Source organism: Algoriphagus sp. (assembly GCF_013373065.1).
In the GTDB taxonomy this organism is placed as follows: Bacteria; Bacteroidota; Bacteroidia; order Cytophagales; family Cyclobacteriaceae; genus Algoriphagus.
Window position 1 is genome coordinate 115,344 of record NZ_JABXIN010000003.1, and the last position, 230,686, is coordinate 346,029.

General features: G+C 40.9%; 201 protein-coding genes and 2 tRNA genes (2 of these 203 only partly in view). 98 read left to right on the forward strand and 105 right to left on the reverse strand.

All coding sequences use genetic code 11. From position 1 onward, the window contains the following. The 3 genes from xseA to ligA form a co-directional block, all read right to left on the reverse strand. On the reverse strand, positions 1–162 hold the beginning of the coding sequence (xseA, locus tag HWE15_RS02920; protein ID WP_290505996.1) for an exodeoxyribonuclease VII large subunit. 1,167 nt of this gene lie to the left of the window's left edge; 162 of the gene's 1,329 nt are visible here — the first part of the coding sequence; its start codon is at positions 160–162; the stop codon falls past the left edge of the window. A 6-nt stretch (positions 163–168) separates the two neighbouring features. Continuing rightward, positions 169–1,029, reverse strand: coding sequence for a 4-hydroxy-tetrahydrodipicolinate synthase (dapA, locus tag HWE15_RS02925; protein WP_290505997.1), 861 nt, complete (start codon positions 1,027–1,029; stop codon positions 169–171). 100 nt (positions 1,030–1,129) lie between these two features. Continuing rightward, on the reverse strand, positions 1,130–3,583 hold the full coding sequence (gene ligA, locus HWE15_RS02930) for an NAD-dependent DNA ligase LigA (protein ID WP_290505998.1): 2,454 nt from the start codon (positions 3,581–3,583) through the stop codon (positions 1,130–1,132). Between the two features lie 113 nt (positions 3,584–3,696). Here ligA and HWE15_RS02935 point away from each other — a divergent pair, with 113 nt between their 5' ends. Both HWE15_RS02935 and metG read left to right on the forward strand, forming a co-directional pair. Beyond that, positions 3,697–4,329, forward strand: coding sequence for a TetR/AcrR family transcriptional regulator (locus HWE15_RS02935; protein ID WP_290505999.1), 633 nt, complete (start codon positions 3,697–3,699; stop codon positions 4,327–4,329). Between the two features lie 182 nt (positions 4,330–4,511). Beyond that, entirely contained in the window at positions 4,512–6,569 is a 2,058-nt protein-coding gene (gene metG / locus HWE15_RS02940; protein ID WP_290506000.1) for a methionine--tRNA ligase, read from the forward strand. A 97-nt stretch (positions 6,570–6,666) separates the two neighbouring features. Here metG and HWE15_RS02945 read toward each other — a convergent pair whose 3' ends face one another. After that, positions 6,667–7,569 carry a YitT family protein gene (locus HWE15_RS02945; RefSeq protein ID WP_290506001.1) on the reverse strand — a complete coding sequence of 301 codons (903 nt, stop codon included), beginning with the start codon at positions 7,567–7,569 and terminating at the stop codon, positions 6,667–6,669. Positions 7,570–7,750: 181 nt separating this feature from the next. On the opposite strand from HWE15_RS02945, the gene HWE15_RS02950 reads away from it, so the two are divergent. Genes HWE15_RS02950 through HWE15_RS02965 form a run of 4 tightly spaced genes read left to right on the forward strand, consistent with a single transcriptional unit; the run spans position 7,751 to position 11,771 of the window. Further along, positions 7,751–9,181 carry a circularly permuted type 2 ATP-grasp protein gene (locus tag HWE15_RS02950; protein ID WP_290506002.1) on the forward strand — a complete coding sequence of 477 codons (1,431 nt, stop codon included), beginning with the start codon at positions 7,751–7,753 and terminating at the stop codon, positions 9,179–9,181. A gap of 11 nt (positions 9,182–9,192) precedes the next feature. Beyond that, positions 9,193–10,170: an alpha-E domain-containing protein gene (locus tag HWE15_RS02955; RefSeq protein ID WP_290506003.1), complete on the forward strand. Its 978-nt coding sequence runs from the start codon at positions 9,193–9,195 to the stop codon at positions 10,168–10,170. Then, entirely contained in the window at positions 10,170–10,907 is a 738-nt protein-coding gene (locus HWE15_RS02960) for a peptidase (RefSeq protein ID WP_290506004.1), read from the forward strand. Before HWE15_RS02955 ends, HWE15_RS02960 begins: the two co-directional genes overlap by 1 nt. 12 nt (positions 10,908–10,919) lie before the next feature. After that, positions 10,920–11,771, forward strand: a complete 852-nt coding sequence (locus tag HWE15_RS02965; protein WP_290506005.1) for a transglutaminase family protein — start codon at positions 10,920–10,922, stop codon at positions 11,769–11,771. A gap of 4 nt (positions 11,772–11,775) precedes the next feature. On the opposite strand, the gene HWE15_RS02970 is transcribed toward HWE15_RS02965, so the two are convergent. Beyond that, positions 11,776–12,549, reverse strand: a complete 774-nt coding sequence (locus HWE15_RS02970; protein ID WP_290506006.1) for a hypothetical protein — start codon at positions 12,547–12,549, stop codon at positions 11,776–11,778. A gap of 163 nt (positions 12,550–12,712) precedes the next feature. Here HWE15_RS02970 and HWE15_RS02975 point away from each other — a divergent pair, with 163 nt between their 5' ends. The 7 genes from HWE15_RS02975 to HWE15_RS03005 all read left to right on the forward strand — a co-directional run bounded on the left by HWE15_RS02975 (position 12,713) and on the right by HWE15_RS03005 (position 23,823). Further along, positions 12,713–13,942 carry a PepSY domain-containing protein gene (locus HWE15_RS02975; RefSeq protein ID WP_290506007.1) on the forward strand — a complete coding sequence of 410 codons (1,230 nt, stop codon included), beginning with the start codon at positions 12,713–12,715 and terminating at the stop codon, positions 13,940–13,942. An 89-nt stretch (positions 13,943–14,031) separates the two neighbouring features. Next, positions 14,032–14,700 (forward strand): response regulator transcription factor, encoded by a 669-nt coding sequence (locus HWE15_RS02980; RefSeq protein WP_290506008.1) that lies wholly within the window; start codon positions 14,032–14,034, stop codon positions 14,698–14,700. Next, a complete protein-coding gene (locus HWE15_RS02985; RefSeq protein WP_290506009.1) occupies positions 14,697–16,073 on the forward strand; it encodes a HAMP domain-containing sensor histidine kinase in 1,377 nt (458 codons plus the stop codon). The genes HWE15_RS02980 and HWE15_RS02985 overlap by 4 nt, the downstream gene beginning before the upstream one ends. Before the next feature lie 80 nt (positions 16,074–16,153). Beyond that, a complete protein-coding gene (locus HWE15_RS02990; RefSeq protein ID WP_290506010.1) occupies positions 16,154–20,479 on the forward strand; it encodes a CusA/CzcA family heavy metal efflux RND transporter in 4,326 nt (1,441 codons plus the stop codon). Continuing rightward, positions 20,479–21,621, forward strand: a complete 1,143-nt coding sequence (locus HWE15_RS02995; protein ID WP_290506011.1) for an efflux RND transporter periplasmic adaptor subunit — start codon at positions 20,479–20,481, stop codon at positions 21,619–21,621. The genes HWE15_RS02990 and HWE15_RS02995 overlap by 1 nt, the downstream gene beginning before the upstream one ends. Before the next feature lie 63 nt (positions 21,622–21,684). Continuing rightward, entirely contained in the window at positions 21,685–22,314 is a 630-nt protein-coding gene (locus HWE15_RS03000; protein ID WP_290506012.1) for a hypothetical protein, read from the forward strand. Positions 22,315–22,401: 87 nt separating this feature from the next. Further along, on the forward strand, positions 22,402–23,823 hold the full coding sequence (locus HWE15_RS03005; protein WP_290506013.1) for a TlpA family protein disulfide reductase: 1,422 nt from the start codon (positions 22,402–22,404) through the stop codon (positions 23,821–23,823). Here the strand turns inward: HWE15_RS03005 and HWE15_RS03010 are convergent. From HWE15_RS03010 to HWE15_RS03075, 14 genes are all read right to left on the reverse strand, one after another. Then, positions 23,820–25,355 carry a sulfatase gene (locus tag HWE15_RS03010; RefSeq protein ID WP_290506014.1) on the reverse strand — a complete coding sequence of 512 codons (1,536 nt, stop codon included), beginning with the start codon at positions 25,353–25,355 and terminating at the stop codon, positions 23,820–23,822. The two genes, HWE15_RS03005 and HWE15_RS03010, sit on opposite strands and share 4 nt — an antisense overlap. A gap of 4 nt (positions 25,356–25,359) precedes the next feature. After that, on the reverse strand, positions 25,360–27,795 hold the full coding sequence (locus HWE15_RS03015; RefSeq protein ID WP_290506015.1) for a hypothetical protein: 2,436 nt from the start codon (positions 27,793–27,795) through the stop codon (positions 25,360–25,362). Between the two features lie 133 nt (positions 27,796–27,928). Next, positions 27,929–28,621, reverse strand: coding sequence for an HAD family hydrolase (locus HWE15_RS03020; RefSeq protein WP_290506016.1), 693 nt, complete (start codon positions 28,619–28,621; stop codon positions 27,929–27,931). Continuing rightward, positions 28,621–29,535 carry an alpha/beta hydrolase gene (locus HWE15_RS03025; RefSeq protein WP_290506017.1) on the reverse strand — a complete coding sequence of 305 codons (915 nt, stop codon included), beginning with the start codon at positions 29,533–29,535 and terminating at the stop codon, positions 28,621–28,623. The genes HWE15_RS03020 and HWE15_RS03025 overlap by 1 nt, the downstream gene beginning before the upstream one ends. Before the next feature lie 10 nt (positions 29,536–29,545). Further along, a complete protein-coding gene (locus tag HWE15_RS03030; RefSeq protein WP_290506018.1) occupies positions 29,546–29,887 on the reverse strand; it encodes an L-rhamnose mutarotase in 342 nt (113 codons plus the stop codon). Between the two features lie 4 nt (positions 29,888–29,891). After that, positions 29,892–31,205, reverse strand: a complete 1,314-nt coding sequence (gene fucP / locus HWE15_RS03035) for an L-fucose:H+ symporter permease (protein WP_290506019.1) — start codon at positions 31,203–31,205, stop codon at positions 29,892–29,894. Next, a complete protein-coding gene (locus tag HWE15_RS03040; protein ID WP_290506020.1) occupies positions 31,202–31,969 on the reverse strand; it encodes an SDR family oxidoreductase in 768 nt (255 codons plus the stop codon). The genes fucP and HWE15_RS03040 overlap by 4 nt, the downstream gene beginning before the upstream one ends. Before the next feature lie 11 nt (positions 31,970–31,980). Then, positions 31,981–32,808 carry an amidohydrolase gene (locus tag HWE15_RS03045; protein ID WP_290506021.1) on the reverse strand — a complete coding sequence of 276 codons (828 nt, stop codon included), beginning with the start codon at positions 32,806–32,808 and terminating at the stop codon, positions 31,981–31,983. Beyond that, a complete protein-coding gene (locus HWE15_RS03050; RefSeq protein WP_290506022.1) occupies positions 32,805–33,668 on the reverse strand; it encodes a fumarylacetoacetate hydrolase family protein in 864 nt (287 codons plus the stop codon). The genes HWE15_RS03045 and HWE15_RS03050 overlap by 4 nt, the downstream gene beginning before the upstream one ends. Before the next feature lie 37 nt (positions 33,669–33,705). Next, the gene (locus tag HWE15_RS03055; RefSeq protein ID WP_290506023.1) at positions 33,706–34,464 is read right to left on the reverse strand and encodes an SDR family NAD(P)-dependent oxidoreductase; all 759 of its coding nucleotides are present in this window, start codon (positions 34,462–34,464) and stop codon (positions 33,706–33,708) included. 24 nt (positions 34,465–34,488) lie between these two features. After that, complete coding sequence (locus HWE15_RS03060; protein ID WP_290506024.1) at positions 34,489–35,562, reverse strand: Gfo/Idh/MocA family oxidoreductase; 1,074 nt, start codon at positions 35,560–35,562, stop codon at positions 34,489–34,491. 10 nt (positions 35,563–35,572) lie between these two features. Further along, positions 35,573–36,142 carry a peptidylprolyl isomerase gene (locus HWE15_RS03065; RefSeq protein ID WP_290506025.1) on the reverse strand — a complete coding sequence of 190 codons (570 nt, stop codon included), beginning with the start codon at positions 36,140–36,142 and terminating at the stop codon, positions 35,573–35,575. Positions 36,143–36,292: 150 nt separating this feature from the next. After that, on the reverse strand, positions 36,293–37,429 hold the full coding sequence (locus tag HWE15_RS03070) for a 1-acyl-sn-glycerol-3-phosphate acyltransferase (protein ID WP_290506026.1): 1,137 nt from the start codon (positions 37,427–37,429) through the stop codon (positions 36,293–36,295). 91 nt (positions 37,430–37,520) lie between these two features. Then, on the reverse strand, positions 37,521–38,285 hold the full coding sequence (locus tag HWE15_RS03075) for an alpha/beta hydrolase family protein (protein WP_290506027.1): 765 nt from the start codon (positions 38,283–38,285) through the stop codon (positions 37,521–37,523). A 237-nt stretch (positions 38,286–38,522) separates the two neighbouring features. On the opposite strand from HWE15_RS03075, the gene HWE15_RS03080 reads away from it, so the two are divergent. Then, positions 38,523–39,620 (forward strand): AI-2E family transporter, encoded by a 1,098-nt coding sequence (locus HWE15_RS03080; RefSeq protein WP_290506028.1) that lies wholly within the window; start codon positions 38,523–38,525, stop codon positions 39,618–39,620. 7 nt (positions 39,621–39,627) lie between these two features. Here the strand turns inward: HWE15_RS03080 and HWE15_RS03085 are convergent. Together HWE15_RS03085 and HWE15_RS03090 are read right to left on the reverse strand one after the other, a co-directional pair. Continuing rightward, positions 39,628–39,709, reverse strand: a tRNA-Leu gene (locus HWE15_RS03085). 344 nt (positions 39,710–40,053) lie between these two features. Then, positions 40,054–40,142 (reverse strand) — tRNA-Ser (locus tag HWE15_RS03090). 232 nt (positions 40,143–40,374) lie between these two features. Here HWE15_RS03090 and HWE15_RS03095 point away from each other — a divergent pair. Continuing rightward, the gene (locus HWE15_RS03095) at positions 40,375–40,626 is read left to right on the forward strand and encodes a hypothetical protein (RefSeq protein ID WP_290506029.1); all 252 of its coding nucleotides are present in this window, start codon (positions 40,375–40,377) and stop codon (positions 40,624–40,626) included. A 210-nt stretch (positions 40,627–40,836) separates the two neighbouring features. After that, positions 40,837–42,099 carry a hypothetical protein gene (locus HWE15_RS03100; RefSeq protein ID WP_290506030.1) on the forward strand — a complete coding sequence of 421 codons (1,263 nt, stop codon included), beginning with the start codon at positions 40,837–40,839 and terminating at the stop codon, positions 42,097–42,099. On the opposite strand, the gene HWE15_RS03105 is transcribed toward HWE15_RS03100, so the two are convergent. Beyond that, positions 42,096–43,583: a hypothetical protein gene (locus tag HWE15_RS03105; RefSeq protein WP_290506031.1), complete on the reverse strand. Its 1,488-nt coding sequence runs from the start codon at positions 43,581–43,583 to the stop codon at positions 42,096–42,098. The genes HWE15_RS03100 and HWE15_RS03105 overlap by 4 nt on opposite strands. Positions 43,584–43,877: 294 nt before the next feature. Here HWE15_RS03105 and HWE15_RS03110 point away from each other — a divergent pair, with 294 nt between their 5' ends. After that, positions 43,878–44,282: a LytTR family DNA-binding domain-containing protein gene (locus HWE15_RS03110; protein WP_290506032.1), complete on the forward strand. Its 405-nt coding sequence runs from the start codon at positions 43,878–43,880 to the stop codon at positions 44,280–44,282. Position 44,283: 1 nt separating this feature from the next. Here the strand turns inward: HWE15_RS03110 and HWE15_RS03115 are convergent, their stop codons facing one another. Continuing rightward, entirely contained in the window at positions 44,284–45,498 is a 1,215-nt protein-coding gene (locus HWE15_RS03115; protein WP_290506033.1) for an S-adenosylmethionine:tRNA ribosyltransferase-isomerase, read from the reverse strand. Positions 45,499–45,553: 55 nt separating this feature from the next. Between HWE15_RS03115 and HWE15_RS03120 the strand changes: the two genes are divergently transcribed. Further along, entirely contained in the window at positions 45,554–46,624 is a 1,071-nt protein-coding gene (locus tag HWE15_RS03120) for an o-succinylbenzoate synthase (RefSeq protein ID WP_290506034.1), read from the forward strand. Here HWE15_RS03120 and HWE15_RS03125 read toward each other — a convergent pair whose 3' ends face one another. After that, positions 46,625–47,746, reverse strand: coding sequence for a lactonase family protein (locus HWE15_RS03125; protein ID WP_290506035.1), 1,122 nt, complete (start codon positions 47,744–47,746; stop codon positions 46,625–46,627). Positions 47,747–47,885: 139 nt separating this feature from the next. Between HWE15_RS03125 and HWE15_RS03130 the strand changes: the two genes are divergently transcribed. Then, entirely contained in the window at positions 47,886–50,420 is a 2,535-nt protein-coding gene (locus tag HWE15_RS03130) for a phosphoenolpyruvate carboxylase (protein WP_290506036.1), read from the forward strand. Between the two features lie 106 nt (positions 50,421–50,526). On the opposite strand, the gene HWE15_RS03135 is transcribed toward HWE15_RS03130, so the two are convergent. Both HWE15_RS03135 and HWE15_RS03140 read right to left on the reverse strand, forming a co-directional pair. Continuing rightward, positions 50,527–50,997, reverse strand: coding sequence for a hypothetical protein (locus HWE15_RS03135; RefSeq protein ID WP_290506037.1), 471 nt, complete (start codon positions 50,995–50,997; stop codon positions 50,527–50,529). 60 nt (positions 50,998–51,057) lie between these two features. Next, on the reverse strand, positions 51,058–52,266 hold the full coding sequence (locus HWE15_RS03140) for a BamA/TamA family outer membrane protein (RefSeq protein WP_290506038.1): 1,209 nt from the start codon (positions 52,264–52,266) through the stop codon (positions 51,058–51,060). Between the two features lie 522 nt (positions 52,267–52,788). Between HWE15_RS03140 and HWE15_RS03145 the strand changes: the two genes are divergently transcribed. Then, positions 52,789–53,625 carry an alpha/beta hydrolase gene (locus HWE15_RS03145; RefSeq protein ID WP_290506039.1) on the forward strand — a complete coding sequence of 279 codons (837 nt, stop codon included), beginning with the start codon at positions 52,789–52,791 and terminating at the stop codon, positions 53,623–53,625. A gap of 378 nt (positions 53,626–54,003) precedes the next feature. Here the strand turns inward: HWE15_RS03145 and dinB are convergent, their stop codons facing one another. Beyond that, positions 54,004–55,194 (reverse strand): DNA polymerase IV, encoded by a 1,191-nt coding sequence (gene dinB / locus HWE15_RS03150; RefSeq protein WP_290506040.1) that lies wholly within the window; start codon positions 55,192–55,194, stop codon positions 54,004–54,006. Positions 55,195–55,298: 104 nt separating this feature from the next. Between dinB and HWE15_RS03155 the strand changes: the two genes are divergently transcribed. The 4 genes from HWE15_RS03155 to HWE15_RS03170 all read left to right on the forward strand — a co-directional run bounded on the left by HWE15_RS03155 (position 55,299) and on the right by HWE15_RS03170 (position 59,833). Then, the gene (locus tag HWE15_RS03155; protein WP_290506041.1) at positions 55,299–55,997 is read left to right on the forward strand and encodes a LexA family transcriptional regulator; all 699 of its coding nucleotides are present in this window, start codon (positions 55,299–55,301) and stop codon (positions 55,995–55,997) included. A gap of 98 nt (positions 55,998–56,095) precedes the next feature. Next, a complete protein-coding gene (locus HWE15_RS03160) occupies positions 56,096–58,753 on the forward strand; it encodes a PQQ-dependent sugar dehydrogenase (protein WP_290506042.1) in 2,658 nt (885 codons plus the stop codon). Positions 58,754–58,805: 52 nt separating this feature from the next. Then, positions 58,806–59,414 carry a bifunctional 2-polyprenyl-6-hydroxyphenol methylase/3-demethylubiquinol 3-O-methyltransferase UbiG gene (locus HWE15_RS03165; protein ID WP_290506043.1) on the forward strand — a complete coding sequence of 203 codons (609 nt, stop codon included), beginning with the start codon at positions 58,806–58,808 and terminating at the stop codon, positions 59,412–59,414. Between the two features lie 56 nt (positions 59,415–59,470). Beyond that, positions 59,471–59,833 (forward strand): DUF2116 family Zn-ribbon domain-containing protein, encoded by a 363-nt coding sequence (locus tag HWE15_RS03170; protein ID WP_290506044.1) that lies wholly within the window; start codon positions 59,471–59,473, stop codon positions 59,831–59,833. Here the strand turns inward: HWE15_RS03170 and HWE15_RS03175 are convergent. Then, positions 59,830–60,630: an alpha/beta hydrolase gene (locus HWE15_RS03175; RefSeq protein WP_290506045.1), complete on the reverse strand. Its 801-nt coding sequence runs from the start codon at positions 60,628–60,630 to the stop codon at positions 59,830–59,832. The two genes, HWE15_RS03170 and HWE15_RS03175, sit on opposite strands and share 4 nt — an antisense overlap. A 224-nt stretch (positions 60,631–60,854) precedes the next feature. On the opposite strand from HWE15_RS03175, the gene HWE15_RS03180 reads away from it, so the two are divergent. The 4 genes from HWE15_RS03180 to HWE15_RS03195 are packed head-to-tail and all read left to right on the forward strand — an operon-like array spanning position 60,855 to position 67,412. Then, entirely contained in the window at positions 60,855–61,460 is a 606-nt protein-coding gene (locus HWE15_RS03180; RefSeq protein WP_290506046.1) for a TetR/AcrR family transcriptional regulator, read from the forward strand. A gap of 11 nt (positions 61,461–61,471) precedes the next feature. Next, a complete protein-coding gene (locus HWE15_RS03185; RefSeq protein ID WP_290506047.1) occupies positions 61,472–62,830 on the forward strand; it encodes a TolC family protein in 1,359 nt (452 codons plus the stop codon). A gap of 40 nt (positions 62,831–62,870) precedes the next feature. Further along, a complete protein-coding gene (locus tag HWE15_RS03190; protein ID WP_290506048.1) occupies positions 62,871–64,004 on the forward strand; it encodes an efflux RND transporter periplasmic adaptor subunit in 1,134 nt (377 codons plus the stop codon). 3 nt (positions 64,005–64,007) lie between these two features. Beyond that, positions 64,008–67,412 carry an efflux RND transporter permease subunit gene (locus tag HWE15_RS03195; RefSeq protein WP_290506049.1) on the forward strand — a complete coding sequence of 1,135 codons (3,405 nt, stop codon included), beginning with the start codon at positions 64,008–64,010 and terminating at the stop codon, positions 67,410–67,412. A 111-nt stretch (positions 67,413–67,523) separates the two neighbouring features. Here the strand turns inward: HWE15_RS03195 and HWE15_RS03200 are convergent, their stop codons facing one another. Further along, entirely contained in the window at positions 67,524–67,907 is a 384-nt protein-coding gene (locus tag HWE15_RS03200) for a single-stranded DNA-binding protein (RefSeq protein ID WP_290506050.1), read from the reverse strand. Between the two features lie 318 nt (positions 67,908–68,225). Between HWE15_RS03200 and HWE15_RS03205 the strand changes: the two genes are divergently transcribed. From HWE15_RS03205 to HWE15_RS03230, 6 genes are all read left to right on the forward strand, one after another. After that, positions 68,226–68,465 (forward strand): MoaD/ThiS family protein, encoded by a 240-nt coding sequence (locus HWE15_RS03205; protein ID WP_290506051.1) that lies wholly within the window; start codon positions 68,226–68,228, stop codon positions 68,463–68,465. Continuing rightward, on the forward strand, positions 68,465–69,565 hold the full coding sequence (locus HWE15_RS03210) for a HesA/MoeB/ThiF family protein (protein ID WP_290506052.1): 1,101 nt from the start codon (positions 68,465–68,467) through the stop codon (positions 69,563–69,565). Before HWE15_RS03205 ends, HWE15_RS03210 begins: the two co-directional genes overlap by 1 nt. Then, positions 69,543–69,989, forward strand: a complete 447-nt coding sequence (locus HWE15_RS03215; protein ID WP_290506053.1) for a molybdenum cofactor biosynthesis protein MoaE — start codon at positions 69,543–69,545, stop codon at positions 69,987–69,989. The genes HWE15_RS03210 and HWE15_RS03215 overlap by 23 nt, the downstream gene beginning before the upstream one ends. Before the next feature lie 12 nt (positions 69,990–70,001). Next, on the forward strand, positions 70,002–71,264 hold the full coding sequence (locus HWE15_RS03220) for a pyridoxal-dependent decarboxylase (RefSeq protein WP_290506054.1): 1,263 nt from the start codon (positions 70,002–70,004) through the stop codon (positions 71,262–71,264). A 217-nt stretch (positions 71,265–71,481) separates the two neighbouring features. Next, positions 71,482–72,981, forward strand: coding sequence for an MFS transporter (locus HWE15_RS03225; RefSeq protein ID WP_290506055.1), 1,500 nt, complete (start codon positions 71,482–71,484; stop codon positions 72,979–72,981). Continuing rightward, positions 72,966–74,924: an alpha-amylase family glycosyl hydrolase gene (locus tag HWE15_RS03230; protein WP_290506056.1), complete on the forward strand. Its 1,959-nt coding sequence runs from the start codon at positions 72,966–72,968 to the stop codon at positions 74,922–74,924. Before HWE15_RS03225 ends, HWE15_RS03230 begins: the two co-directional genes overlap by 16 nt. A 5-nt stretch (positions 74,925–74,929) precedes the next feature. Here HWE15_RS03230 and HWE15_RS03235 read toward each other — a convergent pair whose 3' ends face one another. The 6 genes from HWE15_RS03235 to HWE15_RS03260 all read right to left on the reverse strand — a co-directional run bounded on the left by HWE15_RS03235 (position 74,930) and on the right by HWE15_RS03260 (position 82,097). Further along, positions 74,930–75,961 (reverse strand): LacI family DNA-binding transcriptional regulator, encoded by a 1,032-nt coding sequence (locus HWE15_RS03235; RefSeq protein ID WP_290506057.1) that lies wholly within the window; start codon positions 75,959–75,961, stop codon positions 74,930–74,932. Between the two features lie 43 nt (positions 75,962–76,004). Next, complete coding sequence (locus HWE15_RS03240; protein ID WP_290506058.1) at positions 76,005–77,564, reverse strand: fibronectin type III domain-containing protein; 1,560 nt, start codon at positions 77,562–77,564, stop codon at positions 76,005–76,007. Between the two features lie 78 nt (positions 77,565–77,642). Then, positions 77,643–78,887, reverse strand: coding sequence for a peptidase U34 (locus HWE15_RS03245; RefSeq protein ID WP_290506059.1), 1,245 nt, complete (start codon positions 78,885–78,887; stop codon positions 77,643–77,645). A gap of 4 nt (positions 78,888–78,891) precedes the next feature. After that, positions 78,892–80,028 (reverse strand): nitrilase-related carbon-nitrogen hydrolase, encoded by a 1,137-nt coding sequence (locus HWE15_RS03250; protein WP_290506060.1) that lies wholly within the window; start codon positions 80,026–80,028, stop codon positions 78,892–78,894. Then, positions 80,025–81,395, reverse strand: a complete 1,371-nt coding sequence (locus tag HWE15_RS03255; RefSeq protein ID WP_290506061.1) for a flavin monoamine oxidase family protein — start codon at positions 81,393–81,395, stop codon at positions 80,025–80,027. Before HWE15_RS03255 ends, HWE15_RS03250 begins: the two co-directional genes overlap by 4 nt. Positions 81,396–81,524: 129 nt before the next feature. Next, on the reverse strand, positions 81,525–82,097 hold the full coding sequence (locus HWE15_RS03260) for a TlpA disulfide reductase family protein (protein WP_290506062.1): 573 nt from the start codon (positions 82,095–82,097) through the stop codon (positions 81,525–81,527). A 246-nt stretch (positions 82,098–82,343) separates the two neighbouring features. Between HWE15_RS03260 and HWE15_RS03265 the strand changes: the two genes are divergently transcribed. Then, the gene (locus tag HWE15_RS03265; RefSeq protein WP_290506063.1) at positions 82,344–84,584 is read left to right on the forward strand and encodes a Tex family protein; all 2,241 of its coding nucleotides are present in this window, start codon (positions 82,344–82,346) and stop codon (positions 84,582–84,584) included. 341 nt (positions 84,585–84,925) lie between these two features. Here HWE15_RS03265 and HWE15_RS03270 read toward each other — a convergent pair whose 3' ends face one another. After that, positions 84,926–87,715: an outer membrane beta-barrel protein gene (locus HWE15_RS03270; protein WP_290506064.1), complete on the reverse strand. Its 2,790-nt coding sequence runs from the start codon at positions 87,713–87,715 to the stop codon at positions 84,926–84,928. A gap of 275 nt (positions 87,716–87,990) precedes the next feature. Here HWE15_RS03270 and HWE15_RS03275 point away from each other — a divergent pair, with 275 nt between their 5' ends. After that, positions 87,991–88,239: a hypothetical protein gene (locus HWE15_RS03275; RefSeq protein ID WP_290506065.1), complete on the forward strand. Its 249-nt coding sequence runs from the start codon at positions 87,991–87,993 to the stop codon at positions 88,237–88,239. Continuing rightward, positions 88,236–89,009, forward strand: coding sequence for a LexA family transcriptional regulator (locus HWE15_RS03280; RefSeq protein WP_290506066.1), 774 nt, complete (start codon positions 88,236–88,238; stop codon positions 89,007–89,009). The genes HWE15_RS03275 and HWE15_RS03280 overlap by 4 nt, the downstream gene beginning before the upstream one ends. Before the next feature lie 16 nt (positions 89,010–89,025). Here the strand turns inward: HWE15_RS03280 and HWE15_RS03285 are convergent, their stop codons facing one another. The 3 genes from HWE15_RS03285 to HWE15_RS03295 all read right to left on the reverse strand — a co-directional run bounded on the left by HWE15_RS03285 (position 89,026) and on the right by HWE15_RS03295 (position 91,359). Then, entirely contained in the window at positions 89,026–89,781 is a 756-nt protein-coding gene (locus tag HWE15_RS03285; protein WP_290506067.1) for a hypothetical protein, read from the reverse strand. Positions 89,782–89,873: 92 nt separating this feature from the next. Beyond that, complete coding sequence (locus tag HWE15_RS03290) at positions 89,874–90,299, reverse strand: DUF2141 domain-containing protein (protein WP_290506068.1); 426 nt, start codon at positions 90,297–90,299, stop codon at positions 89,874–89,876. Continuing rightward, positions 90,280–91,359, reverse strand: a complete 1,080-nt coding sequence (locus HWE15_RS03295) for an AMP-binding protein (protein ID WP_290506069.1) — start codon at positions 91,357–91,359, stop codon at positions 90,280–90,282. Before HWE15_RS03295 ends, HWE15_RS03290 begins: the two co-directional genes overlap by 20 nt. Positions 91,360–91,463: 104 nt before the next feature. On the opposite strand from HWE15_RS03295, the gene HWE15_RS03300 reads away from it, so the two are divergent. Further along, positions 91,464–92,297 (forward strand): 1,4-dihydroxy-2-naphthoyl-CoA synthase, encoded by an 834-nt coding sequence (locus HWE15_RS03300; protein WP_290506070.1) that lies wholly within the window; start codon positions 91,464–91,466, stop codon positions 92,295–92,297. Positions 92,298–92,797: 500 nt separating this feature from the next. On the opposite strand, the gene HWE15_RS03305 is transcribed toward HWE15_RS03300, so the two are convergent. Then, the gene (locus HWE15_RS03305; RefSeq protein ID WP_290506071.1) at positions 92,798–94,045 is read right to left on the reverse strand and encodes an ROK family transcriptional regulator; all 1,248 of its coding nucleotides are present in this window, start codon (positions 94,043–94,045) and stop codon (positions 92,798–92,800) included. A 164-nt stretch (positions 94,046–94,209) separates the two neighbouring features. On the opposite strand from HWE15_RS03305, the gene HWE15_RS03310 reads away from it, so the two are divergent. Beyond that, positions 94,210–94,731 (forward strand): phosphoheptose isomerase, encoded by a 522-nt coding sequence (locus HWE15_RS03310; RefSeq protein WP_290506072.1) that lies wholly within the window; start codon positions 94,210–94,212, stop codon positions 94,729–94,731. Positions 94,732–94,924: 193 nt separating this feature from the next. Here the strand turns inward: HWE15_RS03310 and HWE15_RS03315 are convergent, their stop codons facing one another. The 6 genes from HWE15_RS03315 to HWE15_RS03340 all read right to left on the reverse strand — a co-directional run bounded on the left by HWE15_RS03315 (position 94,925) and on the right by HWE15_RS03340 (position 100,101). Then, on the reverse strand, positions 94,925–95,089 hold the full coding sequence (locus tag HWE15_RS03315; RefSeq protein WP_290506073.1) for a Lacal_2735 family protein: 165 nt from the start codon (positions 95,087–95,089) through the stop codon (positions 94,925–94,927). A 40-nt stretch (positions 95,090–95,129) separates the two neighbouring features. Next, positions 95,130–96,692: a toxin-antitoxin system YwqK family antitoxin gene (locus HWE15_RS03320; RefSeq protein ID WP_290506074.1), complete on the reverse strand. Its 1,563-nt coding sequence runs from the start codon at positions 96,690–96,692 to the stop codon at positions 95,130–95,132. Between the two features lie 119 nt (positions 96,693–96,811). Then, complete coding sequence (locus HWE15_RS03325) at positions 96,812–97,336, reverse strand: hypothetical protein (RefSeq protein WP_290506075.1); 525 nt, start codon at positions 97,334–97,336, stop codon at positions 96,812–96,814. A gap of 1 nt (position 97,337) precedes the next feature. Further along, the gene (locus tag HWE15_RS03330; protein ID WP_290506076.1) at positions 97,338–98,336 is read right to left on the reverse strand and encodes a 3-oxoacyl-ACP synthase III family protein; all 999 of its coding nucleotides are present in this window, start codon (positions 98,334–98,336) and stop codon (positions 97,338–97,340) included. An 82-nt stretch (positions 98,337–98,418) separates the two neighbouring features. Continuing rightward, the gene (locus tag HWE15_RS03335; RefSeq protein WP_290506077.1) at positions 98,419–99,117 is read right to left on the reverse strand and encodes an SOS response-associated peptidase; all 699 of its coding nucleotides are present in this window, start codon (positions 99,115–99,117) and stop codon (positions 98,419–98,421) included. 24 nt (positions 99,118–99,141) lie between these two features. Then, positions 99,142–100,101: an alpha/beta fold hydrolase gene (locus HWE15_RS03340; RefSeq protein ID WP_290506078.1), complete on the reverse strand. Its 960-nt coding sequence runs from the start codon at positions 100,099–100,101 to the stop codon at positions 99,142–99,144. A gap of 118 nt (positions 100,102–100,219) precedes the next feature. On the opposite strand from HWE15_RS03340, the gene HWE15_RS03345 reads away from it, so the two are divergent. The 4 genes from HWE15_RS03345 to HWE15_RS03360 all read left to right on the forward strand — a co-directional run bounded on the left by HWE15_RS03345 (position 100,220) and on the right by HWE15_RS03360 (position 104,616). Beyond that, the gene (locus HWE15_RS03345) at positions 100,220–101,851 is read left to right on the forward strand and encodes a pyruvate dehydrogenase complex dihydrolipoamide acetyltransferase (protein WP_290506079.1); all 1,632 of its coding nucleotides are present in this window, start codon (positions 100,220–100,222) and stop codon (positions 101,849–101,851) included. A 129-nt stretch (positions 101,852–101,980) separates the two neighbouring features. After that, a complete protein-coding gene (gene hslV, locus HWE15_RS03350) occupies positions 101,981–102,526 on the forward strand; it encodes an ATP-dependent protease subunit HslV (RefSeq protein ID WP_290506080.1) in 546 nt (181 codons plus the stop codon). A 102-nt stretch (positions 102,527–102,628) separates the two neighbouring features. Further along, entirely contained in the window at positions 102,629–103,294 is a 666-nt protein-coding gene (locus tag HWE15_RS03355) for a TetR family transcriptional regulator C-terminal domain-containing protein (protein WP_290506081.1), read from the forward strand. A 2-nt stretch (positions 103,295–103,296) separates the two neighbouring features. Then, complete coding sequence (locus tag HWE15_RS03360; RefSeq protein ID WP_290506082.1) at positions 103,297–104,616, forward strand: AarF/UbiB family protein; 1,320 nt, start codon at positions 103,297–103,299, stop codon at positions 104,614–104,616. A gap of 15 nt (positions 104,617–104,631) precedes the next feature. Here HWE15_RS03360 and HWE15_RS03365 read toward each other — a convergent pair whose 3' ends face one another. After that, positions 104,632–105,210 (reverse strand): GNAT family protein, encoded by a 579-nt coding sequence (locus tag HWE15_RS03365; RefSeq protein ID WP_290506083.1) that lies wholly within the window; start codon positions 105,208–105,210, stop codon positions 104,632–104,634. Further along, positions 105,207–106,328: a histidinol-phosphate transaminase gene (locus HWE15_RS03370; RefSeq protein ID WP_290506084.1), complete on the reverse strand. Its 1,122-nt coding sequence runs from the start codon at positions 106,326–106,328 to the stop codon at positions 105,207–105,209. Before HWE15_RS03370 ends, HWE15_RS03365 begins: the two co-directional genes overlap by 4 nt. A 194-nt stretch (positions 106,329–106,522) precedes the next feature. Between HWE15_RS03370 and HWE15_RS03375 the strand changes: the two genes are divergently transcribed. Next, entirely contained in the window at positions 106,523–107,314 is a 792-nt protein-coding gene (locus HWE15_RS03375; protein WP_290506085.1) for a hypothetical protein, read from the forward strand. Between the two features lie 21 nt (positions 107,315–107,335). Here the strand turns inward: HWE15_RS03375 and HWE15_RS03380 are convergent, their stop codons facing one another. The 6 genes from HWE15_RS03380 to topA form a co-directional block, all read right to left on the reverse strand. Next, the gene (locus HWE15_RS03380) at positions 107,336–108,529 is read right to left on the reverse strand and encodes an MFS transporter (protein ID WP_290506086.1); all 1,194 of its coding nucleotides are present in this window, start codon (positions 108,527–108,529) and stop codon (positions 107,336–107,338) included. Then, positions 108,529–109,548, reverse strand: a complete 1,020-nt coding sequence (gene mgrA / locus HWE15_RS03385; protein WP_290506087.1) for an L-glyceraldehyde 3-phosphate reductase — start codon at positions 109,546–109,548, stop codon at positions 108,529–108,531. Before mgrA ends, HWE15_RS03380 begins: the two co-directional genes overlap by 1 nt. A 19-nt stretch (positions 109,549–109,567) precedes the next feature. Further along, positions 109,568–110,905: a Na+/H+ antiporter NhaC family protein gene (locus HWE15_RS03390; protein ID WP_290506088.1), complete on the reverse strand. Its 1,338-nt coding sequence runs from the start codon at positions 110,903–110,905 to the stop codon at positions 109,568–109,570. Beyond that, a complete protein-coding gene (locus HWE15_RS03395) occupies positions 110,902–112,239 on the reverse strand; it encodes an NAD(P)-binding domain-containing protein (RefSeq protein ID WP_290506089.1) in 1,338 nt (445 codons plus the stop codon). Before HWE15_RS03395 ends, HWE15_RS03390 begins: the two co-directional genes overlap by 4 nt. Before the next feature lie 93 nt (positions 112,240–112,332). Further along, complete coding sequence (locus HWE15_RS03400; RefSeq protein WP_290506090.1) at positions 112,333–113,022, reverse strand: NAD-dependent deacylase; 690 nt, start codon at positions 113,020–113,022, stop codon at positions 112,333–112,335. 50 nt (positions 113,023–113,072) lie between these two features. Further along, on the reverse strand, positions 113,073–115,397 hold the full coding sequence (gene topA, locus HWE15_RS03405; RefSeq protein ID WP_290506091.1) for a type I DNA topoisomerase: 2,325 nt from the start codon (positions 115,395–115,397) through the stop codon (positions 113,073–113,075). 150 nt (positions 115,398–115,547) lie between these two features. On the opposite strand from topA, the gene HWE15_RS03410 reads away from it, so the two are divergent. Beyond that, positions 115,548–116,015 (forward strand): histidine phosphatase family protein, encoded by a 468-nt coding sequence (locus HWE15_RS03410; RefSeq protein ID WP_290506092.1) that lies wholly within the window; start codon positions 115,548–115,550, stop codon positions 116,013–116,015. Between the two features lie 76 nt (positions 116,016–116,091). Next, a complete protein-coding gene (locus HWE15_RS03415; RefSeq protein WP_290506093.1) occupies positions 116,092–116,547 on the forward strand; it encodes a lipocalin family protein in 456 nt (151 codons plus the stop codon). Between the two features lie 76 nt (positions 116,548–116,623). Here HWE15_RS03415 and HWE15_RS03420 read toward each other — a convergent pair whose 3' ends face one another. Beyond that, entirely contained in the window at positions 116,624–119,164 is a 2,541-nt protein-coding gene (locus HWE15_RS03420; protein WP_290506094.1) for a M14 family metallopeptidase, read from the reverse strand. A gap of 130 nt (positions 119,165–119,294) precedes the next feature. Here HWE15_RS03420 and HWE15_RS03425 point away from each other — a divergent pair, with 130 nt between their 5' ends. The 3 genes from HWE15_RS03425 (at position 119,295) to kdsB (ending at position 122,308) form a co-directional block, all read left to right on the forward strand. Further along, on the forward strand, positions 119,295–120,062 hold the full coding sequence (locus tag HWE15_RS03425) for a DUF1080 domain-containing protein (protein WP_290506095.1): 768 nt from the start codon (positions 119,295–119,297) through the stop codon (positions 120,060–120,062). Between the two features lie 90 nt (positions 120,063–120,152). Beyond that, on the forward strand, positions 120,153–121,493 hold the full coding sequence (locus HWE15_RS03430) for a Gfo/Idh/MocA family oxidoreductase (RefSeq protein ID WP_290506096.1): 1,341 nt from the start codon (positions 120,153–120,155) through the stop codon (positions 121,491–121,493). A 92-nt stretch (positions 121,494–121,585) separates the two neighbouring features. Next, positions 121,586–122,308, forward strand: a complete 723-nt coding sequence (gene kdsB, locus HWE15_RS03435; protein ID WP_290506097.1) for a 3-deoxy-manno-octulosonate cytidylyltransferase — start codon at positions 121,586–121,588, stop codon at positions 122,306–122,308. A gap of 12 nt (positions 122,309–122,320) precedes the next feature. Here kdsB and HWE15_RS03440 read toward each other — a convergent pair whose 3' ends face one another. After that, positions 122,321–125,107 (reverse strand): putative LPS assembly protein LptD, encoded by a 2,787-nt coding sequence (locus HWE15_RS03440; protein WP_290506098.1) that lies wholly within the window; start codon positions 125,105–125,107, stop codon positions 122,321–122,323. Between HWE15_RS03440 and HWE15_RS03445 the strand changes: the two genes are divergently transcribed. From HWE15_RS03445 to HWE15_RS03455, 3 genes are all read left to right on the forward strand, one after another. Further along, entirely contained in the window at positions 125,106–125,906 is an 801-nt protein-coding gene (locus HWE15_RS03445; protein ID WP_290506099.1) for an N-acetylmuramoyl-L-alanine amidase, read from the forward strand. The genes HWE15_RS03440 and HWE15_RS03445 overlap by 2 nt on opposite strands. A 125-nt stretch (positions 125,907–126,031) precedes the next feature. Further along, entirely contained in the window at positions 126,032–127,663 is a 1,632-nt protein-coding gene (locus HWE15_RS03450; RefSeq protein WP_290506100.1) for an acyl-CoA carboxylase subunit beta, read from the forward strand. Between the two features lie 26 nt (positions 127,664–127,689). Next, a complete protein-coding gene (locus tag HWE15_RS03455; RefSeq protein ID WP_290506101.1) occupies positions 127,690–128,532 on the forward strand; it encodes a transglutaminase-like domain-containing protein in 843 nt (280 codons plus the stop codon). Here HWE15_RS03455 and HWE15_RS03460 read toward each other — a convergent pair whose 3' ends face one another. Both HWE15_RS03460 and HWE15_RS03465 read right to left on the reverse strand, forming a co-directional pair. Then, complete coding sequence (locus HWE15_RS03460) at positions 128,533–129,108, reverse strand: redoxin domain-containing protein (RefSeq protein ID WP_290506102.1); 576 nt, start codon at positions 129,106–129,108, stop codon at positions 128,533–128,535. Between the two features lies 1 nt (position 129,109). Beyond that, the gene (locus HWE15_RS03465) at positions 129,110–129,739 is read right to left on the reverse strand and encodes a 4'-phosphopantetheinyl transferase superfamily protein (protein WP_290506103.1); all 630 of its coding nucleotides are present in this window, start codon (positions 129,737–129,739) and stop codon (positions 129,110–129,112) included. A 35-nt stretch (positions 129,740–129,774) separates the two neighbouring features. Here HWE15_RS03465 and HWE15_RS03470 point away from each other — a divergent pair, with 35 nt between their 5' ends. The 4 genes from HWE15_RS03470 to HWE15_RS03485 are packed head-to-tail and all read left to right on the forward strand — an operon-like array spanning position 129,775 to position 132,466. Then, the gene (locus HWE15_RS03470; protein WP_290506104.1) at positions 129,775–130,686 is read left to right on the forward strand and encodes a WD40 repeat domain-containing protein; all 912 of its coding nucleotides are present in this window, start codon (positions 129,775–129,777) and stop codon (positions 130,684–130,686) included. Positions 130,687–130,692: 6 nt separating this feature from the next. Then, positions 130,693–131,637: a DivIVA domain-containing protein gene (locus tag HWE15_RS03475; RefSeq protein ID WP_290506105.1), complete on the forward strand. Its 945-nt coding sequence runs from the start codon at positions 130,693–130,695 to the stop codon at positions 131,635–131,637. Continuing rightward, a complete protein-coding gene (gene folB, locus HWE15_RS03480; protein ID WP_290506106.1) occupies positions 131,637–132,002 on the forward strand; it encodes a dihydroneopterin aldolase in 366 nt (121 codons plus the stop codon). The genes HWE15_RS03475 and folB overlap by 1 nt, the downstream gene beginning before the upstream one ends. A gap of 5 nt (positions 132,003–132,007) precedes the next feature. After that, positions 132,008–132,466 (forward strand): DUF4268 domain-containing protein, encoded by a 459-nt coding sequence (locus HWE15_RS03485; protein ID WP_290506107.1) that lies wholly within the window; start codon positions 132,008–132,010, stop codon positions 132,464–132,466. Between the two features lie 73 nt (positions 132,467–132,539). Here the strand turns inward: HWE15_RS03485 and HWE15_RS03490 are convergent, their stop codons facing one another. Both HWE15_RS03490 and HWE15_RS03495 read right to left on the reverse strand, forming a co-directional pair. Further along, positions 132,540–133,034, reverse strand: a complete 495-nt coding sequence (locus tag HWE15_RS03490; RefSeq protein WP_290506108.1) for a DUF6265 family protein — start codon at positions 133,032–133,034, stop codon at positions 132,540–132,542. A gap of 35 nt (positions 133,035–133,069) precedes the next feature. After that, positions 133,070–133,384 (reverse strand): iron-sulfur cluster assembly accessory protein, encoded by a 315-nt coding sequence (locus tag HWE15_RS03495; protein ID WP_290506109.1) that lies wholly within the window; start codon positions 133,382–133,384, stop codon positions 133,070–133,072. Between the two features lie 113 nt (positions 133,385–133,497). On the opposite strand from HWE15_RS03495, the gene HWE15_RS03500 reads away from it, so the two are divergent. The 7 genes from HWE15_RS03500 (at position 133,498) to HWE15_RS03530 (ending at position 139,172) form a co-directional block, all read left to right on the forward strand. Beyond that, a complete protein-coding gene (locus HWE15_RS03500; RefSeq protein ID WP_290506110.1) occupies positions 133,498–134,022 on the forward strand; it encodes a hypothetical protein in 525 nt (174 codons plus the stop codon). Position 134,023: 1 nt separating this feature from the next. Beyond that, positions 134,024–134,437 (forward strand): DUF1232 domain-containing protein, encoded by a 414-nt coding sequence (locus HWE15_RS03505; RefSeq protein WP_290506111.1) that lies wholly within the window; start codon positions 134,024–134,026, stop codon positions 134,435–134,437. 33 nt (positions 134,438–134,470) lie between these two features. Next, on the forward strand, positions 134,471–135,100 hold the full coding sequence (locus HWE15_RS03510; RefSeq protein ID WP_290506112.1) for a thioredoxin family protein: 630 nt from the start codon (positions 134,471–134,473) through the stop codon (positions 135,098–135,100). Further along, on the forward strand, positions 135,097–135,819 hold the full coding sequence (locus HWE15_RS03515) for an oxidoreductase (RefSeq protein WP_290506113.1): 723 nt from the start codon (positions 135,097–135,099) through the stop codon (positions 135,817–135,819). The genes HWE15_RS03510 and HWE15_RS03515 overlap by 4 nt, the downstream gene beginning before the upstream one ends. Before the next feature lie 5 nt (positions 135,820–135,824). Next, positions 135,825–136,277, forward strand: coding sequence for a D-aminoacyl-tRNA deacylase (gene dtd, locus HWE15_RS03520; protein ID WP_290506114.1), 453 nt, complete (start codon positions 135,825–135,827; stop codon positions 136,275–136,277). A 24-nt stretch (positions 136,278–136,301) separates the two neighbouring features. Then, entirely contained in the window at positions 136,302–137,774 is a 1,473-nt protein-coding gene (locus HWE15_RS03525; RefSeq protein ID WP_290506115.1) for an ATP-binding cassette domain-containing protein, read from the forward strand. A 153-nt stretch (positions 137,775–137,927) separates the two neighbouring features. After that, a complete protein-coding gene (locus tag HWE15_RS03530) occupies positions 137,928–139,172 on the forward strand; it encodes an aminotransferase class V-fold PLP-dependent enzyme (RefSeq protein WP_290506116.1) in 1,245 nt (414 codons plus the stop codon). Here the strand turns inward: HWE15_RS03530 and HWE15_RS03535 are convergent. Beyond that, entirely contained in the window at positions 139,162–139,536 is a 375-nt protein-coding gene (locus HWE15_RS03535; RefSeq protein ID WP_290506117.1) for a DUF1801 domain-containing protein, read from the reverse strand. The two genes, HWE15_RS03530 and HWE15_RS03535, sit on opposite strands and share 11 nt — an antisense overlap. 193 nt (positions 139,537–139,729) lie before the next feature. Here HWE15_RS03535 and HWE15_RS03540 point away from each other — a divergent pair, with 193 nt between their 5' ends. Continuing rightward, complete coding sequence (locus HWE15_RS03540) at positions 139,730–140,077, forward strand: nucleotide pyrophosphohydrolase (protein WP_290506118.1); 348 nt, start codon at positions 139,730–139,732, stop codon at positions 140,075–140,077. 128 nt (positions 140,078–140,205) lie between these two features. On the opposite strand, the gene HWE15_RS03545 is transcribed toward HWE15_RS03540, so the two are convergent. The 5 genes from HWE15_RS03545 to HWE15_RS03565 all read right to left on the reverse strand — a co-directional run bounded on the left by HWE15_RS03545 (position 140,206) and on the right by HWE15_RS03565 (position 144,460). Beyond that, on the reverse strand, positions 140,206–140,442 hold the full coding sequence (locus HWE15_RS03545) for a DUF465 domain-containing protein (protein ID WP_290506119.1): 237 nt from the start codon (positions 140,440–140,442) through the stop codon (positions 140,206–140,208). A gap of 103 nt (positions 140,443–140,545) precedes the next feature. Next, positions 140,546–142,096 carry a M81 family metallopeptidase gene (locus tag HWE15_RS03550; RefSeq protein ID WP_290506120.1) on the reverse strand — a complete coding sequence of 517 codons (1,551 nt, stop codon included), beginning with the start codon at positions 142,094–142,096 and terminating at the stop codon, positions 140,546–140,548. A gap of 79 nt (positions 142,097–142,175) precedes the next feature. Further along, a complete protein-coding gene (locus HWE15_RS03555; protein WP_290506121.1) occupies positions 142,176–142,886 on the reverse strand; it encodes a 2-phosphosulfolactate phosphatase in 711 nt (236 codons plus the stop codon). Then, entirely contained in the window at positions 142,883–143,977 is a 1,095-nt protein-coding gene (gcvT, locus tag HWE15_RS03560; protein WP_290506122.1) for a glycine cleavage system aminomethyltransferase GcvT, read from the reverse strand. Before gcvT ends, HWE15_RS03555 begins: the two co-directional genes overlap by 4 nt. Before the next feature lie 156 nt (positions 143,978–144,133). After that, a complete protein-coding gene (locus tag HWE15_RS03565) occupies positions 144,134–144,460 on the reverse strand; it encodes an iron-sulfur cluster assembly accessory protein (RefSeq protein ID WP_290506123.1) in 327 nt (108 codons plus the stop codon). Between the two features lie 92 nt (positions 144,461–144,552). Here HWE15_RS03565 and mce point away from each other — a divergent pair, with 92 nt between their 5' ends. Both mce and thiL read left to right on the forward strand, forming a co-directional pair. Then, on the forward strand, positions 144,553–144,954 hold the full coding sequence (mce, locus tag HWE15_RS03570) for a methylmalonyl-CoA epimerase (RefSeq protein WP_290506124.1): 402 nt from the start codon (positions 144,553–144,555) through the stop codon (positions 144,952–144,954). Positions 144,955–145,070: 116 nt separating this feature from the next. Then, the gene (gene thiL / locus HWE15_RS03575; protein WP_290506125.1) at positions 145,071–146,099 is read left to right on the forward strand and encodes a thiamine-phosphate kinase; all 1,029 of its coding nucleotides are present in this window, start codon (positions 145,071–145,073) and stop codon (positions 146,097–146,099) included. Between the two features lie 69 nt (positions 146,100–146,168). Here the strand turns inward: thiL and HWE15_RS03580 are convergent, their stop codons facing one another. The 6 genes from HWE15_RS03580 to HWE15_RS03605 all read right to left on the reverse strand — a co-directional run bounded on the left by HWE15_RS03580 (position 146,169) and on the right by HWE15_RS03605 (position 152,914). Continuing rightward, positions 146,169–148,430, reverse strand: a complete 2,262-nt coding sequence (locus HWE15_RS03580; RefSeq protein ID WP_290506126.1) for a molybdopterin cofactor-binding domain-containing protein — start codon at positions 148,428–148,430, stop codon at positions 146,169–146,171. A 12-nt stretch (positions 148,431–148,442) separates the two neighbouring features. Continuing rightward, entirely contained in the window at positions 148,443–148,901 is a 459-nt protein-coding gene (locus HWE15_RS03585) for a (2Fe-2S)-binding protein (protein WP_290506127.1), read from the reverse strand. A 101-nt stretch (positions 148,902–149,002) separates the two neighbouring features. After that, complete coding sequence (locus HWE15_RS03590; RefSeq protein ID WP_290506128.1) at positions 149,003–151,249, reverse strand: molybdopterin cofactor-binding domain-containing protein; 2,247 nt, start codon at positions 151,247–151,249, stop codon at positions 149,003–149,005. 116 nt (positions 151,250–151,365) lie between these two features. Next, positions 151,366–151,905: a flavodoxin gene (locus HWE15_RS03595; protein WP_290506129.1), complete on the reverse strand. Its 540-nt coding sequence runs from the start codon at positions 151,903–151,905 to the stop codon at positions 151,366–151,368. Positions 151,906–151,993: 88 nt separating this feature from the next. After that, complete coding sequence (locus tag HWE15_RS03600) at positions 151,994–152,455, reverse strand: nuclear transport factor 2 family protein (protein WP_290506130.1); 462 nt, start codon at positions 152,453–152,455, stop codon at positions 151,994–151,996. Between the two features lie 6 nt (positions 152,456–152,461). Beyond that, positions 152,462–152,914 (reverse strand): nuclear transport factor 2 family protein, encoded by a 453-nt coding sequence (locus HWE15_RS03605; protein WP_290506131.1) that lies wholly within the window; start codon positions 152,912–152,914, stop codon positions 152,462–152,464. Positions 152,915–152,927: 13 nt separating this feature from the next. Between HWE15_RS03605 and HWE15_RS03610 the strand changes: the two genes are divergently transcribed. The 5 genes from HWE15_RS03610 (at position 152,928) to HWE15_RS03630 (ending at position 157,281) form a co-directional block, all read left to right on the forward strand. Then, positions 152,928–153,143: a hypothetical protein gene (locus HWE15_RS03610; protein ID WP_290506132.1), complete on the forward strand. Its 216-nt coding sequence runs from the start codon at positions 152,928–152,930 to the stop codon at positions 153,141–153,143. Between the two features lie 278 nt (positions 153,144–153,421). Further along, positions 153,422–154,321 carry an AraC family transcriptional regulator gene (locus HWE15_RS03615; protein WP_290506133.1) on the forward strand — a complete coding sequence of 300 codons (900 nt, stop codon included), beginning with the start codon at positions 153,422–153,424 and terminating at the stop codon, positions 154,319–154,321. 66 nt (positions 154,322–154,387) lie between these two features. Beyond that, positions 154,388–155,368, forward strand: a complete 981-nt coding sequence (moaA, locus tag HWE15_RS03620; protein ID WP_290506134.1) for a GTP 3',8-cyclase MoaA — start codon at positions 154,388–154,390, stop codon at positions 155,366–155,368. Continuing rightward, a complete protein-coding gene (locus tag HWE15_RS03625; protein WP_290506135.1) occupies positions 155,369–156,544 on the forward strand; it encodes a molybdopterin molybdotransferase MoeA in 1,176 nt (391 codons plus the stop codon). After that, positions 156,544–157,281, forward strand: a complete 738-nt coding sequence (locus tag HWE15_RS03630; protein WP_290506136.1) for a sulfite exporter TauE/SafE family protein — start codon at positions 156,544–156,546, stop codon at positions 157,279–157,281. Before HWE15_RS03625 ends, HWE15_RS03630 begins: the two co-directional genes overlap by 1 nt. 16 nt (positions 157,282–157,297) lie before the next feature. Here the strand turns inward: HWE15_RS03630 and HWE15_RS03635 are convergent, their stop codons facing one another. Further along, on the reverse strand, positions 157,298–158,653 hold the full coding sequence (locus tag HWE15_RS03635) for a glucoamylase family protein (RefSeq protein ID WP_290506137.1): 1,356 nt from the start codon (positions 158,651–158,653) through the stop codon (positions 157,298–157,300). An 81-nt stretch (positions 158,654–158,734) separates the two neighbouring features. Here HWE15_RS03635 and HWE15_RS03640 point away from each other — a divergent pair, with 81 nt between their 5' ends. The 5 genes from HWE15_RS03640 to HWE15_RS03660 all read left to right on the forward strand — a co-directional run bounded on the left by HWE15_RS03640 (position 158,735) and on the right by HWE15_RS03660 (position 164,971). Then, positions 158,735–159,976, forward strand: coding sequence for an ectonucleotide pyrophosphatase/phosphodiesterase (locus HWE15_RS03640; RefSeq protein ID WP_290506138.1), 1,242 nt, complete (start codon positions 158,735–158,737; stop codon positions 159,974–159,976). A gap of 1 nt (position 159,977) precedes the next feature. Further along, complete coding sequence (locus HWE15_RS03645) at positions 159,978–160,376, forward strand: group III truncated hemoglobin (RefSeq protein ID WP_290506139.1); 399 nt, start codon at positions 159,978–159,980, stop codon at positions 160,374–160,376. An 81-nt stretch (positions 160,377–160,457) separates the two neighbouring features. Beyond that, complete coding sequence (locus HWE15_RS03650; protein WP_290506140.1) at positions 160,458–161,495, forward strand: hypothetical protein; 1,038 nt, start codon at positions 160,458–160,460, stop codon at positions 161,493–161,495. Positions 161,496–161,519: 24 nt separating this feature from the next. Continuing rightward, complete coding sequence (locus HWE15_RS03655; protein ID WP_290506141.1) at positions 161,520–162,413, forward strand: formate/nitrite transporter family protein; 894 nt, start codon at positions 161,520–161,522, stop codon at positions 162,411–162,413. 17 nt (positions 162,414–162,430) lie between these two features. Then, positions 162,431–164,971 carry a family 20 glycosylhydrolase gene (locus tag HWE15_RS03660; protein ID WP_290506142.1) on the forward strand — a complete coding sequence of 847 codons (2,541 nt, stop codon included), beginning with the start codon at positions 162,431–162,433 and terminating at the stop codon, positions 164,969–164,971. On the opposite strand, the gene HWE15_RS03665 is transcribed toward HWE15_RS03660, so the two are convergent. The 11 genes from HWE15_RS03665 to pdxA all read right to left on the reverse strand — a co-directional run bounded on the left by HWE15_RS03665 (position 164,968) and on the right by pdxA (position 177,404). After that, the gene (locus tag HWE15_RS03665; protein ID WP_290506143.1) at positions 164,968–165,705 is read right to left on the reverse strand and encodes an SIS domain-containing protein; all 738 of its coding nucleotides are present in this window, start codon (positions 165,703–165,705) and stop codon (positions 164,968–164,970) included. The genes HWE15_RS03660 and HWE15_RS03665 overlap by 4 nt on opposite strands. 5 nt (positions 165,706–165,710) lie before the next feature. Continuing rightward, positions 165,711–167,837, reverse strand: coding sequence for a c-type cytochrome domain-containing protein (locus HWE15_RS03670; protein ID WP_290506144.1), 2,127 nt, complete (start codon positions 167,835–167,837; stop codon positions 165,711–165,713). Next, the gene (locus HWE15_RS03675) at positions 167,838–169,292 is read right to left on the reverse strand and encodes a DUF1501 domain-containing protein (protein ID WP_290506145.1); all 1,455 of its coding nucleotides are present in this window, start codon (positions 169,290–169,292) and stop codon (positions 167,838–167,840) included. 2 nt (positions 169,293–169,294) lie between these two features. After that, on the reverse strand, positions 169,295–171,604 hold the full coding sequence (locus tag HWE15_RS03680; RefSeq protein ID WP_290506146.1) for a PSD1 and planctomycete cytochrome C domain-containing protein: 2,310 nt from the start codon (positions 171,602–171,604) through the stop codon (positions 169,295–169,297). A 169-nt stretch (positions 171,605–171,773) separates the two neighbouring features. Beyond that, positions 171,774–173,123, reverse strand: coding sequence for an acetyl-CoA carboxylase biotin carboxylase subunit (accC, locus tag HWE15_RS03685; protein WP_290506147.1), 1,350 nt, complete (start codon positions 173,121–173,123; stop codon positions 171,774–171,776). Positions 173,124–173,146: 23 nt separating this feature from the next. Further along, positions 173,147–173,629, reverse strand: coding sequence for an acetyl-CoA carboxylase biotin carboxyl carrier protein (gene accB / locus HWE15_RS03690; RefSeq protein ID WP_290506148.1), 483 nt, complete (start codon positions 173,627–173,629; stop codon positions 173,147–173,149). 82 nt (positions 173,630–173,711) lie between these two features. After that, positions 173,712–174,275 carry an elongation factor P gene (gene efp, locus HWE15_RS03695; protein ID WP_290506149.1) on the reverse strand — a complete coding sequence of 188 codons (564 nt, stop codon included), beginning with the start codon at positions 174,273–174,275 and terminating at the stop codon, positions 173,712–173,714. Between the two features lie 25 nt (positions 174,276–174,300). Next, complete coding sequence (locus tag HWE15_RS03700; protein WP_290506150.1) at positions 174,301–175,299, reverse strand: beta-ketoacyl-ACP synthase III; 999 nt, start codon at positions 175,297–175,299, stop codon at positions 174,301–174,303. A 221-nt stretch (positions 175,300–175,520) separates the two neighbouring features. After that, entirely contained in the window at positions 175,521–175,712 is a 192-nt protein-coding gene (gene rpmF, locus HWE15_RS03705) for a 50S ribosomal protein L32 (RefSeq protein WP_008201274.1), read from the reverse strand. Between the two features lie 30 nt (positions 175,713–175,742). After that, positions 175,743–176,294, reverse strand: coding sequence for a DUF177 domain-containing protein (locus HWE15_RS03710; protein WP_290506151.1), 552 nt, complete (start codon positions 176,292–176,294; stop codon positions 175,743–175,745). A gap of 84 nt (positions 176,295–176,378) precedes the next feature. Next, positions 176,379–177,404, reverse strand: coding sequence for a 4-hydroxythreonine-4-phosphate dehydrogenase PdxA (gene pdxA, locus HWE15_RS03715; protein ID WP_290506152.1), 1,026 nt, complete (start codon positions 177,402–177,404; stop codon positions 176,379–176,381). A 105-nt stretch (positions 177,405–177,509) separates the two neighbouring features. Here pdxA and rsmA point away from each other — a divergent pair, with 105 nt between their 5' ends. The 9 genes from rsmA (at position 177,510) to HWE15_RS03760 (ending at position 187,154) form a co-directional block, all read left to right on the forward strand. Continuing rightward, the gene (rsmA, locus tag HWE15_RS03720) at positions 177,510–178,295 is read left to right on the forward strand and encodes a 16S rRNA (adenine(1518)-N(6)/adenine(1519)-N(6))-dimethyltransferase RsmA (RefSeq protein WP_290506153.1); all 786 of its coding nucleotides are present in this window, start codon (positions 177,510–177,512) and stop codon (positions 178,293–178,295) included. Continuing rightward, a complete protein-coding gene (gene mgtE, locus HWE15_RS03725; protein WP_290506154.1) occupies positions 178,282–179,649 on the forward strand; it encodes a magnesium transporter in 1,368 nt (455 codons plus the stop codon). Before rsmA ends, mgtE begins: the two co-directional genes overlap by 14 nt. Positions 179,650–179,652: 3 nt before the next feature. Continuing rightward, complete coding sequence (locus HWE15_RS03730) at positions 179,653–180,597, forward strand: 2-hydroxyacid dehydrogenase (RefSeq protein WP_290506155.1); 945 nt, start codon at positions 179,653–179,655, stop codon at positions 180,595–180,597. Between the two features lie 142 nt (positions 180,598–180,739). Next, positions 180,740–181,213, forward strand: a complete 474-nt coding sequence (gene greA, locus HWE15_RS03735) for a transcription elongation factor GreA (RefSeq protein ID WP_290506156.1) — start codon at positions 180,740–180,742, stop codon at positions 181,211–181,213. Positions 181,214–181,273: 60 nt separating this feature from the next. Next, positions 181,274–181,666, forward strand: coding sequence for an HIT family protein (locus tag HWE15_RS03740; protein WP_290506157.1), 393 nt, complete (start codon positions 181,274–181,276; stop codon positions 181,664–181,666). A gap of 92 nt (positions 181,667–181,758) precedes the next feature. Further along, the gene (locus HWE15_RS03745; RefSeq protein WP_290506158.1) at positions 181,759–183,447 is read left to right on the forward strand and encodes a GMC oxidoreductase; all 1,689 of its coding nucleotides are present in this window, start codon (positions 181,759–181,761) and stop codon (positions 183,445–183,447) included. A 111-nt stretch (positions 183,448–183,558) separates the two neighbouring features. Further along, a complete protein-coding gene (locus tag HWE15_RS03750) occupies positions 183,559–184,848 on the forward strand; it encodes a prolyl oligopeptidase family serine peptidase (protein ID WP_290506159.1) in 1,290 nt (429 codons plus the stop codon). Between the two features lie 81 nt (positions 184,849–184,929). Further along, positions 184,930–185,994, forward strand: a complete 1,065-nt coding sequence (locus HWE15_RS03755; RefSeq protein WP_290506160.1) for an acyl-CoA dehydrogenase — start codon at positions 184,930–184,932, stop codon at positions 185,992–185,994. A gap of 95 nt (positions 185,995–186,089) precedes the next feature. Then, positions 186,090–187,154 carry a PA0069 family radical SAM protein gene (locus HWE15_RS03760; protein WP_290506161.1) on the forward strand — a complete coding sequence of 355 codons (1,065 nt, stop codon included), beginning with the start codon at positions 186,090–186,092 and terminating at the stop codon, positions 187,152–187,154. Positions 187,155–187,170: 16 nt separating this feature from the next. On the opposite strand, the gene HWE15_RS03765 is transcribed toward HWE15_RS03760, so the two are convergent. The 6 genes from HWE15_RS03765 to mtaB form a co-directional block, all read right to left on the reverse strand. After that, entirely contained in the window at positions 187,171–187,356 is a 186-nt protein-coding gene (locus tag HWE15_RS03765) for a hypothetical protein (RefSeq protein WP_290506162.1), read from the reverse strand. A 68-nt stretch (positions 187,357–187,424) separates the two neighbouring features. Then, entirely contained in the window at positions 187,425–188,177 is a 753-nt protein-coding gene (locus HWE15_RS03770; RefSeq protein WP_290506163.1) for a class I SAM-dependent methyltransferase, read from the reverse strand. Positions 188,178–188,197: 20 nt separating this feature from the next. Then, the gene (locus HWE15_RS03775; RefSeq protein WP_290506164.1) at positions 188,198–189,067 is read right to left on the reverse strand and encodes a hypothetical protein; all 870 of its coding nucleotides are present in this window, start codon (positions 189,065–189,067) and stop codon (positions 188,198–188,200) included. A 165-nt stretch (positions 189,068–189,232) separates the two neighbouring features. Continuing rightward, complete coding sequence (locus tag HWE15_RS03780; RefSeq protein WP_290506165.1) at positions 189,233–190,003, reverse strand: alpha/beta hydrolase-fold protein; 771 nt, start codon at positions 190,001–190,003, stop codon at positions 189,233–189,235. 88 nt (positions 190,004–190,091) lie between these two features. Then, positions 190,092–192,104, reverse strand: coding sequence for an alpha amylase C-terminal domain-containing protein (locus tag HWE15_RS03785; RefSeq protein ID WP_290506166.1), 2,013 nt, complete (start codon positions 192,102–192,104; stop codon positions 190,092–190,094). A gap of 78 nt (positions 192,105–192,182) precedes the next feature. After that, positions 192,183–193,502 carry a tRNA (N(6)-L-threonylcarbamoyladenosine(37)-C(2))-methylthiotransferase MtaB gene (mtaB, locus tag HWE15_RS03790; protein WP_290506167.1) on the reverse strand — a complete coding sequence of 440 codons (1,320 nt, stop codon included), beginning with the start codon at positions 193,500–193,502 and terminating at the stop codon, positions 192,183–192,185. Between the two features lie 232 nt (positions 193,503–193,734). On the opposite strand from mtaB, the gene HWE15_RS03795 reads away from it, so the two are divergent. From HWE15_RS03795 to HWE15_RS03805, 3 genes are all read left to right on the forward strand, one after another. Then, positions 193,735–195,897 carry a glutamine synthetase III gene (locus tag HWE15_RS03795; protein WP_290506168.1) on the forward strand — a complete coding sequence of 721 codons (2,163 nt, stop codon included), beginning with the start codon at positions 193,735–193,737 and terminating at the stop codon, positions 195,895–195,897. Between the two features lie 224 nt (positions 195,898–196,121). Continuing rightward, on the forward strand, positions 196,122–196,670 hold the full coding sequence (locus HWE15_RS03800; RefSeq protein WP_290506169.1) for an RNA polymerase sigma factor: 549 nt from the start codon (positions 196,122–196,124) through the stop codon (positions 196,668–196,670). Next, positions 196,657–197,958, forward strand: a complete 1,302-nt coding sequence (locus tag HWE15_RS03805; protein ID WP_290506170.1) for a hypothetical protein — start codon at positions 196,657–196,659, stop codon at positions 197,956–197,958. Before HWE15_RS03800 ends, HWE15_RS03805 begins: the two co-directional genes overlap by 14 nt. A gap of 217 nt (positions 197,959–198,175) precedes the next feature. Here the strand turns inward: HWE15_RS03805 and HWE15_RS03810 are convergent, their stop codons facing one another. After that, positions 198,176–198,898: a DUF4397 domain-containing protein gene (locus HWE15_RS03810; RefSeq protein WP_290506171.1), complete on the reverse strand. Its 723-nt coding sequence runs from the start codon at positions 198,896–198,898 to the stop codon at positions 198,176–198,178. 307 nt (positions 198,899–199,205) lie between these two features. Between HWE15_RS03810 and HWE15_RS03815 the strand changes: the two genes are divergently transcribed. Continuing rightward, positions 199,206–199,973, forward strand: coding sequence for a hypothetical protein (locus HWE15_RS03815; RefSeq protein ID WP_290506172.1), 768 nt, complete (start codon positions 199,206–199,208; stop codon positions 199,971–199,973). Positions 199,974–200,073: 100 nt separating this feature from the next. On the opposite strand, the gene HWE15_RS03820 is transcribed toward HWE15_RS03815, so the two are convergent. After that, positions 200,074–200,451 (reverse strand): hypothetical protein, encoded by a 378-nt coding sequence (locus tag HWE15_RS03820; protein ID WP_290506173.1) that lies wholly within the window; start codon positions 200,449–200,451, stop codon positions 200,074–200,076. Next, entirely contained in the window at positions 200,448–201,854 is a 1,407-nt protein-coding gene (gene rlmD, locus HWE15_RS03825; protein ID WP_290506174.1) for a 23S rRNA (uracil(1939)-C(5))-methyltransferase RlmD, read from the reverse strand. Before rlmD ends, HWE15_RS03820 begins: the two co-directional genes overlap by 4 nt. An 86-nt stretch (positions 201,855–201,940) precedes the next feature. On the opposite strand from rlmD, the gene HWE15_RS03830 reads away from it, so the two are divergent. After that, positions 201,941–202,753 (forward strand): SDR family oxidoreductase, encoded by an 813-nt coding sequence (locus tag HWE15_RS03830; RefSeq protein ID WP_290506175.1) that lies wholly within the window; start codon positions 201,941–201,943, stop codon positions 202,751–202,753. Next, positions 202,754–206,614, forward strand: coding sequence for an AAA domain-containing protein (locus HWE15_RS03835; protein WP_290506176.1), 3,861 nt, complete (start codon positions 202,754–202,756; stop codon positions 206,612–206,614). 23 nt (positions 206,615–206,637) lie between these two features. On the opposite strand, the gene HWE15_RS03840 is transcribed toward HWE15_RS03835, so the two are convergent. After that, complete coding sequence (locus tag HWE15_RS03840; RefSeq protein ID WP_290506177.1) at positions 206,638–207,408, reverse strand: YdcF family protein; 771 nt, start codon at positions 207,406–207,408, stop codon at positions 206,638–206,640. Positions 207,409–207,533: 125 nt separating this feature from the next. Between HWE15_RS03840 and HWE15_RS03845 the strand changes: the two genes are divergently transcribed. Continuing rightward, positions 207,534–210,479: an FAD-binding and (Fe-S)-binding domain-containing protein gene (locus tag HWE15_RS03845; protein ID WP_290506178.1), complete on the forward strand. Its 2,946-nt coding sequence runs from the start codon at positions 207,534–207,536 to the stop codon at positions 210,477–210,479. Positions 210,480–210,546: 67 nt separating this feature from the next. On the opposite strand, the gene hutG is transcribed toward HWE15_RS03845, so the two are convergent. Genes hutG through hutH form a run of 4 tightly spaced genes read right to left on the reverse strand, consistent with a single transcriptional unit; the run spans position 210,547 to position 216,376 of the window. Next, positions 210,547–211,506, reverse strand: a complete 960-nt coding sequence (hutG, locus tag HWE15_RS03850; protein ID WP_290506179.1) for a formimidoylglutamase — start codon at positions 211,504–211,506, stop codon at positions 210,547–210,549. Position 211,507: 1 nt separating this feature from the next. After that, positions 211,508–213,514: a urocanate hydratase gene (locus HWE15_RS03855; RefSeq protein WP_290506180.1), complete on the reverse strand. Its 2,007-nt coding sequence runs from the start codon at positions 213,512–213,514 to the stop codon at positions 211,508–211,510. A 47-nt stretch (positions 213,515–213,561) separates the two neighbouring features. After that, positions 213,562–214,800, reverse strand: a complete 1,239-nt coding sequence (hutI, locus tag HWE15_RS03860) for an imidazolonepropionase (RefSeq protein ID WP_290506181.1) — start codon at positions 214,798–214,800, stop codon at positions 213,562–213,564. A 10-nt stretch (positions 214,801–214,810) separates the two neighbouring features. Then, complete coding sequence (gene hutH, locus HWE15_RS03865; protein WP_290506182.1) at positions 214,811–216,376, reverse strand: histidine ammonia-lyase; 1,566 nt, start codon at positions 216,374–216,376, stop codon at positions 214,811–214,813. Between the two features lie 146 nt (positions 216,377–216,522). Between hutH and HWE15_RS03870 the strand changes: the two genes are divergently transcribed. Both HWE15_RS03870 and HWE15_RS03875 read left to right on the forward strand, forming a co-directional pair. Next, complete coding sequence (locus tag HWE15_RS03870; protein WP_290506183.1) at positions 216,523–217,389, forward strand: LysR family transcriptional regulator; 867 nt, start codon at positions 216,523–216,525, stop codon at positions 217,387–217,389. Positions 217,390–217,750: 361 nt separating this feature from the next. Further along, a complete protein-coding gene (locus HWE15_RS03875) occupies positions 217,751–218,299 on the forward strand; it encodes a hypothetical protein (RefSeq protein ID WP_290506184.1) in 549 nt (182 codons plus the stop codon). Positions 218,300–218,303: 4 nt separating this feature from the next. On the opposite strand, the gene HWE15_RS03880 is transcribed toward HWE15_RS03875, so the two are convergent. Further along, a complete protein-coding gene (locus HWE15_RS03880; protein ID WP_290506185.1) occupies positions 218,304–221,186 on the reverse strand; it encodes a two-component regulator propeller domain-containing protein in 2,883 nt (960 codons plus the stop codon). Between the two features lie 277 nt (positions 221,187–221,463). On the opposite strand from HWE15_RS03880, the gene HWE15_RS03885 reads away from it, so the two are divergent. After that, positions 221,464–223,068 (forward strand): sugar porter family MFS transporter, encoded by a 1,605-nt coding sequence (locus HWE15_RS03885; protein WP_290506210.1) that lies wholly within the window; start codon positions 221,464–221,466, stop codon positions 223,066–223,068. Positions 223,069–223,172: 104 nt separating this feature from the next. Here HWE15_RS03885 and menD read toward each other — a convergent pair whose 3' ends face one another. Genes menD through HWE15_RS03900 form a run of 3 tightly spaced genes read right to left on the reverse strand, consistent with a single transcriptional unit; the run spans position 223,173 to position 226,488 of the window. Continuing rightward, complete coding sequence (gene menD / locus HWE15_RS03890; RefSeq protein WP_290506186.1) at positions 223,173–224,864, reverse strand: 2-succinyl-5-enolpyruvyl-6-hydroxy-3-cyclohexene-1-carboxylic-acid synthase; 1,692 nt, start codon at positions 224,862–224,864, stop codon at positions 223,173–223,175. Next, the gene (locus tag HWE15_RS03895) at positions 224,861–226,069 is read right to left on the reverse strand and encodes a chorismate-binding protein (RefSeq protein ID WP_290506187.1); all 1,209 of its coding nucleotides are present in this window, start codon (positions 226,067–226,069) and stop codon (positions 224,861–224,863) included. Before HWE15_RS03895 ends, menD begins: the two co-directional genes overlap by 4 nt. Continuing rightward, complete coding sequence (locus tag HWE15_RS03900; RefSeq protein WP_290506188.1) at positions 226,066–226,488, reverse strand: hotdog fold thioesterase; 423 nt, start codon at positions 226,486–226,488, stop codon at positions 226,066–226,068. The genes HWE15_RS03895 and HWE15_RS03900 overlap by 4 nt, the downstream gene beginning before the upstream one ends. Positions 226,489–226,538: 50 nt before the next feature. Between HWE15_RS03900 and HWE15_RS03905 the strand changes: the two genes are divergently transcribed. After that, a complete protein-coding gene (locus HWE15_RS03905; RefSeq protein ID WP_290506189.1) occupies positions 226,539–227,159 on the forward strand; it encodes a histidine phosphatase family protein in 621 nt (206 codons plus the stop codon). On the opposite strand, the gene HWE15_RS03910 is transcribed toward HWE15_RS03905, so the two are convergent. From HWE15_RS03910 to HWE15_RS03920, 3 genes are all read right to left on the reverse strand, one after another. Further along, positions 227,146–227,559, reverse strand: a complete 414-nt coding sequence (locus tag HWE15_RS03910; protein ID WP_290506190.1) for a hypothetical protein — start codon at positions 227,557–227,559, stop codon at positions 227,146–227,148. The genes HWE15_RS03905 and HWE15_RS03910 overlap by 14 nt on opposite strands. A 90-nt stretch (positions 227,560–227,649) precedes the next feature. After that, positions 227,650–228,417, reverse strand: a complete 768-nt coding sequence (locus tag HWE15_RS03915; protein ID WP_290506191.1) for a C4-type zinc ribbon domain-containing protein — start codon at positions 228,415–228,417, stop codon at positions 227,650–227,652. A gap of 3 nt (positions 228,418–228,420) precedes the next feature. After that, the gene (locus tag HWE15_RS03920) at positions 228,421–229,521 is read right to left on the reverse strand and encodes a Nif3-like dinuclear metal center hexameric protein (protein ID WP_290506192.1); all 1,101 of its coding nucleotides are present in this window, start codon (positions 229,519–229,521) and stop codon (positions 228,421–228,423) included. Positions 229,522–229,562: 41 nt separating this feature from the next. On the opposite strand from HWE15_RS03920, the gene lpxK reads away from it, so the two are divergent. Beyond that, positions 229,563–230,624 (forward strand): tetraacyldisaccharide 4'-kinase, encoded by a 1,062-nt coding sequence (gene lpxK / locus HWE15_RS03925; protein ID WP_290506193.1) that lies wholly within the window; start codon positions 229,563–229,565, stop codon positions 230,622–230,624. Beyond that, positions 230,617–230,686 carry the start of a putative porin gene (locus tag HWE15_RS03930; RefSeq protein ID WP_367203747.1) on the forward strand. Its footprint extends 1,883 nt past the window's final position, so the window shows 70 of its 1,953 coding nt (coding positions 1–70); it begins with the start codon at positions 230,617–230,619; the stop codon falls past the right edge of the window. The genes lpxK and HWE15_RS03930 overlap by 8 nt, the downstream gene beginning before the upstream one ends.

Sequence of the window (230,686 nt, forward strand, 5' to 3'; positions counted from 1 at the left end):
CTGCGAACCTTGCTTTTCCGCCAACTCAAAATAGGCATGGCCTTGGGCGGCTACTCGGAAGTCTGCAATCTCTCCAATGACCCAGTAGGATGGGCTCAATTCATTTTCCAAGGTGGATTTGATGAGCTGACCTAACTCAGAAATGGAAAGGGCATTCTGCATGGTTTTTTAGATCGATTGATGAGCTTTTTTGATTTTTTGGCGGAGCTCCAAACTCGCCTTTACCAAAGGTAAACGGACTTGATCACCACAAATACCAATTTCTTTCAAAAGAAATTTTAGACCCACAGGATTTCCTTCTGCATACATCAGTGGGTTGATTTCCAATAAAGAAAGGGTTGCGTTTTTCTTTTCTACAGGAGTTCCTTGGGTAATTTTTTTGAAAATTTGGGGATAAGCATTTGCCAGCACTGAAATCACGCCCACTCCCCCGATGCTTTCCATAGACGCTGTTAACATATCGTCACCTGAAATCAACAAGAAATCATGAGGCTTTTTAGATGCGATTTCCATGCATTGAGTTAAATCGCCTGAAGCTTCTTTTATCCCGATGATATTGGAATGTTGAGCTAAGGTGAGGGTAGTAGTAGCAGAAAGATTAGATCCAGTTCTACCCGGTACATTGTATAGTATTACAGGAACCGGACAGGCATCAGCTAGCGCTTGGTAGTGTGCGATAATTCCTGCTTGAGAGGGCCTGTTGTAATAAGGACTTACTGATAAAATTGCATCAATTCCTTCAAAATCGGTTTCATTGATTTCATCTACCAGGGCTTGGGTATTATTTCCCCCAAGTCCGTAAACGATAGGAACTCGCCCTTTATTTATTGAAATTGCCTCTTGAAGAACTTGCTTTTTCTCTTCCTTGGAAAGGGTAGCTACTTCCCCGGTGGTTCCCAGTACAACCAAATAATCAACCCCTCCTTCAAGGCAATGCTCAATCAATTTGGCAAAGGCTTGAAAATCAACATTTCCATCCTCCAAAAAAGGAGTTATTAAAGCAACACCCGTTCCGTGAAAATTCTTCATTGTTCGCATTTAAATTCGAGCTGCAAAGATAAGGTCTTCTACACTTTTGAAAGACCAATCGTCAAAAAAGGAACGGAGCTGGTAGAATTTCTGAGTGAAATTAGGATTCCACCATCTTCAAAAACTCTTCTTCAGAAATCATGGGGATTCCTAGCTTTTCAGCTTTCTCTTTTTTGCTGGGGCCCATACCTTCTCCCTCAATGATAAAATCGAGATTTTTGGATACGGAACTGATGTATTGACCACCGTGCGCCTGCACAAAATCAACAATTTCATCCCTCTTGAAATTCTGCAATTTGCCAGATGCTAGAATCCGCTTTCCAGCAAGAGCCTGACTTTTTGGAGCGGTTAGATCCTCTTGAATTTCAAAGTTTAACCCATGCTCATGAAGTCGCTGAATCAGCTTTTGATTTTCTTTGTTATCAAAAAAGTCTTGAATACTTTGAACCAGGGTTTCGCCGACTCCATTGATTTCCAATAATTGATCAGTACGAGCATCTTGTAATTTTTCAATGCTTCCGAAATGCCGAGCTAGAAGTTGAGCCGTATTTTCTCCGATATTCCGAATTCCTAAAGCAAAAAGGACTTTTTCAAAAGACTGCTCTTTTGAAGCCTTAATGCCTTCCAGCATGTTGGAAATGACTCCTTCCTGAAAAGTGTTGGCTTTTAGTTTTTTAATACGCTCCCGTAATTCGTGAGGTAGATCCAAGTTTAGGCGGAGAATGATACCATGAATCGTTCCTTCTTTTTTACTTGCTTGAACCAATTCATCAAAATCCACTCGCCTTCCCAAGAAAATTTCCAAAACCACTGCCACAGGAACATAGTCTTCCATTTTGGGAAGTTCAGGATGATCCTTGAGTGAGTTTATCAGCATCTCTACCATGCCGGTGTTGGAAGGAACTTTCTTTTTCCACTTTCTGATCTTTTCCTGAAAGGCTTTTAAGGTTTCCAGCAGTGGTAATTCGGCAGCTTCTAGCAAGAAATCCTGAATTTGTTTGAATGAAAGCTGCTCCGTCAAAGCAAAAAGGGCCTTTTCAAGGGTAATGTAGAGTATGCCGCTCTCTTCTTTTTCATACTGATCATGGCTCATCTCGAGGCCGAGCAGGTCTTTCTCTTTGCTTTGCAAATCGAAGATGTCCGCATAATTCTGGATAAAACCTTGATCAATTAAAGCCCGAATTCTTTCCGTACCAAGGGAATCGATATCCATGGCCCGCTTCGATACAAAATGTTCAATTCTTCCAAGGATTTGAGGAGGGCAGGATTCGAAATTAGGGCAATAATGCTTGGCTTCTCCTTCTTTGCGCTCCAGCTTACTTCCGCATTCAGGACAAGTATCAATGTAGTGAATTGGCTTGGTGTGTGGCTTTCGTCTGGAAATATCTACCCCGGTGATTTTTGGAATAATTTCTCCTCCTTTTTCCACATAGACTACATCACCCTCATAAATTCCAAGTCGTTTGATTTCATTGGCATTGTGGAGGGAAGCGCGCTTGACAGTAGTTCCAGCTAAGCTTACCGGGGAAAGATTGGCAACAGGAGTAATCGCTCCTGTTCTTCCTACCTGATAGGTGATGGAGAGCAATTCGGTTTCAGCACTTTCTGCTTTGTACTTGTAAGCAATGGCCCAACGGGGATTTTTAGCCGTAAATCCTAGTTCTTCCCGTTGATCGTAGTCGTTGATTTTTAATACTACTCCGTCTGTTTCTACAGGAAGATGATGTCTTTTTTCACGCCATTTATCGATATACTCCAGGACTTGATTTAGAGTTTTGGCCTTTTGATAGGTTTGGGAAACATTAAATCCCCAATTTTCCAGTAGGTGAATGGCCTCGGAATGTGTTTTGATTCCCAAGTCTTCTCCTAGTAATTGATAGAGGTAGCAATTCAAGCGTCGCTTGGCTACGACACTACTGTCTTGCATTTTGAGGGTGCCCGAAGCCGCATTTCGGGGGTTGGCTAACAAAGCCTCGCCTTTTTCCTCACGAGCGGCATTTATTTTTTCGAATTCCCGAATGGGAAGAAAAATTTCTCCTCGAACTTCAAATTTCTTTGGAATATTCTTCCCCGTTACCGAAAGAGGGATATTTTGAATGGTTCGGACATTTGCCGTGACTTCATCTCCCTTGGTGCCGTCCCCACGCGTTACGGCTCGAACCAACTTTCCCTCTTCATAAACCAAACTTATTGCTACTCCGTCAAATTTGAGTTCGCAGAAGTATTCATAGTCCGTACTTCCCAGACCTTTTTCAACCCGTTCATCAAAGGCTTGTAATTCCTCGATTGTATAGGTATTGCCCAAAGAAAGCATTTTGTACTCATGGACGACCGTTTTGAATTCTTTGGTAATGGTCCCGCCTACCCGCTGACTTGGACTATCGGGATCCAGAAGATCCGGAAATTCTGTTTCCAATCGGATCAATTCTTCCAACAACTGGTCGAATTCATAATCTGAGATTTCAATCCGACTCTCCTGATAGTAAAGGTGGTTGTGGTAGTTGATTTCTTTGGTAAGTTCGGCGATCCGGGCCTTAGCTTCTTGATGCGTCATGATAATTAAAATGAACTCTAAATTAATGGGAAGTTGGTAGCTAGTAAAGTTGCGAGGTGGAAAAGTTTCAAGGAGCATTTACCTTTGTGATGTTTCGCTGCCAGAATTTTCAAATGACTCAAAAATCAAATCAGGAAGCCAAGATTATTGATACGGCCTACAAGCTTTTTTTGGAAAAAGGCTATCGCCATACTACGGTGGATGATATTGCGCATGCTTTGGGGATGAGCAAGAAGACTTTGTACAAATTTTTTTCATCCAAATCAGATTTATTGTCTGCCGCTTTTGAAAAGCTTAAGCTTCGTATAACTGCAAAAGTGGAAGCAATTTTGGACAATAGATACATCGCTTTTCCTCTAAAACTCAAGTCCAGTTTGGCTGTGGTGGCCAATTATTTGGCTCCTATCAATCCAGAGCTTTTCGAAGATCTCCGAGAACATGCCCCTGAAGTTTGGGAAGACTTGATGGAGTACATCAATGAGTCAGCATTTATGCGGTTTCAGCGCTTAATTCAAGAAGGACGAGATCAAGGTTTGGTGAAGTCTAATCTAAACGTAGGTTTAGTCGTGATGCTGTATGCCAGTGCCGTTCGATCCCTTTTGGACCCTAAATTTCGAAGTGGATTTCCTGAATCCATCCAGAAGAATATGCGAATTCCGGCAGCTGATATTTTCGATCAGGCCATCACCATAATTTACAATGGAATAATGACCGAGGAGGCAAGAGCTGAATTTGAGAATGCCTGATTTGCTAGGATGATTTCCCTATCTTTGCGACTTCATTTCAACGACATTAAAAGCTCATTTCATGAAATCGAGCCTTCCTGAGGTAGAGGGAACTTCCGAAATTCGACACAATAAGGGATGGGTTGATAAATCGGGATATCCTCGAGATTCCATGTGACGGCTCAAAAACAAAATATATACACATGAAAAAATCGTTTAAACGACATACGATTACGGCAGCATTGCCCTATGCCAATGGTCCCTTGCATATTGGACATTTGGCAGGTTGCTATGTTCCTTCTGATATCTATGCCCGCTTTTTGCGATCCCAGGGAAAGGATGTCCTTTTTGTAGGTGGATCTGATGAACATGGAGTTGCTATTACCATCAAGGCAAGAAAGGAAGGAAAGACTCCCCAAGAGATCGTCGATTATTTTCATGGGTTGATGAAAAAAAGTTTTGCGGAATTTGGGATTTCCTTTGATCACTATTCGCGGACTTCTGCTCCGATTCATCATGAGACTGCACAAGGATTCTTTAAGGATTTGTATGAAAAAGGTGAGTTTTTGGAGCAAAGTACGGAGCAGTATTACGATGAAGAAGCAGGTCAGTTTTTGGCCGACCGCTATATCGAGGGTACCTGCCCGAAATGTGGTTTTGAAAATGCTTATGGGGATCAATGTGAAAAATGTGGGTCCTCGCTTAGTCCAACAGAACTGATCAATCCACGATCGAAATTGAGTGGAAGCAAGCCTGTGCTGAAAGAAACCAAACATTGGTTTTTGGACTTGGCCCGATATGCTGATTTTTTAAAAAAATGGATTTTGGAGGAACATGCTGAGGATTGGAAAAACAATGTACTCGGACAATGCCGGTCTTGGTTGGAAGCAGGGGATGGCCTTCAGGCACGATCCATGACTCGGGATATGGATTGGGGAATCAAAGTTCCGTTACCCGACGCAGAAGGAAAAGTACTGTATGTTTGGTTTGATGCACCCATTGGATACATTTCTTCCACCAAAGAATGGGCGGCAGAGCAAGGAAAAGACTGGAAACCGTATTGGAAGGATGAAGATACGCAGTTGGTTCATTTTATTGGAAAGGACAATATTGTATTCCACTGCATCATTTTTCCAGCTATCCTAAAAACCCATGGGGATTATATTTTACCTGATAATGTCCCTGCCAATGAATTCCTAAACTTGGAAGGGGATAAAATATCTACCTCTCGAAATTGGGCAGTTTGGCTGCATGAATATTTGGAAGAGTTTCCGGGAAAGCAGGATGTGTTGCGCTATGTGTTGACTGCAAACGCCCCTGAGACCAAGGATAATGATTTCACTTGGAGGGATTTTCAGTCGCGAAACAATTCAGAATTGGTGGCGATTTATGGGAATTTTGTGAATCGAGCGGCGGTGTTAACCCATAAATACTATCAAGGAGTTATCCCATTGAGAGGTCCATTGACAGGATATGATGAAGAAGTCTTGCAAGCTTTGTCGGAGTTTCCCGCGAAAATTGCTTCCTCTGTAGAAAGGTACCGCTTCCGAGAAGCGCTTGGATTGATGATGGATTTGGCACGATTGGGAAATAAATACCTTGCTGATACTGAGCCTTGGAAAACCATCAAAACTGATGAAAAGCGGACTGAAACGATACTAAATATTGCCTTGAACATCGCTGCAAATCTGGCGATTGTTTCCGAACCGTTCTTGCCGTTCACTGCGGCCAAACTCTACAATTTATTTGGGATGAGTGATGCCAATTGGGGGCAAGCTGGAAATTCAGATTTGCTTTCTGCTGGTCAGGTGATAGGGAAGGCTGAATTGTTGTTTGAAAAGATTGAAGACGAAACCGTAGAAAAACAAGTTCAAAAACTACTAGACGCTAAAAAAATGAATGAAGCTGCGAATGCCCCAGTGACACCCATGAAAGAAATCATCACCTATGATGACTTTGCAAAATTGGATATGCGAGTGGTAACTGTTTTGGAAGCCGAAAAAATGCCGAAATCCAAAAAATTGATCAAGTTGAAAGTTGATACTGGATTAGGTCAGCGAACTGTCTTGAGTGGAGTTGCAGAGCATTTTGAGCCTGAGTTTTTGGTTGGAAAGCAAGTCGTGATGTTGATCAATTTAGCACCTAGAAAAATGATGGGTATTGAGTCAGAAGGAATGATTTTGATGGCTGAAGACAAAGATGGGAAATTGAAGTTGTTGATGCCGCATGAAGCGACTGCTAGCGGATCGACGATCTCCTAAGTAGCAAGGATCTAGTATCAATAATTATAAAGCCAAGAATAATTTTCTTGGCTTTTATTTTTAAAACATACAAAGTCTAATGCCTTGATTCAAATGATCAATGTAGCGGCCTTTTCTTTATCATCCCGCCTTTCGTATCCTTGATCGGATATTGAATCACAAATGCCTTAGGATCGATTTTTTCAATTTCGGTTTGGACTCGGGTAACCTCCAATCGCGTAACGACTGTAAACAGAACGTTTCGATCTGGATTTTTAGCTTTTTCGCCAAATCCCCCATCTGCTTTAAAAGCAGTAACGCCGCGCCCCAAATCATAAGTCACTTTCTTTTTGATTTCGTCTGAAAAGTCAGAAATAATCATCACCCCGATGTATTCTTCAACCCCATTGATCAAGAAATCTACTGTTCGGGAAGCAGAAAAGTAGGTCAACATGGAATACATGGCTGTTTCCAATCCAACCAGAAAGGCTGCCACAATAAAAAGGAAGACATTGAATACGGTAATAAAGTCTCCAACGGTCAAACTCGAACGACGGGAGACCTGGATGGCCAACACTTCCGTACCATCGATTACCGCTCCCCCTCGAATAGCAAATCCGATCCCGCTTCCCAAAAAGAACCCTCCAAAAACAGCAATCAGCAATTTATCGGCAGTAATGACTGGGAGTTCGATGTAATGCACTAATAAGGCCAGCGCAAAAATTGCCAGCGTACTCTTTATCGCAAATCGGATAGAAAGCTGTTTATAACCCAGATAGATAAATGGCAAATTCACCAGGATAATCAAAAAGGAAAGGTCGATAGGAGTTAGAATTTCCAACAAAAGGGAAACTCCCATAGCACCTCCATCAAAAAATCCATTTGGCAACAGGAATCCTTTAAGTCCAATACTTGCCATAACGACTCCAATACCAATAAAAAGGACGTCTTTGATTTGACGCCATAGCATTACCCGCTTGGCCCAAGTGCTCTCTTGAATATTCAGGATTTGTTTTACCATAGTCGAAAATAGTGGAAAAATAAGAATTTGTACTTTTTTAAAAATTTCAATAAAAACACTATGAGGTTAGAATTGAGTTTTCAAATGCCTGGTTTTTTTGTCGATTTGTTAATTATTTAAAGTTTATTGGAATTTTCCGTATTTGTTTTAATTTAAATTCCATTAAAAATTTTTGATCTGTATGAAAATAGATGGATATCAATCTGGGGAACATTACGATGAAATGTTTACTCCAGAAGGAGAGGTTAGATCGCATTATGAGGAATTCTCTCAGAATCTTAAAAAGACTCCTCAAAAGAAGATGAATCATCTTCAGTTTTCTGCCAATCAGACCCAGCGAGCAATGGGGATGACATTTAATGTTTATCATGACAATCAGGGACTCGAAAAAATATTGCATTTGGATATTGTCCCAAGGATTATTCCCAATGCAGAATGGAAAAAACTGGAGGCTGGCTTAAAACAACGAACCTATGCCTTAAACCTGTTTTTGCAGGATATTTATAATGATCAAAAAATCTTGAAAGATGGGATTGTTCCTTCTGATTTGATTTTGGGGTCAAAGGATTATTTGAAGCCTTGTATAGGCCTGACGCCACCCAAGGGAATTTGGTGCCATATTACAGGCACAGATTTGATAAAAAATAAGGATGGGGAATACTATATTTTGGAGGATAATCTCCGATGTCCATCTGGAGTGTCCTACATGCTCGAAAGTAGGGAAATTATCAAACGCGCTTTTCCTAATCTCTTTAATAAGGGAGGAGTGATGCCAGTTTCTGATTATCCAGCCAAGCTGTTGCGGATGCTTCAGTTTTTAAGTAACAAAGCAAAACCAGTGGTGGGGGTTTTGACGCCTGGGATTTATAACTCCGCATACTATGAGCATTCTTATTTGGCTTTGCAAATGGGTGTTGAGTTGGTAAATGGAGTGGATCTTCTTGTTGAAGACAAAAAAGTATTCATGCAGACGACCAAAGGATTGCAACAGATTGATGTGCTTTATCGGCGAATAGATGATGTATTTATGGATCCGTTGACCTTTAGGCCTGATTCTATGCTGGGTGTTCCAGGTATATTTGAAGCATATAAGGCTGGGAATATCGCTCTTGCAAATGCTCCAGGAACAGGTGTGGCTGATGATAAAGCAGTTTATGCTTATGTTCCGAAAATCATTAAGTATTACATGGATGAAGATCCGATTTTGAACAATGTTCCTACCTATCTCTGCCGAGAAGAGAAAGACCGGCAATATGTATTGGATCATATCGAAGAATTGGTTGTTAAAGAAACCAATGCAGCAGGAGGATACGGGATGCTTATTGGTCCTAAAGCTACCCAAGAGGAACATGCGAAGTTTAAAGAACTAATCAAATCAAACCCTACCAATTACATCGCTCAACCTACACTTTCTCTTTCCACAGTTCCGACCTTATGCGATGATGGAACTTTGGAAGGACGACATGTGGATCTCAGACCTTACATCCTTTATGGGAATGAGATCGAAGTGATTCCTGGAGCTTTGACACGTGTGGCACTACGAAAAGGCTCCTTAGTCGTCAATAGCTCTCAAGGTGGAGGAAGTAAGGATACTTGGGTTTTATACAATTAAAAAATGAAAACATGCTAAGTCGCGTAGCAAACCATATTTATTGGCTGGGTAGATACCTAGAGCGAGCCGAAAATTACGCTCGATTTATCGATGTCAATTTTAATTTGATGCAGGATCTTCCGGTTGATCTCAAAGAGCAATGGCAGCCCTTAGTTGCTGCAACGGGTGATTGGCACCTTTACACTACCAAATATTCGGAGTTTGAAAAAAATCAGGTGCTCTATTTCTTGGCCTTTGATCAGGATAATCCCAATTCCATGCTTTCAGCCATTTCCAAGGCTCGGGAGAATGCCCGGATTATTCGGGAGAATTTAAGCAAGGAAACCTGGGAGAAAACCAATCAGCTCTACATGATGATGCAAGAAGGCTGCGATCGAAAAGTTTGGAAAAAGGCAGATCCTCGTTCTTTTTTTGAAAAAATCAAAAACCAGATTCTTCTCATCTACGGTATTGCTGATAGTAGTGTGGCTCGGGTGGAGGGCTGGTATTTTCGGCAGTTGGGTCAATTCTTAGAAAGGGCTGATAAAACGTCTCGGATTCTCGATGTGAAATACCATATTTTGCTGCCTTCCGGTCAGGATGTAGGGACTCCTTTGGATTTCTTGCATTGGATGGCTCTATTGAAGTCCGTAACTGGTTTTAATACGTATCGCCGGGTCTATGGAAATATTGACCCCTTGAATGTGGTTGAATTTTTAGTTCTAAACCGCTATTTCCCAAGATCAATTTATTACTGTTTGAAGGAAGCAGAATCCTGTTTGCATCACATTTCGGGGAATTTGGATGGTGGGTTTGGAAACCCTGCCGAAAAAGCAGCTGGTGAACTCCGATCCCATTTGGAATTTGCAGAGGTAAGGGAGATTATCGACTTCGGGTTGCATGAATATTTGGATAATCTTCAAATAAAATTGAATAAGCTATCAGATCTGATTGACAGTACGTACTTTCGGCTTCGGGATAATTATATTTCTCAAAATCAAGATCAATAATGACTTTCTGCCTCGGCATCAAAACCAAGCAAGGCTTGGTAGGGCTCTCAGATACCCGGATAACCTCTGGAAATGAGACTACCTCTTCCAAAAAGGTTTTTACAGTTAATCGGGAAAAACACTCCTTTTTTATCATGACGAGCGGGCTGCGGTCTGTTCGGGATAAAGCGATAACTTATTTCTCGGAAGTGATCGAGCAGCAGGATGAATCCTTTACAAAGCTCTACCATGCCGTCAATGAATTTGGCAATCAGGTCAAAATAGTAGCCAAGGAGGACAAGGAATTCTTAGAAGAAGCAGGATTGAGTTTTAATTTGTTTTCCATCATTGGAGGACAATTAGAACATGATCATGAGCCAAAGCTTTATTTGTTGTATCCTCAAGGAAATTGGATTGAAATAAGGAAAGGAACTCCTTTTGTGATTATTGGAAATACTGGTTTTGGAAACCCTGTATTAAAGCGTTCATTCCATTATGAAGATTCTTTGGATTACGCCCTGAAATGCGCCTTTTTGGCCTTTGATGCAACTCGGATTTCAGCTAATGATGTGGACTTTCCAATTGATACGGTTGTGCTGAAGAATGATGAGTACTTTACTAAAGAGAAACGATTTCAACAGAGTGAATTGGAGCATATATCAACTTTTTGGAATAACCGATTAAAAAGTGCGATTGCAGAACTTCCTGCTGATATCTTGAGTCAGGCTATTCCTGGGGCGGAGAAGTTCGTGCAGTAAGCAGAGGGAGGAATGAAGATTCATGTCCAACATTTGACAAACTACCAATACACTGAAAAAGTCAGCTTAGGTCTTCATAACCTTTTTTTACTGCCCCAATACAAACCTTATTATCAAATAGAGCATCAAAAAATCAACCTTAATCCAAAGTCTGTGGATCAGAACTATAGACAGGATTTGGCAGGGAATTGGTTTTTTCAATCCTGGTTTTCGGTGGAAACTGATCAATTTGAAATCGAGACAAATTGGATTTTCAAACTCGATCCTTTTAATCCATTTAGTTTCATTATTGAAAGTAACTTCGAACAGTCAGCTTGGAATACAGAACGTCCTATTTTTAATTACAAAGAGGCAGAATCTTTTTTACAACCCTTTTTGAGCCGAACCGAGTTGGTTGATTACTGGGATCTTCTTTTACCAATCAAAGAAAAATCCACCGGACTAATTGATTTTCTTGTCCGATTAACTCAGCAGCTTTATGAGGATTGGCCTCACCTCATTCGGCATGAGCAAAATATTTGGGAACCTTCCTATACATTTTCTGAAAGAAAAGGATCTTGCCGTGATTTGGCTTTTATGCAAATGGACATGCTTCGCTCCATGGGATTAGCTTGCAGGTTTGTAAGTGGCTATGCCTACAACCCCATGCTGGATGATGGTCATGAATTACATGCATGGTTGGAAGTTTTTCTACCTGGAGCCGGTTGGGTAGGACTTGACCCAAGTTTGGGGCTTTTTGCTGATCATTATTACATACCACTTGCAGCTCATCCAGAGCCTTATGCAACGATGCCTGTGAAAGGGACTTATTTTGGTAGCGCAAGTTCGAAGCTAACTACTCAGGTAGGCATCAAGTTGATTTAACCAATCAATTAGCAACTACAGCTAATTTCTCGGGCATTTCGAATAACTCTTCATCCAGCTCATCCTCAGTCAAAACCACGTCTGCAAAGCTTACCTGACTTCGGATACGCTCGAGAGAATCTCCAACTACAGAATATCCTGTCATTAATCTTGGAAATAGGAGGCCGTTCGCATTTCGGTAATCTTCATATTTCATCGCCTGGAGGGGTGGATTGGTATTGCCGAAATAAGTGACTTGATAAAGAACCCATTCCAATTGATTGGTTTCTGTATCAACAAGTAGCGTGTATCGGTTTGCAGGTCCTGAATGGTGACCTTGTTTAAATTTGGCTTCAAAAGCCAAGTAGTTTTCTCCGTTTAAATTCCTATTCTCCACTTTTTCTACGGTCGCTTCTAAATCAGTTAGAATGTAAGGCATGGAGAAAAAATAAAAGTAGAAGTCATGGTAAAACCGGACGGAAGGACCGCCAAAAGCCTGTCGATTAGGGCTTATCCAAGCTTTTTCACCATCAAAGCCAATTTGGAAAAATTGACCATCAATTCGAACCTTTCTTGAATGTAAATTGATAAAATAATTCTCTTGGGTGAGATTGGTTTCATGGAACATGGTAAAGGAAAAGGCTTTAGCATCTACCCATTTACTCCAATCGCCATGTGCATCCAATACTTTTTTGAAGTCTTCGGACTGTTCCATGCGGGGATCAGGCTTTTTTTCTTCGCAGGAAACAATCAATAGGGTAATTAGAGTGGTCCAAACCAGTTTGGTTAGTGAATTCATAATTGTTCAATTTCGACATTGAAAGATAAAGACTTTCGATTCTTTTTTCCCTTTCATAGCTTCTTGATCAAGGTCTTTTTGGGGATTTATTTTTTTTTAGAATTAGTCTTAATAATAAAATATTTTGTTTTAATTTTGACCAAGTCTAAATAAGAATAAGAAAATGGCTCGTTCAAATTCTACTTGGAAAACAATTCGAAAAGTATTCAATGAAATCCACCTATATGCTGGATTGATATCCGGGTTTATCGTGGTTTTGGTTTGTTTTAGTGGGACCATTTATGTGTATAATACTGAGATAAAAGAATGGGCTGATTCGGAGCGTTATTTCGTCGAGGAAGCTGGAAATCGCCTTTCCTTAGATGAAATGAAGGCCAATCTAGAATCATCTTTGGGAGGTAAAGCGACAGCAGTTTTTGTCCATGATGACTTGGATCGTTCGGTTCAATTTACCGTTTTAAAAGAGGGTGAGAAAGGACGGGGAACGACTTATTTTGTAAATCCTTACTCCGGAGAGATTTTAGCCGATAATTCTGAACAGACGAGTGCAGAAAAATTCATGAGAACCCAATTCTCATTGCATCGGTGGCTATTAATCGATCAAATTGAAGAGCCGATTTTGGAATCCATGAGCAATCGGGATTTGGGTAGGTTGATCAATGGAATTGCTACCTCACTTTTCCTTTTGGGTGTGTTGACAGGGATAGTCATTTGGGTTCCCCAAAAAGTCAAAAGCTGGAAGCAAGGATTGAAGGTCAAATGGTCAGGGAATTGGAAGCGGATTAATCACGATTTGCATAATACCTTGGCGTTTTACTCTCTTATTGCCTTGTTTATCATGTCGGCTACCGGTTTGTTTTGGTCATTCCAATGGTACAGGGAAGGTTGGCAGAAGACCTGGGATACCTATCAGCCTCCCCGGGAAGAACGAAAAGGAGAGGAAGCTGAAAAAGTGACTCCAGGGCCCGCTTTAGATTTTTCTCTAGATCAAGCATTGGTTCAGGTGAATGAAGACCTTTCTTATGATGGGAATGTTAGAATTTCCCTTCCGCAGGATGATTCGCAACCTATTGCTGTTTCTAAATATAGAACAGGCTTTTTTGCAAGGGCAGGAGCGGATCAACTAGCCTTGAATCAAGCCGATTTGTCGGTTGTGAGTTCAAATCTGTTTTCAGATATGAGTGTTCGACAGCAAATCGGGCGGTCTGTGAAAAGCCTTCATACAGGGGAGATTTTTGGAGCCTTTACCAAGTTTGTATGGTTCTTAGCTTGCTTGATTGCAACCTCACTTCCTATTACTGGGACTTTGATTTGGTGGAACAAACGAAAAAAGAAAAGTAAGAAAAGTCGAAATAAGCGAAGGGTGGAGGATCGAGAAGTTCAAATGGCCTGATATTCCAGTTTGAGCTTCATTCTTGATTTTTTAAGGAAACTTTAAGCTGAATTACTGCATTTTTCCCAAAATTCCCGAAATTTTAGGGTATGAGAATACTCGTTGTGGAAGACGAACCTGGAATTTCAAATTTTCTAAAGCAGGGCTTGGAAGAAGAAAGCTATGCTGTAGATGTTGCTGAAAATGGAAAAGATGGGCTTGATTTAGCACTATCTGGGGCCTATGACCTTTTGCTTTTAGATTGGATGCTTCCTGGGATGAGCGGAATCGAGCTCACTCGAATTTTTAGAAAGGAGCAGCCATCTACTCCTATCATTTTTCTCACGGCGAAAGACACTGTAGATGAAACGGTCTTTGGACTGCAGGCAGGAGCTAATGATTATATCAAAAAACCATTCCATTTTGAGGAATTGCTGGAGCGGATTCGAGTCCAATTGCGAAAAAGTCCGGCGATTGAACAGGTTTTGGAATTGGGGGATATTAGGATCAATCCTGCTGCACATCAAGTTTGGAAAAAGGACCAGGAAATAACCTTGACACAAAAGGAATTTGCGCTTTTGGAATATTTAGTGAGCAATAAAAACAGGGTTTGCCGTCGAACTCGAATCATCGAACAGGTATGGGATATTCATTTTGAATATAATACTGGTGTGATAGACGTGTATATTAATTCCCTTCGTAAGAAACTGAACTTAAGTAAAGAAGAGGATTATATTCAAACAATTCGTGGCGTAGGATATATGGCGAAGGAACCATGAGTATTGCATACAAAGAACGGATTGCCCGCCGACTCACTGCTACGACGGCTATGATCATATTGGTGGTTTTTGCCATCATTTATGGAGTAGTGAGACTGACTGTCGTTTCTAATATTGACCGGGATTTACAGCTTGAAACTGATGAGCATAAAAGCCAGATTTTTCTTGTCAATGGTGAAATCCGCTTTATTCATAAAGGGGAATGGCAAGAGGAAGAACACAGTCAATTACAACTAAATCCAATTTTCATAGAGATTGTTGATGCTGATGGAAACAGTATGGACCGCTCACCCAATTTGCTATCCAACCACTTAAGTTTTTTCCCTGAAAGGGCGGGAAGCGGAGAGGCTTGGACGGTAAGGGCTGGATCCCGAGAGCTCCGTCAAATGCAAATACCACTTTATAACCAAGGAGCCATTGAGGGGTATTTGTTGGTGGCAAAGTCATTTGAAGATGCGAGGAAAACACTAAGCAATCTTCGAAATGTACTTTTGGTGCTTTATCCCATGATTTTGATATCCCTCTTTTTAATCATGCGCTATCAAGCGGGACAAAGTATTCGGCCGATTCGACAAATCATCCAAAAAACAAATCAAATTACTCAGTCCAATTTGAATGAACGTATCCCCGTTTCCGGTTCTAATGATGAAATCGAACAGTTGACACGGTCCATCAATGATTTATTGAATCGCTTGGAGCTCGCCTTAAAGCGGGAAAAACAATTTACTTCAGATGCCTCCCATGAGTTGCGAACCCCACTTTCGGTGCTTCGTGGCACTTTGGAAGTGATGATTCGAAAGCCTAGAACGCAGGAAGAGTATCAGCAAAAAGTACAATTATCCTTGAATAGTATCGATCGAATGACAGCCACGATCGAGCAGTTGTTAGTATTGGCTAGGGTCGAAAGTGGACAATCCATTGTTTTAGAGGAATTGGATTTATTAGCCTTTTGTGAGGATTATGTCTTGCAGAAAAAACTTAATACAGATCGGGAAATAAATTTTCATCCCCAGGTTGGTCATCCCATTTTCCTTAAAACCAATGAAAAATCCCTTCAAATAATTCTGGATAATCTGGTAGATAATTCCCTTAAATACGCTGATGAATCAAAGCCAGTCGAACTCTTTTTAGGAAAGGATGGGAAGCAGGTTTTTGTAGAAATTCGGGATTCGGGTCCTGGTATTCCTGAATTGAATCAACAGCGGATATTTGATCCATTTTTCAGAGGAGAGGTGACTTTAGAAAGCAGAAAGCCAGGAGCTGGTCTGGGACTCGCAATTGTCAAAAAACTCTGCGATGAATTAAATATCCGGATTTCCGTTAAAAGTAAACCCAATCAAGGAAGTCAATTCCGGTTGGAATGGCATTCTTAAATTTTAAGGAAATCTTAAGAATACTCTAAAGCTAACCTAAGAGAAGGTCAGCATCTTTGTTAAGTACAGAGACCTGACCTATGTTAGATTCGATTATCCGTTGGAGTTTATCCAATAAGCTACTGATCGGTATTTTTATCCTTGTGTGGATTGGATTTGGTATTTATTCTTTGACCAATATCCCTATCGGTGCTGTTCCTGATGTTACCAATAATCAGGTTCAGGTAATCACGACCTCACGCAATTTAGCCACAGAAGACGTCGAAAAATACTTAACCTATCCAGTGGAACTGGAAATGGCCAACCTACCGGGGGTAAAAGAAATTCGTTCCGTTTCAAAATTTGGACTTTCGGTGGTGACCATCGTTTTTGAAGACGATATGGGTACTTACCTTCCTCGGCAACTTATCGCCGAGCGCATCAAAATTGCCCAAGAACGGATTCCGGAAGGCTTTGGAAGTCCTTTTATGGGGCCTATTTCCACGGGTCTTGGGGAAATTTACCAGTACATTATCGATGTTAAGCCCGGCTATGAAGATCGCTATTCTATCACCGACTTGCGAACTATTCAAGATTGGGTTGTTAGACGTCAATTAGCTGGAATTCCTGGTGTTGTCGAAGTCAATACCTGGGGTGGTTTTCTGAAACAATATGAGGTTTCCATCAATCCGGATCGCTTGCGAGCGATGGATTTAAGTATTGAAGAAGTTTTTACTGCCCTCCAAAAAAATAATTCCGTAGCTGGTGGAGGCTATATCGAAAAAAGCAATCAAAGTTATTTTATCCGCGGAGAAGGCCTAACCAATTCCTTGGAAGACATTGGTCAAATTGTAGTTACTACCCGGGCTGGAGTTCCCGTTTATATCCGGGACATTGCCAAGGTAGGTTTTGGAGCTGCAAATCGGTTTGGTGCCATTACCGCAAATGGGGAAGGGGAAAAAGTTCTTGGGCAAATTATGATGCTGAAAGGGGCTGATTCTAAACGAACCATTGATTTGGTACGCGAGCGGATCGCGGATATTGAAAATTCTCTTCCGGAAGGAATCTACATCAATGGATTTTTGGATCGTTCTGAATTGATCGGTAGAACCACTTTCACTATTGCGGAGAATCTTATTTTAGGATGTTTGATCGTCATTTTTGTGGTGGTCCTATTGTTGGGGAATCTTCGTTCAGGATTGGTTGTGGCCTCCATTATTCCTTTGAGTCTTCTATTTGCACTTTCCCTGATGTTCATTTTTGGTGTTGATGCCAATTTGATGAGTTTAGGGGCAATTGATTTTGGAATCATTATCGATGGGGCTGTCATTATTGTGGAATACATCGCCTATCGCTTTACCAAGTCTTCCGAAGTTCTTTCAGGCGTGACCAAATCTGACCGTAATTCAAAGCGGGATGAGATTTCATTCGAAGGCGCATCCAAAATGATGCATTCAGCCATTTTTGGACAGATTATTATCATTATTGTCTTTATTCCAATTCTGTCGCTTTCGGGAGTGGAAGGAAAAATGTTCCGTCCCATGGCAGAGGTATTCAGTTTTGCATTGATCGGGGCGATGATTCTTGGCTTGACTTATGTACCAGTCGCTTCTTCTCTCTTCCTAAAGTCAAGTGTCCAAGGGCCTAAAAATATTTCGGTTAGAATTATACGATCAATCAATAAACTCTATGAACCCACACTCCGTTGGGCTTTGGATCATGGAAAAGCTGTTTTGGGAGTTTCATTCGCCATGTTGGTTTCGGCGGTTTTGATTTTTTCTTCAATGGGTTCTGAATTTGTACCGACCTTGGATGAAGGTGATTTTGTAATCCAACCTGTTTTGAAAACGGGAACTTCATTAACCAGTACCGTAGAGACGATCACCAACATGGAGAAAGTTCTCTTGGAATTTCCGGAAGTGAAACAAGTCGTAACTCGAATTGGGGCGGCTGAAATTCCTACTGACCCCATGTCCATGGAAGAAAGTGATGTGATCGTGACGCTCCATCCCCCAAGTGAATGGACTACCGTGGAAACGAAGGACGAGTTGGCTGATAAATTCAAAGAAGCCTTAGCAGTGATTCCAGGCTTGGATTTCGAGTTTACCCAGCCGATCGAAATGCGTTTTAATGAATTAATTACCGGTGTTCGTGCTGATTTAGCAATCAAAATTTTCGGTGAGGATTTGGATGAATTACTTCGGTTAGGGGAGGATGTAGAAGCAGCAATCCAAAATGTGGATGGTGCCGCAGATATTATTTTGGAAAAAGTGGATGGCCTTCCGCAAATGAAAATTGAATATGATCGTGCAAAAATCGCAAAGTATGGATTGAATATTTCAGACCTGAATGGAATTGTTACCATGGGCTTTGCGGGTGAAGCAGCAGGAACTGTTTTTGAAGGCGAGCGACAATTTGATTTGGTGGTTCGGTTTGATGAAGATTACCGAAAAGATATCCGAGGCCTGGAAAATACAACAGTAAAGTTGGCGGATGGTCATGCGATTCCTTTTTCGGAGTTAGCCAAAATATCCTATACAAAGGGCCCTGCTAAGATATCCAGGGATAATACCCAACGGCGAATTGTGGTCAGTGTGAATGTTCGAAATCGTGATTTGCAGTCTGTGGTGGATGATATTCAGCAAATCATAAATCAACGAGTAAAACTTCCGGAAGGATACCGGGTTGACTATGGCGGTCAGTTTGAAAATCTCCAACAAGCTCGTTCGAGGTTGTTGATAGCTGTTCCGGTCGCTTTGGTATTGATTTTCATCTTGTTGTATTTCGCCTTTTCTTCTTCTAAAGATGCGCTCATGATTTATTCTGCGATTCCGCTTTCTGCCATTGGAGGAGTGTTATTGCTTTGGATACGAGACATGCCTTTCAGTATTTCTGCGGGGGTAGGTTTCATTGCTCTTTTTGGGATTGCGGTATTGAATGGAATTGTATTGATCGAGCATTTTAAATCACTTGAGTCCAAGTTTTCTTCCATCCGTGATTTGGTTATTCATGGTGCAAAAGAACGGCTACGACCAGTGCTTTTAACTGCTTCAGCTGCTGCTATGGGATTTTTACCGATGGCAATTTCTACTTCGGCGGGGGCAGAGGTTCAGCGACCTCTAGCCACAGTTGTAGTGGGAGGACTTGTATCGGCTACCTTGCTGACCTTGATTGTGTTGCCTGTGCTGTATATGATGTTTCATAAAATGAGTTCCCCGCTAAAAGGAGCTTCGAAAACGCTCTCTCTTTTTCTGATTTTTGGATTTTTTGGAGTTTCATCCGCCTTTGCTCAAGAAAAGCAAGCTTTATCGCTTCAAGGTGCAATTCAGTTGGCCAATGAGCAGAATTTTGATCTTCAATCATCCCGAAAAGCCATCGAGCGGTCTGAATCTCTGATTGGGATGGGATGGAATTTGGACAAAACGCAAATTTCCTATGGTTATGATAAAAACGACATAGCCGAAAATGGAATTTACAACCGGGTTTGGAGAGTGCAACAGCAAATCGAATTTCCTTCTGTCTATGGGGCTCGAACTGCTATACTTAGGGCTCAGACAGAGCAAACGAATGCAGAATACTTACTCAAACAACGGGAAGTCGAACGAGCTGTAGGTATAGCATATGTTCAGGCCTATTATTGGAGGGAATCCTTCCGGAATTTGGGCTATTTGGACAGTTTGTACGGGGAATTTTCCCGAGCTACTTCAAGACGCTTTGAATTGGGAGAAAGTAATTTATTGGAAAAACTGACTGCCGAAAGTAAACTTCAGGAAGTAGGACTTCGGCTTCGTGCGGCTAGACAGGATTACGAAACTTCGCTTATCAGTCTTCAGCGGCTTCTCAATACGGAGGATTCCCTGATTTTGGAGGAAGAGGAACCGAATTTGACACTTTTGCTGGAAGAAGATCTTCCTCATCCCATGCAACTATGGATGGAAGCGCAACAAAAGCAGGCTTCTTTTGCAGTGAAGGAAGCCCGACGTGTAATGCTTCCGGATTTAAATTTTGAGCTATTTCGAGGGACCAACCCAGGGCCAAACGCCCAAATATATCCAGGCTTTCAAGCCGGGGTAACAGTGCCTTTGTTTTTTGGTTCCTACAAGTCTAAAGTCAAGGCTGCCAGTATCTATGAAGAACAGCTTCAATTAGAGGCATCTGCACTTTCTAAATCTTTGGAAACGAAAAAATCTCAATTGGAAAAGCAAATCCAAAAAGCTGAAAATGTTCTGACCTATTATCAAGAAGAGGGGCAGCAGCTTGCAGAACAGCTGGCGATTCAGGCTGTCCGATCTTTCCAAGAAGGAGAAATTGATTTCCTTCAATTTGTACAACTCATAGAAAATTCACGAAATATTCGGATTCAATATTTGGAGAGCAAACTGGAATACCAATTGGCTACCCTAGAACTTATTTATTTGTCTATCTAATGAACAATCACATCAAGCATATTCTGCAGGTTTTGGTCTTTTTTGCCCTTATTTCTTGCGGTAAAAGCTCCTCTGACCTGGAAGGTATAGAAGTGGAGGAAGCCATCGCTTCAATTGACGAAGTTGAATTGACTGAGGCGCAATTTGCGACCTTAAATATGGCTTGGGGAAAAATTGAAGAACGTAACTTTTCAGAAAACCTTAGCCTGCAGGGAACTGTACGGGTTCCGACCGAAGGAAGACAAGAGATTACGGCTGTTTACGGAGGTTATGTTTCAGGATTGAAATTAATTGAGGGCGAGTCAATCCGGAAAGGACAAGTATTGTTTTACTTGGAAAACCCAGAATTTGTAAGAATCCAGCAGGAATATCTAGAGTCCAAAAGTCAATTGGCCTTTTTGGAAGCTGAATACGAGCGCCAAAAGACTTTGTATGCAGAGCAAATCTCTGCCCAAAAGAATTTTTTGAAAGCAGAGGCGGAATATCGGTCAACCCAAGCCAAACTTGCTGGTTTAGCGAAGCAATTAACCATTCTGGCAATTAATCCGGATCAGTTAAATCCTGAGAACATTCGCTCTAAAATCCCTATTTATTCTCCTATTAATGGATTTGTGGAAACAATTGATGCTGTTCCCGGGGCTTATCTTTCAGAGACAAGCAGGGCCTTGACTTTATTGAACAGGGACCATCTGCATATTGAGTTGATTGCTTATGAAAAGGATGCGTCCAAGTTGAAAAAAGGTCAAAAAGTACGGATTTCGACCCCTGATTTAGATGTGAAGGAATTTATGGCGGAGGTCTATGTCATCAGTCAATCTGTGAATGAAGATCGGCAGGTTTTGATACATGCCCATTTGTTGGATGAGTCCGTGGAAAAATTACTCGTTCCCGGAATGTATGTTCAGGCCGAATTGGATCTGGAAGATCGGGTAGTGAAAGTTTTACCTGAAACTGCTGTGGTTGAAGTAGAGAATGAAAATTTTATTTTGGTTCAAAAGTCCAAAACTGAGTCAGGATATTTATTGAAATCTATTCCTGTAGAGCTTGGTGTGAGCAAGGATGGTTATGTGGAAATTATCTCCAATTCAAGTCTAGATGATAACACCATAATTCTTATCAAAGGAGGCTTTAGCTTGCTGTAAGTTCATTTAACACAGTTAACTCTTATTTTTATCTAGCGTTTAAAAATAAAATGGTGGATAGGTATGAGTTTTCTACCTTCCTTTAGAATGAAAATAACAGGGTTAATTATTTTATTTTTCTGGACTGGCACTCTGGTAGCACAAACTGGATATAAGGATGAACTCGGGCGAGAGATCAGTCGTGAATTTTTTGAACAGCAAATTTTAGAGAGGGCTTACTTTGGGATTCCTGATGGGATGGGAGGAAAAATGCTGGTGCATCGAATGCCGGTAGGCATGGTGGATGATCCCTTTCCTTTTTATGAAAAAACCGGAAACACCGAGGCGTTCCAGGAAGGAAAAATACTACTGGTGATTTTTTATCCAGGAAAAGATGAGTGCAATTCAACAGGGCTTGGAAATAATGCCGCTACTTTTCAAAAGGAACATAAAAGCTTGTTGAAATGGGCTGAAAAATATGGGGCTACTCAACCTATCTACCTTTATTCCAACCCAAGTGGGTTAGAGAAATACGAAGGAATGCTTCCTTGGCAAGCTGACCCGGATCGTATTTTTGAGAAGCAATTTTTCAAATTCCCCTATCCCTGTGGGAGTTTTGTAGTCCTGCATCCATCCGGTTCTTTTAGGGGTATTTTAGGGGAATACCCCCTTTCCCAAATTCAGGTAGCTTTAAAGAAATTGGCGAATAAGTGAGATCAGGATGAATCCTTTTCATACAAATTCGATAGCTTGTGGAAGCTTGTTTAATCTTTTTATCTTGTGTTTCCAGCCATAAATACTATGAGAAATCTCCTTCTGACCACGTTTTCCTTATTTCTAGCTTTTCAATCTTATGCTCAGCAAGGGCATCGAATTGAAGTAGAGATTAAAAACTATGATCAACAGAATCTTTACCTAGCTTATTATTATGGTGACAAGCAATATGTGAAAGATACTGTCCAGCGAAATGCAAATGGTCGGTTTGTTTTTCAAGGAGAAGAGCATTTGGAGCCTGGAATATATTTGATTGTCATGGAGCCCAACAATAATTTTTTTCAAGTGATTGTTGATGACAATGAGCAAAACTATTCAGTTTCCACCTCTGTTGAAAAAAATGTGGGCGATATGTCCTTTCAGTATGCCCCGGATAATGAGCTGTTCTACCAATACCTTCGCTTCCTAGAGGAAAAGCGACCTCAAGCAGCCAAGCTTCAGGAAGAACTTTCTCAAAGCCAAGATGAAGCAACCCAAAAAAATATTCAAACCCAACTCGATCAACTCAATGCTACGGTTCGAACCTATCAGGATGAGTTGATTCAAAATTATCCCGAAAGTTTTACGGTAGCAATCATCAAAGCCAATATGCCTCTGGAGTATCCTGAGTTTGGAGGAAGTCCCGAAGAAGTTCAAATGAGTCAATATCGATACACCAAAGCCCATTATTTTGACAATTTGAATATTTCGGATCCTAGGATGCTACGGACACCATTTCTTTTTTCTAGGATCGATGATTACATCCAGCGGCTTACGTATCAGCAACCTGATTCAATTATTGAGTCTGTAGATTGGATTTTAAATGAGGCCAAACCCGCTGATGAAACTTTCAAATTCTACTTGATTCATTTTCTGAATACATACGCAAAGTCAAAAATTATTGGGATGGATGCGGTCTATGTTCATTTAGCCTTGAATTATTATGCAAAAGGATTGGCTGATTGGACAGATTCGGAGCAATTGGAAAAAATTGTATCCAATGCGAAAACCCTTGAACCTTTATTGATTGGAAAAACTGCTCCTGATATTAGGCTTCAAAAACAAGACGGGTCATTCCTGTCCTTGCATGAAGTAATTTCCCGGTATACCGTGCTTTATTTTTGGAGGTATGATTGTGGAGCATGCAAATCCTCAACTCCAATTATGAAGAGCTTTTTTGAAAAATATAAAGATCAAGGCGTTCAAATCATGGCAGTTTGTACGAAGACTGGAGACGAGGTAGGAGGCTGTTGGGATTATGCGCAGGAAAATGAAATTAAGGATTGGCTGCATACGGTAGATCCGGATGGAAGAGCTAGAGTCCAAAATATTTATGATGTCAAATCTACACCGACAATTTATCTCCTGGACCAGGATAAAAAGATTCTCTTGAAGCGCTTAAGTGCCAACCAATTGGATGAAGTCATGCAGCGTTTGATCGAAAATAGTTCAATGGCTCAAGCCAACTAAATTTCATCTGGCCAAGGAGCTGGTTTCCCTGTTTCAAGGAAGTTTGGACGTTGAGCATTTATACTTCGCAGGTAGTCTCCCAGTTCCTTCGCTAATTTCTGTGCAAGTTCCGGGTTTTTATCAGCAAGGTTATGTTGCTCTTGGATATCTTCTCTTAGGTTATACAATTCTATTTTTTGGTCTATGTACCAATAGATCAATTTCCAGTCTCCTTTTCGGATGGTGCTCGTCGAACCTATTCCAGGGCCTGTTCCTCCCCATTTATTGGGATAGTGCCAGACAAAACTTCGGTCTGTTTCTGGAGTTTGGTTTCCATTTTTTAAAGCGGGTACAAATGATTCCCCATCGATTTTTTGAATGGTTTGGTAACCTTGTATGCCTGCCATTTCAAGAATACTCGGAAAGAAATCTTCGATTATCAGGGGAGCAGTTGATTTGGATCCTTTTTGAACCTCACCTGGCCAACTGACCATCATTGGAACCCGGATTCCTCCTTCGTAAGCAGAGCCTTTTCCACTCGATAGGGGCCAATTGTGAGTGTGTGGCTCACCGCCGCGTGCATGAGCACTGAGTCCTCCATTGTCAGACATAAATAAAATGATGGTGTTCTCAGCAATCTCTTTTTCTTCCAAATAATCCATCAATTCTCCCAAACTATGATCCATTCCTTCAACCATGGAGGCGTAGCGAGCTTCCCGTTCATCTAGGCCTTGGTCTTTATATTTTTGATAATACGGATGATGGGGCTCCAAAGGAACATGAACTGTATAATGAGCCAAGTAGAGGTAAAATGGTTTGTTAAAAGCCAATGCCTGATCCATCGCGTCGATGGCTTCCAAAGTAAGTGCATCGGTGAGATTGATGGATTTGCCATGATATTTTTCTAAACCCGGTACATCCCAGGTTCCATCCCCATTTGGATTGCTAAAATTGTTTTCTCCCTGATAGGAGGCAGGAGCTCCCGCTTGGTGACCAGCTATATTGATGTCAAAGCCCAGGTTCAAAGGATTTGCCCCAGGTGTTCCTTCTGATCCCCAATGGGCTTTACCAGCATGGATGGTAAAGTATCCATGATTTCGAAGGATTTGCGGTAGGGTGGTAGCATAAATCGAGTTCTCAATAGAGTCGACAGGCTGGAGCCCGTTGACATTCCAGTTTGGCATTTGAAGAATAGAGTCTTTACTGTCTGTCGAAGTGTTGAATCGTAAAGTCCAGTTGGTAACCCGGTGGCGGGCAGCATTCATTCCAGTCATGAGACTCGTTCTGCTTGGGGAACAAACCGCATAGGCATAGGCTTGGGTAAAAAGCATTCCATTAGCTGCCATGCGTTCCATATTGGGAGTTTGGTAAAGCTCATTAAAATGGGTTTTTTCAGACCAAAATGGAACAGCGGTGTCTTGCCATCCCATGTCATCGACCAAGAAAAAAATGATATTGGGTTGAGGCTCTTTTGTGGAATTACATCCCCAAAAAATTAGAGAAAGGGTGTATACTAAAAGAAACCGACTTTTTGAGAATAGATTAATTTCCATGTGACTAGTTTAAGGTAATGGTTTCTGGTTCATCAGGAATTCGAAGTTCGACTTTGATTTGGGCATTTTCTCCACCATTTTGAAAAGCACAGTCAATACTAATCGTCTGGTTTCCTGGATTAAGTTTAAAAGTGCGGGGATCAATTTTAACCGTTCTTTTGATATTTAAATTTTGATCCAAAACTGTCCCAAACTCGCCCCCTTCATACCGAAGAGATTCTCCCTTTTGGAGTGAAACAGGAAGGGTGAAAGTTTTGCTGTTATTTAATTCCAAAACGATATCCGAAACCTGAGCGTCATCAGCATTCAAAATAAAGTGAAGGACAGTCTCGCCGACAGGGTTTGTAAATTGATGGGAGGTGAAAAGCGGTTCTCCAGGTTGCCGTATTTTGGATTGATGATTGAATCTAGATGTATGTATCTGAGATAAGTTCCAGCTATTTTCTCCAATTGATTCCAGATGAAACTCATTTTGAATGTCTTTCATCCGTTCTTTTTGTGCTTCGCTAAATGCTTCTGCCATTCGTAGCTTTTCCCAATCTCCAATGAGCTGAAAAATTTGATCTGCTTGGCCATTGGCTTGAAGGGCTTCCTCTCGAACCACAAAGGCGTAGCCTGCATCGAAGGCAGCAGATCTTGCCAACATCCATTCTACATCTTCGACCGTAGTATTGGGACGCATGCTAAACCAACCCAACATTCCCGGCATTAGATTTCGCTGGAAATAAGCTTGATTTTTTAGGCGATATTCTGTTTGACTCTCCCGGAAGCCTGCGTACCAAGGTTCCCCCCAATTCATCCGGGAATAAATATGCCAAAAGTAATGAGTGGTTCGGCTAGCATCGATAACCATATGAGATTTGACTTCTTCCGAAAGATTATTCCACCAAGTCGTGGTGAAAAGGATTTCTCCATAGTTTCCCATCCCTGTCGAGCGGTTTCCTTCCAATCCATCAAAAGAAATCTGCCGAAGTCCCGAGGAATTATATAAATCCGCAAGTTTTTTAGCCATTTCAATGCTGAGTTCTGGATTGGTGAGAAAAACTTTGTAGGCATGGTCGGCCAGCTTGCTGACCTGATCTCTTTTCATGTGAGAAGCTTTCTCTGTTCCCCAAGCTCCCCGTTCACAATCCAATAATTTCCAAGGAGATGATTCAGATACCGAACCATAGCGAATGAGCTCTTTTCCGATTTTAACGGTTTTCAGGTGGTTGTTTTGGTATTGATTAAAAAAGTCCGACGATTCGATTGGGATTTCTGTTTGTTCGGAATCAATAGATGCTGCTAATTCGGAATAACCGACGACACCCAATCGATCATCCGGAACAGGTGTGACGTAGGGATCATTGGTGGTAATAAAATTCGATAGGGTATGAACTCCGACATGGATTCCTTCTTTTTCTGCTTTATCGATACAGGCTTTCAAACTTTCCCATCCATTAGGAAAACTGGTGGGGTCTAGCTCAAAATGGCCCCAATTTTTAAATGGCCCATCATGATATAAATAATTTAGCCCAGCTTTCTGGACCAAAGAGATCGCTTTATCGATCGTTTTTTCTGAGAAATTATAAATCAAATAAGCTGAAGATGCACTTTTTGATGTTTTACCCCATTCCCCATCAATTATCGGGTGAGGAAGGGATTCTTCCACTTCAATGATGCCGATGGTTTCTAAAGTATTTTCGCTTGGACTCCCAAATAGAGCTATTTTGGAGCCTATTATTCCACTGTCTTCAAAAGTGGGCGATAGGAAATGCTCATGATTCAGGTTTTCGACAATTCTTTCAGAGTTCCGGTTACGGACATAGGCCTGTAGCGTACTTCCAAAGTCCTCCGGTTTGGCCGCTTCTACTCGGTAGAGGACCATCCTTTTTCCTTTTTCATCTAAATCTGAATAGTCTTCCTGCTCAAAAATATCTATCTCTGGCGTGGTGTCATTATCCCGCCAAGGATAACCTCCAAGCGTTTTGGGATTTAAGGATTGGATTCCAATTGCAAACACCTGATCCCGTACCACACCAATAGTTTCGCCGATGATCTGATCAATACTTGTAGGAATAGGCCCCCAAGCAAGCCATTCGATTTGATCAGAACCGTTGGCTTCTACTACTTCAAAGGTGATGTGGGAGGTTTTTTGCTCTACTTGGATTGTGATTTGGGTATCATTTTGAAAATCAAAAACCAATCGGTCATTATTCCAACGTACTGCTTGAGGTTGAATAATGCCTTGCTCTGTTTTCAATTGGATCAAGCTTGATTTTTGGCCTGAAGGAAGATAGTCTTTTTGGGTTTGAGGATTTGTTAGACCCCTTAATTCACCCTTTGAACCGATTTTAATTACTAAGTTTTCCGAGCGAAGTTGAATGTTTGATTCTTGATCACGACAAGCACTCAGAAAGATTAAAGACATCAAAACGGCAAGGCGGAGTTTAAAAGGCATAGTTGCTGGGTTTATGGATAACTTGGTTCAATTCTGATCCTTTTTAAGGAGAGAATAGAATCCAAAGGCTTTTAAAAATTAGAGAATTTTTAGGATAATCTCTTAAAAATCAATTTGGGCGAAACTGATTCAATCACATTTTTCGAATCAATGCTGCGGCAAGCTGGATATTTTCCACGGAAGCGAATCGTTCATGTTTGACCTCATGATGAACCTGCTCATGGATCCATGTGGTATGGAAAGGAATATGAATAGCATGCCCGCCCAATTCCAAAACAGGTAAAATGTCTGATTTAAGACTATTGCCGAGCATCACAAAATGCTGTGGATCTACATCTAAATGACGGATAAGTTTTTCAAAATCCTCCACTCGCTTCTCACTCATGATTTCAATATGGTGGAAGTATTTTTCCAAACCTGATTTCCGAAGTTTTCGCTCTTGATCCACCAAATCCCCTTTCGTGGCTAAGACCATGCGGTAATCTCCATTTAGGTTTTGTAGCACTTCTTCCACTCCAGGAAGTAAATCCACTGGCTTTTCAAGCATTTCCTGTCCTATTTGAATGACTTTTTCAACAAGTGATATGGGCATCTGCTGATTGGATATGCGCATGGCGGTTTCAATCATGGAGAGCATGAAGCCTTTAATTCCGTAGCCATAAAGCGTAAGATTACTGATTTCCGTGTGGTATAATTCCTTGAGAATGGAATGAACGGGCATAAAATCTTCCAGTAAGGAGCAAAATTTCTCTTCTGCCTCCCGAAAGAAAGGTTCGTTAACCCAAAGGGTGTCATCTGCGTCAAAGGCAATTACCTGAATAGCCATTAGTCTAAGTTTTTGATCCAGTCAAAAAGCACATTTCTCCAATTTTCTACCGCTCCACGATTCATTCCAAAAGCAAAACCATGGCCTCCTTTAGGGTAGATATGTAAGGATGCTTTTACTCCATGTGCGTGAAGGGCTTGATAGTAGAGGGTACTGTTTTCTAAAGGAACTGCAGTGTCATCTTGCGCATGAACCAAAAATGTGGGTGGAGTATGTTCATTCACATTTAATTCATTGGAAAACCGGGTAACTAATTCAGGAGATGGGTTTTCCCCAAGAAGATTTTTTTTCGAACCTCCATGGGTAAATCGATCATTGAAGGTGATGACTGGGTAGACCAAGATAGAGAAATCCGGTCTTGCTGATAATTGATCTATGGAATCCATTTCCCGGTCAACAGCGTGTTCATATTGGGTGCTTAGTGTCGAGGCAAGATGCCCGCCAGCGGAAAAACCCATGATGCCAACTTTTTCGGGATCAATGCTCCACTCATTTGCATGATGACGAACCAAGCGAATAGCCCGTTGTGCATCAAGCAAAGGTACCTCTTTGGGATCGGTCAAGGATTTAGAAATAGGAAGCCTGTATTTTACTACGATCCCTGCGATTCCTTGGGAATTAAGCCATTTGGCAAAATCAGTCCCTTCCCAATCATAGGCCAAGATGCCATAACCTCCTCCTGGAAAAATCAAAACTGCCTCTCCTGTGGCAATTTGTTTCGTAGGAAGATACACTTCGATGCTTGGATTTTGAATATTGGAAATGCGAAGAATACCCTCTTGAACAGCTTCCTCTTGAAGTTCCATTTCTTCTTGCAAGGGTGGAGTTCCTTCCCATAATGGGATTAAAAAGTTTTGGGAAAAGCCTGTTTGAACTATCAAAAATAGAGTGAATAGGATAAAATTACGTTTCATAATCAAATTGCTATTTATTGAATTTAAAATCAAAGATCTGTTCCGTTAAGGCCCAACGCCAGTTGGGTGGAGTACCCGGGAGATTAGTTTGATATTGTCCGACGAAAGCCTCCCATTCCTGAACTTTTGGGTTGGCGTTATCCAAACGGGCTTTTTTTTCAAAGCTGAATTCTTCTTCTGTTTTCATGATCATTACGAGGCGGTTTTGCCAGCGGTAAATTTCCATTTCAAGAATTCCTGCCACCCGGATACTTTTCAGGATCTCAGGAGAAACTGCTTGATGACAAGCTACATAGGCTTTAATGGCTTCCGGCTCATTTTTTAAATCACAGATTAATACAAAGGTCTTCATGTGTTTAAATCGGGTTTACTTTTCTTACTCGAACTGCAAAAAGAAGTACCATTACGAAACACAGAAGAGGAAGTATAAAGGAGAATCGGACTTCGGAAACGCCTAAAATTTCGATATCGGTATATCCGGCTCCTCCCCAGTCTAGAATCATTCCTTGCAAGGTGGGCATGATCGCTCCTCCGACAATAGCCATCACCAAGAAAGCAGCTGCAAATTTTGAGTCTTCCCCAAGCCCTTCCAGTGCAATGCCGTAAATAGTTGGGAACATCAATGACATGGCAAAACTTATTCCTACCAAGCTATAAAGTCCTGTCAAACCCGGAAGAGAAATAGCCCCAAAAGTGAAACTTATTGCCAAAATGGAGAAAGCTGCCAATAGTTTTGGACCAGAAATAAAGCGGAGTAGGAAAGTACAAACCCATCTTCCCAGAAGGAAAACAATCAGGGCTGAATAGCCATAATTCACGGCGGAGGCATTATCAATTCCCAGAGCTTCCGCATATTGATAGATGTATGTCCAGACCATGATTTGGGCACCTACATAAAACATCTGGGCGAGTGTCCCCTCCACAAAATTCCGGTTGGAGAAAAGCCTACCCATGGTTGGCCAAAAATCAATTTTCCCGGAGCTGTCTTTGGTTTCAGGCATTTTTACCAAGGCAATCAATACGAGAATTCCGAGTACGACCAATCCTAACATTACATATGGGTTCCGAATAACCATCAAATCATTTGTCCGAATGACTGCTTTGGCTGATTCTTCCAAAGTTTCATAGAGAATGATCCCATTTTCATCGGTGGCATTTGATTGCAAAGCGTTGAGAATAAATTGTTTTGCAACAAAAAGACCTGCTAAAGCCCCCATAGGATTAAATGCTTGGGCTAAATTCAGTCGCTGTGTCGCTGTTTCCTCCGGTCCCATGGAGAGGATGTAGGGATTCGCGGTGGTTTCCAAAAATGCCAAACCAAAGGTGAGGATGTATAAGGATGCCAAGAAAAAGCCATAACTCTCCCAAGATGCCGCTGGATAAAAAAGTAAAGCTCCGAATGCATAGAGTCCCAATCCTAACAAGACACCTGTTTTGTATGAATATTTTTTGATGAAAAATGCTGCTGGCAATGCCATCGTAAAGTAACCACCATAAAATGCCAACTGTACCCAGGAGGCCTGCACATTATTCAGCTCCAAAACCCGCTTGAAGGCAGCCACCATCGGATTGGTAATGTCATTAGCAAAACCCCAAAGTGCAAAGAGAGAAGTAATTAAAATAAAGGGAATAAGTAGCTGCTTGGGAACAAGTGGGGCTTTGGGTTTCATAGGGCACGGTCAAGATGGGTATAGCCACCGTCTACAAATAGATGTTGTCCGGTGATGTGGGAGGCTTTTTCAGACAGTAGAAAAACTACCATTGCTGCAATTTCTTCGGGTTGGGTCATTCGTTTTCCCAAAGGGATTCGATCTGTGATTTCTTTCAGTTTAGTCTCAGGATTAGGAAAACTTTCCAACCAATTTTTATACAAAGGGGTCATTACTTCGGCTGGAACCACAGCATTGACACGAATTTTATAGGGTAGGAGCTCGGCAGCCCATTCACGAGTTAGTGCTAATTGGGCACCTTTTGCAGCGACATAGCCCGAAGTGCCTCCTTGTCCTGTAATGGCTGTTTTTGAGGAAATATTGACAATACTCCCTTTTGTCGTTTTCAGATAGGGGAGTGCAAAATGTGCCAAATTGTAGTAATGAAGCAGGTTTTTAGAAACTGAGTTTGCGAACTCCGCTGGCGTCCCATTTTCCAGCCCTATCCCGTCATTTGCTCCTGCATTATTGACCACTCCATAAATCTTTCCAAACTTTTCAATGGCAATGTCAATAGCTTGCTTGGCATGAATTTCCGCTGTCAATCGCTGCTGAATATGAAGCGCTTTTCCTTTCGAAAGCTCAACAAATTGACCTCCTTCAGGAGAGAGGTCGACTATCACTGGAATCGCCCCTTCTTCGATAAGCATATTGGAAATGGCTGCTCCGATTCCTTTTGCTCCGCCAGAGATTATAATTACCTGCTCTTGTAGCTTTAGATTCATAGGATTTTGAATTAGGTGATTCCGTAGAATTTTGAAGAGGTTAATCCCATGATTTGGCTTTTCTCATGAGCTGAAAGTGTATCCGTAAACTCTTCTACTAGCCCCGAAATTTGTTCATAGGATCCTGCCAGCAAGCAAACAGGCCAGTCACTTCCGAACATCAAACGATCAGGGCCGAATAGTTCAAGCGCAATTTCCAAAAAGGGTAGAAGTTGTTCCCGATTCCAATTTTTCCAATCTGCTTCAGTGACCATTCCAGAAACTTTAGCGAAAACGTAATCCCGCTCTGCGATAGGTAGCATTGCTTTTTTCCACTCTTTCCATTCCCCATTCTTGATGTAAGGTTTTGCCAAATGGTCGATAACAAAAGCATGCCCCTCACATTGTTTGACTACTTTCAATACGGCCTTCAAATGGGTTGGGAATACCAAAATATCATAGGTAAAACCGTAGGAATGCAAGAGTTTTAGTCCTTGGATAAAATCCTCTCGCAGCATGTATCTTGGATCTTTGTCTTGTAATATTTCCCGAAAGCCCTTGAGCTTGCGCGATTGACTGAAATCCTCCAGGGTTTTGCTTAAATCTGGAGAACCCAAATCGGCCCATCCGACTACCGCTTTGATCCAATCATTTTCTTCTGCCAAATCCAGTAGAAATTCTGTTTCTCTAAGGCTTTCTTCTGCCTGTACAGCAACGCACCCATCCATCTTGGATTCTTCCAAAATAGGTTTTAAATCCCCGGGCAAAAAATCCCGACGGATGGATTTCATACGCTCATCTATCCAATCGTGACGTTTTGGATCATATTTCCAAAAGTGCTGATGGGCGTCAATTCTCATGCCTCAGGATCATTCATTGCCACCTGTCTGGAGGATCCCAATCCTTCAATTCCCAATTCCACCACGTCTCCATGTTCTAAGTAGCGAGGTTCAGGTTTGAGTCCCATACCTACTCCAGAAGGGGTTCCTGTAGAAATTACGTCTCCAGGAAGGAGCGTCATGTATTGACTGATATGTGAGATGACTGTAGGAATGTCAAAAATCAAGTCGGATGTATGGCTGTCTTGGAGTATTTTTCCATTGAGCTTTAGCCAAAGCCTTAGATTGTGGGGGTCTTCAATTTCATCTGTGGTTACCAAATAAGGACCAATTGGAGCAAAATTATCTGCACTTTTTCCTTTTACCCATTGTCCACCATGTCGAAGTTGAAAATCCCGTTCACTGACATCATTGTGAACAGTATATCCAGCTACATAATCCATTGCATCTTCAACAGATACATATTTGGCACGTTTTCCGATGACCACGGCTAATTCTACTTCCCAATCCGTTTGCTTGGAATTTTTTGGGATGAAAATAGGATCATATGGACCGCACAAAGAAGAGGTGGCTTTCATGAAAATGATGGGAACTTCAGGCACTTGCATCCCCGCTTCTTCTGCATGTTTTCGATAATTGAGACCAATACAAATAATTTTCGATGGTCTGGCAATTGGGGATCCTATCCGTGCATTTTTAGGAACTTCAGCTAAGGAATCCTGATGATCAACCAACCAATGTTTCAAACGATAGAGGCCTTCATTCGCAAAAAATGATTCGTTCCAATCTTCCCCAAAGGATGAACAATCTAAGTTTCTTCCATCTAGAGTTTGTATTCCAGGTTTTTCCTGTCCTTTTGGGCCAAAGCGAAATAGTTTCATGACAAATAGCTGTGAGATTATTGGGTTTGAGTTGAATTTACATTTTTAAGTGAAGGAAACCTCCATCAATATTATAATTGGCTCCTGTGATAAATCCACTGGCATCAGAACTTATAAAATAGGCTAGTTCGGCGATTTCTTCCGGAGATGCCATACGTCCTATCGGTTGCGTGGCGGCCAGTTTTTCAAACATATCCTTCTCTTGTCCAGGGTAATTTTTTGCCAAAAAATCATCCACAAACGGTGTGTGAACCCTTCCGGGAGATAGGCAGTTGCATCGAATTCCTTTGTCGACATAATCTCTGGCAATACTAAAAGTCATAGAAAGTGCAGCGCCTTTGGTCATGCTGTAAGCAAATCGATCAGGGAGGCCCATGGTGGCTGCTACCGAACACATATTTAGAATGGAACCACCACCATCCTGAATTAATTTGGGAAGAACGGCCTTAGTACAAATAAACATTCCTTTCACATTGACTTGGAAAAGCCTGTCAAAGTCTTCTTCTGAAGTGTTTTCAACCTTTCCGATATGGGAGATTCCTGCATTATTGATGAGTACATGGAATTTTCCGGGATGTCGTTGGACATGATGGTTAACCGATTCAAAATCTGTCACATCAGCTTGCCAAAAGTTTACATTATGGCCTTTTTCCTGCTCCTCATGCATGACCTGTTCTCCAGCAGGAATATTGGAGTCAATAAAGTAAACCTGGCTTCCTTCCCTTGCGAATTTCCGTACCATGGCTAGGCCAATACCACTTGCTCCACCGGTAATTAGAATGGATTTATTTTTCATAATTTAATACTAAAAGGTGAAGGGTTAAACAAAAACCAGTTTGCCGGTCTTCACGGATTCATCGCATGCAAAGGCGATTTTCAAACTGTTCAGCGCATCCTCTAGGTGATCTGTCAAGTCCAAATCATTCTTGATCGCTTGGAGAAAATAGGCCTGCTCCCGGTCACATAGCTCTTGATGTCCGGGTTCATCTTTCATATTGATCCATTCATCCTTTTTAGTAAAATGATTTTTCTCATCTATATCCGCATGATGCACTCGAATAGATTCTGTTTTTGTATGGGAGTCCACATCATCTGATTTACCACTACTACCGGCATCCTTGGCTACAATGGATACAGCACCTTTTGGTCCAAAGACATCTTTAATGAAAAAAGCAGTTTCTGAGATCATTGGGCCCCAGCCAGCCTCATACCAACCCACAGAGCCGTCTTCGAAGCGGATTTGTAGCTGCCCATAATTATAATTGTCAGCAGCGATATCATCAGTAAGTCTCGCTCCGATAGCGGAAACGGTCATCGGTTTGGAGCGAGTCATTTGGCACATTACATCAATGTAGTGAACCCCGCAATCTACAATAGGGCTCAGGCTTTTCATCAAATTACGGTGTACATCCCACATGAATCCATGACTCTGCTGATTGAGGTTCATTCGCATTACAAGAGGTTTTCCCAGTTTTTGAGCTTCTTCAATAAAGCGTATCCAAGAAGGATGATGCCGTAGAATATATCCCACCACTACCTTTTTTCCAGTTTCATTAGCCTTGTCAATGATTCGTTGACTCCCCTCTATCGTGTCAGCCAGTGGTTTTTCAATGAAGATATGACAACCATGATCCAATGCCTTTAATGCAAATTCCTCATGCGTATCCGGGTAGGTGGAAATACATACTGCATCTGGTTTGGTTTGATCTAGCCCAGAATCAAGGTCATCAAAAAGTGCATAGTCAGCCCCCAGTTTCTTATTTAGGCGAGATTTGCTTTCCCCTCGGGAAACTAATCCGCAGATTTCAAATTCAGGCATATTGTGATAGGCTGTGGCATGGGAGGCTCCCATATTTCCGCAGCCGACTACAAGTATTCGGATGGGTTTATTCATGGCTTTTTTATTAAGTGCTGATTTTTTCTAGATCTTTTTTGGTTAGGTATACAATGTTGATATCCAGGGTGATAGGAGTTAAGGGTTCATCTCGGTCATCACGATCCACGTTGACAATTTGATCTACGATATCCATACCTTTTATGACTTTTCCGAAGACCGTATAATTGTTGTCTAATCGGTGTAATCCCTCTTTATTTTGGACAATGTAAAACTGGCATCGAGCTGAAAGCTTTCCTTCGTTATCATCTCTTCCAGCACCCACTGCACCATAAACATGGGTGAGCTCGGGGTGGAATTCAGGCTCTAATAAATATTCAGGGTCATTAAAGCCCTCCGGTGTGTCCGGACAGCCTCCCTGTGCTACAAAATCCGGAAGCACCCGGTTAAAAGTCAAGGAATCCCAGTAGCCAGCTTCAGCCAATTGGATGAAACTTTCTCGATGATTTGGGGTTCGCTCGTCTAATTGAATAAGAATTTCTCCTAAAGGAGTAATGATTTGACCAACCGGAATATAGTCTTCTTGATTTTGAAACAGGAGTGTTAATCCAAGGAAAATCGAAAAGAAAACAGGATTCATAAGTGGAGGATTTTGTACTATAAAGAATTGAATTTTAAGCGTAATTCAATTCTTTTTTAAGTTAAAAGATATCCTTAAAACTGTCCAAAAATCCAACGACTTTCTTCTAGGTTTTATTTGTCCAACACCTATCGGAATGAAAAATTTTGTTTAGGATAATTGGGTAACCTTTCGTTTGTTATCTACCGGATTTGCATACATGGAAAGGTATTTTTCCAATTCCTCAGGGTTTTGGGAATTGATTTTTGCTTCAATTCTTTTTTCAAAATCTTCTTTTTCCTTTTTCGTGTAATGGGATTTGAATTCATCTTTGGAATGTAACAAATCATGGGCTATAAAATTGCTTGGCCAGAGTCGATAGCCTTCCCATATTTTTTTATCAATCACATCAGCCAACTGGCTTAGCTTTTCAGAAAGTGGTACATCTTGTTCCGCGATTTGATCAACGGCCTCATTCATTACTCCATTGATGGACAGGTGAATCCTCTTTTTTGTCCCGATAATCCCCCGTAGAAGGTTTAAAAAATCTTCGTTTTCGCTTTTGATGTATTTTTCATCTCGGGCTTTTGCGATCAATTCCGGTATTTTTAAGGTGTCCGTTGGGTCGTACTCATAGGAAATCGATACGGGTACCAGTTTGATTTTTTGGAAATACCGAAATGGGTCTTCCCCTTTTTCGGCCAATGTCAGCATGCGGAGCACCCCTTTTTGAGTCATGTCATTTCCGTCTTTGGTTCGGCCCTCTCGCTGGGCAATCCAAACAGAACGGTTTTCATGATCCAAGGAATTGTAAATAAACTCAGAAGCTAAAATTGAGCTTTCGAGAAGTTCCCTGCCTTTCAAGCCTCTTCGAATCGCAAAGTTTCTGTTTAGCCTGGAAAGGGTCAATAGAAATGGTTTTTGGATCAAATTGTCTCCGATCGCAGAAGTGGTCATCACCAAGCCGTTTTCAAAAAGACAGGCGTTTAGAAGTGAAGTGTCTAGAATGATATCCCGATGATTGGAAACAAAAAGATAGGCGGTATTTGGTTCCAATTGTTCAAAACCAGAGGTGCTCAGACCGTCAGAACTTCGCTCTAGGACTTTCATGACACCCGGGTAAAAAAAGTTAATCTGAAAATCGCGAAGGGAATGGGTGTGGCGCATCAATTCCTTCCAAAGCTGGCTATTATCTTCCGGGAAGGTGAATTCCATCATGGCAACAAGCATAGGGTTGTCTATGATTTCCAGAATCGCCTTATTCGCTTCCGCATCAAAAAAAGGTCTGATTGAATCAAATTTTGACATAGTAGGGTTGATAAGCTTTCGCAAAAAGCAAAATTATAGAAAGATTTCCGATTGGAATTTGGGATAATCCCTTTCTGTGGATAAGGTTCTGTTAGTTTCGTTGAAGGTATCTGTCAAAGAACAAAAGATGAACCGGAAGCGCTTCTGTCCAATATTTCCATGTATGAGCACCAGGTCGCTCAATGTATTCATGTGGTATTTTTCGATCCAAAAGTAGTTGTCGCAATTGTCGGTTGGTTTTGATTAGAAAATCATCCACTCCACAATCTATGATAATTGCATGGCCATTTTCCTGAATTTGATCTACCAGACCTACGATAGTATATGGATTGAATTCCGGAGCTTCATAATTCAAATCCTCTCCCAACATTTGTTTCTGTCCTGATCTTCGAAGGTTTCTAAATTCATCAGGAACCTCCCAAAGTCGTGTGTCGATATTCATCACGCCAGACATGGTGCCTACTGCGATGAATAGTTCAGGATGCTTTGCGGCCAACATCATAGCCCCATGTCCACCCATAGAAAGCCCTGTGATTGCTCTTGATTCCTTTTTTGCGATCGTCCGGTAGTTTTCGTCTACAAATGGAATGAGCTCTTTGACTATATAACTCTCATATTGCACAGAATCCTGTAGCGGGCTGTCATAATAATAGCTTGAGGGGGCTACTCCGGGTGTTACAATGATGATTTGGTATTTATCTGCAAGACGTGGTACCAAGCCTGGTTCGGTTACTTTTTTGTGCCAATCACTAAATGAACCGCTTCCCCCGTGAAGCAGGTAGAGGACTGGGTAGTGATTTTCACCTGAAAAGTAACTTCCGGGAACGGTTACTGCGGCCTGCAGTGCTTTATTCATAAGCTGACTTTTGATTTCGATGGAGTCAACCTGGGCAAATAAGAATTGCGGGAAAAATAAAAGAAGGAGTAAAGCTTTTTTCAACATGGTGTTTGGGTTTGAGTGCAGTGAATTATGAAATCAAAATTCAATGCAGAAATATATGCATAATCGGAAGGATCTTCTGAATGATTTTGATGGTTGGGGGAATACTTCCTTGCAAGAATTAGTATATTCCCTTGTGAATGAGTAAAGACTATGGAGAAATTAAAAAGAACGGCCTTTTTTTTAATCATCATCGTTTTCGGGGCCATCATCCTACGTGAAGGGGCATTTATTTTGGTGCCTGTGGTGTGGGGGATATTTTTTGCATTTGCCTTGTCTCCTGTATCCGACTGGTTGGAAAAGTTTCGGATTCCACGGAGTTTAGCCATTATTCTTAGTATTGTCCTTGTTTCCCTTGTCGTTTTTGGAATTGTCTATGCTTTGATCAATCAAATGGTAGGCTTGATCAGAGATATCCCAGAAATAGGTGAGAATTTTAAGGATAAGCTCGGGAAATATATGGAGCAACTCAATACAATAGTGGGTACGCAGGTAATCTTTCCTGAAAATCAAAATGAGTTATGGTCAATTCTGAGAGTGGAAAATTTAAATAACACCCTGTTTGCTACAGGTAAATCCCTAACCTTAGCGGGGATTATTCCACTTTATATCTTCTTATTGATGTATTATCGGGATTTTTTTGTGGCTTTTTTAATTCGATATTCTGTGAAAAGTAAAGAGCGAATTCTTTCTTGGGCAAAAGATTCAGGACGGGTGATTCAATCATACCTGACAGGAATGATATTAGTAACACTGATTGTTGCCATACTTTCTGGGATTTTCTTTTTTCTGATTGGCGTAAAATATTTCCTGCTTTTTGCAGCCTTTATCGCAATTATGAATTTGATACCCTACGCTGGAGTGGTGGTTTCATCCTTTTTTGTGATTCTCTATGTCTTTCTAACAACCGATTCATTTGTATACCCCCTTTTAACATTAGGAGTACTTTGGAGTATTCAATTGCTGGAAAATAATATTATCACCCCTTTGGTTGTGGGCTCTCATGTTCGGGTCAATGCATTTGCGGTGATATTGGCCATTTTGCTGGGAGGCTGGCTATGGGGGATTTCCGGAATGGTTCTTTTTATTCCTTTGATCGGTGTCCTGAAAATCACTTTGGAGCGAAGTGAGGGACTTGAAGCTTTTGGGTTTTTATTAAGCGACTCTGTCCCAGTAAAAAAAACCTCCGGTTCGAAAAATTGGTTTTTTTGGTTGGGTAATAAAAACTCCCACGCTGATAAGTCAAAGTGAGAATTTGTGCGGACGAAAGGATTCGAACCTTCACACCCGAAGGCGCTGCCGCCTGAAGACAGTTCGTCTGCCAATTTCGCCACGTCCGCAAAATGAGTTTAGATGGTTTGAAGTAGAGAGAAGGGATTTCTCATGCCTGCAGCCATTACGAACACACCTTATCAAATCCGCCTTCGATCTATTTTAAAACCCTAAATTCTAATCCCCAATATTTATTCTAGAAAACTTGTTCATCAAAAAAACCGACCTTATTTCTAAAGCCGGTTTTCTTGCAGAGAGTGGGGGATTGACTTCGTCTTTCCTAAGAGGTGGAGTTTACAAATCAAGCCTCCTCACTTCGTTCGCTTTTGTCTTTTTGTTTTTTATCCTTTTAAGCAAGCTTACTGGCTAAAAAAGCAAAAAGCCCTCCCGCTACGCGGAAAGGCTTGCTTTGCAGAGAGTGGGGGATTCGAACCCCCGGTACGGTTTGACCCGTACGACAGTTTAGCAAACTGCTGGTTTAAGCCACTCACCCAACTCTCTTTATTTTTATAGATTCACTTGAACTGATCTCAAATGAGTCGCAAATATAATTTAATTGACAAGACTAAAACAAGTTAATTAAGGGACTTGTGGCCTCCTTTTTTTAAATATTTTGCAAAGCGCTCATTTTCAAATTGAATTTCTGACAATTTTCTTCAATTCCTGAAAATTACCCGGTTTATGGTATTCCTGATCCTCTATGTTTTTCTAATTTGGCAGTAAATTTTTAAACATGATTATTCAAATTAGATCTGCTAAATTTTTGATTTCCAATCCAGGGGAAAGCATAGGGACTCTTTTGGTGAAATCAGATAATGAATTTGAAATCAAAAGATTATTTGGCTCCGAAAAAATACTAAAAAGCAAACTTCAGGAATGGCCTTATGAAGTTAGGGTTTGCAAACAGGAGTTTTTGAATGGGCTAATATTACTCGTCAAAGAGATCGATTACCAGGATTTTCGAGAGCTTTCAGATTTATTGTAAAAAAGTCAAAAAATATTTTTGAAAGCATTTGTGGGATGAAAAGCATTTTTCGTTTTAGTAGATACTTTTTCTTTTATTGAAACAAATAAAATACTGATAATCAGTGTTTTTCGAAATTTTCAAGAACAAAAATTTGATTTTTTTTATGAAAATATTTTTTAACATTCGTATCAGAAAGACTAGAAAAATCACCCTAACCCTCACCTTATTTTGGTTAGTTTCACGGAAAAAGAAAAAAGAATCCCCGGGTTCTTAGAGGAATCTGAGCACTTCCATTGTGTATTCATGGATGTGGAAGGAGAAGTCTGTGAAGCAAACCCTTTATTTTTTATGCACACGGGTATCAAAGGACCGGTTTCTATCTATGATTTAATTGCCAGCGGTAGCAAATCGGAGATGGAAGAGCTATTGGATAGACTCCTTTCCAATCCTAAGGCGAAAGGTCATTTTCTAATGAGACTTGAATCAAGTAGCCTATCAGAGTCCATTTGGTGGGAGTTTTCCATGGTGGTTAACCAAGAAAAAGATCCTTTGGGATTTTTTGGGATAGGATTACCGCTTCATTATCTGGAAGACGGGCTTCCTTTGGAGCATTTGTTGGATCTTCTGGATTATGGGGTAATTAAGGTAGACTCTAAATTAAATTTATTGGAGTCGGACGCCTTTTCAGCAAAGCTTCTTCATTTGACAAGTAAAAAGAAAAAAAGGTTGGAGTCACTTCTAAGTTTCTTGCCTAAAGAACTCGATAAATTGAAGTCTTGGGATGATAAAGAGAAGTTTTTACAGCTTGAGGCCACAACCTTGAATAACGTGAGATTGAAGTTGACTTTATTGAAACAGGCAAAAGATATTTTGATTTTGATAGGTCCGGATTCAACAAACGGATGGTGGAAATCTCCTGAAGAATATATCACACAAGAGGCTTTGGAATTAATCCCGGGTCCGGTTTGGGTTGTCAATGAACAATTGATTCTCTTGCAAAGCAATTCAAAGGCGGCCTTAATTTCAGAACATTGGACGCATACACAAGCTGCTTTAGGGATGGAATTGAATTTGGGACAGCGAGTTGGTTTTTACGAAAAAATCCTTCAGAAATTCAATGAATTAAATAGATCCGAAGACCAAGGCTTTGATTGGAAGGTAAAAACCTTGGAAAAAACAGAATATTGGCAGTTTCGGATAAAGAAAGTAAATAAAAAAGGAGTGTTTTTGATTCAAGGGGTTGATTTGACTCCTTACCAAAAACGGGTGGAATATTACAAACAAGAAAATCAACAATTGCGAGAATTGGCTGTTCAGCCTTCCTATATTTTGCGATCCCCGCTTTCTTCCATGCTTGGTCTATTAGATTTGATTGATTCTCGCAAACTTGATTCGGAGAACAAAAAATACTTCGCCTATCTGCGGCCCTTGGCAGAAGAATTGGATCAAGTAATTCGAACGAACGCAAAGCAAGTTGCCCAGTTCGATTAAAAAATCCCTTCTAATCCGATTATTGCTAATTGAGGTTTTAATTCCACCACATTGGCTAATGAAACCCGTTCAGAGCTAATCCAAGAATTTCCATCAGGAGTAAACACAACACCCTCTGTTAAGCCCATGGGGAATTCGTCAATTTGAACCCGGCGGGAGTTTTCACCCAACAATCCATTTTGAATTCCATCCCATAAGGTTATATAACCTTGCAATGGAAGTTTATATCCCAATAAAATGACTTTCCCATTTATAGGATGAATGGTGGCTCCTGTCACTAGTTTATCAACCTGAAGTGTCTCCACCAACTCTGTACTGTAATTTCCAGGATCCGCAGGAAGCACATGATGGTCAGTGTCTTCACTTTCTCTGTTTTTGGTGAAAAGATGCAGTTTTCCCTCCCAAAATAAAAAAGCCTCGCAATCAAAGCGATGGTTTTCTCTGGGGCTAAAGTCGACTTGATCCGGGTAGTTAAAATTTATTTTTTCAGCGGTTACAGTTTCTTGATTTAAAATTTCATGCCAAGCGATTCTATAAATAGCTAAATCTTTGCGGGTACCTTGGTTATTCCCAAAATCTCCAACAAAAAGATGCGTCTCACTTTGGGCTAAACTCTCCCAGTCCCTATTACTTGCATTGGAAACAAGAATACTTCGTAGGACCTCTCCGGTATTTGGGTCAAGTTCATAAATCCGGTTTGGATTGTCCCCATCATTGATGGCAAAAAGCCGCCCTTCAAATTGAGCCAAACCGGAAGTTTCATTTTGGGATTCGTCTAAGGTGGCAATAGGAGCCAAAGGGAGGGTCAAAGGAAAACCATCTTCATCCAGCCGGATCGCTCCATCAAAAATGTAACTTGATTCAGGCCAAAGAATTCTGAAATTACCATAATCAGAAGCGTTTTGAAAAAGAGTGAGGTAATCAAAACTACCGGGGTTATCCACTTTTATTTTAAGAAATTGGTTCGATTTGGTGTAGACCCTAAAAAAGCCCTTCACTACATAGAAAGTTTGCTCAACAGGGCTGACGATTTGGGGGACAGTCATGGGGAAGTTTGGACTGATCTGGATCATTTCACTAAGACCTATCCCAGTGAGGTCCAAGTTCATTTGCTCTCCTTTTGCCTCAAATTCCCCCTGTATTTTGATCGGTAAAAAATTAGAGAACTCAGGTTGATTCGAAGATTCGTAGGTGTATTGATATTTACCATTTTTCAGAATGATTTTTTCATTCAGTGGTATTTGATTGGGGTCTACTACCAAAGACTTAGATTCTGAAGTTTCAAGATTTTTAAAACTCAGGTTCCAGATAGGCTCAAGGGTATGCTCAGTACTTTCCGAATAATTAGATAATTGAATTCGATTAAGCGTTACCTCTGTACTCCCAGAAGGAATAATTGGATTAGGAGTTGGCTCAATTGAGTCTTCACAGGAGACAAAAAAAACAATCGAAAAAAATAAAACTAATCTGGTTTTTATGTCCATGGCCTACAAAAACAAAGGTTAAAATTACATATTGTTTCCTGGAATCAATTTTAAAAGCGGGTAATTTTTTAAAGCAATTGAATAACCTGAATTCTTTGTTTGCTAGCTTTAACCGAAGGTTTTCTTTTACTGTGCCTCATTATTTGTTTTTGAAAAAAAGACCTTAGTAGGTTTTTTTTAGCCAACGACCTTTAGGGGTTGTAAAACTTCCTGAGAAAGAGAAAAGCCCTGATTATTTGAACTTCAAAAACAAAGGAGTGTAATAAGTAGTTGCTCTTTATAAATAAGCTAGGGATGAAAGAGTTATTGGAGGAAGTTAGAAAAAATGGAAATGGGAATGGTCAGGCTGCTTTAGAAAATCATTCCAAATTATTGATTAAAGATGCCATCTTCGTTCGCCATGAGGGATCTCTGGTTAAGGTTAAATTTGAAGATATTCTTTGGCTTCAAGGGGATGGAAACTACACGACTTTAGTATCTAAGAATTTTGTTGTTTCAGTCAGAAACATCCTTAAAGATTTTGAGGATGTGCTTCCCCGGGATCAATTTATGCGAATTCATAAAAGCTATATCGTTCGATTAGAAGAAATCGTAGCGATCGCAACCCGTGAGGTGAAAATAGGAGATCATACTGTTCCTGTTGGTCGTACTTATTATCACAAATTGATAGAAGGAATCCAAAAGCTAGGAGGAGAGTAACTTAAAGCCACAACAAGCTACTATCTCCATAGCTTAAGAACCGATAATCTTTCTCTAAAGCTTCCTCATATACGCTTTTCCAATCATTCCCGATCATTGAACCGATCAATAACATGAGGGTAGTTCCGGGTTGGTGAAAATTAGTGATCAAGCCTTCGATCATTTTAAATTCATAGCCTGGGAAAATAAAAATCTCAGTTTCTCCCATGATTTCTTTCTTCCCCTCTTTTTCCATTTGGTCAAGAATCGCCTGAAGTGCTTGGCTTTTTGAAGGAAGTTTTTCCCGGTCTTTGTAAGGGAATAGTTTTTCGACGTGAAAATCTGTCCCTGAATTCTCCAAAAGTTTCACGCCATACCAAAACAAACTTTCCAAGGTTCGCACTGAAGTTGTACCTACAGCGACTGTTTGGTTCTGATTTTCCAAAAGTTGCTGAATGGTTTTTTTCGTGAGGTGAATCTGTTCGCTATGCATGGGATGGAGGGTGACGTCATCCACTTTGATAGGTTGAAATGTTCCTGCACTCACATGCAAAGTGACTTGTGCCTCTTGAATCCCTTTTTGGCGGAGTTCTTCAAAGGTTTTCTCTGTAAAATGCAATCCTGCAGTCGGAGCAGCCACTGCACCTTCTTTTTCAGAATAAACGGTTTGATATCGGTCCTTATCAGATTCTTCTGCTTTTCGATTCAGGTAAGGAGGAAGAGGAATTTCTCCACTAGTTTCAACGATATCTACAAATGGGATTTTGGAAGAGTTCCAGCTGAATTCAACCCATCTTTTATCTCGATCGATCAGTTTTGCTTCTAAAATGACCTCTTTATTTTGTACAGTCAAGCGGCCTTTAAGAATTTCATCGGCTTTCCATTTTTTTGCATTTCCTATCATGGTTTCCCAAGTGACAGGAAAAGTAGCCAACATGATTTCAGGAATAACAGTGCTTGGTTGGACTGGATTCAAAAGGAATATTTCAATCTTGGCCCCAGTTTCCCGCTGGAAAATCAAGCGGGCAGGAATTACCTTGGTGTTATTATAAACCAACAAGGTGCCCTCCTCTAAAAATTGCGGTAAATCATAAAAGTGATGATGGGAAATTTGGCCTTTCCGATACTGTAACAATTTGGAATGATCCCTTTTTTCTAAAGGATATTTCGCAATTCGACCTTCGGGAAGCGTATATTCGTAGTCTTTAAGATTAACCTTCTGCACAGTTTTAAGCAATTTGGCTGCAAATATAGGTCAATCCTGATAACCCTTTCAAATTCTAGTCAAACGTATGTTCCTGAAGTTTACCTGTATTCCTAGAACCTTGGATTTTAAATTCGAAGCGGGAACTTCCCGTGGAGTTTTGACCTCAAGAAATACTTGGTGGATCAAGGCCGAAGCTACTTCCCATCCCGGTCGGATAGGTTGGGGTGAAGCTGCACCCTTGGTGAAATTGAGCGTGGATGCCATTCCGGATTTTGATGTTCAAATTCGACAGCTTTTAAAAGATTTTGAAAAAATTGATTTCGTAACTGATCAGGAAGCGGTTTTAGCTCAGATTCAAGAACTCGTTCCTGTCCATTTGCCTGCTTTCCGTTTTGGGCTAGAAATGGCAATCTTAGACTTAATCCACGGAGGGAAAAAGCGATTTTTCCAAAATGACTTTTTTGAAAAGGGCCAAGCAATTCCCATCAATGGCTTGATCTGGATGGGCGATAAGGAATTTATGCGCTCACAAATTGACTCGAAAATCAAAAAGGGTTTTTCCTGCATCAAAATGAAAATTGGAGCGATTGATTTTGAGGAAGAGATGAATTTGCTCAGGTACATTCGCTCGGCCTATGGAGCAGAAGATTTGGTTTTACGGGTGGATGCAAATGGTGCATTTTCTCCAGCAGAGGCATTAGGAAAACTTGAAAAATTGGCAAGTTTAGCCATTCACAGTATTGAGCAGCCCATTCGAGCCGGTCAGGTGGCGGAGATGGCACGTCTATGCCAAGAATCACCATTGCCGATTGCCTTGGATGAAGAATTAATTGGGGTTTCGGATAAATCCAGACTTTTGGATCAGATTAAGCCTCAACATATCATTCTCAAACCTACCTTGGTTGGAGGTTTTTTGGAAACTAGGGAATGGATCGGATTGGCCGAGGAAAGAGGAATAGGGTGGTGGATGACTTCTGCGCTAGAAAGTAATATTGGCTTGAATGCCATCGCACAGTTGGCCTCGAGCTATCAACCCACTATCCCGCAGGGATTGGGTACAGGACAACTTTACCACAATAACCTTTCATCTCCGCTTCTTATTGCAAAAGGAGAGATTCGCTATGATGGATCTATTCCTTGGGAAGAGCCTTCTTAATTAGTATTTAGAAATATCGAATAAATAAACAGGCTTTGGAACTGTGACTTCTAGGGAAATTGGTTTGAGCTTTCCACTTTCCTGATCTCGTTCGAAAACCACGATATTCTCTGAGGCTTGATGAGCTACTAGGACATACTTTCCATCTGCAGTCAATATGAAATTTCGAGGCATTATCCCTCCTGAAGGAACATGCTCAACCAGGCTGTAAGAACCATCTTCCTGCTTGGAAAAAACAGAAATCGTGTTTGCATCCCCTCGATTAGAAGCATAAATAAAATTGCCATCCGATGAAACCCGAACTTCAGCGGCTCCCACCGCTCCTTCAAAGCCTTCAGAAATTAGTGAAAGTCGCTGCTTGGATTGGAGTTTTCCATCTTTATAATCAAAGACTTCCAATACGGCAGTTAATTCCTGTACAACGAATACTTCGTTCCCACTTGGAGAGAAGCTAAGATGTCTAGGTCCGTCGCCCGGAGTCATGGGGATTTCTTCCAAAAGCTGAGCTGGCTCGGGATTTTCTTTGTTGAATTCGTAGCTATAGATTCGATCCGTTCCCAAATCGGCAACAAGCAAAAATTTCCCATCCGGGCTGAAATTTGCGCTATGAACGTGGGCTGCTTCCTGTCTGGCAGCGTTGATACTGCTTCCGCTATGTTGTATCAGCTGAACGGGAGTAAGGCTACCATCTTCCCGAACTTTGAGAATGGAGAAATTCCCTCCGGAATAATTACTAACCACCAAAAAGCCATCCCGGTATGCTATATGGCAAGGATGGTTTCCTTCCGTGTTTTTCTCATCAACCTTTTGAAGAGATTGGTGTGTCTCATCCCATTGGAAACTAAGAATTTGTCCTCCTTTTGGTCCTTCCGTTTCTTCAACTGCAAATACTCGCTCCTCATCGGCTAAGACAAAAGACGGATTGATAATTTCTGGAGCGATGGTCGAAATTGATAACGAATGATTTGAAGGAGAAAAAGTTAAAAGGCTGATGCCTTCTTCTGGGCTATCTGTATAAGATCCTATTAGAAACTCGTAATTCATGGATTTGATTGATTCGGAGGTTTTTGGCTGACATGCAAATGTGAGCAAGGAAATCAGAAGGAATGATAATTTTTTCATGCTGAAAAGTACAAAAAATGCAGGTTGAAATGAGTTTTAATATGGAAATGATTTGTCTTTTATTTTGAAGAAATGACAATTTTTTCGATAAAAAGGCGAATAATTTTTAATTTAAGCCTTACTAATTTAATCTTCCGAAATGTATACCACCTACGACATAGAAGTAGCCAAACGATTTACGATTTACAATTCGCTTTTTCTTGATTTACCGTTTGATAATATTTTCCGAACAGGGACAATGTTGCCTTTATTGGCAAATTCTTGTCAAAAAGGATTTGAAGAAGGCAAAACACCCCGGGAAATCATTGAAGGGTTTTTTGATGAATTGATGTCTCAGAATACCGAAAAAGAGCAAAATGATCTCCTTTTTCAAATGATCCAATATGTGGAAAGACAGGTCGTATTGTTTGACTCCATAGAAGACGCAGCCTATGAAAAAATAAATGATCTGGGAGGCAAAGGATCGATTAAGGCATTGATTACCCGAGCGGAAGGGGATCGGAAAAAGGAAGAGTTGATTGAAAAATTAAAAACCTTTTCTGTCAGACTTACTCTTACTGCTCACCCTACACAGTTTTATCCGGGAAATGTTTTGGGGATAATTACTGATTTGGAAGACGCCATTCGTCATGATGATATTGGACGAATCAACTTGCTTTTGCAGCAACTCGGAAAGACTGGCTTTATCAAGCGAGAGAAGCCAAGTCCATATGAGGAAGCAGTGAGTTTGATCTGGTATTTAGAGAATATTTTTTATCAAAGTGTGTCGGATATTATGATTCGACTTTTGAAAATGCTGGATCAGCCGCTTCATAGTTGGGAAAATCCAGGCTTACTGAAAATCGGATTTTGGCCTGGAGGAGATCGAGACGGAAATCCCTTTGTGACCCATCAAACCACCATGCAGGTGGCCGAGCGCTTGAAAAAATGGATTTTGAGATGTTATTATCGGGATCTTCGAAAGCTACGGAGGAGGCTGACATTTAAGCATGTGGAAGAAGTGATGATGCGGGTAGAGCGAGGAATTTATGATACCTTATTTGAAGAAAAACCTGTTTATCACAGTGCAGATCAATTGTTGGAAGAGCTTCTTTTGGCCCGTAAGGCTTTGATCAATCACCATGATGGCTTGTTCTTGGAATTACTGGACCAATTCATTTTAAAGGTTCGGATTTTCGGATTTCATTTTGCTTACATGGATATGCGACAGGATAGCCGGAAGCATGATGGGCTTTGGAATGAATTAATGGAAATTGAAAATAGCTCTTGGGAAGAGGATGAACTGAGTCAAATTGACCAGATTTTATCCTTAAAAAAACTTCCCAAAGTAGAGGCCTTCAAGGATGAATTTCATCGGGAAATGTTATTGTCCTTTGAAGCAATAGGGCATGTTCAGCGTGAAAATGGCGAGGATGCCTTACATCGCTATATCATTTCGAACTGTCAATCGGCAAAGCATCTTCTAGAAGTTTTTCAATTGGCAAAGCTAACATTGGATCAGGATGGAAAGGGACTTTCTTTGGATATAGTTCCTTTATTTGAAACTGTAGATGATCTTGCGGCTGCTCCTGAGATTATGCGCTTTTTGTATCAGCTTCCCGTTTACCAAAAGCATTTGGCGCAACGAGGAAATAAACAAACGATCATGCTTGGGTTTTCCGATGGAACCAAGGATGGTGGTTATTTAAAAGCCAATTGGTCAATTCTAAGAGCGAAGGAGGAACTGACACGCGTTTCCAAAGAAAATGGGATCGTAGTTGTGTTTTTTGACGGTCGTGGGGGGCCTCCGGCGCGAGGAGGTGGAAATATGCACAACTTTTATGCTTCTTTGGGAGAACAGGTGGAGAATGCCGAGATACAGGTGACCATTCAAGGGCAGACGATTTCTGCTAACTATGGAAAACAGGCTTCCTGTACTTATAATTTTGAACAATTACTAAGTGCGGGATTGGAGAATCATCTGTATTCCGATGAAGAACGCAATTTAACCGAGTCTCAGCGGGTTTTGATTGCCGAGCTTGCCGACAGTGGCTATGAAGCGTACAAGGAGTTTAAAAACCACCCTAAGTTTGTGCCTTATTTGGAATACGTGACACCGCTTAAATACTTTGGGATGACCAATATTGGCTCAAGACCTTTGAAGCGTGGAAAATCCGAGGGGCTGAAGTTTGAAGATCTTCGAGCCATTCCATTTGTCGGATCTTGGGCACAAATGAAGCAAAATATTCCAGGTTATTATGGGGTAGGTGCCGCTATTGCTGAAATGGAGAAAAAAGGACATTTGGAGGATTTGCAAAAGCTTTATCATTCCAGCTTGTTTTTTAGAACCCTTTTGGGGAATTCTATGCAATCTTTAAATAAGTGTTTTTATCCTGCAACTGCATATTTGAAAAATAATGCCGAATACAAAGAGTTTTGGGAATTGATGTTTGAAGAATATCAACGATCGATTGAAGCGATTAAAAAAGTGGCAGCGATGGATGAGCTGATGAAAGACAACCCGGTGATTAAAACCTCCATCGCTATTCGGGAAAAGATTGTTCTTCCTCTGATTACCATTCAGCAATATGCGATTCAAACCATGCTTGAAGACGGAAAAGATAAAGCGGTCTTGCAAAAGCTGATTTTGAGAAGCATGTTTGGAATTATCAACGCAGCGAGGAATGCAGCTTAGAAACAAATTTTATAAATATTAAAATGAAAAACGCCTCAGAAATTATTCTGAGGCGTTTTTGCTTTATCTCGAGTTGTTCTGGAAAATGTGCTTGATGCCAGAAGGTTTATTTGTACTCATCGATGAACGGAAGCTCTTGCTGTAAGGCGTTTCGAATGGTGTTGTGAATGTAATCATCTAGTTGGAGAAACTTGGCAGCATCCCGCGCAGACGTAACTTTCTTGAATTTCTTATAATACTTCTGATGGAGTTTTGCCAGGGAAGCATCATTTTTCAGGATTCGAGTAGCGAGGGAATTGGCAATTTCATTATCCAAGGATTCATAGGAATTCAGATATTCATCAATGACCAGCAATCTTTCCCGAGCTAATAATTGACGTTCAGCTTCATATTGTTGATAGATGGACCAAAATCCAGACTTGATGGATTCAGGAAGATCCATGACTTCGTCGACGATTTGTCTTTTTTCCATTCCAAACTCGGCCTGAATCAGGGTAATCTCATCGTTGACATCTTGACCAAAAGAAATGCCGGTGAACAGCAAGGAGGCGAAAATAAAAAGGCTGATTTTTTTCATAATAGGGGGGTAAATTTTGAAGTTGATGAAGTTATTATGGGATTGTTGTCATTGAATTCACTAAAAGGACTCGTTTATGTTAAGGTAAAATCCTGAATTTCCTTTTCGCCCAAAAGCATAATCAGCCGCAATTGTCGTTCGGTTGGCTTTATTGATCATGACACGTAATCCGAGACCATAACCAGGATTGATCGCTTCCAGGAGTTTCTCTCCATTAAACTTACTTCCAAAAGAGTTGGCGTTAAAAAAGAGCGTTCCTCCAAAAGTCTCTTTGTTTTGTTGTAGAGGAAAGCGGTATTCGATTTCAGAATAAAGCATTGATTCCCCTCTGAATCTTCCTTGAGCATAGCCTCGACCCGTTCTTCCAAACATGTCCCAACCTAAAGAGGGGAGGTTCATATAAGGTAAGTTTCCAGAGACCAAAAAATTACCATAAGCCCAGACTCCAACTAAATGTCGTTTGCGCTGAGAATTAAGATTGAAATAATGTCTATAATCTACCTGAAGGGTAGAAGAAGACTGATCAGACCCTAAAAAAGAAGGATTTACCTTGTAAGATACCCAGGCAAAATTCTTTTCATAAGGCGATACTGCAACATCTCGGTTTTCATACACTGCATTTAGGGTTAAGCCTGAGAGCGTGTAAGAATCAGTGTCAAATCCATGAGAAAGATTATAGGCGTCATGAGAGAATTGGCCCATAGGTGTTCCTTGCTCCTCAGTAAGGAAATTCTCGATCTTAGAATGAATATCCAAGTGATATCCAATGCCTAGGTAAAAATTAGTGTCCGATATGCGTTTTAATACGGCCTCGTAAAACCGAATTAGGGTAAAATCCATTTGCTGCTCACCCCATAGAACACCATTATTTGATGGGAAATAAGAATCTAACTGTACCTCATTCGGACTGCTGCTGCCTAATCCATAGGTAGGCTGTGAAGTGAGGAAATAGCGCCAGTCACCGATCAAGATGAGACTGTTTTCGCTAAGAAAAATATTGCTTCGTACACTAAAAATCCACTGTTTTTTGGTTGTGTAGAGTAGGTTCCCGACAAGATTTGAAAGTTTCGTGTTCTCAGGGCTGCCCATATACCAAGTAGCAGATGGAGCTAATCCAAACATCCATCCATTAGCTGGATTGGATGCTACTGCTGGCAAAGGAACCAGTTTGAAGTTATTGATTTTATTGGGTTGAAATCCCTGAGTGCTTTGGGAATAAGACACATGAAGAAGGCTCCAAAATAGAAGGGTAAGAAAGCTGGTCTTCATGCCGTGTAGGGTGTTTTTAGAAATCACTTATTCTTGATATGGTGTCCGCAAATAAGTTAGTAAACAATCCTTGATGTTCAGTTTTAAAGGAACAAAATTTTAATGAGTAAGGATAAGTTGAGGAGAAGGCAATTGTTAGGATTTTTTGAATAGTAACAAAAAAAGCTCCCGAAGGAGCTTTTACCATGTCTTCATCAACTAAACTATAAGAAAAGCTTTACTCTCCGTATGAGAAGCAAAACAAACTTTGACTATGGTAACTACAAATACTAAAAGGATATTGCTTAGGTTCTGGCTTTAGGACTTTTTATGATTTCAGGGAATTAAACCCGACGAATGGTTAATTTTCAGGATTAATTTTTTGCTTGAAAACGGACGTTTATTTAGTTCTGTTCAATAATCAGATATCGTCTCTTTTTACGGATATTTTGAGGAATTACATTCTGAAGAGAGCTACTTTGGATAAATTCTGAAACCATTTCTATTTCTTTTGTATTTTCAGGTTTTTAGCAACAAAACTTCATGAAGCATCTCGAAACTAGTTATCAAGCTCCCGATGGAGTGAAACTTTATCTTCAGGCCTGGATGCCCGAGAAACTAAAAGCCGCTTTGCTGCTTATTCATGGACTTGGGGAACATAGCGGAAGGTATGGATCATTGGTGAATGGTTTAGTAGAGCTGGGTGTGGCAGTTTTTACCTTTGATGGAAGAGGTCATGGCAAATCCGATCTGCCGAGTCCTAGTGCATACTTTAACTCATACCAGGATTATCTCGAGGATATTCATGCTTTATATGGAAAAGTGAAAGCCTACGTTCCCGGCGTTCCTAGTTTTATTTTTGGGCATAGTATGGGAGGGGGATTGACAGCAGCTTATGCTTTGAAGTTCCAACCAGAGGTCAAGGGAATCATTCTCTCAGCTCCTGCAATCAAAGAAGCAGAAGGAACTTCTCCGGTTTTGGTGGCTGTTTCGGGATTTCTAAATAAGATAGCCCCCAGGTTAAAAGCCTTAGCTTTGGATATTGAAGGGATCTCTCGAATTCCGGAGGAAGTGGAGAAATATAAAAGTGACCCTTTGGTTTATCAGGGAAAAATTCCGGTTCGAACTGGCTATGAACTCCTTCAGATGATGCGATATGTCCAATCTGAAGCGAATCAATTCGATTTTCCATTTTTTATGGCTCATGGCACCGCCGACCGACTCACGAATCCAGTGGGTTCCCAACTGCTTTTTGATGCTTCTCCTTCATCGGATAAAATATTTAAATCCTTTGAAGGCGCTTATCACGAATTACTCAATGACTCCGATCGCGATGAGGTGCTTCGGCATATTTTGGACTGGGTAAAGGAGCGGATGTAAGAAAAAATCAATTTTGGTATAAAGTTATATCCGGTAATTGTGGACGTTAATCATCTACGAAAAACGCTTGTCAGAGCTTCTGTACTCACGATATTTGCATATATAATTTCGGCTATGCTATACCGGGTTATTCCAAAATTTGATTTTTCGTTACTTGTAATTGGGGCATTGGTTGGCTTTAATTTGATTTATATGACTATCCAGTTAAGAAAGTCATTAGTCCAATATTTTTTTCTGATTTGGACAGTTCTTTTAAATGGAAAATTCTGAGCCAATACATTTTGAATATTCTTATTTTGACGATTTCTGTCTTGAGATACTAGATTCACTTATGCCTAGTAAGTTTTCTAACCTATTCTGAGATTACTTTTGATATTCTCAAACCTCCATCCCATTAAAAGGATTAAATCGTCTTCTTCCTACACCCATGGCTACGGCCCGACAGACAGTTTTGTCTCCATACTTGACATTGAGTCGGTCTAGGGCTTGGTAGAGGTTGATCTGCTCTTGGGTATCTTCGAAGAGTTTGATTTGATAATTGCCATAGACCAGGCTACTGAAGCGTACCCCGATCAGTCGGATGAGGAGACGGCGGCTGTAGAGCTTGCGGAAAAGCTCCTTCACAATCGGCAGGATGCTATGGTCTGCCGAAGTGTAGGGAATCCGCTGCTGCATGGTATGCGTCTCAAAGTCCGAATAGCGGATCTTCACACTCACACAGGCGGTCAGTTGTCCCTTCTGACGAAGTTTAGAGGCGAGTTGCTCTGTCATCGCCACCAGGGTCGCTTCCAGTAGTTGAACATCGATGGTATCTTCTTCGAAGGTGTTTTCGGAGGAAACCGACTTAGCTTCGGAGTAGGGGATAACGGGGTTTCGATCGATGCCATTCGCTTTTTCCCAGATCATCTTGCCATTTTTCCCAAAAGTTGCTTCCAGAAGTTGGGAAGGCATCTGCTGCAGGGTATGGACCTTTTTGACGCCCATGTTATAGAGCGTTTGGGAGGTTTTTTCGCCGATCATCGGAATTTTACGCACGGAGAGTGGGGCGAGAAATGGCTTTTCCTGCCCGTTGGGTACCTGCTTTTCATTATTGGGCTTGGCCTCGCCGGTGGCTACTTTGGAGACGGTTTTGTTCTCCGATAGTCCCATGGAAATATTCAATCCGCTCTCTTTGATGATGCGCTGCCGGAGTTCGTGGGCAAGTTTGAAGCAGCCGAAAAAGCGGTCCATCCCCGTCAGGTCTATGTAAAACTCATCGATGGAAGATTTTTCGAAAAGCGGGACGGTTTCTTTGATGATTTCGGTAACCTCATGGGATTTTTGGCTATATTTTTCAAAATCCCCCTTGACGATAACTGCTTCGGGACAGAGCTGTCTTGCCGTCCGCATGGGCATAGCGGAGTGCACGCCAAATTTTCGCGCCTCGTAACTACAAGAAGCCACAACGCCCCGGTCACTCGAGCCTCCGATTAGAATAGGCTTGCCATTCAGGCGGCTATCAAAAAGCCGCTCCACCGACACAAAAAACGTATCCAAATCCATATGTGCGATACTTCGTTTCCCCTCCATGGCTTTTTTGTTAATAATATTGTCATTATAATGTTTATAATTTAATCAATATTCTTACATTTGGGATAGGGAAGTGTCGGAAGTTGTCTTAATTTAATTGAACTATGTACCTCCATTCAAACATTAAATTTCTCCGAAAAAAGAAAGGTTTAACGCAGCTGGAGTTGGCGGAAAGGTTGTTGATTTCTCGCTCAAAATTGGCGGGATACGAACTGAATATTAATCCACCTCTTGAAACACTTGCTAGAATTTCTGACCAACTCGGAGTCTCGATCGACATTTTATTGCGGGAAGATTTAAGCTCCTATTCCGAATACAAACTCCGGGAATTACTGGAAACAGATAAATTTCTTCGTGGGCGAAAACTTCGAATCCTGTCGACAACAGTGGATGCGGATGGTAGAGAGCTGATCGAAGTCGTTTCGCAAAAGGCTAAAGCCAGTTATTTGGCTGGTTTTGCTGATCCGGAGTATATCTCAGAATTACCGCGATTTTCCTTGCCTTTTCTACCCATGGACAAAAAGCACCGGGTATTTCAAGTGGATGGGGATTCCATGTTACCAATTCCTGATGGAGCTTGGATCGTCTGTGAATATGTAGATGACTGGATGTCTATAAAAAATGGTGATCGCTATGTGATTGTCACAGAGCAGGATGGTGTGACCTTTAAAATCGCTTACAATCGTATTCAATCTGATCAAAAACTCCTACTCTGTTCCTCCAATCCGATTTATCCGCCTTTTGATGTAGAGATAGAGCAAGTTCGGGAGGTGTGGCGATATCGCTTGGTGATGAGTGAGTGAATTTTTGAAGAGGAATCTATTCATTTCCACCATTGGTTTATGGCTTTTGCTTTGACATGTATATCTTAAAGGCACAATAGACCTAAAAACCTGCTTTCATGAATTTTAGTCGTTTTTCAGGATGTTTGGTCCTGCTTGGATTGCTTTGGAACTGCTCCCCAAAAGATGTGGACCCCTTTGCTACCGTCAAACCCGATGAGACTCGCTTTACCAAAGTGACTTTGGTCGAAAAGCTTAACGAACCTATGGAACTCGAAGTCTTAGACAATGGGGATGTGCTTTTTATCGAGCGGGCTGGTTTGCTAAAATTATACGAAGCTGCTACAGGGGAGACAACTGTAGTCGGTGAACTGGATGTCTATATTGAAGGTGAAGATGGACTTTTGGGGCTTGCCAAGGACCCGAATTTCAATCAAAATCATTGGATTTATCTTTATTATGCTCCCAATAATTATAGCCCTGATGTTAACCGTCTTTCCCGATTTGATTTTGTCGAAAATCGTCTTGACCTAGGTTCCGAAAAAATAATGCTCGAAATCCCTGTCTTTCGAGGATGCTGTCACTCGGGAGGTTCTATTGAGTTTGATGCCAATGGACTGCTTTTCTTATCTACCGGTGACGATACCACCCCTTTCGAGTCAGATAATTACAATCCAATCGATGAGCGTCAAGACCGTCCTGCCAATGTAGATGCACAAAAAACCTCAGGGAACACCAATGATCTGCGTGGAGCTATCATCCGAATTAAGCCGGAAGCGGATGGAACATACAGCATTCCTGAAGGCAATCTTTTCCCTCCCGGTACACCTAATACCCGACCTGAAATCTACGTGATGGGTAATAGGAATCCCTATAGAATTTCTATCGATCAGCATACCGGGAATCTTTTCTGGGGTGAAGTGGGGCCGGATGCCTCTGTGGATTCGGCACGTAGAGGTCCCAAAGGTCATGATGAAATCAATTTAGCGACAAAAGCGGGGTTCTTTGGTTGGCCTTACTTTGTAGGAAATAATAAGCCTTATTGGAAATACGATTTTGAAACTCAGAAAAGTCTTTTTGAATTTGACCCCGCAGCTCCTGTCAATACCAGCCCAAACACCACTGGTTTAGAGCAATTGCCTCCTGCCCAGCCGGCATTGATTTGGTATCCCTATGATGAGTCGGAGGAGTTCCCTATGCTTGGCACAGGTGGTAGAAATGCCATGGCAGGCCCTGTCTATCATCGGGAGGATTATGAAAATTCAGCTGTTCGTTTTCCAGGCTATTACAATGACAAGCTATTTATTTATGATTGGATGCGAAACTGGATTTTCACTGTTTCTTTGACCGAAAATTTCGAATACGATACCATGGAGCGATTTATGCCTTCGACTGTATTTGATAAGCCCGTGGATATGCAGTTTGCTAAAGATGGTTCGCTTTATGTGCTGGAATATGGGACCTACTGGCGGGCACAAAATGATGATTCGGGCTTGTACCGGATTGAGTTTGCTCCAGGAAATCGCGAGCCTGTAGCCAAAGCCAACGCGAATCAGCGAACTGGAGCAGCCCCTCTTGAGGTAAATTTCTCTTCAGAAGGATCGATGGATTTTGACCCAGAAGATCAGCTGACATATTCTTGGGATTTTGGGGATGGTAGCTCGAGTAATAATACTCCAAACCCTTCCCACACTTTCGAAAAGCCGGGAATTTATCCTGTGACATTGACAGTCACTGATATGGAGGGAGAAAAAGCATCTTCGAAGCTTGAGATTCAGGTAGGAAATGAACGCCCTCAGGTATTTATCGAATGGGCCGGAAATAGCAGTTTCTATTTTGAAGATCAGCCTGTTCAGTATTCAGTGCAAGTTGTGGATCGAGAGGATGGAGAAATTGATTCTGAGAGAATTGATTTTTCCATTGACTACATCGCGGGGGGCTTTGATTTAATTCAGGCAGGCCATCAGGAGGAGCAAGTTTCTGTTGGAGAAAATTTTATCACGCAGGCTGGTTGTAAGGCTTGTCACGCCATTGCCAATGAATCGGTTGGGCCGACCTATCAGGAAGTTTCCGCCAAATATAAAGGCCAGTCTGACGCTAAAGACTACCTTATTGGGAAGATCCGAAATGGTGGTGGAGGCGTTTGGGGAGGCGAACGCATCATGCCTGGACATACCCATTTACCGGAAGAGCAAGTAGGGCAGATGGTTGATTTTATCTTGGCTTTGGAAGATCCGGATTACGGTAAAGTCTCCTGGCCCTTAGAAGGCGAGTTTTCCCCGGAGCAATCCGATAATCCGGAGGGCTATTATTTGGTTCAGGCAAGCTACACGGATCAAGGTGCTAATGAAATTGCTCCATTACGTGGGAATGCTCAATTGTTACTCCGCCATCCAGATATGAAAGCAGTTGCTGCAGATCGCTTTGAAAATACAGCTAAAGCCAATGCCAATGGACTGAATTTTGTGAGATTTACGCAGCGAAATTCCTGGATTGCATTTGACCAAATTGACTTGAGGGGAATAAGGCAAGTGGAGGTTCTTGTAAACCCTGCAGGGATAGAAGGTCGATTAGAAATTCGCCTTGGTTCTCCGACGGGTCCAAGGATTGGTATTTCAGAAATCCTCCGTCAGGGTGATCAAAAGGGATATTTTTTTGAGGTCATTCCGCTGAATAAAACCGAAGAAACTGCGGATATTTATTTTGTTCTAAAGACAGATTCCGGGATTTCCATTTGGAATACCTTTAATCTGGATCGAATTCTTTTCAAACGCTAAAAGGAGGGGAACTTTCTAGTTCCCCTTTTTCTTTTTATCAAAAATCAAGATCATGAAAGAATTTTGGGATACCCGTTATGCAGCTGAAGAATATGTCTATGGTAAAGAGCCTAATCGGTTTTTTCAATCTGAGCTCCTTGATTTAAAGCCGGGGAAAGCACTTTTTCCTGCAGAAGGAGAGGGTAGAAATGCTGTTTTTGCTGCTGAAAATGGATGGGAGGTTTGTGCTTTTGATATTAGTGAGTCTGCCAAGAAGAAAGCAGAAAAATTGGCCTTGGAGAGAGGGGTGAAAATCAATTATTCCGTTGGTACTTTGGATCAGATGAATTTTGAACAGGAGAGTTTTGATCTCTTGGTTTTGATTTTTGCCCACTTTCCGAATGAAATTCGATATGCTTTGCATCAAGGTTTGCTTGGTTTGCTTAAACCCGGAGGAACCTTGATTTTGGAAGCTTTTTCAAAAGAACATTTGGAATATAATTCCATAAATCCAAAAGCGGGAGGGCCTAGAGATGCCTCTATGTTATTTTCAAAAGAGGAGTTGGATAGGGATTTTGGAAAGCTGGAATGGTTATATTTTGAGAAGACAGTTACTGAAATGAAAGAAGGAGAATATCATGTAGGTCTGTCTTCGGTAATTCGCTTAGTTGCTCGCAAGTAGGATTGCTGTTTGGATTTTTCAACTAATTTTATAAATTCAAATAAACTTTTTAAATCATGGAGAAAAAGACTTGTTTTAATTGTGGTGCTCCCTTGCAAGGCCGATCTGATAAGAAGTTTTGTGATGATCAGTGTAGGAATAATTACAACTACAAACAGTATGCGGACAATAGCAATTTTATCCGGCGAATCAATCACAAAATCAAGAAGAACCGGAATATTTTAGAATCTTTCATTGCGAGCGGCGAGGATATGGCAAAAACCACCAAAGAAAGGTTGTTGAGAGAAGGTTTTGATTTTCAGTATTTAACGCATACAATTGAGACTAAAAAGGGTAGCGTTTATCATTTTTGCTATGATTACGGCTATTTGCCATTGGATGGGGATTGGTATTTGATTGTTCGGCGAAAGGAAAATTAAGCGAATTCTTTTTCAAGATAATCCACCGTTTTTTCGATTAATTGACCATGTCCCACGGGTAGGATTATCTCGCGAATCTGAGGGATTTTTGAAGAAAATCGATTTAGATTTTCATGAGTAACCATTTTGTCAAACTCTCCTAAAAATAAGTTGACAGGAATCTGACTACTTCTTGCCTGCCGGATGATTTTTCCTAAGTGAAGGTGAATTCCCCCAAAGACTTTCCAGGTAAAATATACATGAGCTCTTTGAGAGCGGGTTTCCATTTGGGTTTGCACAAATTTCACAATACTGCTTTCCAGTAAGCCGGCAGAATTCAAGCCGTTCATCAATCCGAAGAATAATTGTGGTCTAAAGACTACTCCTTTGAAAAATCCGTGAAAAGAACCCGGATAGCTGCTAATGCTATACCAAAGCCCTGTTTTTATTCCATCAGGTGCGAGTAAGGTTAAGCTCTGGACTTGCCTATCCAATAGCTCAAAGGTGAGGAGTGCAAACTTTCCTCCCATACTATATCCTATGAGATGAAATTTTTGAAAGCTTTCTTTTTCCTGAAGTTTATTGATAAATGCCTTCCAAATTGTTTTTGATAAAGGCTTTTGAGAATCAAACCATCGACTTTTTCCGTGGTAGAAATTATTGAGAAAAATAAAACGCTGCTGGGGCTTTCGAAGAAGGGAAAAGGCCTTCATATCTACCGAGCTTTGCCCAAATCCATGCAAGATTAGAAAGGTTTCTGTTCCTTCCCCATCTATGGAGTAGTGCAATTTTCCGTATGGGCTTTCAATAAAATTCATTAAAAATTAAAATCAGCTCCAAAATTATCAAAAATCAAATTTTAGTATCAGGTAAATGATAGAATACAAAATTTTGTATTATGAAAATACATATTTGTTCGAAACCGAACAATTTAATCTTTTTGAAGGAATTGTATTCCAAATAAAATTTTATAAAAAACTCAGGAAACTTTGAACATTGTAATCGTTTCCATAGTTTTGCAGGCTAAATAGAAAAAGTAGCGATGCGTGAAAAAATTTTGGAAGCGGCCATCGAGCAGTTTTCGAGGTATGGGGTACGCAGTGTGACCATGGATGATATCGCCAGGCACCTGGGGATTTCAAAAAAAACCTTGTATCAAGAATTTGCAGACAAAAAGGAGCTGGTAAAGATCGCCTTCGATCAGGTTTTAAAGCGAGATCAAAATATGATCGAGGTTATAATGAATGATTCGGATGATCACGTGATTGAAACCTTGGTTCATTTGTCAAGGATGATGCGTGAGCGATTGCAGTCCATCAATCCAATTACCATCATGGAAGTTCAGAAGTACTTTCCTGATGCCTGGCAAATATTTGTTCATCATAAAGAGGAGGTGATTCTTTCTCAGATGATGGACATCCTCGAACGGGGCAAAAAATTGGGCTATTTCAGACAGGAAATCGAAGTTCCTATTTTGGCAAGAATCCGGGTAGATCAGATTTCTGGAGCTATGGACTCGTCTAATTTCCAAGATGCCAATTATGATATCGTTAAGATCCAACTTGAAATGATGGATCATTTTCTTCACGGAATATTCACAGAAAAGGGACGTGAAGCTTATAAAACTCAGCAAGAAAAAACTATTTGAAACGCATTGAAATGAAAAAACTATTCATGCTCTTCCTGATTGGTTTTGCCCTGAATTTTCAGGCTAATTCACAGGAAATTGTAGAATTGACCCTAGAGGAGGCGTTGAATTTTACACTCGAAAATAATGTCGATGTAAAAAATGCCCAATTGGAGACCTTGATCTCAAAAGCAACGATCAAAGAAACGACCGCATCAGGGCTTCCTCAGATCACAGGTTCATTAGACCTAAATTACAATCCGGCTATTCCGGTCGTTTTCCTTCCCAACGAACCCCCGTTTGGTGACCCAAGTATTCCTGGAGATGTGATTCCTGCTCGATTTGGAGTGAGCTTTCAATCAAGTTTAGGAGTGAACGTTCGCCAGATGATTTTCGATGGGTCCTTCTTCGTAGGCCTTCGAGCAGCAAAAACCTACAAGGAATTGACTGATTTAGACAAAATCAAAACCGAGAATGATGCCATTGAGGCTGTTAAGAAAGCTTACTTCGGGGTCTTGGTAAATCAGGAGCGAATTCGATTAGCTGAAGCTAACTTAGCACGAATTGACACCTTACTCAATGAGACGCGGGCGCTAAATGAAGCCGGTTTTGCAGAGAAAATGGATGTTTCCCGAATTCAGGTTCAGCGAAACAATACCTTCTCTCAATTAGAGCGCAGTCGAACGGCCTTGGAAATCAGTGAGCAAATCCTAAAACTTCAAATGGGACTTCCTATGGAGTATGACGTTTTAATCACGGAGACCCTTGAGGAATTGAATCCAATCGAAGAGATCAATGCCCTTTTAATTGATGAAGGAAGAGAGCGGGTAGAAGTGTCTCAATTACAGACTAATATCGAACTCGTTTGGTTGGACTTGAAAAACAATCAATCCCAATACATGCCTACCATTGACTTCGTAGCGAATGGAATCCGATCTGGAGCTGGAAATTCGCTTGGGACTGTTTATGATAGCCAAAATTGGTTTGGTAGTTCCTTGTTGGGAGTAAGCATGCAGATTCCCATTTTCGACGGATTGTTGAAAAGTGCTAAAATTCAACGCAATCGAATTCAAATCCAGCAGCTGGAAAACCAGCGATATTTCCTGAATGAAAGTATTAAAAATGAAGTTTACACTGCCAAGGCAAACCTTCAAAACGAGTTGAATATTCTTCGTGTTCAGCGAGAAAATCTTGACTTAGCCAAGGAGGTCTATGACATCACAAAAATTAAATATCAAGAAGGCGTAGGATCCAACTTGGAAGTAGTGGAAGCAGATGCAGCCTTGATCGAGGCTGAAATCAACTATCTGACTGCTCTTTACGATGGATTGGTTTCCAAAGTCGATTTGGAAAGAGCCCTTGGAATATTAAAGAACGATTTATTGAACTAAACCAACACCCTTTCCCTCCGGGAAGATAGAAATCAAAAACATGAAAACAATTTTGAGATTTTTACCCATCACCTTAGTGGTTGTTTTGAGTTTCGGTTGTGCTGAGGATGAATCAGTGGAAGCAAAAAAAGCAAAACTTGAGGAGTTGAAAACGCAGGTGATCGAGCTGAATGGAACGATTCGGGACCTTGAAGCTGAACTCATGCAATTGGATCCAGAATTTGCCAAGCAAAATCAAAAATCTGTATTAATCACCACCGCAGATACTCGGAAGGAACGATTTGAGCACTTCGTCGAGGTTACAGGTTCTGTGCTTTCCAAGAAAAATGTAAGTATTTCCGCAGAGACCGCCGGACAAGTGTTGGAAATTCCAGCCATGGAAGGTATGCGGGTGACCAAAGGGCAAATTTTGGCAAGAATTGACTCCGAAGTTATCCAACGAAATATTGATGAGCTTGAAAACTCCTTGAGCTTGGCTACGACACTTTTCGAAAAACAAAAGAGACTTTGGGAACAGGAGATCGGAACGGAAGTTCAATACCTAGAGGCTAAAAACAGAAAAGAAGGATTAGAGCGGAGTCTTGCCTCTTTAAAGACCCAACTCGATAAAACCATGGTGAAAGCTCCATTTGATGGAACGGTAGAAACCGTAACTGTCCGATTGGGCGAATTGGTGCAGCCAGGTTCACCGATGTTTCAATTTGTAGGAGAAAGTGATCTGTTCATTGAGGCTGATATCTCTGAATCTTATGTTGGAGTATTAGGCAAAGGAGATTCTGTAAAAGTTTCTTTTCCTTCCATTGGAGAGGTGATTGAATCTCGGGTATCTGCTGTTGGTGCTATCATTAATCCTAATAATCGCACATTTAAAGTGGAGGTTTTTCTTCCAAAATTGGACTTAGTAAAGCCTAATATGCTCGCCATCCTCGATATCAAGGATTATGAAAATGAGGAAGCTGTAGTGGTTCCTTCTAAATTAATCTTGAGTGATAATCGTGGAGACTACGTTTTTGTCGTGAGGGAAGGAAAAGCAATCAAAACCTACGTACAGCGAGGAAAGACTTTTCAGCAGCAAACTGAAATTTTGGAAGGTTTATCTGGAGACGAAAAACTGGTAGATAAAGGCTTCCGTGAAGTGGGAGATAATTTTAATGTAACCATTGCACAGCAATAAGACATGGCCGAACAAACGAATTCGAAAACAACGAGAGAGTTTGGATTGACCAGTCTGAGTGTGGATAATTCCACCTCAGTCGTCATTCTAACGCTGATTATCACCGTCTTGGGATTGGGAGCTTATCGAACCATGCCTAAGGAGAGTTTTCCAGAAGTGGTTATTCCGACAGTTTATGTGGGAACACCCTATCCTGGTAACTCACCCGTGGATATGGAAAATCTTATTACTCGCCCCATCGAGAAGGAGCTCAAATCCCTCAATGATGTAAAAGATATCAAATCCACTTCAGTTCAGGATTTTTCATCGATCGTCGTGGAATTTAACCCTGGTGTTGAAATTTCTAAGGCAATTCAAGATGTAAAAGATGCGGTAGATAAGTCCAAAAGCGAATTGCCTTCAGACTTGGATCAGGATCCTAATGTCTTAGAAATTAATACCTCCGATTTCCCGATTATGAATGTGAATATTTCGGGAAATTATTCTGAAGCAGAATTGAAGAAATTCGGAGAGTATTTGGAAGATGAAATTGAAAAGCTTCCGGAAATTTCTAAGGCAGATTTAGCGGGTACTGTAGAGCGAGAGATTCAGATCAACGCCGATCCTTACAAGATGGAATCGGTAGGGGTAACTTTTGATGATATCGCTAATGCAGTTCGTTCAGAAAACGTGACGATTTCTGGAGGTAGTATCCGTGGAGGTGATTTCCAGAGAACCTTGCGTGTGGATGGAGAATTTACCGATCCCATGGAAATCCTCGATGTCATTGTTAAAACAGACAATGATAAAATCGTATATCTCCGAGATGTCGCAGAGGTAAAGGATACCTACAAGGATCGAAGTTCTTACGCTAGGATGAAAAATCTTCCTGTTGTAACGATCAATGTGGTAAAGCGAAGCGGCGAAAACCTCCTCAATGCAGCAGATCAAATCAAACAAATCATTGAAGAAACGAAAGCAAACCGTTTCCCTCCTGATTTGGAGATTACGATCAATAATGACCAAAGTAAGACTACTCGGACCCAGGTAAATGACTTGGAGAACTCTATCATTTTCGGGGTGATTCTCGTGGTTTTGGTGTTGATGTTCTTCTTGGGATTCCGAAATGCCCTCTTCGTGGGGTCTGCAATTCCATTGTCCATGTTTATCTCATTTTTGGTGCTCAATTCCTTCGGAATCACTTTGAATCTGATGGTGCTGTTTTCACTTATCCTTGCTTTGGGGATGTTGGTGGATAATGGGATTGTGGTCGTGGAGAATATTTACCGCTTGATGTCTGAAGGGAAATCACCTCTTCGTGCAGCGAAAGAAGGGGTAGGAGAAGTGGCTTGGCCCATTATTACATCTACAGCTACTACGTTAGCGGCCTTCTTGCCTTTGGCTTTCTGGGAAGATACAATCGGGGACTTTATGAAATACCTTCCGATCACCTTGATCATTGTATTGTCTTCTTCCTTGTTTGTTGCCTTGATCATCAACCCTGTTTTGACATCCATGTACATGAAGGTGGAGGATGTCAATAAAGTAAAATCCAAGCGGAAACCGATCACTGTATCTGGTGTTTTTCTAGTGCTTTCAATTCTGTTTTATTTGACTGGATGGACGGCAATGGGCTCCCTGGCATTGGTTTCGTCAGTGTTGACCTTATTTAATGTGTTCCTCTTGAGAGGTGCCATAAAATGGTTTCAAACAGTCTTTTTGGTTCGATTGGAGAATGTGTATGAGCAAATCTTAAATTTTGCCTTAAAAGGGAAAAGCCCGTATTTCTTCTTTGCGGGAGTGAATGTGCTCTTGATCCTGTCAGTTTCTTTATATTTCGTGAGAGCGCCAAAGGTGTTGTTTTTCCCTGATAATCAGCCTCAATTGGTCAATGTCTATGTAGAGTTTCCAATTGGTACGGACATAGAGGCGACCAATGCTTTTGTGGATGATTTTGAAGATCAAGTAGCGAATGTCTTAAAGGATTACCAAGACATCATCGATTCCATGATTTCCCAGGTTGGAGAGGGGACAGGCGATCCTACTGAAGGAAACTCTGGACAGGCAACGCCTCATAAGGCAAAAATTACCATTGGCTTTGTGGATTATATCGAACGGCAGGGAATCAATACCAATCAAGCCATGGAGAAGATCCGTGAATTGGCAGAAAACTATCCGGGCGTTCTGATTACAGTGGATAAGCAGCGAGCTGGGCCACCTGTTGGTAAGCCGATCAACATTGAATTTTCAGGAGAAGATTATGATCAGTTGATCAGTTATGTCAATCAAACCCTCGACTTCATCAATAGCAAGAATATTCCAGGGATTGAAGAATTGAAAACAGACCTTTCCTTGGGTAGTCCTGAGTTGATCGTGGATATCGATCGGGACAAGGCCCGTCGATTCGGATTGTCCACTTCAACCATTGCCACTGAAATGCGAACTGCGCTTTTTGGTTTAGAAGTTTCGAAGTTTAAGGAAGGGGAGGATGATTATCCCATTCAACTTCGATTGGAAGAAGAATACCGCTATAATATTGATGCCCTTGTCAATAAGAAAATTGGCTTCCGGGATAAATTTGGTACGAAGCGGGAAGTTCCTGTATCGGCAGTAGCTGATATTGAATTCAGTTCGACCTATGGCTCAGTGAAGCGAAAGGATTTGGAAAAAGCAGTTACGATTTATTCCAACGTACTGGATGGATTCAATGCTACGGAAATCAATAATACCATTCGCCAATATTTGGCCGGATATGATGTCCCGGATGGAATTACAGTGAAGTTTACCGGTGAGCAGGAAGAGCAAGCGAAATCCATGGAGTTTTTGGTTCGCGCCCTTGCAATCGCGGTGTCCTTGATTTTCTTGATCATTGTTGCACAGTTTAATTCTGTTACCACGCCATTTATTATCATGGCTTCTGTGGTTCTAAGTACCATTGGGGTGTTCTTAGGATTGGTGATCTTCAATATGGATTTTGTGGTAATCATGACTGGAATCGGGATTATTTCTCTTGCTGGGGTTGTGGTGAATAATGCGATTGTATTGATCGATTATACAAACTTGGTTCGTGCAAGGAAACGCGAAGCTTTAGGAATAGGAGATGATGAGGTTCTTTCTTACGCAGATTTGGTTGACAGTATTATCGAATCTGGAAAAACGCGACTTCGTCCAGTACTCTTGACCGCGATTACTACAGTGTTAGGATTGATTCCGCTTGCTATCGGGATGAATATCAATTTTGGCACTTTGTTGAGTGAATTTGATCCCCAATTCTATGTAGGAGGTGATAATGCAGATTTTTGGGGGCCGATGGCATGGACCGTGATTTTTGGGTTAACCTTTGCAACATTTCTTACGTTAGTGATCGTACCAGTTATGTATTTGTTAGCCGATAAGGTAAATATGAAACTCCGTAAGGTTAAAGCATGATTGATTTAAGGTTGGTGGTTTTTTAATTCAAAACCCCCGGGACATTGTCCACGGGGGTTTTTCATTTTCAAAGCGATTGGTTTTGGAATATCGCTATGTACTATGCTAGCTTTAGAAAGGAAGATCTGCTTCTTCTGAAACTGGGCTTCCTTCTTGGTTTTTAGGAGCGCCCAAGAACATGAAGTCATGGACCACAATTTCTGTAATATAGCGCTTGATTCCTTCCTTGTCCGTGTAGCTCCGGTTGGAGATTTTTCCTTCGATCGCGATCTCTGATCCTTTGGAAGTATACTTCTCTAATAGCTCTGCCTGCTTGCCCCAGATCACCAAATTGTGCCAGGTGGTTTCAGTCACCTTTTCACCTTGCTGGTTTTTGTAAGTTTCGTTGGTAGCAAGACTTACCTTTCCGATTTTAGAACCGGATTCAAGTGTTTTAACTTCGATGTTGTCGCCCATGCGACCGATTAGTTGAACTTTGTTTCTTAGCGTGTTCATGATTACGTGTGTTTTTGGTTAGAATTTTTTTTCGTTTTCGCCAGAGGAAAAACTTGATGATCCAAAGTTGCAATAGGGCTCATCGAAAAGTCGGGAATCAGTCGTTTGTATCCGTTTGTATCCGATTGTAGTCGTTTGCTGTCGGATAAATCCCCTTTTTTAAATCGTTTGGGGTGTTTTTTAGAATTTTCTAAATTTTGAAAAAATTGAAATTCACAAGCCTGGTTTCATGAAAACAGAGTAAAATTTGATGTAAAAACCCCACGCTAAGAACCCTTCTTTCTTGGGCGTTGCTACCAAAGACAGTATCTTTAAAAGATGAAAAACAAAATTCGGATTCGAACATTTGGAATGATTGCTGAAGAAATCGGACAGTCTAAATTGACCTTAGATCAAATAGCTACTACAGAAAACTTGAAAGATTATTTGTTCGCTCAATTCCCGAAACTCCAATCCATGAAGTTTTCAATTGCAGTGAATCAGAAACTGGTTCAGGGAGATGAACAAATTCCTGAAGGAGCCGAGGTTGCACTTTTGCCACCATTTTCAGGAGGTTAATGGCTGACCGTTTTGAAAGACAGCGACTAGTTCCGGGATTCGGATCTCAAGGACAGGAGAAGCTTCAAAATTCCTCTGTGTTGGTTATTGGTGCAGGCGGATTGGGGGCTCCTATTCTTCTTTACCTAACTGCAATGGGAGTGGGTAAGATCGGAATTGTGGACGGGGATCAAGTAAGTGTGTCTAATCTAAATCGACAGGTTTTATTTGGTCAAGAAGATGTTGGGAAAAATAAGGCAGAAGTGGCTGCTAATTTTTTGCGTAGGCAATATCCGGACTGTTCAATTACCGAAATAGCATCTTTCGTCCATGCGGAAAATGCAGCAGATCTCATTCGGCCGTATGACTTGGTGATTGATGGGTCTGATAATTTCCCAACCCGATATTTAGTCAATGACGTTTGTGTCTTGTTGAACAAACCTTTGGTTTTTGGAGCGATATTTCAACATGAGGGGCAAGTTTCTGTTTTTAATCTGGGGAAAGGTTCCTGTAATTACCGCGATATTTTCCCAAATCCTCCAAAAGCCGATGAAGTGCCAAATTGTGCAGAAACCGGTGTCATAGGAGTTCTACCAGGGATTATCGGAAATATCATGGCGATGGAAGCCATCAAAGTATTGGCTGATTTTGGAACGCCTCTAAAAAATCGCATCCTTTTCTATCAATCAAAAACTGCAAGCTTTTACGAAGTTCAAATAAAACCAAATTTGGAGGGTCATGCCTCGATACCCAAATCCTTAGAAGCGCTTTCCCATACAGATTATGAGTTGACCTGTGTGGGGCTTCCTGAAATAAGCTGGGAGGAGATTCCCCATCCGATTCCAGCTTCTGCTGCTTTGGTAGATTTGCGAGAGAAAAATGAACAACCCAAGCTTGAAAAATGGAATACGCTTTCCATCCCATTCACTGAATTCGAAGATCATTTCGAACGAATCAAAGAAAAAGAATTGGTATACTTTTTTTGTCAAACAGGAATCCGAAGCCTGAAGGCTGTCCGGCGTATTCAGGAAGTTTTTCCTCAAAAATCGGTATTTTCGATCCGAGGAGGAATTCAAGCAATTTTAACCCCACATGACCATGGAAAAACAGAGAACTCCTAAAAATATTTTCGTTCAGGGTGCCATAAGCCCTGAAAAGATCGCTAAATCCATAGCCAATCATCAGAGTAAAACGGATATTGGTGGCCACTCAATTTTTTTGGGACAAGTCCGAAAAGACCAGAAAGATAATGGTACCGTAGTCGCAATTGAATACACAGCTTATGAGGAGATGGCGCTTCAAAAAGCCTTCGAAATACGGGAAGCGATCTTTGCAAAATATCCCCTTAACTGCATGCATATCTATCACAGTCTCGGAAGAGTAGATGCAGGCCAAATTTGCCTTTTTGTATTTACTTCCTCCAAGCATAGACGGGCGGCAATGGACGCTTGCGATGAATTGGTGGAGCGAATCAAGGCAGAATTACCCGTATGGGGAAAGGAATTGCTGGACAGTGAGGAACACGTTTGGAAAGTGAATCAATAAACCCAAGTACTGATGCAGATTAATATGAAATTTTGGAAAAAGCTGACTCCAGAAGAGCGACTCACTCGAGTCCAGCGTGCCTTGAAGGAAAATGTGGATTTCAGCAAGGACGCAAACCTCGGCTATCCTGCTTCCCGACTGGATGAAAAAGTTTTTGCGAATGAGTCTCTTTTTTTACGGGAAATGCCGGTTTTGAATACCTACATCGCAAATCCCAATCACATTGGATGTCATACCTTCGGGACTTCTGAATATTCTTTCAAGGGTACGCAGGAAATCGAGCGGGAAGTGTTGGATATGATTGCCGTGGATTTGTTTAAGGCTGAGGAAGGAGGCTATGATGGTTATATTTCACCAGGTGGTACCGAGGCCAATATGCAGGCCATGTGGATTTATCGAAATGAATTCATGAAAAAGCATGGAGCCAAACTGGATGAAATCGTGATTTTGGCTTCCGAGGATACCCATTATTCCATTCCAAAAGGTGCAAACTTATTGATGTTGGAGTGGTACAAAGTTCCTGTAGATGAGGTGACCAGGGATATTAGAAGAACGGATTTTCGGACTACAGTAAAAACTGCTTTGGCTGCAGGGAAAAAATATTTCATTGTCATCGCCAATATGGGGACAACCATGTTTGGTTCTGTAGATGATCCTGTTCAGATGGAAGAAGTTCTAGAGGAGTTTGAAGTGGATTATCGTCTCCATGTCGATGGAGCCTACGGTGGCTTTGTTTTTCCTTTTTCAGAAGAAGAAAACTCTATCAATTTTACCAATCCGAAAATTTCTTCGATTACGATCGATGCGCATAAAATGCTCCAAGCTCCTTATGGAACGGGGATTTTCGTTTGTAGAAAAGGCTTGATCGAAAATGTGCTGACTACCGAGGCCCAATATGTAGAGGGGATGGATTTGACGCTTTGCGGAAGTCGATCCGGAGCGAATGCGGTCGCGGTTTGGACAATCCTGACCACATACGGTCCACATAAGTGGTTTGAAAAAATCTCTGTTTTGAAAATGCGTACCAACTGGCTCTGCAAGCAGTTGGATCTATTGGAAGTTCCCTATTTCAGAGAACCTGAAATGAATATTGTGACTATCCGTTCCTTCGCTGTTCCTGAAGAAATTGCACATAAATACAACCTTGTTCCACAATCGCATGATGCTGGGAATAAATGGTACAAAATTGTCTTAATGGATCATGTAGAAATTGAACATTTAAAAGACTTTATTCATGATTTGACTGAGTTCAAAAAAATTCAAGTCAAGTCCTAATTCGAAAAACATAATCCCGCTCAATTTGGCGGGATTTATTTTTGGAATCGATTGAATTTTTAGATAAGTCAAAATTATCAATCGGTTGCATTAATTTTTTCATTGAAATCCTTTGGGAGATTGTTTTTCTCCAATCAAAATTTGGTAAGTTCAATGGGCTTAACTAATTGCCTGCATCATTTTACCCTTTTTTTAACCCAATTTAACTTAGGTTTTCATGAAAAAACCGCAGCTTTCCTTTTCCCAAATTATCAATATGAATGTTGGCTTTTTTGGCATTCAATATAGTTTTGGGTTGCAGCAAAGTGCTGTAAATCCCATTTATGATATGTTGGGGGCAGCACCTGACGAGATTCCAATTTTGAATTTGGCTGGCCCGATGACCGGCTTATTAATTCAGCCCATAATTGGTGCCTTGAGCGATAATACCTGGAGCCCGAAATATGGTAGAAGAAAGCCCTTCTTTTTCATTGGAGCCTTATTCTGTAGTATTACTCTCTTTTTCTACCCTTTCAGTAGTTCGCTTTGGATGGCTGCAGGTTTGCTTTGGGTATTGGATGCGGCAAATAACACCGCCATGGAGCCTTATCGTGCTTTGATTGCCGATAAATTACCCGATGAACAATATAGCACAGGCTTTTTGACTCAAAGCTTCTTTACGGGTCTTGGTATCACCTTGGCAAATGTTTCCCTGTTTATTTTCCAAAAGTATATCACAGGAACCTGGGGCTCCTTGCCCTATTGGGTTTATGCATCCTTTTTCCTAGGGACGGCCTGTTCGATTGGGTCGGTCATGTGGAGTATCTCCAAAACGCCTGAAATTCCCCCTAGCCCTGAAGAATTAGCAGCCTTGAAAAAACGAAATGAAGGTATGCCCCATCCAGCCATTCAATTCTTTCTATCCATTCTGACTACTTTGGTCGCTTATCTCGTGTTTTTTGCGCTTTTAATTCCAGCCCTATTCTCGAAAGGTTTAATCAAGCGAGTTTTAGAAAAAACCAAAACCAACCCCAAAACTCGGGTTCTATTTGCTCAAAATGTTGAGATTATTGAATCCATCATGGTGATGCCTGGTGTGATGTGGAAGCTTGCATTGATTTATCTTTTTCAGTGGTATGCACTATTCTGCTATTGGCAAAATGCGGCTAAAAGTATCGCGCAATCGGTATGGAATACTACTCCTACAGGAGATCCAAAGCTTTATGAAGAAGCGGTTGGATGGACTGGATTGGTGAATGGATGGTACAATGTGGTGACCTTTCTTTCTGCATTCTTTTTGGCTAGTATGGCGAGGAAGTTTGGCCCCAAAAAAGTCCATTTCATTTGTCTGATTATGGCAGGAGTGGGCTTGATGATTTTTCCCCAACTGACTAATAAATATGCTTTATTCATTCCTATGGCAGGGTTTGGGATTGCCTGGGCCAGTATGATGGGCGTTCCCTATCTCTTGGTGGTCAATGAAATCCCGAAAGAGCGCTATGGAGTCTACATGGGAATTATCAATATGATGATCGTAATTCCTATGATTCTTCAGACACTTACCTTTGGATTCGTTTCCAAAAATTTCCTTGGAAATGACCCTGGTTTAGCGATTGTATTTGGGGGTGTGCTACTGATCATAGCAGCTTTGGCCACCTTGAATATCAAGGAAAATAAAAGTGTAACGATTGATCAGCCAATAGCTGGTGGAGGCCATTTAGAATGGGAGAACAAGTAATGGAAAAGGGATACATGCCTTGGGAAGCATTGCTTCAGGAATTTGGAATTCGTTCGGTTGGAACTCACAAAGTCTTTTTTCAGCGGTTTCAGGAAGGAATTGAAAATCTTGAATTCTTATATCGGTCGATCTATGGAGATTTATCAGAATTTGAAGATGTCTTTGAGGAACTTCTCAAATCCATCATTGTAGCCTATTTGGAAAGGGAACAAGATCTCAAGAAAAGAGATAAGGCCAAAGAGAAACAAGGAAATTGGTTCCTCAGCAATCATTTGGTAGGCATGAGTTTGTACGTGGATCGATTTGCCGGGAATCTATCAGGTGTCCGTAAAAAGCTGGATTATTTTGAAGAATTGGGTGTAAACTTTTTACACCTCATGCCGCTTTTTGAAAGTCCTGAAGGGGAAAGTGATGGGGGATATGCCGTTTCCAATTTCCGTAAAGTTGATCCCAGGTTTGGGGATTTAAAGGATCTGATAGAACTGCGAAAAAACATACATGCTCAAGGCATGAATCTCATGCTTGATATTGTTCTTAATCATACTTCGCATAGACATTCTTGGGCAGAAAAAGCCAAATCTGGGAATAAGCATTACCAGGATTATTTTTACATGTATGATAATCGCTGGATTCCCAACCAATATGAAGCGGCCATGCCGGAAATATTTCCGGAAAGTTCCCCAGGAAATTTCACATGGTGTGAAGAATGTCAAAAATGGGTGATGACCGTTTTTCACCATTATCAATGGGACTTAAATTATCGTAATCCCCATGTGCTTCGGGAAATGCTCGACAATGTCTTTTTTTATGCAAATCTTGGTGTAGATCTTCTTCGGATTGATGCACCTGCTTTTATTTGGAAAGAAACGGGTACCAGTTCTCAAAATCTTCCCCAAGCACATCAGCTTTTGCAATTGATAAAACAGGCAGTGCATATAGCTACACCTGGGATGGTACTTTTGGGAGAAGCAATTGTGGCCCCAGATGCCATTATGGAGTATTTTGGGAAGGGAGACCGGGCAGGAAAAGAATGTGATTTTGCCTATAATGCTACCCAAATGGCTTTGCAATGGGATATGCTGGCCACCGGAGATACGCGGGTCATGCTACAGGCGCAGCCTATTATTGGACAAAAACCTTTCGGTACTAGTTGGATTTCTTATATCCGTTGTCATGATGATATCGGTTTGGGATACGACGATTACATGATTGCACAAGCAGGTAAGGATCCCTACCAGCATCGCAGTTATTTGAAGGATTATTTTTCCGGAAAATTCCCAGGGAGTCCAGCGATTGGAGCGCTTTTTTCGAGTAATCCTAAAACAGGTGATGCCCGAATCTCAGGTTCATTAGCTTCTTTGTGTGGCTTGGAACAAGCCCTGTTAACGCAAGGCTCAGATAAGATTCAAGAATCCATTCAAAAAATACTTCTAATGGAGTCCTTTTCAATGTTTTTGGGAGGTTTGCCCATGTTGTATTATGGGGACGAGTTAGGGTATTTGAATGATTATTCTTTCCTGAAAGATCCTTCAAAGAGTTATGATAACCGCTGGATGCACCGACCTAAAATAGACTGGGATAAAGCCGCTCAACGGGATCAAGAAGGAACAGTTGAGAATCGTGTCTTTTCGGGGATTCAAAAATTGATCAAAATCCGAAAAAGCTTACCTGCTATTGCTGATCTTAATAATATCAGCTGGATTCAACCCCATAATATTCATGTGGCGGGCTTTCTTCGACAGACGGAGAACCAAAAAGTATTTGTCATCGGGAATTATTCCAATCAAGCTTCTTATTTGACCTGGTATGCCTTTAAGGAGTTTGGTTTTACGCCAGCGTCTCTTTTTGATCATTGGACAGGTGATTCAATCCCTGTAGGTCCTGACCATGATTATCTTATTCTAGAACCTTATGGTTTTCGGATTCTTGAAGTCAAAGATTAAGTTGATCATCCTTTTTTTAACGTGGACTTGCGAATGATCAAGTCGCTGGGTACTTCAATGACCTTATTAGAAGAGGCTTTGTCAGTTGATTGAAGTGATTCAATCAATAGGTCCATCGCTTTTTGGCCAATTAGAAAGCCGTGTTGTTCTACGGTGCTTAACGATGGCTGCATGACTTCCGAGATTTTCCAATTGCTAAATCCCATCACGCTAACCTCTTCTGGTACTCTTATTTTTGCATCCCGTAAATAATTCATCACCCCCAATGCGACCAAGTCGGTAATACAAAAGATAGCATCCGGAGGATTTGAACTTTCCATTAATTGTTTCGCATATGCATAGCCTTCGGCCTCGCTGATATCTTGACAATGAGGAATCCACTCAGGATTTTGTTCCAAATTATGATCCGATAATACTTTTAGGTATCCTCCCAATCGATCCTTGGAATTTTGAACTTGCTCCAGTCCGTTTATGTGTGCGATTTTTTTACACCCTTGATCGATTAAATGCTTGACAGCCCGATAAGCACTTTGAAAATCGTCCGTAATCACTTTGGGAGTTGTCAATTGATCCGAATACTTATCAAACTGTACCACCGGCTTGCCCTCATCCAAAAACTCCTGAAGATGTGATACATCTGATGTTTCATTGGAGATAGAGATCAGTAATCCGTCGACATTACCAGCAAGCATTCCATGACAAGCATGAAGTTCCTGTTCTGCTTTTTCCTGTGTTTGACTTATCAAAAGACGGTAACCTTTTAGGTTTGCAGCCTGTAAGGCTCCACTGATGATGGATGAAAAGTAATAATGAACCACCTCCGGGACCACCATCCCGATGGTCATGGTTTTATTTTTCCGAAAGTTAACTGCAATGGAATTCGGAACATAATTGTGCTTTTTGGCAAATTCCTGAACCATTTGAATCGTCTCCTCCGAAATCCCCGGATAGCTATTCAAAGCTCGGGAAGCTGTCGAAACGGAAATTCCCAATTCCCGAGCAATGTCTTTTAGTGTTATCCGTCTCTTTTCAGCCATGAGATGTGGGGCTTTGTTGAAAAATATTGAGTAGTTTTTAAAATCACTTTTCAGAGATTACCCGACCTTCTTGATCCAAAATAAGATCTTTGCTTTCATTTTCTTTTTGAAGAATAACTCGAATACGGGCCTGCCCTTTTTCTTCAAAGAATCGTACTCCTTTCACTTGAAACCCTGGATATCTTTTCAATAATTGATCCTCCACAATTTGTGGAAGTTGGTCTTCATAAGGAATTGTATTCGTAAATCTAAATTCCTGTGGTAATTCCTCTTTGAAATCCTTAAAGATATTGATCCCATCTTCCTCTTTTGTAAGCTCGAATTTGTCGTATAATTCGCCAATGGCCGTGTAGGATTCAAATTGAAGGGTATTTTCTTCAATGGTAATTACCTGGAATAGTTGAGTGTTTTCTGCAGCACGATCCCGAACAGCACCCCATTCTTCCCATCCATCAGGTTTGATTCCATACATTTTGCCTCCGCTGACAGACACTACATAGACGGTCCCTGTTTTGTCACGCATGTTCATGCCATCCATCATATTTTCTCCAGGAGAAACTCGACCTCGTCCATAACTGTGATCATGTCCTTGTAAAGCCAAATCGACCTGATATTTGTCGAAAATGGGTTTCCATAGATTTCGTAAGGCTTCATTGTCTCGTCCAGCTGAAGCCGAAAAGAGGGGGTGATGGTAGCTCACAATTACCCACTTTTTAGTATTTGATTTTAAGATTTCTTCCAGCCACTCTGCTTGAATTTGATGGTCTCGGTTACTATCCAAAAAAATAAATTTAGCATCCGGATAGTCGATAAAATAAGCTGTTTCTTCTAATCCTTTTGGGCCGTTAAGAGGGTAGGTGAATTGAGGTTTCCATTGAATGGAAAGGCTTCTTACTCTATTTTCTCGATCGGTTTCATTTAGATAGTTGTACTCATGATTACCCGGGACTGCCAAGGTGGGAAGCATGCTGTGAATAAATCCCCCAGCTGTAAACCATTCATGCCATTCTTGTTCCCGATGGGCATAATTGATCAAATCACCAGCATGAATGATAAAATCTGCATCGGGTGCTTTTCGAAATCCTTCTCGGATTAATCGAGCCCACAGTTCCAAAATGTAGTTTTGGGCATCACCTACATAAAGAAAAGAAAACTTTTGACCGGCCTGGTCACTCGGTGTTTTGAACTGAAACCATTCTGACCAGCGAGTTCCATCACCGACACGATAAGCATAGACTGTCCCAGGCGTCAAGTTCGAAAAAGTTGCACTATGGTAGTTGGCATCTACTTCAGCGGTAGGAATTTCAGATGCTTGAAGTACTTCAGTTTTTGCTTTTTGAGTAATAGCATTTCTCCAAAATTTAGGTGCTCCGCTTGCAACAGCTAGTTCTGCAAAAGCTGGGTTTATTTCTGTATTTGTTCGCCAATTCACACTAACTTCTGAAGTCGCATTCTCACCAAAAGTCAATACGATGCGGTCAGGATATTCGGAGGGTTTACTCCAATCAAATCCAAATTCGGGTTCTTTGTATACTCGAATTTCCTGTGCGTGAAGTGTCAATGATCCAAGGAAGATTAGGAGGAAGAAGAAAAAGTTTTTCATGGATTGGCTTTTTTTCAAGTTAATGATTTTTGAATTCATTGATGTCCTATCTCTTGCTGAATAGCTATCGAAAAACGGTTACCCTTTTTGAAAGCTTTTAATTTTCTCTTGGATCCAGTTCTTATAAAATTCATAGCAAGCCCGGCTAAATTCCTGAAGTTCGGAAGGGCTTGGATTTTTGGAACACAGCAAAGCGTCTTTTTTGATCCAATCAAGCTGAATCTCATCCAATTTCTGACGAATACCGGGAAAACGTTCAATTCTTTTTTCATCAATTAATTCATGGAGCCATTTGGCCTGCCACCAAAGGGAGTCATCCTTTTTAGAACTGGGATAGGTTAAGAATTCGCTTTTGGTGCCAAAATAATAGGGAACATAGAGACTTAGGCAGGGATGAGGAGTACCGGTAAGCCAAACTGTATTGATATCATTTGGACGGATTTCAGTCACCATACTCCCGGTAGTGTCGGAAGGATTGGTGAGTCCAGTCGCATGCATGCAGATGGAGGAAGCGCTACAGTTTTTTGGATGAAAGTCTTTATCCGGGATATTATGAAGCCGAAGGGTTTTTATAAATGACCAGGTATCAAGGTCTCCTGATTGGTTTTTAAGCTGATTTTCAGTGGTTGCTTTTCGAATTTGAGCTTTTGAAAAGTAGGTGTAGAGAAAATCAGAAAACCGGGATTTAAAGCCTTTATTGGATCGGAAAATGGAAGAAAAATAAGTGGATTCCTCCTCTAAGTAAATTTCATCGTAATCGTCTTCGAGACTAAGGCAATTAGAAATACTAGCTGATGATTTCACTTTTTTCCAGGCCCAGGATTTTCCTGCGGTTTCGAGTATATAGGCCTCTTCAGGGTCAGCTAATAAAAAGCTGTTGTGATAAAAAAAGTTTTTGTTTTGATATCCACCACAGGCATCCTGTCCATAGGTTGCAAGGAGATCAAGGATCAGGTTTATAGCCTCTTTCGCCTTTTTGCAGCGTTCTAATGCCAGTCTCAAAAGATCCATCCCCGTTAATCCGGGTTTGCTTTTATTGAACTTAACTTGTGTAAAAACCGCCTCATTTCCAATGGTCAAACCCCATTCATTAACACCTATTTCTGCACCCCACATTTGGAATGGCTTTGAAAGAAAAACTTCCCAGGTTTGAGGGACTTGAGGGATAGAAATAAAAGTACAAGCAAGCGTTTTTTCGGAGTGAGTTATTCTGGGGAAATGGCGAATTTCCTGGGCTTCTAAAGGTTCCCGATCTGAATTTTTTCCAAAGATTAAATTGCCGGATTGGGTTTGCTTTCCTAGAGCTACCAGGGTGTCACACATAATCTTAAAAATTTATGGACCAGATCCCGGCCCGTTCTGCTGGCTTCAAAGCTATCGGATGTCCATTTAAAACAGCCATGGGTTGTCCATCTGCCCCCAAATCCCAGAGATTTCCTCTAAGGAATACATTTAAACCGATTCGGGCATTTGTTTGGGTAATTCTTCCGGGTAACGCATATTTATTCCAAGCTTCCCATTCACTGATCGATTCTATGTCATTGAGGTCAGTGTCTACTGGAGCTGGGGCTCCATTGTATCCTTGCCAAAGGTTTTTCATGCCATTTTCACCCGTAAGATAAGAGGGGACCAAAATGATTTCAGATTGGGATTGATCGGCTGTTTGATAAGGTTCGGGATACCAGCTATCAGCACAAATGAATAGACTGGTTTTTCCCATGGGCAGATCAAAAGCTGGAATTTTTTCCACGGATTCCGAACTGACAAAAGGAATTTCGGATTCGATAGGAAAAGCTTTTAAAATGGGATTACCAATTATTTTCCCATCTGGACCGAAGATAAAGGAGGCGTTATACAGTGGTCCTTGTTTGTTGATGAAAAGTTCTCCATCCACTACATATGGATCTGGAAGTATAATGCTTCCCGCCGCGATATAGCAATTGAATTGGACTGCTAATTGGCTAAAGGTAAAATAATAGTCCTTCGCCATGCTACGTGCTTTCATTCGGAAAAGTGTACCTGCTGCTCGATCGTCTTCATGGCTTTGTAAATAATTTATTCCGAAATCTATGATGTTGGAAAGAACGAGCGTAGTCATGGCTTCATCAATGGTTTCTTTTTCAGCCAGTACATGCTTTTCGCCCTCTAGAACCAACCAAGTTCCCAAGTACTCGGGAAATAAAACCAAGGTATTCGAGTTGATGAGTTGGGATTTTTTTGCCGCATCCAAATAAAGCTCCATTTTCCTATAAAAAATCTCTAAATCGAGGTAATCTCGGGCCTCCATAAACGGTTGAATTCCTACTAAATTCCGATGAAGGGAATCGCTTGGATTGACCTCTTCGATCAGATCCAAGTAAATTTCCGATGGCTCCATTTGATAACTTCTGCCCGCAAAAGACCAAATGAGCCAGAGGAAAATGATCAATAAAATCGAAGAGACGGCAAACCTTCTCAAACTCATAGGCTTTCTTTCTGTATTTTCTGGTTGATTTTTAAAGCTGCGGTCTCCCCGGCCCGTACAGCTCCTTCGATATAGCCATGCCAAACAGTCGCGGCTTCTGTTCCTGCAAAGTGCAAATTGCCTTCGGATTTTCGATAGGCATCTCTCCAGGTAGACCAGGCGCCTGTTGGTATCAAGCCAGCATAGCACCCTTTAGACCAGGGTTCATCACTCATGCTGAAGTCAATATAGCGGATTGGATTTTTTGCTTCCTCTCCAAAATACTGGGTCAATTGATTTAGCATTTGGGCTTTTCGGCTTTCTTCATTTTTGCTAAAATAGTCATCAGCCCGATTCCCAATGGTAAATCCCATTAAAATTCCATATTTCCCATCTGCAGGTGAGCAATCAAAAACAGTTTGATGACTTCGAGGGTCATCACTTACCACCTGACCGCTGAATTGCTTATCCCTCCAAAAAGGCCGGTCGTAGATCATAAAACATTTTCCGACTCTACCCATCGGGTAATTTTCCAGGAGCTTGTTTTTTTCTTCACTCAATCCCGGTTCAAAATGTATTTTTTTTAATAGGGGAGGAGGGACTGTTAAAATCACATGGTTGGTGTCTATTTGCTGCTCTCCTGAAATCACTTGTAGCTGATTGGCTCCTTGAATGATCTTATCAACAGGGCTTTCAAACTGGATTTGGTCCCGGAAAGGGGCTGCCATCGCTTCGGCGATCCCTTGCATTCCACCTATAATCCGATGCTGTTGGGCGCCTTCTTGAATATTGATCAGTGAATCCAGGGAAGTGCCAGAACGGATATAAAAAAGTGAATGAAGCAGTGAAATTTCATGAAGTTCGCAAGCAAAAATGGTTTCGCAGCCCACTTTGATTACTTCATAGCAGGATTTGGTTTTAGAGTTTTTTCGCAGAAAGGCTTCTAAAGTGATTTGATCCCAAGTTGAGGCTTTGGGGTGTGCCCATGGAGCATGTACATCGATCTTTTTGGCCATCCGTTCCAACTTTCGCATAAGGATATCCAAATTGATCAAAGAGATAGGATCCATTTTTGGTATTATCCCTTTGTAGGTTCGGATTTTCCCCCGAAGGTTTAGGATATTTTTTCCCTCATCAAATGTCTCGAAGTAGGATATTCCGTATTCTTTACAAAGCTCGTACATGCGGTCTTGTGTCGGACCAATCCATTGACCGCCCAAGTCCAAATATAAATCTTCCTGTAAATAGCGTGTGTACACTCTCCCGCCAATTCGATCTCTAGCTTCCAGAATTTTAAAGGAAATTCCGGCTTCATGTAATTTTTTTGCGGCAGCAATTCCTGAAAAACCGGCTCCAACGATGATAACTTCCGTGCTGGGAATTTTCATGAAAGAAATATAGAGAGATTTTCACACTCTCCTAAACTAAAAAGCCGTCTAAAACAGGTTTTTCGGTTTGACTTTTGTCATTAAAAATTCATTGGCGTTGAATCACAGCCTGAAAATCTTCGTCTTGGCTTATTGACTGATTAAAAAATTTCGGAATTCATCCGTGTTGAAATTGCTCATTCCTTCCTGATAAAAGACAATTTTCCCCTCGGGATTGACTACAAGTGTGGTTGGGATTGATTCGCTTAGTAAGGATTTATTTAGTCCATAGCTGGCATGAACGCTAGGAAAGGACCAGGATTTTCCTTCAATGAAATTTTTACTTTTTTGGAAGTCGTTGTCCACCCCAATCATTAAAAACTTTAGGTTTTCCTGGTCTTGAACAGACTTGTATAATTCAGAAATATGGGGCATTTCTGCCCGACAAGGACCACACCAAGAAGCCCATAAATTGATGAAAACAGTTTTTCCTCTGTAGTCAGCTAATCGGACAGTATTTCCTTCAAAATCCTGAAAAGTCCCGCTGTAATCAAACTTCTGATTAGTCAGATCTACCCGTTCCAGATTAGGTTTTATCAAACCTGTAGATAGCAAAACTGATTGCAAGGCACCCTGTACGACGGGCAACAAGCCCGTGAAATATAAAAAGGCAAAGAAGGCCAAAATCAGCCCCCAAGATTTAATTTCTTTTTTCCAATCCATGGTATTTAATGAAGTACGAAGTATGAGTTAAGATGTTAGAATGATGAATTTTTGTTTCCTAGTTTTTCAACCTCAAAACCATTCCAACCTTTCAACCTTATCGCTTTGTAACAAATATTCAATTTTCGAATTTAAAATTACATTCTTAAAATCAGCCCCTTAGTGACAAGCGCTACATTTCCCCCTTTTTGTCTAAAAAAGGACTCCTATCTTGCGGGAAATTTGAAGTGAATTTGATTGAAACAGATGAATTATTCTCACAAAATAGCCGAAGAGTTACAAGTAAAAAATCAGCAGGTTCAAGCGACCATTGACTTATTGGACGGGGGAGCCACGGTTCCTTTTATTTCCCGCTATCGAAAGGAAGTCACGGGTAGTTTGGATGAAGTGCAGGTTGCAACCATTCGAGATCGAATCCAGCAATTACGGGACTTGGATAAGCGGAAAGAAGCAATTATCAAATCCATCGAAGAGCAGGGGAAAATGACTCCGGAACTTCAAAAGGCGATTCAGGAAGCTGAAACCATGGCTCGATTGGAGGATATTTATTTGCCCTATAAACCCAAGCGAAGAACCAAAGCGACCATCGCTAGAGAAAAAGGATTGGAGCCCTTGGCTGAATTGATTTTTAAGCAAGAGTCAGTGGATTTGGACTCTTTGGCGACTGATTATATCAATCCTGAAAAGGAAGTGGCTTCAGTGGAAGAAGCCCTGCATGGAGCTCGGGATATTATTGCAGAATGGATTAATGAGCATGCGGGGCTACGTGAGAAGATGCGCCAACTTTTTTTGAAGGAAGGCTCTTTTCGCTCTCGGGTTATTCCTGGAAAAGAACAGGAGGCGATCAAATACAAGGATTATTTTGATTGGTCTGAGCCAATTCATTCCGCGCCTTCCCATCGGGTGTTGGCAATGAGACGGGGAGAAAAAGAGCTGTTTTTATTATTGGATGTCTGCCCGGAAGAGATGGATGCCATCGCTTTGATGGAGCGGGAAATTTTGATTCATGCTGAAAACACTGCAGTAGCTCAGGTAAAATTGGCTATCAAGGATGCCTACAAGCGATTGCTAAAACCGAGCATGGAGACGGAAGTTCGACTGATTACCAAGAAAAAAGCCGATGAGGAGGCTATTAAGGTCTTTGCGGAAAACTTGCGGCAGTTGCTTTTGGGAGCTCCTTTGGGTGAGAAGTCTGTGATGGCTATTGATCCAGGATTTAGAACAGGATGTAAGCTGGTCTGTCTGGGACCACAGGGTCAATTGCTCCATTATGAAGCGATTTTCCCACATGAACCGCAACGAAGAACAGCTGAAGCATCTTTGACTATTCGAGGTTTGGTGGAAAAATTCAACATCCAGGCAATTGCAATTGGAAATGGGACCGCAGGAAGGGAAACTGAGGCTTTTGTGAAAGGAATTGGCCTTCCTAATTCCGTGATCGTGACCATGGTCAATGAATCCGGGGCTTCTATTTATTCTGCTTCGGATGTGGCACGGGAGGAATTTCCGGAATTGGATTTGACTGTTCGAGGAGCCGTTTCCATTGGTCGCCGTTTGATGGATCCTTTGGCGGAATTGGTGAAAATAGATCCAAAGTCCATTGGAGTGGGTCAATATCAGCATGATGTGGATCAAAATGCCTTGAAGAATGCACTGGACGATACGGTGATTTCTGCTGTAAATGGCGTAGGGGTGGAGGTGAATACTGCTTCCAAACAATTGCTGACATATGTTTCCGGCTTAGGGCCTGTTTTAGCTCAAAATATTGTTGACTATCGCAATCAGCATGGTCCTTTTACCAGTCGCTCTCAACTCTTGCAGGTGCCTCGATTGGGTGAAAAAGCTTATGAACAGGCAGCCGGATTTTTGCGGATTCGTCAGGCAACAAACCCTTTGGACCGTTCAGCGGTCCATCCCGAGCGCTATGAGTTGGTGGAACGAATGGCGAAAGATATAGGTACTTCCGTTGGAGAATTGATGCAGTCTGATTCCCTTCGAGACCGGATCAATTTGAAAAACTATCTGTCGGACTCGGTTGGTTTACCCACCTTGCAGGATATTTTGGAGGAATTAGCCAAACCGGGTCGGGACCCTCGGGAGCAGTTTGAAGTTTTTCAATTTCAGGAAGGAGTGAATGAAATTGGAGATCTCAAGCGAAGAATGAAGCTTCCCGGGATTGTCACCAATATCACGGCCTTTGGAGCCTTTGTGGATATAGGAGTTCATCAGGATGGCTTGGTACATTTGAGTCATTTGGCAGATCGATTTGTCAAAGACCCGAATGAGATTGTACAAGTGAATCAAAAAGTGATGGTGACGGTCATGGATGTGGATATTTCCCGAAAGCGAATTGGGTTGAGTATGAAATCCGATCCATTTGCTGAGCGGGGAAAAAAGATGGAGAAAAATTCCAAACCAACCCGAAAGGAAGAAACTCAAGGAACGATGGCCGAGAAGTTGGCGATGCTGAAAGGGAAGTTTCGGTAGTAGGAGTTTGTATTTTGTAAATGGTGAGTGGTAAGTGGTCAGTTGTACTGCTTACCACTTACTATTTACTACTTACAAAAACACCTCCTTATCTCACATAGCGCAAGTCTCATGACTTGTGCTGCAGTCAAGAGACTGCCAAACAATAGGTCCAAGTCTGAAGACTTGAACCAGATGGAGTTTCGTGCCTACGGCACTTCAGATTAAATCGTATCGCCTTTGGTTGCCAAACTTTCGTGCCTACAGCACTTGGTCAAGATATTGATTTTTAATTTAATGGCTAAAAACTTCAGAAATCGATCAATTTTCAAATTTCCAAATCTTCTAATTTTCCAATATCCTTATCGACCCCCTCTACGATCACCGCCACCGCCACCAGGTCCTTCGCCGGTATTGATCATCTCATTGTAATCATCCATGTCCATGCCTTTGGAGAAGCGCCGGATATTGTAGGAGAAGGTGAGCATGAAGTATCGCTGCAAAACATTGGTTTGCACATCTTCGATAAAGGTGTCCGTGATATTCCGACGGATATTGTTGTTTTGACGGAATAGGTCATACACGTTCAGACTGATTTCTCCCCGCTGATTTGCGAAGATTTTTTTACCCAGACTCATGTTTACCAAGGTGAAATTAGCGTCAAAGCCATCGGAAAGTCCGGCATTGACTTGGTGATTGAGATCCAGTCTATAGACAAAGCCTTCCCATATAATCCAATTGAAATTGATACGGGCACGTTGGTTGAAAAACTTGTTGTTCAAATTTGGATTGAGGGTGTTTTCTACGCGATTAAAAGAAAGGCGTGTCCAAATATTGAAGTCGATTTGATCTGAAATATTACTGCTCAGGGAAAGGCCGGTGCTGATTCTTCGGGAATTATTGAATCCTGCCTCATTATTCACAAAGGTCGGACGCTGCGTATATCCCAAGCCCCCATTGATATTCAAGTTGGATTTGATGAAATCAACGGGCATTCCATAGCCAAACCAAGAGCGAAGATCCCAATAGCCATCTAAGTTAACAGGGCTGAAGAGTTGCGAGCCGGGTTCCAAGACGATCCCTGGCTGAATTTCTGTAGGTTCTTCTGCGATAAAGGAACTGTTGGCGATGATATTATTTACAAAGGAAGTTTGTGCAAAAAGAAACCAATTTTGGTCGGTTTCAGGATTATTGCTTCGGAAGCGAACCCGTAGTCTATTGGAATAAGACTGATCCAATTCCGGATTTCCCACATATAACTGAAGGGGATTGGAATTATCTACGACAGGTTGAAGCTGTCGCAAATCAGGTTCTTGGGTTCGGGTATCGTAATCAAATTGCAGGTTGGTATTGTCAGTGATCTGATAATTGAACCGAACCGTAGGCTGGAAACTTTGGAAGGTTCTTTGCAATTCAAAAGGAACCGGGAATCCTTGTGAATTATCTAATTGTGCATTTTGGTATTGCAGCTCCGTTTGAACTCGGATTTTACCTGTTTTGTATTGATAGCCAAGTTCGGTTTCCTGCGTGAGGTACTTGCTTTCAAAGGTATTACTCAGTGCGGTATCCAAGCGGTATTCGATTGCGTTAGGATCCTCATCCAAAACATCAAAAATCAGCTGATCGGAATCATTGACCCGATTTCCGATTTCGTATTCCAGTTCAAGTTGGCTTTTTTCACTTAAAGCTTCTGTAAAGGAGATACCTGTTTCCCAAGAGGAGCCCTTTCGATTCCGATTGATTTGTTGATGAATGGTTTCTGTGGACGGGTTGGGAATAAAAAACTCATTGATCGCAATCCGATTGGCCTCATCTTCATTTCGATTGTCACTGATTCGACCCCGAATGGTCATCGTTCTTCCCGGCTTGTTGAATTTGTGACTGTAAAATAGTCGGTTGAACAAATCGTAATCGTAGTTGTCTGCAGTTCGGGTATTGACCACGGAATTGATCAAATCGGTGCCATTAGAAGTCTCTCCTGAAAAATCCGAGTTTTCAGTTTCAAATCGGGCAGAAAGACGTGGGATAAATAGGATTCGATTCCGGTCATCAATGTTGTATTCAAACCGCATGTCGAATTGGTGTCGGTTATTGAGACGGGTTTCATTTCGGATTTCATCATAAAATTGATTCGATTCTCCGTTGGTGATAAATTCCCGAAACCGGATGGCTTGTTCGAAATTTTCCCGACTGCTGTAGACATAACTACCCGTTACTTTGATTTTTTCACCCCATTTATCAGAGTAGTTTAATCCAAGAATATGTGTTTGAATTATTCCACTTTGAGGTCGCGAATTGTCCTGTGCATTAGGGTCAGCAGAGAAATCCGTCACGTTGATATTGTTAGACAAACCGGTAAAGGTGATTCTTCTGTCTTCATCGAAGTCATTGATACTCGCGCCTACTAAATAGCGGTCATTGGTTCCATAACCTGCCGAAGTCCGCCCAAATTGTCCTTTTCTACGGTTGGGTTTGGTGATAATGTTGATGGTTTTAAGCCGTTCGCCATCATCAAAACCGCTCAATCTTGCTTTTTCACTGAGTTGATCGAAAATCTCAATGCTTTGAATGACTTCCGCAGGAATATTTTGAAGAGCTGTTTTAATATCTGTTCCAAAGAATGGCTCTCCATCTACGAGAATCTGGGCAATGGATTCACCTTGGGCTTGTAATCCACCATCTTCTGAAGTCACTCCCGGTAGTTTTTCAATTAAGGTTTGTGCACTTGCATCCCGCATCGTCTTGAATGCATCGGCATTGAACATGGTGGTATCTGATTTAGTCTGGCTCGTGGAGCGTCGAGCTGCTACCGTTACTTCCTCCAAACCAACTGCCTGTTCACGGATAGATACTATACCCAAATCCAAATTGCTGAGAATCTGTACGTTTCGGAAGAAGTTTTCATAGCCGAGGTACTGGATTTTCAAGAGGTAATCCCCTTCGCGGATAGACTGAATTTCGAAATTGCCATCTAAGTCAGAAATCATTCCGTCAACTTGCGTGGAGTCATTGACCCGCAAGAGTAAAACCGTGGCATTGGGAATGGTTTCTTTGGATTTTGCGTCCTGAATTTTTCCTTTCAATGAAAAAGTTTGTGCATAACTTCCCGAGGACAGAAGGAATAAAAAAAGAAGTAGAACTCTGAATTTCATGTAGTTGGTTTAATCGGCTATTGTTAATAACACAAAATTAGGTCCCTTGGATTTTTTCAATGGAGATTTTAGGCTAAGCGGTTATTAGCTTGAATAAACTGCGTACCGATCATGTAAATTTTTCATTTGGTTATCTGTTGATTCTTAGAAAACGAATCCAAAGTTGAATTTTGACAAAAGCTGTCATAGAAAGATGTTATTTTTTTTAACGATCTGATGTTTATAAAAGTAACATTGGTATCTTGGCTGTTGTAAAAAGTAACGCGATGGAAAACATGGAGAAAATCAATATCAGCACCAAGCCGCTCTCCTCAGGCAATGTTCAGGTTAAGTTTTTTGTGGAGCGTGAGCAGGGATCCGAGTATGGGTATTTGCTCGTTCGAGAACCCAAGCCAGTAGGAGATATCATTGCTGAAATTCAGAGCAGATTGGCCAAGCGCAAAGCAGCTCAGCGGAATATTGATCCCTTGTTTCCCTTGGCACCTGAGCCAGAAGATTATGACTTTTACCTCTTTTCAGCATGAGTTTCTTAGCTAGCAATCTTCGGTATTTGCGTAAGCAAAAAGGACTGACCCAACAGGATTTGGCAGACCAGTTGGAGGTGCAGCGTACCATGATTTCAGCATATGAGGATGGTCGCTCCGAGCCCAAATTGAGTTCCCTTCTAAAGATCAGTGCGATTTTGGAAGTAGGATTGGAAGAACTGTTGGAGCATGATATTGAGAAACACGGGCGAAAAGCTCTACAGAAGCGGGACTTGCAAATTTTGACGATTGCCGCTGACGAGTCAGATCGGGAAAATATTACCTGGGTAGGACAAAAGGCTTCAGCAGGCTATTTGAACGGGTTTGCTGACCCGGAGTACATGGAGCAATTACCACAGTTTCACTTACCTAATTTACCTCGTCATGCGACCTATCGGGCCTTTGAATTGGCTGGAGATTCCATGTTGCCGCTTATTGCGGGGACCATCATTATCGGTGCCTATATTGAACATCCATCTGAGATCAAAAGTGGCCGTACTTATGTGTTGGTGACGCAGTCCGAAGGGATTGTTTACAAGCGGATATTCAACTATTTGTCAGAAAACGGAAAGTTATTTTTGGTCTCTGATAATGAGCAGTACAAACCTTATGAGGTTCGTGGAGAAGATGTGTTGGAAGTTTGGGAGGCAAAAGCCTTTATAAGTACAGATTTTCCAAATCCTGGTGATAAAAAGAAATCCCTCAGCCTCTCGGATTTGGGAGAGATGCTGAAGGATATTCAGGAAGATTTACGAAAGTTAAAACCCTAATCTCTAAATCAGAATATTAGGATTCAAGCAGGTTTCTGAAGTGTTTTTCAATTTGACCAATTGCATCGAAGTTCGGGTCAATATTGATCACACCTTTTCCTAGTTCATGCCAAAGTCCGTCTCCACAATCGAGGTAAATGCCTCGTTTTTTGCCTGGGGATTCCTTTGCCAGATCATAATCATAGTCAGGGGTAAAGATTAATTTCATCAACTGAAAAGCATACTCCCAGTTTAAGGTATCGCTTTGGCCATCATGTTCGTAAATCACCTTTCGATGAGCAAACTGAAGCTGGATGGAGGCATCTTGGACATGATCATGATCCACGAGTCGGAAATTGATTTGTAAAGGATTTTCTTTTTTCGCCGTCTCGTAGATCGCTTGGATTAGATCTTGTGCAAGCAGCTGCCAAGCTTCTTGGTTAGAGGGAGACTTAAATGGACTTGTTTTCCCCTTTTCTGTGGTCGCTACCGTAAGTTCACCTTCACCTTCCACTCGAGAGGCATAGCGGGTTTGATCAAGCAATTCCAGAACCGGCTTTTTCCATGTTTCATCCAAGTCCCCGTTAAATTGATAATCATCCGATAGGGTGAAGCCTTCTTCAATAATTTCTTCCTCTGTTAAATCTTCCCGGTCTGTATAATGAAGTTCTAAAGAGGCTCGAAGCGATTCCTTGCTCCAATCCAAAGAGAGTCGAAAAACGTGGCTATAGGGTGGTGGAATAATTCCCGAATGGTATTCTAAAACTACTCCTTCAATGTCTTGCTTACTCAAAATCTTAAATTTTTGATTGATACAAAAGTAGCTTTTTTGGATGAAATCTTTGGGAAAAGGATACGGGGATTCTCCTCGAGCTCCTCTAAAGCTTACTTTTTCAAATCGATGGTGACTTTATTTTTTTTGCCTGCTTTGATTTCTATCAGGCACTTTTCAAAGGAGGGAATACTAAATCCCACCGAGGGATTATTTGAGAATCCGTAGCGCTCGAGGGGATATCCAAATAGGTTTTTGTTCAATTTTCCATTTTCATCTTCATCATGAAAAGCACAAATCGCATATTTCCCCGGTGGTAGGGAGTCCAGTTGGATTTTGGCATGATGATTTGTAATGGGAAGGCTTAAGGCTAGATTAGCCAATTCGGGATCATCGGGGTAGCCCTTTACTTGATCAAAAACCAATACCCTGATGAGTCCGAGGTTTGATTTACTTTGGGTAATGGTCAACTCCAGACTGGTTTCAGTTTGTGAGAACCAACCAATTAGTAGTAAGGAGTTAAGAATCCAAAGTAACATGTGCTAGGGTTTTGATCCGGTTGATTTTTCCGCTGGAGGTTTCCTCAAAATGGTCCAGAAAATGGATTTTTCTAGGACGCTCAAATTTTGGGAGAATCGTTTCCAGCTCATGGAGCAAATTCTTTGCCCGATTCGAGTCCTTCTCATTAGATTCTATTAATAAGACTAATTCTTGTCCCAGCATCTGATCTGGAATGCCTCCCAGAAAAAAACGTTTTCCGGGAAAAAGCCTGTCTATGGACTCTTCAATTTGGGGTTCCAAACTTTCCGGAAATAGTTTTACACCTCCAGAATTAACCACAAAATCCACTCTGCCTAACCAGCGAAAATATCTAGATGAGTTGATGATGACTTTGTCATTGGTTTGAATTCGTTGATTTCCGCTCATGGGGCTTTCGATCCAAAGTGTCTCTCGATCATCTTGGCCGATTTGCACACCGGGAAGCGGTTGATACCAAAGTGCTTCTCCTGTAATTTTTGCGAGGGCTATATGGGAAACCGTTTCGGTCATCCCGAAACTTTGCCAAGCATTTATGTGGTTTTCGGATAATTGTCGTTGCAGCCGAAGCGAACTCGGTGCTCCTCCAATCAATACATGTTTGATTTGTTGAAGCTTCTGTTTTGATTTAGGGTTGTTTAAGCAGGTTTCCACCTGTAAGGGAACCATGGCTACAAAATCAGGCAATAGGTTTTCCGCAAGATTTGCAAGTGGATCGCTAGTTGGTTCAACCAAAATTACCGCTGCATCCCATACCATGGCCCGAACAAGCATCATTTTTCCCGCAATGTAATTGGGATGAAGACAAGCGAGCAACAAGTCAGATTTTTCAATTTGAAAAAAGGCTGCAGTAGCCTTTGCGCTAGCTAACAATTGGCTTCTGGTGATTTGGATTTCTTTTGGAGTACCTGTCGATCCAGAAGTTTTTTGAATGAATTTTTCTTTCCCCACTATCCAATCTCGGCAAAATAAGAGTGCCTGTTTCAAAACTTCATTTTCAGAAGAAGTTTGAAAATCATCGGGCGTACGGAAGATTTGATTTTCAAAATGAAGTTGGAACATGCCGAATGTGCTTAAGGAAAAGGAAGGTTATGATCAAATCAACAAATTTGAAGCTAGCCTGTTATCTTGCAAAAAAATCGAATTTTTAAACCAAATCGAAACTTATGGAGTGGATTACCGCAAAAGAATACGAAGATATCACCTACAAAAAGTGTAATGGGGTTGCCCGAATTGCCTTCAATCGTCCCGGAGTACGAAATGCTTTCCGTCCCAAAACTACCGCGGAATTATATGATGCCTTTTATGATGCGCAGGAGGATACCTCCATCGGGGTCGTTCTTTTATCCGGAGAAGGTCCTTCTCCCAAGGATGGAAAATGGGCGTTTTGTTCCGGGGGAGATCAAAAAGCACGAGGACATCAAGGCTATGTAGGAGATGATGGTTATCATCGCCTGAATATCTTGGAGGTTCAGCGGCTGATTCGATTTATGCCCAAAGTCGTGATTGCAGTAGTTCCTGGATGGGCTGTGGGTGGAGGCCATAGTTTGCATGTGGTTTGTGATTTAACCTTAGCGAGCAAGGAACATGCGATTTTTAAGCAGACAGATGCAGATGTGACAAGTTTTGATGGAGGATATGGTTCTGCATATCTGGCAAAAATGGTCGGTCAGAAAAAAGCGCGTGAAATTTTCTTCTTAGGAAGGAATTATTCTGCACAGGAAGCTTTTGAAATGGGAATGGTCAATGCGGTAATTCCTCATGATGAATTGGAAGATACAGCCTATCAGTGGGCGCAAGAAATTCTTCAAAAATCACCGACTTCCATCAAAATGCTGAAGTTTGCAATGAACTTGACCGATGATGGCATGGTTGGACAGCAGGTGTTTGCCGGAGAGGCTACTCGCTTGGCCTATATGACTGAGGAAGCGAAGGAAGGAAGAAATGCTTTCTTAGAGAAGCGAAAGCCTGACTTCAGTAAGATTAAATGGATTCCATAATCGGAATCACGTTCGAATATATTTAAAGGCTGTCTTAAAAGTCTTTTTTTGTCATGCGCTCAACCTGACAAAGGGCATTTATGAGACAGCCTCCTTTTATTCAATTTTTCCAGGCTCCCTTCTGTTTTTTTCTTCGGTTTGGGTCAAGGTATCTTCTATATTTTCACTTCCTTTTTTATCTTATCTATAATTTAGAGTTTAATAGTTTTTTGTAAAGTGCAATTGAAACCATATTGTCGGCAATAAAAATTATCTAAGTCTCTAGAAGTTGAATCGCATCCATTGTAAAAATATTTATAGCGAAGAATATTGTTGTCTCGGTCTTCAATGAGCTGATTTTTAAAAGTAATCCCTGTTTTTTTGGGTTTCTGTTTAACAAAATTCGATTCGTAGGTTTCTTGCGCCTGAAGATTAAAATGAATGAAAAACCCTAGGAATGCAAGCGCAATCGAGGCGGGTTTTCAGAAATAAAATTTAAAAAAACGCATAGCATTGGAATATTAACCCAAGCGATTCAGTACATCTTCGAATAGCTGTTCGTTTACGACAGCGACCCCTCCCATCAAACCAACATCTTCACCCAATTGGTAAAGTGCCAATTCAGATTTTTCTCGTGACTTGGCCATACTGTAAATGTTTAAGGCCTGTTGAATTGGAGTAATTAGGTATTGGTTGGCCTCCGCGACAGAACCACCAATGATGATGAGGTCAGGATTAAGCAATTGTATCAGAATAGAAATACCTCTTCCTAAATCCAATCCTGCTTCGGATAGAATAGTGATGGCACGCTGATCACCAGCTAATGACGCCTCAACAACCAAACTGGGTTCTAGTTCTCCATGATGATCCCGTACAATTCGGGCAAGGATACTATCTGTGTCTAGTTTGATAGCTTCTTCTGCCATCCGGACAATTGCTGTTCCGGAGGCAACTGCTTCCAAACAGCCTTTTTTACCACAAATACAGGTGACATTGCGATTTTCAAAAATCGGGGAGTGTGAAAACTCGCCTGCAAAACCAGAAGCTCCTCTGTAAATTTTTCCGTCGATAATGATTCCCAAACCGATTCCCCAGCCAACAAAAACACCCAATACGTTTTTGTGCTCATGTTCTGAACCAAACTTGAATTCGGCCAAGGTCATCGCTCTCGCATCATTCTCTAGGAATATCTTTTTCTCGAAGCGAGCCTCAAAATTTTCAAGCAATGTTTTTCTGCCAAATCGTAAGTAGGTATAGTTTATTCCTCCAACAGCATCTACCAAACCTGGCATTGAAACGCCGATTGCAATAATTTTTTCAGAAGGAATTTCAGATTTTTTTAAATATCCTTCCATCAAATCGCAGATTTGATCGAATGTCTCCTTTTCATTGTTTAAAATAATCTTATGAGACTCTTTGGGAACAACCAGCGTATTATGGCAGGAGTATAAGCCAAGGTTAATTGTGTATTTTGATAGATCGACTGATAAAACATAAAAAGCATCTTCGGCCAGTCGGTAAAGATCAGGTTTCCGTCCTCCTTGTGATTCGGCACGTCCGTGCTTGATAATTTCACCGGAACTCATTAAGTCATTTAAGAGTGAATTTACGGTAGGAAGGGAGATTCCCACTTCATTACAGATTTCACTCGCGGTATTTGCTCCTTTTAGATAGAGGTTTTTGATGATCTTTAATTTATTGAGGTAGCTCTTTATTTCAACTACCCCATCCATTTGATCAATGACAGCTTGAGGATTAATTAGGTTCATGGCAGAAAGATATACTTGAAATAAGTTAATTTTTGCCTATCAAAAAAAACTTTCAAAAAAAAATCATAAAACAGCTCTAACATTTTAAATATTAATTCGATTTATTTCTTTTGTAAGCGGTTTTAGTAAAAAAGATTTTATTTATTCATTCACTTATTTTGCGCATGGATTCTTTGATTTTTAATTCTACCATTTCCAAAGAGGAGGTTTTTGGGAAGGTTCGGAAGTTTCTGGAGACTCATGGTTTCAAAGTAGTGTCAGAAGATCAAGACCGTCCTTGGGGTGGTTTTTTTGTCATTGACGAAACTCAAATTCGAAAATTCCACGATGATTTTTTCGCGGATATACCTTTCAGCGAATCTCAATATTCTCAAAAACTGAGTCCTAAATTTCTATTGGTAGCTCCGGGCGCAAGGCTGTCTTGGCAGTATCATTTTCGGAGAGCCGAAATTTGGAAATTGATTTTTGGGGAAGCGGGAATTGTCCGAAGCCAAACAGATGAAATGGGAAAGGAGCAGGAAATGATTTTAGGAAAAACGATTCAGCTTCAAAAAGGGGAACGCCATCGACTAACAGGGAAACAGAACTGGGGAGTAATTGCAGAGATTTGGATGCATACAGATCCTTCAGAACCTTCAGATGAATTGGACATTGTAAGAGTTCAGGATGATTATGATAGAAAATGAAAACTCCCGGCCAAATGGTCGGGAGCTTCTTTTTAAAACGTTTGTCCGTAGCTCAATCACCCTTAAAATTTATTCAATCAAGTTAAAAAAAAATTCACTAGCGGACTAGTCTTAAGAACCCTAAGGTAATTATAATTATTTGAAATCCAAATATTTGGGTGTAAAAATATTCTTAGCCTTGATCAAATACTTTTTACTGTATTTTTTCAATTTTCTTGGCAATTTCCTCTGCCTCTGCCATTAATTTATCGGATTCCGCCCGATTACTATGAGAGAGTTTGTGTGCTTTTTCGAGTGTTTTTTTATACAATTCCTGAAGTTTTTCTGCTTCAGTTTTCTTTTTGAATAGATTGAACATGGTTTTTTAATTGAAACCCAATAAAACTTGGAAGGTTTGACTAATTCAAAAATTCTTGTTCGTCTTCTTCAACGACTTGATCTTCTTTATAAGTGATTAGGTCGACTAATCTGCCTGCGGCATTGTAATATTTCCAAGGCCCTTCTTTTTTACCATCCTTCATGGTTCCTTCCGAAGCTTTTCTTCCATTTTCATGATAAAAAATCCAAGTTCCCTCAGCTTTTCCTTCTTTGAAATTCCCCTCAGATTCTTTTTTACCATTGACATAGTAAGTAATCCGGGTACCATTTCCGTCTTTCAAAGTACCCTTGTCAAAAGTCGTGGATCCATCATAACTGTAGTAATCCGAAACATTTATGAGGCGACCATTGTCCCACGTTTCTTCTTGGGTTAATTGTTTGTTGTCGTAAAACAGCCCCCAAATTCCATCTTCAAATCCTAGGATAAAAGTTCCGATTGATTTGAGTTGACCACCGTCATAATAATACACCCATTGTCCATTTTCGAGTCCTAGTTCATATTCGCCCTCGGCGATGAGAATCCCGATTTTATTGAAATATTTCCAAAGGCCTGATTTGGTATCATTTCGGTATTCGCCAATGGAATAGAGGACACCGTCTGGAAAGTAACTTTTCCAAACACCTGTTTTCATTCCGTTTGCATATTCGCCTATTACTGAAATCTCCCCATCATCAAAATATTCAATGTATTCTCCGATGGGAACTCCTAACTCATAGGTTTTTCGCTTAGCTAAGTTTTTGTTGGGGTAATATTCTTCCCAAGTCCCTACAGCAATTCCATTTTCATAATTTTCAATACGAGCTATTCGTCGGTTATCGTAATAATATTTCCAGGTTCCTATCCGATTCCCAAATTCATCGTAGGTTTCTTCAGCTTCAACTATGTTTGATTCAGGGAAATATCGGATCCATTTCCCGACTTTTTTTCCGTTTTTATATTCTCCTTGTTCATATACTTGATTTCCAAAGGAGTAGCGCTTGATGATGCCTTCCATTTTACCATCCTTGTAAGCTCCTTCAAAAGTCAGGTTTCCGTAGGGATCATATTCTAAATAAGGCCCATTGCGTAAGCCATTTTCGTAATATTCACGAATAGAAACCTCGCCAGTGTAAAAATATCGTATCCATTGTCCTGTTCGCTTTCCATCTTCAAATTGGCCTTCAAAAGAGACTTGATAGGGGTTTACTCCAGCGGGACGTCCTGTTTTTCCATAATATTCAACATACTTCCCAACGAGAACGCTATCCTTGAAAACCATTTGACGGATTGGATAACCATCCTCATCAAATAAGACACTGGGACCAAAAAGTTTTCCGTCTTTGTATTCTACTTCCGCTTGTTTTTTGCCATCTGGAAAGTAGGAAACCCAAGTTCCTTCTCTTCTTCCATCTTCGAAAGTTCCAGTTGTCAGTAATTTGTTGGTCTTGGCATCATAAATTTTCCATAAGCCTTGTCGCATCTGATTGGTAATGACACCCGTCGCAATCAAGCTTGAATCTTGACTGTATTGTTTGACCAGTTGGTTTTCCTGGGCAAAAAGTGAGGTAAAACTAAAAAAGAGAAGAATGAGTAGGTATCTCATAAGATTTGTAATCAGAATTTTATTGGCTTTGGAAGCAATATTCTCTACCAATTTAGAATATTAGTACGGGGATTATTCAATATTGGTTAAAAAAATCATTGCTATGATTTCTGAGAACCTTAAAACAAGAAATCAAACACTTCTTGAATATTTCCTTTCCAATTAGCTAGGTTCTCCTCTGATTGGGAGTAAACTTCTAATTCTTTAAACCACTGTTGGTATTCTAAATCATCAGAAATAGATTGGATTTCTGAATCTTGGGATAGTATTTTAGGATAATCCCAAGGGCTCTCTGTAAGGCATTTTTTGAACCCGATGCTGGATAAATCAAGCATTGGGAAATTTTCTTTCCCTACTAATACAAATAGAAAAGCACCTCTTCCAAACCAATTTAGAATTCGGATATTAAGACCCGTATTGAAGTCGAAATCACGAACCAAGTCTAAAACTTGGTAAGGGAGCCCTTCCAAATCCTGTCCTTGGGAAAGCTTTTTCCCTTTGGAATCAGGGTGTATTTTCTTTAGATATTCCTGTGAAAATTCATCTCCAACCTTTCCCAATAGATCCCAGAATTGATACTTCAGCTGATTTTGCCTTCTGATCAATTCTTCATTTTTCCAAAGGGAAAGGTCTATTTCCTGCATTTTACCAGCGGAGTAAAGCGGAAGCCCAAGTGAATCCAGAACCAAAAGCCGCAAGACAAATTAGATCCCCTTCGTTTATTTTTCCCTGTTCCCATGCTTCACTCATTGCAATAGGGATAGTTGCTGCAGTAGTATTTCCCATGTGCATGATGTTGTTAAAAACTTTTTCATCAGGAAGTTCCAGTTTTTGCTGAATGTATTGGCTAATTCGAAGATTTGCCTGATGAGGGATCAAAAGATCAATGTCAGATTTGTCTAATTTATTGTAATCCAGGGCTTCCTGAATTACTTCCATGAATCGAACCACGGCATGTTTGAACACCGCATTCCCATTCATTTTCAAAAAGAAACTTCCAGATTCAATGAGTTCGGGAGATAAGCGAACTTCCCGGCTACTTCCCGGATCTTTGCAGTAAAGTTCTTCTGCATATTGGCCCTGCGAATGCAAATGGGTGGAAAGGATTCCTGAGTTTTCTGAAGTACTTGGACCTAATACGACAGCTCCGGCTCCATCTGCAAAAATCACAGAACTGGATCTGCCATCATCACTTTTATCCAATGCAGAGGATTGAATTTCAGCTCCAACTACCAAAACACGATCATACATGCCTGTCTTGATAAACTGATCGGCAATCGAGAGCGCATATATAAAACCGGAACATGCGTTTCGGATATCCAAAGCTCCGATATTCTCAAAATCAAGTTCTCGCTGTAGTAAAACCCCATTTCCCGGGATGAAATAATCCGGAGTGATAGTAGCAAAAACAATGAAATCAATATCCTTGGCACTTAAATTTGCCCGTTCGAGAGCTACTTCTGTCGCTTTTTTAGAAAGGGAGGTAATGGTGTCTTTTCCAGGTGTAAACCAATGCCGAGTATGAATTCCAGTTCGCTCTACAATCCACTCATTGTTAGTGTCCATCATTTTGGACAAGTCATCATTGGTAACAATACGATCTGGAACGCAATGCCCCACGCCAAGAATCTTGGATTTTCTCATCAGTATTTTAGGTTTTATAAACTCGAATAGCAAATATCCGAACCAAGGTTCGGAAAACAAAAAAGGTTAAGTGGCCTTTCCACTATCCAAATAAGGTGTAGTTTCCATGTTGATCGATTGGAGAAGTCTTTCGAATTAATGCTGGGCTGTCATTTTTGACAGAATTTACCAGCGGGCTGACTGGATAGCTAATCATCCGATCCGAGGGATAAGGATGCATTAATTCAATTAATTCCTCCTCGGAGCTATAGGTGTCCAGCCATTTTTTTTCAGAATTTTTGTCCAAGATCACAGGCATTCGATCGTGTACATCCGAAACAAGTTGGTTGGGTTCCGTGGTCAAAATCAAAAAGGTATGCTGATTTTCTCCATCTACAGTTTCATATTCATCCCATATTCCTGCGAAAGAAAATAACGCATCATTTTCTAAGGTAAAGCGATGAGGGATGGTTGTTTTTTTTCCTAATCTTTTCCATTCATAAAATCCATCAGCTGGAATGATGCAGCGCCTTCTTTTAAAAGAGTTTTTGAATGAAGCTTTTTGATGAACGGATTCAGCTCGGGCATTGATAAGTTTTTGGGAAACGGGTTTGTTGCGGCCAAATTCTGGAGTGATTCCCCAATAAAAGAATGAAAAGCCCTTAGGACTATCGGAAGTGATGACCGGTACTAGTTGTGTAGGGGCAATGTTGTAGCGAGGATTGAAGTCTGTGAGCATTTCAGCCTGAAAGCGCTCTTCCAATTCAATTTTACTTTTACTGAGGGAATATCGTCCGCACATTTGCTTGATCTTTGTTTGCGGAAGTTAGAAATCCCTTTCAATAAATTCAAATGCTCTTTTTTCGGAATAGTAGGGTGTGTTTGTTCCTGATACCGAGAAACCTACATGACCACCCTGTTTCGGGAATTCGAAAAACAAATGATCAAGCTCCCGGGCAAGTTTGACGGGAAAGCATTGCTCAGAAAGAAAAGGGTCATTTTGGGCGTTCAAGATCAAAGTAGGATGTGTGATTTTATCCAGAAAAAACAGCGAGGAATTGACTTGATAATATTCCTCAGCATCACTAAACCCATGCAATGGGCCTGTGAAATAGTCATCAAAATCACTTAGGGTTTTTATATTCCTTAAAAAATGAAGTGGAATATCATTGGGATGATGTTGAGCTTTTCTGATGACTTTTTCTCGGAGAGTTTTTAGAAATCGCTTGGAATAAAGCTGATTTTCACCGCTTGATATTTTTTTGCTACTGGACGAGAGATGTAAGGGGACAGAAATAGCCACAGCTTTATCAATTGGTTTGTCTTTTGAAAGAGACTCTCCCAAGTATTTTAAGGTAAGGTTACCCCCCAAGCTAAATCCTACTAATGAGATGGTGTCATATTTTTGAGCAGCATATGCTACCACGGTATTCAAATCATAGGTGGCTCCAGAATGATAAAAAATAGGTTGTTGGTTTAATTCTTCTCCACAACCCCTGAAATTCCAAGTAAGGACATCATATCCGTTTTTTAAAAAAATCTGAGCCATTCCCAACATATAGGGTCGTTTGCTGTTTCCTTCTAATCCGTGAGAAATGATTACGAGCCGTTTGTTTTTGGCTTTAAACCAATCCAAATCCAAAAAATCTCCATCCGGGGTGGTGATTCGTTCCGTTTGTGAATTTCGTAGCTCTACCTTTCGAAATAAGGCGGGATAGATGGTTTCCAAATGTCGGTTAAACAGCCACTTAGGTCTTTGGTAAGTACTGGTAGAGATTAAAGGCATAGTTTTGCTAAACAATGAGGCGAAATCATCTGCTCGAAAATACAAGTCTAAATTTGAATAAAGAGTTTATAAAAACTATTTTTGGACACTTTAAAAAACGATAAGCGCGCAAAAACCTATGGCCGAAGTAATTAGAATGCCTAAAATGAGTGACACCATGGAAGAAGGGGTGATCGCTGCTTGGTTGAAAAAAGTTGGTGATACTGTGAAGCCAGGAGATATCCTTGCGGAAGTAGAGACTGACAAAGCGACCATGGAGCTAGAATCCTATGACGAGGGTGTCTTATTACATATCGGAGTACAAGAGAAAGAGGCTGTTCCTGTAAATGGAATTATCGCAGTCATTGGAGAAAAAGGTGAAAAGTTTGATCATCTTCTTTCAGAAAATGGAGCTGCTGCCGAGGCAAAAGAAGAAAAAGTGATTGAAGAAGTAAAGCCTGCCGCTCCTGCAAAGGCAGCTGAAAAAATTGATACTTCTTCTATCAATGCTACTATCATCACCATGCCAAAGATGTCAGATACCATGCAAGAGGGTACCATTGCATCTTGGTTGAAAAAGGTTGGTGATGATATTAAATCAGGGGAAATAATCGCTGAAGTTGAAACAGATAAGGCAACCATGGAACTCGAATCTTACGAGGATGGTACGCTTTTATATATTGGTGTAGAGGCTGGCAATAGCGTTCCCGTTGATGGTGTGATTGCGGTGATCGGTGAAAAAGGAGCCGATTTCCAAACCTTATTGAAAGCTCACGAGCAAGAATCTGCTGCGCCTGCTGAAGAAGCTGCACCTGCAAAGGCTGAGGCTAAACCGGAAGCTAAAAAGGAAACTGTCGCTGCACCAGCTGCTGCTCCTTCAACTCCAGCTCCAGTTTTGGCTGATGGAGAAAGAGTGAAAGCTTCTCCACTTGCGAAGAAAATTGCAGAAGAAAAAGGAATTGACCTAAGACAAGTCCCAGGATCTGGTGAAGCTGGTCGTATCATTAAGAGGGATGTGGAGAATTTCGTGCCTGCAGCTGCGCCTGTAGCCACAGTTGGTGGTGCTGCTACAGCTCCTGCTCCAGGCCAAGAAAGTTTCCGCGAAGAGAATGTATCGCAAATGCGAAAGGTGATCGCAAAACGACTTTCTGAAAGTAAGTTTGGAGCACCTCATTTTTATCTCACCATGGAAATCAACATGGACAAGGCCATCGAAGCTCGAAAGAGTATGAATGAGGTCTCTCCAGTGAAGATTTCTTTTAATGATATGGTTATTAAAGCTGCGGCTGCAGCATTGCGACAGCATCCAAAAGTAAACTCCAGCTGGCTAGGTGATAAGATTCGATACAATGACCACATTCATATCGGAATGGCCGTTGCTGTTGAAGAAGGGTTGTTGGTTCCAGTTATCCGATTCGCCGACAGCAAGTCCTTGTCTCAAATTTCTAATGAGGCAAAAACATTGGGAGGAAAGGCAAAAAATAAAGAATTGCAACCGAAGGATTGGGAAGGAAATACCTTTACGATCTCCAATTTGGGTATGTTTGGCATCGAAGAGTTCACTGCAATTATCAACCCGCCAGATGCTTGTATTCTAGCCGTAGGTGGAATCAAGGAAACTGTAGTTGTGAAGGATGGTCAAATGAAGATCGGAAATGTGATGAAGGTAACCTTGTCCTGTGACCACCGCGTGGTGGATGGTGCAGTAGGTTCGGCCTTCCTTCAAACCTTAAAAGGGTTGCTTGAAGATCCAGTCAGAATTTTGATTTAATCAATAACCTGTCAAAAAGTCCTGTTTTCGCAGGACTTTTTGTTTTAGAACAGTTATTGGTATTTATTCTTTACCTACGCAGGTAGGGATGTCAATACTAGAAATTCAAAGAAGAGAACTTTTATTATTATGGAAAAAATCAAATCAACCACCGTCGTTGCGATTCGTCATAATGGCCAAACCGTGATCGGTGCCGATGGACAAGCTACCTTGGGAAATACAGTTGCCAAAAGTAGCGTGAAAAAAATCCGAGTTTTACAAAATGGGAAAATAGTCACTGGTTTTGCTGGCTCAACAGCCGATGCTTTTACTTTATTGGAGAGGTTTGAAGAAAAGCTGGGTGCTTTTGGCAACAATATGAAGCGGGCTGCGGTAGAACTTGCCAAAGAATGGCGAATGGACCGGATGCTTAGCAAATTGGAAGCAATGATGGTTGTAGCGGATAAGGAAGATATTTTGATAATCTCAGGTACAGGTGATGTCATTGAACCGGATATGGAAATCGCGACGATCGGTTCGGGAAGTATGTATGCACAATCTGCTGCCAGAGCATTGAAAAAATTTGCTCCCCAACTTTCAGCTGAAGAAATGGTCCGGGAAAGTTTGCAGATAGCTGCTGACATCTGTATTTACACCAATCACAATCTAGTGGTGGAAAAAGTAAGGGAAGATTGATTTGATCTCTTTAGCCGAACCGGATGGTTCGGTTTTTTTATGACAATTATTTAAACCTCAGACTCTTTTCTGGTGTTATCCATGCAAACCAATTATCCATTCATGGAAACTACAGCAAAGAAGAAAACATCAAAAAAAGATCAGCGCAAATTAATTCTTGAAAGTTATCAGCACCACGTATTGGAGCATGGGAAAGAGCCTGCTTCCATTTTTAAGTTTGCGAAGGAGCTGAAAATGACGGAAGGAGAATTTTATACTTGGTTTACTTCCTTTGATGCAATCAAGTCAGCAATCTGGACTCAGATTTTTGAAGAAACGGTAACTCAATTAGAGTCCCAAGAAGTTTACAAAGAATACTCAGCAAGAGAGAAGTTTTTGGGTTTCTTATTCACTTGGATCGAAGTTTTAAAAAACAACAGGTCCTATCTTTTAAGCCTGTATTCGGAAAAATCCAATTCTCTTAATCATCTTCCGGCTGAACTAAAAGAATTCCGAACCAAGTTTAAAGATTTTGCTAGCGAAATTATCTTGGAAGGAAAGGAGACTCAGGAAATAGCAAACAGACCGATTATTTCAGACCGATACGATGAAGCACTTTGGTTACAGGTTCTGTTTGTATTCAATTATTGGCTCAAGGATCAATCTTCAGGATTCGAAAAAACTGATGCTGCGATTGAGAAATCGGTCAATCTAGCGTTTGATTTGATGGGCAAAAGTGCCCTTGATAGTTTTATCGATTTTGCCAAGTTTCTTTATCAAAACAAATAAGGATGGCTGAAAAACTGAAAGAACAGGAATCGATCCCAGTTTCCAAAGTACAGCGTGCCGCCAAATTTATCTCAACGGGAGCAAAGGTGGGGGGAAACTACGTTCGCCATTATGCAAAAAAAATGGTCAACCCGGCGCTTGATAAGGAGTCTTTGCATCAATCCAATGCCGAGGATATTTATAAATCTCTCAGTCAACTGAAAGGTTCTGCTTTGAAAGTGGCGCAAATGATGTCTATGGACAAAAATTTGTTGCCTAGAGCCTATCAAGATAAGTTTACCATGGCGCAATATTCTGCTCCGCCATTATCTTATCCTTTGGTGGTAAAGACTTTTCAAAAGTATTTCGGGAAGGGACCTGAGCAGCTTTTTGATAGCTTCACTCGTTCTGCTGTTAATGCAGCCTCCATTGGTCAGGTTCATCAGGCCACGCAAGGAGAAAAGGTTTTAGCTGTCAAAATTCAATATCCGGGAGTTGCTGATTCGGTGAGTTCGGATTTGAAATTAGTTCGTCCTTTTGCACTTCGCCTGTTAAATATGAACGAGAAGGAACTCGATCATTACATGGAAGAAGTGGAAGAACGGCTTTTGGAGGAAACAGACTATTTGCTTGAAATTGAACGATCTCGTGAAATTTCTCAAGCTTGTTCCCATATCCCTAATCTAAATTTTCCAACGTATTATGATAAGCTCAGTTCAGAGCGGATCATTACGATGGATTGGATTAAAGGCAATCATATTAAGGAATGGTTGGAAACCAATCCCAGTCAGGAAGCTAAAAATCAGGTTGGACAAGCTTTGTGGGATTTCTACCATCATCAAGTACACAACTTAAAACAAGTTCACGCAGATCCGCACCCAGGGAATTTTATTGTACAAGAAGGTGATGTGCTTGGTATTATTGATTTTGGGTGTGTAAAGGTCATCCCTGAGGATTTCTACCATGGATACTTCTCTCTTATTAAAAAGGATTTATTGATCCGCGAAGAGGAGTTAAATGAGATATTCTACAACTTGGAATTTATATCTGATCAAGATACGGAAGAGGAAAAAGCATATTTCAAGGGTGTCTTTAAAGAGATGATTTCTTTACTTGGAAAGCCTTTCCATGCAGAGCGATTTGATTTTGCTGATGATGGATTTTTCGAGCAGATTTTTGCTTTGGGGGATCGAATTTCCAACGATAAAATGTTCAAAAAGTCCAGACAGGCAAGAGGTTCCCGTCATGGTCTGTACATCAACCGAACCTATTTCGGATTGTACAATTTATTGAATCAGTTACAAGCTGAGATTGAAACCACAAAGCCAGATTGGTTGAAATAAAAAAAGGGCAGTTATTCACTGCCCTTTTCTATTTCTTTTTTCAAAAGATTTTCGAAAGGTAGGCCATTCATTTTTTAAAAGACTGTAATAGATGGTGTCCCTTCTTCTTCCTGTACAAAGCAAAGTGTGACTTCGTAAAATTCCTTCCTCGACCAATCCAAGTTTTAATAAGGCCTTTCTTGCTGCTTGGTTTAAAACATCGGTTTTTAATTCCACTCGTTCCATGCCAAGTTCCTCAAAGGCATATTCAAACATTAAGAATTTCATTTGGGAATTTACTCCTGTTCCCTGAAAATCTTTCCCTATCCAAGTCCAACCGATTTCTAATCGTTGGTCTGGTTCAGAATAATTCCCAAAACCTGAAGATCCCATTACTTTTCCTGATGTTTTGTCTACCAAAACCAGTTGATGCCGATCTCTTTTTAGTGCAGGAGAAGCCCAGGATTTTATCCCTTCCAAAGTACTTAAGTCATGTGTGAAATATTCCCATAGACTTTTGTCCTGCGTCAATTTCAAAAGCAATGAAAAATCCTGCTCCACCAAGGGGCGAAGCAGGATTTGTTTATTTTCTAAACTGAGGTTTGCCCTGATCAACTGTATAATTCCTTTAGGTATTGGTTGAAAAGATTGACTTCTTCAGGAGTACCTGTTGAAATACGGCACCAATCATTCAGGGGAGGGAAGGGTCTTCCTATGATCATGCCCTTATCAGCAAAAGCTTTGTTTAACTCCTTGATATCTCGGCCAGATTGGAAGAATACAAAGTTTGCATGGCTGTCCAAATAGGGGAGTTTTAACTCATCCAAGGTTTGGGTAATGGCAACTTTTGCTTCAGCGTTTTTCTGTAAGGCAAAATCATAAAATTCCTTATCAGCTAAGGCTGCTTTTCCTGCTTCAATTGCCATAATGTTGGTGTTGGCAACTACCCGCTCCCGTAGGCGCTGAGCAAGTGCTGGTCTTGCAATCATATAACCTAAGCGGATGCCGGCCAGACCGTAAACTTTTGAAAAGGTTCGGGATACCACTACATCCATTCCCTTTTTCACCAATTCGACCATGGAAGGATAGTTGGGTTCCGTAATGAAATCGTAATAAGCCTCATCACTGAAAACCACCGTTTTTTTACTTACTGTTTCACAAAAATCCATCACTCGGTCAGCAGGGAGTAATTTTCCGGTGGGATTATTGGGATTACAAAGGAACACCAGGCGGGTTTGATAGGAAACACGTTTTTCGATTTCATCTAGGTCGAAATCTAAATCTTTGTTAAGAGGTACCCAATTAATATCTGTGCCCCACAATTCCGCATAGTCCATCATCGATAAGAAAGTAGGGGCACAGGAAATAATTTCCCCACCTTGGCCAAAGGTGATTCCTGCTACCTTCAAGCCTTCCGTAGATCCTGCGACTAATACAATGTGATCTTCAGGAACCCCTTCCTTTTCTGCAAGGAGCTTAACGAGATCTGCATTATAGCCCCAAGGATATCGGCAGCCCAGATCAAAATGATCCATCATGGCTTGCCGCATTTTTTGAGAAGGACCAAATGGGTTTTCATTTGAGCCGAGTCGAATTGGGCCGGCGAATGGTCTTGGGTTGAATTTTTCTACCTCTTCTGCAGAAAGAGGAGAGAGCATACCGCCTCCCATCATGGCTAAGCCACCACCAAGTCCTACTTTTTTTAACCAGTTCCTTCTTGATAATCCATTCATATTCTTTTCGATTTATTGGATAAATGCAAAATTATTGACTAGTAAATTAAAAAAATTACAGGATTTAGGCCTGAAAAGTGAAAGTATTTTTATTGGGAATTAGATCATTTAAAAAATAAAATTCCAAATTTTATATAAGTGGCAAAATAATTTTTTAAATTATAGCAAAGCACAACAACTTAACCCAGTTAAATATGAAAAAGTATGTTTTTCTTCTCGTTGGTATCATGCTTTGGGCATTTACGGCAAATGCCCAAAAAGAGAAGTACATGGTACTTGAATTTGTCAAAGTAGAAAGTGACCAGCTTTTTGATTACATCGAGTTTAAAGACTTGATGGAAAAGGTTTATCGGCAGGCCTTGAACGATGGACAGATTACGGGATGGGATTTTTGGGCGCTTCAGTCTGGAGCGAGCCATTCTGACTTTCAATACATCATGATTACCTATTATGATGATCCCGTGAAAATGATGGATGGCCTGGATGAGACTAAAATGATCGAATACACGAAAATTGCTTATCCTCACTTAAATGATGCCCAGGTAGTCAAATTATTTGAGAATTCCCTTTCTATGCGTGAAATGCCTATGCGCTTGTATATGAAAGAAATTGTAAGCACAGAAGATGATTTTCACATGAGGCCAGGAGTATTGGCTTCTTTTGACTTAATGAAGGCAAAGGAAGGCAACTTTGCAGCTTATGAGAAAGCTGAAGAAGAGGTCTTTAAGCCAATCCATCAAAAGCGTATTGAACAAGGATTGATGGGGCATTGGGGTCTTTTGCGAACCGCATTACCTTTAGGATCAGAGGCTAAATCGACCCATTTGACCTTGAATATGTACAAGGATTACATGCAGTTTTTTAACGCACAAGCTTATGAAGATATGGATCAAACCGAGGCAGATCGAAGGGCTGTTAATGAAGGTTTGAACTCCCGAGAGCAAAAGTGGGTTTATTTAGCAACTTTAGAAAACGTAGTTAGGTAGCAATAGTCCGGTTTGATGCTACTATGAGAGGCCTTGAGACAGGGCCTCTTTTTTTTGAAAATACCGAAATAAGAAAAGTCCAATCATTGGGCCAATTCCCAAGAGTCCCAATGCATATGATACTCCAATTTGGTGAATGAGCCAGCCTGTAAATTGAATTGAAATTATGGTCAAGGAAAAGCCTAGGCAATTAACGAGTGTTAAAGCAGTTCCACGGTAGGATGGAGGCGTTGCTTGTGCAACTAGAGTTGAAAACTGAGGAGAATCTGCCGTGACGAGTATCCCCCAAATCAATAAAAATATAATCCCTGCTACTCCGAGACTGGCAGGTAAAAACAGAATGGCCAAACAACAAATTCCTGATCCAAAAAGGGAGAAAATTGCGACTAATCGACTGCTTTTTCGCATGGCAATAAATCCCCCAAGTGCACAGGAAACCGAGCCAGCGGCAATGATGGAAAATACACCTAATGAATTGGCCATTGTCCCCGCTTCTTGGTTGGTAAAATAAGCAAATGCCGCAGGTGCAAATGCCCAAAAGGTGTATAGTTCCCACATGTGACCAAAGTAGCCGGAAGCGGCACCTTTTAATGCGTTGATTTGACTCAATCGGGGAAGTATTTTCCAGTCAAATTTGGGATTTCGTGTTCGGTAGGGCCCATCAGGAACAAATATCCCAACAGCTACCCCTCCTAAACTTGCTAATCCAGAAGTGATCCAAAAGATTTCTTCATAGGAAAATTGATAACCAAGGCCTTTCACCAGAAAGGGTAGCGCAGTCCCCAACACTAATGCCCCCACTAACAAGCCCAATGCTTTTCCTAAACCTTTTTCAAAATAATCTGCTGCGATCTTCATTCCTACCGGATAAATTCCAGCGAGGAAAAAGCCTACCAAAAATCGGAAGCTTACCAAAGATGTAAAAGAAAGCGGAAGAAGGGTGATCAGTACATTGAAACCAGCGGCCAGAAGAGAGCTGGTTAAAAAGACCTTACTTGGAGAAAATCGATCGGGAATTGAAAGTATGGCAAAAAGTAAGGTTCCTGTAATGAAACCAAATTGAACTGCTGAGGTGAGTGATTCAGTGAGTCCTGGCATAGCCAGTTTTTGGCTTAATTCAGGAATCACAGCATTGCCGGCAAACCAAAGGGAAGTGCCCAGAAATTGGGAGATCACAATGATCAACAAGGCACTTCCCGCTTGAATCTGCCGCATTAGGCTCCGATAATTGATTTTATTTCGGTAATCTCTGAGGCGCTGAATTGGGTATTACCAATAGATGCGACATTGTCATCCAATTGTTCAGGCTTGGAGACGCCGACCAACACAGAAGTGATCCGGTGGTCTTTCAGTAGCCAAGCAATTGCCATTTGCGCCAGACTTTGTCCTCTTGAAACAGCGATATCATGTAGTTTTTGGATCATTTGAACTTTATCATCACTGATTTGATCAGGCTTCAGATATCGACCGTCTTTGGCAGCTCTTGAATCTTCAGGAATACCTTTCAGGTATTTGTTTGTCAAAAGTCCTTGCTCCAAAGGTGAGAAGGCAATACTGCCAATTCCTTTTTCTTCAAGAACATCCAAAAGTCCCCCTTCAACCCATCGATCAAGCATGCTATATCTTGGTTGATGAATCAAAAGCGGAGTTCCCATTTCTTTTAAAATCTCATAAGCCCGTGCAGTTTCTGCGGAGCTGTATTGAGAAATTCCTACGTAAAGGGCTTTCCCTTGACGAACTAATTGGTCAAGAGCTCCCATGGTTTCTTCCAAAGGAGTTTCAGGATCTGGACGGTGATGGTAGAAAATGTCTACATAATCCAGTCCCATTCGTTTTAAACTTTGATCACAGCTCGCTATCAGGTATTTTCTTGATCCCCAATTACCATAAGGCCCCGGCCACATATCCCACCCAGCTTTTGAGGAAATGATAAGTTCGTCTCGATAAGGGAGAAAATCCTTTTTCAAAATTCTGCCAAAATTCTCTTCAGCTGATCCATAAGGAGGACCGTAATTATTGGCTAAATCGAAGTGCGATATTCCTAAATCAAAAGCTCTTCTCAATATTTTTCTTCCTAAAGTAAAATCTGCATTGTGGCCGAAATTATGCCATAATCCCAAACTTATTTCTGGAAGGAGGAGTCCGCTGTTTCCGGTTCTACGGTAGTTCATTCCTTGATATCGGTCGTTTGCTGCTTGATACGAAGGAAGAGGATTGTGATCGTTGATATTCATGAACAAGGTTTTTTTAGGTTTAGGAGAACCAAATTAAGGCGATTATTAGGGATATCAAACAGATTGCAATGACAGCTAGCCAACTTTTGAATATAAAGCGGATCCAATCATTGAATTTTACACCCGCAGCAGCAATGACTGCCATCATTCCTCCATTAGTAGGAGTAATCATATCCATCATACTGACAGCGAATTGGGTTGCTAATACAGCTAGTTGTCTAGAAATTCCCAGTAAATCCATCAATGGAACTGCAAGGGGAATTGTCAACACGTTCTGGCCAGAGGTACTTGGAACAGGTATGTGAATTAAGCATTGTGCTAAGAAAAGGCCATTAACGGCAATTAGATCCGGAAGGCCTTCCAAAGGATTGAATAGTGAGAAAATGACAGTATCTATGATTTGTCCCTTTTCTAAAACCAAATAAACAGAGCGAGCTAAACCTACTATTACCCCCGCGAAAATCATTTCTCCAAAGCCTTCCGAATAGGTTTTGGCGGTTCCATTTATTCCTAATTTCCCAATTAATCCGCAGGAAATTCCGATTACAAAAAACAAAGATGACATTTCATTGTATCCCCAATCCTGTTGGGTAATTCCCCATCCCATTGCAATAATGCCACCCAAGGAAAGGAATAAAATAACAGCATGTCTCCAACCAATGGGACTAGGTTTAAACTCAAAGGATGCGGTGAATGGTTCTTTTGATTTTCCATTCCGAATCATGAGAAAAGTCCATAACCCTATGCCGATGACATAAACGATCATTCGAAATACCAATCCTTCAGAAAGATCCAATTCAGCAAGTTGCTGACCCAAAAGTGAATTGAAGGGGTTGATAGGGGAAAATGCTGCTCCTGCAAGAGATGAGCCCAAAGTCAATCCTATTATGGAGCGGATATCCATTCGGAGATTTTTGGCTAGAATAACTAATATGGGAGCCATAGCAATAATTTCCTCCTGCATAGAAATGGTCGCACCGGCAAAGGAAAAACCCAAGGAAAGAAAGATGAGCAGAAGGTTTTGGCGTTTTTGAAATCGAAAAATCAAAGCTTCTACTCCAGCTTGAAGAGCCCCTGTTTTTTCGACTACATAAAATGCTCCACCAATCAGAAGGATAAGCACCACAATATCACTTCCCAAAATGATCCCTTCGGGAATCGCAATCAACATTTCTTGAAACGAGACTGACTGCTTTTCAGCTACCTCATAACTACCTTGAACCACAACATCACGACCGGTCGTTTCATCAGTTATTCGATCATAGCTTCCGGAAGGAATCCAAAAAGTCAAAACCCAGGAAAGCAGAACAAAACCAATCAGGATAATGAGGGGATGAGGAAAGGAAAGTTTTTTCATGCCTCTTGATGATTAGTTATTTGTGTAATAGGGGTTTTGGAAATATAATTTTTTGGGAGTTGTTTCTTTAAATCTTGAATGAATCGATGGTAATCGACAGTGATGGTATGTCTTGGTGTGTTGATCTGTTTGTAATCAGGATTTTTCACCTCTTTTTCGCATAGTTCCTTGATGTTGTCAGGACGTTTCCAGTTCCCAATTAATTCTTGAGCCATGAGTTTGCTTTGAAGTTCAGCACCCGGCCATATACAGCCTAAGGGCTGGAACATACCTATGAAATAGAGATTGGTAATGGAAGGATGGAACATTTTCAAATACAGAGGAACCGGTCCCTCACTGTAGTCGATAAAATCCTTGTCAAAAAACGGATGGCTTAACCAGTAGCCAGTACATGCGACGATACTGTCAAACTCTTCTTCTTTTCCATCTTCAAAAATTACTTTCTTGCCTTCAAAGCGTTTAATGTCCAATCGCGGTTTAACTTTTCCATGTCGGATTTTATGTAAAAGTTCATCATTGATTGTGGGATGGGTTGCTCCAAAAGGTTCGCTTGGTGGTCTAAGTCCATAGGCTTCATTTTTCCCAATGATGACACGAAGCAATATGGAATTTAGAAACATACGAATCCTTGGTGGAATCCATTTTGATCGCTCGGCAACCTTGTCTGAAGGCATTCCAAAAATGAATTTTGGAACAATCCTATAGCCTCTTCGCCAGGAAATCGCTGTCATTTTTGAAACTCGACTCGATTCCACGGCTACATCACAGGCAGAATTTCCTCCTCCAATCACCAAGACCCGCTTTCCTCGGAAGGGTTCAGCTTTTTTGAAATTATGCGAGTGTAAAAACTCTCCGGTAAACTCACCTGGATAATTTGGATAGCGAGGCTTCCAATGGTGACCATTGGCAACGACTAGGTGAGTGAATCTTTCTGTTTGCGTATGCCCATCTTTTTCAGTAGTAATTTCCCAGGTATTGGAATCAATCCATTCACAATGGAGAACCATAGTGCCAAATTGAATGTGGGGGTAAAGTCCAAATCGACTTGCATAGGCTTGGAAATACCTTCTCAGTTCGTCATGGGAAGGATAATCAGCCGTCTCCGGGTCAAAGTCATCAAAAGTATAGTCTTCGTATTGAGAGAGGGTTTTTGAAGATATGATATGAGTGGTTTCAAAAACACTGGAGTGACTTTCATCCTCACTGTAGATCCAGTTGCCTCCTACATCCGTGTTTCGGTCGAAAACGACGGCTTCAATTCCTTGATCAAGTAAATTTTTTAGAGCTGTAATTCCGGAGGGTCCAGCTCCAATGATTGCTACTTTTTGCTTCATGAAAAACTGAAAGTTGATTTTTTCTCTTTCGACAAATTGAAATTTTAGAATTAACCAAGTTGTAATTTATATCTTTTCTGGAAAGGGTAGCAATCAACGAAGATTCATTAATTCATTTTTGAGAAATTTCATACCCTCGGTTGCGACTTGGTTGATGAAAGTAGCGTTTCTGGGGAGTCGATTACTGGGGAGATTAGGATCCACCAAATAAACCGGTGTGTTTTTAGGAATGTAAGAAATCAAATCCGCTGCAGGATATACTTGGAGGGAAGTACCCACTACCAAAAAAATGTCCGCATTTTTTGCGATTTGAATGGCGGGTAACATGTTGGGTACAGCTTCCCCAAACCAAACCACATGGGGCCGAAGTTGACTTCCTTTTGCACATTTATCTCCCAATTTCAGCTCCCAATGATCTAATTCATAAATCAAGCTTGGATCTAAGCTGCTTTGAGCTTTATTGATTTCCCCATGTAAATGAAGTACTTGAGAGGATCCTGCTCTTTCGTGGAGGCTGTCCACATTTTGAGTGATAACCTGTACCGAGAAAAATGTCTCCAATTCCACCAATATTTGGTGGGCAAGATTGGGTTTGCATTCCCGTTCCTGCTTGCGGCGTTGATTATAAAATTCTAAGACCAGCTCCTTATTTCGGCTCCATGCTTGAGGAGTTGCAACCTCCATTACGTCATGACCTTCCCATAGGCCACCGCTATCGCGGAAGGTTTTGATACCGCTTTCTGCCGAAATTCCTGCCCCTGTTAAGACAACCAGATTTTTCATTTCTGACTTAATTATGAACAAAAAAACCGATCCACAGATCGGTTTAAAGTTTATTTTTTCTTCGCAAATCGTCCGCCTTTTTTCTTGGTTTCAGGCTGATTTTCAATGATTTCAATTGTTTCCTGATAGGAGAGCTTTTCAGCTTCTTTTCCTTTTGGAATCTTATAATTGTTCTTTCCAAACTTGATGTAAGGTCCCCATCGTCCATTCAGGATCTGAATTTCCGGATTTTCATCGAAGGTTTTGATATGTTTTTTGGCGTCTGCTTCCCGCTTGTCTTTTATGAGTTGGATAGCTTCTTCTTCAGTGATGCTAAGCGGATCCTGTTCCTTCTTCAAGGAAACAAAATTGCCGTCATGCCGAATGTATGGACCAAATCGTCCAATCGCTGCAACCATCTTTTTGTCTTCAAACATTCCCACATCACGAGGAAGTTTGAACAGTTCAAGCGCATCTTCTAGACTGATGTTTTCAATGAATTGACCTTTCTTTAAGCTTGCGAATTTTTTGTCTTCGTCATCATTATCCCCAATCTGAACTAATGGTCCGAATCGGCCCAGTCTTGCAGTGACAGGTTTGCCGTTTTCAGGGTGATCCCCTAGGAAACGGCTAGAATTGACATCCTGACGGGAAACCTGTTCGGTTTCTTCTACGCTATGATGGAAATTGCCGTAGAAATTATCAATCATATCCTGCCAATCCTGACCACCCGAAGCAATGTCGTCGAATTCCTTTTCCACCTTTGCGGTGAAGTTGTAATCGATCACATTTGGGAAATGCTCCACCAAGAAATCATTAACCACCATGGCAATATTGGTAGGGAAGAGTTTCTGTTTTTCAGCACCGGTGATCTCTGTTTTGGTAGATTCACGGAATTCTCCATCAGCAATTACCATTTCTTGGTATTTACGTGGTGTTCCGTCCCGACTTTCCTTAATTACATATTCTCTTTTTTGGATGGTGGAAATGGTTGGAGCATAAGTGGAAGGTCGTCCAATTCCCAGTTCCTCCAATTTCTTCACCAAACTTGCTTCGGTATACCGAGGGGCTGGTCTTGTGAAGCTTTCCTTGCCTTTCATTTCTCGTAAATGCAATGATTGACCAATTTGCATAGGAGGTAGAAGTGCTTTGTTTTGGTTGTCATCTTCCTCGTGATCATCATCTGTGGATTCCATGTAAACTTTAAGGAATCCGTCAAATTTGATCACTTCTCCATGAGCAGAAAGTGTCAAGTCGGAGTTGGAGATTTGGATGGTGATATTAGTTTTTTCAAGCTGAGCATCAGCCATTTGAGAGGCAATCGCCCGCTTCCAAATCAATTCATATAATCGTTGTTCATTTCGGTCCCCGCTGATTTCGGGCTGGGAAAAATCAGTAGGTCGAATCGCTTCGTGAGCTTCTTGAGCACCTTCTGATTTGGTGGTGTATTTTCTAGCTTTATGGTAGGAGTCTCCGAATTCGTTTTTAATTGCCGACTCAGCAGATCGCATCGCTTCTTCGGATAGATTCACACTATCTGTACGCATGTAGGTGATCTTTCCAGCTTCATATAGCTTTTGAGCCACTGACATGGTTTGTGCTACTGAGAAGTATAATTTCCGAGAGGCTTCCTGCTGAAGGGTTGAAGTTGTAAAAGGAGGTGCCGGAGATTTTTTAGCCGGTTTTTTCTCCAAATTCCCAACTGTAAATTCTGCTTCGAGGCATGCTTTTAAGAAGGCCTCTGCTTCCGATTTGGTCTCAAATTTTTTTGGTAATTCAGCTTGAAATGATTTTCCATCTACTTCGAATTGGGCTGTTATTCGGAAGGAAGACTTGGCCTGAAATGCCTCAATTTCTCGTTCCCTTTCAACTATTAGCCGGACTGCTACTGATTGAACGCGGCCTGCTGAAAGACCGGTTTTGATCTTTTTCCAAAGGACTGGTGACAATTCAAAACCCACCAATCTGTCCAGAATTCGTCTAGCCTGTTGTGCGTTTACCAAATCGTAATCAATACCTCTTGGGTTTTGGATGGCTCGCTGAATCGCATTTTTTGTGATCTCTCTGAAAACTATCCGCTTGGTGTTTTCGTCTTTTAATTTTAAAACCTCTTTCAAATGCCAAGAGATGGCTTCTCCTTCGCGGTCATCATCACTGGCGAGGTAAATGGTGTCCGCATCCTTGATAAGGTTTTTGAGATTTTTGATCACTTCCTTTTTATCGGGAGAGATTTCATAGGTCGGCTTGAAGCGGTTTTTGATATCGATAGCTTTGTCGCCTTTGGGTAAATCTCGAATGTGCCCATAACTGGACGCAACCTTAAAATCCTTTCCAAGGTATCCTTCGATGGTTTTGGCTTTGGCGGGGGACTCGACAATGACGATATTTTTGGACATAAAAGTTTCAGAATTTAGCCTGAGGGCTTGTTTTGAAAAGCTAAAAATAGAAGGCATTGTTTTCACCTGCAACTATTAAATTTTCAGGTGATGTGATGAAACGGTCTTTGTGCCTATTTTGAGTCTTATTTAACTATGAAAAATTGATTTATGAAACGATTATTTTTAATGCGTCATGGGGAGGCAAGTTTTTCGGCTGATTTGGATTTTGATCGTAGCCTTACCCCCAAAGGAAAAAGTAAAGTAGCCCATGTCTCCGCCCGATTAAATGAATTAGCTCCTGAAATAGCCCAGCTCTATTGTTCTCCAGCACGTCGTACTCTGGAGACGGCCGGCATTGTTGCAGAACGGGTAGTCATCAAGCATCAAAAATTTGAAAAATCGATCTATGAGGGGGATTTGGAAAATTTGATGGATTTGTTGGAAAATACGCCTTCAAAATTCAATGAAGTCCTGTTTGTGGGTCATAATCCACTCATTAGTTTGTTTGCCGCCAACCTAAGTGATGGAGATTATTTAAATATGCAACCAGGAGATTTAATTTATATTGAGTTTCCCTTGGATTCTTGGAAGCTTATTACTTATGGAAGCGGCATTCTAAAGGAAGTGGTTTCTTGAGATGAATTATTCCAATATTTTGAATTGAAGAAGGTCTTTACCAACTTTCCCCTTCAATCCATTTAAAACTATGACGATGAAAAATTTAGAAACTAGGCCTCTTAAAAAATGGGGATTCCTGATGAGCAGGTTATTCTTGGTATCACTTATTTCCTTGTACTCCTGCTCCGGTGGAATTAGTGAAGAGCAATTAAGAGGAACTTGGATTGGGACTGATTTCAACTTTGAACAAAAAGAGGGTGGGGAAATGGCTGCGATGATCGAAGGAGGAAGATTGCTCCACGAGGATGGAAAACTTGAACTCAATGATGATGGAACCTTTAAAATTTATGCAGGCAAAGGTGATTTAAATGGATTGGGTACTTGGTCCATAGATTCAGGTGATATGTTGATGATGTATGATGTTGGTGAAGAGACTAGGTATGAAATTGTTTCTCTTACTTCTGATCAATTGATTACCAAGCATGAGGTTTCGTTTGAATCTCCTTTGGGGACAATTGCAGGTACGATTACATTAACTTACAAACGATAAAAAATACTTTTTGAAAATTGAAGGATGATTTTCAAGAAAAAAAATAGCCGCAGAATTTCCTGCGGCTATTTTTCTTTTAATCCATTTGATTCCCAAAGAACAGTGCATTGAGGAAGAGTTTATTGGTGCCAAACCAAGTTCCTCTAAAGTTTGGACTATCGAAGAAGTGAATTACCCTTCCGCTTCTTGCTGGAGAAATTACCACACTCGCACTTTGTTTTAGTTTTTCAAGATTAGCATCAGAAATATAGCCCCCCAAATGTGGGTTAGCTGTGTATCGAATAGGTGTTAGATATTTATTTTGACTGGGTTGAATAAAAATATTCGTGTTGCGATAAACAGGAATGTTTTCTTGTCGGTAGCCGTAAGAAATCGGGTGAGTGAGATCCATTCGGGCTAAATAAATACTTCCGCCGACTTCTTTTGCTCCTTCAAAATCTCTTCTCGTTGCAAATGGAAGTTCAGCAGGCTCTTCTACCTCTTCTAGTTGAACTGGTGTTTCTTTCGTTAGTCCAATCCGATTCAGCCATAGACTTGCACTTTTTAAGGAAATGACGGTTCCTCCTCGGTTTACCCAATCCTTCAAATGATCCACAGAAGCTTCAGATAATCCACTGTAATTTCCTGATGGTAGAATTAGCGTGTTGTAGTTAAATAAATTGACTCTTCCGAAATTGTCTGTGTTCACCTTTGTGATTGGCATTCCAACCTTGGTATCCAACAAATGCCAGATTTCTCCAGCCTCATAGCCTGATACTCCTGGACCCACAAGCATAATGACTTTTGGCTTTTGGACAGCACCTACGGAATTGGAACCTAAATCTATTCCTGACAAATTAAGTCCAGTTTCCACCTTGTAAACTTTCTGTTGGTTGGTTTTAGCCGATTCTTGAATTTTTGAAGCCACTTCTTCCGATGATAATTCCTGAAAGCCCATAGGAACCATGAGCGTTCCTGCGGCAAAATCCACTGGGCCGTCCTGCGTTTGAGATTTGAAAGGACGGTTTATTACTTCAACATGAATCCCTGCTTCCTGCAAATCATAAAGCATTTTAGGAGAAAAATAATCCGCCCAATCAATCAAATAGGCATAAGCTTTTCCATTTGGAAATGTGTAATCGGGTGCTTCAACGGAATTTATCTCAGCTCCCAATTTTGCTGCCGGGGTTGTACTAAAAGGCATTCCGTAAGCTGCAGCCATCGTCCAAGCGGAGGCATCGTAAAAAACCGAATCAGCAAAGTCTTTTACATATTCAAACATGGTCCGAACCATACGGTACTGAGGTTGGGCAGTCGGTACTACCCAAGATTTACCTTTTTTGAATTCTTGCCCTCCAATTCGCAGGTCTGTATCATTTTCGAAAACCTTTATTTTATGATCCAAAAGGAATTGTAAGAACAGGCGATTTCTGCTGGCATCAAATTCATCTCCAAAGACATAGTTTTTGGCGGGGTCTTTTCTTCCTTCATCTACAGCAGTTACAAAAAATTCTCTTAGGTAATCGTGCATGTATTCCCGATTATCAATTGAGGCTTCGAGTGTAGCTAAGGAATTAACTACATGATTTCTGATTGTGAATGCAAAGGAAATATCTCCTCGTTGACTAGCTTGAAGATGCCCACGGCTACTGGCTGTTTCGAAAACCAAGCCCAATCCTCCATGAATATCTGGATAGGTAGAACCATAACCTGGATAGCTGTTGTCGAATACTTCCTTGGTCCAATACAAGCTTCCGATTTCATCCATGTATTTGGCAAAGTATTTTGCAAAAAGCGGATTAATATCGTCGTAGTTCTTTCTTGGTACTACAGGGTTTTCGGATCCATAAGGTTTGGTAGGTTCAAAGAAGTAAGTACTGTTTGTACCCATTTCATGGAAATCCGTGGTTACATTCGGATACCATTGATGATACCATTCCACCTTCACTTGGGATTCGGGATGGGCTAGGGGAAGCCAATCTCGATTCAAATCAAACCAATAATGATTGGTTCTGCCTCCCGGCCAAGCTTCATTATGTTCCCGATCTAATGGATCTGCAACAGGAGGGAATCCTTTATTGGAATCTGCCCATAGACTGTGACGATCTCGTCCATCAGGATTTAAAGTTGGATCGATATGGGTAACTGCCTCTTCGCGAACGCGTTTTGCCAGGTCAGATTGGCCGGCTAAAATCCAATAAGCAGTAAGCATCGCAGCCTCTGCAGAGGAAGGTTCATTCCCATGAACGCCATAACCCAAATGAACAATGGAAGGCATGGCGCTCACGTCAGGTTTCTCTTGGGTAGGATCGGCAAGTTGAAGTTGTCGCTGACGGATTTGCTCTAATTCACCCATATGGGCAGGAGATGCAATGGTCAAAATTACTTTTGGCCGATGCTCATGGGTATATCCAATGGTTTGAAGGGTAGCTAATTCGCTGAGTTCATCCAGCTTTTCAAAATATTTTACGATTAAATCATAACGAGTATGCCAATCTCCGATGGGATATCCCAAAAACTCTTCGGGAGATGGAATGGTTGAATCAAAGCTTTCTCCAGGAAAGAAATAGTCAGTTTGGGCAAATGACTGACTGATTCCTGTCAATAGGGCGATCAGAGCGATGTATAATTTTTTCATATGCTGTATTTTTCTGAAAATTAGGAAAGCTTTTGCCCCTTACAATCAAAAATCCACTAATGGTCTTTTGATTCAAGACAATAGCCCTTAATTTATTCATTCATTTTCTAAACCCTAATTTATTTTACCTATGAAAATTAACTTTAAGTTCTTTTTGTCTGCCCTATGTCTGCTAGTCGGTTCTTCATATGGAATGGCTCAGGAACAAACTCCACCTCCTTTACCTCCTCAAGCGACTGAGTTTTACACCCCGGTCCCCCCTAAAATCACTCCTGGAACTCAAAACAATTTGCCTCCATCGGATGCAATCGTCCTTTTTGATGGAAGCAGCTTAAATAATTTTGTTTCGGCTCGAGACGGTGCTAGTCCTGCAGAGTGGAAAATTGAAAATGGTGAATTGGTAGTTGTAGCAGGAAAAGGAGATATTCAGTCCAAGCTGCCATTTGGAGATGCGCAGTATCATATCGAATGGTCAGCACCAACCGAGATCAAGGGTGAGGGACAAGGCCGTGGAAATTCTGGATTCTTTTTGATGGGATTATACGAAGTTCAAATTTTGGATAGCTATGAAAGTAAGACCTATACCAATGGACAGGCAGGAAGTATTTATAAGCAATATCCGCCTTTGGTCAATCCCTTAAGAGCGCCTGGTGAATGGAATTACTACGATATCATTTTCAAGGCTCCTCGATTTGATAAAAATGGAGTTTTGACTTCTCCAGGAACTGTAACAGTCTTGATCAATGGTGTTTTGGTGCAAAATCATGTGATTCTTAGAGGCCCTACCGAATACATCGGAATTCCTAATTACAAAGCACATCCTGAGGAGCTCCCGATCAAACTTCAGGATCATGGAAATCCAGTTCGATTTAGAAATATCTGGGTCCGTCCTCTTTAAAAGTTGACAGTGAGCAGTGGGCAGATGTGTATGAATTATTGTCTACTCTTCACTTTGTAATAACCTAATAACTCTATAACCCAATAACCCATGTCATCTAGAAGAAAATTTCTCCAAAATACCATGCTCTTAGGTGCCGGGCTCAGTATGCCATCTATCTTGACGGCAGCTGATTTCGGCACTTTTACAAGAAAAATAAAGCCATCGGACCAACTCAATTATGGTGTAATTGGCTGTAACGGAATGGGATGGTCCAATATGAATGCGCATCTTAAAATACCAAATGTAAATTGTGTTGCGTTAGCAGATGTTGATCAATCCGTGTTGGATCGGCGTACAGAAGATGTTTTCAAACTTCGGGGAATGCGTCCTAAGCAATACAAGGATTACCGAAAAATGCTTGAGGATCCTGATATAGATATTGTCATAATTGGAACTCCAGATCATTGGCATTGCTTGAATATGGTGGATGCTGTCTCAGCTGGCAAACATGTTTATGTAGAAAAGCCAATCGCCAATACCATCGAAGAATGCCAAATCATGGTAAAAGCGCAGGAACGCTATGGGAAAATTGTTCAAGTAGGACAATGGCAGCGTTCCGGCTCCCAATATGATCAGGCAATCGAATATGTGAAATCAGGGAAACTGGGACAAATTCGATTAGTGAAATGCTGGGCTTACCAAGGTTGGATGAAGCCAGTTCCTGTACAACCGGACGGAGCAGCGCCTGCTGGGGTAGATTATGATATGTGGTTGGGACCCGCTACAAAACGACCTTTTAATTCGAATCGATTCCACTTTAATTTCCGTTGGTTTTGGGATTATGCGGGAGGTTTGATGACGGATTGGGGTGTTCATGAAATTGATATTGCCCTTTATGCGATGGGTGTTAGCGCGCCTAAATCGATCATGGCATCTGGAGGTAAATTTGCCTATCCTGACGATGCTTCTGAGACACCTGATACTTTGCAGACCGTCTATGAATATGATGGATTTAACATGTTGTGGGAACATGCGACTGGAATTGATGGAGGGAATTATGGGACAACCGAGGGAATCGCTTTCATAGGAAACAATGCGACTTTGGTAGTAAACCGAGGAGGGTGGAAGGTAATCCCAGAAACTGAAAATGTAGAAGGGGAGCGGAAGCCAAAGGTGGAAGAAGTTCCTCACACACGTCCATCTGGAAGTGCTTTAGATGCTCATGCTGTCAATTTTGTGGAATCTGTGATGGCCAATGATCCCAGCAAATTGAAGTGTGCTATCCAAACTGGATCAGTAGCGGCAATCAATGCACAGATGGGAAATATTGCCTACAAGACTGGAAAGAAAATTTATTGGGATGCTGCCAAAAATCAGTTTTCAGATGCTGATGCCAATGACTTGATGAAAGCTCATTACCATAATGGCTGGCAAGTTCCCAAAGTATAATTCAGATTAACAGAAGCCAGGGTGGAAAAATAAAAGCCCTGGTTTTTTTATTTTTGGACTTGAATAGTTTTTAAAATCCGAAATAACTCTCCTTGAAAACTGCTGCTCTTATCCCCGCACGATTCGCTTCTACGCGTTTACCTGCAAAACTTGTCCAAGATTTGGGAGGAAAATCTGTCATCCAGCGAACCTTTGAAAGTACTATGGAAACAGGTGTTTTCGATGAGGTTTGGGTGGTGACTGATCATGAGGAAATTGCCAATCAAATTAGAAAGGTTGGCGGACAGGTATTTTTGAGTACAAAAAACCATGAAAGTGGCTCGGATAGAATTGCCGAAGCACTCGATCAAGTAGATGCCGAATTGATAGTGAATGTTCAGGGCGATGAACCATTTCAAGATACAGCTTCTCTAAAATCCTTGGTGAATGTTTTTCAGGATGATTCGGTCCAAATGGCTTCTTTGTTTCATGAGATTTCGGAGGATGAAGCTCAAAATCCCAATGCTGTAAAAGTGGTTTTGGATGAAAAAGGGGATGCCCTTTATTTTTCAAGATCCCCAATCCCATACAATCGAGATCAAATTCCCAACCTTATTTTTAAAAAGCATATTGGAGTTTATGCTTACCGACGTGAAATTTTACTTCAATTTACTTCTTGGCAAAAAGGTGACTTAGAGCAAATTGAAATGCTCGAGCAACTTCGGTTAGTGGAGAAAGGGATAAAGATTCGAATGGTCAAAACCACTCATCAAGCCATTGCTATCGATACAGCCGAAGATCTGGAAAAGGCGCGTGAATACTTGAAAAGAAACTAGCTTTTTATTGCCCTAGCGATCGAAGAAAGACCTTCTTCGGGAAACCTTCAAGTCTTGGAGAATGCTGGATTTGACGCGTATATCAATGTTATAGGAGGTAAAGCGTCCAAAAGGAATCCAGTTGACGTTCATTTGCCAACAGTGGAGATCTCTGGCAATTCCGATCATGGATTGAGTTATTGCTTGGTCTACGAGGTTAATACCGGTGTTGAAATTGATTTTCCACTTTTCGGAAATGGAAATATCCCCTGAAAGCTGCACGGCGGAGGTTACATTGGTATTTCCATTGGATTGCTTGCTGTAGGCTAGATTGTATCCCACTGTAAGATTCCAAGGGATATTCCAATCAATGTATTGGCTAGGATCAGTTACAATTTGATTGATTTGGCTCTCTACAAATTCATTCATAATTCCACCTTGTTGGAGGAATTGATTGGTCAGTTCATCCCTGACTTCATTTGGGTTTTGAGTATTTCCAGGATTGATTGATGCGTTAATATTTAGCGAAGCATTTCGAATTGTTCCAATGCCCTGCCCGTTTTTCCAAGCGTATGAATTTATTCTTCGAATAGTTTCTGTCCCATTTTCATTTGTAAATGTAGCAGTAGCATAGGGGTCTAAGGTCGTGCTGACGTTTACGGATAGCTTTCTTTCAAAAAAACTGGTTCTCGCACTGATTCTCACAGGGGCAAGTTGGAATGAATCGGCTGCGAAATTGTAGGATGTGTTCAAATCCAAATTTTCAATAATTGGAATTTTCTTGGTGCTTTCTTCATCCGTAGAGTCCTCTGCGGTTTTGATTTTTGCTTCCAAAACAGATCGTAAACCAAAAGTCAAAGACCTGGATTCACCTTGAGGAGCTCCTCCATAAATAAATCCTTGATGCCTATTGTAAAGACGGGTATCTCCTTCAGAATTGATTTGTACATTTTGAAAATATCCAAAGGATTCATCCGTAAAATCAGGGGTATAACTGAATCCGAAGGTAGGTTGGATGTGGTGACGGATGGTTTGAATTTTCCCTCCTTTGAAATTGTAAAATCCGTAGAGGTTAGTATTCATGGCGAAGGAACTATTATAAAAGCTCACCCGATTGAATCCATTTTCTACGATCTGATCTACCCGTTCTGATTCCGGATTGTAGAAGAACCGAAGCTTTTGCAAATACCAAAGTTCTGTAATGTTAGCTGAGGCAGTTCCAGTAAAATATTTGAAAAGTGTGAAATTGGAACTGATTGGTATTCTATGCTGGGCGCCATTATTGGCGTTTTTAAGCAATAGGCTAAAGTTCTCTGGAGTAAAAGGAATCAATTCTGGAGCAGTACTTCCTCCCAGTTCTGGATCAATTGGGGTAGGAGATTGGATTCGGTTTGTGATGGAATTTTGAATATCAAAGTTCCAGGCAATATTCAAGGTTTTTAGCGGTTCAAAATCCACATTTCTAAATGGATTTTGTCGGTTCATCGAAACATTAAAAGAAGGCAAACGAAGTCTTACCTCACCAGTCGACACCGATTGAGAATGCTGAGCACTGGCAGACATGGAGAAAGGCGTACCAGCAAACTGTTTGGTGTAATTGATATTGGACTGGAGGTCAGATGTTACGTTGTTTTGGAAGTTGGTTGGGTTAATGACATTGTTGAAGTAGGAAGTACTACCAGCATTGACCGATGCAGAAAACCTTCCCGTTCCACGGCTTTCCGGTGTGTGTGTCCAAGAAATTCGGAAAGTATTATAATCAACTGGATTTAGTTCGGTCTCTGGTGATTTGAATTTTTGGAAATCAAAATTGAATGCTCCTCCAAAACGATAGCGTTTCTTGTAGATTGATTGAGATTTAAGGCCCCAGCCTCCTTTGGAATAAATATCACCTGTAATTCTGGTGTGGAGGTAATCATTGAAAGCAAAATAGTAGCCGAAATCCCTCAAAAACAATCCCCGAACTTGTTCCTCTCCATAGCTTGGGAAAATGATCCCCGAAGCTTTTTCTTCAGGAGTGTTTGGAATAATTCCAAAAGGCAGGCCTAGTGGCGTTGGGATTCCATTGAAGTAGAGATTAAAAGGTCCTGAAACCACCTGTTTCCCTTCTATGGATTTGATCTTATTGGAAGATATATGCCAATGCGGCTCTGTAAGCTTACAGGTGGTGTAGTATCCGTGATCGAGATAGATACTTCCATCATCAGTTTTCTTGATAGTTTCTCCTCTCAAAATCCCGTCTTGTTGCTCGGTAACTACATCTTTGATGATGGCTTTTTGGGTTTTAAAATTGTACCGCATTTCCTTTCGGATTTCATAGACCGCTCCCTGGTCCTTGAAAAAAGGATTTCCGGTGATGTTCCCAAGGCTATCGGTTACGCCGGATGCATACAGCTCATTGTTTTTCCAGTCAATGACGATTCGATCCGCATCGAGGCGCATTTCTCCATATTCAAACCAAGCTTGATTGTAGAGGTAAACCTTGTTGGTTTTGAAGTCCGTAACGATACTATCTTCAGCATAGTAATTGATTTCGCTCATAATTGCGCTGCTGGGCACAATTTTTGTCGAATCAGACACTGATAAGGTATCAGCCGGAATGGAAACTGAATCTGGTACGATGGTAGAAGGAACCTCTAAGGTATCGGGTACAGTCAACCTTCGCTCTTGAGTAGTTCTGGTTCGCTGAGCTTCAGCCAATTGAGGCAAAAGCAAAAATATACATACGCTCAAAAGTAGGAGTCTCAATCCCTGCACAGTTGCTGCCTTATTTGCTAATTTGATGGAAATTTCGCGTAAAGTTAATTTTATTGCCCTCATGGAAAGGTCTCAAAATAAAAAATTTATTCTTTCTTTGATTTTAATGATTCCGTTTCTATTTGGAGGTTTCATTCCTAATGAAACGATGATGCCTGCTTTTCGGATGAAAAAAATTGTTTTGGATGCGGGACATGGCGGAAAAGATCCGGGGAATTTAGGTTCTAGGTCCCGGGAAAAAGATATTAATTTGGCCGTTACCTTACTGGTAGGGAAGTACATCAATCAGTATATGCCGGATGTGGAGGTGATTTATACCCGAAAGGATGATAGCTTCCCTTCATTGAAGGATAGACCAAGAATTGCTAATAATAATAAGGCAGATCTTTTTGTGTCCATCCATTCCAATTCTGCAGCTAGTCGTTCTGCTTTTGGAACTGAAACATTCATCATGGGGATGAAGCACTTTGAGTCAAATTTTGACATTATCAAGCGTGAAAATTCGGTAATGTTGTTAGAGGATGGCTATCAGGAAAAATATGAAGGATTTGATCCCTCTTCGCCTGAATCCTATATTATGTTTAATCTGATGTCTCAGGCATTTTTTGAAAACTCGCTCACCCTTGCAGATCAGATTGAGAAGCAATTTAAAGATCGGGTCGGGAGAAAGAGTCGTGGCGTGAAGCAAGGTCCTTTTTATGTGCTTTGGACACCTTCCATGCCTTCGGTTTTGGTAGAATTGGGATTTTTATCCAATAGTTCAGAAGAACAATTCCTGATGAGCAAACAAGGACAGGAATACATGGCCTCGGCCATTTTCAGATCCATTCGAGATTATAAAAATGAAATTGAAGGAAATTAAGCTTTTTCCTGTATTTCAAGAAATTAGCCCTTTTTTATTTTGAAAAAGGGCTTTTTCTTTTCCAGAAAACCAAACTTCCTTTTGTAGATTGTAGTTTTAAATCTCATAAACCCAAAATTAACTTCATGAATACAACCACCGGATCAACTCCTGCTTTGAATTTTGACTCTTTGTTGAAAGAATTGAAATCCAAGTATGAATCAGTAAAAAAAGGAGGAGGCGAAAAGAGAATCGCCAAAGAGCACGAGAAAGGAAAATTGACTGCTCGAGAGCGGATTGATTATTTGATTGACGAAGGATCTGACTTTTTGGAGATTGGTGCTTTTGCGGCGGATGGTTTGTATGAAGAGGAGGGAGGATGTCCTTCTGCTGGCGTGGTAACTGGAATAGGATATGTCAGCGGGAAAATGTGTGTCCTCGTAGCGAATGATGCCACTGTAAAAGCTGGTGCTTGGTTTCCGATGACCGCAAAGAAGAATTTGCGAGCGCAGGAAATCGCTATGGAAAACCGACTTCCGATTATCTATCTAGTAGATAGTGCGGGTGTTTTTCTTCCCATGCAAAATGAAATCTTCCCAGATAAGGAACATTTTGGTCGACAGTTCCGAAACAATGCAAAAATGTCTGCAATGGGGATAGTTCAGGTAGCGGCGATTATGGGAAGTTGTGTGGCTGGAGGAGCTTATCTGCCGATTATGTCAGATGAAGCGATGATCGTGGATAAGACTGGTACAATATTTTTAGCCGGGTCTTATTTAGTGAAGGCAGCTATCGGTGAACAAGTAGACAACGAGACTTTAGGTGGAGCAACCACTCACTGTGAAATATCAGGTGTAACTGATAATAAATATGACTCTGACCAAGAATGCTTGGATGCCATTCGTAGGATTTTTGATAAGATAGGAGCGTATGAAAAGGCTGGATTTGATCGGAAAGAATCAAAAGAACCTGCAATTTCTGTAGAAGAAATGCTTGGAAAATTCCCACTGGACCGAGTAAAACCATACGATATGATGGATGTGCTGAAAGGCCTGGTCGATGGAGGGGAGTTGGATGAATACAAAAAAGATTATGGGAAAACCCTCATCTGTGCCACGGCACGTATAGATGGTTGGGCAGTAGGAATCATCGCTAATCAGCGAAAGGTGGTTAAAAATGCCAAAGGGGAAATGCAAATGGGGGGTGTTATATATTCCGATTCTGCGGATAAGGCTGCCCGATTTATCATGAACTGTAATCAGCGAAAAATCCCCTTGGTTTTTATTCAGGATGTTAGTGGGTTTATGGTTGGATCCAAAGCTGAGCATGGAGGCATCATCAAGGATGGAGCGAAAATGGTCAATGCCATGGCAAATTCGGTGGTGCCAAAGTTTACTTTGATCATTGGAAATTCTTATGGTGCCGGAAATTATGCGATGTGTGGAAAGGCCTATGATCCCAGACTGATATATTCTTGGCCTACTGCTCAGATGGCTGTGATGTCCGGAGCCTCAGCAGCAAAGACCTTACTTCAAATTAAAGTTTCTGCTTTGAAAAAAGCAGGAAAGGAAATTTCTCCAGAAGATGAAAAAGCACTTTTGGAAGAAATTACAAACAAATACAATGAGGAACTGAGCCCTTACTATGCTGCTGCTAGGTTATGGGTGGATGGGGTTATCGATCCGGCTGAAACCCGAAAAGTAATTTCCATGGGGATTGAGTCGGCTAACCACGCGCCTATTGTTGATCGCTTTAATGTAGGGGTGATTCAAACTTGATCATTTTTTAGTAATTTCATTGAAAGATGAGCTCACTTAGTCCTTCTGAATTAAATGCTTTGATTTCACTTCTTGATGACACGGATCAAGAAGTAAAAGGTCACGTCCGTGATAGGCTTTTATCTTTAGGCGCGGACATTATTCCTTTTTTGGAGGAAAAGTGGGAAACAAATTTCAATCCTGAAATTCAGCGCGAGTTAGAGTTCATGGTTCATGAACTTCAGTTTTCACAGTTGAAATCTAGATTGGAGGCTTGGAAAAAATCTGAGGATCGAGACCTTTTGACGGGTCTTTGGATCATCAATACCTACCAATACCCTGATCTAGAATTTGAAAAGTTAAATGCCGATATGCACCAGATTTATTTTGAGGTCTGGACGGCGTTTAAAAATGATCTGGGACCTTATGATCAGGTTAAGATTATAAACAATGTGCTCTTCAACAAACTGAGATTCTCGGCAAACACCAAGAATTTTCATTCTCCAGGTAATTCAATGTTATCCACCGTGTTGGATACTAAAAAGGGTAATCCTATTTCTCTGTGTACAATCTATTTATTGGTCGCTCAGAAGCTGGGATTGCCGATTTATGGAGTAAATCTTCCAAATCTGTTTGTGTTAACTTATAAATCAGAAGATGTTACTTTTTACATCAATGCCTTCAATAAGGGTTTGATTTTTAGAAGACAGGATGTTTTCAATTATTTGGAACATTTACGGATTCCTCCGAAAGACGAATACTTCGAACCAACTGATACTTTTCATATCGTCTTGCGATTTTTGAGAAATCTGGCTAATTCCTTCGAAAAGTTAGGAGAGGCTGAAAAAGTAGATGAGATTAATAGTTTGATTCAAATCCTTTCGGATTAATCAGAAGGATCGCACATTACAACCTGTTGCACGAACTTGCGAGGGGCTCGGCATCGTGCCGCCCAAAATCTGATTTAAAGCTCTTTCAAGAAACTTTTCACTCACAGCTTCTTCCGCTTGGGGATTGTTGTCAATAGCGCCATGGTAGACAATCTGAATCTTGTTTTCAACCTTCATTAGGACAAAAGATTCAGGAACTTTTGAAACAGCAAGTGTCTTTGTCAATAGCTTTTCGGAATCAATCAAAAACGATAGGTTCAACCCCGAACTGTCAATGTAATTTTTCAAAGTTTCTGACTCAGAAAGACTGGCTTCTGGGTTAACCAGCAAAAAGCGAAACCCGCGATTAGAAAAGGATGTTCGAAGATTTTTAATTCGTTCCTCATACATCTTGGCAAAGGGACATTTTAGGTCAAAAAATACCAGAACAAGACCTTTTTGGTCAGTCAAGGATTCAATACTCAAGGATTTTCCACTGATCGCATCAGTTAAACTGATTTCTTCCAAAGTCTGGGATTTAACCTGGAAGGAAAATGCCAATACGAATATGATTAATAGTGCTAGGTTGATTTTCATTTCACCAAGTGGTATAGGTTAACACGACATCTTGAATAATTTCGGCTTTCACCTCATAATGATGGTTTGCAAAATCTGTTCCGTGAATTTTTCCTTTGATGATTCGACTATGCTTTTCAAATGGTTCCAACAAGATATTCTCTCGGAAAGAAACCCCCTTTTTGCCTTGACATTTGAAAATAGACTCCTTAGCAGACCAAGCAAGGGTATAATGCAGCGGATCTTTTTCAAGAAAATCTAATTCTGAGGGGTCAAGAAAGCGGAAGCCAATTCGTAAGATTTTTTCCCGTATCAAGTCCATGTCAATTCCAACAGGCAATTCCCGATGGAAAATGGCTCCCGCAAAACCTAGTGTGTGCGTCAATGATACATGACCACCTCCTTGCATCGCTTGAGATTTACCATGTTCATCCTTAAAAAATCCCGGATAAGGAAGTTTGAGTTCGTCCAAAGCTTCTTTAATCGCCAAGCGTGAAGAGGCCCATTCCCGTTTTTTTTCGGGGTGGGAAATGTTAGCGTAAGAAAGACGCTCACGAAAACTCAAAAAATCCAATTGATCAAGGGGTTGGTCCTCAATAATCTTTAAAACTAGGGCCGATTGAGAATCAATTTTTTCTATTTTTGTTTGCATAGGCAACTGGGACATTCCCAAAGAGAAGCCAATATATGTCAAAAATCCAAGTTAATAAATTACATACCCTGACGGGTCATAATGATTGCATCTATGCTTTGGCAGAGGGGCCGGATCCGAGATTTTTTTATACTGGAGCCGGAGATGGAATGGTAGTAGAATGGGATTTGGATCATCCAAAAGATGGGAAACTCGTTGCCAAACTTCCTCATTCAGTGTATGCACTTGCAGTAGACCCCATTCGAAACTGGTTAATTATCGGACATAATTTTGAAGGGATCCATGTAATAGACCTTCAGGAAAACAAAGAGTTGTGGTCCTTGAATATTACCGATCAAGCCATTTTCCATATTAACGTTTTGGGAGATGAAATATTGGTTGGAACTGGAGATGGGGTGCTGACAGTGGTAGACATTCAGAAGAAAGCTGTTCGAAAGCACATCAAATTGAGCTCAAAAAGTATTCGGGTCATGGATGTAGCTTTGAAAAAAATGCATTTGGCGATTGGGCTTTCAGACCATAGTGTGAAAATTTTAGATCTTACACAAGACTTTAAGCCCATTGCAAATTTGACGGGGCATACCAATTCGGTTTTTGCTTTGAGCTATTCTCCTGATGAGCAATTATTAATAAGCGGTGCTCGGGACGCTCATCTGAAATTTTGGAATACAGATTCCTACTCATTAAGTGAAAATATCATCGCTCACATGTACGCGATTAATTATCTTTCTTTTCGCGAAGATGGAGACTATTTTGTCACCTGCTCAATGGACAAATCCATAAAGGTTTGGGATACCAAAGAGCAAAAACTCCTTAAAGTCATTGATAAAGCTAGAAATGCCGGGCATGGAACCTCCATCAATAAAGTGATTTGGAGTACCTACAGCCATGATGTCATTTCTGTTTCAGATGACCGCACCATATCTATTTGGAATTTAGAACTTTAAGATACTATGAAAATATCACCCACCGAAATTCGTAAGAAGTCATTTGAAACCTCTTTCAGAGGATATGAAAAGAAAGAAGTGGAACAATTTCTGGATCAATTGAGTCAATCATTTGATCAGGTTTGCCAAGAAAATTTGGAGCTGAAAAGTAAACTTCAACAGGTGGAAAGTGAAGCGAAGCGTCTTAAAGATGTCGAAGATAGTTTGTTTAGAACGCTGAAAACTGCCGAGGATACAGGTGCAAGTATCATTGAAGAAGCAAATGCCGCTGCAGATCAAATCATCGAAGAGGCAAATTACAATGCCAAGCATGCCAATGAGTATGCAGAAAAAATCATCAAGGAAACGAAGCAAAAAGCGGAAGCTGATGCCGCCGTAATCATCGCAGCTGCTGAGACGAAGGCCAAAGAGGTGATAGTAGAACTTCGGGAAAGTATGCAAGGCTTGGTAAGAAGCTATGAAAGTCTGGTGGAGCAGCGCGAAAATCTGATCAAAAGTCTAAGAAGGATTTCCCAGGATATGCTCAATCAAATTGATCTTTCGGATGCACATTTTTCAAGGATTGATGCCAAAGCTCATGCTCGTGCGGTAGAGGAGCTAAGCAGGTCTCAGACCTTTACTTTTGGGAATTTGGCTGCCCTTACAGAGCAGTTAGGTCAAATGATCTCTCAAACTCAAGTCATTGTGGAGGAAGAGGTGGAAGATCCGATGGCTGAAATGGAAGTGATTGAAGAAGATCTTGAAATTGAAATCCACGATTCTACCCCTGATGTTCAAGCTGAGGTTGAAGAAGAAGCGGTAGAGGAAGAGCAAGTAGAAGAGACTGAAGATGAACCGAAAGTTGAAAAGAAAGTAAAAAATGGAGCTGCAGATACCCAAGAAGAACCCGAATCTCCGAAAGAGGAAGATCCGAGCAAGCAATCAGGTTCTTTCTTTGATCAATTAGACTAATGGGAAAAGTAGCACTGGAAGGAATTGAATTTCATGCCTATCATGGCGTTTATCCTGAAGAAACTGTTCTGGGAAATCGTTTCACGCTGGATTTAGAATTGGAGACTGACTTCAAGGAGGCGATGCTTCATGATAACTTGGAGGGCACAGTGGACTATTTCAAATTATACCAGATCATTAAAGCTAGAATGGATATCAAGGTGAAGTTACTGGAGCACTTAGGACACTTGATCGTTCAGGATATTTTGGATGCCTATCCAGAAACAAAGCAAGTTCGTCTTACCTTGAAAAAGCACCATCCTTCATTGGGAGGTTTGGTGGATTTTTCCTCTGTCCAAATTCAATACCCTGAAGATTACAGGTAAAGACTTTGTATTCCCGATCCGAAACATCCCGAATCAGAAAGAGCTTTTGGATAGCTTTTGGTCAGTATATGCGGCCCATACCTAGCGTCCAAGGATTCCGAGTTAATTGGCAGAATTACAAGACCGGAGTTAAGGATATTTATTTTCGAATGCGTGCTGAACGTGGCTATGCTTCTGTCAGCATTGAAGTGACGCATAAAGATGAAGAATTGCAGCAACTATTTTTTGAGCACCTGATGCAGCTTCGGAAAATTTTGGAACAGTGTACAGAGGAGGTGTGGGATTGGCAACTTCACCAAGCAAATGAGTTTGGTCAGTTGATTTCCAAAGTGGAAAAAAGGATGGATGGGATAGATGTCATGAATGAAAGCGATTGGCCTGCTATCATTTCATTTTTAAAACCTCGAATGATTGCCTTAGATGAGTTTTGGAATTTGGTAAAGCCTGGTTTTGAGGATTTTTGATCGTGAAGGATTCTCTTAATACTTTGGCTCACTAATACCAAAATCACCAAATCAGAAGAACTAATACTTTGCTTTAATGGGCCTTTTTTGAGAAAGTAAGGGTTTCGGTTTTGGTTTCAGTTCCTTCCGAAATATTGAGTTGGTATATCAATTGATCCCCCTCTCGCTCAATGGTCATTCCATTAAACCAGACCTTTTGTTCACCTAGCTCGATTAGCTGAAAAACAGTCCATTCTTCCTTTTCTTCCCAGCCTGTTAAGTCGGAGCTAAAATGCTTCAGCTTAATAGTGACACTTTCTCCATCTTGAATCAAATTCATGAATTCAGAGAAAACCAATTTGCCATTCTCCCAAAATCGGAAGGTGCCAATCATATGACTATCCTTTGCGGGCATCCAAACTTCCTCACATTCTCCTCCAAATCCTGTTCCCACCCAATACCCGACTAGCCAGTCCAAACTTTCAACCTTACCTTTTCCTGGGGTTTGTCCTTCTGTGAGACTTCTAACCTGAGACCAAGAAAAATGACTAATGCTTAAAAAGATTAAAATGCTGAAAAATATCTTCATGGTCTCTGTGGTTAAAGCTCAGAAGATACAAAGATTTATTGATCATGTCGCTTAGGGATTTCAGGATTGACGAAAGTGAATCCCCTTGCTTCATCACTTTCAAAAAAATCAATCTGCATTCCCATTAAAAACATGTAGTGCTTTTTCTCAATCAATACAGGGATTCCTCCAATTTCAAATTGTTGATCCTCTTCTTTAGGTTTATCAAAACCAAGTGCATAGGACATGCCGCCACATCCACCGCCTTTTACACCAACTCGAAGAAAATAATCCGCTGGTATGTTTTTATGAGCTATGATGTTTTTGATCTCGGCCTCCGCTTTTTCTGTAATGGTAATAGGAATTAGCATGTTGTTCGAATGATTTTGGCAGGAAATTGGTTCGAATTTGAATCAAATTTACACAAGCAACCGTTTTCAAGGCGGGATAATTTGCGGATATTCGAAGATTCTATTGAAATACTATGGATTACCTGGTTGATTTATTGAAAATTTTGCTTCCTGCGGGAGCAGTGCTTTATGGGATGTATCTGGTCGTGGTTTCTTTTCTTTCCAAAGAAAGAGAAAAGATGTTGGTAGACTTGAAAACACAAAATACCCAAACTATCCTTCCTGTTCGCTTACAGGCAGCCGAGAGGTTATGTCTCCTGCTGGAGCGGATTACTCCCAATAATTTGGTTCGTAGAGTCAATGTCTCAGGACTTAGTGCCGCCGAGCTCCATTCCCAGCTATTGTCAGAGGTGCGGGATGAGTTTAGCCATAACTATTCGCAGCAGGTATATTTTTCGAATGAAACCTGGGAAGCGGTAAAACGTGCTGTGGAGGAGGTGACGACGATTGTCAATCTGGGAAGGCAAAGTCTTTCCCCAGAACAGGACAGCGGAATGGACTTGGCAAAGGCGATTTTCTCGGTGTCGATGGAACGGAAAAATGATGCGATTGCGTTCGCATTAAAGGAGGTCAAATCCGAGATCAATATTTATTTCTAAAATGTCCAGGATAAAAGATAAAACTAGTCAGCTTATCGAGCAAGCGCGAGCCCTTTTCGGAAGGCAAGTGGATGCTTTGGCTCGACAGGAAGCGAAAGTTCGCGAACTTCTGTCTGGGGTGAAGCAAAAGCTGACTGGTTTGAAAGATAATCCTCGAATAAAGAAAATGACGGAACCTATTTCGGTATTTATCCGAATGGTCAAAGCTCATTTTTCCGGGACACATAAACTTTCAGGATCTACCTTAGGATTAATTCTTTTAGCCTTGGTTTACTTTTTGTCTCCGGTGGATATCATTCCTGACTTTTTGGGATTCTTTGGATTTGCAGATGACCTGTCTGTTATTTTGGCCATTTTTGCGAAAATCAAAGATGAAGTTGCTGATTTTTTGGAGTGGGAGCGAACTCAGATTTAGGCAAGGCTGTTGAGAATCCATATCAGGGATTTTATGCTGGATCAATTGACTAAAGAAAAAACGATTACTGCCAAGACTATTGCTGAATCAATGACCTATTCGCAATATCGCGAAATGGTGAATGAGCTCTTTGCAGAAGGCAAAACGACAGGGGAAAACCAGTCTGAAGCCTATCTGGAATATACCAGAATTGCAATACAGCGAATGAATAGGTGGGATAAAGTAGCCAAGGTTTCTCCAGAAATGGTAGACTTGGTTAAAAAGCTTCCTCCTCAAATATGGTTGGTTTTGACAGAGGCTTGGTGTGGTGATGCTGGCCAAACGATTCCATATATGAATAAATTGGCTGAATTGAATTCTTCCATTCAATTGCGCTTGATTCTTCGGGATGAGAATCCGGAAATCATGGATGCACATTTGACGAATGGTGCACGGTCTATCCCGAAATTAATTGCCCTGAGCCCTGGTCTCACCAAGGAGTATTTTTCTTGGGGTCCCAAACCTCAATTTTTGATCGATAAACAGAAAGCTTTTCGAGAAAATCCTCAGGGAAAAACTTCTAAAGAGTTTGCTCAGGAAGTTCATCTTTGGTATGCTCGGGATAAAAATCAAACTTTGGAGCAAGAACTAAAAACTTGCTTTCTCAACGCCTTTGAGCTATGAAAATCGCGGTAATTTCTGGGACATCCGGTTTGATCGGAATGCAGCTGCTGGATCAACTTTTGAAGAGTACCGCGTATGATTTTGTGATCAGTGTAAGTCGAAGGAAGTTGGCTTTAAAGCACCCACACCTGATCCAACTAATTGGAGATCTTTCTAAAATCCAAACTTGGAATTGGGCAGATTTAATCAATGAACAAGCCTTGGGTGGAGAATACCAGGAATTGGTAAAGAATATAGAATCTGGTCAAGCTGATCTATCCGGATTTTGCTCCTTGGGGACCACCATCAAAAAAGCAGGTTCTAAAGAACGTTTTTTTGAAATTGATCATGATTTGGTTTTAGCCTTCGCCTCCTGGTTGAATATTTTAGGAGCTCGCTCTTTTCATTATGTTTCAGCAATGGGTTCGGATGCAAATTCCTCGATTTTTTACAATCAAGTGAAAGGGAAAACAGAACAAGATTTGGAGTCCCTTGGGTTTGAAAGGCTTAAAATCTATCAACCCTCCCTTTTATTAGGAAATCGACATGAATTCCGTTTTGGCGAGCAAGTAGCCTCGATTTTAATGCGGCCTTTAGTTTGGTTGAAAGTGTTCAAGAAATTCAGGCCGATCTATGATTATCAAGTTGCTAAATCCATGGTGAAGGTTGATTTGGAACCAACTAGAATGGGTTTGGAGCGGATAAGTTCCGGTGAAATGCAGGATCTTTCAGCAAAATAAAAATCATGATAGCAGTCATTCAGCGTGTTTCAGAAGCTTCCGTTAAAATTGAAGGTAAAATCAAATCCACTATTGGGACAGGTTTGATGATTCTTTTGGGAATAGAAGATGCAGATAATCAGGAAGATATTGATTGGCTCGCAAAAAAAATCGTGAACCTTCGAATATTCCCGGATGAAAACGAGGTAATGAATCGAGGCTTGCTGGATGTAAATGGAGAAATACTCCTTATTTCCCAATTCACTTTGCATGCGAGTACAAAAAAAGGAAACAGACCTTCCTATATCAAAGCTGCGAAACCTCCGATTGCCATTCCTTTATATGAAAAGATGATTCAGGCTTTAGAACAGGAATTGGGTAAAAACATAGGAACAGGTGAGTTTGGGGCTGATATGAAAGTCTCCCTGATCAATGATGGTCCCGTTACGATAGTTATAGACAGTAAAAACAAGGTTTGATTTTTCTTCTATTTTTGAAGAGAAATGAAATCTATCCTCCTCGATATTCAAGACGCCCAAGTGATTTTTAAGGGCAAGCAAGCCTTCCAAAACCTGAATTTTCAATGGGAAAAGGGACAAACTTGGGCGGTAATCAGTGAGTCGGGTTGGCTTCAGACAGCATTTTTAGAGACCCTACGAGGAAATACATTAGTTCGAAACGGGAAAGTTCAAGCCCATTTTGCGAAAGCTTACATTGAAGAGAAATCCTCTGAAAAAGAAGTTCACAGCTTTCGGGATTTGATGGCCTATGTGTCACAGAAGTATGAATTCCGGAATAAGTTCAACCAGCAGAATTTTTATTTTCAGCAACGATTCAACTCCTCAGAATCTGAGGAAACGGCTACAGTTGAGCAATATCTTAAAGAAGTAGAACCGAAAGTTCAAGGTCCTTGGACAATTCAGAAAGTTTTGGAATTGCTTGATTTGGAAAGATTGCGAGATGAATCCCTACTCAAGCTTTCCAATGGAGAAACTAGGCGATTGGTTATAGCCAGTGGATTGATGCGTCAACCTTACATCTTTTTAATGGATCATCCTACTACAGGCCTGGATATTCAAAGCAGAGCAAATTTTGGTAGGGTGCTGAAAAGTATTCTTGATGCTGGTACCCAAGTCTTAATTACCTGTAATGCTCAGGATGTGCCTGAGGGCGTCACTCATATCGCACAATTAGACTATTCAGGTGTTACTCGAATTTGGAAAAATGAGGAATTTCATCAGGCAGCTCATTATGATTTGAAAAAGAGCTGGAATTGGGATTTGCTTCGGGATTTGCTAGGGGATGAAAAAAAGGATGTCCGAGAATGTATTGTAGAATTGATGGATGTTTCTATTTCCTATCAAGGAAAAACGATTTTACATCGGATCAATTGGAAAATTGATTCAGGAGAACGTTGGCAATTAAAAGGGCCAAACGGATCAGGAAAATCAACCTTGATTTCTTTGCTAATTGGGGAGAATCCACAAGCCTATTCCCAAGAAATTTATCTTTTTGGAAGAAAGAGAGGTTCGGGAGAATCCATTTGGGATGTGAAGCGACCAACTGGTTTTGTTGCACCTGAGTTGGCTAGATTTTTCCCTGTTAACCAAACCTGTCGGAAAGTGATTCTTTCAGGGCTTTTTGATACGATGGGACTATTTAAAAAAGTTTCTGTCGAACAGGAAAGTCTTGTGTCGAAGTGGATGAAATTATTTGAATTAGAAGAATTTGCTGATATCCCTATTCAAAGCTTGTCTTTGGAACAGCAACGTTGGATTCTTCTCGGCAGAGCCCTAATTAAAAAACCGAAGCTATTGATTTTGGATGAAGCCTCTCAAGGATTGGATGAAGCACAGCGGAATTTGTTCAAAGAAACAGTCCAAAAAGTCTGTGAATTTTCTGGAATTACGCTGATTTATGTAAGCCATTATCAGGAAGATATTCCAGCCGGGGTGGACCGGGTTTTTCAACTTTAATACAGATTGAAATTACTTCCACTAGGTTGGGGATTTTCTTGAATCCTTTCCTTTAAAATCTGATTTTAGTTCTTGCTTCACTTTGGACTTTTTTATCTGAATCAAAATGGTATCTTTAGTTTTCTAACATCCTACGCATTAATTCGAAAAACTATGGGAAATCGTAGGGATTTCATCCAAAAAATGGGACTCGGTTTATTAGCTCCCTCATTTTTAAGCAAACTTGATCAAGGCAGTTCTATTCCTTTATCCGAACAATCTTGGGAGCAAATTCGGGAATTGTTTCCCCTTCAAAAGAGTCGGATCTATTTGAATAATGGGACCTTTGGGCCATCTCCCAAATCTGTATTGGAGGCGGTTCATCAATCTTTCCGAGAAACCAATGAAACGGGAGTTTATGGAAATCCTGATTCGGGAAGGGAACGGATAGCCAATTTTTTTGGAGTAAAAAAATCTGAAATTTCGCTGACACATAATACTACAGAGGGTATCAATATCATGGCTCAGGGGCTCCCGCTTCAAGCTGGAGATGAGGTGATTGTGACAGATCATGAACATGCAGGAAGTGCGATTCCTTGGTTGAATCGAGCGCATTTAGATCAAATAGTTCTGAAGGTTTTTCAACCTGCTAATACCCAAGCCAAGAACTTAGAAATCATCAAAAGTTTGGTGACTCCAAAGACCCGAGCCATTGCCATTCCACATATTACCTGTACGACTGGAACCGTTTTTCCCATTCGGGAAATTTCTGATTTTGCTAGAAAGAGGGGGATTTTTACAGCTATCGATGGGGCCCATGGTGCAGGAACCGTAAACCTTGATCTTCATGAATTGGGGTGTGATTTCTATGCGGGTTGTTTTCACAAATGGATGCTAGGACCAAATGGATCTGGTTTTTTGTATGTGAGGCAAGGAATGCTTGATCAATTACAAGCCTACCAAGTTGGTGCGAAATCTGAAAAAAGCTGGAAACTGACTGTGGAAGAGAGTGAATTTGGAGGCTATGTCGAAACTGCACATCGATATGATTATGGGACACAAAGTACGCCAATGCATGTAGGTGTAGTGGCGGCTGTGGATTTCCATGAAGAAATCGGAAGGGAAAGAATAGAAGCTCGGATTCGAGAACTTAATGACTATTTATTCGAGGGTTTGAAGCAAATTGAAAAATTGGAGATTCTAACACCCGAGGAGCGAGAATCAAGAATTTGCGTGGTTTCCTTTCGAGTGCCTGGAATGGATTACCGGGACATTGCATCTGCTCTAAGTCAAAAAAAGATTCGTATACGAGGGGTTCATGAAGCTAATCTCAACGCTATTCGGGTATCTACCCATATTTATAATTCTGAAACCGAAATAGATTTCTTCCTAGAGGAAATCAAGCAGATTATTTCTTAAGTTTTCTTTCTTTTTTTTCTTTAGCCTCCGCTTTTCTAAAAAGAGCGATTTGAGTGATTAATTCTTCCGGGATTTCCTGGTCATAGGGAATTTGAATTACCCCTTTTCCGATCACATATTCTTTGAGTTGGTCTTTGAATTCACTCACTCCCGATCCTGTAGGATAAAATCCCAAATGGTTTTTCATGGCAGCATAATAGACCAAGACCTCAGAGGTTTTAAAGGCTGGCATGTGATAGCTGATTACTTCTTTCGCTTCGGGCAATGCTTTCTTTAGGATTTCTCTGATTTGTTGAAGTTTTGATTGAATCTCAGGAGGAAACCAGCTGAAATATTCTTCGATGGAACTAGGTTTGGGATGCATGGAGTGATGATTTTGCAGTGAAGTAGAAAAGACTTTTAGCAATCTAAGTGATTGATTTCTAGAATGGTCTTTTGGTAGAAAATTTTTGTATCCTTTTATTCATTTTGGAATACCCGAATTTTCGTTTTGAACAGTATCCGGCAACTCTTCGAAAAATGATTTTATTTGTCTAGAAATCCGAAATATTGAAAATATGAGTGAAATCAAATCCGAAATTTCCATTGCTGAAGCCCAAGAACTTGTCGATCAGTGGATCAAAACCGTTGGCGTCCGCTATTTCAATGAGCTTACCAATATGACCATTTTGATGGAGGAAGTGGGGGAGTTGGCTCGAATCATGGCTAGAACATACGGAGAGCAATCTTTCAAGGAATCTGATAAGGGTAAGAATTTGGGAGACGAAATGGCAGACGTTTTATGGGTTTTGATCTGTCTAGCGAATCAAACTGGGGTAGACCTTACAGAAGCGTTGAGACGGAATTTCGAAAAGAAAAATATCAGAGACAAAGACCGTCATCGGAATAACGAAAAGTTGAAATAAAAAAGGCTGTCTTATAAATCTACTTCTAGTCAGACTGAGCGGAGACGAATCCAATTTTTGTTAAATCTAGAGATATTTCGCATTCGCTCAGGCTGACATTGATTCTTTATAAGACAGCCGTTTTCCTCTTAATTGTTTTTCAAAATCCGGTAGATTTCATCTTTTAAGCGCATCCGTTTGATGTGTAATTGGTTGGTTGTTTCATCGGATGCAGGCTCGGTTTCTGATTCGATTCGATAGATCTCGTGATCTACCTCATCATAGTCATCAAAGAGGTTTTTAAAGTATTCGTCTTCGACCTTCAATTGGTTGATTTTATCTTCAAATTCTGGAAATTCTTCTTGTAATGGATGTTTCTTGATCATGATATTCGAACTTTTGGTATATCTAATATTAGGTGTTTTGCTGTTAGTATCTAATGACAAAAATCACCTTGGGTTCGAATTCTGATTGTTTTTTCTGAACTTTTTATGATCCGGATTTTTTAATCCAGCGTACACTCAAATCAGGGTCAGCCATATCAGGGTCCAAAGGAAACATTGGGCGGTTGATTCGTTGATATCCAAGACGCTGCAAGTCTTGATCTACACCACCGGGAGTCAATGACATGATCCAACCTCCCCGAAGATCATATAGCTCAGGGACTAAGTAGCCGATTTTTACAACCAAAATATCAGTTTTCCGGGGATTAAGTTGGAGGTCCGTAAAATCCTTTTCGTGATGATAGGGTTTTCGCTTTTCAGTCACAATCACCTTTACCGAACCTACTTGGACCACAATTTCCGTTTTTGCATCTGGGTCTCCTTCTTTAATGGCCAAAAGCTTTCCTTCCAATAAGATCGGAGGAGAAAAACGGTCATCGACCATCGCTCCGATAGAGCCGGAAATTTGATCACCGATTTGGGCTGCTTTTGCTTTTTCTACTAAATCGGGACCTGGAATGGATGCATAAATTAATTCAGGACCATTTTCGGATTTAAATTCAGGTCTTTTTAAGATTTCATTCAAAGTCCAAGTGACATCTCCTGCACCGCCTGCCGTTGGGTTGTCTCCCATATCAGAGATCACAAATGGTTTTTCCTTGCTTTGGAGAGCCATTTCTAAGCTTTCGTCTAAATAGGCTACTGGTGCTACAAACTCAAATTCGTTTCGAACATCCCAAAAACTCTGAGCAAGATATTCCGCACTTTCCTTCACTTCCTGCTCATCATCTCCCGTCACCATAACAACCGCATGGTTTCGGGGTTCATCGGCCCAAGCATAACCTATCCAAATCGCTGCATCGATTACTCCTTCTTTTTTGGTTTGCGGATCTACCTTTTCGTAGAGGGATTTTCCAGGATCAATTCGGGTACTGGTTTTTTCTCCCGGCAATAAAATTGGAACAGGGATCCAAGCTTTAAAGGCGGGTTTTCCTTTTCCGGACTCTAAGCGATCCAACAGGTTTTCGACAGCGCGTTGCTTAGACTCCAAGGCGTCCTCATGGGGCGCCATGCGGTAGCAGGTAATCAAATCCGTATTTTCAGCCAGCCGTTCAGAAACATTTCCATGAAGATCCATGGAGGTGGAGATTAAAGTTTCCGGGCCAACAATCTCTCGGACTTTGATAATGAAATCTCCTTCAGGGTCATCTAATCCTTCCACGCTCATCGCACCGTGAATGTCAAAAAATAGGCCGTCATAGGGTAAGTTTTCACGAAGCATCTCCAAGGTTAAATTGACTAAGGAGTCATAAGCCTCTCGGGTTACCATCCCTCCGGGAATAGCATGGCCGCGTAGGGTGGGAAACCATTGGGCACGAGCTTTATTCTCAGAACTATCAGACAAGAAAGGGTAGTAACTGAAGATGTCTTGGCCAATTCGTGCTTTAAAGGACTCAGCTGTTGATCGTGCAGGAGAGAAAGTACTGGACTCGATGGCGAGTCCGGCAATGGCTATTCGGGGAAGTTCTTTTTGTTCAAGTTCACCTTGACAAGAAAAAATGGTTATTAGGAATACAAGTACAAGAAGATTTCGCATAGGGTAAATTCAGAAGGTTTTGAACTTGAAATTACCCCATTTTTTGGGAAGACTAGTAACCTTAATTCAAAAGATAAAATTAAAAATTCATGCCTTTTAAAACATCACCTTCAACTTTTCCGACCATTTCATAAAGATCAAAAGTCAAGCAGAAATCAATGTCTTTCTCGATCCCTTGATTTTGAAGGCGTTTCGCATGGGAAGCTTTGCTTAGGTAATTTTTAATTTGGTGGCCTTCTTTTTCAAAAAGGGTTTTCATGGCTAAGGCTCCATCATCATCGCTGGAGTGGGTTTTTTCAAGTGACTTGGCCAAAGCTCCAGCATAGAGCGAATCTTCTAAATTGAATCTCCCTTTCCAGCCCGCACAATGTATGAGTACGTCTTTTTGCTGGGATTGAATGTATCGAATGGTAGCAGATAAATTAGGGAAAGCTCCGATCAGGATTTCATCAGCATCTTGTGATTTGGAGATGGCTAATGTTCCGTTGGTAGTGGTCATAGCCAGTTTTTTTCCTTCATGGTATTCTTCCAAAAAGGCAACGGGAGAATTTCCCAAATCGAAACCTTCAACAGTTTTACCATTTCGCTCTCCGGCAATTAGATAGCCTTTTTCACGCATGGCTCGACAGCTTTCCAAATCCGCAAAGGTTTGAATTTCTTCAATTCCATTTGCCAATGCAGCAATCATGGTAGAGGTTGCTCTAAATATATCAACAACCACCACGATTTTCCCTTTCAGGTCGTGCAGGTGGATCAAATCAGGACTAAAGCAAACTTCTAATTGATTCATCCCTTGTAAAGCGGTAGTTTTTCTACCTGAGCTTTCAGATTCTTATTTCGAACTTGGATGTAAATTTCGGAACCGGGTTTACTGAATTCAGTTTTGACATATCCCAAGCCAATTCCTACTTCCATGGAAGGGGACATAGTTCCACTCGTTACTTCGCCGATTAGGTTTCCTTCTGAGTCAACAATTGGATAATGCCCTCTTGGAATACCTCGTTCCTGCATCACAAAACCTACAAGTTTTCGGGTAACTCCCGCTTCTTTTTGAGCTTTTAGGGCTTCGGAATTAATGAAATCCTTGGTGAATTTGGTGATCCATCCCAAGCCTGCTTCGATGGGCGAGGTGGTGTCATCAATATCATTTCCGTAGAGGCAATAGCCCATTTCTAGGCGAAGTGTATCTCTCGCACCCAATCCGATGGGTTTGATGTCAAAGTCTTTTCCAGCTTCAAAAATCGCCCTCCAAACTTTCTCTGCATCTTCATTTTTTACATAAATCTCAAATCCTCCAGCCCCAGTGTAGCCTGTTCCAGAAATAATGACATCTGAAACACCTGCAAATTCACCTACTGTAAAATGATAAAACTTCACCTCGGAAAGATTTATCGGGGTAAGAGATTGAACGGCTTCAATAGCTTTTGGGCCTTGAACCGCAAAAAGGGAGATTTCGTCCGAAATATTCTTGAGCTTTGCGCCCATGGTATTATGCTGATTGATCCAATTCCAATCTTTTTCAATATTGGAAGCATTGACAACGAGCATATATTTTTCATCTGCAAACTTGTACACAATCAAGTCATCTACGATGCCTCCATGCTCATTGGGGAAGCAGGAATATTGTGCCTGTCCGTCTACTAATTTGGAAGCGTCATTGGAAGTGACTTTTTGGATTAATTCCAAAGCATGAGGTCCTTCCACCATAAATTCTCCCATGTGGGACACATCAAATACCCCAACTCCTTGACGGACACATTGATGCTCCTCTTTATCAGAACTATAGCGTACTGGCATATTAAAACCTGCAAAAGGAACCATTTTGCCTCCTAGTGCTTCGTGTAATTCGTTGAGTTGGATTTTTTTAACTGCTTCTTCCATGGTTGACTTGATTTGTCGCCAAAGGTAAGGATTGAGAGGGATTTTGAGGAAAGGAATTTATACAAAAATAGAAGTGAAGAGGAAAAGGATTTAGATTTGTTTTTATTCCATAAAAAAAGCAACCCAAAGGTTGCTTTCAAATGGTGCAGAAATTTGTCAAACGGAGAAACTCTCCCCGCATCCGCAAGTTCGGCTTGCATTGGGGTTGATGAATTGAAATCCTTTCCCGTTAAGTCCATCACTGAACTCCAAGGTAGTACCCGCCAAATAGAGTAGGCTTTTTCGATCTACGATGATTTTGATTCCCTTGTCTTCGAAAACATGGTCGGTTTCAGTCGTTTGCGCATCAAAATTCAAGTCGTACATTAAACCTGAGCAACCGCCACCTTTTACCGATACTCGGATGTTTTCATTGTCAGTGCGGCCTTCCTCTTTTTTCAATTCCAAAATTCGCTCTTTAGCCTTATCAGATACGATGATCATATATTCTTAACTTTACGTCTTCCAATTTTATTTAGCAGGGTAAACACAGCCTTTTACTAAATAATTCAATTACAAATATAAGAATTATCAAGATGAGAAAAATTGAGCATATCGGGATAGCGGTGGCGGATTTAGAAAAGTCCAATGAACTCTTTGCCAGGTTGTTTGGAAAAGATGCCTACAAATCCGAAAAAGTGGAAGGAGAAGGGGTAGAAACTTCCTTTTTTCAGGTTGGAGAAACAAAGGTGGAATTACTCCAAGCTACTCGGTCTGATAGTCCGATTGCGAAATATTTGGAAAAGAAAAACGAAGGCATCCATCACATTGCTTTTGATGTGGCCGATATACATGCGGAGGTTCATCGTTTGAAGGAAGCTGGTTTTGAAATTCTAAACGAAACGCCCAAAGAAGGAGCAGATAATAAATTAGTGGTATTTTTGCATCCACGAAGTACTAATGGGGTTTTGGTGGAGTTGTGTCAGGAGAAGCGTTAAAATAAATTGTAAGCAGTAAATCCTAAGTTGTATAAATAGTCCATTACTCTTTAGTGATAGTACATTGACTTTCTTTGTCTTGGTACTTTGGACTTTTTACATCATACAAGAATATTATGTCAGAAAAACGTACAGAAATAAGTGAATTGGGTGAGTTTGGGCTCATTGATCATTTGAATGAAAAGGTCCAGCTAAAAAATTCTTCTACACTAAAAGGAATTGGTGATGACGCGGCTGTAATCGATGCTGGGGATCATGTGAAAGTAGTTACTACCGATTTACTTTTAGAAGGGGTTCACTTTGATTTGGCCTATGCGCCACTTCCCCATGTCGGTTTCAAGGCTGTAGCCGCGAATGTTTCAGACATTGCCGCTATGAATGCCATTCCTAAGCAAATCACAGTGAGCATTGCGCTATCCAATCGTTTTTCTGTGGAGGCTGTAGATGCACTTTACTCCGGTATAAATGCTGCCTGTGAGCACTATGGTGTAGATCTAGTAGGAGGGGATACTACGGCTTCCCGAGGCGGATTGATTATTTCGGTTACTGCTATCGGTGAAGCTCAAAAGGAACAAGTTGCCTATCGAAGTGGCGCGAAAGTCAATGATATTCTCTGTGTGACAGGAGACTTAGGCGGGGCTTTGATTGGACTTCAGGTTTTGGAAAGAGAGAAGCAAGTATATCTAGCCAATCCCGACATGAAGCCTGACTTGGAAAAATATGCCATAGTAAGTGGACGTCAGCTGAAGCCAGATGCACGAATGGATATTATTCATGAATTCCGGGAATTAGGTGTGGTTCCAACATCCATGATGGATGTTTCGGATGGGTTGGCATCGGAGATTTTCCATATCTGCAAAGCTTCAGGAGTTGGTGCCATTATTTATGAGGATAAACTTCCGATTGATAAACAGACCTTTGATACAGCAGTAGAATTGAATATTGATCCCATCACTTGTGTACTGAATGGAGGTGAGGATTACGAGTTGTTATTTACAATAGATCAGAAGGATTTTCCAAAACTGGAAAAGCATCCCGATATTCATTTCATTGGACATATTACCAAGTCTGAGGAAGGAAAATATTTGGTTACAAAAAGTGGAACAGCCGTTCAGCTCAAAGCGCAAGGCTGGCAGCATTTTTAAAAACAAATCCCCTGAGAAATGATCTTCAGGGGATTTTTTTATCCGAACTGTAAGTTTGTAATTTAAAACTTACATTCTCAAATTCCCCATTTCTAATTGAGGTGCAAAGGGTTGCTCATAGTAGCGTTTCCCTGTTGCTTTGTAGAGTGAATTTGCCAAAGCTGCAAAAACAGGAGGGAATAGCGGTTCACCCAATCCTGTTGGATTCTCAGTAGATTCCACAAAATGAACCTCAATTTTCTTCGGAGCTTCTTTTTGTCGAATCATCCGATAGGTGTCGAAATTTGTTTTTGTTGGGGCTCCATTGTTAAATGCTAATTCTCCAAAGAAAGCATTTCCGATACCGTCCACAATTGCACCTTCCCCCATATTGGCGGCAGAATCCGGATTGATAACAATGCCACAATCAACGGCTGCATACACCGATTCTACCACTGGCTTATTGTCTTTGATGACTGTATCCACAACCTCTGCTACATAGGAATTATGACAGAAATAAGCAGAAACGCCTCGATGAACATTGGACTGGGCCTGATTCCAGTTAGATTTTTCCTTGACTAATTGCAAAACGCCTGCATAGCGTTTTGGATCATAGTCATTATTGGTGCCAACAGGGTCTGTTTCAGCCCGTTTAAGTAGTTCTAATCTGAAATCAATCGGATCTTTTTCCATTTCTTCTGCTAATTCATCCAAGAAGCTTTGCTCAGCTCCTGCGATAAAGTTGGACCGTGGAGCCCGGAAAGCACCTATCGTTATGTTTGATGGAATATCCCAACTTTCGGCTAAGTAATGATCTAAAGCCCCTGCAGGGAAGCGATTTGCATGGAGAGGAGACTCAGGGATTCCACCTGCCTTCACATGCAGCGCTAAAAGGTTGTTGTTTTCATCCAAAGCTGCGCGGTAAGTAGCCGAATAGGTTGGGCGGTAGACACCTGCAGACAAATCATCTTCTCTGGTATAAACCATCTTCACCGGAGCCTGAATTTTTTGAGAAATCAAAGCAGCCTCCACCATGTGATGACTATAGGCTCTTCTTCCGAATCCTCCACCCATTCGAGCAAGATTGATTTGAATATTTTCTCGAGGAATTCCTAAACTACTTGATAAGGTTCCCATGATAAACTCTGGAGCCTGGGTTGGACCATAAATAACTGCTTTATTGCCTTTTACATCCGCAAAGCAGTTCATGGGTTCCATGGTGTTGTGGGCCAAGAAGGGAGCGGAGTATGTTCGTTCGATTACCTTGGCGGCTTTTTTGAACATGCCTTCCGGGTCTCCATCTTTTCGCACTACAGTTCCCGGATTTTTAATGAATTCAGCCATTCTAGATTTGTGACTAGAAGTATTTTCTAGTCCAGAAGGGACAGTTACATCCATACTATTACCTCCGAATCCAGCCATTTTAAATTTGGTTTCCGGAGCTTTCTCCCATTCTGCCACTAAATTCTTTTTCGCCTGCATGACTTCCCAGGTGGAATTTCCCACAATGGCTACGATTTCGGGGAAGGTGGTTGTGTCGAAAAAGTTTTGGACATAATCATCCTTGAAAACATTGATTGAAAATACATCCTGAATACCCGGCATCCCCATCACAGAATTTTTATCAAAGGATTTCAAGCGCATACCAAAAGCCGGAGGGTGAACAATAGCAGCATATTTCATTCCTTCAACCTTATGATCGATCGCGAAAAGGGGCTTTCCAGATACGATTTTCTGTCCATCCACATTCCTTTTGGAATGACCGATGATTTTGAAATCGGAAATGTCTTTCAATTCCACTTCTTCAGGAATCTCCAATGTAGCGGCTAAGGATGCCATTTCTCCGTAGTGAGCTTTCTTGCCACTGGCTTTATGTTCCAGAATTCCGGCTGAAGTGGTGATCTCATTTGCGGGGACATTCCAGCTTTGCGCAGCAGCTGCTACCAACATGGCTCTTGCAGTTGCTCCTGCAGTTCGTAAAGGAGTCCACCCTTGTCTAATACCCTGACTACCACCTGTAAATTGCCGATCAAATCGTTCTGGATAAAAATCAGCTTGCTCTACCCACACATTTTTCCAATCTGTATCAAGTTCTTCTGCCAAGATCATCGGCATGGAAGTTTTGACATTAGATCCGAATTCAGGATTTGGAGAGTAAAGGGTCACAGCTCCATTTTCCCCGATTTTTATATAGCTATTCAATTCAAACCATTCCTTTGGCAATCCCAATTCTTCTTCAGGAGTTGGCTTACAACCAGCCAACCAGCTAAAACTGAGCATCATGCCGCCACTCGCAAGTGCGGAAACCCTCAAAAATGATCTTCGGTCGAGTTTCGTGTTAACTTTCGTCATGGTTGAAAGGGTTTAAAGTTTTTGTGCTGCAGTTTTTACCGCTGCTTTGATTCGTAGATAAGTGCCACAACGGCAAATATTCCCATTCATGGCATTTTCAATTTCCTCATCACTTGGATTTGGATTTTGCTGAAGCAAGGCTGCCGCTGTCATGATTTGTCCTGCTTGGCAATACCCACATTGAGGGACATCATGTTCCATCCAGGCTTGCTGAACAGGATGATCTCCATTTTCTGAAAGACCTTCAATGGTAGTGATTTGTGCACCTTCCGTAGCTGAAACAGGAAGCTGACAGGAGCGAACTGCAGTTCCGTTTAGATGAATGGTGCAAGCACCACATTGAGCGATACCGCAGCCAAACTTGGTTCCTACGAGATCCAAATGATCTCGCAATACCCAAAGAAGTGGCGTAGAAGGATCCACATCTACCTGTTGGGTTTTTCCATTGATATTGAGGTTGAATTGAGCCATAGTATTTTCAATTAAGTCTTAAATATAATTATCCCTAGCAGGGAAAACCTTACGATATTCAAACTGAAATTATTATAAATCAAGCGAATAAGCTATTCATTTCATGCTAATCCATTCAAATCATGAATGAACGGTTGATTGTAGAATCGTTTCCCTGTAGCTTGATAAAGCGCATTGGCTAGGGCGGCAAAAACTGGAGGGTAGGCAGGTTCTCCCAAACCAGTTGGATCTACCTGACTCGCTACAAAATGAGTTTCAATTTCTTTTGGAGCTTCTTTTAATCGAATCATTCGGTACTGATCAAAATTACTTCGATCAGGAGCCCCGCTGATAAATTTCAATTCTCCAAACATGGCAGTACCGACTGCATCCACTACTGCTCCTTCACAAAGATTTTTGGAGGCATCTGGATTAATTAAAATACCGCAATCAATTGCCTGTGTTACTTTTTCGATCTTGACTTGGCTGTTTTCTATTTTCAAATCTAATACCTGTGCTGCATAGCTATTATGACAGAAATAGGCCGAAACTCCTCTTGAAATTCCTTCAGTTTTCTGATCCCAATTGGATTTCTCCTTGACCAAATTCAAGACTCCTGCATAGCGCTCTGGATCATAGTCGTTCCTATCTCCGACAGGATTGTTTTTGGCTTTTTCCAAAAGCGAAAGACGGAATTCGATGGGGTCTTTATTGACTGCTTCTGCGATTTCATCCAAAAATGATTGTTCGGCAGCAGCGATAAAGTTGGACCGAGGGGCACGGAAAGACCCAACGGTGATATTGGAAGGAACGATCCATTCTTCGGCTAAGTAATTGTCCACAGCTCCTGCAGGGAATCGATTCGCATAGAGAGGAGGCTCTACCAAGCCCCCCGCATTGACGTGGAATCCAATTAAATTATTGTCCTTGTCCAATGCAGCCCGGTAGGTTGCTTGGTACATTGGTCTATAGATTCCTCCTGTCATATCGTCTTCTCTGGTATAGATCAGTTTGATAGGAGCATTGACTTTTTGGGAAATAACCGCTGCTTCAATCAGCCAATGTGCATAGGAGCGCCTTCCATATCCACCTCCCAAACGAGTCATTTCGATGTTGATATTTTCAAGGGGTAAACCTAGCCGGGCAGAAAGTGCTTGTTCTGTGAGTTCAGGCTTTTGTAAGGGGCCGGCACAATCAACTTGATCTCCTTGGACATGCGCAAAGAAATTCATTGGTTCCATGCAGTTGTGTGCTAAAAAAGGGCCGTGATAGGTTCTTTCAATGATTTTGGCAGCAGTAGCGAAAGCAGCTTCTGGGTTCCCGTCTTTCCGAACAGTTTGAGCATTTTTTGATGCCGCTGTCATTTTTTGAGTTTGTAGATCATGGTTTTCCAGGCCTTTGGGAATAGTCCGTACTTCCTTTCGGCCGAACCAATCCCGATTTTCATCATAGGTAGAAAACTCTTCCCATTCGACTTTCACAGCCTTTTTTGCATTCATTACCTCCCAGGTGGACTTACCTACGATTGCTACTAAATCAGTGAAACTTGTAGTATCAAAAAAGGTACGTTCGTAATCGTCTTGATGGGATTTAATCTGAAAAATATCCCTTATCCCCGACATTGTTATAGCCTGGGAAGCGTCAAAGGATTTGAGGCGCAAACCATGGGCAGGGGGATGAATAATCATCGCGATTAGCATGCCCTCCTTTTTGTAATCTATTCCAAATAGTGGTTTCCCGGTGACTATGTTTTTACTCTCTACGTTTTTATGGGACTTGCCGATAAGGTTGAATTCGGAAATCTCTTTTAATTCAACTTCCTTAGGAATTTCCAGGGTGGCAGCAAGAGAACCCATTTCACCATAATTTGCTTTTTTTCCACTGGCTTTATGTTCTAAAATTCCAGCGGAAGTAGTGATTTCATTAGCAGGGACATTCCAGGTTTGCGCTGCGGCAGCAACCAAGAGCGCTCTTGCCGTGGCTCCTGCAGTCCGCAAGGGAATCCATCCGATTCGGATCGCTTGACTTCCTCCAATAAATTGCCGGGTGAAATTATCAGTATCCAAAGGGGCTTGTTCGACCACCACATTTTTCCAATCTGCATCCAATTCCTCCGCTACGATCAAGGGCATTGAGGTTTTGACATTTTGACCTCCTTCTGGATTTGGAGACATGATCGTAATCAATCCATTTTTTCCAATTTTGATATAGCCATTCAGTCCAAACCACTCCTTTGGCAAGCCCAATTTTTCCAACTCCTTGGGTTTGCATCCACTCAGCCAGTTGAAGCTCAGAAGTAATCCTCCACCTGCAAGGGCAGAGACTTTGAGAAACGATCGGCGATTGAGTTTTTCGGATGTAGTGGCCATAAATTCAAGACTTTGAAATTCAATTAGGTCAATTCCAATATGTTGTCAAAGGTTTTTTCCATAAACAGAACCAATTACCAAAATTAATTTGGGGAGATAAAAGAATGTTACACAACTCAAATCATTCCGATTCGCTTAAGCCATCCTTTGATTTGACTTTTTACTTCTATTTCTTTTTCACCTTTCATGACAAAAAGGATCCCATCCCGTTCTATCCCTCCCTTGGTGGAAAAACCTTCGAGGATGGGGCTGTTAGGACAGAGTTTCTCTACCGTTTCAAAACTGCTTCCGATTCCATAGCCTGCATTCGTATTGAATGGTATGACTGTTTTTCCACTCAGATCATATTGATTGAGAAAGCTTTTTAAGGGCGGTGGAAGCTGCATGCCCCAGGTGGGAAAGCCCACGAATATGATCCCGTAGGATTCCATTTCTGGGATTTTTGTTTTGAGCACAGGAAAAAACCCGCTTTCATTTTCCCTGGCTACCTGATCTACAATCGCCCGATAATTTTCGGGGTAGGGAGTTACCAGCTCCAATTCTACCAAGTCTCCACCTACTTCCCGATGAATCATTTCCGCCACGGCCTTGGTGTTTTTGGTTCGGGAGAGGTACGCAATGAGGATTTTATCGGATTCCACCTGAGTTTTTTCCATACTCACCTCAGGTTTGGTTTGGCAAGAACCAAGCAGGGAGGAAAAGAAGAAAATGCACAGAAAGAAAAGCCTCAACTTTTTATTGTTTTCAATTTCCTCCTGGAGTCATGAGTTTGGTAAAGGAAAGTGAACCCAATTTCCAGGCTCCGTCCTTTTTGATATAAACTTCAGTGACCATAAAAGGATTGGTTACTTCATTTCCTCCTACCACGGCCAGAAGTGTAATGCGATTGAGGAGGATGGCGGTGTCCTCTATGATTTCTACCGAAACCTCATGAATGTCGGCTTGCTTGTACCAAATGAATCCATTACGGATGATCTCCACTTCCCGATCTTTGCCCCAAGCGCCGCCCATGTGGACGAAAACAGATTTGTCGTCAAAAAGCTCTGCGAGCTTGTCCGCATTTTTGTCTGCCATCCATTGCCATTTGGTTTTGGAGAGCTCGATTAGTTCTTGTTTGGGAGTTTCATTTTGGGAAAAAACCAAAGAAGAGTTGAAAAACAGGAAGATAAATACCAGGGCTGATATTGTTAGGCATATTTTTTTCATGGGAAATTATTTCTGGATTTCGTGAGTATCCCTCACACTGCTAAAGGTCAATGCGAGCATTTTCCAGTCATTGTCTTGCTTTTGGTATACTTCAGTAACGGTGAACTCGGTGACTACATCACTACCTCGGACAAAGGCCGTGAGCGTAATTCTATTCCAGACCACAGCAGTGTTTCCAAACAATTCAACTGCTGAATCATGGACCTCTGCATTTTTGTACCAAATGCTTCCCGATTCGATTATTTCTAATTCTCTTGGAGTAGTCCAGGTGCCGCTCATGTGCACAAATTTAGCCTGGGGATCAAAGAGCTTTTCCAACTGGTCCACATCCTTTTCAGCCATCCATTTCCATTTGACCATGGATAGCTCGAGGACCTCATTTTCAGTTTGGGAAGACTGACCGTAAGTAAAGCTTATGAACGAAATAAGAACGAGGAGAAATAGCGTTGGTTTTTTCATGGTCAAAATGATTTTGGGAGAATTAGAATACAAAAATCAACTGATAATTGCTGAAAAAGATACATTTTTCAAACCAATACCTATAAAAATCAAATATAGAGTAGAAATAAAGCCTTTTTTTAGTTGGCAAAAAAACAACTCCAAGGAGTCGGCTCTTCAAGTATTTTTGATTTCAAGTATTGGAAAAGGCTTTTTCCCTAAAGGAATGTTTGAATTGTATAAGTTTTAATTTGAAATTGATTATCTCGACAGGGCTGTTAATGGAGAAATTTGTAGTATAATTTCATTGATTTACATTTCATCTGTCCTGCCATTTGATCAAATATGAATGGTAATGCGAAACCTTGAGTTATTAGTTTTCAATTACTTCTTATTTCTTTTGCCTTGATTTTAGTAAGTCATAATTAAAAATCGAAAAACTTCAACTCCAGCCTCTTCGGAGATGATTTGGTTTGGATTAGGGGTCTTTTATTCAAGATTAATTATTCTCAGTTAAAAAATAAACCCATGGACTCCAACGAAAGCCTGGAAGAATTTTATAAGCGAAAATTTAACTGGATTCCGGAAAGTCTTGCTTCGGAAATAGGTCATTTTAATATTTTCCGACTCGAGCCCTACCTGGAAGGGAAAATGAAGGCTGTTCCTTACCGAAAGCGGGATTTTTACAAAATCATGCTAGTAAGAGGTGCGGGCACCGTGCACTACGCAGACAGGGTCAATGAGGTGAAAAAGCAAGCCCTGTCCTTTTCCAATCCCTTGGTTCCCTACAAATGGGATCATCTAGCCCCAGATACCAAAGGAATCTACTGCATTTTCAACCCACACTTCTTCATGAACTTTGGGCAAATCCAGCAATATGAGGTTTTTCATCCTAATGGGATCCATGTTTTTGAACTTGAAGATAAGGAGGTAAAGGAGGTGGAGCGGATTTTTGAAAAGATGGAATCTGAATTCAATTCCGAATACAAATACAAATACGATGCGCTTCGGGCCTTGATTTTAGAGCTGATTCATTTTGGGATGAAACTCCAGCCAGCTGAGATTCAGAAAACCCAACACGGAAACGCTTCCCTGAGAATCGCTTCCATCTTTTTGGAACTGCTGGAAAGGCAATTTCCCATCGATGAAACCCATCAGTCCATCGGCATAAGAAGCCCCTCGGATTTTGCTGATCAACTTAATATCCACGTGAATCACCTCAATCGGGCTGTCAAAGAAATGACAGGAAAGACAACTTCCCAACTTATAGCTGAGCGCCTTTTGCAAGAATCGAAAATTCTGCTCAAGCAAAGTAACTGGAACGTATCCGAAATAGCCTTTGGATTGGGATTTACGGAAGTCACCCACTTCAATAATTTCTTTAAAAAGCATGTATCTTTAACACCTACACAGTATCGAAAAGGGTGACGTCTGGTTGAAACCATTTAACCTATTTAAGTTTTCTACTGTGGAAAAAATACCTATTCTAGCAAAATGCTTCAAGACAGTTTTGGACGTGTTCACGATTATTTAAGGATTTCCCTCACGGATCATTGCAATTTCCGTTGTACCTACTGCATGCCAAAGGAGGAGATGGAGTGGATGCCTCAATCCAAACTCATGAGTAAAGATGAAGTCTTGAAATTAGCTGAGATTTTTATTCAATTGGGAGTTAAGAAAATCCGCTTAACAGGAGGAGAACCGCTTGTTCGAAAGGAATTTCCTGAAATTCTTCAAAATCTTTCCAAATATCCGGTCGAATTAACGCTTACCACCAATGGGGTTTTAATCCATAAACATCTTGATGCCTTGAAGGATGCTGGAGTTCGCTCGGTAAATGTTTCTTTGGATACTTTGAATCGGGAAAAATTCATCAAGCTTACCAGGAGAGATCAACTGGAGCAAGTGTGGAATAATATTCTCCTTCTTTTAGAAAATGGATTCCGGGTAAAAATCAATGCGGTTGCGCTTCATGGATTGATCGAGGACGAGATTTGTGATTTTGTAGCCCTGACTGAAAAGCTTCCAATCCACATGCGTTTCATTGAGTTTATGCCTTTCGCAGGCAATCACTGGCAAAGCAAAAAAGTGGTTACCGCGGCACAGATGCTGGATTTAGTTCGGGAAAAATACGAAATCGTCAAGTTGGAAGACAAAAAGCACGATACGGCTAAAAAGTATAAGGTTCCTAGTTTCGAAGGAACATTTGCATTCATCACTACTATGAGCGAAAATTTCTGTGCTGGCTGCAATCGGATACGCTTGACGGCAGACGGAAAGATCAAAAACTGTCTCTTTGGCAAAGAAGAATTGGATCTTTTAGGCGCATTGCGAAAGGGAGAAAACGTGGAGGAAATCATCCGTCTTTCAATTTCTAGAAAGCATAAAGCCTTGGGCGGTCAATTCGATCCAGATTACCTCAAAGCCAATCCGCAGGCTATCGAAAACCGAAGTATGATCAAAATCGGAGGCTAAATGATTTCTGTAAATGAAGCGAAGGCCATTCTCCAACAGCTTGACCTTCCTCGGCGAAAATTAACTTTACCCATACAAGCTGCTCAGGGTTTTTTCCTAGCTGAACCTATTTCCGCTCTTCTCGATGTTCCTTCCTTTGATAATTCAGCCATGGATGGCTATGCATTTTTATGGGAAGAGGGAGTGAACAAATTGGAGCTGGTTGGAGAAGCTGCGGCAGGGTCAGCCAACCTTCCGAAAATCGAGAAAGGACAGGCGATACGGATTTTCACAGGAGCCCCCATGCCTAAAGGAGCGGATTCGGTAATTATGCAGGAGAAAGTTACTAGGAAGGGGAATTTGATTCATTTTGATCCGCTAGATGCTCATCAGGGAAATCATGTACGCTACCGGGGAACTCAGTGCAAAAAAGGGTCAACCATTGCCCAAGCAGGTGCTGAGATAAGTCCAGGCCTGGTAAGTCTCTTGGCTTCGGTGGGAGTGGAAAAAGTAAAGGTCTTTCGAGCGCCCAAAGTTGCTCTCATTATCACCGGTAATGAGATTCAGGACTTGGGAACTGCACTAAGCTACGGTCAAATATACAATGCTAACGGCCCAGCTTTGGAAACCTGGTTGAGAAGGCTGCAAGTGTCTGGAATCCAGCAAATCAAAGTTCAGGATCAAAAAGAAGCCGTAGTAGAGGCCCTTGCTCAAGCGCTGGAGGAATATGATCTGGTCATTTTTACCGGAGGGGTCTCCGTAGGAGATTACGATTTTGTTAAAGTTGCTTTGGAAGAGAACAAGGTCGAGCAGCTTTTTTACAAGTTGAAGCAAAGACCTGGAAAGCCCCTATATGCCGGGAAAAAGAATGGGAAAATAGTTTTTGCGCTTCCGGGAAATCCGGGTTCGGTACTTTCTTGCTTTTTGCAGTATGTCAAACCTGTAATTCAGACTTGGAAAGGGGATGTTGGAGCTTGGAGACATTTTCAAGAGCTTCCCTTAGCTCATGATTTCGAAAAGAAAATCCCACTCACCCAATTTTTGAAAGCTAAAATCAAAGATGGAAAAGTGGAAGTACTTCAGGGGCAAGAATCCTTTAATTTGATTGCATTTGGTCTGGCAGATGGATTTGTTGAGATTCCGGAAGAGTCATCATTTGTCGAATCAGGCACACCTTTGAGATTTTATCCTTGGTAATGGAAGACTTGATTTACTACGGATTATTTTTCCTGATGCCTTTTGCGGCATTTTTATATGCCTCGGTGGGTCATGGGGGAGCGAGCTCCTATTTGATGATTTTAGCACTGTTGGGCTTTGCTCCGGAAGAAATCCGACCGACAGCATTGATTCTCAATATGATGGTGTCAATGGCTTCTTTTTTGAATTACCGCAAGGCAGGTGAATTCCCGACGAGTCTCTTTTGGTCCCTGATTTTATTTTCAATTCCAGCTGCATACCTCGGTGGGACTATTTTATTGGATGCCTCTATTTATAAAAAAGTGTTGGGAGCTTTATTGCTTTTTCCTGCTTTGAAATTTGCTGGAGTTTTTCCTATCGCTGAGAAAAAGAAACTGGAGCGAAAATGGTGGATGGGGCCATTACTTGGCCTGCTCATTGGATTTTTATCAGGAATGATTGGGATAGGTGGGGGAATCATTCTTACACCTATCGTCTTGATGCTTGGATGGGCGGGAGTTAAAGAAACTGCGGCATTGAGTGCTTTATTCATTTTTTTGAATTCAGTTGCAGGCTTTTTAGGGGCAAGTATCTATGCGCTTCCCTTAAAAGAAGAACTTTGGATCCTGGTGCCCTTGACAGTAGCAGGAGGAATTTTGGGTGCCTATCTCGGAGCTAAAAAGTTTTCAGTCAAATCTTTAAAATACCTCTTAGCCTTTGTCTTGCTTTTTGCTTCTATCAAATTAATGTTGAGTTAGGAGGTCCTTTTTGGGGCTAAGGAACCTGAAATTCAAATCCTAATTTTTCCAAGCCTGCTTGAATTTCGGGGGCATTCATAAATAGTCTCCAGCCCAAACCGGAGCGATAGTTCTCTATCATACTGACCATTGGTCCTTGGTCGATAGCTAAATAGCGCTGGGGATAGAAATCATATTGTGGGCTCATGGCATCATAGAATCCATAGGGTCCAAATACTTTTTCTCCATAATTTTCATAAAGATTCCGAATGACGTTCATGCATTCCTCAGGAGTATAGACAATAGAAGAAACTGCAGCAGTAGGAGATATCACCCCTGTATCATCACCCGGCCGATGAGCGTGGTAAAAATCAGTGGAATAGGAGGCTGTTAATCCCCAAAGATCCGTTCCGTAGCCTTTGTAGTTACCCGGATTGGCCACACACCAAGCTCGGTTGATCAACGTTTGGTTGACGTTTTCTTGCCAATAATCAGCATACTGATCCCGTAGGCCATGAGGATTTAGGCTTAGGTAAGAATAATGAGCCCAAAACAAAGGGCCGCCCATTTCTTCCGCTCCATTGTGTTTGAGTTGCAGTGGATATCCAAATGCGCCAGCATTCGATGCTTTGATTCCTCCAGATCGTGCCCAACCTTCGTGATAAGCAGCAGATCCGATTGAATGAGTTGGAGAGGCTACCGCCAAAATATAGGTAATGAGAGTCTCATTATACCCCTCCAAGGCAAAATTCATGTCCCACCCGTAATTTGGAGACCAATGCCAATAAAGTACATTTTTACCACCTTGCGTATGCCAATCCCACTCCATTTCTTCCCAAAGTTTTTGAATTCGATTGCTAATGGTCTTTTCTTCTGCAGATCCATTTTTGAAGTATTCGCGGACAGCCAATAAGCCTTGCATTAGAAATGCGGATTCTACCAAATCGGCCCCATCATCGGTTGGGCTAAATGGTTTGACATTTCCTGTTTTCCCATCTAGCCAATGTGGCCATATACCATGAAATCGATCAGCCCTCTCTAAAAAGTCTAGCATTTTTTTGAATCTCAATACAGCTACTGGACGGCTAATCCATCCGCGTTCAATAGCACCTAGAATACCGATCAAGCCCATTCCTGTTCCTCCTGTTGTAATGATGTGCGCATCATTATCTGGGTAAACCCCATCTATATGAATACGTTCCGGTGCCATTCCTGAATTTTCTTCTGCTCCTTTCCAGAAATACTGGAAGGTGTAATATTGAACCGTGTCGAGTAATTGCTCATCTGATAGCCCTAAATGAATTTTCGAGGAAGATTCATTTTTTTCCTCAGGTTGGGATTCAGGAGCACAGGCAAAAAAGGAACAAAAAAGGATTAGCAAAGGGGTTTTCATAGACATTAGCTTAGGTCAAGCAAATAATTTAAGAAATAGATTGAATTAGAGAAGACAGCTAAATAATTTTGAAGAAAAACTATGCGCCGGTTTTTCCTGTTAATTCTCCTTGTTCTGGGTAGTTTGTCTGTTTCAATAGCCCAAGAAACGCAGAAAAATTATGTGATTTTAATTTCTTTGGATGGATTTCGTTATGATTACGTTCAGCGCTTTCAACCAAAAAATCTCATCCAGTTTATTCAAGAAGGAACCGCGGCTAAGGGTTTAATTCCTTCCTTTCCAAGTAAGACGTTCCCTAATCATTATACCATTGCTACCGGCTTAAAGCCAGAGCATCATGGAATAGTGGATAATAATTTCTGGAACCCCGAGAAAAATATGCAGTACTCAATTTCCAATCGAGAAGTGGTCACTGATGGGACTTGGTACGGAGGAACCCCTCTCTGGGTGTTGGCAGAACAAAATGGAATGAAGGCTGCCAGTTATTTTTTTGTGGGAAGCGAGGCGGATATTCAGGGAGTTCGGCCTAGTTATTATTTTGACTATGATGGAAATGTCCCCAATCTAGCACGGATTTCAAAAGTTTTTGAGTGGCTTCAGCTTCCTGAAACAGAGCGACCTCAAATGATAACCATGTATTTTTCAGATATGGATGATACTGGACATCGCTATGGACCTCATAATGATGAACAACTGAAGAAGACGCTCGATCGATTAGATCATGAATTAGGGGCTCTTTTTGAGGGAGTAGCGAGTTTGGATTTGCCAGTTACCATCGTAATTGTTTCTGATCATGGGATGGTTGATGTTCCCAAAGAAAATCTCGTAAATCTTACCGAACTCATTGAGGGCATTAATGCTCGTGTGGTCAACTCCGGCGCATTGGCACATATTCATCTTTCTGATCCTTCTGAAAAGAAAAAGGTCATCGAGTTAATTGAGGGAAGGGGAGAGCATATTCATGTGGTAGACGTGGCTGATCGAGCTTATTATAATGATTTGAGTCTTCACGCAGATTTGATGGGTGATCTGTTGATCATGCCTGATTTAGGATATTACCTAGCAGATGAGAGGGGAATGTTTCGCTATCAAAACCGTTCGGTGATGAATAAAACCGATGTTTTTGGAGAGCATGGCTACAGTCCTGACTTTCAGGAAATGCAGGGGATTTTTTATGCAAATGGACCTCAAATTAAGAAGGGGTTGCTTATTGAGCCTTTTGAGAACTACCATATTTACCCTATGATTTGCAAAATTTTGGGATTGCCAATTCCAGAAGAAATTGACGGTAAATTGGAAGTGTTGGCTCCGGTTTTGAAATAATATGAAAGGACGTCATCCCATCAAAAGCCGAGAAGAGATTGATTTTTTAGTTCGGAGATTTTATGAAAAAATCCGGGTTCATGACCTTCTGGGACCTGTATTCAACCACGTGGTAAAGGACTGGGATCACCACTTAATTCACCTAAGTGATTTTTGGGAAATCATCCTATTACAATCCGGGCCGGGAGCTGGAAAGTTTAATCCAGCGCAGGTTCATCGTGATGTCGACGCGACTGTCAATCATCAAATTGATCAGGTACATTTTGGGAATTGGTTAGCGTTATGGTTTGAAACCATCGATCAATATTTTGAAGGCGAGGTGGCGGATTTTGCAAAAGAACATGCAAGAAGAATGGCGCACATGCTCTTCATGCGAATCTGGGAGGCTCGTCCCAAATAGAATTATTTAAATGAGAACCTCTTGGTTTTCAGGATTTTTTTGTAGCTTATTTGAACTTTCAAAAGTTTAAATTTTTCAATAATGCACTATCTATCGATCTATTTCAAGCCTAATAAATTTATTGCTTTCCTGTCTATTCTCCTTTTTTCCATTCCTGTTTATGGGCAGCAAGACCTGTTCGATTCCGATGAAATCCTGGAATTGAAAATGCAATTTTCGGTGAAGGATATTCGTAAGGAAACCAATGACAGCACTTTTGTGGATGAGGTGATTTGGGTAAAGGATGAAAGTGGAACCTGGGAAGAAATTCCGGTAGAACTTAGGGTTCGCGGGAATTTTCGTCTTACGAATTGCTACTATCCTCCCTTGCGGATGAAGATCAAAAAGAAAAATCGGGAGGGAACTGTTTTCGAAGAGAATAAAAGCCTAAAGGTCGTTTTCCCTTGCTCTCGTGCTAAAAATGCAGAATCCTATGTTGCAAAGGAATTCATGGCCTATCAGATTTTTGAAGCCGTATCGGAATACACCTTTGATACCAGAATGATCAGAATTACTTTCATCAATGAAGATGATAAAAAGGGAGAGGAGTTGGAGCTGCTTGGATTTTTGTTGGAGGATGATGATGATGTAGCGGATCGATTTGATGGTGAGATTTTAGAAGGTAAGAAAATATTAGGGAGTTTGATGGAAGATTTGCCCTCTGTTCGCCATGATTATTTTCAGATGCTAATTGGCAACACAGATTTTTCCAGTCTGTTTCGGCATAATTCCAAAATACTTTTATTGCCAGAGGAGCGGCTTATTCCTTTGGCTTATGATTTTGACATGACGGGCTTGGTTAATCCTCCCTATGCTCAGGTAAGTAATCTGGTGGATATTGAAAAAGTGACAGATCGCTTATTCCGTGGATTTTGCAGGGAAAGGGAAGTTTTTGATCAAGTCCGAACTGAATTTTTGGAAAAGGAAAATCAGATAATGGGGATTGCATCTGACTATGAAGAATACCTGAGTCCTGCAGAGTTTAGAGAAACTCAACGGTTCTTGTCAGGGTTTTTTGATATTCTCAAAAATGACAAGGCTTTTGAAAATCAAATTATCTTAGCTTGTAGAAGCTACTAGGATAGGAAATATATTACGCTATCGATGATTTGGAAGAAAAAAGAAAAGACTCCTGAGGAACTTGAGCGGGAAAGACAAAAGGAAATCGACCGCCATATTCATAAAACCGGACATAAAAATTCCGATGGTGCTAAGACCCATGGGGAGATACTCCGGGATCAGATTACTGAAGCACTTCAGACTTATGACAAAAGTACCAGCAGTATTTTACTGAGTTCCTTTACGGCTGGTTTGGAAATCAGTTTTAGCTTTCTTCTACTGTGTACTTTCTATTTTTATTTGGAAGGACGAGTCGATCAAGAAGAGATTTTTAAAAGCATTTCACTGGTTTATCCTCTGGGATTTATTTTGGTTGTTTTAGGTCAAAGTATCCTTTTTACAGAGCAAACAGCCCTATTAACACTTCCGGTTTTAAACAAAAAACGCTCCTTTCCAAGCATGATGAAGCTTTGGGGTTTGGTGATTACGGGAAATTTGACCGGAGGCTATTTTATGAGTATGGTATTGGTTTGGCTTGGACCTCGATTGGGTATTTTTGAACACTCCGTGGTTGAAACCATTGCCTTGCATGTGACGCATGGAACGGTTCCTGTTGTTTTTGTTAGTGCTGTGATTGCAGGTTGGTTGATGGGCCTTCTTTCCTGGCTATTGGCTTCATCAAGAGATACTATTAGTCGAATCGTAATGATCTTTTTAATCACCTCCGTTTTGGCATTTGCCGGGCTACATCATAGTATTATTGGCAGTATTGAGGTGTTTTCTGGATTTTTGGTTTCGGATCAAATTAGTTTCTTAGACTACCTGGAATTTCAATCCACAGCTCTACTAGGGAACTCCTTTGGTGGTGCTATTTTCGTCGCATTATTAAAATACAGGGCGTTTGTATTTAACATTGGAAATTTGGATCGTTTGAAATAGGTAATTATTCCTTATCCATGAATCGATTTATTCTTTCACTTATTTTATTTCAGTTTGTTGTTTTTATGGCTTGTGACGCACAATCTCCAGAAAAAAACGGATTAACTATTCAATGGAATTTATTGGATAATCAGTTTGATCCTCCTGGTTTTCATAGAGCACAATTTATTTTGGAAAATCACACCGGACAAGCTTTTCAGGAAGGCTGGAAACTTTATTTCAATTCTGTATTTTTTGATTTGAATGCACAGCTTGAAGATTCAGCTTTTGAAATCGAGCATTTGGCAGGTGATTTTTTTGTATTGAAAGGAAAAGACTCAGGAAAAAAAATTAAAGAAGGAGAAGTAATCTCAATCACCTATAAAAGCAACCGACCATTTCTCAAAAATCATCATGCTCCAGAGTCTCCGATATTTAGTTTATCTGATGGGAAGCTGCTTTCTGATATATCCTATCAAAGCTCGGAAATGAGCGTTCAGGATCTGAAAAAGTATGTTGGTGAGCAAAATCTTCCCATCCCGACAGCTGAATTGCTTTTCGAACAAAATGATGGCCTTTCCCTGCTTCCTAAAGAAGAATTGCCGCCTTTCCTACCTAGCCCCAAATCCTGGAAGATAAATGGCGAATCCATAGTAGCTAGTCAAGCAGGCGTAGGAGTGATCGGTGATAAGGAATTTGGATCAGTGGCTGCTTTTTTAACCAAGCGAATCAAGGAATTCTATTCTCCGGAAATTATCCGGACAGAAAAGCCCATACAGATACGAATTTCACAAAAAGACGGAATGCCTTTAGAGGGGTATTCCTTGGAAATTCGGGATCGTCGAGTGTTGATCTTAGCGAGTGATGAACAAGGAGCTTTCTATGGTGTGCAATCATTCTTGGCCCTCCAGCCAGCAAATTTTTGGTCAGGAGAAACTATGAGTATTCTCTTGCCACAAATTCGAATTGAAGACCATCCGAGCTTTGGCTACCGTGGGTTTTTCCTGGATGTCGCTCGAAACTTCCAGCCCAAAGAAGAAATTCTTAAGCTTTTGGATTTGATGGCACTTTACAAGTTGAACACTTTCCACTTCAATTTGGCAAATGATGAAGGGTGGAGGATTGAGATTAAAAGTTTACCTGAATTGACTACCTATGCTTCCAAGCGAGGGTTTTCGCAAGATGAAGCAGATTTTTTATGGCCATTTTATGGCTCGGGAATATCCGAAAATCAGTCTCCGGGATCAGGTTTTTATTCCCAAGAGGATTTCAAGGAAATTTTGAACTATGCTAAAGAGAGGCATATTGAGGTAATCCCTGAAATAGGTTTTCCCGCTCACTCCAGGGCTGCGATAAAGGCGATGGAAAAGCGGTATGAAAAATTCAAGAAGGCCGGAGATTTGGAAAAGGCGGAAGAATTTCGATTGATCGATCCAGAGGATAAATCTGTGTATTTATCTTCTCAAAATTTCCGGGATAATACGATTTGCGTTTGTAGGGAGTCCGTTTATAATTTTTTTGAAACTGTTGTAATGGAAATGAAAGGGATGTATGAGAAGGCGGGGCTGAAGCTAAAAACGTTTCATACCGGAGGAGATGAAGTACCTCGAGGTGTTTGGGAAAAATCGCCGATTTGCCAGGAATTTTTGGCTCAGATTAATTCTTTGAAAGTGGAAGATTTGGGTCCCTATTTTAGGTCTAGAATTGGATATTTTTTGAAAAATGAAGGAATTCGCCAAGCGGGTTGGGAGGAAATTGGCCAGAAAGAATCGAATAGTCAAATTATTCCCAATTCAGAATTTGCAGATCGAGACTGGCAATTATATGCTTGGAATGCAGTAGCAGGTTGGGGAAGTGAAGATATGGCCTATCACTTGGCTAATGCAGGTTACCCCGTAGTAATCAGTTCCAGCGCTAACTATTATTTTGATTTGGCATATGATTGGGATCCTAGGGAGCGAGGACATACTTGGTCTGGAGTGGGAGATATGTATCAAAGCTGGAAAACGGTACCTAATAAATTTTTCCTTTCACATGATTTGACCATCGATGGAGCAGAATGGGACTGGACCGTGGAAGAAAGTTCATTTGAGAAACTTACTGAAATTGGGAAAAAGAATATTCTGGGGATTCAAGGCCAATTATGGACTGAAACGGTAAAGAGCCCGGCCATGCTGGAGTATTATGTGATTCCAAAGATTTTTGGGTTGGCGCAACGAGCTTGGGAAGGGGATCCCGCTTGGGCTGAAGCTTCAAGTAAAGAGGCAATGAAAGAAGCGCGAATAAGGGAATGGAATGTTTTTGTCAATCAAGTTTCTCAGCAGGAAATTCCAAAACTTGAGAAGTTTCATGGCGGATATCATATGCGAATTCCTGCGCCAGGATTGAAAAAAGTAGGGAGTAAAGTTCATGCAAACCTGCAATTGCCTGGACTTGAGATTCGCTACACTACAAATGGCCAAGATCCGACTTTAAAGGATATGCTTTATCAAGAACCAGTAGAGTATTCTCAAGGCCTACGCTTTCGGGCGTTTTCGCCATCTGGTCAAGGAAGCTTCGTTAGTCAATTGGAGGACTAAAGGGGAGGAATCTCTCTCTTGTATTTTTGAATCAAGAGTTCGTTGTAAACTTCTCCCGTTTCAGTATTTGCACTATTGAAAATCTCAGGGATTATCCCTTTTTCTGCCAAGATCTCTACCGTTTGACACATGATGGCTTGCAGCAGTGCAGCACTAATGACAGTGGAAGTTGCCCCTACCTTGCCTGGTATCCCTTTGATTTCGAGCGCTGCATCTCCAATTTCTCCAAAATTATCCAAAACCAAATCAGCTACTTCAAATAGTCGTAAACCAGAAGAGTGTCTAGAGGTTACAGATTGACTATGTGTCAAATTTGTTATACTAATAACCTTTGCTCCTTCTTTTTTTGCTTCCAGCGCTAATTCAATTGGGACAGCATTTCTTCCGGAATTACTAAAGAGGAAAAAAATATCCTTTTGCTGAATTTGAAGGCCATGTATGAGTTGGCTTGCATACCCTTCTTGCCGTTCAATTTGAGAACTTTCGGATGCGCTTTGGTGAAGCATCAATGCAGGATCAAGAATAGGTTTGATTCTTGCAAAACCTCCAGCTCGGTAAAAAATTTCCTCCGCCAACAGGTGGGAATGGCCAGTTCCAAAGGTATAGATCCATCCTGCATTTTGGAGGCATTCAGATACCCAAAAGGCTGCTCTTTTGATTTCCTCTTCTTGAGAAAAAGCCTGTCGGAGTTTTTCTTCAATAATTTTTTGATAGCGAGTATAGGCCTGCTCCACGTTGGTTAGTTTAAAAGTATTTCATCAATAAAGACCCATCCACGAGCGCCAGCCCCAGGATGCCATTTGGGAAGTGCTGGAATCGGAACCAGTTTCAGGCTTATTTTTTCGAATGGCTCTTCAGGTAAAGGATAGGTCAGTAGTTCTGATCTTATTTCTTGAATTTTTACCGATTGGCTTGGTTGATCCTGGATCAAGAGTTCAGGTTTACCATTTTTCCATATGGTTATTTCTACTTTCACCGGAGGGAAAATATAAGCTCCCTCGTGATAGAGTAAACTGATTCCGATAGACTTGGGTAATTCATTTTCGGGAACTGAAAATTCAGCTTCGAAGGGACGGTCACTGTAGCCCAACCATTCTCCAGAGGTGTGATTATTTTTGCCTTTGATTTGATCAAATAGCGTTTCTGCCAATTGAGCTTGATAATTTGGGCTTGGGTTGGTCAATAGACTTACCTTATTGGGTTTCATACCGGATTTCATAAAAACCGATGTAATTTCTTCTGAGCCGATCCATTCCGGTGCAAAGGCCTTTGCTCGAATTTTCCCGGATGTTTTTACATAAATCGGTGAGGAGTAACTAGGGCTTTGAAGACTATCAGGTTCGCTTCCGTCTAAGGTGTAGCGAATGGTTGCACTTTGGATCGGATGGCTCAATTCTATTCTTAGGCTGTCGGAAAACAAGACTTTGTCTTGTGCGATTTTGGGACTATTGAGTGGTAGAATGATTCCTTCTCCTTCAAAACCAAAGTCAATTTGGGTGTTTGGTAGTTGCTCAGAAAGTCTTTCTTTTTCAAGATCATCTAATCCCGTATTCCAGAGATAGAGATGCTTTAAATTTTTCAATTCCGTAATCCTTTCGACTGCATCAGGTGATAAGGAATTACCAGATAATGACAAATCTTCCAATTGGTTCATCAAAGGAAAATCCTCTAATTGTTCTGCTGACAGGCTGGAAAAGTTTAATGATAATTTTCTGAGATTTTGAAAATCATTTAAGAATCCTAAATCAATTTCAGCTAGCGGCATCTTATCCAATCGAAGCGTGACCAATTGCTCTTTGATTTTTTGTAAATCATTCAAAGAAGTAGGGTCAAAAGCTGAGATCCCGAAATAAGAAACCTCTAAGGCAGGGGACTCCGGGTAGATTGGATTTACTTTCCGGAAAAAGGTATTTAGATCTTCGATTGTTGATGCTTTAGCAGCCTCAAAATCAAAAGTCTCCTCATCCTTAAATCGAATGGAAGCTAATTGGAATAGGTTGCTCTCCTTTGGAAGTTCTTCTACTTTCCCATCAAAACTGGCTCCTGCTTCCACCCAGGCGGTAAGTAATTGAAGTTCTTCATCTGTAAGCTGGTTTTTGTTTTTTGGAGGCATGTGCTCTTCCTCATTCAAGGGTAGATTGATTCGTTGGATCAAAAGAGATTGGTCCATATCACCAGCCACGACTAAGGGCCCTGATTTTCCTCCTTTTTTTAACCCTTCCAGGTGATCCATTCGGAGTTCACCCTTCATTTTTCCTTCGCGATGACAGCTTTCACATTTGGATTGAAGAATTGGTTGAATCACATGCTCAAAAACTTCTGCTTCAGCCAAGGGTACTTGTTTTTCTTTTTCAGCAAATGGCTCTAAAAGGAAGTTTTCTCCATGCGTTAAGTTAGCACCCCAGTGTCCGGTCAACGTAAGGCATATGCCTAGTGTAAGAGCCGGAAAAGAGAGATGTTTTACCTTTCGTTTTTGCAAAAAATATAAAAGGGTTGCTCCCCAGAAGGTTGCCATTCCAGCCCATTGATGCCAGAGAAGCGCATCCCCTTCGTAGTCTTCTCGAGCCAGGATCAAACCCGCAATCACGGAAATGCCGGCAAGATTACTGCCCCAAAGCAAAAAGTTTGAACCAAGTTCCCGAACATTCGCTCTCTTTTGAAGGGATGGGAAAATAAGAAATATCACCCCAATTAAAATCAATGTAATCGGGAAATGAAGGACCAGTGGATGTCCCCTTCCAACTAGTTGGATAAAGGGCGGAAGAGCAAGTTGGTCTTCCCCGATCAATAGAATAAAAGAAAGACCCAGCCATACAAATAGCAGGTTTTCTAAAAAGGCGCTGAGTTTCGGGAATTGGCTTGGCATTTAGACAAGAATATCTTTGACGACATGACCAGACACATCAGTAAGGCGGTATCTTCGGCCTAAATGCTTAAAGGTAAGCCGCTCATGATCTATGCCCAATAGGTGTAAAACCGTAGCTTGAAAGTCATGAACATGGACAGGATTTTCGGTGATGTTGTAACCAAATTCATCCGTTTCTCCATAGATAATCCCCGGTTTAACTCCGCCTCCCGCCATCCAAATAGAAAAGGCTCTTGGGTGATGATCTCGACCATAATTATCTACCTGAATTTTACCTTGGCAATAGTTAGTTCTTCCGAATTCACCTCCCCAGATAACCAAGGTTTCATCCAAAAGTCCTCGTTGCTTGAGGTCAGTAATTAAAGCGGCGGATGCTTGATCCACGTCTTTGGCTTGAAGTGCCATTTCATTCGGGAGGTTTCCATGCTGGTCCCAGCCCTGATGATACAGCTGAACAAATCGGACGCCACTCTCAGAAAGTTTTCTGGCTAATAGGCAATTGGCAGCGTAGGTTCCTGGGACCAGGCAATCTGGCCCATATAATTTCACAATTGAATCTGGCTCTTTGGATACATCAGTAATTTCAGGAACCGCTGTTTGCATTCGGTAAGCCATTTCATACTGCTGAACCTTAGCTGTGACGGAAGGATCATTGAATTCTTGGTAGCTAAGTTCATTCAATGCGGCAATTTGATCGAGCATTTTGCGGCGCTCGCTTCGACTCATTGACTCTGGGTCTTTTAAATACAATACAGGATCTTCTGAATTGGAGAATTGTACTCCTTGGTGAGTTGCATCCAAAAATCCGTTGCTCCATAGTTTACTGTAAACACCTTGTCCATTTCCGCGTCCTCGACTCAATAAAACACAGAAGGCAGGAAGGTTGCTGTTTTCACTCCCCAGTCCATAGCTGAGCCAAGACCCCATGCTTGGACGGTTTCCGACTTGAGCTCCCGTTTGAAAAAAGGTCAAAGCAGGATCGTGGTTGATGGCCTCTGTATGCATGGATTTGATGATGCAAATATCATCGACCACTTTTGCAGTGTATGGGAAAAGGGATGAAATCCAAGCTCGGCCTTCCCCGTATTGTTGGAAATCGTAGTAGGATCCTACCAATGGAAAACGTTCCTGATTTGCTGTCATCCCCGTAAGTCGTTGTCCCATTCGGATGGATTCTGGAAGATCCTGACCATAACTTTTTTGCAAGAGAGGTTTGTAATCAAAGGACTCTAATTGAGAAGGAGCACCATTTTGGAAAAGGTAGATCACTCGTTTTGCTTTAGGGGCAAAATGGGGTATAGCTGCCATGATGGCTTCTTCTTCTTTGCTTTGTCCTCGAAATAGGTCAGGAATAAGTAAAGACCCTAGTGCTGCACTCCCCAAGCCCAAGCTCAAGCGAGACAGGAATTTCCTTCGATTTAAATTTAGCCCATGCTCCAGTAATTCCTTCTCCATGATTAGCTCTTTGTAATGGTTTCTTCTAGGTTGTACAAACTCACAATGACCTGCATGAGAGCTGCTGTTTTAGAATTGATGGCTTCTGAGTCCAAAGGGTATTCGCCAACCAATAAGGTAGGTAAAATTTGATCGGGATTTGATTCGAACCGATTCAGCTGATCTTCATAATAGGATACTAAAAGGTCTGACTCTTGATCCTTTATAGGGCGGCATAAAATGCGAACAAAGGCTTCTTCTACAGTACTTTCTATTTCTGTATGTTTTTGGAGAATTGTAGTAGCCAAGACACGGGAAGCTTCCAAGACCATTGGATCGTTCATCATTACCAGTGCTTGGAGTGGCGTATTGGTACGGCCTCTTCCAACCTCACATCTATCTCGGTTGCTCGAGTCGAAAATAATTGCTTTTGGAGGCGGCACAGTCAACTTGATAAAATTGTAGAGACCTCTTCGGTAAAGACTTTCTCCATGATCTTGGCGGTAGGTGGCCAATTCACCTCTTCCAGAAGTAGCCGATTCCCAAACTCCCTCTGGTTGGTAAGGCTTGACGCTAGGACCCCCTAACTTTTTTACCAATAATCCGCTACTCGCTAAAACCAAGTCTTGCACATTTTCGGCAGGAAGTCGAAGTCTTGGAGCACGGGCTAGGTAGATGTTTTCGGGATCAATCTCCAAATGTTTGGAATTAACTCTGGCAGATTGACGATAGGTGGCTGAATTTAAAATCTGCTTTAATAAATACTTAATGTCCCACCCATTTTCCATAAAGTCCACCGCAAGCCAATCCAAAAGTTCTGGGTGGGAGGGAAGATCTCCCTGCATTCCAAAATCTCCAGCAGATTTGACTATTCCTGTTCCAAAAATTTCCTGCCAAATAAGGTTGACAAAAACCCGGGCAGTTAGTGGATTATCCCTATTGGTGGCCCATTTTGCCAAGCCAAGTCTGTTTTTGGGAAGGGTGTCAGGAAAATCCAAGATAGAATTTGGAGTAGATGGGGAAACCACTTCGGTAGGTGCATCATAAACACCTCGATTTAAAATATAAGTAGTTCGTGCTTTTTCCTCTTCAAGCTCACCCATCACCGACACACTTAAACGAGTAGTGTCTGAGTGATTGATAAAGCTGAGTATATCCCCGAGATCTTCCTGTTCTATCCAAAGAATAGGGGTTTTTGCTGGTTTGGAAATACTTACATCTCCTTCATATCCTTTCTCTGGTGTATTGTTGAAAAAAGCAAAGAGTTCAAAGTATTCCTTTTGGGAAATAGGGTCGTATTTGTGATCATGGCATTGGGCACATTCCATAGTGAGACCTAGCAAGCCTTTACTAAACGTATTGGTTTTGTCTAAAACATATTCGATCCTATATTCTTCATCAATGACTCCTCCTTCCTCTGTGTATTTGTGGTTTCGATTGAATGCCGTTGCGAGGATTTGCTCTTTCGTTGGATTTGGAAGTAAATCCCCCGCAAGTTGCCAAGTGATGAATTTATCATAGGGAAGGTTTTCGTTGAAAGCATGAATGACCCAATCCCGATAAGGCCACTGAGTCCGAATATTGTCATCCTGATAGCCATAACTATCGGCATAGCGTGAGATATCCAACCAGAGGATTGCTAGTTTTTCACCAAATTCCGGTTGATTCAATAATCCGTCCAGCAAGTCTTCATACGTTAACTCTCCCGTAAAATCACCGAATCGTTCGAGCATTTCTAGGCTAGGTGGGAGCCCCGTCAAATCCAAACTTGCTCGTTTAATTAATTCATAGGGTTCAGCAGTAGGGTTGGGTTCTAACCCCATCTGTAACATTTTTTGATAGGTGAATTGGTCAATTTCATTTCGGGCCCATTCATTTGCTGGATGAGGTGTAGTCTTCTCGGCCTTCACAAAAGCCCAATGAGGTTCGTATTGAGCACCTTGGGCAATCCATTGTTTGATTAGTTCGATTTCTTCCGTCGAAAGCGCCAAGTTCGACTCAGCCGGAGGCATTAATTCGCTTGGGTCTTCGGAGGTAATTCGTAAAAAAACTTCTGAGTTTTCAGGTTCTCCAGGTACTATGGCATGTCTGTCTGGATTTTCCTTTAGTGCTGCAAATGCTGCTACTTCTACATCTAATCGTAAGTCAGCCTCCCTTTTATTTGCATCCGGGCCATGACAAGCGAAGCATTTATCAGATAAAATCGGTCTGATATGAAAATTGTAGCTGATTCGGTCGCTTGGAACTAGTGAAGAAGAATTTTGATTGGATTGCTTACAGGCCGATAAAGAGGTAAAAACGATAATCCCTATTCCAAAAATTAAATTTCTCATAAATGAAATTCTAAGTCCCTGATTTCCAATTTTAAGTTATGGAAAAAAATTAAAAAAGTTTCTTTGTTTTTTAGAAAAAAGAGAGGAATAGCTCGGTTCTATAGACTGATAAAACTAAAAAAGCCACCTTTAAAAAGATGGCTTTTCGGAAGAGTTGAAACTCTAAAATCTATTTTTTGATTACTGAGAAATCAAAATTCTCAAGGAATTTCGTCGTGAAATCTCCCTCTTTGAATTGCTCATTATCTAGCAAGGCAATATGGAAAGGAATGGTTGTTTTAATTCCATCTATGACAAATTCTTCCAAGGCACGCTTCATTCGTACAATTACCTCTTCGCGAGATTGGCCACTGACAATAAGCTTAGCAATCATGGAATCGTAATTAGGTGGAATAACATATCCCGCGTAAACATGTGAATCTACCCTTACCCCTCGGCCTCCTGGAAGGTGGAGGTTTTGGATTTTACCAGGACTCGGTCTGAACCCATTGGAAGGATCTTCGGCATTAATTCTACATTCCATTGCATACAGCTTTGGAAAATAATTTCTACCGCTGATTTTTTCTCCTGCAGCAACTTTGATCTGTTCCTTGATTAGGTCAAAATCAGTTACTTCTTCAGTGATGGGATGTTCTACCTGAATTCGGGTATTCATCTCCATGAAGTAGAAGTTTCGATTTTTGTCAACCAAAAACTCAATGGTTCCAGCTCCTTCATATCCGATAGCTTCAGCTCCTTTGATAGCTGCTTCTCCCATAGCTTTCCGAAGTTCTTCAGTAATGAATGGGGAAGGAGTTTCTTCTACTAATTTTTGATGTCTTCGCTGAATAGAGCAATCTCGCTCTGAAAGATGGCAGGCTCTACCGCTACTATCACCAATGATCTGGATTTCTATATGTCGCGGCTCTTCAACGAATTTTTCGAGGTATAAGCCGTCATTTCCAAAGGCTGCTCCGGATTCCATTTTAGCATCATCCCAAGCTTTTTGGAATTCATTATCACCGCGTACAATTCGCATTCCGCGTCCACCACCACCGGCGGTTGCCTTTAGAATCACCGGGTAGCCCATTTTATTGGCAAGTTTGATCCCCTGATCCACAGTATCTAGTAGGCCTTCAGATCCTGGAATGGTAGGGACTCCGGCGGCTTTCATAGTTGCCTTTGCAGTGGCCTTATCACCCATTTTCGAAATCATATCCGGAGATGCTCCGATAAATTTGATTCCGTATTCTTCACAAATTTTGGAGAATTCCGCATTCTCTGAGAGAAAGCCATATCCTGGATGAATCGCATCTGCATTAGTAATTTCAGCGGCAGCGATGATGCGAGGGATATTCAAATAGGATTCTCTACTAGGCGCAGGACCAATACAAACAGCTTCATCCGCAAAGCGAACGTGTAAGCTGTCTTTATCTGCCGTAGAGTAAACTGCCACCGTTTTTATTCCCATTTCTTTGCAGGTCCGGATAATTCGGAGGGCAATTTCTCCTCGATTGGCTATTAATATTTTTTGAAACACAATAAATCAGATTTGGTGAGAAATTAACCAGCAGGGTCAACAAGGAAAAGTGGCTGGTCGTATTCAACAGGTGAAGCGTTGGAAACCAACACTTTAACAATTTTTCCTGATACCTCTGATTCAATTTCGTTGAAAAGCTTCATCGCCTCAATGATACAAACCGTCTGACCAGCTTTAATGGTATCACCAACATTTACAAAAGTTGGAGAATCTGGATTAGGGCTAGTATAGAATGTGCCAATCATTGGGGATTTGATTTCAACCAAATTGGAAGTCGATTCAGCTGGGCTTGTAGCAGGAGCGGCTGCAGTACTTGGAGTAGGAGTCGCAGGAGCAGGTGCTGGGGCAGCAGCTGGAGCAGGCGCAGGCGCCGCTTCCACCATTCGCACACTTTGATCTGCGTATTTCTTGATCGACAATTCGAATTCATCTGTTTTGATCTTGACTTCTGCAAGACCTGAGTTGGAGATGTAATCGATCAATTCTTGAATTTCTTTTGCTTTCATAGTGTCTTTGAATTAAGGCCTTTAGGGGGCTAGTCGTTCTTTTAAAATTAGAAAAGCCGCAGGTATAACCCACAGCTTGAATTTATTTTACCCGCTCGGAATATGATCCGTCTCGAGTATCAACCTTGATCATGGTGTCCTGATCTACAAAAAGAGGAACCATCACTGTTGCACCGGTTTCTAAGGTAGCTGGCTTCAATGCATTGGTGGCCGTGTCTCCCTTAATTCCTGGTTCTGTGTACGTAATCATCAACTCCACAAAAGGAGGAAGTTCTACAGAAAGCGGAGTTTCTGTTTCGTCATGAATCAAAATATCCACTTCTTGACCTTCTTTTAGCAATTCAGGTCGCTCGATAAGGGATTCTTGGATTAGAATTTGCTCAAAGGTATTGGTGTCCATAAAATTGAAACCCATATCATCTTTGTAGATGAATTGATGCGGTCTCTTCTCTACACGTGCTGTGGTTACTTTTTCCCCAGCATTAAAAGTCTTGTCTAGGGTTTTACCTGTTTTCAGACTTTTCAATTTTGTTCGGACGAAGGCAGCTCCTTTTCCCGGTTTAACATGCTGAAATTCGACGATACTCCAGATGTCATTATTCATTTCAAGACAGAGTCCGTTTTTAAAATCTGCAGTCGATGCCATAGTGAAATTTTGAGTTTATACTGAATTATTTTGGGTCATAGGCCCATTTGACATAAATGGCTCCCCAAGTGAAGCCGCCGCCAAAAGCTGCCAAGATAATATTGTCGCCTTTTTTAAGTTGCTTTTCATAATCCCACAGACAAAGTGGAATGGTAGCAGCAGTGGTGTTACCGTACCGCTCGATGTTCATCATGACCTTCTCAGGCCCTACACCCATTCGGTTGGCAGTGGCATCTATGATTCGTTTGTTCGCTTGATGAGGAACTAACCAAGCCACATCATCACCTTTCAAACCATTACGTTCCATTACCTCTGCACTTACATCTGCCATATTGGTTACAGCAAATTTGAATACTGTTGAACCTTCCTGATAAGCATAGTGCTCTCTTGCTTCCACAGTCTCATGACTTGCTGGTCTACGGCTTCCTCCTGCCTTCATATGCAAGTAGGGCTCTCCAGAGCCATCAGCACGAAGAATGGCGTCACGAATTCCCAAATCTCCTTCTGCTGGTTCTAGCAACACAGCACCGGCACCATCTCCGAAAAGGATGCAGGTAGTTCGGTCTTGATAATCAACAATGGAGGACATTTTATCTGCTCCAACCACCAAAACTTTTTTGTGTGTTCCGGATTCGATAAACTGTGCTCCTAATTGCAAAGCGTATAAGAAGCCAGAACAAGCAGCTGAAATATCAAAGCTAAAGCTCTTTTTAGCCCCGATCTTATCTGCAATGATATTAGCAGTAGCTGGAAATGGCATGTCTGGAGTTACCGTTGCACAGATAACGACCTCGATATCCATAGGATTTGTTTGGGTTTTTTCAAGAAGCCCTTTCGCTGCTTCGATTCCCATCACAGAGGTTCCTTGGTTTTCTCCTTTTAAGATTCTTCGCTCTTTAATGCCTGTTCGGGTGGTAATCCATTCATCATTGGTTTCCACCATTTTTTCAAGCTCCTTGTTGGTCAACCGGTATTCTGGAACATATCCTTGTACCCCGGTGATCATAGCTCTAATTTTCTCCATTCGAATTGGGTTAGAATGGCTTTTGAATAGCCTGTGTAATTCTTAGGTTGAAGTGTTTTTTGTAAAGAAGGTCAAAAATATCATAAATGCCCCTTTCCACCAAAATTATTCCATTTACAAAATGCTAATCAGCTGATTTATAATGAATTATATTTGCTATTAAAAACAAAAAATCCACTTCCTGCAGAAAGTGGATTTTTATGAATTAAAGAGGGATGGACTTAAGCCAATACCTCTTTTTCGATAATTACTTGTCCTTTGTAATACAACTTTCCGTCAAGCCAAAATGCTCTGTGAGGAAGGTGCATTTCACCAGTAGTAGGACATTTTGCCAAACCAGGAGCTTCCAACTTGTAATGAGTTCTTCTTTTATCTCTTCTGGTTTTCGAAATCTTTCGTTTAGGATGTGCCATTTTATGCGTGATTTAAGAGTTTCAAATTCGTTATTTTAATTTTTTTAGCTTCTCCCAGCGCGGATCGATATTTTCCGGTTCATCGTCTCTGGATTCAACTTCCTGATCTGATTTAGAATCGAAGTAAACATATTGACCTTCTGATTCGCTTTCTTCTTCATCTAGCTCATTTCTGAAATCAGGATGAATTTTCTTTGCTGGTATTGCTAAAAGAATAAATTCATAAATCAACTGGGCTACATTGATACTTGGTGTATCCCTAGTAATCATGAAAATATTCTCATCAATTTCTTTTTCTTCGGAGCCATATTTAAAAAGGATGAATTCTTCGATTTCCAAAGGATAATCGAACTCTTCCAAGCTTCGGTCACAGATTAATCGGACGGTTCCTTGGATATGGAAATCCATTTCTATTACATTGACTCCTTTGTCTAAATTGACCCGTACGGTCAAATTTCCTTTGTTGACAAAATCATTGTCTTCAAATTCTTTGAAAAACCGATCGTCGACCTGAAAATCAAGTTCATGAGCACCTTCTCGGTATTTAATAACCTCAATATCAAAGTGCTTCAAGAATTTCATGGCCCTTCCGCTCGCTTTTAAGACCGCAAAAATAGCTATTTTTTTATGTTTTTGAAATTTTATTCAAGATATATTTTACTCAAACTACTCGGAGCTTACTAGTTCTCCTTGATGCTGCTTGATTATATCATAGGCTAGGAAGAGTGCTGCTTGCATAGAGCCTTCTTCAGCAAGTCCTTTACCAGCGATATTGTAAGCTGTTCCATGATCCGGAGAAGTTCGGATCACAGGTAATCCAGCAGTGAAATTCACGCCGTCACTGAATGACATAGACTTAAAAGGAATAAGTCCTTGATCATGATACATGGCCAAAATACCATCGAATTTTGTCTGATGCATCATTCCAAAGAAGCCATCGGATGGATAAGGCCCAAAGACAAGCTTGTTTTCTTCCTTGAGTTGGTTGATGGCTGGACGAATCACCTCTTGCTCTTCTTTTCCTAGTAAACCATCCTCACCAGCATGAGGGTTGAGTCCGAGTATGGCGATTTTGGGTCTGTTTATCCCAAAGTCTTTTTCCAGACTTTGAAGCATCATGTTTGCTTTCCGCTTTATTTTTTCCACTGTTACGGACTTGCTGACCTCCGAAAGCGGCATGTGGCCAGTGACCAATCCTACCCGCAGTTTATCTGAAACCAAAAACATCAAGCTCTCTTTTGCATCAACGGCATGGGTGATGTATTCTGTGTGTCCAACAAATTTCAATTCTTCAGAATTGATGTTGTTTTTGTTTAGAGGTGCCGTCACCAAGGCTTGAATCTTACCATCTTTTAGATCCTCAACTGCCTGTCTTAAGGCCTCTAGCGCCAGCTTTCCAGCTTCTTGGGTTTCTACTCCAGGAATTATTTCCGGGCATTCTTCCACGACATTGATGACATTGATCCGTTTGGGCTGGATATCATCAAAATTTCGGACTTGGAGAAAATTGAATCCCTCCATATCCAACATTTTTTTATAAATGCTGAGGGCTTTGCCGTGCCCGTAAATCAAAGGAGTGAAGTTTTTATGCACCCGGTTGTCAAGAAGTGCCTTCATGCATACTTCTACACCGATGCCATTAATATCTCCGATACTGATTCCGATTATTGGTTTGGTTGTTTTTGCTGTCATGGGGTCATTCAAAAATCGCCTTGCAGAAAACAAGGCGAACGTAGGCCTTTAGGAATATTGTCTTAATTTTAGGCTGCAATTTATAAAATTTACTGAAGCTATTCGATGGAAAAAGTCAGACCCAAAAAACATCTGGGGCAGCATTTTCTGACCGATCTGAGCATTGCCCAGCGAATAGCTCAGTCGGTTACTGGACATCTTGGAGCAAAACAAGTGCTTGAAATAGGTCCCGGCATGGGGGTGTTGACGCAGTTTTTGCTGGAAAATCCTCAAGAACTCTTTGTGGTTGAAATAGATGTCGAATCCATTGCCTATCTCAAAAAGAATTTTCCGCAGCTTGAAGGCAGGATTTTAGAGGGGGACTTTTTGAAAATGAACCTTTATGAATGGTCCAAGGAGCCATTTTGCATAGCAGGTAATTTTCCTTATAATATTTCAAGTCAAATTTTCTTTAAAGTATTGGAGTATCGCCATCAGGTGACTGAGGTTGTTTGCATGCTTCAAAAAGAAGTCGCCCAGCGAATTGCCTCACCAAAAGGAAACAAGGATTACGGGATATTATCCGTGCTACTTCAGGCATTTTACGATATTGAGTACCTGTTTTCGGTACCTCCCGGGGTATTCAATCCCCCACCCAAGGTTCAATCCGGTGTAATTCGACTTCGTAGAAATCAAACGGAAAAACTCGATTGCGATGAATCTTTATTTATAAAAGTGGTGAAGGGAGGATTTGGAAATAGGAGAAAAACCCTTCGTAATTCCTTAAAATCTTTCCAACTTTCTGATTCTTTCAAAACACATCCTTTATTGGATAAGCGTGCGGAACAATTGGATGTGGCTGATTTTGTTTTTTTAACCCAACAAATCCAAGCTTCTCGTGGAGATCATTAAGCAATTTGAACTTTCGAAAGAATATCTTGAGAGCCTGAGACACGGCATCGAAAATCAAGATTTGGACTTCATCAAGGAATCACTGGATGGAGTCAATGAAGCCGATATTGCTGCAATCTTGGATGAGTTGTCTCTCGATGAGTCCATTTATGTACTTCGAGCACTTGAAAAACAGGTAGCGGCTGATATTCTTATTGAGCTTGATGAAGGAAATTTAAACAAGGTCCTACGCGAACTTGATAATCCAGAAATCGCCTCCTTGATAGAATTGATGGATTCGGATGATGCCGCTGACTTGCTTAATCTCCTAGGGGAGCGAGAGCGGGAAGAAGTCATTTCCAATTTCCAGGACCGGCTGAAATCTGATCAAGTTGTAGACTTGCTTCGTTACGAAGAGGATACAGCCGGTGGTATCATGGCGAAAGAATTTATTCGTGCGAATAAAAACTGGAATGTTATTCAGACCATCAATGAAATCCGTCGGCAGGCAGAGAATGTAGAAAAGATTTTTTCCATTTACGTGGTCAATAACAGGCAACAGCTGTTAGGTAGAGTTTCGCTCAAAAAAATCATTTTGGCTGGTGAAAATACCAAGATTGAAGACATCTACGAGCCTGAAGTGATTTCCGTACCAACCTATATGGACCAAGAAGAAGTGGCCTTAATAATGAGGAAATACGATTTGGAATCGGTTCCTGTGGTTAATGCTAAAAATAAACTGGTAGGAAGAATTACGGTGGATGACATCTTGGACGTTGTGCAGGAAGAGGCAGATGAAGATATCCAAGCGATGGCTGGTATTTCGGGAGATATTGAGGAGTCTGACTCCGTGTTTATGATTACCAAAGCACGTTTGCCCTGGCTTCTCATTGGGGTCATTGGAGGCCTAATGGGTGCCAAGATTATTGGTTTTTTTGAAGATGGATTGAATAAATACCTGGCGTTGGCTTCCTTTATCCCCTTGGTGGCTGCAACCGGCGGAAATGTTGGGATCCAAGCATCTTCTTTGATAGTACAATCCTTGGCGAGTAAGTCAGTTTTTGATGATACACCTTGGCAGCGCTTTGTGAAAGGTACCCTCGTCGCTTTATTGAATGGACTGCTCTTGGCAATTTTTGTTTTCTTGGTGGTTGTTTTCCTGTATGGCTTTGAACCCATATTCGGGATTACTGTAGGGACTGCTTTATTTTGTGTCGTGTTGTTGGCCTCATTTATGGGGACAGTAACTCCGCTTGTTTTAAATCGCTTTGGGATCAATCCAGCAATTGCATCCGGGCCATTTATTACTACCACAAACGATCTCTTGGGCTTGGCCGTTTATTTCGGTGTGGCTATGTATTTATTGAATTTATAATCCATGAAAATATTGATCATCGACCAAATGCATCCCAGTATTGTGGAGCTTTTGGAAAAAGATGGGCATATGGTAATGAATGCTCCTCAGATCACTAGAGAAGAATTAAAGAATCAGATCCATCAATTCGAAGGATTGGTCATCCGATCCAAGACGCCGATGGATCGGGATTTATTGCAGCATGCATCCCAACTTCGATTTATTGCAAGAGCCGGAGCCGGACTTGATCAGATTGATTTGGAATACCTTGAGGAGCGTGGTATTCAGCTTTTCCATGCAGCAGAAGGAAATCGTGACGCCGTAGCAGAGCATGCAATCGGAGGGCTTTTGGCTTTATTTAATCATATTCCTCAAGGAGATGCGCAAGTTCGGAAAGGAATTTGGGACCGTGAAGGGAACAGAGGCTATGAGCTAAAAGGTAAAACCGTTGGAATTATGGGTTTTGGAAATATGGGGAAGGCATTTGCGAAGCGTTTGAGGGGGTTTGGCGTAGAAGTTCTTGCCTATGATAAGTATAAACTGGACTTTGGGACGAATAGGGTTCAGGAAGTTATTTGGGAAAAACTAAAAGCAGAAGCAGATGTGTTGAGTATTCATGTGCCCTTGACGGATGAGACTCGTGATTTTTTCACATTGGAGGAGCTAGCTTCTTTTGCCAAACCTTTTTGGTTGATCAACACGGCAAGAGGAGAGGTTATTAGTTTTAAAACCTTGAATGAAGCCCTGGACAAGGGAATCCTGAAAGGAGCTGTTTTAGATGTACTCGAAAATGAAAAATTTAAAAATTTTAGTCCTTCACAAAAGGTTGAATTTGAAAAATTGGCTGGTCGAGAAAATGTGATTTTTTCACCACATGTTGCAGGTTGGACTTTTGAATCGTATGAAAAAATCAATCAGGTGTTGGCTAAAAAAATCAGAAAAGCATTTGGGAAAGTAGGGCAAGCCTAGGTCTTCCAAACTATTGAATATTTTGTTTGTGAGTACATATTTTATATTTTTGTAATCAAATAATGCAAAGTGAAAATAAAGTAACGGTCTCCAATCGGTGACCGTTACTTTATTTTTTGGTGCTATTCAAAACGAGTCAATTATGTCAAAAGTACAATACTACACAGAGGAAGGTCTTAAGAAATTGAAGGAGGAACTTCAAGAGTTGAAGACCAAGGGGAGAGCGGATATTGCCCGTCAAATTGCAGAGGCAAGGGACAAGGGAGATCTTTCAGAGAACGCAGAATATGATGCGGCAAAAGATGCTCAGGGATTGTTGGAGCTAAAGATTGCCAAATTGGAAGCGGTAGTTGGGAATGCCCGGGTTTTAGATAATTCCAAAATGGATCATTCCAAAGTAGGAATTTTAAGTACCGTGAAAATTAAAAATGTTAAAAATGGAATGACGGTAAGCTATACCTTGGTGTCTGAGGAAGAAGCTGATCTAAAAGCAGGGAAAATTTCCTTGGCTTCTCCTTTTGGAAAAGGCTTGGTTGGGAAATCTGTCGGAGAAGTTGCTGAAATAAACGCACCTGCTGGAAAGCTTCAATTTGAAATCTTAGAAATTATCTACTAAGTCTAGCATTTGATAAAATTTAAATCCCGGTATTCACCGGGATTTTTTATTTTTGATTCTATGGCAAGCATCTTTACTAAAATCATCAATCGGGAAATTCCTGCCCATATCATCGCAGAAGATGATCGGAATATTGCATTTTTGGACATTATGCCTCTGGTTAAGGGACATGTATTGGTTGTCCCCAAAAAAGAGGTGGATTACATTTTTGATTTAGATCCTGATGATTTGACAGCTTTGCATCTTTTTGCTCAAAAAGTTGCCAAAGCCATGGATCAAACCATATCATGTACCCGAATCGGAGTGGCCGTGATTGGCTTGGAAGTTCCCCATGTACATGTTCATTTGGTTCCGCTTCGTACCATGGATGATATTAATTTCACTCGTCCAAAACTGAAACTAAGCCAAGAGGAGCTTGGGGCGATTGCTGAGGAGATTAAAAAGGGCTTCTAGACCTTTTTTTAGTTCTTTTTCTGCTGGGATTCGTTTCTATACTATTTTAAAATTTTCATAAAAGTCCGAAGAGAATCCTTTATTTTTCAATAATGAAAAGGACTGAATACGATGCGATTGTGGTCGGTTCCGGTATTTCCGGAGGCTGGGCAGCCAAGGAACTTTGTGAAAAAGGATTAAAAACGCTCGTCTTGGAGCGTGGGCGGGATGTTCAACATCTGAAGGATTATCCTACCATGACTTCATCATCTTGGGAAATGCCGCATCATAATCAGATTCCTCGAGAGGATAAAATAAATAATCCGGTAGTCAATCGCTGCTACGCATACAAGGAGGATACGGCCCACTTTTTTGTAAAGGATCAAGAGCATCCTTATGTACAGGAAAAACCATTCGATTGGGTTAGGGGCTATCAGGTAGGGGGAAAGTCTCTTATTTGGGCAAGGCAGACTCAGCGTTGGAGTCCTTATGATTTTGAAGGGCCTGGAAGGGATGGGTTTGCAGTAGATTGGCCTATTCGGTATGATGATATCGCACCTTGGTATAGTTATGTAGAGCGTTTTGTGGGGATTTCTGGAAGTTATGAGGGATTGGATACGCTTCCAGATGGTGAATTTTTAAAAGCCTGGGAGATGAATTGTGTTGAAAGCGAAATCCGAGATCGGGTGAATAGTCATTATCAGGATCGAAAATTTATCATTGGTCGATGTGCCCACTTAACCGAACCCAAAAAAGAACATTTAGATCAAGGAAGAGGACAATGTATGGCCCGAAACCAATGCTATCGAGGTTGTCCTTTTGGAGGCTATTTTAGTAGCAATTCTTCCACCTTACCTTGGGCATCTAAAACGGGAAATTTGACGGTCCGTCCTGACTCCGTGGTACATTCCTTGATTTGGGATGAGGAAAAAGGAAAAGTGACTGGTGTTCGAGTGATCGATCGGATCACCAAAGAAGAGCGGGAGTTTTATTCAAAGATTATTTTTTTAAACGCCTCGGCACTCAATACCAACCTGATTTTATTGAATAGTATATCCAGGCGTTTTCCAAATGGTCTAGGGAATGATTCGGGGATTTTGGGGAAGTATGTCGCCTTTCACAATTATCGGGGTACTCTTTCTGCGCGATATGAGGGTTTCGAAGATAAATATTATTTCGGTCGAAGGCCGACGGCGATTATGATGCCCAACTTCAGAAATGTGAAAAAGCAGGAGATGGATTTTTTGAGAGGATATATGACCTTTTATTCAGCAGGTCGAGCAGGGTTTGGTCATGCGGATCCTGGTGGTTTTGGAGCTGAGTTTAAACAATCGAATACAAAGCCAGGGCCTTGGTCAGTATTCATGATGATGCAAGGAGAAACTATTCCTAAGGAGACCAATCGTGTTAGCTTGTTTACTGACCAAAAGGATGAATGGGGTATTCCTTTGCTGAAAATCGATGTGGCATATGATGATAATGATGAGAAGATCTTACAGGATTTTTGGGAGCAAGGGGAGGAAATGCTGAAGGTAGCTGGCTGTGTAAACATACGGAAATCAGATTCTAAGCAAGCTCCTGGATTAGACATTCACGAAATGGGTGGGGTCAGGATGGGAAGAGACTCAAAAACTTCCTTTTTGAATGGATTTAATCAAATGCATCATGCTCCGAATGTTTTTGTGACGGATGGCGCATGTATGACTTCCACAGGAACTCAAAATCCATCCATTACCTATATGGCTTTAACAGTTCGTGCAGCGGATTTTGCAGTCCAACAGTTGAAAAAAGGAGAGTTATAGTAGTTTTTAGATTTCAGATTGAGTTAGGGAAAAAGAAATCACCGCTTGCGTAATTTTTCTGATTTTCAAAAGAATATTTTGTGATCTTCCTTCTAAAACTCAAACTGACCTATGAAAAATAAATCTCAACTCATTTTATTGGTTTTCCTTTCCTCTTTTTTGTTTGCATTAGGAGGTGAGAAGGCTTTTGCTGCGGACTCTTACAAATTGGTGATTGGAGGGTTTGACTGGGGGGCAGCAGTTCAAAAAGTGATTTTGGCCAATGCTCCTTCAGATGCGAGGCCGTCTGATTTCGAAGTATTTGTAAACCGAAGTTCAAGCGAAGGAGAAATTCCTGAAAACGTACGTTCAGGGAAAAGATCGGTAATTTATTCCTATCCTTCAGACGAAAATGGAAATCGCAAACAAGATGGTTCGCATTTGACCCTTGTTTTGGAAGTCAGTCCTGTCCAACCTCTTGGCTCACCTATTCAATACATGCGGGTAGGAAATCGAGCTTCCAATGTCTGGATAGATTATCAGGTGACAGTAGTCAATACCAAAAATCGGCAGCTCTGGGATCAGGAATCCGGTAGAATTATGCCCATTGTGGATGATTTTGAATTGAATTCAACATTCAATTATCAGGATAAAATGACGTTGGCCTATGCCTCTTTTTCCCCTGGAAATCCACAGCCAAAAACACCTTTGATCATTTGGCTACATGGAGGAGGCGAAGGTGGAATGGATCCTACGATTGCACTTTTGGGAAATCGTGCAGCAAACTATGCCTCTGATGAAATTCAAGTGCTCTTTGGAGGTGCTCATGTCCTAGTACCTCAATCGCCTACATTTTGGATGCAAGCTAAAGATGGAACTTATACGAGAGGGGATCGAGAAGATGTTTATCATGAAGCACTTTTTGCCTTAATTGATGAATATGTTAAAAGTAATCCCAGCATTGATCCAAAGCGGATTTATGTTGGCGGGTGTTCCAATGGAGGTTATATGTCCTTGAAATTGATCTTAGAACATCCAGATTATTTTGCTGCGGGGTATATTAGCGCGCTTGCATACAGCAATGAATTTATTTCGGATGAGCAAGTAAAATCCATCAAGAATGTTCCGATTTGGTTTGTGCATTCTGCAGATGATAATACAACCAAACCTGATGTGACTGTCGTGCCTTTGTATCATCGCTTAAAGGAAGCTGGAGCAAAGAATGTCTTCTTTAGCTATTATGACCACGTAACAGATATTACAGGATTTTATGGTGGGGATGATTATTTCTACCCTGGTCACTGGTCATGGATTTATTCTCACGCGAATACTGCAAGAACTGATTTTGACGGCTCTCCGGTTATGTTAGATGGTAAGCCTGTCACCATTATGGAATGGCTTGCAGCTCAATCCAAAAAATAACTTATTCCGTGAGCTAGTGGTATTAATCTCAGTGACCTGAAGACAAATCAGGTCACTGTTTTTTTTATTTCCTTTGCATGGATGGATATTTTCAATTCAAAACAGGCTGGAGATTCTGAGCAACTGGGATGTTTGCATTCCGATTGGCTAAAAGAAATCTATGCCCAAAAGTGGTTTAAACTTTTTGTTCCAAAGGAATTGAATGGGTTGGGATTGAGCCTACCGGAAGCTTTAGAGGTTGAAGAAAAACTAGCCAGATTGGATGGGAGTCTCGGATGGACAGTTACACTTTGTGCTGGAGCTGCTTGGTTTGTTGGATTTTTTGACCCCCAGCTTAGTACCGAGGTTTTTGAAAATCCCAATTCCTGTCTTGCTGGTAGCGGTTTTGTTGGAGGAAAGGCAGAAAAGAAAGGCGAGAAGTATTTGATTTCTGGACATTGGACCTATGCTTCAGGGGTCTTGCATGCAACCCATTTTACAGCCAATTGTGAAATTTGGGAAGCAGGAAAACTGGTCACTGATTCTTTTGGAAATCCTTTGGTAAAGGCTTTCGTTTTGAAAAAAGACGAAATTGAAATCCTTGATGCTTGGCATTTTATGGGTATGAAAGCTACTGGAAGTCACGCTTTCAAAACCGATAGCCTTTATGTTCCAGAAAATCGTTGTTTCGAAATATCTCCAAAGAAAACTTTCCGACCGGAACCTATTTATCAGTTCCCATTTCAACAATTTGCAGAGGCAACTTTGGCAGTAAATATTTTGGGGATCACTTTTCATCTACAGTCTTTGTTGAAGGAAGCTTTTTGGAAAAGGAATGCTAGGAAAAGTTTGGAGAAGGAGTATTTGGAGTTTTATTCCAAACTGGAAAGAAAAGGTGAAAGAAAATTAGAGAAAGTCCGCTCAGAATTTTATCAAACGATAGAAAAGGCATGGTTGGAATTAGGTCAATCAGGATCTATTTCACCAAAGAAACTGAATGCTATCAGTAAAATCAGTCGGAAAATGACAGCTACCTGTCGCAAATGGAATTCAAAACTTTACCCTTTTGCCGGATTAGAGGCTGCCAGAGAAGATTCCGAGTTAAATCGAGTTTGGAGAGACTTCCATACGGTCAGTCAGCATTCTTTATTGATTTTTCCTTTTTGATTTTTTGATCGGTGCATTGGTAGCTTGACATTCTTTGACAATTGATTTTGTTTTCATTTCGGTTTTAGTAAACTGATTGTCATGACTTTGATAAAATGATTGACAAAAATAATTCTTACTTCAAGGGGAGAGGAGCACAGCTTCAGTCTCAGAATCGCTTTTTGCTACAGTCCATAGTTCAAGAACATTGGGAAGGAATTGATGAGGATTGGTTAGAAAACCCAAAGACAGAAGTTCGGATTGAGCATCCAAAATCCATTGTTAATCCAATTACAAGTCCTGATTTGGGTTTGAGTTTTTCTCTAAATCCCTATCAGGGTTGTGAACATGGCTGTGTGTATTGCTATGCCCGGAATTCCCATGAATATTATGGTTATTCTGCAGGATTGGATTTTGAAACCAAATTGATGGTCAAGCCTTATGCTCCGAATCTTTTGGAGAATAAGTTATTAAGTAAATCCTGGAAAGTCAGCCCAATTTCTTTGTCAGGTAATACAGATTGTTACCAGCCCTTGGAAAAGGATCAGAAGATTACGCGTGAGCTATTGAAGGTGTTTGCTCGTTTTCGTCATCCTGTAGGGTTGATTACAAAGAACAGTTTGATTTTAAGAGATTTGGACTTACTGAAGGATTTGGCTTCCGAAGGATTGGTTCAGGTATATATTTCTATTACTACATTAGATGAAGAGCTTCGTCGTAAAATGGAACCACGTACAGCAAGTGCCAAGAAAAGGTTAGCTACCATTGAGGCATTGTCAAATGCCAATATTCCCGTTTCAGTGATGAACGCACCTATTATTCCAGGACTTAATCATCACGAGATTCCAGCCATCCTTAAAGCCGCTTCGGAACGAGGTGCCCTAGGTGCTGGGTATACAGTTGTTCGCTTGAATGGGAAGTTAGAACAGATTTTTTCAGACTGGCTTAAGAAAAATTTTCCGGATCGAAGTCAAAAAGTAATGAATCAGATTGCTACATTACACGGAGGAAAAGTACAAGACAATCAGTTTGGTAGAAGAATGAAAGGAGAGGGGGTATTGGCTAAAAGTATACAGCAGCTCTTTCAGCAATCGAGGAAAAAATACTTTTTCGGAAAAGCTATGCCGGAATTTAACTTAAAGGCTTTCCGAAGAGGGGGGATGCTTAGTTTTGATTTTTAGAAGTTGGACAGGATTTCTAGAATTTTTCTACAATTAAAAGGAAGTCCACTTTTGCCGTAGCTCCCATTAATTGAAAAGTGGGTTTGACATTTGGTATGATAGAAATTACCTCTCCATTCAGCCTGTTTAAAAACAGTTCCAGTTTTTCCTGCATGTTGTCTCGGTTGACTTCTAGCCTGTGGACTTTATAGTTCAATGCCATGGTGAATAAGTTTTATGGTTTCTTAGAAGTTAAGAAATTATTTGGAACAATTCTTCCATTTTCGGTGCTTAATCATGCTTTTGGGCAATGTAAAATCCATAGCTGAAGTAGTCTTTGTTTTTTCGATAAAGGGCAATTTCCTCCAGGTTATATTGGACAATTTCCTTTGCCAAGTCTGAATGCTTATGTTTCTCCAAAAATTCCGGAACCCTTTCCTCCATGGGCTGGTAATAATTTTTTTCCCAACTTTCTGGGTTTAGGAAAAAGTATCCTCTGAGAATGAAGCCATTTTCTTCTAGTTGCTTAATCTTTTTGGAAGCAAGGTCGATTTCCGGATATTCTTGATTCCAAAAGTCTTCCAATTCCCTGGGGCGCGATGGTGTAATCCAAGTGATTTCGCTGACTGCTAGAATTCCCTTTGGTTTAAGGAACTTCTTCCAGGCCTTGATTCCCGCTTCAAAGCCCATATTATAGATTGCTCCTTCAGACCAAATAAGATCAAATTCCTGCTGTTCAAATGGCAGTTGATCCATGGGGGCTTGTAAGGTTTTGATCTGAGCTATTGGGTTGAACACCTTTTTACGATCTTCTAGCTTTTCTAAAAATTCAGGGAATAAGTCAACTGCTACGATTTCACCTTCAGTGAGTTTTGCAAGGGTGAAGGTCTGATTCCCCGTTCCACATCCAATGTCTGCCACTTTTAAATGTTTCTTGTTCGCGAGTCCTGTCAGTTCAAATGCCCGTCGGGTTTCTTCTTCACTTCCAGGGCCCTGTTGTAATGCGTTTTTGTGGAAGTCAATTAATAACTCTAATTCAGTCATACTTTCTGATTAAAAAAAACTTAAAGATTTTTCCAGTACTCATCCAAAAGGTTGGCAAAGCGTTCTGGAGAATGTCTGTCAAATCGAAAATAGAGACAGGGTTCGATGAGCTCTAATTCCATTAATGCAAATGTGTTTTTTGGTGTTCTTACCAAATCTACACGTGCGTAAAATGGCTTTTGAGGCAAGGCGGCCATTGCTTTTTCTCCAGCTGCTAGAATGGAAGATTCAGGGCTTTCGATGGCAATCACACCTCCACCATGTTCCTCCTGAACCCGAAAATCGCCAGCTCCAACTGTCTTTAAAATGCTATGGCTCAAATGCCCTTGAAAATACATAAGTGAAAACTCTCCTTCTTCTACGATAGCATCCATAAAAGGCTGAATCATTCCCTCTTTAAATTGAAATACTTTTATTGCTTTTTCCCAATCAGTTGGGACTGACTTTTGGAGGCGAAAAGTGTCGTCAGCATTTGCTCCAACCAAGGGCTTGACAATTATTTCTTGTGATTCGAATTGATTAAAAGCTTCTTCGAGTTGCGCAGCGCTTAGGGTTGAAAACCGGATAGTGGGAACTAATTCAACTCCTTTTTCTTCCAATTCAAACAGGTAGTTTTTATGGATATTCCATTTGACAATATCGAAAGGATTCAAAAGGACCGCCCGCGATTTTTCAATTTTTTCAAGAACCTTAATGAATTCTTCCAGATGCTGTTGGTAATCCCAAGGACTTCGGATCACCACCAAGTCAAAGGTTTCCCAGTTTGTATCTTGATTCCAAGGGATATTTTTGATTTCCCAACCGAGGGATTTAAGAAATGGGTGAACGAGGTCGTCGTCAATAAACCATCCTTCAGTATTGGCTATGGAAAGAAAGGCACAGCTGGGCATAGGCAATCGGCTTAGTGACTTCAATATCGGAAGGGATGAGGCGAATAGAAATAAAAATGCGGGAAATTTTTGATGATTTTCAGCAGACCTCTCTCTGTAAATTCAGAGTATCGATAGGAAACTATTTATTAGGTTATGGATAAGATCACCGTCTTAAAAGTATTCCTACTTCTTTAACGGTTGATTTGTCAATTGAATTCCTTTGTAAAAGCTATCTAAAAAGATTGAAAAGTGATTTTCATGTTCATAAAATGCTATCGACAAATCAATGAACTCGTTTTTTCCCTTTAACGCTTCAATGAACTCTTCAATTTTTCTTTTATGAAATTCTGGTTTAGGTTGGTAGGTAAGGTGGATTTTAACAGGTTTGATGGAAGAGTTGCCTTTTAGCTTTTCTGTGACTTCTCCATCGCTATACCAAATGGAAGGATCATAGAGATGAAGAATTTCAAATGGATGTGCGCGACCCAATAAGTAGGCGCCAAAATATCCACCGTAGGAATGACCAATCAAGGTATGATGGTTATTAATAAGATAATTTTTTGAGAGGTCAGGCATCAATTCCTTTGTGAGATAATTATAAAATTTTTCTGCACTACCGGAATTTTGTTCATTATACCAATCCACTTTTTCTCCATCGAATTCAACTTGAGAATGGCTAAATGTCAAATCCTGACCTCTTTTATGTTCTACTTCTACATGAGGTATCCCCACAATTATTGATTTTTCAATCTTTTGGTGTCCTCCCAAATCAAAAGCTATCTGGCGTACCAATTCAAATCTCCATTCGGCATCGAGGACAAAAATGACTGGATAAGAAACGGAGTCTGAATAATTCAGAGGAAGTGCTACCCAATATTCCCGTGTTTCATTTAAATACTTGGAATCTATTTTATGCGAATGTGCAGGTGAAAGACAAATGGTTTCTTGGGCCAAAACTGGAAGGGCTAGGAGTAGTAGAAATTTTATGAAAATGAACCTTAGGTATGATATCACGAGAATAGGTTAGAATTCACTATTTAAATTAACCTTTCTTCTTGAAAACCATCACAACGCGGTTTGGAATGTACAGATGTGCCTCTTGATTTTTGTCTGTGGCATAAGTGATTTTCTTATCTAAGCGCTCGAATCCCCCATATTTTGTCTCATCAGAATTAAGAATAATTTGGTAGGTGCCTGCTTCAGGAAAACGAATAGGGAAACCGAAGAAGGATTCGGTAGGATGGAAGGAAAAGACAAAGACCAATCCACACCGCTCGTAGGCGAGGATTTTCTTGTCTGGCTCAAGGTACAATTGCTGAGCTTGAGGTTGTGCGAGTAGCTCATAGTTTTTGGCCAGTTGAATAATGGCTTTGTCCCAAGCATCTAATTGCTGGTAGCGAAGATGTGGTGTATCAACCAAAGACCATTGTCTACGTGCATATTGGTAGCTCCAGTTATTGCCTTCTCTTGGGAAATCCACCCATTCAGGATGTCCGAATTCATTGCCAATAAAGTTCAGATAGCCTTCTCCACCCAGCGATAAGGTGAGCATGCGAATAAGTTTATGCAAGGCAATACCGCGATCAACGACAAGGTTTTGATCCAAGACAGACATCGATGTATACATTTCCTTGTCCATCAGCCAGAAAGCCAGGGATTTGTCACCAACCAAGGCCTGATCATGACTTTCAGCATAGGCGATGGATTTCTCTTTTTTAGGGCGATTGGTCAATTCATGCCACAACTCAAAGAGATCCCATTGTTCATCCAGTTTGTGTTTCAGTGTTTTGATCCAAAAATCCGGAATCCCCATTGCCAAACGGAAATCAAAGCCAATTCCCCCATCTTCAATTTTTCGGGAAAGACCTGGCATTCCGCTGACCTCCTCTGCTATAGAGATGGCATTTGGATTTAACTGATGGATCACCGTATTGGCTAATTGAAAATATAGGAGTGCATCATCATCAACGCCTTCATCGAAGTATTTTTCTGCAGAATCAAAAGATACATGTCCATGGTGATGGTAGAGCATAGAAGTAGCCCCATCAAATCGGAATCCATCAAAATGAAATTCTTCCATCCAATACCGGATGTTGGATAAAAGGAATTCCTGTACTTCCCATTTCCCGTAGTCGAAAAGCTTAGAGTCCCAGCCTTCATGATAGCCACGTTCTCCGGGATGGAAGTATTGATGATCACTTCCATCGAACTCATTCAATCCTTCATTTACGTTTTTGACAGCATGCGAATGAACGATATCCATAATCACGGCAATACCCATTTGGTGTGCAGTGTTGATTAAAGATTTGAGTTCTTCTGGGGTGCCAAATCGTGAAGAGGGCGCAAAGAAGTTGGAAACGTGATAGCCAAAAGAACCATAATAAGGATGCTCCATAACTGCCATCATTTGGATGGCGTTGTATCCCGCACTTTTTATTCGAGGAAGAATCAATTCCTCAAACTCTTTATAAGAACCAACTCCTAATTTTTCTTGAGCCATGCCCACATGACATTCGTAAATCAAGGGCATGTGAGCTATTTCTTTCAAAGAAAAATTTGAATCAGTCCATTGGAAAGGCTCCTTTGGAAACCAAAGCTGTCCGGTAAAATCATGGGTTTTATCATCCTGAACCACCCTTCGGATATAGGCTGGGATGCGGTCCAAGCTTTTTCCTTTTGCGTCTATTACTCGGACTTTGATATTACTTCCATGAATAAACGTATGCTTGTATTGCTTATAGGGAAGAAAAATTTCCCAATCCCCTCGATGGTTTCTTTTCATGGGATGAGATTCCCGATCCCACCAATTAAAATCTCCCATCAGGTAGAGTTGGCGTGCAGCAGGTGCCCACTCGCGGTAAATCCAACCTTTCCGAACGGGTTCGAAATGGACGCCATAGTAAGTATGGAAATTGGCGAATTCCAAAATGCTCCCCATGGATTCATTGATCAAATGAAGGGCTTTTTGGTAACGCTCGTATCGTCTTTGAATAATTGGAGCAAATGGCTCCAACCAAGGTTCGTCCTTAATCAGTGATAGGGTGTTTTTGCTCACAAAAAATTACATTAAAGTCCGAGTTGAATTTAGGAAAAAATAGGGGTTCAACAAGCCCAATCTCTGAGCTTGTCGAGCCTAATGTCGTTCATAAACCATTTCTGGTTCTAGTACTTCTACATTTCCGGAATCATTGATTGAATCCAAGGTCACCAATTTGGTTTCATTGATAAGCATTGGATCGTACTTGGCGGCCACTCGAATATAGTTTTCGGTGAATCCATGCATCTTGCCATTTTCAATGTCCTCTTCAAAAAGTACGGTGTAAGTCTTTCGGAGATTTTCCTCGTAAAACTTTCTACGCTTTTTCTCGGACAAGATTCGAAGCATTTTAGAACGCTCATTCCGTTTTTTCATCGGAACGACTCCATCCATTTCCACAGCTCTTGTATTTGCCCGCTCCGAATAGGTAAAGACATGTAGATAAGAGACATTCAATTCATTCAGGAAGTTATAAGTCTCTAAAAATAATTCATCTGTTTCACCAGGGAACCCAACGATCACATCTACTCCTATACAAGCATGTGGCATGAGCGTTTTGATTTTGGATACACGATCCTCATACAATTCTCGCAGGTATCTTCTACCCATTTTTCTCAAAATGGTATTTGAGCCAGATTGAAGAGGGATGTGGAAGTGGGGAACAAATCGCTTTGAAAGGGAAACAAATTCGATTATTTCGTTGGTAAGCAGATTTGGCTCGATGGAAGAAATACGGAATCGGTCAATACCTTCAATTTCGTCCAAAGCAAAAACCAAATCAGCAAATCGCTCTTGGCGCTTACCTTCCACAATTCCGAAGTCTCCAATATTTACGCCTGTCAACACTACTTCTTTCACATCCGTGGCTGCGATTTCCCGTGCTGCTTCTAGCACGGATTCAATGGTATTGCTACGGCTTTTACCTCGGGCTAGGGGAATGGTACAAAATGCACATCCATAATTACAACCGTCCTGCACTTTTAGGAAAGTTCGGGTTCGGTCATTGATTGAATAGGCATTGTTAAATGACTTGGCCTCCGAGATTTCGCTGGCTAAGACTTTTGCTTCTTGTTCTTTAGCAAAATCACCGAGGAGTTCTAGCAAACGGAATTTTTCAGCTGCTCCAAGAACGGCATCGACTCCGGGAATCTCAGATATTTCTGTGGGTTTTAATTGTGCATAACACCCAATGATCGCCACATAGGAGTTAGGGGAAATCTTTTTCGCCTCTTTGACGATTTTCTTACATTTTTTATCTGCATTCTCGGTGACAGAGCATGTGTTGATAATGAAAATGTCTGGATTCTCTTGAAAATCAACTTTTAAATAGCCTCTGTCTTCAAATTGGCGGCTAATTGTTGAGGTTTCGGAGAAGTTTAGCTTACAACCTAATGTATAAAAGGCGACTTTTTTCACAATTTCCCTTCTGATAATGAGACTGCAAAGGTACACATTCTCATTTTGTTTTCAATTTTGTAAAAACAGGGTTCAAAAGTGTAATTTTTTCCGATTTTGGGTTTGAAAATCACATGATCCATTGAAAAAAGTGTAAAAATTTCAAAAAAGTGGGTTAAAAAGTGGTCAAAAGCTTTTTAGAGTCAGTATTTTTCTATTTTTGTGGGTAATATTTTAAACCACTATTGTAGATATGGCAACATTAAGACAACAATCCCTTTCGATGGTTCAGACCAGACCTCGGGTTAAAGTAGAAGCACCAGCTTTAAAAATCTCTGACTTCTTCGGAACCAATGTGTTTGGTTTAAGTCAAATGAAGCAGTCTTTGGCTCCTTCCGTATTCAAAAAAGTGATGGAGGCCGTAGATAAAGGATCCAAGATCGATACTGCTACAGCGGAGGAAGTTGCTTCTGCTGTGAAGACTTGGGCTTTATCTAAAGGGGTTACGCACTACACCCACTGGTTCCAGCCATTGACTGGTTCTACAGCGGAAAAGCATGATTCATTTTTCGATGCACATGCTGGATTAGAAAAATTCAAAGGATCTGCTTTGGTTCAGCAAGAGCCTGACGCATCCTCCTTTCCACATGGTGGTATCCGTTCTACTTTCGAAGCAAGAGGGTATACGGCTTGGGATCCATCCTCTCCAATTTTCATTTTTGATAAGACGCTTTGTATTCCAACCATCTTCGTTTCTTACACAGGAGAGGCATTGGATTACAAAACTCCTTTGTTAAAGTCATTAGAAGCTGTGAATGAAGCTGCAGTTGCAATTTGTCAGCTTTTTGACCGAAATGTTCGTAAGGTTTCTCCTTCTCTAGGTGTAGAGCAGGAATACTTTGTAATTGACAAAGCATTATTTTCTGCACGCCCTGATTTGGTAATGGCGGGAAGAACTGTTTTTGGACATAACCCTGCTCGGGGCCAGCAATTGGAAGACCATTATTTTGGTTCTATTCCTACACGCGTGAAGGATTTCATGATGGACTTTGAAATCGAAGCCCATAAGCTAGGTATCCCTGTTTCTACCAGACACAATGAAGTTGCTCCAGGACAGTTTGAGGTTGCTCCTGTTTTTGAAGAAATCAACAAAGCAGTTGACCACAACCAATTGTTAATGGACTTGATGGATAAAGTGGCTGAAAAGCACGGATTGAAAGTCTTGTTCCATGAAAAGCCTTTTGCGGGAGTAAACGGTTCCGGAAAGCACAACAACTGGTCCTTGATTACAGATACAGGTGTTAACTTGTTCCAGCCAAGTAACTCCGCTCGTGAAAATCTTCAGTTTTTGACCTTCTTGGTGGCGACTGTGAAGGCGGTATATGACAATGCAGATTTACTTCGTGCAAGTATCGCTTCTGCTGGAAACGACTTCCGTTTGGGAGCAAACGAAGCACCTCCTGCTATCATTTCTGTTTTCTTGGGTGAAACCTTAACAGCTGTTTTGGATGAATTGGAGAAAAACGGAAATATCAAGATTGAAAAAGGGGACAACATGTACATGAAGCTTGGTATTTCCAAAATTCCAGAAATCATCCTTGACAATACCGACCGAAACAGAACTTCTCCATTTGCCTTTACCGGAAATAAATTCGAATTCCGTGCGGTGGGTTCAAGTGCAAACTCTGCAGGGCCGATGGCAACTTTGAACGTAATTGTTGCTGAAGTTCTAAAGCAAATGGCTAAGGATATTCAGAAAGAAATTGATGCAGGTAAGGAGAAGAAAATTGCGATTGTCAATGTATTGAGAAAATACATTAAAGATTCTAAGAAGATCCGTTTCGAAGGCGATGGTTATTCTGAAGAGTGGGAAAAAGAAGCTGCAAAGCGAGGACTTTCTAACTTGAAGAGTACCCCAGATGCTTTGGATGTTTACACTAAGAAATCTACCAAGGAGCTATTCGCTCGTCACAATGTAATGAACGATTTGGAAGTTCATGCACGACATGAAATCATGTTGGAGAACTTCATGAAGAAGGTTCAGATCGAAAGCCGCGTGATGGGAGACTTGGCCTTGAACCATGTGATTCCAACTGCCATCTTGTATCAAAACAAATTGATCCAAAATGCAAATGGTCTTAAAGGACTTGGTTTGGATAATTCTGCTGCAGTGGAAACAATCAAAGAGGTTTCTAAACACATTGAATCCTTGAAGTCAAATGTCAACGCTATGATTGATGCCCGACGAAAACTCAATAAAGAGGAAGATGTGATTAAGCGTGCGAAGGGTTATCAGAAGGAAGTGAAGGAAGCCTTCTTTGATAAAATCCGTTATGCAGTTGATAAATTGGAATTGTTGGTGGACGATGAAAGCTGGCCACTTGTGAAATACCGTGAAATGTTGTTTATCAGATAAAGGAAACAACATATAAATTAAAAAAAAGCCACTCCAGATGAGTGGCTTTTTTGTTTGTAATGAATTAATTATTCCTAAGGAAATGAAATTAAATTGGATCTCAATTTTTTAAGTTGCTGTAGCGAATCATCAAATTTTAACGTTCTAATAAAAGTGGTTATTCAAATCCGAAGCCAAATACAAAAGAGGGACGTTAGAAAAACCTATTATAGAATTCTATACTGTTGAATTGGTCTGACGAGGAATTGATTGACGGTTGTAAACGTCGATCGTCTAAGTATGAGGAATTATTTTTTAAAAAATACTATGGCTATGTCATGAGTATCAGTTTGTCCTACGCCAAGGATTCGGATTTGGCGAAGGAAATCGTTCATGATTCGTTTCTGAAATTCTTCGCTTCCATAGAAAACCTTGATGGATATCAATCAGTCAAAGCATGGTTGAGGCGAATTACCGTCAATGCGGCCATTGACTGGTATAGAAGAAATAAAAAATACGCCATGCAGCAAGACATCACAGAGCAAAATGAGGTATATCACGAAGTACATGCCCTCAGTGCCTTGGCTTATGAAGACTTGGTCAATTTGCTGCATCAGTTGCCGGAGGACCATAAATTGGTCTTTAACCTATATGAAGTAGAAGGATACAGTCATCGAGAGATAGGGGAAAAACTCGGAATCACAGAAAGCTCCTCCCGAGTGTATTTGGCCCGAGCCAAATCCCGACTGCGTCAATTAGTTTACACTCATTTGAAAGAATATGCAGGAAGATAAGCTGGCTAAAGAAATAGCAAAGTCCCTCAAAAAACATCAGGAGGAAAGCTTTCATCCATACGAAATAGGTGCTTGGGAGGCCTTTGATAAAAAAAGAACCGGAGGGTTTTTGCCTTGGTGGAAACTTATTTCTACCGGGATTGCAGCCTCTTTGGTGATGGGAATGGCTTGGTGGTGGATGGTCCAAGAGCCTTCCTCAGAATTGGAATTGGTTCCAGAAGTAGCCCAAGTTATTTCAGGTGAAAATCTGGTGGAGGAGAACTCGGAGTCTATTGGAATGGGAAATGAATCTAGCCGTCAAGCTAACAAAACTCCATCTACAGATCCTAATGAATTCACTCAAGAAGATCTAATAGAAAAGCAGTCGAACCTAGTAAGTCAAGAATTTGATGCAATCGAAAAGCAAACTATCAACGATGGGGATCAGTCTGCTAATGCCTTTCAATCTAAAAATCCCACGGGGTTATATGCTCTATCTTTTGAAAAGAAGGATCGTTTGAATGAGTTGCCTTATATCACAGAGCGACCGATTTTTCCAAATCAGATTAGTGGAGAACTAGCAGAGAGGCCTCTATTGGAACGCTCCGTTTATTTGCCAAAATCAAATTTAGCTGTGCTTCAAAAGGATAAATCCACATCTCCTATCAAATGGGAGGTAGGCCTTTCACCTGCATTTGGTTCAAGCAATGGGGAACAAAGTGCTGAGATCATCAGCTCTAGCTTGGGGATGGGATTGGCTATGGCACTTGGGGTAACAGAAAAACTTCAGATTGGTACAGGTTTAGCTTTTAGTGCGCTCAATCAGGAAAGTCAATTTACCGTGACCCCAGCAAATGCGCTTGCGAGTTCAATGGCTCCATCTAATGATAAAATTCTATTGAGCCAAGCTCAAATGGATATTCCATTTTTTGTCCAATATCCGCTTACCAGAAACCAGTCACTTTCAATTAGAGCTGGCTTTTCAAACATCATTTCTCTTGACCAGGAAGTCGATTTGGAGTCCATTGTAAACAGGCAAGTTGTAGTAGCAGGGGATGGGATCAATAGTTCGTCGATTCGGCAGGAGTCAGTAGTACAGACGACAAATTTACCTTCTTCAAATCAGCAGTTTTATCCCCTGGCTACATTGAATTTTGGCTTAAACATTCGGGTTCTTCAGAGCAAACAGATGAATTATTTATTGATGCCTTTTTATAATTTGCCTCTCACAGATTTTTCAGGTTTTGTTGAAAACCCGGGTATGGTGGGTGCCAGCTTCAAGGTTAATTTTATGTCAGGAAAGAAGTAAAGAGATTCGATTCAATCCAGAAGTTAGCCCGGAATTAAAATTGGACTTTGATAAAAAAATACTTTGATGATGACTTTATTTAATTGATCATTAAATATTGATTATCAATAGAATAATAAAAGTTTTATAAAGTACTAGTTTAGTGTAATAAGAATTAAAAATCAGAAAGAAACAAAAAGAAGAAATCCCGGAGATTCTCCGGGATTTTTTGTGGTATTTAAAAATCAAAATAGTTGGTAATCAATTGCAGGTCCATGGAATGGGGGTTGGCAAGTTCTTTATATAGCCCCTTCAAAAGAAGGGTATACACATTCTTTTCTTTGATTTCAACATCCTTTATTTCAATTAATAATTCTCCTGATTCAACCGATTTGACCCGAATGTCAAATGTTCCTTTTTCTACCTCTCCAAAATTGGTGACATCTTTAAAATTCGTGTTTGGAGTGATGGGAGTTTCCAATCCTGAGAATTCAATAAAAAGCTCGCCAGCATCTGGAGATAGATGGGCGAAGCGGATTTGAGCGAAACCTTCTTTTGGAACTTCCCATTCATCTTTGACAAGCTTTGAGTCCAGATTGTCCGAACGATCTAAAACGAATAGGGAATAAATTTCATCGACTTCAAGTTGGAGATTTTGTTCTAAAAGGTTTTCACCTGTCAAGGAGTTTAGAAATCGAAATTTTCGCTCTCCGGTAAAAAAAGGTGAATAGGCAATAAATTCAGAGAATCCCAATGGTTGGGTTGTGACTCGATTTTCATCCGCGAAAATTTCCATATCCGGAGCATCAGGGGAGCTTTGATAAATGGAAACATAAGCAGCTGGGGTGCTAATTGGTGTGTCAATATCATTCAAACAGGAAGTTCCCAAAATGGCTATAGATGCCATGGCAGCCGCCTTGATTTTAAATGATTGAAATCTAATCCGTGTGGATTTAAACATAGTGGTATTAATTATTTTGTTCCTTTTAGGGACGAAAAAAAGCCGTGATTCGCTTCAAGAACTTTGAAATACTTTTTTTCTAATTCTATTTTTTGTTCTAGCTTTATCTGATTATTGGTTATGGGATTTATTGATAGCTTTTCCTTTTATCAATAGGATGAGAATATATAGTTCCAAAAGAGAGGTTTTACTAGTTGAAAGGACCTTTTTTCAGAGAAAAATTCAATTATTAATAAATAAGGTGTTTTATAGTTTGGAAAAAATTAAATCAGTTTAGATGCTCAATAAGATCCAATTAAATTCCCTTATGAGAGGATTTTTCTTATTTGTTTGCTTTCATTTTTTAATTAATTCCCTTTTTGCTCAAAATATCCAAGATTCTTTAATTAGAAAGAATACGGTCAAGCTGGATTTGACTAATCATTTATTATATAAAAATGTAAGATTGTTTTCCTTTGAAAGAGTCTTAAACCCAAGGCAAAGTTTTGTATTAAGTGCTGGTTATATAGAATTCCCAAATATTGTAAATCTAGGAGAAAAAATAATTAGCGATAAGATAGAAAGCAAGTCTGGGTATAAGTTTGGATTGGAATATCGATTTTATCTCCGAAAAGAAAATAAATATTCTGCCCCTCGAGGTATTTATATTGGGCCTTATTTTTCTTCCTTAGGCTTTAAAACGGATAGGACTATCAAATATCAAGTTGAGAATGGGGAGGCAAACTCTTTGTTGCTTTCGAGGACTAATATTAATAATCTTGGAGCTCAATTGGGGTATCAGTTTGTTTTTAATGACCGTTTTGTAATAGACCTAGTGTTTTTTGGGCCATCCTTTTCCAACTATAATTTCAAAACAAATTTGCAAGGTGATCTCAGTTTTAATCCTAATGATATCCAGAAAAAAGCATTAGAAGCTTTACTCGAAAAATTTCCTATGCTGGACGATCTTTTAGACACAAAGGAGTTAAATTCTAATGGCAATTTTGATTCCTGGGCATTTGGATTTAGATATCAATTGCATGTTGGTTATCGCTTTGGTAAATACAAAAGTCTTAGAACTAAAAAGCCTAACTGATAGTCAAAAATTTCTTTTGAATTAAAATCCCATTTCATTTCTTCAGTACTAAGCTGAAATAAGGAATCAAATTATTTGTTAAATCACCCAATGAGAAGTTTTAGTCATTTGGATAAGGGATATAGACGAAACTTGTAAAGGCTCCATCCATCACAAAAAGGCAACAAAACTCATCCGGATCTTTGTAAGCTTTTTTGAATTCTTCTAAAGCATCTTCTGCGATTAATTTTCGTTGTACAAACTCATCTACATAAGTGATGTAATAATTCCATTCCAAGCTTTTTTCTTCTTTACCCAAAAAAAGCTGCCCAATAGGTTGTTTTTCTTTGGAAATGGGAAAAATAGGGTAATCTGAAAATCCTCGAGACTTGACCTGATAAGCAGCCTCTTTTAAGACATCTGCGATTTTCACAAAATCACTAGTGATCGTACCCAAATATTTCCCGTTTAATTCGGGATCATTAAAATCGGAAATCATGGTTTGAGTGTTAAGCGTACAATATTTTCAACATGGTAGGTCTGTGGAAACATATCTACAGGCTGAATTCGTTCCACCTGATACTTTTCTGCAAGTAAGGCCACATCTCGAGCTTGGGTAGCTGGATTACAGGAAACATAGACTATAGCGGGGGCTTCTAGACGTAAAAGCATATTCACCACATCTTCATGCATCCCTGCCCGTGGAGGATCAGTAATGACTACGTCTGGTTTGGCATGTTGAAAAATAAACTCTTCATTGAGGATGTCTTTCATATCGCCAGCATAGAATAAAGTGTTTTCTATTCCGTTGATTTGGGAATTAAGTTTTGCATCCTCGATTGCTGCTTCGACATATTCAACTCCTATTACCTGCTTCGCTTTTTTCGCTACAAAATTGGCAATAGTACCAGTTCCTGTATAAAGGTCATATACTACTTCATCTCCCTTCAATTCCGCAAAATCCCTAGCTACCTTGTAAAGTTCGTAGGCTTGCTTGGAATTGGTTTGATAAAAAGATTTTGGGCCAACTTTAAATTTCAATCCCTCCATTTCTTCCTCGATAAAAGATTGGCCTGCATAGGTCACCAGTTCCAAATCGTGGAAAGTTTCATTTCCCTTCATATTAACTACATACAAAAGGGAGGTGATTTCAGGGAATCTATTTTTCAAAAACTCCATGACCAAAGCAATTGACTCAGGGTCATTTTCTCCAAACTGAACAATCACCATGGTTTGTCCTGTACTGGTAGTGCGAATGATCAGATTCCGGAGAAGGCCAACCTGATTTCTGATATCATAAAAGTTCAATTGATGCTGTAAAGCAAATTCTCGAAGGGTGTTTCTCACATCGTTAGAAATTCCACCTTGCAAGTAGCAATGTTCGATATCCACGATCTTGTCAAACATTTTTGGAATATGGAATCCCAATGCATTCCGCTCAAATTCTTTCCCGGAGTTGATTTCCTCTCGAGTCAGCCAACGTGAATTGGAAAAAGTAAAGTCAAGTTTGTTTCGATAATACTGCGTTTCTGCAGAGCCGAGAATAGGAGCAACTTCAGGGATTGGTACTTTAGCGATTCGTTGGAATTGATCCACTACTTGCTGCCGTTTGTAGGTTTTCTGAAGTTCATAATTGATGTGTTGCCATTTGCATCCTCCGCATACCCCAAAATGAGAGCAAAAAGGTTCGATTCGGTCTTTGGAGAATTCATGAAAATGGACGGCTTCCCCTTCCATAAATGAACTTTTTCCACGGGTAATTCGAACATCTACCACATCTCCAGGGGCTACATTGGAGACGAATACTACCTTACCCTCATGATGTCCTACACATTTTCCTTCCGAAGCAATTCGCTCAATCAAAAGGTTTGTGATGACCTTATTCTTCATTTTTCTCGACATGGCTGCAAAATTAGGGAAAAAGGGCGATTTGATTCCGATTCATCCTTTCCTTCCTAATCCCTATCTTTACCCATCAAATTTTATCCATGAAATTCAAAGACAAAGTTGTAATCATTACCGGGGCTACATCCGGGATCGGTGAAGCCTGTGCGGAGGTATTTGGTAGAGAAGGGGCAAATTTGGCAATTACAGGAAGAAACCCTCAAAAATTGGAAAATACCACTTCGAATCTTCGGAATATGGGATTTGAGGTATTGCCCATTTTAGCAGATGCCGGTTCGGAGTCTGATAATCAGCGGATGGCTGAGGAAACTTTAAAGAATTTTGGAAGGATAGATGTCCTCATCAATAATGCAGGGATTTCCATGCGGGCTCTTTTTCAGGATTTGGATCTGGATGTTTTTCGGAAGGTCATGGATACCAATTTCTGGGGAACAGTCTATGCGACCAAGTTTTGCCTTCCTGCAATTTTAGAATCTAAAGGGTCCATTATCGGTGTGTCATCTATTAATGGCTATCGAGGAACGCCAGCACGTACCGCCTATACGGCCAGTAAATATGCCATGAATGGTTTTTTTGAAGCCTTGCGAACAGAGGTGATGAAAAAGGGTGTTCATGTCTTGGTTGTGGCTCCTGGGTTTACCGCCTCCAACATCCGGAATACTGCTTTGACTGCGGATGGCTCTTCCCAAGGAGAATCACCACGGGATGAATCCAAGATGATGACTTCTGAGGAAGTTGCAGCGCATATTTTGAAGGCTACTATTAAAAGGAAGCGGGATATTGTTTTGACTTCTCAAGGAAAACTAGCTGTATTTCTGAATAAATGGATGCCGGGAATTCTCGACGGAATTGTCTATAATCAGATGGCCAAAGAAAAAGACTCGCCATTTAAATAAATGCCAGAATCGATATTCCAAACTTATCTCCATCGGCTTACAGACCTGTCTACAAAAAACAGGTCTCTGTATTTGCCTAAAATGGAAGGTTATGGGATGATTGATTTAATGAATCTAGACTTTTTAAATGGAGAATCCGCCTTTGAAATCATCCGAAAATTAATTCAGGGTAAAAAAGAAATTCCTATCTTACCTGAGTTTGATCCGCGCTTGGGAGAGGTCAATCAGCTTTCCAAATTATTGTCAAGAATCGCATTTAGGGATCAAATGACACAGGAAGAAACAGGGGAAAATAGCCTCTATATTTCCTGGCTTTTTGCGGAAGGAAAGCTTATCAACGGACAGGTGATCAGAGCTCCTTTGTTGCTGAAACCTCTACAATTAAAGAAAGAAAAAGGAGAATGGACGCTCCAAATTCAAGGAAATTGGCAATGGAACTCTGCTTTTTTTCTAGCATGGAAGCATGCCACCAAGCAAGATGTTTCTCATTCCTTGACTGAGGATTTACTGGATTCCTTCTCTAAAGATTCTTTGGAGTTCCGTACCGCTCTTGCCCGAATTATTCCCGAGAACTTAGCTACTCAAGTCCAATCAAATTTGCTGGAAGATCGACTAATCCCATTTCCTAATTCCCAGCTTTCGCTAGATCAACAGCAGTTTTCTGAAGGAAAAATCAGCTTGAAACCTTATGCGGTTTTGGGACAATTAGCGCAAAAGGGAAGTTTTCTTTTTTCAGATTATGAATCCCTGCTTTTCCAGTATCCCAATACATCTTTGGAAGAGTTGTTTCAAGACTTTTTTTCAACCAATAATCATAAAGCTGAAATCCGTGAAGAAAATTTATTTCCTGTTTTTCCTCTGGATTCCTCTCAGGAATTGGCTTTGACAAAGGTTCGGGAAGGAAAAAATTTGGTGATACAAGGCCCTCCTGGAACTGGTAAATCGCAATTGATAGCCAACCTTTTGTCTGACTACATCGCTCGAGGGAAAAAGGTACTGGTTGTCTCCCAAAAAAGAGCAGCTTTGGATGTAGTGTATGAGCGTCTTGCGGAAAAGGGTTTTGGGCCCTTCTTAGCCCTGGTTCATGATTTCAGGGGAGACCAAAAGGCACTTTTTGAAAAAATCCGAACTCAGATTGAATCCATTGAAGATTATCAAACTCAAAACCGAGGAATCAATGCTATCCAGTTGGAGCGCGAGATTCTACAGCTTTCAAAGACTATTTCAAGACTATCGGGAAAGTTTGAGGATTTGAGAAAAGCCCTCTTTGATGTGGAAAAAGCCGGCTTACCGATAAAGGCCATGTATTTGGATGCTGACTTTCAACAAGCCCATTTGTCTAATCCAAACCTGATTCAGCTTAATTTTGAGCAGGCTAAACAATTCGATAGGGATTACGAAATCTTTGATAAATACAATGAAAAGTTTCATCAAGGTTTTTGGAGTAATAGGGTTTCTTTTGCAGATACTGGATCTGCCGATTTTGCTCAAATTAAACTGGCGCTTTTAGAAGTAGAGGACTTTCGCCAAAATATACCTCAGCCATTTCGCGAGAAATTTATTCATGAGTTAATCTCTGTACTTTGGAATGACCAAGATTTTTTTTCCAAAGTCAAACAATTGCTTGATGCTTTTGATCAAATTGCTGATAAGGAATTGGGGACGAAATTGATTTTTAATTCAGAATTGTTGGAAAAAATTCAACAAATCCACAAAGCATTAGCCTATGCTGTCAATGAATCAGCCAATTGGTCAAATTCTTTTCCAAATGATTTGACCGCTCTCGAAGAAGAACTTGCAGCGGCTATTCCTAAAAGCCAATCCTTAATTGGAAAACTTAAATTTCGATTTTCGAAGCAAAAATATCCTTTGATCTCTGAGATGTTGAAGGGTCGAAATCAAGATTTTCACACTCCTGTTTTACAGGATATACAAGTGGAATGCTTATCTCGAATAGCGGTCGAAAATAAGATTAAAAATCTTCCTGCTCTTTCACACTTTAAACTTTCAGGGGATTATAAATCTGATTTACAAAGAGTTGAGAATGTACTTCTTTTGGTTAATTTATGGGAAGAGGTAGGAAAAAGCCTTGACCTGCATAACTTTCATAGTTTATCTCATTCCGATTTTTTCAATCAACTTCATTCTTTCCATCAATTTAGTATCAAGCTCCAAGAGAACCTTTTATCATGGAAAGCATGGCTCCGCCTAGAACAAGTTCAAGCTATTATTCAGCAGGGATTGGAACAGGTTTTTCCAGAAAACACGTTGAATTGGCCAGCTATTTTTTTAGAACTAAAATCCTTTGATCAATTTTTAGAAAATTGGACAGTAAAAGACTTGGGCTACCAACTTTCAAATGACTTTTCTGATGAAAGGTTGGAAAAAAGAATCTGGATTTTCTGGAATTCATGGCGGTTGGCCTGGATAGATGAACTAGAAAAACAAGCTCCTCAATTAGCTCAAATCGGGTCTTTGACCTTGGTTCAAGAAATGAAAGAACTAAAAGAAGCTTTGCTTCGGAAGCGAGAAAATTCCAAGCATTTGGCCTTGTTGAAACTGAGGGAACAGGTAAGTGAGCATCTTGAATATAATCGTCTTGGAAATCGGCTAACCTATCGTGATTTACACCATCAGGTGTCCAAAAAGCGTCAACGATGGTCCATTCGAAAGTTGGTGGAGGAATTGGGAGAAGAGGTTTTCAGGGTAATGCCTTGTTGGCTAGGAAGCCCTGAAACCGTTTCAGCCGTATTCCCCGATAAGCAGGTAGTTGATTTGGTGATTTTTGATGAAGCTTCTCAATGCTTGGTAGAGCGTGGACTACCCGCAATGTTAAGAGGGAAGCAAGTGGTAGTTGCCGGTGACTCCAAACAACTCCGACCTTCGGATTTCTACCAAGTCAAGTGGGAAAGTGAAGAAGAGGGAATGGAATATGAAGCAGAATCCCTATTGGAATTAGCAGCTCACTTTTTTGAAAACCTTCAATTAAGAGGTCATTATCGATCTGCAGACCCAGGCTTGATTTATTTTTCTAATTCTCATTTTTATGGAAACCGATTAGAAACTTTACCAGACTATTCAACTGTATTGGCCGCGAATTCCCCTTTTTCATGGGAGAAAATAGAGGGAATTTGGGAGAACCAGGTAAATCGTTCAGAAGCGGATAAAGTCGTCGAACGTGTTAGGCAAATCCAAACCAAAGCTCCTCTTGATACGATTGGAATTGTAACAGGGAATTATTTTCAAATGGAGTTGATTCGAGAAATGCTATGGGAAGCTGGAATTCAAAGCCCTCGAATCAAAGTACGAAATATCGAAAATGTGCAGGGAGATGAGTTCGATCAGGTCATCTTGTCTTTGGGATATGCACCGAACCGAGAAGGGAAATTGGTCACCAATTTTGGCTTATTAGGTAAACTGGGAGCTGAGAATCGTTTAAATGTGGCTATTACACGTTCCCGAAAAATGCTCCATGTGATCAGTTCGATTGAACCAGAGGATTTCAGATCCAGTCAATTGAAAAATCCGGGATTGAATTTATTGCGTGAATTTTTTATTTGGATAAAAACCCAAAGCGCTCATTATGATATTCCTGCTCCTGAAGTTTCTCCCAATGGCTTTGAAATTGATTGGAGTTTGAAAAGCAGGCTTGAAAAGGAGGATTCCCATTATTCTCGAAAAATACCCTCCGCAGTAATGGATTTGGTTTGGATTGATGAGAAGGGAAATCAAAAGGCAATTTTGACTGATGATCAACGATTTTTTGATGCACCTACTGCTAAAGCGGCTATGGCCTACCATCCAATTTTGCTGGAGGAAAAAGGTTGGAAGTGGGAGTGGAAATGGAGTAGACGGTTTTAAGCGAAGTATTTGAACTTCTCCTTTTACATATATCCTACCAGCTTATAAACCACAATTCCTATCCATTCTTTAAATAGCTTGGTCCAATATTCCAATGAAAAAGGATCTGGAAAAAATAAGGAAGGGATGTCGTATTTGACGTCATGTGAATAATAATCCACAGGGAATGTTTCGGTAGCCAATCCCACCTTATCAAAACAGCCCTTTGCCCGGTACATATGAAAAGCAGAAGTGATCAATAAAAACTGCTGGTTGGTATTTATTCCCTTTTCCTTTAGGAATTCTTTTGTAAACTGGGCGTTTTGAGCGGTGTTTTTCGCTTCATTCTCGATGAGAATGTCGGACTCAGGCATTCCGGTCATAACCAAAAAACGCTTCAATAATTCTGCTTCTGTTTGTGGGTTCACAGGGTTAAGCCCCTGACCTCCGGTAATTAGGATTTTTTTGATTTTCCCCATTCGATAGAGTTGGAGCGCATGGGTGATTCGGTCGGCACCCTTGTTGAAAAAGGTGCGATCATAAGCCGTTTTGCTCATATTCGTCACCCCGGTGAGGACAATTCCGATCTCATGAGTTCGGATTTCTTCAAATGACTTAAAATCTGGCTCCCAAAACAACAAAGCCAAATTGGATAGAAAAGGATTGGTGAAAAAGAGCAAAAGCCCAATTCCAGACCAAAGCAACTTTTTCCCCCATTTCCTCTTGATAAAAACCACTCCGCCAAGAATTAAAATAAGGACAATAGTCAGCGGCATAGCCAAAAAACTCAAAAACTGGGAAAGGTAGAAGAACATGAAGGTTTAGTTTTGAATAAAATTCAATGATTAAGCGATTAAATATAATAATGCGAAATAATTACTTCTTTTTTATTTCCATTCACTCCGTTTCTTTATTCTAGTCAGAAAGCTATTTTTATCCCATGCTTACAAACCAGCCTAACCTTATTCCTTTATTGGAAAAACTCGCTACGCAATTGGAAGGCAATTTGCAGTTTGATCGACTTAGCCGAACGCTTTATGCTACGGATGCATCAGTCTATCGGGAGATGCCTTTGGCGGTAGCTTTTCCCAAGTCTGAGTGGGATATCCAAAAACTGATTCATTTTGCCTCTGAACATGGAACTTCCTTGATTCCCCGAACAGCAGGAACATCTTTAGCAGGTCAGTGTGTGGGCAATGGCATCGTCGTGGATGTTTCCAAGCATTTTACCCAAATACTGGAATTTAATAAGGAAGAACGTTGGGTTCGTGTTCAGCCGGGTGTGGTTCGGGATGAACTTAACCGCTTTCTGAAGCCATATGGTCTCTTTTTTAGTCCGATTACTTCTACCGCAAACCGAGCGATGATAGGAGGGATGGTAGGGAATAATTCCTCTGGGACGACTTCCATTGTCTACGGCGTGACCCGAGATAAGGTGATTTCACTCAACACTATTCTTAGTGATGGGAATAAGGTGGTTTTCGGAGAAATTTCTCAGGATGATTTTGATCGAAAGTGTGGGCAAAAGGATTTAGAAGGACAGCTCTATCGTCAGATTTTCGATGAACTCAACAATCCTGAAATCCGGGAAGAAATTCATGCCCAATTTCCCAAAAAGTCCATCCACCGCCGAAATACAGGCTATGCAGTAGATGAATTGTTGAAATCTGAGTTTTTTGAAGGAAAGGAAAAATTCAACTTTTGTAAGCTTTTGGCGGGTTCAGAAGGAACGTTGGCTTTCACTACCGAAATCAAAATCAGCCTTGACCCGCTACCTGACCCCATTGAGATTGTTGTGGCTGCTCATTTTGAAAGTATCCATGAAAGTATGAAATCCGCCCAAGTCGCTATGAAGCATCCGGCGACTGCGGTGGAATTGATGGATAAAATCATTCTCGACTGTACTAAGGAAAGCATCGAATACTCCAAAAACCGCTACTTCGTGGAGGGAGATCCTGAAGCGATTCTGATGATTGAATTTCGGGGTAAAACTTTGGAAGAAGCAATGGCCAAAGGGGCGGCTTTGGTTGAAGATTTACAAAAAGAAAAATTAGGGTATGCCTATCCAATCATTGAGCCGGAGAAAGTAGCATCCGCTTGGGCGCTTCGGGCGGCAGGCTTGGGGCTTCTTGCCAATATTCCCGGTGATGCCAAAGCGGTTGCCTGTATCGAAGATACGGCGGTCGATATTGAGGATTTGGCAGATTACATCGACGAGTTTGACCAAATGATGGTTGAATTCAACCAAAAGCCCGTTCACTATGCTCATGCAGGCGCTGGAGAAATTCATTTGCGTCCCGTATTAGACTTGAAGAAGAAAGAAGGAGTGGAAGATTTTTACAGGATATCCAAAGCTTCTGCGGAGTTGGTGAAGAAATATCAAGGCTCACTTTCCGGGGAACATGGAGACGGTCGCGTGCGGGCAGAATTTATTCCCCTGATGGTTGGAGAGAAGAGTTATGAGCTTTTCCGAAGAATCAAATACACCTGGGATCCAAAGAATATTTTTAATCCCGGCAAAATCGTGGATGCGGCTCCCATGAATAAATTCCTTCGCTATGAGCCGGGAATGGAGACTCCTGAACATCAGACCCTTATTGATTTTTCAAATGTAGGGGGTATTCTCCGAATGGCTGAAAAGTGTAATGGCTCAGGTGACTGTCGGAAATTGCCGGGATCGGGCGGAACCATGTGTCCTAGCTACATGGCAACCCGAAATGAAAAGGATACGGTTCGGGGGAGGGCAAATACACTACGGGAATTTTTGACCTTGGATATAAAGGAAAATGCCTTTGACCATCCCGAGATTAAAGAGGCGCTTGACCTTTGTCTGAGCTGCAAAGGCTGTACCGCCGAATGTCCCTCCAATGTGGACATGGCCAGCATGAAGGCGGAATTTTTGTACCAATACCAAAAGACCCATGGAGTTCCACTTCGGTCCAAGGCATTTGCCTATATCAATGAGCTGAATGAATTGGGTTCCAAAGTGCCTGGAATAGCCAATTTCTTCCTCAGGAATTCACTTACAGGCGGACTGATGAAGTCCATTCTGAATGTGGCACCTAGCCGGAATCTTCCGGAAATCAGCCCGATCAGCTTGAGAAAATGGTATAAAAAGCATTATGCTTCTCTTCCTGGAGCAGAAAAAGTCATCAAGTCGGTTTATTTCTTTGTAGATGAATTCACGAATCATAACGACACCCAAATTGGTATCAAAGCGATTTCCCTTTTGAAGAAATTGGGCTATGAGGTCAAAATCGTAGATCATGAGGAAAGTGGTAGATCCGCATTGTCCAAAGGCCTTTTACCCAAAGCTAAAAAGCATGCAGAAGCTAATGTTCGGATTTTTGAAAAACTGATTGATGGAAATACGCCTTTGATCGGTTTGGAACCATCTGCTATTTTAAGTTTCCGGGATGAATATCCACGGATTGTTAGTCCTGAATTAGTTTCTGCGGCAAAGAAATTGAAGTTTCATGTGAAATTGATTGATGAATTCTTGGGACAGGAAATAACTGCCGGAAATATCAAACCTGAGCAATTCACTACCAAAAGCAAAAAGATCAAATTGCATGGCCATTGCCATCAAAAGGCACTTTCTGCAGTTTCTTGGACTCAGAAAATTCTTTCCCTTCCAGCCAATTATTCTGTGGAAACTATTCCAAGTGGTTGCTGTGGTATGGCAGGTAGCTTTGGGTATGAAAAAGAACACTTTGAAGTTTCACAGCAGGTCGGGGAATTGGTACTGTTTCCGGCAGTACGAAAAGCTGATTCCAATACTCTCATTGTTGCACCAGGAACTTCCTGCCGTCATCAGATCTCAGATGGAACGGGAAGAAATGCCATGCATCCTGTAGAGATTCTTTGGGATGCTTTGGAGAAGTAGGTGTCAAGTAGAAAGTACGATGAACTAAGTACAAAGAATAAAGAAGCGGAAAAAAGAAGATTTTGATTTAGCCGAAGGTTTTGCGGAGTACAAATTCGGTGCAGCGTGCAGCAAGTCTTGCGGTGGCATTGTCCTGATCAAATCTTGGATTGAGTTCTACTATATCCATTGAAATCAGTTTTTTGCTTTTTGCGATCAATTCAAGGACTTTGAAAGCTTGTTCTGGGCTGAACCCCATAGGAGAAGGTGCAGAAACTCCCGGCGCAACTGCTGAAGAAAAACCATCTAAATCGATGCTTAGGTAAATCTTATTGACTGAATCCATAAAAGCGACCAATTGCTGCTCCATAAATTCCCAGCTTTTGGATTGAATTTCTTCCATAGTGAAGAATTTTGCATGGACGGATTTGGCTATCTCAAAAAGTGATTTCGAATTTGCAGCTTCTTGAATTCCCCAAACCAGATAATTGAAGTTTTCAGAATATTCATTAGCTAATTGGGAAAATGGAGAGCCAGAATGCCTCATTCCTTGTGCCAATGGTCTAAGGTCAAAATGTGCATCTAGATTGATAATGCCTAATTTTTCACCTTTTGGAAGTAAGTATCTGAAAATGCCTTTTCCATGGGCATAGGCTAAATCGTGCCCACCTCCTAAAAGAATCGGAAAATGCTGACTTACCAATAAGGAATGAACTGATTCAGTAATTTTTTCATGCGTGGATTCCAAGTCATTATTCAGGGTCAGAATATTTCCATAATCAATAATTGGAATCTCTTTTTGAAGGTGATAAGCCGAGCTTCCCCAAAATTTCCGGATTAAATCCGGCGCATCTTTAGTTCCAGGTCTTCCTTGATTTCTTCGCACCCCCACTTCTCCCGGATAACCTAAAATCCCGATTTTTTTTCCAGCTTCATTTTGGAATTGCAAATTCGATTGGTAGTCAACCCATTGATACCAATATTCTTTTTGCTCTGATTTTCTACCAGACCAATGTTGAGGCCCCGGGTTTTGGTGAAGTGAATTCATACTACAAATTAGGGATTTGATCGATAATCTGCTGCTCTACCAAATTTGGAAGCGTAATGTTTAATCCTGGGCTTCGCTCCATTTCCCGTTGTATTGCTTCCAGAGATCCTGAATTTCTTGCCCAAGCTCTTCTTGCAATTCCATTATTTACATCGTAAAAAAGCATGGATTCAAGTCGTTGCTCTGCTTCCGGTGTTCCATCTAGCACCATTCCGAAACCCCCATTGATCACTTCTCCCCAGCCTACACCACCGCCATTGTGAATCGAAACCCAAGTGGCACCTCGGAAACTATCTCCAATCACATTTTGAATGGCCATATCTGCCGTAAATCGGCTTCCATCATAAATATTACTCGTTTCCCGGTAAGGAGAATCTGTCCCACTTACGTCGTGATGATCCCGTCCCAACACGATAGGGGCTGTAATTTCACCTGATGAAATTGCTTGGTTAAAGGCTTTTGCGATTTTAATTCGGCCCTCGGAATCAGCATAGAGGATTCGAGCTTGCGATCCCACTACCAATTGGTTGTTTTCAGCTTCCCCAATCCAGGTGATATTATCCTGCATTTGCTGCTGAATAGATGCCGGTGAAAGCGATTTTATTTCGCGTAAAACTTCAGCCGCGATTTGATCGGTCTTTTTTAAATCCTCTGGTTTTCCGGAAGTACAAACCCATCGGAAAGGACCAAAGCCATAATCAAAACACATCGGTCCCAGAATATCCTGTACATAGCTCGGGTAGCGGAAGTCTATTCCATTTTCTGCCATTACATCCGCACCTGCCCGGGAAGCTTCCAAAAGAAAGGCATTTCCATAGTCGAAGAAATAAGTCCCCTTTGCTGTATGTCGATTAATTGCGGCAGCATGGCGGCGGAGTGATTCCTGAACGGCTTGTTTGAATTTTGTAGGATTTTCAGCCATCATTTTATTGGATTCTTCAAAACTTAATCCAACCGGGTAATAACCTCCTGCCCAAGGATTGTGGAGGGATGTCTGATCTGAACCTAATTCAACAAAAATTTCTTCTTCATCAAACCGTTCCCAAACATCCACAATGTTTCCTAGGTAGGCGATGGATACTACTTCTTCTCTGGATTTTGCCTGTCTTACTCGAATGACAAGACTATTGAGGTCCTCAATTAATTCATCTACCCAACCTTGTTTATGCCTTTTGGAAGCAGCAGCTGGATTTACCTCTGCACAAACGGTGATACAACCTGCAATATTTCCGGCTTTGGGTTGGGCACCACTCATACCGCCTAAACCTGCTGTGAGGAAAATTTTCCCTTTTGGACTTTCCCCCGATTCCAACCTTTTTCGGAAAGCATTCATGACGGTGATTGTGGTTCCATGAACGATTCCCTGAGGACCAATGTACATATAAGAACCTGCGGTCATTTGTCCATATTGCGTGACCCCAAGTGCATTAAATCGCTCCCAATCATCGGGTTTAGAATAATTTGGAATCATCATTCCATTAGTAACAATGACTCTGGGTGCAATGGGGGAAGATGGAAAAAGTCCCATGGGGTGACCTGAATACATATGAAGTGTTTGGTTCTCCGTCATTTCGGAAAGATATTTCATCGTAAGCAGGTATTGAGCCCAGTTTTGAAAAACAGCCCCATTCCCTCCGTAGGTAATCAATTCTTCAGGATGCTGTGCAACGGCTGGATCCAAATTATTTTGAATCATTAACATGATCGCTGCAGCCTGTTTGGTTTTCGCAGGATAGTCATCGATAGGCCGCGCATATAGGGAATAGTCTGGCATAAATCGATACATGTAGATCCTCCCATATTCATGTAATTCCTCGGCAAATTCCAGAGCCAGTTCTTTATGCCAATCAATGGGAAAATATCGTAATGCATTTATAATGGCTAGCTTTTTCTCTTCGGAAGTAAGAATGTCTTTCCGTTTTGGGGCATGGGAAAGGCTCGGATTTCTTCTTTTTCTGGCAGGTAAAACGGAAGGGATTCCTTGTTTTATTTGGGATTGAAAATCCATGGCAATTTTTTTTAGAAAGGATTCTTACATTTAAAAGAGTGATTTTTTTAAACTCTCTTACCGTTTTTCCAGACCATCTCTGGCTTCATTTTACCTTGTTGGTAAAGAATTTCACGATAGTCAGAAGTAGGGAATAAGTTAAAGTCTGCAAGTTGGCCTGGGGTGAGTGTTCCTCTGTCAGAGAGTTTTAAGGTAGCTGCTGCCCGAAAGGTTATCCCAGCAAATACCTCTGCTGTGGTTAATTTTTCAAAGGTCGCCAGAATACTAGCTTGCGTTAACAAGTCTCCCATAGGTGCCGATCCTGGATTCCAATCTGAAGCGATGGCTAAAATCCCACCCTGATCCAAGAGTTGTCGGGCAGGAGTAAAGCCACACCCTAAGCCAATACTTGCTCCGGGAAGCGCAACACCAATGGTATTCGATTGTGCTAAACGTTGAATTTCTTCTTTTCCAGATGCCTCCAAATGATCTGCGGATGCTGCTCCAATCTCTATTGCTAACTTGGAGCCTCCTGTGGAAAATTGATCAGCATGGACCGTGATGTCAAATCCAAGTTCTTTGGCTTTTTTGAAATAGGGCAGTACCTCTTCAGGATTAAAAGCGGATTGCTCTACAAATGCATCTACGCGATTGCATAATTTTTCTTTGTGAATGATTGGAAGAAGTTTCTCGGTAATTTCTCGAATGTATTCTGTTTTATTCCCCTCAAAATCCCTAGGCAGTGCGTGAGCGGCAAGACAGGATGGAATAAGGTCTGCTGCTGTGCGATTATTGGTTTTTTGAATGGCACTCAGCATTTTGATTTCCTCTGAAACGGACAACCCATAGCCACTTTTGACTTCAATGGTGGTGACTCCTTCTGAAAGATGTCGCTGTGCATGGTCAAAGGTTTTTTTTGCTAGCGCAAATACAGATAAGGCTCTGGTCTGTTGGACAGTATCCCAAATTCCTCCTCCGGCTTTACTTATTTCCAAGTAGCTCTTCCCAGCATTTCGTAGGGTAAAATCTTTTGCCCTGCTACCCCCAAAACAGATGTGGGTATGACAATCAATAAAGCCTGGTAAAGCAACATAATTTCCTTCCAGAAATTTCCGGCTGGTATAATTCCAATCTACTTGCTTTCGAAGTGATTCAAAACTCCCAATCGCTTCGATTTTATCGTTTTTAATCCAAATGCCAGCGTTGGGTATGATTTCTAATTGATCATCTGAAAGTGCTCCTCGTAAAGGAAGCGCACGCATGGTAATCAATTGGGAGATGGGGCCGATTAGCTTTTGATTTTTCATAAGCAGGGCTTTAATAATTGAAAACTTCTGTCCACGGAGTATGATAGGGGAGCCCACTATTAGTGGCTAATTGGTTAGCTAATTGTACTAGACGCCCTTCACGAATAAGTTGTATCGCCTCCTCCATATCGTCAGACATGATTCGGTCTTCTGTGATAGGTTTTATGCAGGATCTGACAAATTCATAAATTTTCTGGAGAATTGGTCCGGATTGTAGAGGTTGATGGAAATCAATCGCTTGCACTGCATAGAAGAGTTCAATTCCTAGGATTTTTTCCACATTCTCAATCACTCGGAGTGCTTTTCTGGAACCAATACTCCCCATGCTGACATGATCTTCTTGCCCTAGGGATGTTGGGATTGAATCTGCCGATGCTGGGAAGCATAATCCTTTGTTTTCGGAGGCCAAAGCCGCAGAAGTATACTGAGGAATCATCAATCCTGAGTTAAGCCCGGTTTCTTTTAGGAGTAATTTGGGAACTCCTGGGGTATCTCCTTCTATGGAAAGATAAATTCGCCGATCAGAAATATTTCCAATTTCTGAAGCAGCCAAGCATGCATAATCAAAAGTCATCGCAATAGGCTGCCCATGAAAATGTCCACCTGATACCGTGTGATTTTCATTAAATACGACTGGATTATCAGTCACAGAGTTGATTTCGATTTCGAGGGTCTCCTTCAGGTGAAGCCATGCATTCCAGCTAGCACCATGCACTTGGGGAATGCATCGTAGGGAATAAGGGTCCTGGACTCTCGTGCAGTTTAGATGAGAAACGACTATTTCGGATCCTTTGAGAAGGTTGGCTATAGTATGAGCAACGTGCTGATTTCCTGCGAATGGCCGTAACGCGTGAAGTTCTGCTGAAAAAGGGTTGGCAGAACCCATCAACCCTTCAATCATCAAAGCCCCTGTTAAGGAGGCATTTTCAAGAAGATTATGGAATTTTTCAACGATTCGGATGCCATGGGCGGACATGAATTGGGTACCATTGATTAATGCCAAGCCTTCTTTGGGACCTAATGAGAGGGGTGTCTTTTCAAATTGCCGGAGTACTTCTGCAGTTGTAAGCACAGTTCCCCTGTATAATACCTTTCCAAATCCAATCAATGGCAGAAATAAATGGGATAAGGGTGCTAAATCTCCGGATGCTCCAACAGAACCTTGACTAGGAACAATAGGTAAGATGTCATTTTCCAACATCCAATGAATTCGCTCAAGTGTTTCGAATTGGATTCCAGAAAAACCTTGCGCCAAAGCATGAATTTTCAAAACCATCATCAACTTGGTGATTTCTGCATCCACAGGTTCACCCACACCGACTACATGGCTTTTCAGAAGATTTTCCTGTAAAGTGGTGGTCTGTTCTGGGGAAATAATGCTGGTACATAGTGGGCCAAAGCCTGTATTGATTCCATAAACAGCTTTTTCACCCTGGGCGATTTTGTTGACTGCTTCGGCAGATGCTTTTACTTTTTGGATGGTTTCTTTACTGAAAACACCTGTAGCTTCCTTTCTGGCTAATTTCAAAGCCCAGGATGCACTGAGATGGTCTTGTCCGTAATGGAATGTTTGCATTGGTTTCGGAGAAAGGCGGTTTTCGGGTTTTCTTGTTCGAGTTTCAAGAGCTTTTGGCTTGGTCTTCAAGCTTTTTCAAAGGTAGAGCTTTCTAATGATGCTTATTGATACTATTTTTATCAATTAATAATAACTGTAAGGTATCAATGGAGCTAAGGCATTTACATTATTTTCAGGCTGTTGCTGAAGAATTGAATTACAGAAAAGCTGCAGAGCGACTCTTTATATCCCAGCCGGGCCTTAGTCGCCAAATCAAGCAACTTGAAATGGAATTAGGGGTACAGCTTTTTGAGCGGGATAAAAAGCATGTCTCCTGTACTGCAGCAGGTGAATATTTAAAAGAGGAAGTTGAATTTGTACTGAACCACCTGGAAAACGTTAGACTTCAAATTCGGGAAATTGCATCAGGAAAGGTGGGGGAGCTCCGAATAGGATTTTTAGGTTCGGCTTCGAATCAGCTTTTACCGGACTTACTGAATCGCTTAAATTCAAATTTTCCATTGATCTCCACTAGTTTGGAAGAATTGAGTAATCAAATCCAGGTGGAAATGCTCCAAAAAGATAAATTGGATTTGGGATTCGTTCGTTTGGCATCGGTTCCAGAAGACTTGTCCATTAAACCTGTTTTTAGAGATACTTTCTCCATTGTTGTACCCCAAAATCACCCCATTCACAAATCAGACTTTAAGTCTATTGCCCAATTTGCCCAAGAATCCTTTATCCTTTTTTCATCGGATTATTCAAATTATTACTATGAGCAAATCATTGGGATTTGTAGAGCTGCAGGATTTAATCCTCATGTCAAACACAAATCCGTCCATGCCTTAACCATCTTTCGATTGGTTGAAAACGGTTTGGGGGTAGCGATTATTCCTACCTCCTTGAAAGAGGGATATGATCTTAATGTCCGCTTTATGGAAATACCTGGGATTTCTCAGTTTACAGAGTTATCTGTAATATGGAAAGCTGAGAACAGAAATCCAGCCCTAAAGAAAGTGTTGTCACTATTGTAAAAATGGGAGAAAACGCTGTTTTAGAAATGATAAAGCTATATGTCGGGTAAATGTCGGGTCAATTCCGCCCCTTTTTCGTTCTAAAAATCTTCCATACAAAACATCTTGCCATGGTCAAACCAAAAACACATTTCACTATGAAACAACCAGAATTAGGCAAGAAAATTTCTGAATTGAGAAAAGCCAAAGGATTGACTCAATAAGAGTTGGTCGAAAAATGTAATCTGAATGTAAGAACCATTCAACGCATCGAAGCAGGGGAGGTGACTCCAAGGTCCTATACCATTAAGGCTCTTTTTGAGGCTTTGGATTTTAAAGGTTTTGAGGAGAAAACTTCTCTAGAAAAAATTCTTTTATCTATTTGGGGATTGCAGCAGGTGTCATCTATTTCTTTTTATCCGTTTTTGAGTTAGGGTTTGAAATAGAGTATATCGGAGGAAAAGAGGAAATCAGCAGAAACGGTTTTTCCTTTATTAAAGTAGGATCTTATTTCAGCCACATCTTATTTATGTTGGCTTGGGTTCGCTTAGCCTCTTATTTCGCTAATTCATTTTTGAAGATAGGAGCTTGGATGATGGTAGGAGCCAATGCGATTTGGATGATTGTTGACTTATTTGCTCTTCAAGCGGATTTCTTTGAATTAGGTGATTATTACCTAATCAAAATCAGTTCGTTTGGTTTTTTCTATGTTCTATTGGGAATGGCCTTTTTAGGGTATAAAAATCGTTTCTCTACCATTCCTTTGATTGTAGGAATTCTCACGATTATTGGAGGTTTTCTGATGTTCACCGGATTAGCGGCTTTTTTAAGTTTGATTCCTTTGACTTTAGCAGAACTCGGACAAATTGGACTGATGATCTATTTTTCACAAAAAATCGGGAGAAGAAATTCTCCCGATTCTAGTTTGTAAATCATTAAAATTTAAGGATGAATTCCTGCAGGTTTTCGGAACGTTCCAATTGAATTTTTTTCCGTAGCCTGTACCGTGCAATTTCCACCCCTCTGATCGTAATATTCATCAAATTGGCAATTTCCTTGGAGGAAAGGTTCATTCTCAAGTAAGCACTCAATTTGATTTCTTGTGGACTGAGATCAGGAAAGGCTGCTTTGAATCGAGTCATAAAATCACCATGTACCTCGTCAAAATGCATTTCAAACTGTTCCCAATCTTTGTCACCAGCAATGTTCTTTTCGATATTTTGAATGATCTTTTTAATCTCGTTTTTGACCTCCTGATTTTTACTTTTCTTGATGATATTGTTCAGGTTGGATTTAGTTTGAACAATAAATCCATTTTTGTTGATCAAATGCATAGTGGCAGAAGCCAACTCCTTGTTTTTGCTTTGGATCTCTGATTTGAGCTTTTCCGTTTTGAGTCGTTCAATTTCCTGCTTTGAACTTTTGAGGTCTTTTTCTTTTTGTTGAATCACTTTTGTTTGGGCTTCCTTGATTTGAGCGGCCTCTTCCTTCATTCGTTTATCCAAATACTTGAAAAGAAGATAGAGCAATAAGATTCCCGCAAGTGTATAAAAAAGATAGGCGAGGGTGCTTCTATACCAAGGGGGAAGAACTATAAAAGAATACCGATCTTCCTCTGAAATCTCCCCATAGATATTCTTGCTTCTTGCATGAAAAATATAGTCCCCTTCTCTTAAATTGGTGTAGGCTTTATCCCGTTTGGTCGTCCAGTCACCATATCCATCTTCCAGTCCTTCTAGCCAAAATTGAAATTGGGTGGTATTCTCATTGTTTGGAATAGGGTTACTTGCCTCGAATCTCAAATTGGCTTCTTTATAGGGGATAGCTGGAACTTCTATTTCAGATTTAGAATTAGTGAAGGTATCTCTTTGCAAATAATCACCTTGGGAAATCAAGGAGTCAGAAGCACCTGTTAAATAAACAGATCGAATAAGTGTAGGGAAAGAAATGGAAGGGCTAAAGTTTTTATCCAATTTATACCAAATAAAACCCTCATTTGCTGCGAAAAGCACCTCATTGGCACGAATGAGGGAGATATTCTGAAGGTCATCGTTTAGGAATGGCTTGATTTTATTAAAGATCTGATAGTTTTTTATGTAGGTTCCGTTGATTTGCCGTTCCAGAATCCCCACTTCTTTTTCCCCGATATAGAAAATATTTCCTAAGGGATCTTCGACCATGCTTGTAGCCAAAAAATCCGGCTCAAAATATTTTTCGAAAGTAGGGTGTTTTTCAAATCTATCCTGATCTGCATTGAATCGGTAAAGCCCATATTCCGTAGAGAAAACAAGCTCATTATTTAGTTTCCAAACACTATTAAGCAGATTTGTTGGAAGTCCTGATTCTGTTCCATAGTATTTGAAAGTGACTGAATCCAGGCTTTCATTTAGTTTTAAGCGGTAGATTCCCTTATATCCGTGCGCCATCCAAATGTCCCCGTTGCCGTCCTGCTCGATTAATCGGGAAGACTCATTAAACCCATTTAATTTTCGTAAAAATCGAATGGAGTTATTTCTAATTTCATACAAAAGCAGGCCATTATAACTACCACTGATAATCAATTCAGGATGATCCTTAAGTGGTTGGAAGTTCCAGATGCCAGTCGGTCCATCGATCCGGTTTGCTTTTCTATTTTCCAAAAGAAATGCACCATCATTCTGAGCTGAAAGCAAAAGGTTTTGAATTTGTGTAATTTGATACACCTGCCCGGTACCATTGATTAATGGACTGGTCTTTTTTGAAGATCCGGCTTCTATTTTTTCAGAAAAAAGTCCATAGTTCGTGCCATAGAAAATCTCATTCTCTCTCAAAAAAGCATCATACCCAGTACCCGGTAAACCTGAAAATTGATCGATTAACCGAAAGGGTAGGCTGAGTTCTAAAAGAGTGATTCCATTGTTATGTCCAATCCACAAATTTCCACTAATGTCTTCAAAAAGGGATAAAATGGAATTGTTCCGTAATCCATTTTCCTTATTCATCTCAAGAAGATCCTCGCCATTCGTATCCAAAATATATAATCCATGACGCTGGGTTCCGATCGCTAAATTTCCATTTTTGAGTTGTTTAGCCTCATTGATCTGTACATCCTTAGGGAGTGTACTTTCCCAAGGCTGAACTCTAGTGCCGGAAATTTCAAAAACTCCTTGGTTCCGAGTAAATGCTAAATGACGGTTGTTTGAAAGCGAAATAAATCCTGCAATGAGCTTGTCAGCAAAAAATGCCCCCTCATTGACAGGGACTAGTTTGTTGTTTTCAAAAACAAGCAGTCCTTTTGATTTTTGGTTTACATAAAGCTTGTTATTGGTAAGGTGGAAACTCTCAAAATCCTGCTCACCGTCTAATACGGATTGAAATTCTTGGTCTTTATTAAAAATGAAAAGTTTGTCAAAGGTGCAAAAAATTACCATTTCCCTGATGAAATGGATTTTCCATATTTCCTCCAGATTTTTACTGTTTTCGGGAAGTTTGTCTGCTAATGAATGATAAATAAGTGCCCCTTTTTGGTCTGGTTTGAAATATCCGAATTCTGCTTGGCCAGAGGCATAAATGATTCCGCTTTCATCAATGGCGACGTCCCTGATTTTTGTACTGTTGGGTAAAGCATATCTTCTCCACTCGGCTCCATCATACTCTAATAATCCAAAATTATTCGCAACATAGATTAGGCCGGCAGTGCTTTGGGTAAAGGAAAAATTTTGGATTCCTCCTTGGTATTCGTGTGAGGAGTAAAATTTTGAAAAAGGAAGTCCGGGATTTTGCCCCCAGGAGTGAACAATAAGATTGAAAAATAAGAGAAATGTAAATCCGTATTTCATGGGTTTTTGGGCATTGATTTTAACCAATAAGCAAATCAAATTGATGTACCTAGTAGGTTCCAACGTTGAGGTTTTGGTGTAGCTAAAATAAGCTTCAAAATTAAAATGTAGGCCTTTTCCTATATTTCTTTTCTGCTTTGTGAAATTTTTGAAGGAGGGATGATGTGGTATTGTGGGGGTGTAATTTTGGGAAGTTTAGAATCAATTGATTTAATTACTTATAGGTTTATTATCTAATTTTCTAGCAAGTATCTAATTCTACCAAAAGGGATTTCAAATAAAGTCACTAGCTAACCATAACAATTCAACCCAAAATCCTATGACAAAAAATCAATCTTATACGATACGGATTTCCCTTATTGTAGCACTAGGGGGATTTTTGATGGGTTTCGATGCATCCGTAATTTCTGGTGTGGTTAAGTTTATCGAAACAGAATTTGACTTAACCAAACTCGAACTAGGTTGGTCTGTAGCTTCCCTTACTTTGACGGCAACATTGGCTATGATGGTTTCCGGCCCCCTCAGCGATCGATATGGTAGAAGGAAGGTTCTTCAGGTAGCGGCGATTCTCTATGCGATAAGTGCATTTGGCTCTGCAGTAGCTCCAGATTTTGTGAGTCTGGTTATTGCTCGTATGATTGGAGGATTCGGTGTGGGAGCTTCTTTGATTCTGGCCCCCATGTACATTGCAGAAATAGCACCTCCTGCGATGCGGGGAAGATTGGTTTCTTTCAATCAGCTGAATATTGTAATTGGTATCTCGGTAGCTTTTTTTACGAATTATTTAATTCTTCAATTGGGAGAACTTGATTCAGATTGGGCCTTGAGCTTGGGGTTTGAAAAGTGGAATTGGCGATGGATGCTGGGATTGGAGTTTTTGCCAGCAGTTCTGTTTTATGTTGGTTTGTTTTTTGTCCCTAAAAGTCCCCGTTGGTTGGTGATGAAAGGTCAGACAGATCAGGCCATGTTGATCATGAATCAATTCACCAATCTAGAAGATGCTAAAAAACAGATTAATGATGCTATTCGAAGTATTCATGAAGAAAAGGACAAAGAAAAAGTCAAGCTAACCGAGTTTTTCAAACCTGCCTATCGATTGGTTTTAATCATCGGGGTTGTAATTGCGATACTTCAACAGATCACTGGAATCAATTCGGTGTTTTTCTATGCGCCAATGATTTTTGAGCAATCCGGAATTGGAACAGATGCATCCTTTATTCAGGCAATTTTGGTAGGCTTAACCAATTTAGTCTTTACGGTTTTGGCGATTCTTTTTATAGATCGCCTCGGAAGAAAGCCTTTGTTACTTTTGGGGTTAGCTGGAATTGCTCTATGTATGGGTCTTTTAGCGTATGGGTTTGGTGATGCTACCTATGAATTGACATCCGAGTCAGTAAAAACTCTCCCAACAGAGATCAATCAAGAACGTTTAGCTCCCCTCATTCAAACGATTTTTGAGGATGACGTAAGCTTTAAAGAGGCAATTCGAGAAAGTCTTGGTGAAAAAGATGCATTAGCTTACGAGTCAAATCTAATTACAGCAGCTATTCAAATGAATCCAACTTTGATTTTGGTTGGCATTCTCGGCTTCGTTGCGTCCTTTGCGATTTCAATTGGTCCCGTGATGTGGGTTTTATTTTCGGAACTTTTTCCAATTCATATCAAAGGAGCAGCCATCTCATTTGTTGGTTTTATCAATTCCCTGATTAGCTATTTGGTACAACAGTTTTTTCCTTGGCAATTGGACACTATGGGAAGTAGTACCACCTTCCTGCTTTATGGCCTTTTTGCAGCTTTAGGGTTCTTTTTTGTGATTTTTGTAGTTCCGGAAACAAAGAACAAATCATTGGAAGAATTAGAGGAGATTTTAATCAAAAGGTAAAAGAATTCAATCTTCGAATAAAGCCATGAAATACCCCATTTCTTAATAGGTAGATTTACCAAAATTCCTTTTAAAAATGGGAGTTCAACTAAAGGACTTATCTCTTATTGGCTCTCCTTTAACTTCTGAGAAATCATTTCTTTTATTGATTTCAGAATCTCAGCATTTTGGGTGCTATCGCTTTCGATTTCCAATAATTTAGGTTCGGAACTAGCCTGATAAAATCCTTCTAAGGCTTGCTTCAATTCCTGAATATTCTTTGAAAGGGAATAATCAAACTTATATTCTTGAGAGATAAACTTGGCAGATAGGGCTTGATGGGTCTCAAAATATTCTTCAAGTTCTGGTTGATCTTTTGGGCCTTCAATCAAGCGGAAAATTCCTCCCGCATGATTATTCAGTAGAATAATTCGCAGGTTAGGGGTAGGGTAATTATGCCAAAAAGCATTTCGGTCGTAGAAAAATGCCAAATCCCCGGTAATGATGGTGACAAACCATGAAGTTTCCAAACAACAGCCCACTGCAGTACTGTTCGTTCCGTCGATTCCGCTCGTCCCACGATTACAATAGATTTCTTGCGCTCTTTTCCCAAGAAAGTTTACATAGCGTACTGCCATGGAGTTGGCTAATTGGATTTTGGAATCTGCAGGAATTTCACGCAGAATTGTTTGCAAGGCTTGATACTCACCAAAATAAGCCTGCTCCAATAAACGGGGAAGATTTTCCTGAACCTTTTGTTCTAACTCTTGCCAAGATTCAAAATATCCTTTTTCTAATTGTGGAAGTTTTTCTAACAACCACTTTAAAAAATACAGCGGTTCACATTCGACTAATCTATGTAGCTGCTGAAAAGTATCATTGACACCCTCATGAGCTTGGATGTGCCAGTGGATTATTTCATTTTTTCGGAGAAATAATTTCAGCGGTTTTGAAATAAGTGACTTCCCGAACGTGATTACTAAGTCTGGCTTCAGGTTTTTGTTGAATTCCTCATTTCCCAACCAATGATCATGGAAAGTAATACTTCCTGAACCTTGAAGGTTTGATATACTATCTGCAACGACCACTAGTTGCTTTTCTATTACTAGCTTTTCCAAGATGGATTGGAGCAGAGCATTGGGTTGTTGCTGTCCCGGAATAATCAGAATTCGTTGGTATTGTCGAAGTTCATTGTCCAATTCCAAAAGAGTAGCCTCAGAAAGCTGGCGAAGGGGTTTTTCGTGTGAAAAAATGGAAATTCGAGAAGAAGGAATTAATGCTTCTCCTTTTTTCGGATAAAAGGGCTCTCGAAGCGGAATGTTAATATGAACCGGACCTTTTGGGCCACTTTGACTGAGATTGATTCCCTCATTGACGATTCGATGGCTGTGCCATAACTGATCAGTTGTTCCGAAGCTATCCGGGAATTGGAAAAACCTTTTAATGTGATTTCCATATACATTGGCTTGGAAAATAGTTTGCCCATCCCATTGATCGATCCATTCTGGAGGCCGATCTGCAGTCAAAATCAATAGAGGAATCTCTTGAAAATAAGCTTCTGCAATAGCTGGAAAATAGTTAAGGGCAGCAGAACCTGATGTACAAACCAATACCACTGGTTCATTTAGCTGTTGAGCCATTCCGAGAGCAATAAAGGCGGCGGAACGTTCATCAGAAACCGTTCTGGTATGGATTTGAGGATGACGTGCAAAAGCGATCGTAAGAGGTGCGCATCTTGAGCCCGGAGATAAAATTGCGTTTTTTACCCCTTTCCTTGCACAAATTTCTACTAAATCAATAATTGCTTGAAGGCTCACAGTTGAGGGTTTTGGATAAACTTACCAATGATTTCACACTTCATTTCAGTTTCTTCCCATTCCATTTCAGGATTGGAATCTTCTGTCACTCCAGCTCCAGCATAGAGGGTGATTTGGTCTTTTGAGAATGAAGCAGTTCGAAGATTTACAAAGATGGAAGTCTGGTTTTCAATGTTTACAGGGCCAATAAAACCTGCGAAAAACTTTCGGTCAAACCCCTCATAGCTTTTCAGGAAATCATGGGCTGGTTTTCTCGGCATACCACATACAGCCGATGTGGGATGAAGCAGTTGTAGCATCACGGATCCGAGTTGAGGGAAATTGGTTTCCTTCATATTTACTCGAAAATCAGAACGAAGATGCAAAAGGTTTCCTGCTAAGACAGTTTTGGGTCCATGTTCTTCATATTCCCGAAGCCTGATTTTTTTGAAACAGTCTACAATGTATCGACTGACCAAAGCCTGCTCCTCAATTTCTTTTTGTGTCCAAGCAGCAGCTTTAAGAGGGTTTTCACCTTTTGCAGATTGTGTGCCTGCCAATGACATGGTGTAAAACCAATCTCCTTTGGTTTCAATTAAAATCTCGGGACTTGCTCCCATCCAAGTTCCAATACCGGGAAGATGGAAAAAGTTTACAAAAGAGTTTGGATAGGATTTTAATAAACTCAAAAGGCTTTTTGCCAAATCAAAATCACTTGGGATAGGAAGTTTTTTTGTGCGAGCAGGGACCACCTTTTCTAGATAACCTTCAGAAATAGAGGCTATACTTTTCTCTACCAAATTCAGAAAATCTACTTTAGAAGAACCATCCCGATTGGATTTTATTTCACTGATAAAGTCTATATCCAACTTTTGAAAAAAGTATTTTTTATCGGTCGGGGCTTCTAATCGTTGAACCCAATTGGGAAGTTGAATGGAATCTTGATCTTCACTAATGGAGATTTTGAAGTACTCCTTCGCCTCGATAAAATAAGCCATTTGATCTTCCTGATCCTCAAATGGATGGATTATAAAACCCGCAGGAGCATCCTCAAGACTTAGGCTGATTTTTTTTGCCTCCTTGGCGTCATCAAAAGATATTTCCAATTCAGTCGATTGAGGCTTCCTCCAAAGGGCAAAAGACCCTCCAAATTGAAAACCAGCTGATAATATCTGATCAAGAGCCTGGTATAGTGAAAGAGATTTGGCTGCTAGTGATTCAATCATTTTTTATCCAAAATCGCCATCGTAATTCTGCTTATACAGCAGAGGGATTCATTTTCGTTGTAAATTTTTATTTCCCAAACCTGCGTGCTTCTTCCCAAGTGGATAGGTGCTGCAATTCCTTTAACAGTTCCAGATCGTACAGATTTAAGGTGATTTGCATTTATTTCTAAACCAACACAGGTCTGTTTGGAAGTGTCGATTGTCAAAGAAGAAGCAATACTTCCTAGGGTTTCGGCAAGCACTACATTAGCACCTCCGTGTAACAAGCCTAAAGGCTGTTTGGTTCTAGCGTCTACCGGCATAGTTGCCGTAATTGAATCTGACCCTAGTTTTGTAAAAACGATTCCAAGATGACTAACCAGCGTATTCTCACTGCTTTTGTTTAATTCCTCAAGGGATGGCTTAGATTGAAAAATCATGGATATTTTTGGGAATTGATTTTCTTTGAGCTTGGACAAAAATATAGAAAATGCTTCGAAAAAAAATTTATTTGGTAAGACACGGTCAAACGGACTTTAATCTACGAGGAGTGGTGCAGGGAAGTGGTATTGATGCACCCATTAATGAGCGAGGACTGGCACAAGCCAAGGCTTTTTTTGAAGCTTACCAACATGTGAATTTTGACCAAATCTACCATACGGCACTGATCCGCACGAAGCAGTCCATTGAGCAGTTTATTCAGAGAGGAATTCCAACGGGAGTTTTGCCAGAACTAAATGAAATTTCTTGGGGTGAATATGAAGGGACCCCAATGACACCTCAAGAAAATGAATATTATAAACACATGCTTCACCAGTGGCAATTGGGGAATTTAGATTATGCTATTGCAGGTGGAGAAAGCCCTAATCAAGTGGCAGTCAGGATGAGAAGGGGGATCGAAAATATTTTGAAAGGTCCGGGAGAAACGATTCTCGTCTGCATGCATGGAAGAGCGATGCGTATTTTTTTGAGTCTTATTTTTAATTATGATTTGAGATACATGGATCAATTTGAACACAGTAATCTCTGTTTGTACTTGATAGAACAAGTGGGGGAGGAGACTTTTGTGCTTCGAAAGGGAAATGATCGAGCTCACCTCATAGGGCTGTAGCTACCTTTTTTTCTTTTTTGTGGTGAGGGTTGCTTTCCGTCCCACCGAGACTTAGATAGTTGCTCAGCGTTTCTTTGTTTTCGGTAAGGTCAAAAAGTCGAAAAGCAATTTCCTGTAATTGGATGGATTCTTTTTCATTTACGGTCACCAAAAAATCTCCCAAAAAGCACTCATCGAAGTCGCAGGATGAGATTTCTATTATCAAGGCAAGCTCAGAGTTTCCATCATAGGTTTTCGTTTCAAAGGCTGAAAACTGGGCTTCTATTGATTCTAAGCTTGTGTGATACTGCTGCAATTCTTGGGATTTAAACAAAACCAAGAAGGTTTTTGATCCAGGATTTTCAGCGAAAGCCTGAAAGTTTAAAAATGAAACCAATATGATTATCAATCCCCTTAGCATCAATTCAATATAGGGATTTAAATTGGGGCAAAGCAAATTTATTTGCCAGAAAAAAATAAACCCCAACGCTTTAACGTTGGGGTTTTGATTTTATCCTTTAGCTGTTCGCTTTTTCTTTGGCTTTTCTTCGACGATCTCGTCTTCTACACCAGCAAGAATTCTTCCGCAATGTTCGCAGACAATCAGCTTTTTCTTTTCTCTGATGTCAGCTTGTCTTTGAGGTGGAACAGTATTAAAGCAACCGCCACAAGCCCCTCTTTTCACCATTACGACAGCTAAGCCATTTCTGGCATTTGCCCGAATCTTTTCGTAAGACTTATACAATCGCTCATCTACTTTTTTGACCGACTTTTCGCGATCGGCATTTAGTTTGGCTTCTTCAGCTTCACTCTCAGCTACAATCGTAGAAAGTTCGTTCTTCTTAAGATCCAAATCTTTCTGACGATCTTGCATGACAGCCTCGAGGTCATCTAGATCCAACTTTTTCTGATCGATTTTTACGCCTGCTTCAGCAATTTTCTTTCGGGCTACTTGAATTTCCAGATCTTGAAGTTCGAGTTCTTTGGTAATCGCATCGTATTCCCGATTATTTCGAACATTCATTTGCTGATCTTGGTATTTTTTAATCAGCTTTTCAGAATCCTTGATGCTTTCTTTCAAATTCTTGATATCCTCTTCGTAGGAATCAATTTCTCTTTGAAATTTTTCAAGTCTAGTTTCGTAGCCGGCTATTTCGTCTTCAAGATCTTGAACTTCCTCTGGAAGCGCTCCTCTTACTTTGACGATGGCGTCAAGTTTTGAATCTATCAGCTGTAAATTATAAATAGCGTCGAGTTTTTGTGCTACTGTACTTTCCATGTACTATCTGTAGGATGTGGGATTTGTAACTACTTTTGTCAAATAGAGTGCAATATTAGGAAAATTTTGCGACAATAAATCCGCCAACAATTCTTTTGTGAAAATTTCACTTTCATAATGCCCGATATCACATAAGACTAGCTTCCCTTCCGCATCAAAAAATTCATGGTATTTGACATCAGCTGTTATAAAAGTGTCAGCTCCCTGTCGAATTGCATCCCGAAGTAAAAAGATTCCTGCTCCACCACATACTGCCACTTTTTTAATGGCTTTCCCACGTAATTGCGTATGCTTCACAATTTGGAGGTTCATTTTTTCTTTTAGCATGTCCAGAAAATTCAACTCTTCCATGGAATCCGGAAGTTCTCCAAGCATTCCTGCACCTACTTCTTGATTTTCATTTTCCAAATTCTGTAAATAGAAAGCGACCTCTTCGTAAGGATGTGCTTTTTTCATGGCTTGCAACACAGCCTGGCTTCGGTGTTTGGGTAATATCACTTCAGCTCGTACTTCAGCTTCGAAGGAGGGGACTCCCCGTTGACCAAGATGAGGATTGGCGGATTCAGATGGGGTAAAGGTTCCCATTCCTTTTATTTGGAAAGAACAATCTTTGTATTCTCCAATTTGTCCTGCACCCGCAGCAAATACTGCATCTAGTACTTCTTGTTTATTTTCTTCTGGAACAAAAAATGTCAGTTTATTTAAAATATCTGTTTTAGGTGAAAGAATACGGGTATTGTTTAGTCCAAGACGATCACAAATTCGTTTGTTTACTCCATTGGAAACATGATCTAAGTTGGTGTGAATGGCAAAAATAGCAATGTCATGTTTGATGGCTTTTATGACGGTCCGTTCCACATAATTTCGGCCTGTTAAGCTTTTTAAACCTTTGAATACAATCGGATGATGAGCGACTATCAAATTTGCACCCAGTTGAATCGCTTCTTCAACCACATCTTCCGTACAGTCCAAAGAACAGATGACTCCTTTTACTGGGGAATTGGGGTCTCCGGTAATCAGTGTTGCATTATCATAGGATTCCTGATAGGCTGGAGGCGCAATTTGATTTAAATATGAAATGATGTCCCGAATCTTGTATTCCATAGTTTTTTAGTTTCTTTGATCAAAAATAAGAATTCTGCCGTATGCGCTTTCTGCTTTTTCTGCTCTTTCCTTTTAGCTGGCTCTATGATGGGGTGACGCGTGTGCGGAATTTACTTTTTGATATTGGAATCTTAAATTCCCAAAAGTCTAAGATTCCTACAATTTCAGTAGGAAATTTGCGAGTAGGTGGCACAGGGAAAACGCCCATGGTTGAATACCTGATTCGCCTGCTTAAGGATGAATATTCATTGTCAACTTTATCCAGGGGATATGGAAGAAAATCCCGTGGGTTTCTAAAAGCAGGGGATTCAATTACTGCATCTCAACTTGGAGATGAACCGTTTCAGATTTTTGAGAAATACGGGGGTGATGTTCAAGTGTTTGTTTCGGAAAAACGAGTATTGGGAGTAGAGAATATCAGTCAAGATCAGAGAAAAACAGATCTAATCATTTTAGATGATGCTTACCAACATCGCTACCTAACCCCTGATTTATCGATTCTTTTGACGACTTGGAAGCAACCTTTTTATAAAGATTTTTTACTCCCAGTAGGAAGGCTTCGGGAAAGTAGAATAGGTGCAAAAAGGGCGGATGTCATTGTCGTTACCAAATGTCCTTCAGAGAGAACTTCAGAAGAAGAAAAATTTATTCGAAAGGGGATTCAAAAGTATTACAAAAAAGGAACCCCTATATTTTTCTCAAGTATATCCTATGGATCCCCAAGGCCTATTTTTCCCACAGCCCAGTTTAGTCGCCAGGTAATATTATTCAGTGGATTAGCCGATCCAAGTGGCTTCATTAACTATTGTGAGAAAAATTATTCAGTTTTGGAATCCTGCCATTTTTCAGATCATCATCCCTATTCCAAATCTGATTTGGAGGTTCTACATCGACTTGCAAAAGATCACAGAAATGAGAATCCTGTATTTTTAACCACTGAAAAAGATGGGGTGAAAGTTAAATCCCTTCTTCCCAAAGGATATTTGGGAGAATTTCCGATTTTTGTGCTCCCGATTGAAGCTCGTATGGAAGCTACGGAAGAAGGGGAATTAATGAATCTGATCCAACATAAAGTCTTAGGAAAAGGCGAGGCCAGTGAATAAATATTTAATTGGAATTTGTGTACTGATTTTTTTGGGATGGAGCCACTCATCCTATGCACAAC

Coding starts and splice junctions, on each gene's coding strand:
- dapA (WP_290505997.1), bottom strand. CDS start 1,029: ATGAAGAATTTTCACGGAACGGGTGTTGCTTTAATAACTCCTTTTTTG.
- ligA (WP_290505998.1), bottom strand. CDS start 3,583: ATGACGCATCAAGAAGCTAAGGCCCGGATCGCCGAACTTACCAAAGAA.
- HWE15_RS02935 (WP_290505999.1), top strand. CDS start 3,697: ATGACTCAAAAATCAAATCAGGAAGCCAAGATTATTGATACGGCCTAC.
- metG (WP_290506000.1), top strand. CDS start 4,512: ATGAAAAAATCGTTTAAACGACATACGATTACGGCAGCATTGCCCTAT.
- HWE15_RS02945 (WP_290506001.1), bottom strand. CDS start 7,569: ATGGTAAAACAAATCCTGAATATTCAAGAGAGCACTTGGGCCAAGCGG.
- HWE15_RS02950 (WP_290506002.1), top strand. CDS start 7,751: ATGAAAATAGATGGATATCAATCTGGGGAACATTACGATGAAATGTTT.
- HWE15_RS02955 (WP_290506003.1), top strand. CDS start 9,193: ATGCTAAGTCGCGTAGCAAACCATATTTATTGGCTGGGTAGATACCTA.
- HWE15_RS02960 (WP_290506004.1), top strand. CDS start 10,170: ATGACTTTCTGCCTCGGCATCAAAACCAAGCAAGGCTTGGTAGGGCTC.
- HWE15_RS02965 (WP_290506005.1), top strand. CDS start 10,920: ATGAAGATTCATGTCCAACATTTGACAAACTACCAATACACTGAAAAA.
- HWE15_RS02970 (WP_290506006.1), bottom strand. CDS start 12,549: ATGAATTCACTAACCAAACTGGTTTGGACCACTCTAATTACCCTATTG.
- HWE15_RS02975 (WP_290506007.1), top strand. CDS start 12,713: ATGGCTCGTTCAAATTCTACTTGGAAAACAATTCGAAAAGTATTCAAT.
- HWE15_RS02980 (WP_290506008.1), top strand. CDS start 14,032: ATGAGAATACTCGTTGTGGAAGACGAACCTGGAATTTCAAATTTTCTA.
- HWE15_RS02985 (WP_290506009.1), top strand. CDS start 14,697: ATGAGTATTGCATACAAAGAACGGATTGCCCGCCGACTCACTGCTACG.
- HWE15_RS02990 (WP_290506010.1), top strand. CDS start 16,154: ATGTTAGATTCGATTATCCGTTGGAGTTTATCCAATAAGCTACTGATC.
- HWE15_RS02995 (WP_290506011.1), top strand. CDS start 20,479: ATGAACAATCACATCAAGCATATTCTGCAGGTTTTGGTCTTTTTTGCC.
- HWE15_RS03000 (WP_290506012.1), top strand. CDS start 21,685: ATGAGTTTTCTACCTTCCTTTAGAATGAAAATAACAGGGTTAATTATT.
- HWE15_RS03005 (WP_290506013.1), top strand. CDS start 22,402: ATGAGAAATCTCCTTCTGACCACGTTTTCCTTATTTCTAGCTTTTCAA.
- HWE15_RS03010 (WP_290506014.1), bottom strand. CDS start 25,355: ATGGAAATTAATCTATTCTCAAAAAGTCGGTTTCTTTTAGTATACACC.
- HWE15_RS03015 (WP_290506015.1), bottom strand. CDS start 27,795: ATGCCTTTTAAACTCCGCCTTGCCGTTTTGATGTCTTTAATCTTTCTG.
- HWE15_RS03020 (WP_290506016.1), bottom strand. CDS start 28,621: ATGGCTATTCAGGTAATTGCCTTTGACGCAGATGACACCCTTTGGGTT.
- HWE15_RS03025 (WP_290506017.1), bottom strand. CDS start 29,535: ATGAAACGTAATTTTATCCTATTCACTCTATTTTTGATAGTTCAAACA.
- HWE15_RS03030 (WP_290506018.1), bottom strand. CDS start 29,887: ATGAAGACCTTTGTATTAATCTGTGATTTAAAAAATGAGCCGGAAGCC.
- fucP (WP_290506019.1), bottom strand. CDS start 31,205: ATGAAACCCAAAGCCCCACTTGTTCCCAAGCAGCTACTTATTCCCTTT.
- HWE15_RS03040 (WP_290506020.1), bottom strand. CDS start 31,969: ATGAATCTAAAGCTACAAGAGCAGGTAATTATAATCTCTGGCGGAGCA.
- HWE15_RS03045 (WP_290506021.1), bottom strand. CDS start 32,808: ATGAGAATTGACGCCCATCAGCACTTTTGGAAATATGATCCAAAACGT.
- HWE15_RS03050 (WP_290506022.1), bottom strand. CDS start 33,668: ATGAAACTATTTCGCTTTGGCCCAAAAGGACAGGAAAAACCTGGAATA.
- HWE15_RS03055 (WP_290506023.1), bottom strand. CDS start 34,464: ATGAAAAATAAATCCATTCTAATTACCGGTGGAGCAAGTGGTATTGGC.
- HWE15_RS03060 (WP_290506024.1), bottom strand. CDS start 35,562: ATGAATAAACCCATCCGAATACTTGTAGTCGGCTGCGGAAATATGGGA.
- HWE15_RS03065 (WP_290506025.1), bottom strand. CDS start 36,142: ATGAATCCTGTTTTCTTTTCGATTTTCCTTGGATTAACACTCCTGTTT.
- HWE15_RS03070 (WP_290506026.1), bottom strand. CDS start 37,429: ATGTCAAAATTTGATTCAATCAGACCTTTTTTTGATGCGGAAGCGAAT.
- HWE15_RS03075 (WP_290506027.1), bottom strand. CDS start 38,285: ATGAATAAAGCACTGCAGGCCGCAGTAACCGTTCCCGGAAGTTACTTT.
- HWE15_RS03080 (WP_290506028.1), top strand. CDS start 38,523: ATGGAGAAATTAAAAAGAACGGCCTTTTTTTTAATCATCATCGTTTTC.
- HWE15_RS03095 (WP_290506029.1), top strand. CDS start 40,375: ATGATTATTCAAATTAGATCTGCTAAATTTTTGATTTCCAATCCAGGG.
- HWE15_RS03105 (WP_290506031.1), bottom strand. CDS start 43,583: ATGGACATAAAAACCAGATTAGTTTTATTTTTTTCGATTGTTTTTTTT.
- HWE15_RS03110 (WP_290506032.1), top strand. CDS start 43,878: ATGAAAGAGTTATTGGAGGAAGTTAGAAAAAATGGAAATGGGAATGGT.
- HWE15_RS03120 (WP_290506034.1), top strand. CDS start 45,554: ATGTTCCTGAAGTTTACCTGTATTCCTAGAACCTTGGATTTTAAATTC.
- HWE15_RS03125 (WP_290506035.1), bottom strand. CDS start 47,746: ATGAAAAAATTATCATTCCTTCTGATTTCCTTGCTCACATTTGCATGT.
- HWE15_RS03130 (WP_290506036.1), top strand. CDS start 47,886: ATGTATACCACCTACGACATAGAAGTAGCCAAACGATTTACGATTTAC.
- HWE15_RS03135 (WP_290506037.1), bottom strand. CDS start 50,997: ATGAAAAAAATCAGCCTTTTTATTTTCGCCTCCTTGCTGTTCACCGGC.
- HWE15_RS03140 (WP_290506038.1), bottom strand. CDS start 52,266: ATGAAGACCAGCTTTCTTACCCTTCTATTTTGGAGCCTTCTTCATGTG.
- HWE15_RS03145 (WP_290506039.1), top strand. CDS start 52,789: ATGAAGCATCTCGAAACTAGTTATCAAGCTCCCGATGGAGTGAAACTT.
- dinB (WP_290506040.1), bottom strand. CDS start 55,194: ATGGAGGGGAAACGAAGTATCGCACATATGGATTTGGATACGTTTTTT.
- HWE15_RS03155 (WP_290506041.1), top strand. CDS start 55,299: ATGTACCTCCATTCAAACATTAAATTTCTCCGAAAAAAGAAAGGTTTA.
- HWE15_RS03160 (WP_290506042.1), top strand. CDS start 56,096: ATGAATTTTAGTCGTTTTTCAGGATGTTTGGTCCTGCTTGGATTGCTT.
- HWE15_RS03165 (WP_290506043.1), top strand. CDS start 58,806: ATGAAAGAATTTTGGGATACCCGTTATGCAGCTGAAGAATATGTCTAT.
- HWE15_RS03170 (WP_290506044.1), top strand. CDS start 59,471: ATGGAGAAAAAGACTTGTTTTAATTGTGGTGCTCCCTTGCAAGGCCGA.
- HWE15_RS03175 (WP_290506045.1), bottom strand. CDS start 60,630: ATGAATTTTATTGAAAGCCCATACGGAAAATTGCACTACTCCATAGAT.
- HWE15_RS03180 (WP_290506046.1), top strand. CDS start 60,855: ATGCGTGAAAAAATTTTGGAAGCGGCCATCGAGCAGTTTTCGAGGTAT.
- HWE15_RS03185 (WP_290506047.1), top strand. CDS start 61,472: ATGAAAAAACTATTCATGCTCTTCCTGATTGGTTTTGCCCTGAATTTT.
- HWE15_RS03190 (WP_290506048.1), top strand. CDS start 62,871: ATGAAAACAATTTTGAGATTTTTACCCATCACCTTAGTGGTTGTTTTG.
- HWE15_RS03195 (WP_290506049.1), top strand. CDS start 64,008: ATGGCCGAACAAACGAATTCGAAAACAACGAGAGAGTTTGGATTGACC.
- HWE15_RS03200 (WP_290506050.1), bottom strand. CDS start 67,907: ATGAACACGCTAAGAAACAAAGTTCAACTAATCGGTCGCATGGGCGAC.
- HWE15_RS03205 (WP_290506051.1), top strand. CDS start 68,226: ATGAAAAACAAAATTCGGATTCGAACATTTGGAATGATTGCTGAAGAA.
- HWE15_RS03210 (WP_290506052.1), top strand. CDS start 68,465: ATGGCTGACCGTTTTGAAAGACAGCGACTAGTTCCGGGATTCGGATCT.
- HWE15_RS03215 (WP_290506053.1), top strand. CDS start 69,543: ATGGAAAAACAGAGAACTCCTAAAAATATTTTCGTTCAGGGTGCCATA.
- HWE15_RS03220 (WP_290506054.1), top strand. CDS start 70,002: ATGCAGATTAATATGAAATTTTGGAAAAAGCTGACTCCAGAAGAGCGA.
- HWE15_RS03225 (WP_290506055.1), top strand. CDS start 71,482: ATGAAAAAACCGCAGCTTTCCTTTTCCCAAATTATCAATATGAATGTT.
- HWE15_RS03230 (WP_290506056.1), top strand. CDS start 72,966: ATGGGAGAACAAGTAATGGAAAAGGGATACATGCCTTGGGAAGCATTG.
- HWE15_RS03235 (WP_290506057.1), bottom strand. CDS start 75,961: ATGGCTGAAAAGAGACGGATAACACTAAAAGACATTGCTCGGGAATTG.
- HWE15_RS03240 (WP_290506058.1), bottom strand. CDS start 77,564: ATGAAAAACTTTTTCTTCTTCCTCCTAATCTTCCTTGGATCATTGACA.
- HWE15_RS03245 (WP_290506059.1), bottom strand. CDS start 78,887: ATGTGTGACACCCTGGTAGCTCTAGGAAAGCAAACCCAATCCGGCAAT.
- HWE15_RS03250 (WP_290506060.1), bottom strand. CDS start 80,028: ATGAGTTTGAGAAGGTTTGCCGTCTCTTCGATTTTATTGATCATTTTC.
- HWE15_RS03255 (WP_290506061.1), bottom strand. CDS start 81,395: ATGAAAATTCCCAGCACGGAAGTTATCATCGTTGGAGCCGGTTTTTCA.
- HWE15_RS03260 (WP_290506062.1), bottom strand. CDS start 82,097: ATGGATTGGAAAAAAGAAATTAAATCTTGGGGGCTGATTTTGGCCTTC.
- HWE15_RS03265 (WP_290506063.1), top strand. CDS start 82,344: ATGAATTATTCTCACAAAATAGCCGAAGAGTTACAAGTAAAAAATCAG.
- HWE15_RS03270 (WP_290506064.1), bottom strand. CDS start 87,715: ATGAAATTCAGAGTTCTACTTCTTTTTTTATTCCTTCTGTCCTCGGGA.
- HWE15_RS03275 (WP_290506065.1), top strand. CDS start 87,991: ATGGAGAAAATCAATATCAGCACCAAGCCGCTCTCCTCAGGCAATGTT.
- HWE15_RS03280 (WP_290506066.1), top strand. CDS start 88,236: ATGAGTTTCTTAGCTAGCAATCTTCGGTATTTGCGTAAGCAAAAAGGA.
- HWE15_RS03290 (WP_290506068.1), bottom strand. CDS start 90,299: ATGTTACTTTGGATTCTTAACTCCTTACTACTAATTGGTTGGTTCTCA.
- HWE15_RS03295 (WP_290506069.1), bottom strand. CDS start 91,359: ATGTTCCAACTTCATTTTGAAAATCAAATCTTCCGTACGCCCGATGAT.
- HWE15_RS03300 (WP_290506070.1), top strand. CDS start 91,464: ATGGAGTGGATTACCGCAAAAGAATACGAAGATATCACCTACAAAAAG.
- HWE15_RS03305 (WP_290506071.1), bottom strand. CDS start 94,045: ATGAACCTAATTAATCCTCAAGCTGTCATTGATCAAATGGATGGGGTA.
- HWE15_RS03310 (WP_290506072.1), top strand. CDS start 94,210: ATGGATTCTTTGATTTTTAATTCTACCATTTCCAAAGAGGAGGTTTTT.
- HWE15_RS03315 (WP_290506073.1), bottom strand. CDS start 95,089: ATGTTCAATCTATTCAAAAAGAAAACTGAAGCAGAAAAACTTCAGGAA.
- HWE15_RS03320 (WP_290506074.1), bottom strand. CDS start 96,692: ATGAGATACCTACTCATTCTTCTCTTTTTTAGTTTTACCTCACTTTTT.
- HWE15_RS03325 (WP_290506075.1), bottom strand. CDS start 97,336: ATGCAGGAAATAGACCTTTCCCTTTGGAAAAATGAAGAATTGATCAGA.
- HWE15_RS03330 (WP_290506076.1), bottom strand. CDS start 98,336: ATGAGAAAATCCAAGATTCTTGGCGTGGGGCATTGCGTTCCAGATCGT.
- HWE15_RS03335 (WP_290506077.1), bottom strand. CDS start 99,117: ATGTGCGGACGATATTCCCTCAGTAAAAGTAAAATTGAATTGGAAGAG.
- HWE15_RS03340 (WP_290506078.1), bottom strand. CDS start 100,101: ATGCCTTTAATCTCTACCAGTACTTACCAAAGACCTAAGTGGCTGTTT.
- HWE15_RS03345 (WP_290506079.1), top strand. CDS start 100,220: ATGGCCGAAGTAATTAGAATGCCTAAAATGAGTGACACCATGGAAGAA.
- hslV (WP_290506080.1), top strand. CDS start 101,981: ATGGAAAAAATCAAATCAACCACCGTCGTTGCGATTCGTCATAATGGC.
- HWE15_RS03355 (WP_290506081.1), top strand. CDS start 102,629: ATGGAAACTACAGCAAAGAAGAAAACATCAAAAAAAGATCAGCGCAAA.
- HWE15_RS03360 (WP_290506082.1), top strand. CDS start 103,297: ATGGCTGAAAAACTGAAAGAACAGGAATCGATCCCAGTTTCCAAAGTA.
- HWE15_RS03370 (WP_290506084.1), bottom strand. CDS start 106,328: ATGAATGGATTATCAAGAAGGAACTGGTTAAAAAAAGTAGGACTTGGT.
- HWE15_RS03375 (WP_290506085.1), top strand. CDS start 106,523: ATGAAAAAGTATGTTTTTCTTCTCGTTGGTATCATGCTTTGGGCATTT.
- HWE15_RS03380 (WP_290506086.1), bottom strand. CDS start 108,529: ATGCGGCAGATTCAAGCGGGAAGTGCCTTGTTGATCATTGTGATCTCC.
- mgrA (WP_290506087.1), bottom strand. CDS start 109,548: ATGAATATCAACGATCACAATCCTCTTCCTTCGTATCAAGCAGCAAAC.
- HWE15_RS03390 (WP_290506088.1), bottom strand. CDS start 110,905: ATGAAAAAACTTTCCTTTCCTCATCCCCTCATTATCCTGATTGGTTTT.
- HWE15_RS03395 (WP_290506089.1), bottom strand. CDS start 112,239: ATGAAGCAAAAAGTAGCAATCATTGGAGCTGGACCCTCCGGAATTACA.
- HWE15_RS03400 (WP_290506090.1), bottom strand. CDS start 113,022: ATGAAAAATCTGGTTGTCTTAACAGGGGCAGGAATTTCGGCAGAAAGC.
- topA (WP_290506091.1), bottom strand. CDS start 115,397: ATGTCCAAAAATATCGTCATTGTCGAGTCCCCCGCCAAAGCCAAAACC.
- HWE15_RS03410 (WP_290506092.1), top strand. CDS start 115,548: ATGAAACGATTATTTTTAATGCGTCATGGGGAGGCAAGTTTTTCGGCT.
- HWE15_RS03415 (WP_290506093.1), top strand. CDS start 116,092: ATGAAAAATTTAGAAACTAGGCCTCTTAAAAAATGGGGATTCCTGATG.
- HWE15_RS03420 (WP_290506094.1), bottom strand. CDS start 119,164: ATGAAAAAATTATACATCGCTCTGATCGCCCTATTGACAGGAATCAGT.
- HWE15_RS03425 (WP_290506095.1), top strand. CDS start 119,295: ATGAAAATTAACTTTAAGTTCTTTTTGTCTGCCCTATGTCTGCTAGTC.
- HWE15_RS03430 (WP_290506096.1), top strand. CDS start 120,153: ATGTCATCTAGAAGAAAATTTCTCCAAAATACCATGCTCTTAGGTGCC.
- HWE15_RS03445 (WP_290506099.1), top strand. CDS start 125,106: ATGGAAAGGTCTCAAAATAAAAAATTTATTCTTTCTTTGATTTTAATG.
- HWE15_RS03440 (WP_290506098.1), bottom strand. CDS start 125,107: ATGAGGGCAATAAAATTAACTTTACGCGAAATTTCCATCAAATTAGCA.
- HWE15_RS03450 (WP_290506100.1), top strand. CDS start 126,032: ATGAATACAACCACCGGATCAACTCCTGCTTTGAATTTTGACTCTTTG.
- HWE15_RS03455 (WP_290506101.1), top strand. CDS start 127,690: ATGAGCTCACTTAGTCCTTCTGAATTAAATGCTTTGATTTCACTTCTT.
- HWE15_RS03460 (WP_290506102.1), bottom strand. CDS start 129,108: ATGAAAATCAACCTAGCACTATTAATCATATTCGTATTGGCATTTTCC.
- HWE15_RS03465 (WP_290506103.1), bottom strand. CDS start 129,739: ATGCAAACAAAAATAGAAAAAATTGATTCTCAATCGGCCCTAGTTTTA.
- HWE15_RS03470 (WP_290506104.1), top strand. CDS start 129,775: ATGTCAAAAATCCAAGTTAATAAATTACATACCCTGACGGGTCATAAT.
- HWE15_RS03475 (WP_290506105.1), top strand. CDS start 130,693: ATGAAAATATCACCCACCGAAATTCGTAAGAAGTCATTTGAAACCTCT.
- folB (WP_290506106.1), top strand. CDS start 131,637: ATGGGAAAAGTAGCACTGGAAGGAATTGAATTTCATGCCTATCATGGC.
- HWE15_RS03490 (WP_290506108.1), bottom strand. CDS start 133,034: ATGAAGATATTTTTCAGCATTTTAATCTTTTTAAGCATTAGTCATTTT.
- HWE15_RS03495 (WP_290506109.1), bottom strand. CDS start 133,384: ATGCTAATTCCTATTACCATTACAGAAAAAGCGGAGGCCGAGATCAAA.
- HWE15_RS03500 (WP_290506110.1), top strand. CDS start 133,498: ATGGATTACCTGGTTGATTTATTGAAAATTTTGCTTCCTGCGGGAGCA.
- HWE15_RS03505 (WP_290506111.1), top strand. CDS start 134,024: ATGTCCAGGATAAAAGATAAAACTAGTCAGCTTATCGAGCAAGCGCGA.
- HWE15_RS03510 (WP_290506112.1), top strand. CDS start 134,471: ATGCTGGATCAATTGACTAAAGAAAAAACGATTACTGCCAAGACTATT.
- HWE15_RS03515 (WP_290506113.1), top strand. CDS start 135,097: ATGAAAATCGCGGTAATTTCTGGGACATCCGGTTTGATCGGAATGCAG.
- dtd (WP_290506114.1), top strand. CDS start 135,825: ATGATAGCAGTCATTCAGCGTGTTTCAGAAGCTTCCGTTAAAATTGAA.
- HWE15_RS03525 (WP_290506115.1), top strand. CDS start 136,302: ATGAAATCTATCCTCCTCGATATTCAAGACGCCCAAGTGATTTTTAAG.
- HWE15_RS03530 (WP_290506116.1), top strand. CDS start 137,928: ATGGGAAATCGTAGGGATTTCATCCAAAAAATGGGACTCGGTTTATTA.
- HWE15_RS03535 (WP_290506117.1), bottom strand. CDS start 139,536: ATGCATCCCAAACCTAGTTCCATCGAAGAATATTTCAGCTGGTTTCCT.
- HWE15_RS03540 (WP_290506118.1), top strand. CDS start 139,730: ATGAGTGAAATCAAATCCGAAATTTCCATTGCTGAAGCCCAAGAACTT.
- HWE15_RS03545 (WP_290506119.1), bottom strand. CDS start 140,442: ATGATCAAGAAACATCCATTACAAGAAGAATTTCCAGAATTTGAAGAT.
- HWE15_RS03550 (WP_290506120.1), bottom strand. CDS start 142,096: ATGCGAAATCTTCTTGTACTTGTATTCCTAATAACCATTTTTTCTTGT.
- HWE15_RS03555 (WP_290506121.1), bottom strand. CDS start 142,886: ATGAATCAATTAGAAGTTTGCTTTAGTCCTGATTTGATCCACCTGCAC.
- gcvT (WP_290506122.1), bottom strand. CDS start 143,977: ATGGAAGAAGCAGTTAAAAAAATCCAACTCAACGAATTACACGAAGCA.
- HWE15_RS03565 (WP_290506123.1), bottom strand. CDS start 144,460: ATGATCATCGTATCTGATAAGGCTAAAGAGCGAATTTTGGAATTGAAA.
- mce (WP_290506124.1), top strand. CDS start 144,553: ATGAGAAAAATTGAGCATATCGGGATAGCGGTGGCGGATTTAGAAAAG.
- thiL (WP_290506125.1), top strand. CDS start 145,071: ATGTCAGAAAAACGTACAGAAATAAGTGAATTGGGTGAGTTTGGGCTC.
- HWE15_RS03580 (WP_290506126.1), bottom strand. CDS start 148,430: ATGACGAAAGTTAACACGAAACTCGACCGAAGATCATTTTTGAGGGTT.
- HWE15_RS03585 (WP_290506127.1), bottom strand. CDS start 148,901: ATGGCTCAATTCAACCTCAATATCAATGGAAAAACCCAACAGGTAGAT.
- HWE15_RS03590 (WP_290506128.1), bottom strand. CDS start 151,249: ATGGCCACTACATCCGAAAAACTCAATCGCCGATCGTTTCTCAAAGTC.
- HWE15_RS03595 (WP_290506129.1), bottom strand. CDS start 151,905: ATGGAAAAAACTCAGGTGGAATCCGATAAAATCCTCATTGCGTACCTC.
- HWE15_RS03600 (WP_290506130.1), bottom strand. CDS start 152,455: ATGAAAAAAATATGCCTAACAATATCAGCCCTGGTATTTATCTTCCTG.
- HWE15_RS03605 (WP_290506131.1), bottom strand. CDS start 152,914: ATGAAAAAACCAACGCTATTTCTCCTCGTTCTTATTTCGTTCATAAGC.
- HWE15_RS03615 (WP_290506133.1), top strand. CDS start 153,422: ATGGACTCCAACGAAAGCCTGGAAGAATTTTATAAGCGAAAATTTAAC.
- moaA (WP_290506134.1), top strand. CDS start 154,388: ATGCTTCAAGACAGTTTTGGACGTGTTCACGATTATTTAAGGATTTCC.
- HWE15_RS03625 (WP_290506135.1), top strand. CDS start 155,369: ATGATTTCTGTAAATGAAGCGAAGGCCATTCTCCAACAGCTTGACCTT.
- HWE15_RS03630 (WP_290506136.1), top strand. CDS start 156,544: ATGGAAGACTTGATTTACTACGGATTATTTTTCCTGATGCCTTTTGCG.
- HWE15_RS03635 (WP_290506137.1), bottom strand. CDS start 158,653: ATGAAAACCCCTTTGCTAATCCTTTTTTGTTCCTTTTTTGCCTGTGCT.
- HWE15_RS03640 (WP_290506138.1), top strand. CDS start 158,735: ATGCGCCGGTTTTTCCTGTTAATTCTCCTTGTTCTGGGTAGTTTGTCT.
- HWE15_RS03645 (WP_290506139.1), top strand. CDS start 159,978: ATGAAAGGACGTCATCCCATCAAAAGCCGAGAAGAGATTGATTTTTTA.
- HWE15_RS03650 (WP_290506140.1), top strand. CDS start 160,458: ATGCACTATCTATCGATCTATTTCAAGCCTAATAAATTTATTGCTTTC.
- HWE15_RS03655 (WP_290506141.1), top strand. CDS start 161,520: ATGATTTGGAAGAAAAAAGAAAAGACTCCTGAGGAACTTGAGCGGGAA.
- HWE15_RS03660 (WP_290506142.1), top strand. CDS start 162,431: ATGAATCGATTTATTCTTTCACTTATTTTATTTCAGTTTGTTGTTTTT.
- HWE15_RS03670 (WP_290506144.1), bottom strand. CDS start 167,837: ATGCCAAGCCAATTCCCGAAACTCAGCGCCTTTTTAGAAAACCTGCTA.
- HWE15_RS03675 (WP_290506145.1), bottom strand. CDS start 169,292: ATGGAGAAGGAATTACTGGAGCATGGGCTAAATTTAAATCGAAGGAAA.
- HWE15_RS03680 (WP_290506146.1), bottom strand. CDS start 171,604: ATGAGAAATTTAATTTTTGGAATAGGGATTATCGTTTTTACCTCTTTA.
- accB (WP_290506148.1), bottom strand. CDS start 173,629: ATGAAAGCAAAAGAAATTCAAGAATTGATCGATTACATCTCCAACTCA.
- efp (WP_290506149.1), bottom strand. CDS start 174,275: ATGGCATCGACTGCAGATTTTAAAAACGGACTCTGTCTTGAAATGAAT.
- HWE15_RS03700 (WP_290506150.1), bottom strand. CDS start 175,299: ATGGAGAAAATTAGAGCTATGATCACCGGGGTACAAGGATATGTTCCA.
- rpmF (WP_008201274.1), bottom strand. CDS start 175,712: ATGGCACATCCTAAACGAAAGATTTCGAAAACCAGAAGAGATAAAAGA.
- HWE15_RS03710 (WP_290506151.1), bottom strand. CDS start 176,294: ATGAAATTCTTGAAGCACTTTGATATTGAGGTTATTAAATACCGAGAA.
- pdxA (WP_290506152.1), bottom strand. CDS start 177,404: ATGACAGCAAAAACAACCAAACCAATAATCGGAATCAGTATCGGAGAT.
- rsmA (WP_290506153.1), top strand. CDS start 177,510: ATGGAAAAAGTCAGACCCAAAAAACATCTGGGGCAGCATTTTCTGACC.
- HWE15_RS03730 (WP_290506155.1), top strand. CDS start 179,653: ATGAAAATATTGATCATCGACCAAATGCATCCCAGTATTGTGGAGCTT.
- greA (WP_290506156.1), top strand. CDS start 180,740: ATGTCAAAAGTACAATACTACACAGAGGAAGGTCTTAAGAAATTGAAG.
- HWE15_RS03740 (WP_290506157.1), top strand. CDS start 181,274: ATGGCAAGCATCTTTACTAAAATCATCAATCGGGAAATTCCTGCCCAT.
- HWE15_RS03745 (WP_290506158.1), top strand. CDS start 181,759: ATGAAAAGGACTGAATACGATGCGATTGTGGTCGGTTCCGGTATTTCC.
- HWE15_RS03750 (WP_290506159.1), top strand. CDS start 183,559: ATGAAAAATAAATCTCAACTCATTTTATTGGTTTTCCTTTCCTCTTTT.
- HWE15_RS03755 (WP_290506160.1), top strand. CDS start 184,930: ATGGATATTTTCAATTCAAAACAGGCTGGAGATTCTGAGCAACTGGGA.
- HWE15_RS03760 (WP_290506161.1), top strand. CDS start 186,090: ATGATTGACAAAAATAATTCTTACTTCAAGGGGAGAGGAGCACAGCTT.
- HWE15_RS03765 (WP_290506162.1), bottom strand. CDS start 187,356: ATGGCATTGAACTATAAAGTCCACAGGCTAGAAGTCAACCGAGACAAC.
- HWE15_RS03770 (WP_290506163.1), bottom strand. CDS start 188,177: ATGACTGAATTAGAGTTATTAATTGACTTCCACAAAAACGCATTACAA.
- HWE15_RS03775 (WP_290506164.1), bottom strand. CDS start 189,067: ATGCCCAGCTGTGCCTTTCTTTCCATAGCCAATACTGAAGGATGGTTT.
- HWE15_RS03795 (WP_290506168.1), top strand. CDS start 193,735: ATGGCAACATTAAGACAACAATCCCTTTCGATGGTTCAGACCAGACCT.
- HWE15_RS03805 (WP_290506170.1), top strand. CDS start 196,657: ATGCAGGAAGATAAGCTGGCTAAAGAAATAGCAAAGTCCCTCAAAAAA.
- HWE15_RS03810 (WP_290506171.1), bottom strand. CDS start 198,898: ATGTTTAAATCCACACGGATTAGATTTCAATCATTTAAAATCAAGGCG.
- HWE15_RS03815 (WP_290506172.1), top strand. CDS start 199,206: ATGAGAGGATTTTTCTTATTTGTTTGCTTTCATTTTTTAATTAATTCC.
- HWE15_RS03820 (WP_290506173.1), bottom strand. CDS start 200,451: ATGATTTCCGATTTTAATGATCCCGAATTAAACGGGAAATATTTGGGT.
- rlmD (WP_290506174.1), bottom strand. CDS start 201,854: ATGTCGAGAAAAATGAAGAATAAGGTCATCACAAACCTTTTGATTGAG.
- HWE15_RS03830 (WP_290506175.1), top strand. CDS start 201,941: ATGAAATTCAAAGACAAAGTTGTAATCATTACCGGGGCTACATCCGGG.
- HWE15_RS03835 (WP_290506176.1), top strand. CDS start 202,754: ATGCCAGAATCGATATTCCAAACTTATCTCCATCGGCTTACAGACCTG.
- HWE15_RS03840 (WP_290506177.1), bottom strand. CDS start 207,408: ATGTTCTTCTACCTTTCCCAGTTTTTGAGTTTTTTGGCTATGCCGCTG.
- HWE15_RS03845 (WP_290506178.1), top strand. CDS start 207,534: ATGCTTACAAACCAGCCTAACCTTATTCCTTTATTGGAAAAACTCGCT.
- hutG (WP_290506179.1), bottom strand. CDS start 211,506: ATGAATTCACTTCACCAAAACCCGGGGCCTCAACATTGGTCTGGTAGA.
- HWE15_RS03855 (WP_290506180.1), bottom strand. CDS start 213,514: ATGGATTTTCAATCCCAAATAAAACAAGGAATCCCTTCCGTTTTACCT.
- hutI (WP_290506181.1), bottom strand. CDS start 214,800: ATGAAAAATCAAAAGCTAATCGGCCCCATCTCCCAATTGATTACCATG.
- hutH (WP_290506182.1), bottom strand. CDS start 216,376: ATGCAAACATTCCATTACGGACAAGACCATCTCAGTGCATCCTGGGCT.
- HWE15_RS03870 (WP_290506183.1), top strand. CDS start 216,523: ATGGAGCTAAGGCATTTACATTATTTTCAGGCTGTTGCTGAAGAATTG.
- HWE15_RS03880 (WP_290506185.1), bottom strand. CDS start 221,186: ATGAAATACGGATTTACATTTCTCTTATTTTTCAATCTTATTGTTCAC.
- HWE15_RS03895 (WP_290506187.1), bottom strand. CDS start 226,069: ATGATTGAATCACTAGCAGCCAAATCTCTTTCACTATACCAGGCTCTT.
- HWE15_RS03900 (WP_290506188.1), bottom strand. CDS start 226,488: ATGATTTTTCAATCTAAGCCATCCCTTGAGGAATTAAACAAAAGCAGT.
- HWE15_RS03905 (WP_290506189.1), top strand. CDS start 226,539: ATGCTTCGAAAAAAAATTTATTTGGTAAGACACGGTCAAACGGACTTT.
- HWE15_RS03910 (WP_290506190.1), bottom strand. CDS start 227,559: ATGCTAAGGGGATTGATAATCATATTGGTTTCATTTTTAAACTTTCAG.
- HWE15_RS03915 (WP_290506191.1), bottom strand. CDS start 228,417: ATGGAAAGTACAGTAGCACAAAAACTCGACGCTATTTATAATTTACAG.
- HWE15_RS03920 (WP_290506192.1), bottom strand. CDS start 229,521: ATGGAATACAAGATTCGGGACATCATTTCATATTTAAATCAAATTGCG.
- lpxK (WP_290506193.1), top strand. CDS start 229,563: ATGCGCTTTCTGCTTTTTCTGCTCTTTCCTTTTAGCTGGCTCTATGAT.